The organism is Janthinobacterium sp. HH106, assembly GCF_001758725.1.
GTDB lineage: Bacteria > Pseudomonadota > Gammaproteobacteria > Burkholderiales > Burkholderiaceae_D > Janthinobacterium.
In genome coordinates this window covers 1-227624 of the sequence record NZ_LRIC01000019.1, presented here as the reverse complement: position 1 = coordinate 227624, position 227624 = coordinate 1, and the positions used below count along the sequence as shown (strand labels likewise).

Below are 227624 nucleotides of genomic sequence, written 5' to 3'. Positions count from 1 at the left end.
CGACCGCAAGCGGGTGTTCGACGCCTTCTTCGGCAAGTGGAAAGAGTACGAACGCACGTTCGGCGAAACCCTGTACGGCCAGCTGAAAACGGATGCCGCGTATGCCAAGGTGCGCCGTTACGCCGATTCGCAAAGCGCCGCGCTCGATGCCGACAACTTGCCGCCGGCCGTCTACCAGACCCTGATCGCGCAAACCAACGCTAACCTGCCCACCCTGCACCGCTACTTCAAGCTGCGCGCGCGCATGCTGGGCATCAAGGACCTGGCGTACTACGACGTGTATGCGCCGCTGCTGAAAAGCGAGCGCACCTTCCCGCTGGCCGAAGGCAAGCAGATGATGCTCGCTTCCGCCGCGCCGCTGGGCCCCGACTACGTCAAGGCGCTCACTGCCGCCGTGGACGCGCGCTGGATGGATGTGTATCCGCGTCCGCGCAAGGTGGCGGGCGCCTACATGAATGGCGACGCGTATGACGTGCATCCGTTCGTGCTGCTCAATTACACGGACAATTACGAAGCCGTCAGCACCCTGACGCACGAATGGGGCCACGCCATGCACTCGGTGCTGGCCAACAAGGCGCAGCCGTCGATCTATGCGCCGTACAGCATCTTTGTCGCGGAAATCGCCTCGACCACGAACGAGGCGCTGCTGCTCGACGCGCGCCTGAAGCAGGCCAAGGATGACGACGAGCGCCTGCTGTACCTGGGCGCAGCGCTGGAAAACCTGCGCGGCACCTTCTTCCGCCAATCCATGTTCGCCGAATTCGAGGCGGCCATCCACGGCAAGGTGGACAAGGGAGCGTCGCTGACGGGCGAAGAAATCACGGCCATCTATGCCGATATCCTCAAGCGCTACCACGGCGAAGCGCAGGGCGTCATGACCATCGACCCCGCCTACGCGCTGGAATGGGCGTATGTGCCGCATTTCTATCACGGCTTCTATGTGTTCCAGTACGCCACCTCGATCGCGGCGGCGCAGGATTTCGCACAGCGCATCCTCGACAAGGAACCGGGCGCGCTGGCCGCCTACCTGAAGATGCTCAGTGCGGGCGGCTCGGCCTACCCCTACGATCTGGTGAAGGCGGCCGGCGTCGATCTGGCCTCGCCGAAACCGTACCAGGCGCTGGCGGCGCGCATGAACGGCATCATGGACCAGATCGAGGCGATTGAGAGCAAACGGGGAAAATAAGCCGCTTGCCAAGAGGCGTAGGTCGGCTTAGCGCAAAGCGCGTAAGCCGACACCGCCAACACGATGTCGGATTACGCGGTTCCCGCTAATCCGACCTACCGTTCTCCGCTTCCGCCGCCGCAAACGCCGCCGCATCGCTCTCGAACATGTCTTCCAGCTCCTCGCGCGCCTGGCGCGTGAGGGACATGACTTTTTGCTGGTCCTGGAAGTGCGGCGCCACTTCCAGCAAAGTTTTCAGGTTATGCCGGCCGAAGATGCCGGCCGCGCGCTGCGCCCGCTCGGCGCTGAAGCCCACCTGCTGCAAGGTCTGCTCGCCCAGCAACAGGGCCGCGGCAAACGTCTCGCGCTCGATCAGGGTCACGCCGCGCTTCATCAATTCATAGTAATGCGTGACGTTGCGCGCGCGCGCCAGGATCGTCAGCTCGGGCAGGCGCAGGCGCACGGCGTCGACCAGGGCCAGGCTGTCGTCCACATTGTCGATGGCGATCACCAGCGCCTTCGCCTTCTCGATGCCAGCCGCCACCAGCAGGTCCACGCGCGTGGCGTCGCCATAAAACACCTTGAAGCCGAACTTGCGCAGCAGTTCGATCTGGTCCGGGTCGTGGTCGAGCACCGTCACGCCGATCTTGTTGGCCGCCAGCAGGCGGCCGATGATCTGGCCGAAGCGGCCGAAGCCGGCGATGACGATGGGGTTGTCCTGCGCCTCGATATGGTCGTCGGGACGGCGCTTCTTCTCGCCCTGCAGACGCGGCGCGACGAATTTGTCGTGCGCCAGCAGCAGCAAGGGCGTGGCCACCATCGACAGGGTCACCACCACGACCAGCAGCGCGGCCGTCTGCGGCGCAAACACATGCGCGGCCTCGGCGGCGGCAAACACGACGAAAGCGAATTCGCCGCCCTGCGACAGCAGCAGCGCAAAAAACAGCTGCTGGCCGCGGGGAATGTCGAAAAACTTCGACAACACATACAGCAAGCCGATCTTGACCACCAGCAGCCCCGCCACCAGGGCCAGGATCAGCAGCGGCTGGGCGCGCAGCACGCCGAAATCGACGGACATGCCCACGGCGATGAAGAACAGGCCCAGCAGCAAACCCTTGAACGGTTCCAGGTCGGAAATGAGTTCATGCCGGTATTCGGAATCGGCCAGCAGCACGCCCGCCATGAAGGTGCCCAGCGCCATCGACAAGCCCACCGATTCCATCAGCACGCAAATGGCGATCACCAGCAGCAGGGCAAAGGCCGTGAAGATTTCGCGCAAGTCCGTCTTGGCGATGAAGCGCAGGATGGGGTTCACCAGGAAGCGCCCGCCGATCACCAGGGCGGCCAGCACGGCGGCCAGCTTGGCCACGCGCAGCCAGCCCGGTTCGCCGCTATGCGTGACCAGGCCGCCCAAGAGCGGCACCAGCGCGATCATGGGAATGGCGGCGATATCCTGGAACAGCAAGATGGAAAAGCCGGCGGAACCGGCCGGCGTACTCATCAGCTTGCGTTCGCCCAGGGTGGCCAGCACGATGGCCGTCGACGACAGCGACAGCCCCAGCGCACCGACCAGCGCCGTGCGCCAGTCCACGCCGAAGGCCATGGCCACGGCGCACAGTCCCGCGCTGACGACGCCCACCTGCGCCCCGCCCCAGCCGAAGATCGGCCGGCGCAGCAGCCACAATCGCCTGGGCTCGAGCTCCAGTCCGATCAAAAACAGCAGCAGCACCACGCCGAACTCGGAAAAGCTGAGAATCACCTCGACATTCTTGATCAGGCCCAGGCCCCACGGTCCGATGACGACGCCGGCCACCAGATAACCGAGCACGGCGCCCATGCCCAGACGCTTGGCCAGCGGCACCATGATGATGGCGGCGACCAGGTAAAACAGTATGTTGATGAGAAAGCTGTGGTGTTCCATGCGGATTCCGGGCGGATGTGTGGATGAAACGACATCATGCCTGAAGTGGCGCGCCCGCGTGAAGTGGCTGCTCCGCCACGCCGGCTATTTGCGCGCGGCCACCCGCGCGCGCAGCGCGTCGAACATTTTCGGGATGCTGTCGCGGCTCATGCTGTCGACGATCCAGCCCAGGCCCATCGGCACCGGGCCCGGATCCGTGTACACCTGGTACCTGACGGCGGCAGCGCCCGCATCGAACGGATCGGGCGACAGTTGCCAGTAGCCGCTGGTGTCGGCGATGGTGTCCTCCACCTTCAGTCCCTCCATCGGCACCAGCTTCCAGGCCAGGCTGCAGCTGGCGTCGAGCACCTTGGGCGTCATTCTCAGGCGGTATTGCTTGATTTTCCCCATCGGCAGCTTGAGCGTGACGTCGACCAGCGACACGCCGCCGCCGGCGGCCGTCACCTTGATCTTGTCCACGTTCGGCATGAACTGCGGATAGCCGGCGAAATCCTGGATGGCCGCGCAGACGGTGGCCACGCTGGCCGGCATGCTGGTCGTGGCGGCAAAGGTCTTGCCGGGCATGCCGGCTTTGCTGACATCGCGCACATCGAGCGCAGGCGTGGCCGCCAGGGCGGCCGGCGGATAACAGGCGGAACAGGCGGCCAGTGCGAACAGCAGGGTCTTCATGGTTTTTCCTGTTCGATCTGCGCGCGCAGCGCCGCCACGTCGACGCGCTTGAGGTAGCTTTCGATATTCTTCCACACGGCGTGATAGCCGTAACCGCCATTTTTCAACTCATCGATCGCCTTCGCGCGCGGCCAGCCCTGGTACAGCATGCGGTACATAGCGGCCATCAGGCCCGTGCGGTCGGCGCCGTGCAGGCAGTGCAGCAGCACGGGTCCCTGCTGTTCGGCGGCGCGGATGCTGCGCATGGTCTCGATCACATGCTTGTCGCGGATGGCCCAGGTATTGATGGGAATGCGGACGGCGCGGATGCCGCTGCCATCGAGCACCTGCGTGTCGGAGTGGAAGGAGCGCAGGCTGATCACCGTCTTCACGCCCAGCGTCTGCAGCTGGGCCACGTCGGCGCTGTCGAGCTTTGCGCTGCGGTACAGGACGGGGGTGACCTGGTGCAGGTTCGACACGTGCGGCAGCGGCGTCGCCCACTCGGCATTGCGCTCGGGCGCCCCGGGCGCTTGCGCGCCGGCGGAACCGGCCGCCAGGGCCAGGAATAGCAGCAAAAGATGCGGCAAGGGCGATAAGGTCATGACTTCCTCTTGTATGAAAACCACAGCAGCACGCCAGCCAGCAGCAGCGATACCCAGTAGTCGGTCGGCGCCCACCACAGCCAGTGCTTGTGCCAGGCGATGTGGGCCGGATTGAAGTGCGCCACGCCATAGGCGGGATTGAGCACGAACCACAGATAATCCTCGATGATCCAGAACAGCATGATGCAGCCGATGGCGCGGCACTCGAGGCGCGGCGACCATTGCGCCAGAAAGAGCATGGGGAAATGGAAGAACAGGGCAATGAAGGGAAACACCCAGGCATGGTAGCCCGTCATCGGCCGCCCGCCCCAGAAGATATCGAGCAGCCAATGGCTTTCGATGCGCCAGGTGGGCAGGTTCGCGGCCCACCCGGCCGGCCCCTCGATCTGGATTTCCACCTGGGCGAAGAATAGTCCCAGCAGGGCCACCCAGACCAGCGTCAGGGCGATCTGCCAGGGTTTTGCCACGGCGCCCGTCACGCCGGCTCCGGCGTCACGCTCGGCGCCAGCACCTGCGCCAGCACGTCGATGGCGGCGCGCGGACGGCCCAGGGCCAGCGCTTTTGCGCGCATGGCTTGCAACTGCTCCGGATGATCGAGCAACAGGCGCACGCGGTATTCGAGGGTGACGGCGTCGAATGCCTTCAGGGCCACGCCCTGCTCCAGCAGATAGTCGGCATTGCGCTCTTCCTGCCCCGGAATCGGCGAGTTGACGATCATGGGCAAGCCCAGGGCCAGGCATTCGGACGTGGTCAACCCGCCCGGCTTGGTGATCACCAGATCGGCACACGCCATCAGGCGCTCGACTTCGCTGGTAAAGCCTTGCGCCAGCAGGCGGCCCGGATACTGGCCGGCCAGCGCCTGCAGCGCCGCCAGTGCGGCGGCATTTTTCCCCGCCAGCACGATCAGCTGGAAGTCGCCCGGCAGCGCCAGCAGGCGCGCGGCCACCGTTTCAAGGCTGCCCAGTCCCGCTCCGCCGCCCATCAGCAAAATCGTCGTGCGCCGCGGGTCGAGGCCAAACGCCTGCGCGCACTGCGCCCGACCGGGCGCCTGCGCAAAGGCGGGCATGATGGGGATGCCCGTCACATGGATGCGCTCGGCGGGGATGCCTTCGTGGCGCATGCGGAACGCCACTTCGTCGGTGGCGGCGAAATAGCCCTGCATCTGTTCGTGTACCCACATGCGGTGCAAGTCGAAATCGGTGACCTGTACCCACACCGGGCAGGCCAGTTGCTGCTGGCGCAGCGCGCGCGACAGCAGTTCGGCCGGCAGGAAATGCGTGCAGATGATCGCATCGGGCTGGAAGGCGGCGATCTGCGCCATCAGCGCGCGCGTGTTGAGGCGCTCGACGGCGCGGCGCAATCGCTGCATCGAGCTGTCGCGCGGCGCATCGTGGGTGGCATGGTACAGATAGCCCCACAGCGCGGGCGCCTTGTTGACCAGCTTGATATAAAAATCCGTGTACAGCTTGCGGAATGCGGGCGTGACGAAATCCATCACGTCGAGATGGCTGGCGACGGTGTGCTGCTCCAGGCCAGCATATGCCTCGATGGCTTGCGCCGCGCGCAGGTGGCCGGCGCCGGCCGAAACGCTCAACAAGAGAATTTTTTTCTGTTTTTTTTCTGTCATGGGGAAACCGGTGAATGGAACAGCTGGCCGCTGGCGCGGAAGATCGAAAGAATAACATTTCCCCAATTGAATCTGATTGATCGTGCGCATCTCGTTACTGCCGTGCGCGCTAGCGTGGGATGGCAAACGGCAAGGCCGACACTTTCCAGCTGCCTTTGAGCTTGCGCTCCATCAAGGCCGGCAAGGTGCTGGCGCCGGGCGCGCCTTTCTTTGTGTACGCCACCGGCACCAGCAGATAGATGGTGACCTTGTCATCGTCGGCAACGTCGTCTTCCTCCGGCTCGGGGTTCCAGCGCTTGTCGATGGCCAGCAGCGCATCGACGCCTTCCGGCCACGCCAGGTCCGCCAGATAAGGATCGTCGCGCCGCAGCAGCTCGCCCGCCGCCAGGCTGGCCTGGTCGAGCGTGCGCCGTCCCAGGCGTGCCAGCAGCGCCACGGGAAAGCGCCATGGACTGTGCTCCGCGAAGCCGTGTACGGTCAGCGGCCAGCGCGTCGGCAGGCAGACGGCCAGTTCGGTCATCGGCGATTGCTGGAACAGGCCGGCCGTGAACAGCAGCTTGAATTCGCGCTTGCCGCCGATGCAGCTGATCCCCAGCGAAAAGCGCGCGTCGCCGCTGTCCGGGCTGAACACCGCTGGCAATACCCAGCCGGCGCTATGGTGCATGAAGGTGCGGATGACATCCTGCGGCGAGGCGGCCGCTTGCTGCGGCACGTCGAGTATGCTGACGCCGCCGGCGGTGGCGAGCATCTGGACGATAGCGGGAAAGCCCCAGCCGGCGGCGATATCGACCGGCGCCTGGTTCCAGCGCGTATGCAGGCGGTTCGGATTGGCGCCCCGCTGCAGCAGCAGGGCAACCACGTCCTGATGGCCGTCCACACAGGCGCTGTCCAGCGGCGACAAGATATTGTCCGGCAAGCCATCGACGGCGGCGCCATGGTCGAGCAGCCAGCGGCAGGTGTCGACGTGGCCATGGCCGGCCGCCTCGCTCAGCGGCGTATGGTTGCGGTAACCGGGCAACGGCAAATCGATGTCCATGCCCAGCGACACGAGCAGGGCGCAGACCTCGCGGCTGCCGCTGGCCGCGGCCAGATGCAGCAACGATTCGCCGTCATCCATGTTGTAGCGGCGCAAGGTCGAGAGCAGCGGCGTGGCCTCGAGCAGGCTGCGCACCTGCTCCACCTGATTCTCGCCCACGGCGTCGCAGACGCGAAAAAACGCTTCCCGGTGCTGGTTGTACAGTGTGCTGTGACCCATTCTTCGTCTCTGCTCGTGGTGGCGGCGCCCTCATCGTGCGGAGAATAGCATTTTCTTTCGATTAATCTGCGCGATTTGACAACTTCGGTGTGCGCGCAGGCGGCGATGCCATGCCGGCCGGCGCGACATCCGTGCGCAGCACCGGGTACAGGTTCAGCCGCTCATCCCACGAGGCGTGGCGGCGGGCGAAGAATTCCAGGCGCGCGGCCGGGCTTTTTGCAAACGCGGGGTCGCTGGCCAGCTTTTCGTGGAACTGCGCCGCCAGCGCCGGATCGGCCGCCAGCTGGGCGCGCGCCACGTCTTCGGCCACGTATTCTTCCATGTATTCCTTGCGCTCGAAGGCCGTATTGAAGCTGCCCCAGGCCAGCAGGGAATCGGGCGCGCGCGGCTCGAGCAGGGCCACGACCAGCCGCGCCTTGGCCTGGTTGACGGGCACGTACAGCGCACCTGCACCGACCGGACGCTCATCTTTCTGCCACTCGCCCTGCACGGCCGCCGTCTGGCGCCCCTCGAACGACTGCGCGCCGAATTTCACCTGCGTGGCGCGGAAGGTTTCGACGGGCAGCGTGCCGGGCGCGGTGGCCAGCACCTGGTACGACACGCCATGCTGGCGCAGCTTGGCCGCCACCATCTGCGCCTGCGCCGCAGGCACGAGGTAGCCGGCCTTGGGCGCAGCCTGCTGCAGGTCGGGCACGATCTCGTCGCGCAGGGGCACGTTCCAGATCTGCGGCGTGCTTTCGTCGTAGCGCGTCATCAGCGCACCCGACACCTCGGATGGCGTGCGCGTGTAGGCGTAGCCGCGAAACGCGATCATGCGGCTCTTGTCCGTCGTTTTATACGTGAGCGGCAAGGTGGCGCCGGCCAGCTGCGCGGCGCGCGCGTCCGCCTCGAGCGCCGTTTGCCGCCACTGCGCGCCATGCTGCGCCACTTGCGACAGCAGCGAAACGATGGTGTTGCGCGTGATGCGCACGCGGGTCGGATAGTCCTTCCACGAATGGGTTTCCACCAGCATGCCGAAGCGGTTGCGCAGCTGGAAATAGCCATGCGAGAAGCGCGGATTCGGCGCCGAATCGACAAAGCCCGACTGCGGATTGTCGTTCTCGGCAAACGAAATATAGAACGGTTTCGGGTCCGAGCCCTGCTTTGCCAGGTCGGCCAGGACCTGATCGCGCAAGGCCGTGCCGGCCACGCGCAGGGCCGCGTCGCCCGCATGCACGGGTTCGACCTGGATCGAGATATCGGGTTCGAATTGCGCGCCATCGGTGACGTGCAAGTCGACATAGGCCAGCGGATCCCAGGCGTTCACCAGCGCCAGCATGTGCTGCATCTCGGGCGTATCGGCCTTCATGTATTCGCGGTTCAGATTGTAGTTTTGCGCCGTGCTGCGCCAGCCCATTTCCACGGGGCCGCGCTGGTTCGGACGGTTCCACGCACCGAAGCGCTCGTGGCCGTCGACATTGAAGACGGGCACGAACAGCAGCACTTGTTTATCCAGCGCGCCGGGCGCCGCCTTACCCTCCAAGACTTCGCGCAAGGCCAGGAAGCCCGCATCCTTGCCATCGATTTCGCCCGCATGGATGCCGCCCTGCACCAGCAGCACGGGCAGCTTGCGGCGCGCCGCCTCGGCCGGCGTCAGCGCGCCCGTGTTGGAGACGGCCAGTGCCAGCATCGGGCGGTTTTCCGGCGTGCGGCCAAATTCCACGCAGCGCACCTGCTTCGGATAGCGCGCCTGGAACTGGCGGCACAGGGCTTCCACTTCCGCATAGCGGCCGGTGCTGACAAAGCCCGAGCGTTCGGCCACCGTGGTCAACGGCGCGCCGGCTTGGGCGGGAGAGGCAAAGACGGACAATATGGCGGCGGACAGCAGGGCGAGGCGTAGCATGGGGGAGGCTCCAGCGGGCAGATGGGAAGCGGGGGATTATATGGCTAAATAAGCGAAAAAAAATAAAAGCCAGGATAGCAATATGCGCTCCCGGCTTTTCTATTTACCTCCAACACCGCAAAGGCTGGGGTCAGACCCTCAATGCCGCTGACTCAGAGACTTGCGCCAACGTTCGCGGGGGTCTGACCCCGGGTTTCAGCTACCGAAGTGGTAATTGAATTCGACCCATCCCTGGCGTCCCTGCGGACTGTAGCTGCCCACCGGGTAGTACGGCCAGCCGCCGCTGTCGTCGCGCTTGATCTTGTCGAATACGTTGTTGACGATCAGCGACAAGGTGGCGCGGTCGTTGATGCGGTACACGGTGCTGATGTTGGCCAGCGCCGTCGGCGTCAGATAGGCCTTGCCGGCGGCGTTCGGGATCTTGCTGTAGCGGCTGACCAGCAAGGTGTTCGACCAGTCGCCAGCGCTCCAGTTCACGCTCAGGTTGAGCTTATCGCGCCAGTCCGAATTGTTCAGCGATTTGAGCTCGTCGATCTCTTCGTCGCCGACGAATTGCTGCGATTTATTGCTCAGCACCTTGGCGTAGTTGGCCTTGAAGGCAAAGCGGCCATAGTCCGTCGTGCGCAGCAAATACTTGACGCTGATGTCGATGCCGCTGCTGCTCTGCTTGGCCGCGTTGATCGGATTGACGGTGATGGTCTTGATCTCGCCGGCACGGTTCAGCGCATTGGCGGCAAAGCGCTCGACGCGGTTCAGGGTATCGACGCAGGTCGGCGAGTTGATGTCGGTCTTGCCCAGGCGGCAATCGGCTTCATCGCGCAGTATCTTGTCGGAGCTCAGGTTGGTTACCAGGTCGTCGATCTTGATATTCCAGTAGTCGACCGAGACGTCGAAATTGGATGTCGGCGACCAGACGGCGCCCACGCCGAACGACTTGCCCTTCTCCGACTGCAGATCCTTGCTGCCGTTCTGCACATAGTCGGCGCCCGGCGATTTGTTCGCGTAGTCGCAATCATCGATGGCCTGCCCGGCGACGCCGCAGCGGTAATAGTCGGTGGTGCTCGAGTAGTAACCGGTGCCGCGCGCCTTGTAGATGTAGTTCATGTCCGGCGCGCGGAAGCTGGTGGCGTAGTTGGCGCGGAACAGCAGCTCCGGCGCGGGACGCAGTTCCAGGCCGCCGTTATAGGTGAACTTGCCGTCATGGCGGCCGGCAAAGCTGTAGCGGTCGTAGCGGCCGGCCAGGGTGCCGGTCAGCTTTTCATGCAGCGGCAGGTTCACTTCCGCCCCCAGCGCATAGCGGGTGCGCGTGCCGGCCGTGATGTCGGACTTGGTGGCGACGTTGAAGTAACCTTCGTTCAGGCGCGCGTCGGGCACGTTGCTGAAGCCCTGCTTGCCCACTTCGGCGATGGTGGCGATCTTCGCCACGCCAGCGGGCAGCTGGAACAGGTCGCCGTTGGTAGCCAGGCTCAGGGTATTCGTCCAGGCCTTGTCGTCGCTGTCGGAATTGCCCGTGATGCTGTCGAATTCGGCCGCCGTCACCCGGCGCGACAGGCGGGCCGGATCCGGCGCGTAGACCGGCACGCCGGCGGCATCGGTGCCCAGTTTCGGACCCAGGAAGAAGCTGTCGATATTGGCCAGCGCGCGCGGCGTGTGGCTTTCGCTCTTGTACACCGAGGCATTGTAATTGGCTTCGTATTGCCAGCTGCTGGTGCCCGGCACGCGGCCCTTGGCGCCCAGCGAGATGGCCGTGGCCAGGTCGTCCCACTTGCGGTTGTAGCGCTCCACGCCGCCCATTTCCTCGGGCGAGATATAACGCGTCCACGCTTCGTAGCGATCGGTATTCTGGTTGCGGAAATAGCTGCTGCCCGTCGACGACGACGTCCACGTCGGGCCGCGCGTGTTGTTCTCGGTCGAGTTCTTGCCGATCAGGAAGTCGGCGAACAAGGTCGTTTCCGGCGACAGCTCATAGTTGGCGCTGCCGAACACGTTCTGGCTGCGGTTCTTGGTTTGCGTGGTCCAGTAAGTGGGGCCCACTTTCGGGCTGGCGCAATAGCTGCCGTTCTTCGCCTGATACTTGACGGTGCTGCCGCCGAACAGGTCGCCGAACTGCGTGCAGGTGTCGCCCAGGTCCACATAGGTGCCGGAAGTCCCCGCCTTTACCACGCGGCGCGACGCGATATTCGTCGGCGTGCCCGAGCGGGTGGCCATGAAGTCGCGCTGCAGGCTCGACAGCGGATCGCGCTGGCTCAGCTCCACACTGAACAAGGTATGCAGCTTGTCGAAATTGCCGCCGCCCGTCAGCTGCACGCGCTGGTTGCCGGCGCCGCCGCGCGTGGTGCCGCCCGCCTTGACGTTGATATCGAAACCTTCCGTCTGCTTTTTCAGGATGACGTTGACCACGCCGGCGATCGCGTCGGAACCATAGATGGCCGAGGCGCCGCCGTTGAGGATCTCGATGCGGTCGACAATGCTCGACGGGATATTCGCCAGGTTGGTGAAGTTGACCGTGCCTTCGTAGGCGACGGGGAAGTCGGCCAGGCGGCGGCCATTGAGCAGGATCAGGGTGTGGTTCGGACCGAGGCCGCGCAGGCTGATGGTATTGGCCGACGGCGTAAACGTGTTGCCGAAGTCCTCGCCTTGCGTAAAGCCGCTGTTCTGTACCTGGTTGGTCAGCGCATCGAAGACGTTCTTGTACCCTTGCTTGGTGATTTCATCGCCCGTCAGGATGGTGACGGACGATGGTCCCTCCAGGCTGGCGCGGGGAATCCGCGAACCGGTGACCACGACGGCTGGCGGGGTGGCCGCCGGCTGCTGATCCGCTGCGGGCGCTTGCGTCTGCGCGTGCGCCTGCCATGCGGAACCGCCAAGGATGGCCAGTACGGCTACGGTGAGCGGTGGTAACTTGAATTGTATAGGCATCTTTGCGCTTCTCAAGGTTAGGGAGAAGGCAAAAGATATCAAGATGCCAGCAATTACAGAACGAATGGATTCGTCTTTCTATATATCATAATTGTTATATAGAAATATTTATGAGAAGAAAGATGCCCCACCCTCATCCAGGAAGGGGGGCAACATGGGGGTTTTATCATTTCAATATAGCAATTTCCTTGTAGGGCGGGCGCAGCAGCCGTGCCGCCGTGTCGGCCGGACTCGCCATCGAACTCAACAGCCTGAGCGCGCCCGTGGCCGGGGTACAGCTGCCGCTGCTGCGGTAGCGCAACGCCGCCGCCAGCATGGCTTCGGCAGGATCGCCCAGCGCGTGCTGGTAATCGTCCGTCACATCGCACGTTGGCGCCATGCCATCGGCAAAGTCGCCAAAGCCCTTGGCGTTGACACCCTGGAACTGCACGGCGAAATACGTGGTGCCGCAATTCGGCGTGGGATAGAAACCATAGGGCTTGCCGCACGTCGTGCCGCCGATCAGGTTGACCTGCACGTCGACGCCGCGCAAGCCGTTGATGATCGCTTCGCTGGCCGAACAGGTATTGCCCGTCGTCAGCAAGGTCACGCGCTTGAGGCCCAGCGAAGGCAAAGGCGTGCCCTTGGGCAAGGGATTCGGCCCGGCAAAGCCCTGGCTTTGCGTGTGGAATGGCACGGGCGCTTCCGGCCGCGTCTTGTCATTGGCCAGCACCTGCTCGAAGGTCTTGCCGGTGGTGACTTGCGGACCGGCAATCATGTAGGCGAGCTCGCTGGCGACATCGAGATAGCCGCCGCCGTTGTAGCGCACGTCAAGCACCAGGTCGCTGATGCCGGCCGCCTGGAAGCGGCGCATGGTCTCGACCAGCTGGCGTTCGGCCACGTTGTTGTGGGTGTTGAAGGTCAGGTAGCCCACCTTGCCCGTGGGCGTGTCGATGATGCGCTCGTTTTGCACGGCGCTCGTGCTCACTTCCACCGCCTGCAGGTTCGCCGAGAGGGGCGAGCCATTGCGGCTGAACGCCAGCGTGTGCGTGCCTTGCGCTGCAGGGAACAGGCCGGCGTTAATGATCTTCACGCTGGCAGCGTCGGGGGCATTGACGAAATCGGTGCCATCGACGGTTTGCAGCTCATCGCCGCGGCGCAAGCCCGCCAGGTCGGCCGGCGAGCCTGGCTCGACGATCGAGATCACGGCCTTGCGCGGCGGCGTGGTGCGCGTCAGCGCCAGCAACATGCCGTAACCGAGCTCCACGCCGTTGAGCGAGGCTTCCCATTCGGCCGTCGTATACGTGAAATGGAACTGGTCCTTCGGCTTGCCGGACGCCGTCGTGGCCGTTGTTTTGAGCACATCGAAATACGCCTTGGCCGTGGCAAAGCTTTGCGGCAGGTAGGTGGTCGGCACTTCGCGGTACCACAGATACGTTTCATCGATCCAGCTGCGCACCCACGTCTGCTCATCGAGCAAGCTGCCCGGCTTGTCGATGCTGCTGCCGCTGCGCGGCGCCTCGCAACGGTTCGCCACCGTGGAGGAGGCAACCAGCGCCGTCGGCCCTGTCGGAGTCACGGGCGGGACGACGGGCGCGCTGTCGCTGCTGCCGCCTCCGCCCCCGCCGCAGGCACTCAACACACATACGAGGGAAACAGCGAGGGAGCCAAGTCGCAGGAAATGCATGAGAAACTTTCCATAAAGAAATTATCGAAAAATTATAATGCGTTTCGCCAGCAAGCGTTGCTTTCTTTGATACAAAAAAAATGGCGCCCGCAGGCGCCATTGCTACAGCGAGGAACTCACTCCATCACGCCACGGTGGCCGCCACGGGTGCTGCCACGACGGGCGGCAGCGGCGTCGGCGCATTGAAGGCGATCAAGAGACTCGCTTCCTTCTCTTTCGCCGCCTTCAAATGACGCTCCTTCACGTGGCCATAGCCGCGGATGTCTTCCGGAATGCTGGCGATCGCCACGGCTTGCGCCAGCTTGGCCGTCGTCAGCTTCGGCAGCAAGCCGCCCACCGTCGCGCGGTATTCCGCGATCAGCGCACGCTCCATCTTGCGCTCGGCCGTATGGCCGAACACGTCGAAGGCCGTGCCGCGCAAGCCCTTGAACTTGGCCAGCACGCCGAAGGCCTTCAGCATCCACGGGCCATATTCCTTCTTGATCAGATGACCCTGGGCATCCGTTTTCGCCATGATCGGCGGCGCCAGGTGGAACTTGAGCTTGATGTCGCCTTCGAACATGGACGCGATCTTCGCCTGGAAGGCGCCGTCCGTGTACAGACGCGCCACTTCGTACTCGTCCTTGTAGGCCATCAGCTTGTAGAAGTAACGGGCCACGGCTTCCGTCAGGCGCAAGTGCGGACCGTTCAGTGCGCTTTCGGCGGCGCGCACCTGGCCGACGAAGTCCAGATACTGCTGCGCATACGCGCGGTCCTGGTAAGCCGTCAGCAGGGCCACGCGCTTTTCGATGATGTCGTCGAGCGTGTCGATGCGCTTGAATTCCACCACCTTCGCTGGCGTGGTCATGCGCACCAGACTGGCCGCATCGTGGGCGCCCGCGCGGCCCCAGTTGAAGGCCGCCTTGTTGAATGCCACCGAGACGTTGTTCAAGTCGATGGCCTTCATGATGGCCGCTTCGCTCAAGGGTACCTTGCCCTTTTGCCAGGCGTAACCGAGCATGAACATGTTCGTCGCGATGGAGTCGCCCATCAGCGCCGTGGCGGTCTGGCCCGCGTCGATGAAGTCGACGTGGTCGCTGCCGCAGGCCTTTTCGATTTCCATGCGCGCCGAAGCGCCGGGGAATTGCCAGTCCGGATTCTTCACGAAGGCGGCCGTCGACGAGCTGGTCGAGTTGATCATGGCCCAGCTGCGCCCCTCTCCCATGCGCGACAGGGCGTCGCGGCTGGCCGTGACGATCAAATCGCAGCCGATCACCAGGTCGGCCGCACCCGTGCCGACGCGCGTCGAGTGGATATCTTCCTGGCGGTCCGCCAGGCGCACGTGCGACATCACGGGGCCGCCCTTTTGCGCCAGGCCGCTCATGTCCAGCACGGAACAGCCCTTGCCTTCCACGTGGGCCGCCATGGCCAGGATCTGGCCGACGGTGACGACACCCGTGCCGCCGATGCCGGTCACCAGAATGCCGAACGGCTCGGCCGTCGATGGAATGGCTGGTGTCGGCAAGGCCGGCACGGCTGGCGCGTCCTTGTCGGCGGCAGCCGCCTTTTTCGGCTTTTTCAGGCCGCCGCCTTCCACCGTGACGAAACTGGGGCAGAAACCCGTCGTGCACGAGAAATCCTTGTTGCACGACGACTGGTTGATCTGGCGCTTGCGCCCCAGTTCCGTTTCCAGCGGTTCCACCGACAGGCAGTTCGATTGCACGGAGCAGTCGCCGCAGCCTTCGCAGACGGCTTCGTTGATGACGGCGCGCTTGGCCGGGTCCGGGTATTCATTGCGTTTCCGGCGGCGGCGTTTTTCCGAGGCGCAGGTCTGGTCGTAGATCATGGCCGACACGCCGGGCATGTCGCGCAGCTCGCGCTGCACGTCCATCAGTTCGGAACGGTGGCGCACGGTGACGCCTTCCGCCCAGGCGTAATCGTCCGGGTATTTTTCCGGTTCGTCCGTGACGACGATGATGGGACCGACGCCTTCGGCGGCGATCTGGCGCGAAATGATGGCCGGAGACAGGGGGCCGTCGAATTCCTGGCCGCCCGTCATGGCCACCGCATCGTTGAACAGAATTTTATACGTGATGTTGACCTTGGCCGAGACGGCCGCGCGGATGGCCAGGATGCCCGAGTGGAAGTACGTGCCGTCGCCAAGGTTGGTAAACACGTGCTTTTCATTCGTGAACGGCGCCTGCCCCACCCAGGTGACGCCTTCGGCGCCCATGTGGGTAAAGGTCGACGTCTCGCGGTCCATCCACAGCACCATGTAGTGGCAGCCGATGCCGGCCAGCGCGCGCGAGCCTTCCGGCACCTTGGTCGAGCTGTTGTGCGGGCAGCCGGAGCAGAAGAACGGCGTGCGGTCCTTTTGCGGATCGGGTTTTACGCTGATGGCCTTGAGGACGTTTTCCTTCGCTTCCAGGTAGGCGATGCGTTCCTTCACGCGCTGCTCGACGGGGTGGCCCGCGTAGTAGCGCGAAATGCGGCTGGCGATCGCGCGGGCGATCATGGCCGGGTTCAGTTCATACGTGGCCGGCAGCAGCCAGTCGCCGTGCCCCGTGCCCTTCTGGTTGCTCCACTCGCCCGTGTCGTCGAACTTGCCGACCACGCGCGGACGCTCGCCGTCCTTCAGGTTGTACAGCTCTTCCTTCAGCGCGTATTCGAGGATTTGCCGCTTTTCTTCCACCACGAGGATTTCGTCGAGGCCCTTGGCGAATTCATGCACGCCGTCCGCTTCCAGCGGCCAGGTCATGCCGATCTTGTACAGGCGGATGCCGATGTCGGACGCCGTCTGCTCGTCGATGCCGAGATCCGCCAGCGCCTGGCGCGTGTCCAGATACGATTTGCCGGCCGTGATGATGCCGATGCGCGCCTTCGGGCTGTCCCAGATGATCTTGTTGAGCTTGTTGGCACGCGCATACGCCAGCGCCGCATACCATTTGTAGCTGTTCATGCGAACTTCTTGTTCCAGCACCGTGTCGGGCCAGCGGATGTTCAGGCCGCCGGCCGGCATCTCGAAGTCCGTCGGCAGGGTGATCTGCACGCGGTCCGGGTCGAAATCGACGGCGGCGCCCGACTCGATGATGTCGGTCACGCATTTCATCGAGACCCACAAGCCCGTGTAGCGGCTCATGGCCCACGCATGCAAGCCGTAGTCGATGTATTCCTGCACCGACGACGGGTACAGCACGGGGATGCCGCAGGCGTTCAGGATATGGTCGGACTGGTGCGCCGTGGACGACGATTTCGCCGCATGGTCGTCGCCGGCCAGCACCAGCACGCCGCCATGCTTGGCGGAACCGGCGTTATTCGCGTGCTTGAAGACGTCGCCGCAGCGGTCGACGCCGGGGCCCTTGCCGTACCACATGCCGAACACGCCATCGTACTTCGCGTCTTCGAACAGATTCGTTTGCTGCGTGCCCCAGACGGCCGTGGCGGCCAGGTCTTCGTTCAGGCCCGGGTGGAATTTGACGTGGTGTTCATCGAGGTATTTCTTGGCCTTGATCGCCGTCATGTCGACGGACGTCACAGGCGAACCGCGGTAGCCGGTGATGTAGCCGGCCGTATTCAGGCCCGCCTTGAGGTCGCGCTCGCGCTGCAGCATGGGCAGGCGGATCAACGCTTGCGTGCCCGTCATGAAGGCGCGGCCACGCTCGAGCGTGTATTTGTCGTTCAGGGAAATTTCGGACGCGTGCGCGCCCGGCTCAAGACTCGAGCCCTTGATTGGTGCATTCATTACTTGTCTCCATTATTCTCTGTGCTACGCGTGCAGGTCGGTTGAACTCACACGTACCGGCCGCGCTTTATGAGCAATGCCGGTGCGGAAAAATGACTTGTTTGTCGTAGACTACCACAGGAAGGCGCGCAGTTCTTTGCTGCGCTGCACTCCCGTGTTCTTGCCTTTTTGCTGCTTCTTTTTCTGGCAATGTCGGCAATGTCGGATGACGCTGCGCTCATCCGACCTACAGATATTGGCCGCTTGCTGGCAATGTCGGATGACGCTGCGCCTCGGCGGCCCCGCTCATCCGACATACAGCCAGGATCAACCCTGTAGGTCGGCTTAGCCGGAACGGCGTAAGCCGACAAACAGCAGCCCCCGGCTTAGGCCGCGCTCGTATCTTTCAGCACGCCGCGCTTGATCTGGTCCAGCTCGATCGACTCGAACAGGGCGCGGAAGTTGCCTTCGCCGAAGCCCTGGTCGCCCTTGCGCTGGATGATCTCGAAGAAGATCGGGCCGATCACCGTCTGCGTGAAGATCTGCAGCAGCAGTTCGCGTTCGTTTTCCGTGCTGTGGCCATCGATCAGGATGCGCAGGCGGCGCAGTTCTTCCAGCTGCTCGCCGTGGTTCGGCAGGCGGCGGTTGACCAGCTCATAGTACGTTTCAATCGTGTCCTGGAAATCGATACCCGTATCGCGCATGCCTTGCACGGAGGCATAGATATTGTCCGTGCCCAGGGCGATGTGCTGGATGCCTTCGCCATGGTACTGGTCCAGGTATTCGGCGATCTGCGACTTGTCGTCTGACGATTCGTTGATCGGGATGCGGATCTTGCCGCACGGCGAAGTCATGGCCTTCGATTTGAGGCCCGTCAGCTTGCCTTCGATGTCGAAATAGCGCACTTCGCGGAAGTTGAACAGGTTTTCATAGAAGCTCGCCCATTCCTTCATGCGGCCGCGGTGCACATTGTGCGTCAGGTGGTCGATGTAGGTCAGGCCATGGCCGACGGGATTGGCGACGGCGCCGGGAATGGCGACGAAATCGACGTCATAGATACTGATGTCGCCGATGCCGCCCGGTGCGGCCGCGTCCGGCTTGTCGGCGCCCTTGCCGCGCCAGCGGTCGACGAAGTACAGCAGCGAATCGCCCACGCCCTTGATGGCGGGGATATTCAGCTCCATCGGACCCGTTTTGTTATCGAAACCCCAGGCGCCCAGTTCCAGCGCGCGGCGATACACGAAGGCCGCGTCGTCGACACGGATGGCGATGGCGCACACGGACGGGCCGTGATGGCGGGCAAAACGCTGCGCGAACGAATCTTGTTCGGCATTGATGATGAAATTGATGTCGCCCTGACGGTACAGGGTGACATCCTTGTGGCGGTGGCGCGCGATGGCCGTGAATCCCATGTTCTCGAACAGCTTGCCCAATGCTTTTGGGTCTGGTGCTGCATACTCGACGAACTCGAAACCATCGGTACCCATCGGGTTATCCCAAGGCTGAAATTGCATGATGTCTCCTCCAAGAAGTAGCGCACAGTATAGGCGTGGGTCACGGGCATTAAATGCCAAAGATCTCCCGAACAATCATGATTTGCGCAATAATATTGCGTGAAATACGAACCACCGGAGGAAGCATGAGCAAAATTACGCTGGATAAAACGGATCGCAAGATCCTCGCCGTCCTGCAGGCCGATGGCCGCCTGTCGAATCAGGACGTGGCCGAGCAGGTCAGCCTGTCGCCGTCGCCATGCTTGCGCCGCGTCAAACGACTGGAAGAAGCGGGCGTGATCCGCCAGTACGTGGCCCTGCTGGACCCGGAAAAGATCGGCCTGGGCTTGCTGGCCTACGTGAACGTGCGGCTGGAAAAGCACAGCGACGCCACGGCCCACAGCACGGCCCGCGTGCTGGCGCCGAATCTGGTGACGAATACCTCGCCGCGCGCCGACTTCGCCGTGGCCGTGGCGCATTGGCCGGAAGTGGTGGCCTGCTATGCGATGACGGGCGAAATGGATTATCTGTTGCGCGTGCACGTGGAAGATATGGAGCACTTTTCGCGCTTCATGATGGCCACCTTGCTGCGCCACCCGGCCGTGCTGGACGTGAAATCGAGCTTTGCCTTGCAGCGCATCAAGGATACGACGGCACTACCCTTATTGTGATGGCGGCCCGGGCTGCTTCTTGCGCCCCGGCAAGCGTTCGAACAGTTTGCTGGCGGCGCGCGCATTCGCCTTGAACGTATAGTCGAACATGGCGAACTGCTCTTGCACGGCTTCCTGCAGCATGCTCGTCGGGTTCGGCGGCAACAGTTTCAAATAAGCATCAGCTTCGCCATAGTCGCGCTGGATTTCCATGCCCGCCTTCTTGGCGATATGCATCATCGTCTTGTTGGACGACAAACAATGCATGTACAGGGTATCGACATCGTTGTTGCGGCAGTGAATCGCCGCCCGCTCGAACAGTTTCGAACCGACGCCCATGCCGCGCATCGATTTCGACACGGACACGCCAAATTCCGCCACCTGCTCCTTGTCCGTCACCACGCTTTTCGCCGGCGACTGGTCCTTCGGCGCGAACGCCAGATGGCCCACGCCCACCAGTTTGAACAGGCTGTTGTAGACGCCGTAGATCATGTCGCGCGAGAAATCCATCTTTTGCACGTACTGCGCGACGAGTTCATCGGGCAAGGCGCTGCCGAAGCGCAGCAGGCGGTCGCTTTTCTCGAGCGACAGGAAATGCTTCATCATGCGGCGCCGGTCGCGCTCATGCAATTGCTTGACGAGCACGGTCGGACGCCCGCCGCCGCTACGGCTGAGCCAGCGGCGAAACGGGTTTTGAAACAGCTTGGGTAAGGTCACGTCGACTCCTGGAAGCGGTGCTGCGGCACGTCAGGCCGTTATTGTGCAGTGCAGCATCTGCCGTATTGTAGCCTATTCCCGCCGTTCAAGCCTGGGCCAGGAAGGCCGCCACGGCCGCCACCCGCGCCACATGGATGATTTCGGGGATGCGTTTCGGCTCCGTACAGCCTTGCGCCAGCGCACCCGCATTCACGCCGCGCGCCGCGTCCAGCCCGCCCTGCAGCCGCGCCGCCTGGGGAAAGCCGCCGGTGACCAGTCCGTCGCAAGCCACGGCCTGCAGCAGTTGCACGAAGCGCTGCGGCTTGCGCAAGCCGTCGCAGCGTTCGCACAGACTGACGATGGCCTCGGCGCCCAAGTCCAGCGCGCCGTTGATATTGTCCAGCTCGCGCGCTGCCATGACGGCCAGTTCGCGGCACTCGTTGGGCACGCGCAGGCGCTCGCTCAGCTGCTCGATGGCATCCTTGCTCAAATGCAGCATCAAGGCGGCAAAGCGCACGGGCAAGTCATGACCTTGCGCGGCCGCGTGGTCGACGACCTGCAGCAAGCGCTCGCTGATGGTAATTTCCCCCATGATGCGCGCCAGTGCGCCGCACTCGTGCAGCACCGTCAGCATGCGCGCAGGATGGCTTTCCATCAGTCCCTTGGCCACTTCCTGCCACACGCGCTCGGCCACCAGGGCGTCGACTTCGCCGTCCAGCACCATCCGGCGCATCAGGGCCATGGTGGCGGGCGCCACCGTAAAGGCGTCGAAACGGGCGGCAAAGCGGGCCAGGCGCAAGATGCGCACGGGGTCTTCGCCGAACGCGTCGGAGACGTGGCGGAAGATTTTATTCTGGATATCCTGAATGCCGCCGAACGGGTCGGTCAAGGTCCCATCCTCGGCTTGCGCGATGGCGTTGATGGTCAGATCGCGCCGCACCAGATCGTCTTCCAGGGTGACGTCGGGCGCCGTGTGGAAGACAAAACCGCGGTAGCCGGGGGCCGTCTTGCGTTCCGTGCGGGCCAAGGCGTATTCTTCCTGCGTCTTCGGGTGCAGGAAGACGGGAAAATCCTTGCCGACGGGCCGGAAACCCTGGCGCAGCATGTCTTCCGGCGTGGCGCCAACGACAACGTGGTCGTGGTCTTTCACGGGCAAGCCCAGCAGTTGGTCGCGCACCGCGCCACCGACCGTGTATATCTTCATAACACTCTTTTCTTAATCAGGCAATTCCGCGTCGTGCTTGGGCGCCGTTTCCGTTTCCGCCAGCGCTTCCGCGATCCAGCGGGCCACGGCAGGGTGCGCCTGCACGCGCTCGCAGTAGGCGTTCAGGGCCGGCGCCAGCGACACGCCATACGTGCGGAAACGCATGACGACGGGGGCGAAATACGCATCGGCGATGGAAAACTCGCCAAACAGGAACTGGTGGTGGCCAAAGCGCGACAGGCACTCTTCCCAGATTTCGCTGATGCGGCCGATGTCGGCCTGGGCGGCGGCCGTGCGGCCACGGCCCGGCAACTTCGCCTTGATATTCATCGACATATCCGTGCGCAAGCCGGTAAAGCCCGAATGCATTTCCGCACAGACACAACGCGCCATGGCGCGCGCGGCCACATCCTGCGGCCACAGGTGTTTATCTGGAAACTGCTCGGCCAGGTATTCACAGATGGCCAGGCTGTCCCAGATCGTGATCTCGCCCGCCAGCAGCACGGGCACCCGGCCGCAAGCCGAATATTCGGCAATTTTGGTGGCCGTGTCGCTCTGGTCGAGCAGCACGCGCACTTCGTGGAACGGAATGCCGAAGGCCGTCATGGCCACCCACGGGCGCATCGACCACGACGAGTAATTCTTGTTGCCGATGATGAGGGTAAGGCCCGGCTCGCGGGCGGCGGCCAGGGTTTGCGTCAGGCTGGGATCAAGGATGGTCGTTTGCATGGTCGGCTAGCTTTAGTTGGATGATGGCAAATCGGCAGAAACGGCGCTATTCTTCGGCCCCACGGTGCCCAGGCGCGCTTTCAGCGACTGCGGGCTTTTTTCGAACAGGGCCGCGTAATACGTGGCGTTGGCCATCACGTTTTTCACGTAGCCGCGCGTTTCCGTGTAGGGAATGATCTCGGCAAAGACGGCGCCTTCCAGCGGCCGCGTCATGGTGGCGCGCCAGATGCGCAAGCGCCCCGGCCCCGCGTTGTAGGCGGCGCTGGCCAGCACTTGCGAACCGTCGAGGCCACCGAGCACCATGTTCAGGTAATTCGTGCCCAGCAAGACGTTGGTGCGCACATCGCTCAAGGTTTCCGTGACGAAATCGGTCAGGCCGATCTTCTTGGCGACATAACGGGCCGTCGACGGCATGACCTGCATCAAACCGGACGCGCCCACGTGCGACTGCGCATCCATGATGAAGCGCGATTCCTGGCGGATCAAGCCGTACACCCAGGCCTTGTCCAGGCCCAGGGTTTGCGTGGCCGGATGCATGACGTCGTCGTGCGGCGTCGGGTAGCGTTGCGTATAGTCCACTTCCAGGCGCGTGCGGTCCGAGGTGTTGACCATGCGGTCGAGCACATTGTTCTGGCGCGCAAATTCCGCGGCCGCCAGATGTTGCCGGTCCGTCATCGAACGCAATTCCCAGTTCCACTCGCGCGTGCCCTCGAAGCGCAAGCGCATATTGAAGAATTTCAAGGCGCGCTGCAAGCCCGGATTGGCGGCCATGGCGGCGATTTCCGCCGGCGTGACGGGCTGGCCCGGCGGCGGCAAGACCAGGTGGTTGCCCAGCTCTTCATTGGCCAGCAAGCCGTAGAAATTCGATTGATCGCTGATCGTGCGGTACAGGGCATCGGCCTGCGCATTCGGGCGGCCCGGCGTTTCCGCCTGCTGCGCGCGCGCCAGCCAGTAGACCCAGGTCGGGTCCGTGCGCAGCGAGGCCGGCATGGCCTGGATCGCCGCCTTCACCTGCGGCCAGTTGCCTTCACGCAAGGCGATACGCGCCTTCCATTGCATCTGCTCCTGGGTCAACGGTGCGCCATTGGTTTTTTGCCAATATTCGAATGCTTCCGGCGCCAGCGAATACGACGCCTGCAGGGCCAGGCTGGCCCAGCCGATGGCCTGTTCCTGTGCCGTCAGCTGCGCACTCGCCTTTTGCAGCGCCACCACGCCCAGTTTTAATGTGCTTTTCGCCATGCGGCCGACGGCCACGAGGTACATCTCGTGGTCGGCGCGACTTAGACCGGGGCCCTTGGCCAGCACCAGCGCGGGCAAGTCGATCGCCTGCGCCATCTTCGCGTCGGAGGCGCCCAGCAGCAGCGCGATGCGGCGCGCCGGGCCCGTGGCGTTGGTCTGGCCCGCCAGGCGGATCTGCGCCCACAGGTCGTTCGCGTCGAACTGGCCATTTTGCGCCAATGCCGCGATCAGGCTGCCGCACGCTTCGCCATAGCCAGGCGGCGCGACGAGCAGCTTGCGCGCCTCGGACGCCACGTTCTGCCCCTTGGCGGCGCGCGACATCAGCGCATAGCACTTGAGCTGGGTGTCGTCGTCGAGGGCGAATTGCGGATATTGTTCATCGAACACGACCCAGTCGCGCTTGCGGCCGAGTTCCAGCAGCCAGTCGTTGCGGAAACGGTCGGCGATGGCGCTGCCCTTGTAGCGGTTCAGGTAATCGCGAAATTGCGCCTCGGTCAGCAGTTTGATGCGCGGTTTCAGCCGATAATAGTCAACATACGATGGAATCTGGTAATTCGTCAGGCGCCCCGCATAAAAGTCGGCTTTTTCGACGTCATCCTTGCGCGCGGCGTCGCGCAGCAGCAGGAAGGCATCGTCCTCGCTGCGCGTGTCGGGGGCGGCTGGGGGGACGGTGGTGGATACCTGGGCCAGGGCGGCCAGGGGAGACAAGGCCGATGCAACACACAGCATCGTGCCGGCAATCCATTTCAGTGGGGAAATCAATGTACGACTCTCAATCTTAACTTGATGGTGATATGAATAGCGACCCTAGAATAACATGCGATCCGGCTACACGGCCACCCATTGCGCCACAGGAAAAAGCCGGCTTGCGCAAAGCCTTGCTGGCGGCCCGGCGCGCCCTGCCCGAGACCACGCGAGCAAGGTGGGATGCGGCCATCGCGCAGCGCCTGCTCGGCTGGTGCGCCGGGGAAAACGTCAAGGAACTGGGCGTGTACTGGCCCCTGCACGGCGAGCCGGACTTGCACGAGGCATATGCGCAGCTGGCCGCGCGCGGCGTGCAATTAAGCTTGCCCGTGGTGCTGGAAAAACATGCGCCGCTGGCATTTTCCGACTGGACGCCGGGCGAGCCCATGGTCAAGGATGGCATGGGCGTGGCCGTGCCCGCGCAATTGCGCCTGCGCCAGGCGCCCGCCGCCCTGCTCGTGCCCTGCCTGGGTTTTAACCAGGAACGCTTTCGCCTCGGCTATGGCGGCGGCTATTACGACCGCACCCTGGCGGCCACGCCCCGTCCGCACACCCTCGGCGTCGCCTATGCCTGCCTGGCGGCAAATTTTCCCAACGGCGAATACGACATCGCCCTCGATCACATCGTGACCGAGGGCGATCTGTTCTGACAAGTCAGGACGGTTTATTTCACCAGGCGCTGCCACAAGGCCGTCGTGGGCGCCGCCTGGTTCATGCTATAGAAATGCAAGCCTGGCGCGCCGCCTTCCAACAGGCGTTCGCACAGCCCCGTCACCACGTCCAGGCCAAAAGCCTTGATGGACGCGCTGTCGTCGCCGAAGCTGGCCAGTTTCAGACGCACCCAGCGTGGAATTTCCGCGCCGCACATGTCCGAAAAGCGCATCAGCTGCGTGTAGTTCGTGATCGGCATGATGCCGGCCACGATGGGCACGTTGATGCCCATCTTCTGCGTCTGCTCGACAAACTGGAAATACGCGTCGGCATTGTAGAAGTACTGGGTGATGGCCGCATTGGCGCCGGCCTGCACCTTGCGCGCGAACGCGTTCAGGTCGTCTTGCGGCGAACGGGCTTGCGGATGCACCTCCGGATAGGCGGCCACTTCGATATGAAAATGGTCGCCCGTCTCGGCGCGGATGAATTCCACCAGCTCGTTGGCGTAACGGAACTCGCCCGAGGCGCCGTAGCCGCTGGGCAAGTCGCCGCGCAAGGCCACGATACGCTTCACGCCGGCCGCCTTGAACTCACCCAGCACGGCGCGGATCGATTCGCGCGAACCGCCCACGCAAGACAGATGGGGTGCGGCCTGTTCGCCGGCCGCCAGGATTTCGCGCACGGTGTCCAGGGTGCCCTGCTGCGTCGTGCCGCCCGCGCCGAACGTCACCGAGAAATACTTCGGATGCAATTCAGACAACTTGACGCGCGTGGCGCGCAGCTTTTCCGCCCCTTCCGGGGTTTTCGGCGGGAAAAACTCAATACTGAAATTATGCTTTTCCATCGTCATTACTCAAAAGTAAGGTCGACAAGGCCCAGGAAATGATGCTGTACAGAATGGCGCCGCCCACGGCAGACCAGAAACTGGCGACATGGAAACCATCGATCACCTGCGCCACCAGCCAGAACAGGAATCCATTGATGATCAAAATGAACAGGCCCAGCGACAGGAACGTCACGGGCAGGGTCAGCAGGATCAGCAAGGGACGGATCAGCGCATTGACCAGCCCCAGCACGGCAGCGGCCAGCAGCGCGGTCCAGCCGCTGCTCATCGTCACCGAGTGCATCAAATACGGGACGGCAAACAGGGCTGCCGCATTGATAAACCAAATCAGTAGCAAGCGCATTTCTCTAGCCTGTCAAAAAAGAGGGGCAAGCCGGCCGCAGCCGGCTTTCAATGTAGTCCGCGAAGTATCGTTGCTTCGGGAGCCGTAGCGAGCAGACGTGCGGCGTGGCCGAGAAGCGCAGCTGTACTTTATGTACAGCGAGCATCGCCGGCCGCGCCCCGCGTCGCGCAGTAGGCTCGCGGAGCAACCAGCCAAATTAATAGCGGTAGTGCTCTGGCTTGTATGGACCTTCCGTGCGCACGCCAATGTAGTCGGCTTGCTCTTGCGTCAGTTCCGTCAGCTGCGCATTCAACTTTTTGAGTTGCAAACGGGCGACTTTTTCATCCAGGTGTTTTGGCAGGGTGTACACGCCGACCGGGTAGTTGGCCGTGTTCGCGTACAGCTCGATCTGGGCGATCGTCTGGTTGGCAAACGACGAGCTCATCACGTACGACGGGTGGCCCGTGCCGCAACCGAGGTTGACCAAACGGCCTTCGGCCAGCAGGATGATGCGGCGGCCCGACGGGAAGATGATGTGGTCGACTTGCGGCTTAATGTTTTCCCACTCGTATTGTTTCAACGAAGCGACATCGATTTCATTGTCAAAGTGACCAATGTTGCAGACTATGGCCTGGTCTTTCATGCGCGTCAGGTGATCGTGCGTCAGGATGTGATAGTTGCCGGTGCAGGTGACGAAGATGTCGCCGTGTTCGCACGCGTAATCCATCGTCACTACGCGGTAGCCTTCCATCGCCGCCTGCAGTGCGCAGATCGGGTCGACTTCCGTCACCCATACTTGCGCCGACAGGGCGCGCATGGCTTGCGCCGAACCTTTACCTACGTCACCGTAACCGGCGATGACGGCCACTTTACCGGCGATCATCACGTCGGTGGCGCGCTTGATGCCGTCGACCAGGGACTCGCGGCAGCCGTACAGGTTGTCGAATTTCGATTTCGTGACGGAATCGTTGACGTTGATCGCAGGGAAAGCCAGCTTGCCTTCCTTGTGCATCTGGTACAGGCGGTGCACGCCGGTCGTCGTTTCTTCCGTCACGCCGAGGATTTCCGGCAGGCGCTTCGAGTACCAGGTCGGATCGGCCAGCAAGTGCTTCTTGATCGAGTTGAACAGGCAGATTTCTTCGTCCGAACCCGGGTTGGCCAGCACCGACAGGTCGGTTTCCGCGCGCACGCCCAGGTGCAGCAGCAGGGTAGCATCGCCGCCATCGTCGAGGATCATGTTCGAGTAGACAGCCTTGCCGTCAGCATCCGGCCATTCGAAGATGCGGTGCGTGTATTCCCAGTAGTCGTCCAGCGACTCGCCCTTGACGGCGAACACAGGCGTGCCAGCGGCAGCGATGGCGGCGGCGGCGTGGTCTTGCGTCGAGTAAATGTTGCAAGATGCCCAACGCACTTGCGCGCCCAGTGCTTCCAGGGTCTGGATCAGCACGGCGGTCTGGATGGTCATGTGGATGGAACCGGTGATGCGCGCGCCTTTCAGAGGCTGCGCCGCCGCGAATTCTTCGCGGATGGCCATCAGGCCAGGCATTTCCGTTTCAGCAATCTTGATTTCTTTGTCGCCCCATGCGGCCAAGGTGATATCGGCGATGGTGTAGTCGTGTTGCGATTTGAGTACGGCGTTCATCACGCCCTCCTTTCAGTTGTTGAAAAAGGTACGTGAGCGCGGTTGCAGGATATTCCGAGCCTGGCGAATTTCTTCGTCGCAACGCTCCTCGGACGGTGGATTTTAACATCGTCAATGCCGGCGCGCCAGCTTGTTCGCCATGCATTGCCAACTAACAACATATAAAAAAAGCGCCCGCGGCCAGCTGGCCGGGGCGCTTCTTTTGCAAGCGGGCTAGATTACTTCAGGCCGGCAGCGTCGCGCAGCAGGGCGACCTTGTCCGTGCGCTCCCACGTGAATTCCGGCTCTTCGCGGCCGAAGTGGCCGTAGGCGGCGCTCTTCTGGTAGATCGGGCGCAGCAGGTCGAGCATTTGCACGATGCCTTTTGGACGCAGATCAAAGTGCGCCAGCACCAGCTTGGCGATTTCCGCGTCGGGAATCACGCCCGTGCCTTCCGTGTAGACGGTGATGTTGATCGGCTTGGCCACGCCGATGGCGTAGCTGACCTGCACCTGGCATTGGCGCGCCAGGCCGGCCGCGACGATGTTTTTCGCCACGTAGCGGGCCGCATACGCTGCCGAACGGTCGACTTTCGATGGGTCCTTGCCCGAGAACGCGCCGCCGCCGTGCGGGGCCGCGCCACCGTAGGTGTCGACGATGATCTTGCGCCCGGTCAAGCCGCAATCGCCTTGCGGACCGCCGATGACGAAACGGCCCGTCGGGTTGACGAGGAATTTGGTCTCCGTCAGCCATTCGCGCGGCAGGATGGGCTTGATGATTTCTTCGATGACGGCTTCTTCGATCTGCTTGTGCGAGATTTCCGGCGCATGCTGGGTCGACAGCACCACCGTGTGCACACCGACGGGGCGGCCGTCGACGTAGCGCAGGGTTACTTGCGATTTCGCATCCGGACGCAGCCATGGCAGACGGCCATCCTTGCGCAGTTGCGACTGGCGCTCGACCAGGCGGTGCGCGTAGTGGATGGCGGCAGGCATCAGCTCGGCCGTTTCATCGCAGGCGTAGCCGAACATCAGGCCCTGATCGCCGGCGCCTTGATCCAGGTCAATGCCCGCACCTTCATCGACGCCTTGCGCGATGTCCGGCGACTGCTTGTCGTAGGCCACCAGCACGGCGCAACCCTTGTAGTCGATACCGTATTCCGTGTTGTCGTAGCCGATGCGTTTGATGGTTTCGCGCGCAACTTGAATATAATCAACATTGGCGTGCGTGGTAATCTCGCCAGCCAGTACCACCAGACCCGTGTTGCACAGGGTTTCGGCGGCCACGCGGGCGGCTGGATCCTGGGTCAGGATGGCGTCAAGGATGGCGTCGGAAATTTGATCGGCAACCTTGTCGGGATGGCCTTCCGAAACGGATTCGGAAGTGAAGAGATAGTCGTTTGACATTGCAAGCTCCTGATTACTATGTGAATGTTCTGTCGCAGTAAAGAGGATTTTGCCTGCGACGCTTTAGCGATATTTATATTCCGCTTCGCAAGTTGTCTATTAACTCAGCGGTTACTGCATACGTGGTATTTTACGCTTCTTAAAAAATTTTGGCACGGCAACACGCCATTCTTGGAAACAGCTTATACATGTTAGTCCCAATTTTCCGCTTCTTGTCCGTCTTTCCCCTGCCCGTCCTGCATGGCCTTGGCGCTGTACTGGGCTGGGTGATTTACGCCATTTCCCCGTCCTACCGCCGCCGCATGCGCGAGAACATGCAAGGTGCGGGGTTTTCGCAACACTTGCACACGGCCGTGGCCGAAGCGGGCAAGAGCGTGCTGGAACTGCCCTTCATCTGGTGCGCCCCCGCCGAGCGCGTGGCGCGCCATGCGACGGTGGAAAACTGGGAACTGGTGGAAAAAGCGCTGCAGCATGGCCGCGGCATTGTCTTCCTGACACCACACCTGGGCTGCTTTGAAATCGTCGCCCAGCAGATTGCGCTGCGCACGCCGCTCACCGTGATGTACCGCCCGCCGAAGCGCGCCGCCCTGAAACCGCTGATCGAAGGGGCGCGCGCGCGCGAAAACCTGATGCTGGCGCCGGCGAACATGTCGGGCGTGCGCATCTTCGCCAAATGCCTGAAAAAGGGACAACCGATCGGCCTGCTGCCCGACCAGGTGCCGCAGGAAGGTGAAGGCGTGTGGGCCGATTTCTTCGGCCGCCCTGCCTACACCATGACCCTGCCCGCCAAGCTGGCGCAGATGGGCGGCGCCGAAGTCATCATCACCTACGCGGAACGCCTGCCGGGCGGGCGCGGCTATGTCGTGCATTTCGTGCCCTTCACCGAGTCGCTCGACAGCAGCTCGGCCGAACAGGCGCGCACCATCAATGCGGCCATGGAGCAATTGATCGCGCGCAGCCCGGCGCAATACCTGTGGAGCTACAACCGCTATAAAGTGCCGCGCGGCGCGCCGCCGCCCACGCCCGCCACGACCGATGCCGCCGGGGAGCAGGCATGAGACTGCTGATCGCCTTCATGTGGCTGCTGCACTGGCTGCCTCTGCCCATCCTCGGCCGCTTCGGCGTGGCCGTCGGCAGCGTGCTGTTCATCGCCATGCCGAAACGGCGCGACATCGCCCTGACGAATCTGCGCCTGTGCATGCCGGAACTGACGGAAGCCCAGCGCGTGGCGCTGGCGCGCCAGCATTTCCAGGCCTATTCGCGCAGTGTGTGGGAGCGCAGCATCCTGTGGTGGTCATCGGAAGCGCGATTGAACCGCCTGATCAAAAAGGTACCCGCCTTCCCGGGCCAGCAGATCGCCGCCAAGCCCACCATCTTGCTGTGCCCGCACTTCGTCTGCCTCGACGTGGCCGGCGCCGCCACGGCCATGGAAATTTCCGCTTCGTCAATGTACGTGCAGCAAAAGAATGCCGCCTTCGACCAGGCCTTGCGCAACGGCCGTTCGCGCTTCAAGCCGCCCAAGCTGTTTACGCGCCAGGACGGCATCAAGACGATTTTGCGCGCGCTGCGCGACGGCTTGCCGTATTTCATGCTGCCGGACATGGACTTCGGCGAAAAGGATGCAGAATTTGTGCCCTTCTTCGGCGTGCCAGCCGCCACCCTGACGGCCACGGCGCGCCTGGCGCTGGCCGCCAAGGCGCAGGTGATTCCCGTCATCGCCACTTTTTTACCCAATTACCAAGGCTGGCAAGTGACCTATTACCCGGCCTGGGACGATTATCCGGGCGACGACATCACGGCCGCCACGCGCCGCATGAACGAATTCATCGAAGAGCGCGTGCGCGAAGCGCCGGCCGAGTATTTCTGGACGCACAAACGCTTCAAGACGCGTCCGGAAGGCGAAGCCTCGTTCTATAACCAGCACAAGTGATACGGCAGAACATGAAACTCCACTTTACCAAGATGCACGGCGCGGGCAATGACTTCATCGTCATCGACGCCATCAATCAGGACATCGACTTCACGCCGGCCCAATGGCAGCGCCTGGCCGACCGCCGTTTCGGCATCGGCGCCGACCAGATCCTCGTGGTGGAAAAGCCGCGCCTGCCCGGCTGCGACTTCCGCTACCGCATCTATAACAACGATGGCGGCGAAGTGGAACAGTGCGGCAACGGCGCGCGCGCCTTCGTCAAGTTCGTCAGCGAAAAAGGCTTGTCCAGCAAGGCCAGCATCCGCGTGGAAACCATGGCCGGCGTCATCGCGCCGCGCCTGGAACTCGACGGCAGCATCACGGTCGACATGGGCGCGCCCGTGCTCGAGCCACAGCTGGTACCGTTCGATGCGGCCGGCCTCGCCGGTGTAGCGCAAGGCAACGACACCTTATGGCCGCTGGACCTGGCCTTGCCGGGCCACGCAGCTTCCGTGCTGGTATCCGTCGTCTCGATGGGCAATCCGCATGCCGTGCAAGTGGTCGACGATGTTGATGCGCAAGACCTGGAAGTGACGGGCCCGCTGATCGAGCACCACCCGCGCTTTCCCCGCCGCGTCAACGCCGGCTACATGCAGATCGTCGACCGCCAGCACGTGAAACTGCGCGTGTTTGAACGGGGCGCGGGAGAAACCCTCGCGTGCGGCACGGGCGCCTGCGCCGCTGCCGTGGCCGGCATCCGTCGCGGCCTGCTCGATTCCCCCGTGCGCATCAGCGCGCGCGGCGGCGAACTGTCGATCGCCTGGCAAGGCCCCGGCCAGCCCGTCCTGATGACGGGCCCGGCAGTGACCGTGTTCGAAGGCACGATCGAGCTGTAGACGGGTGAAGGTCAGAAGTAAAAGTCAGGCTGCCAGGAACTGCTGTTCCTGTATCACATCGAGTTCCGCCAGATAGCACTTCAAGCGATACAGGCGCTGCCGGTAATTGCCTTCCGGCCCCGCCACGCCGCAATCGACGCGCTCGAACAGGCGCACCACCTGATCAAGCAGCTGGCGCTCCTGCGCCGTGCGGACCAGCACGAGGCGCCGCTTGCCGCGGCCATGCGTGGCGCTGATATCGATCAACAGACAATGGCCCTGGTCGGCCGCGTGGATATCGAGCAGCAAGGCCTCGGCACGCGACAGATGAAAGCAGCGCGCCAGTTCCAGGCGCGCCGCCAGCAGGGGGTGGTTCTGGCCCAGCTGGCGCCCATGCCCGTCGGCGTGCATGGCGGCGCACTGGCCCCAGTCGCCGGGCTCGCCTCGAGGCGCGATTTTCGCCAGCGCCGCCTCCGCTTCACGGCTGCCTTGCGCCTGCGCCTGCAGCAGCCAATACGCGGCGCGCACATCGTTGTTGACGCCGTCGCGGCGGTTACGCCAGGCATGCATGCCGCACTCGAGCTGCGCCGGCCCATGCCCCAGGTCGGCCGCGCGCTCCAGGCAGAAATGCGCTTCGACGACATTGCGCTGGGAAAATTCCGGTTTCGTATAGATGCGCGACAGCACGAACCAGGCTTCGGCCAGTCCCTGCTCGCCCGCCTGCGTCAGCCAGCGCACGGCACGCTTGAAATTGGCGGCGCCGTTGCGCGTGGCCAGGCGCTGGCCGTGCGCATCCATGCGCGCATAGCCGAGTCCCAGCTCCAGCTGCGCCGTGCGGTCGCCGCCATGCGCGGCCAGCTCGCAGCACTGCCAGCCCTCGGCATCGCCGCCTGGCGCCAATGCCTGGGCGCAACGCGACAGCAACAGCACCTGCTGCGCGCCGAGGGCGATCGTGCGCGCCCCGGCGGCGGCCTGGCGCTGCAGCAGCTCGCGCGCCAGCGGCAAGCCTTGCGACAGAAAACCCGCATGGTTGCCCTGGCGCCAAGCCTGCTCCAGCCAGGCGTGCAGCGGCGCGTCGCCATCGAAGGCCTGCTCGCCAGCCACGCTGGTGGCCGGCCCCGGTGTTGCCGATGATTTTTCTTGTAGCGACAACAACCATTGCGCATCGGGCAAGCCGGCGCGTACGGCAGCGTCCAGCGCCACGCGCGCCTTGGCGCGCAAAGCTTCACAGTGACTGGCGGCGTTGCCCAGCACCAGTTGCGCCAGTACCAGGCCCGCCTGCACCAGGCCCGCATCGAACGCTTGCGCGTAATACGGAATCAGCGCCTTGGCTGCCGGTTGCGCGACTTCAAAAGGCACGTGGGTGCCAATCAGCCGGCACGCTTCCTCGCTATCCTCCTGGGCCGCCCGCGCCAGCCAGTGCAAGGCCGTCGGCAAGCTTTGCGGCACACCGTGTCCAAACAGATACACCCGGCCCAACGCCAGTTGGCAAGCCACGTCGCCAGCACGTGCCCCCTTGATCAATCCTAATGTTTCGCGATTTGCCATCGATTCTCGATATTGAGTCAATGATTCTAATAATAGTGAGTCGTCTCCAGGCCCATCAGTGCAGGCCGTCCCTTAGTGTAACGTCCTTGTGTCGTAAATCCGCCAAAGCGACCGCAAGAACTTGATTCAACGCAACAATCCCTCGGCCTGGACATGTCAAGATTGCAAGGCGCCGCTACGGTGGCGATGGGAGAACCTTGCCCATCGGCGCAGGACGGGCAGAAATCGCGCGTTACAAAAATACAACAGGGGCATGCAGTTATGCCGCTTTTCACCAATCTTTTCACGCATATTTGACCAATCCCGCGCGTCTTGCACGCCGACGAATTAAGGTTCATTCATCGAAACGCGACAGTCAGCGCATTTCAATCTGCTCGGATCTCGGACGGAACTCACTTTTAAATAGGGAAGAAGACATGAAAAAATCACTCGTTGCCCTCGCACTCTTCGGCGCCTTTGCCGCAACCGCACAAGCGCAGTCGTCCGTCCAAATCTACGGCACGATCGATGCAGGCCTGGGCAAAGCGACTGGTTCGACCACCGCTGTCACGAAGCGCGACAACAACAAACTGGGCTTCAAGGGTACGGAAGATCTGGGCAATGGCTTGAAAGCTATTTTCCAACTGGAAATTCGCTATGAGTCCGACACGGGCACCATTGAAAACACGTCGGGCAACAACTCGCGTCCACTCTTCCAGGGTCAAAGCCGCGTCGGCCTGCAAGGCGACTTCGGTACCGTACGCCTGGGCCGTGGCCTGACCGCATACCAGGAAGTGAGCACCTCGTTCGAACCATGGTCGGGCATGCCTACGCCAGCCGGTTTTCAGACCGACCTGACCGTCGCCGGCTACACCAGCGATCCGCTGAGCGCACCAGGCAACTCGCGTAACCGCTTCTCGAACGCCGTGTTCTACAACACGCCAGTGTTCAATGGCTTCCAGCTCAACGCCACCGTTGCTGCCAAGGAAGCTAATAACAACAGCGCAGTGCCAGCGCGCGCGCCGGGCAACTCGGTAACATTTGCTTCGGGCAACCGTGCCGTGGCAGCCAACGTGGCGCCGACGTCGACCCCGTACTCGATCTCCGCAACGTACACCTCGACTGGATTTGCTGCCATGGCTGCCTACGAGCGCAATGGCTTGCAAGCCAAGCTGTGGTCGGTTGCCGCCTCGGTCAATCCTATTCCTGAGCTGAAAGTCATGCTGTCGATCCAGCACCAGAAAGATGATGACTTCAAAATCATCAATACCGGCACCAAATCGTGGGTACTGGGCGCCAACTACGACGTAGGCCCAGGCAAGATCCGCGCCGGCTATGGCCAGAAAACGCCCGATGGCGTCGTCAAAACCAAGCAAGCATCGCTGGGCTATGACTACAATCTGTCGAAGCGCACCTACGTCTATGCAGATATCTCGAACAAAAAAGCCGCTGTTGCTGACAGTATCAACTACAACGTTGCGAAAAGCGTCAACTACGTCGGCATCGGCGTACATCACAACTTCTAATGGCATCGCGCGTCTCCCGCGACGGGTGACGTGACTCGCCAGACGGAGCAAGGCGGCATGGGCAACCATGCCGCTTTTTTCATGGGCGCGCGCTTTTGCTCCATATTGCGGCGCACTCTCGGTTAGAATCAAGTGTTCATCCTTCTCTCTTCTGACACTATCAATGACCGCCACACTCGATTCCAGCACCGTCGCCCAGTACCTGAGCGAGCATCCGACGTTCTTCGAAGAGCATACCGCGCTGCTCGGCGAGGTCAAGCTGAGCAGCCCGCTGACGGGACGCACCATCTCGCTGCAGGAGCGGCAGATGGAAGTGATGCGCGACAAGTACAAGGCGCTCGAACTGCGCATGTCCAAGCTGAGCCGCCTGGCCGAGGAAAATGGCGATATCGCCAGCAAGTTCCACGGCTGGAACCAGGCCATGCTGCAAGTGCGCAACGATGCGGACATGCCGCGCGTGCTGGTCGATGCCTTGCAAAGCAATTTCGACGTGCCCTACGTCAGCCTGCGCCTGTGGCAAGTGCTGCCGGAACACGCCGACGGCTGGTTCACGGAAGATGTGACGGCCGACGTGCGCATGTTCGCCAACAGCCTGCAAACGCCGTACTGCGGCAGCAACCGCGATTTCGAAGCCGTGCACTGGCTGCAGGCGGACAAGATCGAATCGACCGTCATGATCGCCCTGCGCGCCCCGAACACCACGGGCACCTTCGGTTTGCTGGTGCTGGGCTCGCCAGACAGCGAACGCTTTACCTCCAGCATGGGCACGGACTTCCTCGTGCACATCGGCGCCACGGCCAGCGCCGCCCTGGCCGCGCTGCGCGCCGGCTCGCCTGCCTGAGTCAGCCATGCATGCGGCGCGCGGCAAGGCCGAGTGGCTCGACGCCTACCTGGCGCAGCTGGCCACGCAGCGCAAGCTGTCGCCGCATACGCTGGACGCTTACGGGCGCGACTTGCGCGCCCTGCTGGAACTGAGCGGCAATACGCCGTGGACGGCGCTGGCGCACAACGAAGTGCGCCGCTACACGGCCAAGCTGCATGCCGGCGGCCTGGACCCGCGCTCGATCGCCCGCAAGCTGTCGTCGTGGCGCGGCTTTTACAACTGGCTCAGCGGTGAAACGGCGCTCGACGCCAATCCCGTCGACGGCATCCGCGCGCCCAAGCGGGCCAAAACCTTGCCCAAAGCCCTGTCGGTGGACGACGCCGTGCGCCTCGTGGCGCCCGCGCAACACCAGCAAGGCGCTGCCGAGCCGGAGCAACTGTGCAACCGCGCCATGTTCGAGCTGCTGTATTCAAGCGGCTTGCGCGTGTCCGAACTGACCAGCCTGGACACCCATTACTGCAAGGCCGAGAACGGCCGGGAGTCTTCGCTGGGCTGGCTCGACATGGCCAGCTTCGAAGTCATCGTCACAGGCAAGGGCAACAAGATGCGCAAGGTGCCCGTCGGCAAGGCGGCCCTCGTGGCCCTGACGGCCTGGCTGGCCGTGCGCCCGCCAGCGGCCGATGGCAGCGCTGCCTTGTTTTTAAGCACGCGCGGCACGCGCATCTCGCCGCGTGTGCTGCAGCTGCGCCTGAAGGCGCACGCGCTGGCGACCGACATTCCCGCGAATGTGCACCCGCATGTGCTGCGCCACTCGTTCGCTTCGCATGTGCTGCAATCGTCGGGCGACTTGCGCGCCGTGCAGGAAATGCTGGGCCATTCCAGCATCACCTCGACCCAGGTCTACACGGCCCTCGATTTCCAGCACCTGGCGCACGTATACGACCAGGCGCACCCGCGCGCCAAGGTCAAGTAGGCCGCGCTCGTTGGCCAGCCTGATCCATATCAAGCGGATCGGCGCGCATTTGCAAGCTTTTGCAAAATTCCGGCATAATCGTCCGCATTCTTCCGCTTGCGCGGCGGCACCACCGATTACAGCATAGGCATCCTTCATGGCACTGATTCCAACCACCATCCTCACCGGCTTCCTGGGCGCAGGCAAAACCACCTTGCTCAACCGCATACTGCAGGAAGACCATGGCATGCGCATCGCCGTGATCGAAAACGAGTTTGGCCAGGAAAACATCGACAATGACATCCTGGTGCAGGATAGCAACGAACACATCATCGAGATGAACAACGGCTGCATCTGCTGCACCGTGCGCGGCGACCTGATCGTGGGCTTGACGGAACTGGCGCGCAAGCGCGACGCCGGCCTGCTGGCGTTCGACCGCGTCGTCATCGAAACGACGGGCCTGGCCAATCCCGGCCCCGTGGCGCAGACCTTCTTTGTCGACGAAGAAGTGGGCAGCCACTACATGCTCGACGCCATCATCACGGTGGTCGATGCGCGTCATGCGATGAAGCAACTCGATGAATACGAGGAAGCTCAGCGGCAAGTGGGCTTTGCCGACAAGCTGCTGCTGTCGAAAACCGACCTCGTCAGTGAAGACGACGTGGCCGCCCTGACGCGCCGTTTGAAACGCATCAATCCCCGCGCCCCCATCGCCAGGGTCGATTTCGGCCGCGCGCCGCTGGCCGAAGTACTCGACATTCGCGGTTTCAACCTGAATGAAAAGCTGGAACTGGACCCGGATTTCCTCGCCACGGAAACGGCGCACGTGCACGATCACGACCATGCGCACGACCACGAGCACGCACATGAACACGGCAATGCGCACGGCCATGAGCACGCGCATGAGCACAGCGACGCCTGCGCCACCGATTGCGGTCATGCCGACCACCACCATGCGCAACACAGCGACGACATCGCCGCCTTTGTTTTCAAGAGCACGCAACCGTTCGACAGCGCCAAGCTCGACGAGTTCCTCGGCGGCCTGGTGCAAGTGTATGGCCCGCGCATGCTGCGCTACAAGGGCGTGCTGCTGATGCAGGGCGCCGAACGCAAGGTGGTCTTCCAGGGCGTGCACCAGCTGATGGGCAGCGACCTGGGCGCCAAATGGGGCGAACACGAAGTGCGTGGCAGCAAAATGGTCTTTATTGGCAAAAATCTACCAAAAGACATTTTTATTCGCGGACTCGAACAATGTTTGGTATAAACTAGCCGGGTTTTGCAAAGTATCCTTTGCAAAGCAGAAACAAAAGGGAAAGTTAAGCACGCTTTCCCGCTGCCCGACACCGATCTTGCTGGCATAAACCAACAAGTAGCCGTCCCTGATCGGCTAGTCAACAAATCGGGATGGCAATATAAGGCAAAGCGTGCCAAAATCAGCGACGAAAACGGCCCATGTCGTTAGCCTGTCATGAAATGCTGGCAAACTGCCGCTGGCCGCATGCCAGGCATGCAAGCGATCCACCCAACACGCCCGTTGTCGCGCACAGAGCGCGATTGGCATAGAGCGGTAAAAAGTTATCAACATGGCACCATGGCCGGCCGGTAGTCCTGGCTTTCGCCGGCAAGCCAAGGTCGCACGCAGTACAGCGGGACAGCAATGCCAAGCGGAACCTGTACAGTTGCTCGGTATCGCCGCATCAACTGATCAATTTGAAAACTCTGTCGTATCGAAGGTAAGCGAAGTTATGACCAAAACTAATAAATCGACCCCGGCCGCCAACCAAGACATCCCTCTCATCAGCGAAGACCAAATTCGCGCCATGAGCGAAGATGACTACATGAATCCGGCACAACTGGCATTCTTCAAGGCGCGCCTGCAGCAGCTCGAGAAAGACCTGCTGAAAAACGCCGGCGAAACCACGGAACACTTGCGTGAAACCGTGCTCGTACCGGACCCTGCCGACCGCGCCACCATCGAGGAAGAGCATGCGCTGGAACTGCGCACGCGCGACCGCGAACGCAAATTGCTGAAGAAAGTACAGCAATCGATCGCCAGCATCGATGCCGGCGACTATGGCTGGTGCGAAGAAACGGGCGAGCCTATCGGCATCCCGCGCCTGATCGCCCGTCCGACCGCCACCCTGTCGCTGGAAGCCCAGCAACGGCGCGAACTGAAGCAAAAGCTGTACGGCGACTGATCACCCCTCCCCTTGCGCGGCCGCCCAAGCGGTCCCGCGCTGGCGATAAAAAGCACACGACTCCGGTTGCGTGCTTTTTTTTCGTCCCGCGCCGACTACACTGAAGCAAGCACGACAGCGGCACATGCCGCTTGCAATTGCCTTTTCCATCCCCACGTTTGAACCATGGGCGCGCAATCGCATGGCCTTGCACGCATCGGCACGAATCTTTTGAGGTCACTATGGAACAATTTCACGGCACCACCATCCTCTGCGTCCGGCGCGGCAAGCAAGTCGCCCTGGGTGGCGACGGCCAGGTAACGCTCGGCAACATCGTCATGAAGGGCACGGCCCGCAAAGTGCGTAAGTTGTATCAGGGCAAGGTCCTGGTCGGCTTTGCCGGCGGCACCGCCGACGCTTTTACCCTGCTCGACCGATTTGAAGGCAAGCTGGAAAAACACCAGGGCAATCTGCTGCGCGCCTCCGTCGAACTGGCCAAGGACTGGCGCACCGACCGCGTGCTGCGCCGCCTGGAAGCGATGCTGCTGGTGGCCGACAGCGAGTCGACCCTGGTCATCACGGGCAATGGCGACGTGCTGGAACCGGAAGACGGCATCGGCGCCATCGGCTCGGGCGGCACCTACGCCCAGTCCGCCGCCAAGGCGCTGCAGGAAAACACGGATTTGTCGCCGGCCGACGTGGTCAAGAAATCGCTGACCATCGCCGCCGAGCTGTGCATTTATACGAATATGTCGCACATCATCGAGACGCTCGACTAAGCGTCCGCGAGCAAAGAATAGAAAGCCAACTATGATCATGAACATGACCCCGTCGGAAATCGTCACCGAACTCGACAAGCACGTGGTGGGCCAGGCCAAGGCCAAGCGCGCCGTCGCCATCGCCCTGCGCAACCGCTGGCGCCGCCAGCAGGTGGCCGAGCCTCTGCGCCATGAAATCACGCCCAAGAATATCCTCATGATCGGCCCCACGGGCGTCGGCAAGACGGAAATCGCGCGCCGCCTGGCCAAGCTGGCCGAAGCGCCCTTCATCAAGATCGAAGCGACCAAATTTACGGAAGTCGGTTATGTGGGCCGCGACGTCGACACCATCATCCGCGACCTGATCGATATCGGCATCAAGCAGACGCGCGCGCTGGAAATGAAGAAAGTGCGCGCCCGCGCCGAAGATGCGGCCGAAGACCGCGTGATCGACATTCTCGTGCCGCCGGCGCGCGACTTCGGCTTCACGCCGAATACAGCAGCGGCCGTGGACACGGGCAGCGGCGACAGCACGCGCCAGACCTTCCGCAAGCGCCTGCGCCAGGGCGAGCTCGATGACAAGGAAATCGAGATCGAGCTGGCCGAGGCGGGTCCGCAGATGGAAATCATGGCGCCGCCGGGCATGGAAGAAATGACGGAGCAGATCAAGTCCATGTTTTCGGGTGTGGGCGGGCAGCGCAAGAAGGCGCGCAAGGTCAAGATCAAGGAAGCGCTCAAATTGCTGGTCGAGGAAGAGGCGGCCAAGCTGCTCAACGAAGATGAGCTGAAACAGAAGGCCATCCAGAACGTCGAGCAGAACGGCATCGTGTTTTTGGACGAAATCGACAAGATCGCCTCGCGTTCGGAATCGGGCGGCGCCGACGTCTCGCGCGCCGGCGTGCAGCGCGACCTGCTGCCGCTGGTCGAGGGCACGACCGTCAACACGAAATATGGCATGATCCGCACGGACCACATCCTGTTCATCGCCTCGGGCGCCTTCCATTTGTCGAAGCCGTCGGACCTGATTCCCGAGCTGCAGGGGCGCTTCCCCATCCGCGTGGAGCTGGAATCGCTGTCGATTGCGGACTTCGAGCGCATTTTGACGAGCACCGACGCCTGCCTGACGATGCAGTACGAAGCCTTGCTGGCGACGGAAAACCTGAAACTGCAATTCGCGCCGGAAGGCATCACGCGCCTGGCGGAAATCGCCTATTCGGTCAACGAGCGCACGGAAAACATCGGCGCGCGCCGGCTGCACACGGTGATGGAAAAACTGCTGGAAGAAGTGTCGTTTACGGCCAGCGAAGGCAGCAGCAGCACGGAAAACCTGCTGGTGATCGATGCGGCCTACGTCAACGAACGCCTGGAAGCGCTGTCGGTCAACGAAGACCTGTCGCGCTACGTGCTGTAATCAAGGAGGGACCGATGGCAAACAAGGCATTGGCGACGCGGCAGAAAATGCAGTTCCGCGTCGAACCCTCGCAAAAACCGCGCAACCCCGTCGCCACGGCCGCCCTGCAGCGCACGGCCGGGGCGCACGTAAAGACCGTGTCCGGCCAGCGCCAGCAGGAAAAACGCCTGCTGGCGAAATTGCTGTTGAAAGTCGAGACGGACAAATAGGCCGCCCGCGGACACCCCCGTTGGGGCGTCCGCCATCAGGCCACTCTCTGCCGCAGCATCATCCCCTTAGAAACGGTAGGACGCGCCCAGCGAAAACATGTCGACCTTGGTCGTTTGCTTGCTGCTGTATTTGACCGGCACGCGGTCCCAGTCGAGGTGCAGCGACCAGTTCTGGTTCAGCGCATACGCCGCGCCGATGCCGTAAGTCAGGCCGATCTTGTCCTTCTTGTCCGAACCGCCGCCCAGATAATCGACCTTGCCCTGCGTGTACGCCGCGCCGGCGCGCCCGCTCAGGGTAAAGGCGTCGAACTGGTAGCCGAGCACGCCCTGGATGCCGAGGCCCGTGAACTTGCCGCGGCCAGCGCGCTTGCCGGCGTCCGTATCGAAGCCGGACTTGACCTCGCCGCCCATGTACCCCACCAGCTCAACCGAAGGCAAGGCCACGCCGCCCTGAAACGGCAACGCGTCGAAACTGTAACCCAGGTAGGCCTTGCCATTGCGCTTGCTGCTTTTGTCGCAATCGCTTTGTCCGGCGATGCAATCGAGGCCTGTGCTGGCGCGAAAGCCGTAGCTGGCGCCCGCATAGAAGGGACCCGGCGCCGGTTCGGCGGCGGCGGCGTGCAAGGGAGCGATGGCGGCCAGCGCCAGCAGCGCTGCGGGGAAACGGAAAGATGGGAACATGGATAACCTCTACAAGTGGATGGATTGCCTGGTTGTAGCGCGCTGCGCGAGCCACAAGCGGGAGTGTCATCGCTTTTGCCGAAAAGTACTATCACCTTGTGCAAAGTTCCATTAAGGGCTACATTCGGTACCGCCACCCGCTACCAAACTTACCAAAAAGGATATTCCGTGAGTTCACCTGAACTGGTTTTGCGCGTGCTGCGCACCCAACTGCGTGCCGCCGGCATCACGTACAAGGTATTGGCCGAACGCATCGGCATGAGCGAGTCGAGCGTCAAGCGCATGTTTGGCCAGCACGACATGTCGCTGTCGCGCCTGGCCCTGATCTGCAAGGCATCGGGCATCGCCATGGAAGACGTGCTGCGCGGCGCGGCCGACATCACGCCGCATGCCGACACGCTCACCCTGGTGCAGGAAAAGTCGCTGGTGGCGCATCCGCGTCTGCTGCTGGTGGCGATCTGCTGCCTCGGCCACTGGAGCCTGGAGCAGGTGGTGGAAACGTATGCGCTGACGCAGGCCGAATGCATCGGCTGCCTGGCCGAACTGGACCGGTTGGGCTTGATCGAACTCAAGCCGCTGAACCGCTACAGCCTGCGCGTCTCGAACGCCTTCCACTGGCTGGCCGACGGCCCGGTGCAACAGTACTTCCGCGAATATGTGGTGGCCGATTATTTCAGCGGGCATTTTGACGGCGCCGGCGAGACCCTGATGTGCATCCCGGCGCGCCTGTCGCTGTCGAGCGCACAGGAGCTGGTACAGAAGATCCGCCAGCTGGCCGAGGAACTGGCGCGCCTGCATCAGAACGACCGCCGCCTGCCGCCGCAGGAACGCGACGGCTTTACCCTGCTGCTGGGCTTTCGCTCATGGGAATTTGCCGCCTTCACGGCCCTGCGCCGCAGCTCGGCGTCCGCCGCCCCGGCGGCGCCTTACCAGACCGGTCCCAGGAACAGATAAAGCGTGCTCTCGCCGCCCTTCGATGCGCCCGAGGCCACGTACACGGGACCGAAGCGCGTATCGACCGAGATGAAGGCGCTGCTGGCCTGCGTGAACTTGGTGGCTTTCCAGCGCTCGCTCTGATCGAAGCCGCCGCCCATTTCCAGCGAAAAGCCGGCCCGCACGGCGCCACCCAGGGTGCTGGGCAGGGAACCGATGCGGCGCGCCATCACGAAGCGCGCCAGGGCCACGCTGCGCCCCGTCACCGACTCGAACTGCGTGCCGGACAGGCGCAGGAAGCCGCCCAGGCTGAGCGGCGCCTCGCCCCGTTGCGCGCGCGCCCATTCGCCATACACATGGCCGGCCCAGTTGCCGCTGCCAAACGCCTTCAGGCCCGTGATGGCGGAGCGCCCCAGGCCCGACTCGCCCGTACCGGTGGTCGCGGAGCGCGTCCAGGTGGCGTCGAACAGCACGCCGCGCGTGGGGAAACCGGGCGAATCGAGCGTATCGACGCGGAACTGGACGAACTGGTTGGTGCCCAGCGCCCGCTCCTTGGGATAGCTCGGGTCGGCGGGGATGCTGACGTCCGCCTTGACTTCGCTGCGCGTGACGCCGAACTGCAGATCGCCCCAGAAACCGAACTGGCGCCCCAGCACCAGGCTGGCGCCCTGGCCGCTGTAAGCGACGCGCGCATTGCGCCGTCCCTTGTCGAACAGGTCGACCGCCTGGGAGGTGTACTGGAACGATGGCGCGATATACCACGGGTTGCCGGCGCCCAGCGGCTGCCAGTACTGCACCCCGAAATTGCGCGCGGTGCCGATCTGCACCATGCTGCGCAATTCGCCGCCCCAACTGTTCAAGTTCGAGCGCACATGCAGCAGCTTCAGGGCAAAGGTATTGCTGTCCCTGAAATCGCTGGCCATTTCCAGACCCACGCGCAAGCGGCTGCTGGCCCACGGCGCCTCGACCGCCTTGATGGTGACGGCGCGCTGCTCGCCCGCGTCGACCACTTCCGTCTCCACGCGCGCCACGTCGCCGCGGCCATACAACCTGGCCGCCGCCTTGAGCACATCTTCCTGGCTGACGGCCTGCCCTTCCACCAGGCCCGATTGCGCCTGCAGGATGCGCGGATTGATATCGCCTTCGCTTTCCACGGCCAGGCGCGTGAGCGGCAAGGCCACGTCCAGCAGGGCCGGCGCCGCCAGGCGCAGCTGCTCGCGCGCCGCATACTGTTCCGGCGACAGCGCCAGCGGCGCCAGGCGGGCGGCCAGTGCCTGCGCCGCCTGTTCGCCGGCGCGCATGGCGCGCGCATAGTTTTCAAAGTCGAGGAAACTGACGCCCGTCAGGTCGGGCGCCACCAGGATGTCCTGCGGCTGCAGCTCCTTGAGCGAGCGCTGCACGTTCTGCTCCGTGAGTATCTGCAGCATCTGCTGCGCCACGCCGATGGCGCTGCCCAGCTCTTTTTCCGGCGCCAGCGGCGTGCCCACGTTGACGGCGATGATGATGTCGGCGCCCATGGCGCGCGCCATGTCGACGGGCAGGTTGCGCACCAGGCCTCCGTCGACCACCAGGCGGTTGTTCACGCGCACGGGAGCAAACACGCCCGGCACGGCCAGCGAGGCGCGCATCGACAGGAACAGGGGCGTATCGACCAGCTCCACCAGCTCGCCATTGACCAGGTCCGACGCCACCGAGCGGAAAGGCAGCGGCAGCTGGCTGGCGGGACGGTCGCGCATGCCGGCCGGCAGCAGCCGGTTCAAGGCCATTTCCAGGGCCGCATTGCTGGCCGCCGCCGGCGGCGTGGAAATGCCGTTGCGGCTGGTGCCGAACTCGATGCGCGACGGCAGCAACAAATCTTCCTCCCGGCGGCGGAACGCCAGTTCGTCGCGCGGCGGCCGGTCGGCCACCACGCGCGCCCAGTTGGTCTCGCGCGCCATCTTTTCCAGGTCCGCCACGGAAGCGCCGGCCGCATACGCGCCGCCCACCACGCCGCCCATGCTGGTGCCCACCACCATGTCGATCGGCACGTGCAGCTCCTGCAGCACTTTCAATACGCCGATATGCGCGAGACCGCGCGCGCCGCCACCCGACAGCACGAGGGCGATGCGCGGACGCGCCGGTGCCGGCGCAGAAACGGCCAGTGCGGGAGCGGAGGAAGCGGCGGCAGCGGGGACGTCGGCGGCGGCGCCGGCTTGCGGCAAGACGCACAGCGCCGCCACGCAGCCCGCCAGGACGGCACGGATCGAGAACATGAAGACTCCTGTCGCGACGGCGGCATGGCGCCATCGGCAAAATACGATAAGAACAGCGTTAATTGGCGTTAATTCGACGGCGGCGGCGTATTGGTCGTCACCTGCGGCGGCGCCGGCATCACGGTCGCCGGACGCTGCTGTTCCATCGGCAGCGGCGGCGGCACCAGGTTCGTTGCCGGCGCGGGGGCCGGTGCCGGCGCGGGGGTGGCGGACACTGGCCCCGGCAAGGCCAGCGCCTTGTCGTCGGCCACCAGGTCGATGCGTTTGCTTACGCCGCCATCGCGCAGCAGCACGTGGCGCGCATGCACTTCCAGCACCGTCACGCCGGGCACCACCTCGGCGCCTTCCGGCAAGGCGACGGAGGGCTTGCCATCGGTCGAGATGATGGCCACGCTGCCGCGGCCATTGCCGGCGGCGACCACGCCCTTGAGCTGATAATTGCTGGCCGTGGCCACGCTGACCTGGCCGCCGAACAGCGAGGCGCCCGCCTCCACGCTGGCGTCCTGCACCACCGGTACGGCCGGTGGATTGATGGGGCGCTGCGGCGCCTTGAACAGCTGCATGGCCCAGTAGGCCAGCGACACGGACAGCGCCACGACGGCGAGCAAACTTGTAAATTGAGGCAAACGCTTCATGGCTTCCTTGGTTTTCTTATCTGACGAGCTGATTGATTTCGATAATCGGCATCAGCACGGCCAGCACGATCAGCAGCACCACCACGCCCATGGCCAGGATCAGGGCCGGCTCCAGCAGGCCCGCGATGGTCAGCGTGCGGCGCTCCAGGTCCTGCTCCTGCGCGCTGGCCGCGCGTTCCAGCATGGCCGGCAGCTCGCCCGTGATTTCGCCCGCGCGTATCATGTGGATCAGCATGGGCGGAAAATGCTTTTGCGCCGACAGCGCGCGCGCCAGGCTCACGCCTTCGCGCACGGCGCCGCTGGCATCGCTCACCAGTTCCTGCATCGCCACGTTGGTCAAGGTATCGCGGCTGGTGTCGAGCGCGCGCAGGATAGGCACGCCGGACCCCGTGGTAATGGCCAGGGTGCTGGCAAAGCGCGCCGTATTCAGGCTGCGTTCGAACTTGCCGTACAAAGGCGCCGTCAGCAGCCAGGTATGCCAGCGCCGTTTCAATGCCGGCTGCTGCAGCGCGCGGCGCCAGGCGAACCAGGCGCCGGCGAGCGCAATGGCCACGACGATGCCGTAGTTGCGCACGAAGTCCGACAGCGCCAGCATGATCACGGTCAGCATGGGCAGCTTTTGCTTGGTATTGGCGAACACGGAAACGATCTGCGGCACCACGTAGGTGAGCAGGAAAATGACGATGGAAAACGCCACCACCGTGACGATGGCCGGATACGTGAACGCCAGCTTGACCTTCTGCACCAGCGCATTGCGCCGTTCGATATAGTCGGCCAGGCGCGAGAGCACGCGCGACAAATGGCCGATCTGCTCGCCCGACGCCACCAGCGCCCGGTAAATTTCCGCGAAATCGCGCGGGTGGCGGGCCAGCACGTCGGAAAACGCGGCGCCGCCGATGACTTCGGAGCGGATCGAGGCGATCAGGTCGCGCAGATACGGCCGCTCGGCCTGTTCCAGCAGCGCGGAAAAGGCCTGCTCCAGCGGCAGGCCCGCTTCGAGCAAACTGGCCAGCTGGCGCGTAAACAAGGCCAGCTCGGTGCTGGACAGGCGCTCGCCGAAGCCGCGCCGCCTGGTGACGCCGGCGGCGTCGACCTGCGCGGCGATCGGTTCGACGGCCAGCGGCACCAGGCCTTGCACGCGCAGCTCGGCGCGCGCGGAACGGGGACTGTCGGCATTGAGCACACCCTTGCGGGTGGCGCCCTGGGCGTCGACGGCTTCATAGCGGAATGCGGGCATGGTGGCGGGCCTAGTCTTTGGTCACGCGCAGCAATTCAGCCTGCGTGGTGGTGCCGTCGCGCAGCCAGCGTTCGCCATCCTCGCGCATGCTCGTCATGCCGTCCTGCAGGGCGACGGCGCGCACTTCCGCCTCCGACGCGCGGTTGTGGATCTGCGCGCGGATCTGCTCCGTCGTGCGCAGCAGTTCATACACGCCCACGCGGCCCTGGTAGCCCGTCTGGCCGCAATGTTCGCAGCCGACCGCCTGCCAGTACTGGCCATCGAAGGTCTTGCACGCGCCGCACAGTTTGCGCACCAGCCGCTGCGCCAGCACGCCCAAGAGAGACGACGACAGCAGGAACGGTTCGATGCCCATGTCGAGCAAGCGCGTGACGGCCGCCGACGCGTCGTTCGTGTGCAGGGTCGCCAGCACCAGGTGGCCCGTCAGCGACGCCTGCACGGCGATCTGCGCCGTTTCCAGGTCGCGGATCTCGCCGATCATGATCACATCGGGATCTTGCCGCAAAATCGCCCGCAGCGCCTTGGCAAAGGTCATGTCGATGCGCGGATTGACTTGCGTCTGGCCCACGCCGGCCAGGTCGTACTCGATCGGGTCTTCCACCGTCAGAATATTCGTCGTCGTGGCGTTGAGCATCGACAGCGCCGCATACAAGGTCGTCGTCTTGCCCGAGCCGGTGGGACCGGTGACGAGCACGATGCCGTGCGGCTGCGTGATCAGGCCATCGAACTGCGCCAGCATGGGCGCGCTCATGCCCAGGTGCTGCAGGTCGAGGCGGCCCGCTTCCTTGTCCAGCAAGCGCAATACGGCCCGTTCGCCATGCCCGGTGGGCAGGGTCGAGACGCGCACGTCGACGGGTTTGCCTCCCACGCGCAGGGTGATGCGGCCGTCCTGCGGCAGGCGTTTTTCCGCGATGTCGAGCTGCGCCATAATCTTGATACGCGAGATCAGCGAGCCGTGGATGGCTTTGCGCGGACGCACCACGTCGCGCAGGCTGCCGTCGATGCGGAAGCGCACGACGGACGTTTGCTCGAACGGCTCGATATGGATGTCGGACGCGCCTTCGCGCAGCGCCTGCGTCAGCAGCGCGTTGATCATGCGGATGACGGGCGCGTCGTCTGACGATTCGAGCAAGTCCTCGATGGCCGGCACGTCCTGCAGCAGCTTGGTGAGATCGAGGTCGGCGTCGAATTCATCGGCCATCTGCGACGCATCGCCGCCGCCGCCCGCGTAGGCGCCGGCAATGGCCGCATCGAGCTCGCCGCGCGGCAGCACCGTCAATTGAATCTGGCCGAAACGGCGCGACACTTCGGCAATCGCCGCCGGCGCCGTCGATGCGGCCACCAGTACCTCGACGGGGGCGCCGTCGACGGCGCCGGGCCGGGCCAGCAGGCCGAAATCGCGCGCGTAGGCGTAGGGAAGCAGATTGCTCATGACTGCCCCATCACTTCTGCGGCTGTTGCTGATACTGCTGCAGCAGCGGCTGCGGCGGCGTAGCGGCATTGGCCGGCGCGCCTGGCGGCGGCGTCGGTGCCGGCGGCACGGGACGCGTCACCATGTTGCCGCCCACGGGCTGGCCATCCTGCAGGGCCGGCAGCACGGGCGTACCGAGGTCTTTCAGCATCAGGTTGCCCGTGGCCGGCACGGCGGCCGTCTCGGCCGAGCGCATGTAATCGTAGCGGTCGGCCGCCAGGCTGCCGCTCTGCTCCTTGTTGCGCACGATGACGGGGCGCAGGAAGATCATCAGATTGGTTTTCTTGCGCTCGCGCGTCTGGTACTTGAACAGGTTGCCCAGCACGGGAATGTCGCCCAGGCCGCGCACCTTCTCGGCATTGTCGCCCGTGCTGTCCTCGATCAGGCCGCCGAGCACGATGATCTGGCCATCGTCGGCCAGCACATTGTTTTCGATCACGCGGTTGTTGATGGTGATGCCGCTGACGGCCGACGCCGTGGATTTGTCCACGCTCGACGTCTCGTGATAGATGCCCAGCTTGATCGTGCCGCCTTCGGAAATCTGCGGACGCACCTTCAGGGTCAGGCCCACTTCCTTGCGGTCGATGGTCTGGAACGGATTCGTGTTGGTGCCGGCCGTGCTCGTGTACTGGCCCGTCAGGATAGGCACGTTCTGGCCCACCTTGATGGTCGCCAGCTCGTTGTCCAGGGTGATCAGGTTCGGCGTCGACAGGATATTGGCGTTGCCGTCCGATTCCAGCGCATGCGCCACGGCGCCCAGGCCCAGCGCGCCGTTGATCTGCTTGAAGATGCCCAGGGTCAGGCCGCCCGTCGGCAAGACCTTGCCGCCGCCCGTGGCGATGGCGCCGATGTTGTTGGTGGTGCCGCTGGCGAACGACTGCAGCGCGCCCACGCGGTAGTTGCTGGTGCTGTCGCCGGAAAGCCCCAGCCACTGCACGCCGAATTCGGACGCCTTGGCCGACGTCACTTCGACGATCAGCGCCTCGATGTAGACCTGGGCGCGGCGCACGTCGAGCTGGTCGATCACGGCGCGCAGGTTGCGGTAGACGGCTTCGTTGCAGGTCAGGATCAGGGTGTTGGTAGAAGCATCGGCCTGGATGAAACCGGCCGCCCCGCCCGACGACAGCTGCTGCGGCCCGTTGCTCAGCGATGCGCCGCCCGTGGTGCCGCTTTGCGTATTGCCGCCCAGGCCAGTGCTGTTCATGCCGCTGTTGTTCTGGCTGATCTGGTTATTCGTATTCTGGTTGCCGACGCCCTGCTGCGCCGTGGCGGCCGTGCCGTCCGACGTCACCACCGAGCGCAGGGTCTGCGCCAGCTTGGTGGCGTCCGCATTTTTCAGGTACACCACGTGCACGTTGCCCAGCTGCGTGGTGGGCTGGTCCAGCTTCGAGATCAGCGACTTGGCCAGGTTGGCGCGCGCCGCCGACGGCGCGCGCAGCACCAGCGAATTGGTGCGCGGGTCGGCCAGCACGGAGACCTTGCCCGCGTCTGCCCCTGCGGCGGCGCCCGCATTTCCGCCTTCCATCAGTTTGTTCACCATCGAGGCCAGGTCGGATGCGATGGCATAGCGCACGGGGATCACGTCCAGGTCCGTCGAGGCGGGCACGTCGAGCGCGGCGATGATCTTCGCCAGGCGCTTGAGGTTATCGGCGTAATCGGTGATCACCAGCGAGTTGTTGCCCGGGTTGGCGTTGATCGTGTTGTTCGGCGAAATCAGGGGGCGCAGCACGGCCAGCAGGTTGGCCGACGATTCGTAGTTCAGGTAAAACACCTGGGTGGCGATCTGGTCGCCCTTCACCTGGCTGCTGCCGTTGCCCACCTGGGTCGGCACCGATTGCAGCTTGGCGTCCGCTTCCGGCACCACTTTCGCATAGCCGTCGCCGGAGACCACCGCGTAGCCCTGCAGGCGCAGCGCGGAAGCCAGCAGCCCGAAGGCCTGCGACTTGCTGATCGATTTTTCCGACACCAGGGTGATCGTGCCCTTGACGCGCGGGTCGATGACGAAATTGATGTTGGTGTAATGGCCCACCGCCTTGATCACCGATTCGATGTCGGCGCCGACGAAATTGAGCGCCGCCTCATCGCCGGGCGCGGCCCAGACGGGCGCCGGCATGCCGGCCACGGAACAGCACAGCAAGGCGGCGGCCGACAGGCGGCGCAGCGAGAAGGAGGAGGTAATTGGGCTCACGGATGGTTTTTTCATTGTCTGAACTCTAAGGCGATGATGTTTTTTTCGCTATTGCTACGGCGCTGTCCCAGCAAATTCAACAAACTCGCCAAGGTCTCTTCATATCCTGCTGCGGCCTGGGCCTGGCCGGAAAACTGCATGCGCCCCTGTTGCAGGCTGCCGCTGCCGTCAAGCAGCAGCGGTCCCTTGATGGAGCGCAAGGTCAACGTCGCCTGCTGCCCCTGCCAATCGAAATCGAGCTCGTAGCTGCCCAGCGGACGCAAGGACGACAGGCGCGAGGCCATGTCCGTCATCTGCAGGGTGGTGCGGCCGACGGCGGAAAACTGCCGCTGCTCAAGGGCCAGCTGCAAGGTGCTCCACGACAGGCGCATGCTGCCCGTCGGCGCCACGGTATTTAACGGTGCTCCGAGACCGCCGAGGCCGTCGGCCGGCAGCAGCAGGGCCGCCGGGCTGACTTGCCAGTGCGACCACGAGCCGCGCAGGTTCACCGGCTGCGACAGCGCCTGCGGGTTCTGCAGTTCCACGTCCGCCGATCCCCACAGCACCCAGGGAGAAATGCGCCAGCTGAAACGCCCCGGCAGCAGGGGCGTCACGGCGCCGTTCGCACTGGCCGCCCCGCCGATAAAGGCCGAGCCGCGCCACAGGGTACCTTGCGCGTCGCCCAAGGTCAAACGTCCGCCCGTCTGCTTCTCCACGATGCCAGCGACCCAGCTGGCCGGGAAAAACACCAGCAGGGTGACGCAGACGCTGACGATGATGGCCAGCAGCCAGCCAAGCAGGCGCATCATCGTGCCGCGCCCGGGCTCTGGTGCAGGGTCAGGCTGGCGTCGACCAGGCCCGCCACCGCCTTGTCCTGCACCGTCTGCGCCGTGATCTTCGCTTCCTGCACGGCGATGCGGCCTTCGCGGCGCAAGCCGTCCAGCCACAGCATGACGCTGGCGAACGGCACGCCGTTCAACTGCACGCGCGCATACTCTCCCGTCAGCGACAGCGATTGCGGCGCCAGGCCGCGCGCCTTGAGCGAGGCGTCGAGGCTGTCGCGGCTCATGGGTGCCACCTGCACGGGCGCCTGGCGCGCCAGCTCGCCCGCTTCACGGGCCAGCGCCTGCAGCTGGGCCGCGTTCTGGCGCAGCTCGGGCAAGCTCTTTTGCAAGGCGATGCGGCCCGTCCAGGCCGGCTCGAAAAACACGGCGTAGACGAGGGCCAGGCCCGCTACCACGCCGCCGATGCTCAAGAGCTTGCGCTCCTGCTGCGTGCGCTCGGCCCAGAAGGCCTGCACGGCCTGCTGCCGCCCCATCCACGCGGCACGCGCCTTGTTCACTGCTGCACTCATGCTTTTGCTCCCGTGACCGGCGTGATTTTCCACACGCCAGGCGCCGTTTCATTCAAGGCCAGCTTGCGCGCGGCCAGGCCGTCGCGCACCTGCGCCTGGGCGCTGGCGTCGACCATGTCCGGCTTCAGCTTGACGATCAGGCTGCGCTCGCGGTATTCCAGCGAGGCCACCACGCCGCGTCCGGCCAAGCCGCCCAGCGCCTCGCCCAGGGCCGCGCTCATGCTGGTGAAGTCATCCATGCTGGCCTGCCCGCTTTGCAGGCGGGCGGCGGCGATATTGCGCCGCATCTGCTCCGCTTCCAGCCCATACACGGGCGCTTCATTCGGATACGCGGCCTTGAAGGTTTGCTGCATCGAGGTGCGCACGGTGGCGGCCTCGCGCTTCAAACGCATCCATTCGATATTCATGCCGGCCAGGTTGACGACCACGGCCAGCAGCGCCAAACGGATGGGCCAGCGCCAGCGCCGCCACTCGGTGGCCGATCCCGTCGCCGTGCCCAGCGCAGGCGCCAGGTCCAGTCCCGCGCCCCTGGCGCCGGCGATCCAGTGCGCCCAGTGGTCGGATTCCACCGTCACGCCATCCATGCCGGCGGCCAGCTGTTGATACTGCGCCAGCTCGGCCTGCGCCACATAGACCGTCAGGGGCACGTCGCCGGCAAACGCGCGCGTCGTCAGCAGCGCCTGCTGCGGCTGGGCCGGCAAGACCAGGCCCAGGCCCTCTTGCGGCGCCTGGCGCAAGGCCAGTTCCAGGCTGTCGCCGGCCGCGTGCAAGGATGCCGTCACGCTGCCCGGCTGCAAGGGCAGGCACAGCTGCGAAGGCAGCAGCGCCACCTTGCGCGCGCCCTGCGCCAGCAAGGCTTTCACGAGTACCTCGGCCCAGGCGCGCTGCGCCACGGCCACCGTGCGCATGCCGGACGCGTCGGGCGCGCCGGCGGCCAGCAGGCAATCCTGGGCGTCGCCGAGGATGTGTTCTTCCACCAGTCCCGGCAAGGCCGCGCGCAGACGGGCGCCGGCCAGCGGCGGGGTTTTCAGGCGCAGCAGGGTCACGTCGGCCGCCGCCAGCAGCAGCACCACCTGCTTCGCGCCGGCGATCAGCTGGCCCAGGCTGCCCAGCGGCGCGCTGCCCTGCTGCAGCAAGGCGCCGCCGTCGCCGGCCAGCACGAAGGAGCAGGCGGGCGCGCTGTCGGTGGACGCCTTGGCCGGGTGACGGATATACAGTATTGTCAAAGTGACTCGCTTTCAGCTGTTAATTTTCCCGCAGCCAGACCAGGCTGGTGGTGCGTTGCGGATCCGTTTTTCGATTGACGAGCGCCACGGCATCGAGGGCGGCACGGTCCAGCCGCACGCGGATGACGGTAAGGAAGTAGCGGCTCTTCACGTCAAGCTCGACACCCTCAATCAGTGCAGCATTAATATTATTCTGGAAATTTAACTTATCGACAAACTTTTTACGCGGATTGCTCAAGGTCAGGGCACTGGCCTCGGACAAGGACATCATCGTCACGGCCGCCAGCACCTCGGCCGGCGCCGTATTCACGTTCACGGGCGTGAGCTCCGGCAGGACGATGACGAAGTCGCGCAGCTTCTCGATGGCCTGCGGCGTATAGCCGGGCACGGCCAGCAAATCCTCGACCTGCGTGAACGCCACCGGTTCGCTGCCGCCGCCCGTGGCGGGCTTGGCGGCGGGCGTCTTGCCGTCGGCGCCGCTGTCGGCGGTGCGTGGTTTCGGCCGCGCGCGCAGCACGGCATCTGCCGTCGCCTGCGCCAGGGAACTATCGAGCTGCAAGTTAGCCAGCAAGCGCTGGTACGCCTGCACGTTGGGCTGGCTGACGATGCCCGTCGCGGTGGCCAGGTTGGTGATATTGAAACGCGCCTGCGCATCGAGCGCGCGGCCCGAGACGGTGGCGTCGAATTTCTCCGTGTCGACCTTTTCGCGGTCCACGTAATCGTCGAGCCGCGCTTCCTCGATGGGTGTGGCCCAGACGCCATCGAGCGCCGTCAGCATGGGATTGTCCTGGCGCAGCCAGAAGCGGGCGAAGTCGACCATGCCGCGCATGGCCCACTGCGTCTGCAGGCGCAGGCGCTGGTTTTCCATCGAGCGCACCTGCACCTGTTGCTGCCAGAACAGGCTGGCGACGACGGTGATGGCCAGCGCCGTCAGCAGCAAGGCCGTGATGACGGCCACGCCACGCTGGCGCGCGGGGCGAATAAACGGCTTCATCCCGGTCCCAATAAAAAGACTTTGGACAGGCCCGCATCCTGGCCCGGCATCTGCAAGGTCACTTCCAGACCCGGCACTTGCGTGGAAATGGTGGCGCCCGCCGTCAGCACGTTCCAGGCGCCATTGTTCCAGCCGCGCATGACCATGCTGTCGACGCCGCGCATCAGGGTCACGTCGGCGCTGGAGGTATCGGTATCGTCGCGCGCCGCCTGCCACAGGGTGTCGAGCACGGCCAGGTCGCGCGTGCCGTTCGACTCGCGCCGCGTCAGCACGCCGCCGCGCAGGCGGTAAGTGACCACTTGCAACTGCTGCGGCTCCTGTTCCGACGCGGCCAGGCGCACCAAGGTCAGGCGGTCGGTCTCGGCCGTCAGGTTGGTGCGGCCATTCAGCAGATTGTTGTTCTGGCCGGCGCCGGCCAGGTGGTCGCAATCGCTTTGCATCTGGGCAAACGCCAGCTGCATGCCGCGCGCCTGCTCAAGCTGGCTGGTCAGCACTTCGCGCGAGCGCATGATGCTGTCCAGGCCGCGCCAGCCCAGCACGGCGACCATGGCCAGGATGCCGATCGCCACGAGCAGCTCGATCAGCGTGAAACCGTCAGCAGGAACAGGGCGGCGCGCCATCAGTCGTTAAAGGAAAGCAAGACCAGGCGCACGATGCGCCGGGCCGGGTATTGCACGTCATATACGTTGACGCGCACCTGGCGGATGCGGGGATTCGGCGTGGCCACCACTTCTTCCTCGCAGATGAGTTTTAAGTCGCCCTGCGGGCAGTCGACCGTGCGCTTGCCCGTCTGCGGGAACGTCTTCGCCAGGCGCAAGCGCACCAGGTGGTTTTCCGCCGACCAGGTGGCCATCATGGCGCTGCGCAAGCCGTCGCTGTTCTGCGTCAGGCTGCCGACGGCGCGCAGCGAGGCACCCAGGGCCGTGCCGACGATGACGAGGGCGACCAGTACTTCCAGCAAGGTGAAGCCGCGCTGGCGGCGAAACGAGCGCCGCATCATTGCTCGACCGTGAAGTGGCCGATGCCGTCGGCGCGGATGGCCACGCTGCGCTCGCCGCTGGCCAGGGTCAGCACGAAAGGCTTGTCGACCGGTTCGCGGCCGAAGATGATGCGCAGCGGCTGGGCCACGCTATTCGATGGCTGCACGCTGAGCAGCATGGGGGTATTCGCAAACGCGCGCTCGCGCAGCAAATCGTCCTGCGTCACGGGTTGCCACAGCTTTTCATTGAGGACCAGGAAACGGTATTGATTTTCGTCCGCCTCGAACGCCACCTGCCGGCTGCGCACGATGGCTTCATCGCGCGCCAGCTGCAGCAGCAGGGCGATGCGCTCGGCTTCCTTTTGCAGCGCCTGCTGGCCATTCGGCATCGCGTTCAGCGACACCAGGCCCAGGGTGACGCCGATGATGACCATCACCACCAGCAACTCGATCAGCGTGAAGCCGCTGGCGCGTGGCCGGGGCAGTGCGCGACCGGTGGTCATGGCAGGCATGCAATGGAAAACTTACAGTTCCCAGGAACCGATATCGGCATCGTCCCCGCTACCGCCAGGCTGGCCGTCGGCGCCCAGCGAGATCAGGTCAACTTCGCCCTTCACGCCCGGCGACAGGTACTGGTATGGATTGCCCCATGGATCTTTCGGCATCTTTTCCAGATAGCCGCCCGCTTTCCAGCCATTCGCGGCCGGTCCCGTGGTCGGTTTTTCGATCAGCGCCTGCAAGCCCTGCTCGGTGGTCGGGTAGCGCTGGTTATCCAGACGGTACAGTTTCAGGGCTTGCATCACGGTGGCGATGTCGACTTTCGCCGCCGCCACTTTCGACTCGCCCGTGCGGGCGATCAGCTTGGGCACCACCAGCGAGGCGAGAATGCCCATGATCACCACCACGACCATGATTTCGATCAAAGTGAAGCCGCGCGCGCGGCGCTGGCGTATCGGATGGTTTGCTGCGTTTTGCATATGAAAGAGAGAAGAAGGTGAGTAATGAGAGCAGAGTATAAAGCGGAAATATGACAAAGCCTGTCATATGGGGAAAAATTTGTGCGGCGGCCGTCAGGCGGGCAAGACCACTTCGCCGCAAACGGCGCAGCCGGGGTCGCGCGCGACGCGCATGCTGCTCCATTCCATGTGCAAGCCGTCGAGCAGCAGCAGGCGTCCGGCCAGCGATTCGCCCACGCCCATGATCAGTTTCAAGGCCTCGGCCGCCTGCATGGCGCCCACCACGCCCACCAGCGGCGCGAACACGCCCATGGTCGAGCACGCCTCGTCCGTGAACTGCTGCTCCTGCGGAAACAGGCAGGAATAACAGGGTTGCGTGCCCGTGCGCGGGTCGAACACGCTCACTTGCCCGTCGAAACGGATCACGGCGCCCGACACCAGCGGCACCTTGTGCGCCACGCAGGCGCGGTTGACGGCGTGGCGCGTGGCGAAGTTGTCGGTACAGTCGAGCACCACCGTGCTGGAGCAGACCAGTTCGGCCAGGCGCGCGCCGTCCAGACGCTCCTGCAAGGCGATGATGGCTATCTCGGGATTGATGCCGGTCAAGGTTTCGCGCGCCGACAGCACTTTCGGCTGGCCCACGCGGGCCGTCGTGTGGGCGATCTGGCGCTGCAGATTGGTCAGGTCGACCGTATCGTCATCGACCAGGGTCAACTTGCCGACGCCGCTGGCGGCCAGGTACATGGCCGCCGGCGAGCCGAGCCCGCCCGCGCCGATCACCAGCACATGCGCGTCGAGCAAGGCTTGCTGGCCTTCGATGCCGATCTCGTCTAACAGGATGTGGCGCGAATAGCGCAGCAGTTGGGCGTCGTTCATGGCGGCGACTACGGTTTGCGCACGGGAATCTTCTTGTCGTCCGCCTTGATGTCGGAAGCGATTTCCGGCTTGGCGCCGATCTTCTCCACCTTCGGGTCCACCTTGGCCAGCTGCACCGGCAAGCCCTGGAAGTGGTTCAGGGCTTGTTGCAGCTGGAAATCATCCTTGGCGCCGTATTCGAGCGGCTTGCGCTTTTTCGCCGTGGCGATCAGGCGCTGCTCTTCTTCCAATTGATCCTGCATGCCTTCCATGGTCGGCTTGGCCGCTTCCGGCTTGCCATCGTCGCTGCTCAAGTGTTTTTCCAGATCCGCTTCGCGCACGCGCAGGCTGTTCCAGCCGTCGCCTTCGGCCGTTTCATCGACCAGCAGGTCGGGCACGATGCCGCGCGCCTGGATGGCGCGGCCTTTCGGCGTGTAGTAGCGGGCCGTCGTCAGCTTGACGGCCGTGTCGGCCGTGATCTGGCGCAAGGTTTGCACGGAACCCTTGCCGAACGTCTGCGTGCCGATGACGGTGGCGCGCTGGTAATCCTGCAAGGCGCCGGCGACGATTTCCGAGGCGGACGCGGAACCGGCATTGACCAGCACCACCAGCGGCACGGTTTTCAGCGCGGCCGGCAGCTTGGCCAGCGGGTCGGCCTTGGCGCCCGGCGGCGCATAGAATTCGCGGCGGCCATAAAACACCTGTTTCGACTCGGGCAACTGGCCCTTGGTCGAGACGATCACGGAATTCCCCGGAAGAAATGCCGTCGCCACGCCGATCGCACCCGGCACGACGCCGCCGGGATCGTTGCGCAAGTCCAGCACCAGGCCCTTGAGCTTGGGGTCTTGCGCATACAGCGCGTTGATCTTTTTGACCATGTCATCGACGGTCGGTTCCTGGAACTGGGCGATGCGCAGCCAGGCATAGCCGGGCGCGACCATCTTGGCCTTCACGCTCTGCACACGGATTTCCTCGCGCACGATGGGGAAGACCAGCGGCTTGCTTTCACCCTTGCGCGACATGGTCAGCACCAGCTTGCTGCCCGGCTGGCCGCGCATCTTCTTGATGACTTCTTCCAGCTGCATGCCCTTCAGCGGCAGATTGTCGAGGCGGGTGATGAAATCGCCCGCCTGGATGCCGGCCTTGGCGGCGGGGCTGTCTTCGATGGGCGAGACGACTTTCACGTAGCCGTCTTCCATGCTCACTTCGATGCCGATGCCGACAAACTTGCCCTGCACGCTTTCGCGCATTTCCTTGAAGGCATTCTTATCGAGATAGACGGAATGCGGGTCCAGCGAGGACACCATGCCGGAAATGGCTTCCGTCAAGAGTTTCTTGTCTTCCACCTTCTCGACGTAATCGGTCTTGATCAGGCCGAAAACGTCGGACAGCTGGCGCAGCTCGTCGAGCGGCAGCGGGGCATTCGTGATTTTCTGCGCCACGGCCGGGAACTGCAGCGACATGCCGATGCCGGCCAGTACGCCCAGACCGATCAGGCCGATACTTTTGACTTTGATACCCATGTATTCTTCGCAATCTACAATTTTGCTGCCGCAGCAATGGTGGGAACTTAAAACTTCACCCAGGTGGCGGGGTCGAAGGCGCGGCCCTGATGACGCAATTCAAAGTATAGCCCTGATTCCTCGTTGCCGCCGCTGTTGCCCGCGCTGGCAATGGCGTCGCCGCCCTTGACGGCATCGCCCACGCGTTTCAGCAAGGATTGGTTATTGCCATAAATACTCATGTACTGGCCGCCATGGTCGACGATGATCAAATTGCCGAAACCGCGCAGCCAGTCGGAAAACACGACGCGGCCGCCGGCGATGGCGTGGATTTCGCTGCCTTCGCCCGTGCGGATGAACACGCCCTTCCAGCTGGGGCCGTCACCGCGCTTGCTGCCGAAGCGGGCGGCGATCTTGCCCGCCACGGGCGCGCGCAGCTGCCCTTTCATGCTGGCAAACGCGCCGGCCGGCGCGGCCGGGCCCAGGCTTGGGCGTTCCGGCTCCGGTTCCGGCTTCGGTTCGGGCTTGGGTGCCACCTTGGCCACTTGCGGCGGCTCGTCGTCGTCGATCGGTTCCAGCTTCACGGGCGGCGGTGGCGGCGTCTGCGGCTTGATCTTGCCCGATTTGTTTTGTTGCTCTTTCGCAAGGCGTTCGCGCTCGGCCTGCGCCTGGGCGGCCTTGGCGCGCGCGGCCAGCAGGCGTTCGCGCTTTTCCGCCGCGATCCTGGCATCAGCGGCGGCCTTGGCGGCGGCGCGCTGCTCGGCCAGCAATTGCTGGCGTTTCTTTTCGGCCGCGGCGGCGGCGGCCTGCTCTTCGATCAGTTTCGCCAGCTTGTCGACCAGGTTGCCCATGCGCTGTTCGTCGCGCTCGACATTGCCCACTTCCTTGCGCTGCGCCACCAGGCGCTGCGACAAGCTCGTCAGCAAGGCGGCACGGCGCGCCTTCTCCTGCACCAGCAAGGCCTTCTGGTCGCGCTCTTCCTGCGCGATTTCTTCCAGCTCATCCTTGGCGTTTTGCACGTCCGCCTGGTTTTTCTCCACGGCCAGCAAGTTGGCACGCAAGGCATCGAGCAGACGCGCCTGCGCCTGCGACACATACGCCATCAGTTGCAAGTCGCGGTTGATGCGGTTCGGGTTATCGCCCGACAAGAGCAGCTTGATGCGGTCTTCGTTGCCGGCGACATATTGTTCACGCAGCAACTTTGACAGCTGCGTCTTTTGTTTCTCGACGGTGGCCGTCAGCTGCTGGTGCTCCTGCCCCAGCGCCGTCAGCTTCACGCCCGTCTCGCTTTGTTCCTGCGCCAGGTCGCGCAAGGCGCGGTTGGCGTTGGAAATGGCCTCTTCCGACTCGGCCAGGGTATCGGCCGCGTCATCCTTGGCGCTTTCCGTGCGGCTGATGTCGCGCTTGAGCGCCGTCAGCTTTTGTTGCAATCCAGCACGTTGTGCTTCCGCGGCCGCTTTCTGCTTGCTGCGTTCGGTGGGCTTGGCACCCTGTGCGGCACCGCTCGAGAAGAGCAGCGCTGCGCACAGCATGGCGCCGGCGCGCCACGCCGGCAGGGGTCGTTCAGCAGAGGGGGCGATCGCTGTGCCGCGGAAGAAAGACAACAAGTTACTTGGCCTTCCCTTGGTTCGCCACGGCAGCTTGCGCTGCCGCAATCGCTGCCGGGTCGCCCAGGTAGTAATGACGGATCGGTTTCAGGTCGGCATCCAGTTCATACACGAGCGGCTGGCCGTTCGGGATGTTCAGGCCGACGATGTCGCTGTCGCTGATGCCATCGAGCATCTTGATCAGCGCGCGCAGGCTGTTGCCGTGGGCCGAAATGATGATTTTCTTGCCGGCGCGGATGGCCGGGGCGATTTCCTCATCCCAGGCCGGCATCACGCGCGCCACGGTGTCTTTCAGGCATTCGGTCAGCGGGATAGCCGCTTTCGGCAAGCCGGCATAGCGCGGGTCGTTGTACGAGGCACGGTCGTCGTTCGCTTCCAGCGGCGGCGGCGGCGTGTCGTAGCTGCGGCGCCACACCAGTACTTGCTCGTCGCCATACTTGGCAGCTGTCTCGCCCTTGTCCAGGCCTTGCAGGGCGCCGTAGTGACGCTCGTTCAAGCGCCAGTCGTTCTTGATCGGCAAATACATCATGTCCATCTCGTCGAGCGCCAGCCACAGGGTGCGGATGGCGCGCTTCAGGACGGAAGTGTAGGCCACGTCGAACGTAAAACCTTCCTGCTTGAGGATCTGGCCGGCGGCCTTGGCTTCGTTGACGCCCTTTTCCGTCAGATCGATGTCGGTCCAGCCGGTAAAGCGGTTATCGAGGTTCCAGGTGGACTCGCCGTGACGCATGAAAACGATTTTGTACATAGTTCTATCTTCTCAAGGGGTTCAAATCAAAAAAGCAAAACGTAAAAAGACCTCGTCCAGCTTCTATTTTATAATGCGCGGATTGACTTAAACCATTGGACCCTACGTGAAATTCATTATCGACCACATTTTTCTGTTTGCCATCGTCATTATTTCCGGCGGCGCCCTCCTCTGGCCACTGCTGTCGATGCGCGGCAAGCGCGCGACCGTGCTGGAAGTCACGCAACTGATCAACCGTGGCAAGACCATCATCGTCGACGTGCGCAGCGCGGAAGAATTCGCCACAGGCCACTTGCCTGACGCAAAAAATATTCCGCTGCCGGAACTGGCAAAACGCCTGGGCGAGCTGGAAAAATTCAAAACGCGCCCCATTGTAGTGGTTTGCCAGAAAGGTTCGCGTTCGGCAACCGCCGTCGGCCTGCTGGGCAAAGCCGGTTTCGCTGAGGCAACAAGCCTGGAAGGCGGCCTCGACGAATGGAAAAAGCAGGGTTTGCCATTGAAAACCCTGTCGCTGGCGAAGTAAGCCGGCATTTAACTAGAAGGAATCATCATGACCGTCCCCGTAATTGTGTATAGCACCGCCGTGTGCCCGTATTGCGTGCGCGCCGAGCGCCTGTTGGAAGCCAAGGGCGTCGCCGTGCAAAAGATCCGCGTCGACCTCGACCCGGAAGAGCGCATCAAGATGATGGAACGCACGGGCCGCCGCACGGTGCCGCAAATCTATGTGGGCGACACCCACGTGGGCGGATTCGACGATTTGTATGCGCTCGATCAAGCTGGCAAGCTCGACCCCTTGTTAAATGGCACGGCAGCCTGATATAAAGCGGGTTCGAGAAATTGCTTGGTTTTTTGTCGTATTGTTTTGATACAATTGCCCTCGCACCTGATCTGGCCGCGCCTATCCGGCGCGGTTTGAATACCGCAAGCACCATATTTGAACGGTGTGCCGTTCTTGTCCTTTACAACGAAAGCGTTCCATGTCTGACGAAAACCTGCAACCAGTCTTCCAAATCCAACGCGTCTACCTGAAAGACATGTCGCTGGAACAACCAAATTCCCCAGCTATTTTCCTGGAACAAGAAGCGCCAGCGATCGAAGTAGCTCTGGACGTGGGCGCTGCACCTCTGGCCGACGGCATCTTCGAAGCCACCGTGACCATCACCGTCACCGCCAAAGTCGGCGATAAAGTCGCTTTCCTGGTCGAAGGCAAGCAAGCCGGTATCTTCGAAGCACGCAATATTCCTGCCGATCAACTCGATCCGCTGCTGGGAATCGGCTGCCCGAACATCATCTACCCTTACCTGCGCGCCAACATCGCCGACGTGATCACCCGTGCCGGCTTCCCGCCAGTGCACTTGGCCGAGATCAACTTCGAAGTGTTCTACCAACAACGTCTGCAAGCTATTGCTGACGCCGCTGCAGCAGCACCAGCAGCCAGCGAAACGCACTAAGCTCTTGCAAGACCCCGCCGGCCGTCAAGGCTGGCCTGACACGGCGGCCTGGCCGCCGTGTTTCGTTAAGGTTCAAAATATCATGTTGAAAAGTGCGCTCTTGAGCAAGTTCCGCTGGATGGCCGGCGCCGTACTGTTGCTGGCGACCGCCGCCAGCCACGCCGTCGATTTCAAGACGGTGGGAGCCAACCCCGTGATCCTGTATGACGCGCCGTCCAGCAAGGGCGGCAAGCTGTACGTGGCGCCGCGCGGCATGCCGCTGGAAGTCGTGCTCAGCTACGGCGACTGGGTCAAGGTGCGCGACGCCAGCGGCGAAATGGCCTGGACGGAAGCCAAGGGCTTGTCCGCCAAGCGCAACGTCGTGGCGCGCGCCGCGAACCTCAAGGTACGCGCCAGCCCCGACGACACCGCCTCCGCCATCATCCTCGTCGACAAGGGCGTGCTGCTGGAAATGAGCGAGCAACCGAGCTCCGGCTGGGTCAAGGTGCGCCACAAGGATGGCCAGAGCGGCTACGTCAAGACCAGCGAAGTGTGGGGCCTGTAAGGCCCGCCCTGCGCACCGGGCGACCGGCCCGGGCGCCGCACCCGTTTCTTCCGCCCCACTGAGGTTGCATGCAAGTTTCTACAGATACATCTCCCGCCGCCAAGGCCCTGCCCCGCAAGATCACCATCCTCGGCGCCGGCGCCTGGGGCACGGCCGTGGCCATGGCCCTGGCCGGCCGCCACGACGTGCTGCTGTGGGGCCGCAACGGCGAGGCCATGTCCGCCATGGCCGCCAGCGGCGAAAACAGTTATTTACCGGGCTTCCCTTTGCCGCCGCAACTGCGCATCAGCGCCGATTTCGACGCCGCCGTCGCGCATGCCGACGGCGAACATGGCCTCTTGATCGCCGCCTGCCCCGTGGCGGGCTTGCGGCCCATGCTGCATCAGCTGAAAGACAAGGCCATCGGCAGCCTGGTGTGGCTATGCAAGGGGTTTGAAGGCGGCACGGGCTTGCTGCCGCACCAGATCGTGCAGGAAGTGCTGGGCGACAATATCCCCGGCGGCGCCCTGTCCGGTCCCTCGTTCGCGCAGGAAGTGGCGCGCGGCTTGCCATGCGCGCTGACCATCGCCTCGCACAGCGCCACCTTGCGCGGCGCCGTCGTCTCGGCCTTGCACGGCGGCACCATCCGCGTGTATGCGAGCGAAGACCTGGTAGGCGTGGAAGTGGGCGGCGCCGTCAAGAACGTGCTGGCGATTGCCACGGGCGTGGCCGACGGCCTGGGCCTGGGTTTGAATGCGCGCGCCGCGCTGATCACGCGTGGGCTGGCGGAAATCACGCGCCTGGGCACGGCCCTGGGTGGTCAGGCGGAAACGTTCATGGGCTTGACGGGCATAGGCGACTTGATTCTCACCTGCACGGGCGACCTGTCGCGCAACCGCCGGGTCGGCCTGGGCCTGGCGCAAGGCAAAGCCCTCGATACCATCGTGGCCGAACTCGGTCACGTGGCCGAAGGCGTGCCGTGCGCCAAGGCCGTACGCGAACTGGCGCGCCGCATGGGCGTCGACATGCCGATCACAAATGCGGTGGCCGGCGTGCTGTTCGATGGCGATTTGCCGCACGTGATGGTGCAGCAGTTGCTGTCGCGCGATCCGCGCGCCGAGGCGGCCTGAGAATAAACCGGGCGCGCCTAGCGCCCCGCCTTGTGCATGAGTATGGTCAGCAATAATAGACTGTCTTCACGCGCTTCCAGCGCGTGCGCCTGGCCGCCGAGCAGGTACAGCATCTGCCCCGGCCCCAGCAGGTGCTCCCCGCCATGCGCCGTCACCGCCACCTGCCCTTGCAGGCAAAGCAAGGTGATTTCACCGAGGACATGATGCTCGGGCATGGTCTTGCCCTTGGGCATGCACATGCGGATCAATTCCAGTTCGTCCGTCCTGGCCAGCGCGATGGCGGAAAACTGCGACAGGTCGTCGCCATCCCTGCGCAGCACCTCGATCACCTGTCCTGAACTTGCGTGCTCCAGTGCCATCATGTGCTCCTTCAGCAATTACTCGGTGACTTCCTCCGGCTCTTTCGCGCCGCGCATCCACTCGACCAGCGGCCACGCATCCTTCAAGCCTTCCGCCAGGGTCGGCAGCAGTTTCTCGGGTTCATTGACGGGCAGCGGCACTTCGGTCCAGACAAAAAAGCTCTTCAGCTTGATGAATTCGATATGTTCGGCATCCGCCTCAAAGCCCTTGGGCGGGCGCTGCAGCTTGCCCTCGTTCTGGATCGTGCCGAAACGGGCCTTCAAACGCTTATTTTTCAGCACTTTGGAAAAACCTGGCGCGTCGTTGACCATGTGCTCGCGCAGCGCCTTCAGGCGGCCCGGCGGCGGCATGTATTCGCCGGCGCCGAACAGCAGATTGCCCTGTCCATCGATCTGCAGATAATACGTGGGACCGCCCGCCTTGCTGGGACGGCGCATGTCGTTCGGCGCGATGGCGGCCGAAAAGCGCGTTTTATACGGGCTCTTGTCGTGCGCGAAACGCACGTCGCGGTTAATGCGGAACAAGGCCTTCTTCGGATTGCAGTATTTCACGGCCGGATCGAACTTGCCCAGCTCGCCGATCAGCGACGTCACCAGCGCAAGGAATTCCTCGCGCAGGATGTCGTAGCGGGGCTTGTTCATGACAAACCAAGGACGGTTGTTGTTGTCGCTCAGTTCACGTAAAAATTGGGTCAAATCACGCACATGCATGTGTCAAATTCCGATCAGCAACTATTTGGAAAGCTCTTTCGGGATAGGGCGCTTGCCCACCATCACGTCGAGTGCCGCTTCGCGATTCTTGCGCAGCACCGTCATTTTAGCTTTTTCGCCGGGCGGCAGTTGGGCGATCAGGTTGAGCATTTCCGTCGTGTCGCCGACAGGCTTGCCTTGCACCGTCAGCAGGATGTCGCCGGGCACGATGCCCGCCTTGTCGGCCGGGCCGTTGCGCACCACGCCGGCGATGATGGCGCCGCTGGTGCGCTGCAGGTTGAAGCTTTGCGCCAGCTCGGGCGTGATGTCCTGCGTTTCCACGCCGATCCAGCCGCGCACCACGTGGCCATCCTTGATGATGGCTTCCATCACCGTCTTGGCCGTCGAGACGGGAATGGCGAAGCCGATGCCGACGGAACCGCCGCTTTGCGAGTAAATCGCCGTATTGATGCCGATCAGATTGCCGCGCGTATCGACCAGGGCGCCGCCCGAGTTGCCGAAGTTAATCGCCGCATCCGTCTGGATGAAGTTTTCAAAGCTGTTGATGTGCAGGTTGTTGCGGCCCAGGGCGGAAATGATGCCCATGGTCACCGTCTGGCCCACGCCGAAGGGGTTGCCGATGGCCAGCACCACGTCGCCCACGCGCGCCAGTTCCGACTGGCCCAGCACGATGACGGGCAGCTTGTCGAGGTTGATCTTGATCACGGCCAGGTCCGTTTCCGGGTCCAGGCCCACCACCTTGGCGGGCGCCTTGCGGCCGTCGGTGAGCACCACTTCGATTTCGTCGGCGCCTTCGACCACGTGGTTGTTGGTCAGCACATAGCCTTCATGGCTGACGATGACGCCCGAGCCGAGGCTGTTTTTCAAGTCCTCGTCATCCTCGCCGTCCGGGTCGCGGTCGCCGAAGAAACGTTTAAAGAAGGGATCGCGCGCCAGCGGATGGGCGCCGCGCTTGGGCACTTGCAGGGTGAGGATGTTGACGACGGCGGGCATGGCGCGCGCCGCCGCGTCGCGGTAGGAGCCGGGCGCCAGGCTGCTCGACGCCGTTTCCACCACGGGCACCGGCTTGGCGGGAGAGCCCAGCTGCTGTACCCGGCTGGCCGGGCGCAGCGCGCCGTACACAAAGTACAGCGCCAACGCGATCGTCACGGTTTGCGCAAACAATAACCAGAATCGTCGCATACAGTTCTCTGCCCAGGTCAGCCGGCCGGTGCCGGAACGGCTTATTTTGCCAGATTGTTGCTGTTGCGTGCGTTCTGCTGCAGGGAGTCGCGGATTTCACGCAGCAGCACGATGTCTTCCGGCGTGGCCGGTGCCGGGGCCGGCGCGACCGGTTCGCTGCGGCGGGCCTTGTTCATCAGGCGCACCATCTGGAAGATGATAAAGGCAAGAATGATGAAGTTGAGCAAAATGGTGAGGAAGTTACCGTAGGCCAGCACGGCGCCCGCTTTTTTCGCCTCCACCAGGGTCATCGTCGTCGCCTGGCCATTCAGGGGCAGATAGTAATTGGCGAAATCGAGGCCGCCGAAAATACGGCCGATAGGCGGCATGATCACGTCTTGCACCAAGGAATCGACAATCTTGCCGAAGGCGCCGCCGATAATGACACCGACCGCCAGATCGACGACGTTGCCTTTCATTGCAAATTCTTTAAATTCCTTCATCATTGCCATGAATTTCTCCTTCGGATAGATATAAAAACATGCCGATCATACTATTGATTCCTGGGGATACCAACTTGTGGTTGCCGGCAGGACCAATTCGTGCACAGCCGCGCGCATCTAGTTCGAAAGAACTAGCCACCTCCTGCAAAAGTATATAAATTATGGTACAAGCAACGTTTTTGTTTGATTCGTTGTTTGCTTCACTTATAATTTGCGGTTGCCAGAAGTGGCTTTTTCACTTCCGGATAATCAACAAGAAACTGGCACGGGCTGCGCCATAGTCCGAAGTTCCGCAGGGATGTTGCCACTTTACCGTACAAAGATGCGGGTTGCGGCAATCAGTGGGATAGAGCTTCGGCGACGGGTTTTTCGCGGCTGCCACTCATAATAAAGATTCGCATTTTGACTGATTGGGGTTTGCATGAGTAACGAAAAGCAGGTCGATTCAGGCCGTCGCGGCTTGCTCGTCGCCACGTGCGCGGCGGGCAGTGTAGTTGGATTGGCAACCGCGGGAGCCTTGGTAAGCACCTTCCAGCCGTCGGAGCGCGCGAAAGCGGCTGGCGCGCCGGTCGAAGTAGACATCACCACCTTGCAACCCGGCGAAATGCGCACCGTCGAATGGCGCGGCAAGCCGGTCTGGATCCTCAAGCGCACGCCGGAAATGGTCGCGTCGCTGAAAAAGACCGACGGCAAAGTCGCCGACGCCAATTCCCAGCGCAACCCCGCCGAATTCACGCCGGAATACTGCATGAACGAATGGCGCTCGATCAAGCCTGAAATTCTCGTCGCCGTCGGCATCTGCACCCATCTGGGCTGCTCCCCTTCCTCGAAATTTGCCCCCGGCCCGCAACCATCGCTGCCCGATGACTGGGAAGGCGGCTTCCTCTGCCCTTGCCACGGCTCCACCTTCGACATGGCAGGCCGCGTGTTCAAGAACAAGCCGGCGCCGGACAACCTGCAAGTGCCGCGCCATATGTACCTGAGCGACACCAAATTGCTGATAGGTAAAGACGAGAAAGGCGAGGCTTGATCATGGCTGCTTTCAAAGAAACGAAATTTCCGGCAGACGCTCCCGCCGCCGAAAAAGCGCTGGGCTGGGTCGATGACCGCTTTCCCCTGACCAAGCTGTGGAATGACCAATGGGGCAAGTACTACGCCCCGAAAAACTTCAATTTCTGGTACATCTTCGGCTCGCTGGCCATGCTGGTGCTGGTCTTGCAGATCGTCACCGGCATCTTCCTGACCATGCACTACAAACCGGATGCGGCCCTGGCCTTCAATTCCGTCGAGTACATCATGCGCGAAGTGCCGTGGGGCTGGCTGGTGCGCTACATGCATTCGACGGGCGCCTCGGCCTTCTTCATCATCGTCTACCTGCACATGACGCGCGGCCTGCTGTACGGTTCGTACCGCAAGCCACGTGAACTGATCTGGCTGTTCGGTTTCGCCATCTTCCTGTGCCTGATGGCCGAAGCGTTCTTCGGCTACCTGCTGCCATGGGGCCAGATGTCGTACTGGGGCGCGCAAGTGATCGTCAACCTGTTCGGCGCCATCCCGTTCATCGGCCCTGACCTGTCGTTGTGGATCCGCGGCGACTACGTGGTGTCCGACGCCACCCTGAACCGCTTCTTCGCCTTCCACGTGATCGCCATCCCGCTGGTACTGCTGGGCTTGGTTGCAGCGCACTTGATCGCCCTGCATGAAGTCGGCTCGAGCAATCCCGACGGCATCGAAGTGAAGGAAAACCTGGGCGCCGATGGCCACCCCGTCGATTCGATCCCTTCGCATCCCTACTACACCGTGCACGACCTGTTCGGCGTCTCGATCTTCCTCGTCATTTTCAGCGCCGTCGTCTTCTTCGCGCCGGAAATGGGCGGTTACTTCCTGGAATACAACAACTTCCTGCCGGGCGACTCGCTGAAAACCCCGCTGCACATCGCGCCAACCTGGTACTTCACGCCGTTCTACTCGGTGCTGCGTGCCACCACGGCCGACTTCATGTACGTGCTGATGGGTGCCGTGGCCGCCTACGTGGTGTTCATCTGGCTCAAGTCGCGCCTGTCGACGACGGTCAAGTCCATCATCGCCGGCATCGCCATCGTCGCCATCATCGGCATGCTGCCGCAGGTGCTCGATGCGAAATTCTGGGGCGTGGTGTTCTTCGGCGGTTCCGTCGTGATCCTGGCCTTCCTGCCATGGCTCGACCATTCGCCCGTGAAATCGATCCGCTACCGTCCGAACTGGCACAAATATGTGTACGCCATCTTCGGCCTGTCGTTCCTGATCCTCGGCTACCTCGGTACCCAGCCGCCAACGGACTTCAGAACCATCGTGTCGCAAGTGTGCACCCTGATTTACTTCAGCTTCTTCCTGCTGATGCCATGGTGGAGTGCCATGGGCAAGTTCAAGACCGTGCCGTCGCGTGTGACGTTTCACCCGCACTAAGCCGCTCTCACGCCACGCTCAAAGGACATACATCATATGAAGATTGCAAAAAAACTGCTCGCCATCCTGGCACTCGTGCCCGCCATGGCTCTCGCCAGCGAAGGCGGCTTTCCGCTGGACAAGGCGCCTGACCGCCAGACCAACATGGCAGCGCTGCAACATGGCGCCAAATTGTTCGTCAATTATTGCTTGAATTGCCACGCCGCCGTGTCGATGCGCTACAACCGCCTGCGCGACCTGGGCTTGACGGAAGACCAGATCAAGCAGAATCTGTTGTTCTCCGGCGATAAAGTCGGCGACTTGATGACGACCAGCCTGGCGCCGCAGGACGCCAAGGCCTTCTTTGGCGTCGTACCGCCGGATTTGTCGGTAATTTCGCGCGCGAAATCATCTTCCGCTGGCACAGGCGGCGACTACCTGTATACTTACCTGCGTACGTTCTATAAAGACGACACTCGTCCGACCGGCTGGAACAATATGGTCGTGCCGAATGTTGCCATGCCGCATGTATTATGGGAATTGCAAGGTGTCCAGACTGCCAAGTTCGTGGAAGAGAACGATCCGCACGAAGCTGGCAAGAAGATCCACAAATTTACCGGCTTCGAGCAGGTCAAGCCAGGTACGTTGAACAAGATCGAGTACGACAATGCGGTAGCCGACCTGGTCGGCTACATGGAGTGGATGGCCGAACCGGCACAGCAGACACGCAAGCGCCTGGGCGTTTGGGTACTGCTGTTCCTGTCGGTCTTTGCTCTGCTGGCATGGCGCCTTAACGCGTCGTTCTGGAAGGAAGTCAAATAAGTGAGGCGCCGGCCTTAGGCCGGTTTATGCCTGTTTCTGCGTTGTCCGCATGAGTGGACAAGCGACCTGGGGTGAGCCGTTCGCGGCTTCACCCCCTTTGTTTCTAAGGAACTATAAAAAATGATGGTTCTCTATTCGGGTACAACCTGCCCATTTTCGCAACGCTGCCGCCTGGTCCTGTTTGAAAAAGGCATGGACTTCGAAGTGCGCGACGTCGACCTGTTCAACAAACCGGAAGACATCTCGACCATGAATCCGTATGGCCAGGTGCCCATCCTGGTCGAGCGCGAACTGATCCTGTATGAATCGAACATCATCAACGAGTACATCGATGAGCGCTTCCCGCATCCGCAGCTGATGCCGGCCGATCCGCTGATGCGTGCCCGCGCGCGCCTGATGCTGTTCAATTTCGAGAAAGAACTGTTCGTGCACGTGCACGTGCTGGAAAGCGAACGCGCCAAGAGCAACGACAAGGCCCACGACAAGGCACGCGCGGAAATCCGCGACCGCCTGACGACCCTGGCGCCGCTGTTCCTGAAAAACAAGTACATGCTGGGCGACGAATTCTCGATGCTCGACGTGGCTGTCGCGCCGCTGCTGTGGCGCCTGGACCACTACGGCATCGAACTGTCGAAGACGGCTGCACCGCTGATGAAATACGCCGAACGCATCTTCTCGCGTCCTGCCTACATCGAAGCACTGACGCCATCCGAAAAAGTCATGCGCCGCTAAAAGATAATCCCGGCAGGCCGCGCCTGCCGGGATATCTGCGTCTTTTGAATTACCGGTGCGCCCGCCTCATGCTGACGGGGGCGCTCCCGCCTCACAGTGCCTACCATGTCTGAAATCTCAACCAAACCTTATATGCTGCGCGCCATCTACGAGTGGTGCACCGACAGCGGCTACACGCCTTATCTCGCGGTCAAAGTCGATTCGCGCACCACGGTACCGATGGAATACGTAAAAAAGGGCGAAATCGTGCTCAACATCAGCTTCGGCGCCACCAGCGGCCTGAAGATGGACAACGACGCCATCCGCTTCCACGCCCGCTTTGGCGGCGTCTCGCGCGAAATCTACGTGCCGGTCGACAATGTAATGGCCATCTACGCCAACGAAAACGGCCAGGGCATGGCCTTCGAGCCCGTGCTGGGCAACGATGACCCCGACGCGCAACCGACGGACAGCCCCGCCTCCGCCGACGTCCCGCCGCCCGTGCTCGCCCCTGCTACCAGCGGCCCGACCCTGTCGTCCGTGCCGGCCAGCTCCCCCGAACAACGCGACAACGCCACGCCCGGCGACGACGAGCCGCCAAAAAAAGGCGGCCGCCCGACCCTGACACGCATTAAATAGCGTATAATTCGCAACGCGCAGTTTTTGCCGACTTAGCTCATTTGGTAGAGCAGTTGATTTGTAATCATCAGGTGGCCAGTTCGAAACCGGCAGTCGGCACCAGAATTCAGCAGTAAATCAAAGGGTTACCCGCTTCCGCTGGTAGCCCTTTTTCTTTTCTATTCCGGATGAAGCACTGGCGGGACAATTCACGGTGGTTCCACCACACCTTTCTCCATTTCACCTTCACCACAACAGCACAGTGTTGCCGGAACATCGCTACGTTGACGCGGCAGATCCAGAAAAGCGGAAGCCACCGAACTGCCACGGCGCGCTTCCATACGGAAAATGGCTGCCGGCAAGAAAGTGGAGCTTTCATTTTTACCACATTCTTGTGATAGTTGCCATGAGATGAAACTAGTTGACTTGACGCAATAGCCTGCACTGAGTTTAACTATGTTTATTGCCGGCATAGCTGAATCCAGGCTTCGTGCTCGCACGAAAACGTGGACTTTTCCTGTTCGATGCGTCCCTTTTCCATTTTGGAGTTGCCATGTTCCACACTCTGCGTGCGCGCCTTATCGGTATCGCCATTGCCATCGTCGCGGTGGCGCTGGTTCTCCTCTCGACTGTGACCTTCGTGAGCGTGCGTGCCAATGTCCTCTCTTCGCTGGACAAGCAGATCAACGATGTCACGCGCCTGTATGCGCGCGAGTTGACCGAGTGGGTACAGGACAAGCAGCGCATTGCAGGCGCATTGAAGGTGGCGGTGGCCCAGCCGGATCCGCAACCCGCACTCGATACTGCACGGCAGGCCGGAGCATTGGATTCGGTAGGCTTTGCCTTGAGCGACAAGCGTGCTCACTACAGCGGATGGACGGTGCCACCGGACTTCGATGGCACGGCGCGCCCCTGGTACAAGTTGGCGGCGTCGACAGGTGGCCCCGCCATCACGTCCCCTTATGCCGATGCCGGTACCGGGGAACTATATGTGAGCTTCGTGGAACCCGTTTTCGCGCAGGCTGGCGGTGCGCTCGCAGGCGTGGTCAGTGCTGACGCGAAGCTGACCTCGGTGGTCAGAAAAGTCAACGCCATCCATCCCACGGAAAAGAGTTTTGCCTTGCTGGTCGATGGCACGAACAACACTATACTGGCGCATGCGCGCAAGGAATTGACGCTCAAGCCGGTCACCGACCTGGCAGCCGGCCTCGATGCCGCGCTGCTGGCGCGCCTGGTCGCGGGCAATGCGCATGCCGAAGTGATGATCGATGGCGCCCCGCAGATGGTGTATGCCGCCAAGGTCGAGGGGACGCCATGGATACTGCTGACTGCTGTCGACCGCGACCTGGCTACCGCGTCGCTGAGGACGATGCTGCGGGTGACGGTCGTGCTCACGGTGCTGTGCCTGCTGGCTGCCGGCGGTTTGATGTCGCTGTTCGTCAGCCGCCAGCTGCACCGCATGATACTGGTGCGCGACGCGCTGGAAGACATTGCTTCGGGGGAGGGTGACCTGACGCGACGCATGGATACGTCCGGCCGCGACGAACTGACGCAAATTGCCAATGCCTTCAACCGTTTCGCCGACAAGATCGCCGCTGTGCTGCGACAAATCCGCGAAGCGTCCGATACGGTGCGCACCGCATCGGGCGAGATTGCCTCTGGCAACAATGACCTGTCGTCGCGCACCGAGTCGCAAGCCAGTGCCCTGGAAGAAACCTCGGCCGCCATGGAGCAACTGATGGCAACTGTCCAGCAGAACGCCGAAAACGCCATGCAGGCTGACCAGCTAGCCGCCAGCGCCACGCAGGTGGCCGGACGTGGCGGCGAGGTGGTGCAACAGGTGGTGCGGACCATGGGCGACATCAATATCGCCTCGCGCAAGATCGTCGACATCATCAGCACCATTGACGGCATCGCCTTCCAGACCAATATCCTCGCCCTCAATGCCGCCGTGGAAGCGGCGCGGGCCGGCGAAATGGGCCGCGGTTTTGCTGTCGTGGCGTCGGAAGTGCGCTCGCTTGCCGGCCGCTCGGCCGAAGCGGCCAGGGAAATCAAGGCGCTGATCGGCGACTCCGTGACGCAGGTCGACGCCGGCAGCCGGCTGGTGGAAAGCGCGGGCGCGACCATGGGCGAGGTGGTCGACAGCATCGGCCAGCTCGCGGCCATCGTCAAGCAGATCAGCAGTGCCAGCCATGAACAAAGCAGCGGCATCACCGAAGTGGGCACGGCGGTGACGCAAATGGACGAAAACACCCAGCAAAATGCCGCCCTCGTCGAGCAGGCCGCCGCCGCCGCGCAATCGCTGCAGCAGCAGGCCAGCGCACTGGCCGAGGTGGTCGCGGGCTTCAAGCTGCCGCAGATGGACGGCGCTGCCTTGGCGTCGCCGGTGCGGGCGCCGCGAACAGGGTCGCGCGACGCCCTGCGCCTGCAATAACAAGGGAGATGAACATGTCTGCAAACCATCGTGGTGTCGTCCTGGCGGGAGCGTTGCTATTACTGTGCAATGCCGTATCGGCCGATGAGGTGGCCAGTTCGCCCCTGACCATCGGCGGCGCGATCCGCTTCAATTATGTCCATAAGAGCTGGCAGGACACCTATCCGAACGGTTTCGTCGGGCTGGATACCGCGAGGCTGGACGTCAATTTTGACGATGGCGTACTGATCGGCTCGGCGCAATACCGCTACAACCGGTATCCCAAGGGGCAGGGCGGCTATTGGCAGCACTTCCTGCACCACGGCTGGGTCGGTGTACGCCTGACCGACAAGAGCATCTTGCAAGCGGGCCTGGTGAAAAATCCGTTCGGGCTGCAGCCGTTCGCTTCGAATAATTTTTACGAGTCGATGGCCTTCTATACCGGTTTCGAGGACAAATACGACCTCGGGGTGACCTACGCCAGCCCGCCCGGCCCCATCGAGTGGCAGCTGGGCTTCTTGCCGCGCGACGGCGGCTCCTATGGCGGGGGCGGCAATACAGCCGGGGCTTCGAACCGCTACTCGTACAATATCGTGCCCGATGACGACCAGCAGGGGTTTGCCACCGGCCAGCGCGACCACGAACGCAATACCTTCACGGGCCGCGTCGTTGCGCACATCAGCAGCTCGGGCCAGCATGAAGTTGGCTTGTCCGCATTGACGGGAACGATACGTAACGCGACCCGCAGCGAAGGGCGCGATACCCGGCGCAATGCGGTGGCGCTGCACTACCGGGGCGGCATGGGGCCATGGATTGTCATGCTGGAAGCTTTGCGCTACAGCTATGGCACCAGCCACGGTGTGACCCAGACCTACGGCGGGCTCGACCCAAACAGCTTCGTCATCCTGGGCGCATTCGGTTATCCCTACCCGGTGGCGGCCAAGGGCGATATCTATATCGCCAACCTCAGCTACGACATCCCTGGCACGCTGGGACCGCTTGGCGGATTCAAGCTGTATAACGACTACAGCATCCTGCGCAAACGTGTCGGCAACTACAAAAGTTCGGTGCAGAATGTTAGCGGATTGAGCTTTTCTTCCGGGAAATGGGTGTTCTATGCCGACTTCATGCTGGGCAAGCACCATCCGTATCTGTCGCCGGACACAGGGGGGTTGGCGTCGACCTCCGTCCAGCATGACGGCTACACGCGCAGGATCAATTTACAGGCTGGATACTATTTCTGAGCGGGCAATCTTGCTGACATGGCCGATGGCATGCTGCACCGCGCAATGACTATCAGCACGTTTAGGCGCAAGATGAGCACGTGCCTGCGCAATGCAGGCTCCCGATGTCTGGCTTGCCTACCTGGGGAAATATCATGTCCGCACACACTTACAAGCTGATCGAACTGGTCGGCACGTCGACCGAGAGCAGCGATCAGGCGATACGCGATGCCATTGCCAAGGCGGCGCTGACGGTCAAGCACATGGACTGGTATGAAGTGACGGAATCGCGCGGGCATATCGTCGATGGCAAGGTGGCGCACTTCCAGGTCACGCTGAAGGTCGGCTTCCGGCTCGAATAGCGTACTGCGGCGCATTCACCGCCGCCCGGCTACTGCCCGGCTCTCCAGCCACTCCCGGCCGCCGGCCTCCAGCGCGGCCTCGATAACCTTTTCCGGCAAGCTGTAGACGGTCGCCCAGCTGGCGCGGCCGTCCTGCGTATTCGCGGGGAAGCTGTGCGTTTCAATCGGCCAGTGGTATTTGCGTTTCAGCGCTTTCACGATGGCGGCCAGCGAGACGCGGCCTTGCAGCGGTTCGGCGCCGGACTGGTCGCGGTTCGACAGCAGCACGGCCAGGACCTGGCCGCGGCCCGTGCGTGCGCCGGGGAAAGTGGGGGTTTTGTTTGCCATGGCCTATTTTACCGGGCAAGCCATGATGTGCCGCACCTTTGATCTGGCGCAAGCGCCGCAACGGCGTTGCGGCCACGATGAGCATTTCGCCAGGCGTGCCGGCGCCCCTCCGGCAGCCTGGGCTAGCGACAAGGGGCACAGGAGAACATCATGCACAGCCTGAACATCCACGCCATGCAATGGCAGCCCGTCGCCGATATTTCCGCCGTCGATCCGCTGCTGCCCGACGACCTGGCGTGTTTTCGCGAACTGCGCGACGTGCTGCAGCGCTATGGCGCGCTCGACCGCTTCGGCATTTCCCTGATCCACCGCCATTTCGACATCGCCGACGACGAAGAGCTGATGGAGTACACGGATGCGGCCGCCCGCACGTTGACGGTGAAGCCTGTCAAGAAAAGCGACATCGACTGGCAGCACACGACGATTACCAACTGGAAATTGACGGAAGGCGAGGAAGTGGCGCGCATCGGCTGCGGCTGCGCGCGCAATTCGGGTGGCCACCTGGGTTATCACCGGGGCACCTGAAAGCGGCGTCGGCCTTTCTTACACTTTGCTTCCACCGGCTCAGTCTGCTTTACGCAAGCACTTGATTCCATGTGCTTTTTTTGTGTGGCATACAAGCTGCTTATCACTGTCTACGAGATGAATTCAGACAAGTCATTCTGGACATTCTGGATTCTTTCTCCCCCGGATTTCCCGAGACTGACTACGATAAGAGGCTGCGATGAACGTCGATCACACACGAAACAAGACCCTGGGTTGGCTGGGCGCACTGGCGGCGGCAAGTCTGCTGGCCAGTGGTCAGGCGCAGGCAGGTGCGTACGGCCTGGCCGTCAACGAGTTGAACAATTTCCGTATCACCACCAGCGCTGGCGCGCTGTCGCTGGCTGGCGCCAACCGCAATGCCAGCGACAGCGCCTTTTTCCAGGGCGGCGTGGCCGTCAATCCGCGCGCCGTCAATACGGGTCCGGCTGCCAACGCCGACGTGCTGCAAGTGTGCTCCGGCACCGGCTGCAGCGCCTCGCCGCAAAACCACTACGCGCCCACCGCTGCACTGGAGTTCGCGCGCGGCGATGCGCATTCCTTCGGCAATATGCTCACTGCCGCCGGCTCCACCGTCAGCGCCGTGTCAGAAGCGCAGCGCAACACGGTGGGGGCGGCGTCCTCCACGGCCGGCGACACGCTGACCGGCTCCGTCAACCTGACCCTGTCGAGCGCCGGCTTCATCACCTTCAGCTTCATGGGCCGACGCGACCTGCGCACCAGCGTGACGACCATGGGCGACAAGTCGAACGTGTCGATCATGGATATCTTCAATATCTCGTGCAATGCCGCCAGTCCCGTCGGCTGCCTGTCGCATGCGAATGCCGACGGCGTGATCTTCCAGTTCGCGCCTGATGGCGATGCCAGCAATGGCAGCGACATCAATGGCAACCATACGGTCGGCAGCCTGGACCCGTTCAGCCTGAACATGACGGCCGGCACCAACGACCCGGCCACCGGGCGCGCCTTCACGAATGGCTTCGCGATGTTTTCCCTGACCTCGAATTTCGCCCTGCCCGCCGGCAGCTACACCTTGAATTTTTCCAAGTCCACGCGCACCGACATCGTCGTCATCGATCCCTTGCAAGTGCCGGAGCCAGGCACCCTGTTCCTGCTGGGGACGGGATTGGCCGCCCTCGCCTTTACGCGCCGCCGCCAGGCTAAATAAGCACTGGCACGCTCAAAAGCACGCGGCGCCCGCAAAAGGCGCCGCGTTTTTTTATGCCAGCCGATGCGTGTTAACCGAGCCGTGCCAGCGCCTGGCGCGCCAGCTGCAATTGCTGCAGATAATAGCGGTGCAGCATGGCGGGGTCGCTCAAGTCGCGCCCCAGTACCAGGCGCAGCTCGCTGGCGGGACAGTCGGCGGCCTGGGTCTGCACCTGGGTCTGCACCTGCGTTCCCAGCTGGCGGGCCAGCTGGCGCGCCGCCTGTTCCTGCGCGGGCCGGTATTCGACGCGCGTGCGCGCCACCTGGAAGCTGGCTTCATTGGCCAGGCGCACCACCTGCACGGGCGCACCGGCCAGACTGCGCGCCAGCGCGGCGGCCAGGCCCGGCACGCCGTTGCCGTTGACAATTTCCAGGCGCGGACGCGGCGTGCCAGTCACAGGCGCAGCCGGCACCAATGGGCTAACGGTCAGGCTGCGCACCGCCGCCGGCACGCGTCTCAGGCGGGCCATGCCATCGCTCTGCGTGATCTCCACGCGCGCCATGGCGGGCGCATCGGGCACCGGCGCGGGCACGCCCTGCGGCGGCGCCTCGCCGCGCAACAAGGCCAGATCGCGCCGCACATCGTGTTCCTGCAAGCTGGCCGCCTGGCGCCGCATGACGGCGGCGCGCTCGTGCTGTCCCAGCCGTTCCAGTACCTGCGCCAGGTGCTGCCAGGCCAGCGCATTGAGCGGATCGAGCAGACACGCCTGTTCCAGCACGGGCAAGGCTTGCGCGTCGCGGCCGCTTAAATAATAGGCGTGGCCGAGATTGCTGAACAGATAGGCCTGCTGCGGCTGCCGTGTACCCGCCTCCTGCGTCAAGGCCAGCCAATGGGCGATCGCCGCGTCATGCTCGCCCCGCTGCGCGTGCAGCACGGCCAGTCCGTTGCGCGCGTTCACGTGGCGCGGCGCATGGCGCAGGGCTTGTTCATAGGCCGCCTGCGCCGCGGGCAGGTCGCCCCGCTCGACATGCTGGCGCCCCGCCGCATAGGCGGCATCGGCGTCAGGCCACTGCGGCGCCGGTGCATGGGCCAGCTGCGTGGTACAGGCGGCCAGGCCCAGACAGGCGCAGGCGGCGGCCAGGCGGGATATCGTCAAGCGCATGGTGAGACTCCTTTCAGCGGCTGGCCATGGCCGGCACGAGCACGCGATAGACTTCGATCACGGCCGGCCCCATCAGCACCAGCATCAGGGTGGGAAAGACGCAAAAAATCAGCGGGAACAGCAGCTTTAACGCGATCTTCGCCGCCGCCTCCTCGGCCAGCAGGCTGCGCTTGCCGCGCAGATTTTCCGAATGCACGCGCAGCGAATCGCCCATGCTGGTGCCGAAGCGTTCCGACTGGATCAGCATGGCGACCAGGGTATCGACGTCTTCCACGCCGCTGCGCAAGGCCAGGTTGCGCAGCGCCTTTTCCTTGGAAAAACCGGCGCGCATTTCCATCAGCACCAGTTGCAATTCCTGCGCCAGTACCACGCTTTTGATGTGGATCTCGCCCGACACCTTTACCAGCGCGCGCTCCAGGCTCAGGCCCGCTTCCACGCACACGGTCAGCAAGTCGAGCGCATCGGGGATGTTTTCGAAAATGTCGCGCTGGCGCCGCTTGGCCGTACTGGCCAGCACCAGGTTGGGCAGGTAATAGCCGATGGTGGCGCTGACGCACAGCAGCAACAGCAGCACGCTGCGCAGCTGCGCCGCCATGGCGCTGGCCGCATACAGGCCCAGCACGGTGGGAAACAGCAGGGCCAGCACGCTTTTCGCCGCAAAGTACAGGGCCGGCGCGCTCGCCTGGCGCCAGCCCGCGTTCATGAAACGCGTGCGCAGCGGCGAGCGTTCCCAGCCCTCTTCCGGCAGCGACAGCTTGCTGAACGGCTGCGCCACACGCACCACCCGCTCGACCCAGCCAGTATCGGCCACCGCCTCGCTGGCGGCCGACGCCGTGGCGCCGAACAGACGCTGGCGCAAGGTACCGGGAAAGAAGATCAGCCACGCCAGCAGGGCCAGCGCCACCACCACGGCAAAGACGATCAACAAGAACAGCAGTTGTGCACCGGTCATGAAGTATTCCTCCTCTGATCGACTGAAAAAACGTTCAGGGCTAGGCGCGTCGCCGAAGACAGTACGGGCGTACGGCGAGGCGACGCAACAACGCCATGGACTTTTTTTCAGGCGCGCCCTTCAAATACGGATGCGGATGACGTTACGCATCCAGACGACACCCAGCGCCACCATGCCAGCCGCGTACCACAACAGTTTGATGCCGCTGGGATCGGTCCACAGCAGGCGGATGTATTGCGGGTTGACCAGGGCCATGACACCGATCATCACCACCGGCATCAGGCCCAGCACCCAGGCCGACATGCGCCCCTCGGCCGACAGCACGCGCACCTGTCCCAGCAGCTTCAAGCGGGCGCGGATGATGCGCGCGATGCTGACCAGCACCTCGGCCAGGTTGCCGCCCGATTCGCGCTGCACCAGCACGGCGATGACGAGGTAGCGCAAGTCCGTCAGCGGTATGCGCGCAGCCAGGTTTTGCAGCGCCTCGTTCATCGGCACGCCGTAATTGATCTCTTCGTGCGCCGTCTTGAATTCGCCGCTGATCGGCTCATTGAGTTCGTCTCCCACCATCTGCAGCACGTTCGAAAACGAGTGCCCGGCGCGCAGCGCGCGGGCCAGGAAATCGGCCGCTTCCGGCAGTTGCGCCTCGATCTTTTTCAGCCGCGCCGCGCGCGCGCGCAGCACGAACAAACACGGTGCGCTCACGGCGCAGGACAGCAGCAGCAAGGCGCCGGGCAAGGGCATGGACCAGGCCGCCAACAGCAGCAAGGCCGCCAGCAGCAAGGCGCCCGTGCCGCCCAGGAATTGCGCCACCGACCAGGACAAGCCCGATTGCAGCAGCAAATGGTCCAGCCGCGCCGCCTGCGGCATGCGCCGCAGCAGCCGCTCCAGGCCGGGCGAACGCGCATAGCGGCGCTGCTTGAGGATGGAGACGCGCTCGCCGCCCGCCTCGCCGCGCGCCGCCATCAGCCGCAGGCGCCGGTTGATGCGCCGCGCCGCGCTGCCATGCGTGCCCGACCACCACAGCCAGGCCCCTTCCACCATCAGAATGCAGGCGGCGAACAGCAGCACGGCAAAGCCGTAGAACACCAGGTCCATGATCCCTCCCCCTTACTCATAAATTCGGTCCGGGTCGAACACCGTGTCCGGCACCGGCGCGCCGAACATGCGCAAGCGCTCCGTAAAGCGGGGCCGCACGCCCGTGGCGCAAAAGTGGCCCTGCACCTTGCCATCGGCATCGACGCCCGTCTGCTCGAAGCGGAAGATTTCATGCATGGCGATGATGTCGCCTTCCATCCCCGTCACTTCCTGCAGGCTGACCAGCTTGCGCGCGCCATCCGTCAGGCGCGACACTTGCATCACCACCGTCACGGCCGAACAGATCTGCTGGCGCGTGGCGCGTGGCGTCAGGTTCACGTTGGCCATGCCGACCATGTTTTCCAGCCGCGCCAGCGCATCGCGCGCCGTGTTCGAATGGATGGTCGCCAGCGACCCTTCATGGCCCGTGTTCATCGCCTGCAGCATGTCGAGCGCCTCGGCGCCGCGCACCTCGCCCAGGATGATGCGGTCGGGCCGCATGCGCAGCGCATTGCGCACCAGCGCGCGCTGGCTTACTTCGCCCTTGCCTTCGATATTCGGCGGGCGCGTTTCCAGCCGTACCACGTGCGGCTGGCGCAGCGCCAGTTCGGCCGCATCCTCGATGGTGACGATGCGCTCGCTGCCGGGAATGAAGCCGGACAGCACGTTGAGCAGGGTCGTCTTGCCGCTGCCAGTGCCGCCCGAGATCAGGATATTGATCTTCGCCTGGCCCAGCGCCTGCAGCACCTGCACCATGGGCGGCGTCAGGCTTTTGTAGTCGAGCAGGTTGGCGATGCTCAAAGGCTGCACGGCAAAGCGCCGGATGGACAGGATCGGGCCATCGACGGCCAGCGGCGGAATGATGGCATTCACGCGCGAGCCGTCCGGCAGGCGCGCGTCGACCATCGGGCTCGATTCATCGACGCGCCGTCCCACGCGCGAGACGATCTTTTCGATGATCTTCATCAGGTGCGCATTGTCGTGGAAGGTCACGTCCGTCAGCTGCAGCCGCCCGCCCCGCTCCACATACACCTTGTCGCAGGTATTGACGAGGATGTCGGACACGCTGGCATCGGCCAGCAGGGGTTCGAGCGGACCAAAGCCCAGCATCTCGTGCTGGATGTCGAGCACCAGGCTATGCCGCTCGTGCTGGTTGAGGACGATGCGCTCTTCCTCGATCACGCGCTGCACCAGCAGCGCCAGCTCATGCTTGAACTGCTCGGCCGTCAGGCGTTTCAGGCGTTCCAAGTCGATACGGTCGAGTATCGTCTGGTGCATGGTTTTTTTCAGTTCCTGGTAGGCGTGCAGCGCCAGCGCGCCTTGTCCATTGCTGGCGGGGCGCACCGTTTCATTTGCCGCCAGGCGTTCGCGTAAAGTCATCTCGGCTCCCATGATGGCCCCCGGCGGGAGCCTTGACATATGTTTCTGTCCTAAACCTCGCTGCGGCTGAACAGGCGGTCGAACAGGCCGCGGCTTTCCGTCACGCGGCGCGCCGTCACCAGTTCCACCAGCTCGGCCAGGCTGCGCGCCACGGCGCTGGTGCGCGACAGCTGCAGCAGCGGGATGCCCTGGTTGACGGAATCGGTGGCGGCGATGTAATCGTTGGGCACCGTGTGCACCACTTCCGCGCCCAGCGCCTGCTCCAGGTCCGCCAGGCGCAGGCGCCCGCCCTTCTCATAACGGTTGACGATCAGGCGCAGGCGCTCGCCCGGATAGCCGAGCGAACGGAAAATGTCGAGCAGGCGCCGCCCGTCGCGGATGTCGGGCAAGGCCAGCTGCAGCACCGGATAGATGGCGTCGGCGTTGTCGAGCGCACGCAACGACAGCGCATCGATCTGGCGTCCCACGTCGAGCACGATGTAGTCGTAGTGCTGGCGCGCCACGGCCAGGATGCGGTCCATGTGCTCGGGCTGCATGTCGACCTTGTGCGCGGGGTCGTCGGCCGCCGCCAGCACGCCGAAGTTCGGCGTCACGTGCACCAGGCACGAGGCGAGGAAGGCGCCGTCCATGCGCGCGATCTGGGCACAGATGTCGGACAGTGTCATCGCCGGCTTCTGGTCCGAGACATACAGGGTGGCGTCGCCGAACTGGCCATGCAGGTCGATCAGCAGCACCTTGCAGCCGGCCAGGCTGGCCAGCGCGTAGGAAAAATTCGTCGACAGAAAAGTGGCGCCGCTGCCGCCCTTGCACGAGATGAAGGCGAGGACTTTACCGTCGCGCATCTGCGTCACGCCGGCCTGGATATCGACCCGGTCCATCGCCTCGTGGAAGGCCTTGTGCACCAGCGGCAGCTGCAGCACTTCGCGCATGCCGGCGCGCATGGCGCGGATCAGCACATCCTGCTGCTGTCCGCGCGTGAGCAGCATCAGCACGGCCAGCGGATACTGGCGCGCCAGGCGCTCGAGCAGGTCGGCTTCATCGGCATCGATACCGCTGGCGTCGACGATCACCAGTTCCGGTGCTTCCGGCAGCATGCGCTCGACGGCGTCGCGCAGGCCGCTGCGCCGTTCCAGCAGCCGCAGCACGGGCATGCGGGCCGCCCCCTGCGCGGCAATTTCATCGTGCAAGCTGGCGTCGCGGCTAATCATCAGGGCTTTCATCGCACTTCCTCGCTTCTTTCAGGTCTACACAGTCGGCTGCGCCGCCAAGTGGCGCTCAAGGACAAAAACCGGGATTGTCCGGATAACCCAGCGACTCGGCCACCGCCATGGTGGCGCCGTTGGGCAAGCGCACGGCGCCTGCGCCGGAAGGAAACATCGCTGCCAGCAGCGGCAGGATGGGCCGGTACGGCACGCTCTCGCAGCGTCCGCCATCGCCGGGCACGCACAGGCGCGCGCGCACGAAACGGATGCAGCTGGCGCCATGCGGATCGTCCAGGCAATTGATGCGGTTACGCTGCGGACAACCGGGCATCACCGTCACCGGCAATGCCGCCAGCGCGGCGCCGCCGCTGGAGTGCGACAGGTAATCGATGCGCACATACGCGTCGCTGATGCCGCCGCCCAGCGGCAGCACGCCAGGCGCGGCGCGCAGCACCGCTTGCGCGCGCACGGCCTGCAGCGCACTTGCATTGCTGAAATCGGTAACGGCGGCGCCGCGCGCGGCACGCCGGGTAATCTCGTGCACCATATTCCATAGATACACGGCGCGCGCCACTTCCAGCATGGCGAACAGGAAGAGAAAAAACAGCAGCGCCAGCATGGCGAACTCGACGGCGAAGACGCCGCCCTGGCGCTGCCGGCGGGGGCGCAGGTTAATTAACATAGCGTACTGTCGCATTGGCGCGCAGCGGGATCGGCGCCAGCTGCGGCAGCCACTTGCGGGTCAGTTCGGGCAGGAAATCCACAGGCATGTCGACGGACAACTTGATGCGCACCTGCAGCGGCGCCGCCGCATAAGTGCCGCAGCTGTAGGAATCGTCGGCATACACGCATTCCACGCTGATCAGGTATGGCTGCATGGCCGGCCAGCTTTCCGCCATGGCATCGACCACCATCTGCCGGGCAAACACGGCACCCTGGTTCGCCGTGTCGCCCCTGGCCATCTGCGACAGCGGCATGGTGGCCAGGTAGCGCGCCGCATCGTGCGTACTTTTTTGCAGGGCCGTGTACACCAGCAGCGCGCGGCCGAACAGCAGCACGAAAGGCAGCAGCGCCATGAAAAACAGCAGGATCAGCGCCAGCTCGATGGCGGCGACACCCTCCTGGCGGCGTCGCGCGCGGCAGGGCGGCCTCATTGCAGCAGCTCCGCAGGGCCCGCCAGCGCGCCCTCGGCCACGAGGCCGTCAAATTCGGCGCTCAACACGCCGTTGCTGGCCGGCGCCGTCATGAAGAAGCGGCCGATGCCCCGCACCTGCGCCAGCACGTCGCTGCCGACCGGCACAGGGCAGGCCAGCAGGGCAATATGCAGCAGGCGCCGCTGCGCCACGCCCGTATTGCCGGTCGGCGCCGTCTGGTAAGCCAGCGTCTGGTATGGCGGCGTGGCAGGGTAGCCGGGCTTGGCGGCCGGCGCGGCAGGGCTAGCCGGATACAGCTTGGCCCAGTCGCTGGTGGCAAACGGCACGTAGCCGCCGGCCGGCTTCACACTGCTGTACTTGACCGCCTTGCCAAACGACCACAGCGGGCCGTAACTGCCAACGGCAGGCGGCGTCGCGTTCGATTCCGGATCGGCCACGGACAGCAGCGGATTGCCGGTGCTCAGGGCGCTCGGCGCGTCGGGCGTGTTCGTCATCCACCAGTTCGTGGCCGTATTCGGATAGGCGCGGATATTCGTGTCGGGCGGCGCCGTGACGGGATGACAGCCGCTGCCCGCATGCAGGTTGAAGCGCGCGTTGAAGGCCGGCCACAAGGCGGCGGGAAACGGCCGGTGCACATGCACTTGGGCGCTGCCGATGCGCGGGTACAGCACCGTGCCGCTGCACACAAACGGCAGCACGCTGGACTCGCCGACCTGCAGCGACGAGCCCACCACGCCGGGCTGGCCCAGGGGATTGAGCACGAAGTGTTCGGCCGCCGGGCCGTGCGGATTGAGTTTCAACAGGTTATACGCCACGCCGCGGCGAAAACCATATTCCAGCAGCTCGACGGCCGGCAGCAGCGCCGCATTCGTGCGCGGGCTGGCCGCGCTGGCCGACAGCGCGCACACGGCCAGCGGCGTCAGGTTCAGGCTGGTACGTCCTGCCACGGCGCGCCCCCCCGTGTCCAGGGTGCGCAGCGCCGGCGACAAGGCGCCCAGGAACGCCGTCGCCACCCGCCCCAGCGACGGTGCATTGGCCTGCGTATCGACGCGCACGAACAGCGCCGTGGCGGCGTCGGGCACGGCGCCCGCCGCATGCCATTCGCTGGCGGGCGCGCCGGGCGCGCTGGCGAAGCGGATGCTGGCGTCCGACAGGATCGCGCCCTGCATGCGGCGCCGCCACGCGCTCTTGTCGGCCGCACTCTGCTTGGCCTTGTCCACGGCAGCGAGCAAGCCTTCGGGCGTGCCCACCAGTTCGGCGGCCGCCGCCAGCGCCGCGTTGTCGGCCAGGTTCTGCAATTCCGTCTTGCGGCCGATGACCTGTCCCACGTCGAGCGCCAGGCCGATAAAGCCCAGCACCAGGATAAGCAGGATGGAAAAGGCGATCAGCATCGCCCCGCGCTCGCGCCGGCGTCTATTTGCCATTGGCGCCTCCCAGCATGAACTGCACCGGCTGCGGCGTCTGGCCGTTCGGTTCGGCGAACGAGGCGCGGTAGCGCTGCATGACGGCGTGCGCGCTGGGGCCGTCAAGCCCGTCGGCAGGCTGGCGATTGTCCGCGCTGGCCGGATCGCGCACCTGCTGCGCCATGGCCAGACGCACGGCGTCGCCGAAGCGCGGGTCCAGCTGCGGCGTGCTGCTACTGCTGTGCGCGCAGGCTGCCAGCTGCAGCGCCAGGGTCAGCGCGGCCAGGCGCCGCAGCCCTATCAGGAGCGAATTCGGCATGGCGTGTCTCCCCGTCTCATTTCAACTCGAAGCCGTTGGCCGCGCGCGGCGGCGGCACGGACGGCGGCGCTGGCGGCACGGTGGCTTCCATCTTGCCGCGCAACATCAAGTCCGTGCGCGAAGGCGGCGCCAGCTGCGCCGTCGGCAGCACGACATCGGCCGGCAAGGGTTTCACCAGGTGCGCGGTAATGACGAACAACAATTCCGTGCGGTCATGCTGGAAGTCCGTGCTGCGAAACAGCGCGCCGAGGATGGGCAGTTCGCTCAGCCACGGCACGCCCGCGATGTTGCTCACCTGGTTGTTCTTGATCAAGCCGCCGATGGCATAGCTCTGGCCGTCATACAGCTGCACCGTGGTCGAAGCGCGCCGCGTGGTGATGACGGGCAAAATAGAACGTCCGCTGACGCCGGCGGCGGAAATGCCCACCCCTTCGCGCGACAGTTCCGACACTTCCGGCGCCACCTTCAAATTGATGCGCCCGCCCGACAGCACGGTGGGGGTAAATCGCAGGCCGACGCCATACTCGCGCTCTTCCAGCGTGATCTTGTTGTTGTCCTGGCCGACGGGAATGAAGATCTTGCCGCCGGCCAGAAAACTGCCCTCCTGTCCGCTGATCGCCATCACCGTCGGCTCGGCCAGGATGCGTACCAGGCCATCCTGTTTCTGCGCCTCGATGGTCAGCTGCTGGCCATTCGACTTGCGCACGTCGAGCAAGCCATTGGCCGTGCCGCTCAAGAAATTCGACAGCAAGGTGGTGGCCCAGCTGCCGGAGGCGAAGCGCAGGGTGGCGCCCACTTCCAGCCGTTCCAGCAGCGACTTCGACACTTCGGCGATCTGCACGGCCAGCATCACCTGCTGCGGCGCGCTGACGTCGAGCATATTGATGACGCGGCTGTTCGCGCTGCCCGCGCCGCCGGGTGCAGCGGCCGCGAGCGGCAAGGCGGCGCCATCGGCTGGCTTGGGCAGCGCCAGCGGTTCGGTGGCGCGGCGCACATACGCATGCGCCAGCTCGACGGCGCGCAGCACGGCGCCCGCATCCTGCACCGTGCCCGACAGCACCAGGGTATCGGCCACGGCCGTCACGCGGATGGCTTTTTCTTCCGGCATCAGGGCCGCCAGGGTCGTTTGCAGGCCGGACGGGTCCATGCTGACACTGACGTTCACCACGCTGCACACGCCGCTCCTGCCCTGGATGATCATATTCGTGCTGCCCACGTCGACACCGACTACATACAAGGTGTCGGGTGCGACCAGCATGGCTTGCAGCATGGCCGGATTGCCGACGCTGCGGGCCAGCACCGCCTCGGGCAGGCGCAACATGCTCGACTTGCCCACCTGCAGCTGCAAGTTGCCGGGCGTCGCCGCTTCGCCGCCGCAGCGGGGGCCAGGATCGGCTGCCGCGCCGGCAAGCGGCAACAGCAGGCAGCACAGTGTCAGCAGGGCGCGGTTCATGAGCGTGTCCATGGTTGATCAAGGCAACAAGGCTAAAAACATTCGCGCGACTGGCGCGTCCCATCGATGACGCCGCTGCACTGGCGCTTGGGCTCCGGCGGCGCCTTGGCCACGCGCACGGGACGCGGCGCCACGGCCGGCACGGGCGCGGCGGCGGGAGCAGGCTCGGCTTCATGCGGTCCGCCCAGCAGGGTCAGCTTGGTGGCACCCGCCGTCACGCCCGGCTGCGGGTCGACCTGGTTGCGCAGCACCAGCGACAGGCTGCCCACGCTGCGCGCCAGATCCAGGTTTTCCGCCTGTTCCGGCGTCACTTCCAGGGTCACGGCATTGACCACGCGCGGCTTGGTCTCGTCGCGTCCCACTTCCTGCGCCACGGCCAGCACGAGGATGCGTTCGAGCACGATCTTGGAAATGTTGCGGCTTTGCGGAAACGCGCGGTCGCCGGCATCCTGCTGGGTACTGACGATGATGTCGACATAATTGCCCGGCAAGGCAAAACCGGCCACGCCGATCACGTCGTTGACGCGCACAGTGATGGCGCGCCGCCCTTCCGTGATCAGGGCCGACAGGCCGCCCAACGTCCCCACGGGCGCCAGCTTGGCTTCGCTCAGCGGCTCGCCGCGCAGCACGCTCGTTTTCAGCACCCGTCCCGCCAGTTTCGCCGGGTCTTGCAGCGCGCCTTGCGGCAAGCTTTCCGCCGGCCATTCGGCCAGGCGCAGCATCTCTGGCGTCAGGCGCTGGCCCAGGTTGACATCGCTGGAGGCGACGACGATCTTGCCCTTGCCAGCCGGCGTCTGGCGCAGCAGCCAGTGCGAGGCCAGCAGCACGGCCAGCAGACCCAGCACCACGGCCAGGCCCATCATCAGCAGGGCGCGCCGGTTTTTCATGCGATGCGCTCGCACAGGCTGGCGGCCGGCATGTCGCAACTGGCAAACAGGCTGCTCCAGGCCTGCTCCAGGGCGCCCACCGTCAAGCGCGCCTCGCTGCCGGCAAAGCCGGCGAAGTCGCCTATGCGCGCCAGCAATTCCTGCGGATAGCTGGCCAGCAGGGGCCGTCCCTGCGCGCCATGCAGCTGCAGCAGATGGTTCAGGGCCAGCTCGTCGATGGTCATGCCGGCCAGGCGGCATTGCTGGCGGAACAGGGCGCGATAGGCGTTCTCGGCCAGCGGCCCCACCTGCACCTTGTAGCCGATGCGGCGCAGCAAGGCAGGATCGAACAGCTCGCCCGGCGGCACATTCGTGGCCAGCACGAGGGCGTTATCGAAGGGCACGCTGATCTGCACGCCGCCGGGCAGGCCCAGCTGGTCGCTGCCCCGTGCCAGCGGCTGCATCAGCCGCGTCAGCAGTTCTTGCGCGCCCAGGCGCTGGCGGCCCAGGTCGTCGATGATCAGCATACCGTTGTTGGCCCGCACATGGGGCGGCGCCTGGTAGCAGCCGCCGCTGGCGTCAAGGCGCAGCTCCAGCGTGCCGGCGTCAAGCTCGGCGCCCACGTGGATCACGGGACGCTGGCACAGCACCCAGCGGATATCCGTGCTGCGCCGCTCCAGCGCCTGGCGCGCATGGCTGACGTGCTGCGGCGCGGGCGGCAGGTGCTGCGCCGGATCGTACAACTGGATGATGTCGTGGCCGACGACGATGGCGTAGGGCACGGCGACCAGCCCGTGCAGCAATTGCCCCAGCTGCAGCGCCAGGGTCGACTTGCCGCTGCCGGGCGGACCGTACAGCAGCAGCGAGCGCCCCGAATGCAGGGCCGCGCCCACCACGTCGAGCATGCCCGGCCCCGCATGGGCGCCGCCGAGCACCGCGGCCAGGTCATCGCTGCCGACACGCTGTTCCTGTGCCAGCCACGACTGGCGCGCCACCATGGCGCGGTACGCTTCCAGAGTGACGGGAGCGGCGCCGATATACGCGCAGCGTTCAAGAAAAGCGCTGGCGCGCTGCTTGCCGGCGCCCGTCAGCTGGTACTGCACGTCGATGTCGGACTCGCCGCGCCAGGCCACTTCGGCCATCTGCTCCGTCACCATGAAATCGAGCACTTCGCGCAAGACATTGATCGACAGGCGCAAGCGCGTCGTCAGCGCGGACAGATGCGTCTTGCCGCCCACAAACATCAGTTTGGCGATCAGTTCGACGACCAGCGGCCGTTCCAGCCCCGTTTCACGCAAGCTCTTCGGCTGCGGCGGCAAGGGCGGCATCAGGTTCGCGTCGGCGGGACGCGGAACGCTGTCGGTGCTCATGGAATAGTCGACCTCGGTCATGCTGCGTCTCCTAGCCGGTTAAGACTGCATTGAACAGAATTCATTCTAGCGAGCGGGCACTGGCGCCCATTGATTCAGAGCAATGAATGCCAATCAGAAATAATGCTGCCCTTGCACCACCAGGCAGCCCAGGGCAATGGCCAGTCCGTACGGCATGTTGCCCACGCTGGCATGGCTGCCCAGTGCGGTCGGCGCCAGGGGAATGCCGGCCATGCGCGCGATCATCGGCCACAGCAGCTGGCGCAGATTGCCGAGGCAGGCGCGCCACTTGCCCTGGTACGTGATCATCAGCACGGCCATCAGGCCGCCCAGGACAAACGTGGCGAAACAGATCTGCAGCACGGGCCAGGGACCGGCAAAGGTGCCCACCATGGCGATCAGCTTGACGTCGCCGGCGGCCATGCCGCGCAGCACATACAGAGGCAGGAACAGGAAGAAGCCCGTCGCCATGCCGCCCAGCACCAGCTGCGGCACGCGGTGTGGCCACAACCACAAATGCAGCGCCAGCGCGGCGAGCATGCCGGCCAGCACCAGCCAATTCGGAATCTTGCGTTGGATCAGATCACTGACGGCGGCCCCCGTCACGAAGCACAGCAACAGCAGGTCGCACAAGGCAGTTGCAGGCATGGCACACCTCCCGAAAAAACCCGCTGCCGGCCGGCCAGCAGCGGGCACCCGCTTAGGGCGTCAACACCAGGTTCGACGAGATGTCGGTGAGGACGGCCAGCAAGTTGGTCTTGATCAGCAAGAATCCGGCCGTGATGGCGGTGGCCATCAAGGCCGCAATCAGGCCGTATTCGATTGCCGTAATGCCATCCTCATCCTTGACAAACTGCTGTACTGCCGACAGGAAGGTATGCATGACAAGCTCCCAAAAGTGAATCACAAGTCCCTGGCGCAATCGGGTGTGAAACATTGCCCTTTCCTGCTAATATGTTTCCTGCCGTAAATTTCTGCGCCATTGCATTGACTATAAAGCGTCCACGTTTTGGCAAATTGACGCGCCACAAGTTTCCATATGGAAATTATCAAACCTTGTCGACATGGCGGCTGGCGCAAACAAATGTTGCGATCCGGATTGAAAGCCTTCGTCAGGGCAAGTTTTTTGCAATGTAGTGCATGAATCTCATGTATTTACATGAAATATTGCATACGTTAATTGCCTATTAGGCAAAAAGACATTATCCTGCTTAGCTCTTCTTTGGAAAGGCCTCTCGCCCGGCGGTACAGAGCGTCATGCCACCAAATAAATCTTGGCTTCTTGTAGACGGACGCGAACATGCTCTTGCTTGATGCAATGCTGGTATGACGACACTTGTGTGACTACTTTCCAGAGAACGACAATGGATTCCCTACTGAAACACATGGTGGACATGACCGGGCACCGCGACCACACGATGCTCGACATTTCCGTGATCTCGGCAGTGCAGGAACTCGCTGCCGCGTCGCAGACCCGTGTGCTGGCCCTGACCACCGTGCGTGGCCAGGTGTTCGTGCGGTCGCGGGCCATCATCGTGGCGGGCAGCGTGGCCCGCATGGAAGAGCATACCGACCCAACCCTGCCAGGCGAACCGCTGTCCGACTACCCGGCCCTGGCCGCCTGCATCAAGCGCCATGAAGCGAGCGCCGACACCCTGTGCGCCGACGGCCGCCACCTGCTGTGGCTGCCCATCTGGATCGGCGACCAGGTCACCACCTGCCTGGAAATCACCAACCCCACGCCCTACACGGGCGCCACCATCCAGGTGATCGGCGGCATCGTCAGCGTGTACCGCAATTTCCAGAACCTGCTCGACTACAGCGAACGCGATTCGCTCACCGGCCTGTTGAACCGCAAGACCTTCGACGACCAGCTGGCGAAAATCCTGCACAGCCGCGGCGAACCGGAAGCGGACAAGCCGCGTCCCGTCGATGAAGAGCGGCGCCACCATACGGACACGGAACGGCAATGGCTGGCCGTGATCGACGTCGATCATTTTAAACTGGTCAACGATAAGTTTGGCCACCTGTATGGCGATGAAGTGCTGATCCTGATCGCCAACCAGCTGCAATCGTCGTTCCGCTCGCAAGACCGCATCTTCCGCTTCGGCGGCGAGGAATTCGTCGTGCTGCTGCGCTCGATCACCCTGGAAAATGCGCAGAAAATCATCGACCGCTTCCGCACCAATGTCGAGGCGCACGACTTCCCGCAAGTGGGCAAAGTCACCGTCAGCGTGGGCTTCGTCAGCATCAACGCCTACGAGGCGCCCGTCATCATCCTCGGCCGCGCCGACCAGGCCTTGTATTACGCCAAGAGCCATGGCCGCAACCTGGCTTGCCATTACGACGAGCTGGTAGCGAAAGGTTTGTTAACGACCATTGCCTCGAACGATACGGCGGAATTTTTCTGATCACCTGACAAAACGTCCATCGCGGCGTTGCCGGCGCTCGCCGTACTCGTCGTACTGTCTTCGCGCCAGCGCCTTGCGCTGAACGTTTTTCAGGCGCTCTTTTTCAAAGAACACACACCGTTCATGCATCCGCCAGCGAGATAAAACGCATGGGATCGACCTGCCACTTGGCCGCCGACTCATGGCCGACGATCTTGTCGGCGCCGCCAAAACCGAAGCCGCGCGACAGGTCGACCGTCTCGGGCTTGATGTAGGTCTTGCTCTTCGTACTGAAAAACACATTCACTTTCGGCGCCAGCAGATTGCTTTCGTGCGCCTCGACGACGACGGCCAGGCGGCCCGATTCCAGCATCACCATGGTGCCCACCGGATAGATGCCCACGCAGCGCATGAAATCCTGCGCAAACACGGGGTTGAAATGGAATTTGCTCCATTCATAAATCTTGCGCAGGGCTTCGGCGGCGGGAATGCCCTTGTGATAGCTGCGGTCCGACGTCAGCGCGTCGTACACGTCGACGATGGCGGCCATCTGCGCCAGCTCGCTGATGGCGTCGCCGGCCAGCTGGTCCGGATAGCCGCTGCCGTCGCGCCGCTCGTGGTGATGCAAGGCGATGTCGAGCGGAATGGCGCCCAGCTCGGGCGACTGCAGCAGGATCTCGTAGCCATCGCGCGGATGGCGCTTGATCAGGGCAAATTCCTCGGACGTGAGGGGACCGGGCTTGTTCAGCACGCTGTCGGGCACCAGCGCCTTGCCCGTGTCGTGCAGCAGGCCACCGAGGCCCGCCTGGTGCGTGGTGGCCGCATCGATGCCGCGCGAGCGGCAAAACGCCACCAGCAGCGCGCACACGCTGACGGAATGCAAAAAGGTGTAGTCATCCTTGGTCTTGATGCGCAACAAGCCGACGAGGGCACCGGGATTGCGCAGGATCGATTCGGTAATATCTTGCACCGTGTGCTGCACGCGGTCGAGCTCGACCGCCTTGCCCAGGCGCACGTCGGCCATCACCGTGCGTACCAGGCTCGCTGCCTGGCGCCGCACCTGCGCGGCGCGCGCCAGTTCCATGCCCAACGACACGCGCGTGACCACCTGCGGCGCCGCGGCGATCTGCACCAGTTCGCGCTCGGTCTCGGCGCGCGCCTGCGCCACGGTGGGCGCATCCTGCACGTCGAGGCCCTTGCCGCTGTCGATCACCACGTCGTGGATGCCGGCCTGCACGATCTTGCGGATTTCATCGTCGCTGCGCAACAGAAAACGGTTGCGCACGAACGGATGCGTCATCCAGTCACAACTGAGGTCATGAATGTACATGCCCACTTTTAATTGAGACGAATCAACTTTCTTGAGCATGCTGTCATCCCACAAATACGCGGCTGGAGCACCGAAGGCGCTAGAATGAGTATAACAAAATTGTTATTCTGCTGGCCGCGTTCGGCGCTGCGGCGCAACACCCTGTTTTTTCCGCTCACCGCACCGCTATTGGGACCCATGGAACTGCGCCAATTACGCTACTTTGTCGCCATCGTCGACCACGGCTCGCTGTCGCGCGCGGCCCTGATCCTGCACGTGGCGCAGCCGGCCCTGACGCAGCAGCTGCGCCAGCTGGAAGAGGAACTGGGCGTGCAGCTGCTGCACCGCTCGGCCCAGGGCGTGCTCAGCACGGATGCGGGCAAGGTGTTTTACGAACATGCGCAGGCGATCCTGAAACAGGTGGCGGACGCCCGCTCGGCCGTTACGCAAAGCGCCACGCGGCCGTCCGGCAATGTCACCCTGGGCTTGCCGCACAGTATCTCCGGCGCGCTGGCCCTGCCCCTGCTGCTGGCCGCGCGCGAACGCTATCCCGAGATCACCCTGCAACTGACGGAAGAAATCACGGGCAACCTCAATGCACAGCTCAAATCGGGCCGCATCAATCTGGCCGTGCTGTTCGACGATGGCCAGCTGACGCCGTTTTCCTGCTGCCCCCTGTTGGAGGAAGAAATGCGTTTTATCTGCCGCAGCGATTCGCCGTTCGCGCCCCCGGGCACGGCGCTGTCATTCGCGCAGGCATTGAGCGCCACCCTGATCCTGCCGGGCCTGCAGCATGGCGTGCGCCCCCGCATCGACAGCCGCGCCCGCGAACTGGCACTGGAGACGGCGAACGTGATTGAGATCAACTCGATCGCCATCCTGAAATCGGCCATCCTGGCCGGCATGGGCGCCACCATCCTGCCGGCCGCGCCCCTGCTGGCCGAACTGGACAGCGGCGCCATGCGCAGCTACGCCATCCACAGCCCCGTGCTGTCGCGCACGGTGGCCCTGTGCGCCTCGAAAAACATTCCCCTCACCAATGCAGGCAACGCCGTGAAAAACCTCGTGCTGCAAGTGGCCGCCGAACTGTGCGGCAGCGGACGCTGGGTGGGGGCGCACGTGCTGTAGCGTGAATTATTTTTCCAACAATAATTTCTTAAAAGAAATAAAATGATGGTCTTATTCATTTCACCATCGTCATCATGTTCTTGCTTACCACTTCCTTGCGCCGTCTGGCGGCAAGCGCCGCCCTGCTGCTACTGATGCAGGGCGCCCAAGCCGCCCGCCCTCAATCCGAATTTCCCTTGCGCGAGGTGCTGCTCAGCGATGTTGCGCAGCCCATCGAAAGAAAAGAAATCGAGGTGGTGGTATTTATTGCGCCGGAAAGTTGCACGCCCAAGACCCATGAAAGTACCTGGGGTACCATCGTCTCGTCGGACAACACCTCCCTGTTCAAAAGCTGGGCTTGCCGTGCCTATCTCGACACTGCCAAGGATCCGAAAGAAGAACTCGCCTTCGTCCCCATGCCACCCGCGTTCAAGCGACCATCCATCCTCGACACCGTGCAGGGACTGCCTGCCAGCACGACGGGGCGGCGCTACGTGGCGTTGATCGACTGGAAATATGCCGATACCACGCTAGGAAAATGTAATAGCTATGGCTGCCATTCCTCCCTCATCATGCTCATTGAAGCGGTGGTATATGACCGAGTGGCGGGTAAAACCATCTGGCATTCCATAGAAACGACGCGTGCCACCATGAAGGACCTTCACTACGATGCAAAAGAGGCCAGATCCATGGGGCCACTTAACGTCTCTATTGCGCTGAATGGGATCATGGGGCACAAAGCCCAGCACGAAGCAGAGGAACAAGGCATGCGCCGCACGACCGCCCTGGAGCCGTCAAATGCGCCTGGGCAAGCGGGCACGGTACTCAACAGAAAAGCCAATCTGATCCTCTTTAACCGCATGCCGCAAGAAACGGTAGATAGCGAGAAATTCGAAGATGGCAGCACCTTCTACACTATCGAGACCAGCCATCTGCAGGGCAGCGCGAAAAAAAACCTCTACTATCATGATTCCAGGACACATGTGGCGCTGGAGCTGGCACCGGGCACATACGAGCTCGCCTTCTACAAAAAGCACACGACCGTCAATATCAAGGAAAATGGTCCTCCCGTATACCTGAGCGTTGATACAGGTTTCATGAGTAGTCTCAGCGTCAATGAGCTTAGCCCCCAAAAAGCCCTGGAACTGACGCAAGACTCGCTCAATGCCCTGCTGCCCGAGTTGACGCCCGTCGCCTATCCCTTGCGCGCGCGCAAGCTGCAATGGACGCAGCCCTAAGCGGGCACGGCAGACATGGCCTGTCTTGCGGCGCGAGGCAGGCCATCATTTTTTCTTATACCCCCATCGTCAAAGCGTATTTGCCCCTTCCTCACGGTCGTTCTACACTGACCACATTAACTATTTTAAATTTAAACTAGTTATGTGCCGCCCACACGCGGCCATCCCGTCTGCACAGCGCGCGCCTTACCGGGCGCGTCCCTGGTACAGCCGATATCTGAAACACCCTTTTGGAGACAGCCATGTCCGTGACCACGGAAAACGGCTCCGCAGCGTTCGCTAGAAACGCCGGTGCCGCGCCATCTACGCCCCCCGACACATCCCGTTTGACCACCGTCAGCCTCGACGACAAATACACGGCCACATCCGGCGCCATCTTTCTGTCCGGCATCCAGGCCCTCGTGCGCCTGCCCATGATGCAGCGCTTGCGCGACCAGGCTGCCGGCCTGAACACGGCCGGTTTCATTTCCGGCTACCGCGGCTCACCGCTGGGCGGCCTCGACGAAAACCTGTGGAAAGCGAAAAAGCAGCTGGAAGCGCACCACGTGCAGTTCGTGCCCGGCGTCAACGAAGACTTGGCGGCCACGGCCGTCTGGGGTTCGCAGCAGGTCGACCTGATCGGCCCGGCCAAGTACGACGGCGTGTTCGCCATGTGGTACGGCAAGGGTCCGGGCGTGGACCGCTGCGGCGATGTCTTCAAGCACATGAACCATGCGGGCACATCCAAACTGGGCGGCGTGCTGCTGGTGGCCGGCGACGACCATGGCGCATACTCATCGACCCTGCCGCACCAGTCCGACCATCTGTTCTCCGCCTCGATGATCCCCGTCCTGTATCCATGCAATGTGCAGGAATACCTGGACCTGGGCATCCACGGCTGGGCCATGTCGCGCTTTTCCGGCTGCACGGTGGCCTTCAAGGCCCTGGCCGACACGGTCGAATCGTCGGCCTCCATCGACGCCGACCCGTTCCGCGTGGAAGTCAAGATTCCGCAGGACTTCGTCATGCCCGAAGGCGGCCTGAACGCGCGCCTGTCGAGCATCCCGCTGGGCCAGCAGGCGCGCAACCAGGAAGCGCTGATGCAGGATTACAAGATCTATGCGGCCCTGGCCTACGCGCGCGAAAACAAGCTCAACCACACGACCATCGACAGTCCGAACGCCAAGCTGGGCATCATCGCTTCCGGCAAATCGTATCTGGACGTGCTCGAAGCGCTGGAAGAGCTGGGTATCGACGAGCAGATGGCGGCCGACGTGGGCATGCGCCTGTTCAAGGTGGCCATGCCGTGGCCGCTGGAACCGGACAGCGTGCGCGAGTTTGCGCAAGGTCTCGATGAAATTCTCGTGGTCGAAGAGAAGCGGCAGATCGTCGAATACCAGCTCAAGGAACAGCTGTACAACTGGCGCGACGACGTGCGCCCGCGTGTCATCGGCAAGTTCGACGAAAAAGGCGAATGGGTGGCGCCGCGCGGCGAATGGCTGCTGACCTCGAAGGCGGATTTTTCCGTCTCGCAAGTGGCAAGAGTCATCGCCAGCCGCATCGCGCGCCTGATTTCCGATCCCGTCACCTGCGACCTGATCAAGGCGAGACTCAGCTTCCTCGACGCCAAGGATGCGGTATTGAAAAAGGCCGTGAATACGCCGTTCCGTCCCGCGTTTTACTGCTCCGGCTGCCCGCACAATACCTCGACCAAGGTGCCGGACGGCAGCCTGGCGCTGGCCGGCATCGGCTGCCACGTGATGGCGACCTCAATTTACCCGGAAATGAACAAGCTGACCACGCACATGGGCGGCGAAGGCGCGCCGTGGATCGGCCAGGCCGCGTTCTCGCAATTGCCGCACGTGTTCCAGAACCTCGGTGACGGCACCTACTTTCATTCGGGCTACCTGGCCATCCGCGCCGCACAGGCGGCCAAGGTCAACATCACCTACAAGATTCTGTACAACGACGCCGTCGCCATGACGGGCGGCCAGCCCGTGGACGGCTTGATTACCGTACCGATGATGGCGCAGCAGGTGGCGGCCGAAGGCATCGCCCGCATCGCACTGGTGACGGAAGATTTATCACGCTACAGCGACCGCAGCAACCTGCCCGCCCACCTGACCTTGCACGACCGCAAGGACATGGATGCCGTGCAGCGCGAATTGCGCGAGGTACCAGGCGTGTCCGTGCTGATCTACGACCAGACCTGCGCGGCCGAAAAACGCCGGCGCAGGAAAAAGGGCGAGTATCCCGATTTGCCCAAGCGCATGGTCATCAACGACGCCGTCTGCGAAGGCTGCGGCGATTGCGGCGTGCAATCGAACTGCGTGTCGATCTTGCCGAAGGAAACGGAATTTGGCCGCAAGCGCACCATCGACCAATCGTCATGCAACAAGGATTACTCGTGCGCCAAGGGCTTCTGCCCCAGCTTCGTCACCGTCGAAGGCGGCAGCCTGAAAAAAACCAAAACGGGCGCCGGTAAAACGGGCGAGACGGACAACTTCGGTCCGCTGCCGGAACCTGTATTACCCGATTGCGACGCGCCGTACAACATCCTGATCAATGGCATCGGCGGCACGGGCGTCATCACCGTGGGCGCGCTGATGGGCATGGCGGCCCACCTGGAAGGCAAGGGCGCGTCCGTGCTGGACATGACGGGCATGTCGCAAAAGAACGGATCCGTCACCTCGCACGTGAAGATCGCCAAGTCCCCGGCGCACATCCGCGCGCAGCGCATCGCCACGGGCGAAGCGGACCTGATCCTGGGCTGCGACATGCTGACGGCCGGCGCGCAGGATGCCGTGTCGAAAATGCGTCCTGGCCGCAGCTTGGCCGTCGTCAACCTGCACGAGCAACCGCCGGGCACGTTTGCGCAAAATGCGGACTGGCAATATCCAGCGGCGGAAGTGCGCCAGCTGATCGAGGAATCCGTGGGCGGCGCGGACGCGGCCGACTTTATCGACGCGACGAAATTGGCCACCGCGCTGATGGGCGACTCGATCGCCGCCAACCTGTTCATGCTCGGCTACGCCTGGCAAAAGGGCCGCATTCCGTTGACGGAGGCGGCCCTGCTGCGCGCCATCGAATTGAACAGCGTGGGGATCGAATCGAACAAGAAAAGCTTTTTGTGGGGCCGCCGCGCCGCCGTCGACGTGCGCCGTGTCACGCAAATCGCCACGCCGGCGCAAGCGATCATCGTGCAGATGCCGCAAAGCCTCGATAGCGTGATCAAAAAGCGCGTGGAATTCCTCACCGCGTATCAAAACGCCGCGTATGCGGATGGTTATGCCACCCTGGTGAAACAGGTGCGCGACCGCGAAAACACCCTGGGGCTGGGCCAGAAGCTGTCGACGGCCGTCACCAAGAGCTATTTCAAGTTGCTGGCCTACAAGGACGAGTATGAAGTGGCGCGTTTGTACACGGATGGCCGTTTCGTGGAGCAGTTGCAGCAGCAGTTCGAGGGTAATTTCTCCGTGAAATTCAACTTGGCGCCGCCGCTGTTTGCCAAGAAAGATGCGAAGGGGCATCTGGTGAAAGCGGAGTTCGGTTCCTGGATGTGGCGCGCCTTCCAGCTGCTGGCCAAAGCAAAAGGCTTGCGCGGCGGCACCTTCGACGTCTTCGGTTATACGGCCGAGCGCAAGATGGAACGCGCGCTGATCGTCGAATACCGCGAACTGCTGGCAGGACTGCTGGTGAACCTGACGGCGGACAACCTGTCCACTTGCGTGGAGCTGGCATCCCTGCCCGAAAAAATCCGCGGCTTCGGCCACGTCAAGGAAGCGGCCGTCGATACTTACCGCAAGGACAAGGCGAGGTTGCTGGCCGTGCTGGCGGATGGAAGCAAGCACGCGGTATAAAAGACAACGCAGAGCCTCGGCTCTGCGTTTTTTTATTCCGGGCAGCGCCCCACGGTGGCGCCCGGCAACAGCACCGGTTGCCAGATTTCCTGCAAGCGTTCCGGCGGCGTGCCGGCCAGCAAGGATTGCAGCATTTCCACCATCTTGGCGCCGGCGCGGCGCAGGTCGGGCTGGTCGATGGTGGTGACGTTGATGCCGATCAAGGTATCTTCCACATTGCCCCAGACGATGACGGAGATCTCCTTGCCGATCTCGATGCCCGCATCCATCAGCGCGCGCACCACGCCCACGCCGGACAGGTGGTTGTCGACGATGACGGCCGTCGGGCGCGGCGAGCAGGCCAGCAATTGCTGCATGGCCTGGTAACCGCTGCGGCGATCAAAAGTATTGTCGAGCAGATAGTTGGGGTCCAGCGGCAAGCCCGCCTGCGCCATGCAGCGGATAAAGCTTTCCTTGCGCTCATAAGCAAAGTGCAGCTCCAGCGGCGCGCTCAGCAAGGCGATGCGCTGGTGGCCATGCGCCGCCAAGAAAGACACGGCCAGGTCGATGCCCGTGTCGTTGTCGTAATCAAAATACGCGTAGGGCGCGTCGATGCGCGTGCGGCCGTTCGCGACAAACGGAAAGCCCACTTTCGTCAAATACGCGATACGCTCGTCGACCACCTTGGTGCGGCCCACCACGAGGCCATCGACCTGGCGCCCGCGCACCATGTTTTCATATGACGGCTGTTCGTTCTGCGGCGACACGGGGGCGATGATCAAGCTCATCTTCGACGCTTCGACGGCGTCGGACATGCCATTGACCACGGAAAGAAAGACGCTGTCGCCCAGGTCGCTGGGCAGCAGCGGATAGATCATGCCGAGCACATTCGTGCGGCCGACGGCCAGGCTGCGCGCCAGGGGGTTGGGCCGGTAGCCGACTTTCTTGGCGGCGGCCAGGACGATTTCACGGGTGCGGGAATTGACTTCCGGATAGCCGTTCAACGCCCTGCTGACTGTCGTTTTCGACATGCCGAGGGCAATTGCGAGGCTCTTGAGATTCATGTTAACTACCTGTCTGTATGGCAAAAGAAACCAACTCTGACCGTCCATTATAGCCCAGAGCGCCAAACAGGCGGCACATGACCGTGCGCCAACATGGTAGAAAAACAACAACTTATTGGATTTTTAAAAATTGTCTTTTGAGAAATAAGCGTGTTTGCCGCGTCAGCAGCATGGCATGATGAATGGCACACAAACAATTGCTGTTATCGATAGCGTGTACTTACTTTATTCTCTATCGCGGCACGTGCGGCATGCCGCTTCGGCACGGCATAGCGCGCACGATAAGATTATCAAGAAAACATAATTCACTGGAACTGTGCGAGAATTTATCCTACTCTTGACTAAGGTAAAGATTGCCTGCAGACATGCCGCAGCCCCTGGCCTGCATTCTTCCTCTTGTGTACACGCCTGGGCATACTTTCAAAGGTGAACAATGTGGTATCGCTAACGTCCGTCAACAATCTGCAAGCCTCGCTGGCCACGGCGCAGCGCCGGGTCGAACAAGGCCAGAACCAGGTACAGCGCGACAGCGAACAGCTGGCGCAAAGCCGCCAGTTGCTGGCGCGGGAGCAGGAATCGCTGAGCCAGACCCAGCGCAGCAGCCAGCAAGCGCAGGCCGATGCTCCGGCCGCCATCAAGGCGCCGCAGCTGGACCAGGCGATCAAGGTAGCCGTGCCGCAACAAGCAGCCCCCGCCGCACCGAAAAGCATGCCCCAGCTGAACGGCTATGGCCAGACCCTGGGACGTCTGATCGATGTGACGGCTTGAGCCAGCTTACTTCGCCATCTCCTCTTCCAGCATCGCCAGCCACCACTTTTCCCCCTTCTTCGGCTGCGCCAGGTCGACCGCCTCGCCCATCTGCGGCGTGGCCAGGTTCACGCCCTGCCTGGCCGCCAGTCCCGTGATGCGGTCGAACGGTTCGTGCCAGGCGTGCAGACCCAGATCGAACGTGCCGTTGTGCACGGGCATGAGCCACTTGCCGCGCAAATCCAGGTGCGCTTGCAGGGTTTCCTCCGGCTGCATGTGCACGTCCGGCCACAGCTTGTCGTAGGCGCCCGTCTCGATCATGGTCACGTCGAACGGGCCGTACTTGTCGCCGATCTGCTTGAAACCGTCGAAATAGCCGGAGTCGCCGCTGAAAAACACGCGCACGTCCGGCGCGTCGATGACCCACGACGCCCACAGGGTTTGATTGCTGTCAAACAAGCCCCGCCCCGAGAAATGCTGCGATGGCGTCGCCACCAGCTTCACGCCCGCAATCGTCGTCCCCTGCCACCAGTCGAACTGCTGCACCTTGTCCTTCGGCACGCCCCATTCGACCAGGGTGTCGCCCACGCCCAACGGCGCGACGAAGTGTTCGGTCTTGGCGGCCAGTTGCAGCACGGCGGCATGGTCGAGGTGGTCGTAATGGTTATGCGACAGGATGATGGCCTTGATCGGCGGCAAGTCGGCGATGCTGATGGGAGGCTGGTGGAAACGTTTGGGTCCCGCCCACTGCACCGGTGAGGCGCGCTCGGAAAACACGGGGTCGGTGAGGAAGAATTCGTTATTCAGTTTCAGCAACAGGGTCGAATGGCCGAGGCGAAACAGGCTGTTGTCCGGCGCGGCCAGCAGTTGCGCCCGGGTCAGCGCTTGCACGGGCACAGCCGCAGCCGGTACCGTGCTGTCGGGCTTATCAAAGAGAAATGTCCACATCAGCTTGAGCGTTGCCGCCGTGCCCAGCTTGTGCATTTGCACGGGATTGCGGAACTTGCCTTCGAGGCGTTGCGGTGATTCGGTCGGCGCGACGGGCGCGGCGCGCAAGGTGCAAGAACTCATGATGATCAGAACTCCCAAGAATAAGATGCGGTACATATGCAGCCCGGTCAATAAAATACAAGGATTAAATTACACTACACAGTGTAGTTCCTATTTCTGGCAAAGTAAACCAGGAGGTGTAAAATATTGTTTTCAAAGGAGATTTTCAGCCATGGCCGCACCGCAACGCCTCACCGACCGCAAGCGCGTCGCCATCGTCGATGCCGCCATCGCCGAGTTCCGCGAGCACGGTTTCGATGCGACCAGCATGGACAAGATCGCCGCCACGGCCGCCGTATCCAAGCGCACCGTGTACAACCATTTCCCCAGCAAGGACGAGCTGTTCGCGGAAATCCTGCAGCGCATGTGGGAAAGCAGCATGGCCCAGCCTGCCGTGCCCTATGTGGCCGACCAGCCGCTGCGCCCGCAAGTGCTGGCCCTGGTCGAGCAGAAGATGGCCTTGCTGTGCGATCCGGCCTTCATCGACCTGGCGCGCGTGATCTTTGGCGAAACGATCCACTCGCCCGAGCGCGCGCAAGCGATGGTGGCGCGCCTGAATGAAAAGGAAACGGGCCTGAATATCTGGATCCGCGCGGCGCAGCAAGACGGACGCATCAAGGCGGGCGAGACGCTGGAAGTGGGACACCTGCTGATGGCTCCATTGAAGACCTTTGCCTTCTGGCCACAGATCACCCTCGGTGAACCGCTGCTGAGCCCGGCACGCCAGCGCGAAGTGACGGCACTGGCCGTCGATATCTTCCTGTGCTATTACGGCGTGGCAAAACAGACGGCATAAACGGGCGGCAAGTGGGCAGACAGCGTCTGCCAATGTTCGCCCTCGTCGCCCGAATACCAGGCGCCGCCCGTCGTCGACGCCATCAATAAACTGCGCCCGTCGTCGGCCAGCGCCAGCCCGTGGCGGTAGATGAGGTCGTAGCAATGCTGCTGCGGCAATCCCGCGCGCAACACTTCAAACGTTTTCCCGCCGTCGCGCGTGCGCGTCACGGCCAGCGCGCCATCGATGGGTATGCGCAGCACGTCCGCCTGCGCCGGCACGAACCAGGCCGTGTCGCCATCGCGCGGATGCACGGCCACGGCAAAGCCGAAATGCGACAGCGGCGCCGTCGTCACTTCCTGCCAGTGCCAGCCCGCGTCAAGCGAGCGCCAGATACCGTTATGGTGCTGGCACCACAACGCGTCCGGCGTGCCGGCGCTGCGCACGATGCGGTGCGGGTCTTGCACGGCCTCGTTTTCATCGAGTTCGGGCGGCATGTAGTCGGCGCGCATGCCCGTCGCGCTCAAGGCCCAGCTGGCGCCGCCATCAGCCGTTTGCCACACACCGCCGCAGGACACGCCGACCAGCACGGTATTGCTGTCGCGCGGGTCGACGCAGATGCTGTGGATGCCGGGCACGTCGTAGCCGCCGCCAAACCACTGCGCCCGCTGCGGCACGTCCCACAACGCTTCCACCAGTTGCCAGCTGTCGCCGCGGTCGCTTGAGCGGAACAGGCCGCCAGGCAGGGTGCCCGCCCACAGCACGCCGGGCTGGTCCGCGCCGCCGGCCGCCAGCGACCAGATCTGCCGCACCGTCCAGTCCACGCTATCGCTGCTGCCCTCGGGCTTGGCGGGATAGGCGGGCACGGCGACTTCCTGCCACGCGCCGGCGCCCGCATCGAGGCGGTGCAGCTTGGCGCCGAAGTGGCCCAGGTTCAGGGCCGCGTACACGGTGCCGTCGCGGCCATCGTGCAGCAGCATGGAGACGGGATCGCCGGCAAACTGCACCAGCGCCAGCTGCCAGGCGCCGGCCGCATCAACATCGAACCGGAACAGCCCCTTGCGGGTGCCGAGATACGCGCGCTGCGCCCTGCCTGGTCTCATGATTAACCTCCGGAAAGTGCCTGCAAGATGTATACCTGGCTGTCGGGCCGCAAGGCGTCGTCCAGCACGCTGCGCTCGCGGCAGCGCACGCCGTCGATGAAGATCACCACATTGGGACGCAACGCGCCCTGTTCGTCGAGCACGTAGCCGCGCAGGCGCGGCTGCTGGGCAAAGACACTGTCCAAGGCGGCACGCAGGCGTGGCGCGGCCACCTCCACCGTGGGGACGTTCAGGAAGCGTGCCAGTTGTTGGGTAAAATGCAAGTGCGCCATGCTGCCTTCGACGTCATCGGCCTGGACTCATTCTAGTCCGATTCGCCGACGATGCAACGGCGATACCGCTAAAATAACGGCAAGCACACAAGGAGGCCAGGCATGACGATTACCCCGGAAGAACTAGCGGTGCTGATGCAGGAAGTGGAAGTGGCCGACCCGATCGATTTTGCCGACCTGCCCTTCAACGAGCAGGAATTGCGCGGCCTGATCGCCAACCACCTGTGCGAGATGGCCGACGCCATGGAAAGTTTCAGCCCGGAAGACCGCAACCTGGCCCTGCTGGCCGTGGCGGCCAAGCTGGTGCTGGAAAACCTCGTATTGCACGTGCAGCTGCTGCGCCGCCACGGCTTGCCCGTCAGCGACGGCGTGGAAGCGCTGCTGCAGCGTTTGAAGAACCCGGGCAAGCCCTGACTACGGCGCGGCAAGCCGCTATTGCAGGTTGATGGCGGTCAACACCATGCTGCTGCCAGGTAAATCCGTGCCTTGGCGGATGTACAGCACGCCATGCCGCGACAGCGCCAGGCTGCCGCCCATGCGGTAGGTCCAGACGGTCTTGCGGCTGGCCAGGTCGATCGCATAGGTATTGTTGCGCCCGCCAACAAACAGCAGATTGCCGGTGACGATCAGATCGCCGCCAAAATACCCATCAAGGGCCGTATCCAGAGGCCAGCGCCATAGGAGCGCACCGTCAGCGAGCTGGCGTGCTTCGAGCGCCTGACCGGCCTGGTTGCCCACGTACACGACGCCCCGCGCCACCACTGGCTGCGTGCTGAACTGCCCCTGCACCGTCCAGCGCACGGCGCGGCTATCCACGTCAACCAGGCTCAAGCTGTTATCCGCCGCCTCGCCGGCCAGCGGTCGCTGATTGAGCACCAGCACGCTGCCCGCCTCGGCCAGCACGGGCGCCTGGCGCAGGCTGCTCTTGTTCAAGCCGCCCAGCACCTGGCCCGGCACCGCCACGCTGAAGCGCGTTGTGCCATCGGCGATATTGAACGCCGTCAATGCCCCTGCCGCATGGCTGTACACCGTGCTCGCATTAACGGCGGGTGTCCACTCATCAACATTACCCAGCTTGGACAAGCCCAGACTGGCAGACCAGCGTGTCTGGCCCGTCGCCGCACCGATGGCACTCACGTCGTTATTCCCGCCCAGGTAGACATTGCCGTCCAAAAAGGTGGGCGCCGTCGCCAGGGAAACACCCAGCAGTGCGCCATTCGTATTCGGCGGACGCACGCCGAGCGGCGCGCCACCAGCAAGCGCGTCAAAGACATACACGGTATCGCTGCCCGCCATGGCCAGCTTGCCGCCCGACACGGCCGGCGCGCCCAGGTAACCGTCCGACGTGAGCGACTGCGTCCAGCGCGCCTGGCTGTCGCTCTCGCTGAGCGCCGTCACCGTCGATGTGGTCACATATTTGCTGCTGCCTTCCGCCGGCGCGGCGGACTGCTGGCTGACATACACGAGGCCGTTGGCCGTCACCACGGGACTGCCGACGACCGCGCGCGGGGAGCTCGCGCCCAGCCAGGTCCAGCGGCGCGTGAAGCGGCGGCTGTCGAAGGTGGCCGGCACCAGGCCCGTATGCGCGGCATTGCCATTCACGCCTTCCCAGTCGTCCACGCCGGGCAGGGCTTGCAAGGCGCCCATGCTGCCGGCGAGCGGCGCGACAATGACCTTGTAATCCATGCTTTCCGTCTTGTACAGGCCTACCGTGGCGGGCAAGGACAGCTCGATCTTGCCCGTGTACTCGCCGGGAAGCAGGCCAGGCACCGTTTTGAACGTCAGCCGCCAGCTGCCATCGGCCTGCTTCTGGCGGTCGGCCGCCTGCAGCACGAGCGCCGTGCCGCTGGCGGGTTTTTCCTGCGGCTGGGGACGCGCATCGCTCACGCCATCGGCCAGGCGCACTGTCACGCGAATATCATCGCAGGTGGCACCAGGCTGGGCCGTGCAGCTGCCGCTCACCTCCGCCAGCGTCATGCCGGGTTTTTCCTGCAAGCCAGGCGGCACGCCAACGGCGCTGCCGGAACCGCCGCCACAGGCGGACAAGGTAGTCATGATGGCCAACGCCAATGCGGCGGCCTGCCACAACGAAGGGAATAATGTGCGCATGCAATGTCCATGTTGAGGTTTCATTTCCTCCCCAATGGAGGTGTGCTGGAAACCTGGACTGAATGTTATAGCATGAGAAACATTGTTAAAATCTAACAGATACTCACAACAACGCTTTACTTGCGCACGGCGCGCGCCTGGATGGTGATATCGCTTTCGGCCACGGCCACGCAGGGCAGGATGTAGCCGTCGAGCCGTTCATCGGGGCTGATGCCGGGCCAGTCCACCGTGTAGCGGATCTTTCCTTCGGGCATGTGACAAATGCACGTGCGGCACGTGCCGTTGCGGCAGGAACTGAGCAGGCGGATGCCGGCCAGCTCGGCGGCGGCCAGCACGGTGGTGCCCGCCTCGGCCGGGAATTGCCAGCCTTGCGAGACGATGGTGACGGTAAACGTGGTGGTGGTAAAGGGGAGCGCGCTCATGCGCCCAGTGTAACAGTCAGCTTGCCAGGGTCGTCCAGCGCCCCCCTCCCGCATGGCTGCGCAGCACGGCCTCCGCAAAGGCCAGGCCCGCCACGCCATCGGCCACCGTCGGCAGCCAGCGCGCCGCTTCCGGTATCGGCGTCCCCGCCTGCAGGGCGCGAATGGCCAGGGCCGCATCCAGGTACAACTGGGCGAACGCTTCCAGATACCCTTCCGGGTGGCCGGCCGGCACGCGCGTGGCGTGGCGCGCGGCGGCGCTGTCGACCCGCCCCGGGCGCAGCAGCTGGCGGTTGCCGCCCTGCGGCGTGAACCACAGCTCATTAGGTTGTTCCTGGTCAAAGTCCAGCTGCGCCTTGCTGCCGAACAGGCGCAATCGCACCGTGTTTTCGCAACCGGTCGCCACCTGGCTCGCCCACAGGGTGCCCTTGGCACCATTCGCATAGCGCAGCATCACCTGCACGTGGTCGTCCAGGGTGCGGTGCGGAACAAAAGTCGACAATTCCGCCAGCACGGCATGCGGCGTCAGGCCGCTGACGAACTGCGCCAGGTGATACGCGTGCAAGCCCACGTCGAGCAGGGTGCCGCCCGGGCCTGCTTTCAGCGGGTCGTTGTGCCAGTTGCCCTCGTTCATGCCGCCCGCCGCGATGGCGTCGGCCAGCCAGTCCTGTGAATATTCGACTTGCACGAGGCGCAATTCGCCGATGTCACCCGCCTCGACCATGGCTTTCGCATGGCGCAAGAGCGGGTAGCCGCTGTAGGTGTGCGTGAGCGCAAACAGCAAGTTTTTCTGCTTGGCCAGCGCGGCCAGCGCCTGCCCCTCAGCCAGAGAGATGCCCAGCGGCTTGTCGCAGATCACGTGGATGCCCGCTTCCAGGAACGCCGTGGCGACGGGCGCATGCAGGTGATTCGGCGTGACGATGGCCACCGCTTCGATGCCGTCCGGGCGCGCGCTTTCCGCCTGCGCCATGGCGCGGTAATCGCTGTAGCAACGGTCGGGCGCCAGGTGCAGCGCCGCGCCGCTGTCGCGCGCGCGCTGCGGGTCGGACGACAGGGCGCCCGCCACCAGTTCGTACTGGTCGTCGATGCGCGCCGCGATGCGGTGCACGGCGCCGATGAATGCGCCCTGCCCGCCCCCTACCATGCCCAGCCGTAAGCGTCGCTGCATGTCGTCTCCCTATTTCAATCCCAACAAATGGTTGATCTGGCCCTGGTCTACGGCGCTGCCCGCGAAATCGTCGAACGCATGTTCGGCCACGTGGATGATATGGTCACGGATGAAACGTGCGCCTTCGGCCGCCCCGTCCTCCGGGTGTTTCAAACAGCATTCCCACTCCAGCACGGCCCAGCCGGGGAAGTCGTACTGCGCCATCTTCGAGAAAATCGCCTTGAAATCGATCTGCCCGTCACCGAGCGAGCGGAAGCGTCCGGCCCGGTCCTGCCAGTCGCCATAGCCGCCATACACGCCCTGGCGCCCGTTGGGCCGGAACTCCGCGTCCTTGACGTGGAAGGCCTTGATGCGCGCATGATAAATATCAATGAACGCCAGGTAATCGAGCTGCTGCAGCACGAAGTGACTGGGGTCGTACAGAATCGATGCGCGCGGGTGGTCGTGGACGGCGGCCAGGAAACGCTCGAACGTCACGCCGTCGTGCAAGTCCTCGCCCGGATGCAATTCATAGCAAAGGTCCACGCCGGCCGCGTCGAACGCATCGAGGATGGGCAACCAGCGTTTCGCCAGCTCGGCAAATGCCGTTTCCACCAGTCCGGCCGGGCGCTGCGGCCACGGGTACAGATACGGCCAGGCCAGTGCGCCGGAAAACGTCACGTGCGCCTTGAGGCCCAGGCGTTGCGAGGCGGTGGCAGCCCACAGCAGTTGCTGCGCGGCCCAGGCCGTGCGCGCGGCAGGATCACCGCGTACTTGTTCTGGCGCAAAGCCGTCGAACAGCGCGTCGTAGGCCGGATGCACGGCGATCAGCTGGCCCTGCAAGTGCGTCGACAATTCCGTCACCTGCAAGCCATGGCGCGCCAGCAAGGCGACCACGTCGTCGCAGTACTGCTGGCTGACAGCCGCCTGCTCCAGGTCGAACAAACGCGGCGCCGTCGGCAGCTGCAAGCCCTTGTAGCCCAGGCCGGCCGCCCATTGCGCCAAGTGCTCGAGCGAGTCGAACGGCGGCTCGTCGCCGAGAAACTGGGCCAGGAAAATGGCCGGGCCCTGGATGGTTTTCATGTCAATGTCCTGTTGGAGAAAGCCGGGGTCAGACCCTCAATGCCGCTAACGCAAAGGTCATTGCTGGCGGGCGAGGGGGTCTGACCCCAGAATTTAAAAAGGCGAGTTCGGAAAGTAAAACTGCTTGGCGTTCTCGCGCGTGATCAGCACCGACGGGATGATCGTATTGGCCGGCAATTTATCACCTTTCAGGCGCGCTTCCGTCGTCAGCTTGATGGCGTCGTACATGAACTTCGGCGAGTACGACACGTCGGCCACGATCAGCGGGTCGGAACCGTCCATGATCTTTTTCACCGCGCCCTTCGCGCCCGCGCCGCCGAACACCTGCTTGATGTCCGTGCGATTGGCTTGCGCGATGGCTTTCTGCACGCCGATGGCCATGTCGTCATCGGCGGCCCAGACGGCGTCGATCTGCTTGAAACGGGTCAGATAATCCTGCATGACCTTGAAGGCATCGTCGCGGTTCCAGTTGCCGTACTTGGCGTCGAGCACCTTGATATCGGGATGGCCCTTCATCACGGCGGAAAACGCGTCAAAGCGCTCGTTGTCCAAGGTGGTCGGCATGCCGCGCAGCACGACGACATTGCCCTTGCCATTTAAACTTTTCGCCAGGTATTCGGCCGGCAGCTTGCCGAAGGCCGTGTTGTCGCCCGCTATATAGGCATCCTGCGACTGCGTGTTCGTCAAGCCGCGGTCCACCACCGTCACATACACGCCCTTGTTTTTCACTTGCGCGACGGGCTGCGTCAGCGAGGCCGATTCGATGGGAAAGATCACCAGGGTGTTGATCTTATTCACCGTCAACATATCCTGCAACTGGTTCGCCTGTTCGGGCGCCGTGGCGGCCGTCTTGACGATGATTTTCAGCCCCGGATGGGCCTTTTCCAGCTCCGCCTTGGCCTGGTTGGCCCACCACACGATGCCCGACGTGAAACTGTGCGTGGCCGTGGGGATGGCCACGCCGACAACGAGCTTGTCAGCCGCTTGCGCCGGCCCCATCGGCAGCGCCCACGCCTGCATCACCAGCACCGCCATCCCTGCTACCCGTATAAAGCTCTTCATGCTGCTCTCCTCCAAGGTTGTGGGCGCCCGTTGGCCGCCCTTTCAGAACGCCGCTCTTGTTTTATTTGCGGCCTCGCTGCAGGAAGGCGACGGCGATGATCACCACGCCTTGCACTGCGGCATTCAGGTAGACACTGATGATGCTGGTCAAATTCAGGATATTGCTGATCACGGAGAGCAGGATGGCGCCGATCACGGTACCGACGATGCGCCCTTCGCCGCCCTTCAGCGCCGTGCCGCCCACGACGACGGCGGCGATCGCTTCGAGTTCCCACAGCAAGCCCGTGGTCGGCGTGGCCGAGCCCAGGCGCGGCACGTACAGCACCGTGGCGATGCCCACGCAGATGCCCAGCAGCATGTAGGTGGCGATTTTGACCCTGTCGACGTTGATGGCCGCGTAGCGCGCCACTTGCTCGTTGGAACCAATCGCCTGCACGTGGCGGCCAAAGGTCGTACGGTTGAGGATGATGGCGCCGGCGGCGGCGACGAACAGGAAAATCCAGATCGGGATCGGCGCGCCCAGCACGCTCGTGTAGTAGACGGGGCTGTACAGCTCGGACAGCGTGGCGTCCAGGGTCAGTGCGCCGCCATCGGCCAGATACGTGAGCACGGCGCGGAAGATGCCCAAGGTGCCCAGGGTGACGATGAACGGTTCGATATTACCCTTGCTGATCAACAAGCCGTGCATCAGGCCAAAGCCGGCACCGAGGATCAAGGCCATGGCGATGCCCAGCACCAGCATGGTGATCGGTGCCAGGTCGCCGCCCGCGCCTTGCGCCAGCGCATTCATGAAATAAATCATGCAACCGGCAATCAGCGCCGCCATGGAGCCCACCGATAAATCGATGCCGCCGGAAATGATGACGAAGGTCATGCCCACGGCGATGATGCCGATGAAGGCCGTGCGCGTAAGCACGTTCATCAGGTTGTCCACGGTGGCGAAGTCGCCATTGAGCAAGGTGCCCGCGATGCACAGAGATAACAAGCCCAGCACGGGGCCGAAACCCTTGATGCGCGCGCCGAATCGGGAGATTGGGGATACGGTGGTGTCAGTGCGTGCCGGTTGCATGGGCAATCAACTCCTCTTCGGTCAGGTGGTCAGCAGACAGGGTGGCTTGCAAGGTGCCGGCGCGCATCACGGCGACCCGGTGGCACAGGCCGATCAATTCGATCAATTCCGATGAAATCACGATCACGGCGCGCCCTTCGGCGGCCAGGCGGTGAATCAGGAAGTAAATGTCGCGCTTGGCGCCCACGTCCACGCCGCGGCTCGGTTCATCGAGCACGACGACACGGGGGTCCGAATGCAGGTATTTGGCCAGCGCCAGCTTTTGCTGATTGCCGCCGGACAGCATGCGCGCACGGCTGTCCAGGTCGCCCGTGCGGATATTAAAATCCCCGACGGCCCTGGCCAGCGCCTGTTTCTCGCCCTTCACGTCGAGCCACGGCCGCGCATAGCGCTCCATCGTCATCATCGTGAGGTTTTCGCGCAAGCCCAGGTTCACATGCAAGCCCTTGCCCTTGCGGTCTTCGCTCAGATACGTCATGCCGTGCTGCATCGCTTGCCTGGGCGTGCGGATATCCACGGGCTGGCCATTGAGATGGATCGTGCCCGCGCTGCGCGGACGCAAGCCCAGCAGCGCCTCGAACGATTCCGTGCGCCCCGCGCCCACCAGGCCCGCAAAGCCCAGCACTTCGCCCCCGCGCACCTCGAACGACAGCGATTTCGCCCAGCCGGGCACGCTCAAGCCATCGACCTTCAGCAGGATCGGGGCATCGGGCGCCAGCGGCACTTTCGCGGGGAACATGTCGGACAATTCGCGCCCCACCATCAGGTTCGCCATCTGCTGGCGCGTGAGGCTGGCCGTCGGCTCGCGCGTGACGAAACGCCCGTCGCGCATGACGATGACTTCGTCCGTATAGCGCTCCACTTCGTCGAGCTTGTGGGAAATGTAGAGGATGGTGACGCCGTCCGCCTTCAGTTGGGCCATCACGGCGAACAGGCGCTGGGTTTCCGACGACGTCAGGGTGGCGGTCGGTTCGTCCATGATCAAAAAGCGGGCGCGGCGCGACAGGGCCTTGGCGATTTCCACCAGCTGTTTCTCGGCGACGATCAGGTCGCGTATTTTGGTGTCGGGCGAGACGTCCAGCCCCACCTGTTTCAGATAGCGCGACGCTTCTTCGCGCATGGCCGCCTCGTCCAGCAGCCAGCCGCGCGTCTTTTCGTGGCCTAAAAACATGTTTTGCGCCACCGTCAGGTGCTCGGCCAGGTTGAATTCCTGGTGGATCAGCACGATGCCGGCGCTCTCCGCCGCGCGCGAACTGGCGAAGCGCCGGGGCTGGCCATCGATCAGCAGCTGGCCTTCGCTCACGCTCTCGTAGCCGGCGAGGATTTTCATCAGGGTCGACTTGCCGGCGCCATTTTCACCCAGCAAGCCATACACGCGTCCCGGCGCCAGGGTAAAACTGACGCCATGCAAGACGCGCACGGGGCCGAAATCCTTGCACACCCCCTCGAAACCGACGGCAACGCTCACTATGCACTCCCTCGCAAGACCAAGTTATGTTCCAGCAACACGCCCGGCACGCTGGCTGCCGGGTCCGCCAAGCGCTGCAGCAGCAGGCGCGCCGCCGTCTCGCCCAGTTCGCGCATCGGCTGCGCGATGGTGGTCAAACCCGGGTCGATCTGCGCGGCGATGGCGATATCATCGAAGCCGATGACGGCCACGTCTTCGGGCACGCGTTTTTTCAGCTGGCGCAGCGCGCTCAGCACGCCAATGGCCAGGGTGTCGGAGACGGCAAAGATGGCCGTCGGCGCATCGGGCCCCGCCATCATGCGCAACGTGGCGGCCGTGCCAGCTTCATAGTCGAGGCTTTGCACCGTGTGCACCCATTGCGGCTGCACGGGCAGGCTGGCGGCGGCCAGCGTGTCCAGATAGCCTTGCTGACGTTGCCGCGCGTACAGATAGCGTTCATCGGAGTTGATCAGGCCGATGCGCGTATGGCCGCGCGACAGCAGATGCGCGACGGCGTCGGAGGCGGCCCGGTGGTTGTCGATGCCGACATAGGGCACGGCCACGGCGGGGTCGAATTCGCAGCAGGCCACCCACGGCAGGCTGACGGATTCATGCGACAGCGCATGCTGCACCGTGTCCGGGTCCAGGCAGATGGCGCCGTCGGCGCGGTGCATGCGCAGCAAGTCGAAGTAGGAGCGCTCGCGGCCCGCGTCGGCGCCCGTGTCGCACAGCAATACAAAATAGCCGTGTTCGCGCGCCACCGTATCGATGCCGCGCACGATCTGCGCATAGAAAGGGTTGCCTACGTCCGGCACCATGGTGAGCAGCATGCGGCTCTCGGCCGTGCGCAGGCTGCGCGCCAGGTGGTTCATGCGGTAGCCGAGCGCCGCCACGGACGCCAGCACCTTGTCGCGCGTGGGCGCCCGCACCCCGGCCTGCTCATTCATCACGCGCGAGACGGTGGCCACCGACACGCCCGCATGCGCGGCGACGGCGCTGATGGAGACGGTTTCTGTCGGCAAGGAAGACGGGACGGCTGGCGGCATGGGGCTTTTCACATAAATGTAATCGATTACATTTATAGGCCAGTCACGCGCGCGATGCAAACATTATCGATGCTGCGATGCGCAAAAAACAGGCCCGGTGCGGGCCACCATCAGTATAGATTTTCGGGGCTGGAGCGCCAATGTTGCGTGGCAAAATGGTTTATCAGGGAGAAATGGGCACCGACAATATCCGCTCGGTACCCAAGCCGACCCAACGACAAGGATCCGTGACGACTTGCCTGGATCCGTTGAGCCGTAGAGACTTACCAGTCCTTGTCGCCACCATCCGCAGTGGCATTTTTGGCAGCAGCGGTGGATGTACTGCGCTTCACCTCGGTTTTCAGTGGCGCCACGGCAGGCTCAGCCTTGACGATGGCCTTGTCTACCGGTGCCGCTTCCCGCACCTGCAACACGCCCGCAGCGATACCATCGAGCTTGATTTTGACGTTTTCCAGAATGCCATACGACAAGTTCGGCGTCACGCGTTCGATACGTACCTCGCAGCACAGTTTTTCCATATTGCCCAGTGACTGGCCGGTCTGCGGATCCTTGATCTCCTTGCCTTGCTGATACACACGATAGCGGCCGTTTTGCACCACGGCGTTGCCACCCTGGCTCAATACGACGTTTTCACCATCACGCTCGACGATGGAAATGGGGAAAGTGCGCAGCAAGATAGCCTCAGTAGCCTGTTTGACGATCGCTGTTTGCATGTTCTGCAGCGTCTGGCTCTCATTGAAGTTACTGCCCAGAGTCGTGGCGGCAATCGCTGGCGGCTCGCCACGCAGGGTGGTCGCTTGCAGGATCTGCCGCGTAGCCAGATTGATCATGCGTTGCGAGACAGACCAGGCACCGGCATAGGACACCAGTTCGCGGTCCGAGGTCTGCAGCTTGCGTGCATGTCGCTGGTAAGCGAATTCATTGACCACGCCGACCCACACCAGATCCGCGCTCAATGCCTGTCCCAGCTTGGCAAGGTCGGTACTCGGGGAATTACCCGAGCTAATCATATTCAACTCATCCTGCAACTCGCCCTCAAACTGGCGATCCAGCACGGTAAAGCGGCCCGTTTGCGACAAGGCGTCAATGATCTGCTGGCGGATCGGCGCCAGCACTTCCTGCGCCGGCACCACGCGCCCACCAATGTTGAAGCTGGCTTGCTCGCTGCGCAGCGGCGCCACAACGATCTTGATCTTGCCACTATCGGCTGGCGCCTTGAACTTGGCAATGCGCGCTTCGATCTCCACCTTGTAAAGACCGCCCTTGGAAAATGGCGATGCCATGTCAACTACCTTGAACGAGGAGACCACGCCCTTCGATTGACTGATGATCTGCTCGGCAAATGCCTGGCCCTGCATGGTCGCCTTCATACTTGCGCTCCCCGAGCCGGCCGTCGAATCGACATCGAGCGTTGCCGTCACCTGCTCAAACATGCTCGCATTGCTCGAACTGGCTTGCACAGTGGCACCATTGACTTGCATGATGGCCAGCTTGAGCGCGTCATTGAGCGCGGCACCGGGCGAAATGCCGCTGCCAGTTGCCGTCGTAGTGACTTGTTCGACCTGTCCGACGTCAGGTGTCTGCGTCAGCTTAGGCGCGCTGGACGCAACAGGCGGCTGCGCAGCTTTCTCGCCACAAGCAGCCAAGCCCAAGGCAATACTCAGCAGTATGGCTGGCATACCGGATTTCATTATGATCTTCATAGGCAATTCCATTGTCCCCAAAAAAAAAGGGCGAACCAGTCGCCCTGCTGTCTTCCCTGTGCGCTTTTGACTTACAGCAATGCTGTAGCGTCGCTGGCTTCTTTTGGCAGCGGAATGTTATTGTTCTTGGCAAAGTCGATCGCCACTTTCAAGGTGCTGCTGACGGCCTTGATCGACGACGGCAGGTTTTGTGCAATGAACAGGGCCGAATTGGCCGATGCGCCCAGAGCGGTGACCGATGGCTTGAAGCTGCCGACATCCTTGCTCATGCCGACGTACTGGATCACGCCTTTCGACAGATCAATCAAGCCTTCGGTAAAGCGCTGCTTGCTCGCATCATCCATGGCTACTTTCTTGCCCTTCATTTGCTCTTCCAGCAGTTTGCTGTTTTCGCTTTGCATCTTGCTTGCACCCTGCAGGCTATCCTTGGTGGCGCCTTCGGTCAGGTTCTGCGCTTCCAGGGCGGCCTTGTCCGACTGTTCCTTCAAACCAAACGCGGCCAGCATGGTCGCATCGGCTTTCATGACGCTTTGCGTGCCGCCGACATATTTCTTGACGATCTGCTCGGCCGTAACCCCTTTGCCGCCGCCCAGCGCACCGGACAGGCTACCGAATTGAGCCGATGCCAGGCTCGAAACTGCCAACAGGGTCGCACCCAACAATGCGGAAATACGGATATGCTTCATGACTTGCCTTTTTATAAAAAGAATGGGAAACAGTCGAGAAAATGGAAGATGCGGGCGTTCGACCTGCCGCCCGCACCGGTATGTCAATACACGCCAGCAGCGCTCAAGCGGCTGATAATTTCCTTGGCCGCCAGTGCGGAAGCGTCCTTCAAGGCTTTGGTCTGGGCTGTCGCATTGTCCGCACCGAGGCCAAAATACTGTACCGGTGGCACGGCCGCCACTTCACGTGGCAATGCGCCACGCAAATCGAGTACGCGGCCGGTGACCGATACCACGACGCGCTGCAAGCCGGTCGCTTCATCGGTCGCGGCAGGATTGACATCAAACGTGGCTAATGCCAGCAGGGGCACATTCGCCTTGCGCAAGGCGGCAACGATGGAGCGCAAGGTCGCAGGCGCCAAATCATTACCTTTGGAGAAATCTTTATTCACTGATGGAATGTCCTTATCACCGAGTACGAACTCAGGATCGGCGACCAGGTACCCTGCTTGCGAAAACACGCTCGTCACGGCCGTCTTCTGGTTGGCCAGCGAAAACACACGGTAATCGGTTTCATCGGCCTTGCGCACGGTGCTGCCACCGGTTTCGACCTTGATAGTCTGCTTGAGGGCAACGTTTTCATTCCGGCGCACGCTGGCATTGGTGGCAATGGCCCCGCCGCTCAGCGATTCGCCTTCGCGGCCATTCACGCTGCCGCTCGTTTTTGCGCTGCCGTCGAGGGTCAGCTCGGCACGCTTGACGACACGCTCATCAAATGCCTTGACGCTGGCCACTTCGCGGCCAACAAAGACATACACCATCTGCGATTTTTCCCCGTTCGATACCCGACCGGTGGCACTGGCGCCTTTCAGGGTATTCCTCAGTTTCGCCACATTGAGTTCGGCACGCACTGCCACGGAATATTTACGCAAACTGGTCTGATCCTGCTCATTCAGGACAACAGTACTGAGCAAGAATTTATCCAGATTGGCCTCTATCTTTCCCTGGATCGCTTCAAAGTTCTCCGATTCCGCTTCGCCGCTTTCAGCGAAATAGCGTTCTATCGCCGCCATTTGCGCCTTCTGATAAGCCATTTCCTTGTCGGCATCCGTCAACATGGCCGCATATTTCACCGTCGCCGCGCCTTTAATCTGAATAACCTGGGAAAAGCATTGACCCGCCAAAAGCAAGCCCAGGCAAAACAACATCAATTTTTTCATCTATTTACTCGCCTTTAATATCACCCGAGTTGCCTCGAGTTGTTTACCAATATCCTTGGCGCCAGCCGCGGTCTGTATCCATTTCATGTCGCCACCCTCAAATGCGGCGGTCAGTTTTAAAAACAGACCGCGTAAGGCATCTTGATATGCAGCGAAATCATCAGAACCAATACGGCCGGCAGGAACAATTGCCGTTTCGCCATTTTTCAAGTCTGTATTCAGAAAATCGGAATTGAGCAACGGCTCAGAGAACTGTACATGCGCATAGGCACCATATACATACGATATCGCGACAGCGGTTTCCGCCGTTTTAATCTTGGCAAACTTATTCAGGATAATATCAAAAACATAATCACCCTCACCGATATTCAAATCGACGTCATCGCCATTCTCGAGCCGCAGCGACATGCGTCCCAAGGCGTCGCCAGCCTTGCTCGGCAGCAACGGTACGCCAGCCTTGGCGGACAGTACCGAAGCAAAGGCGTCAACCACCATGCTTTCCATCAGTTGCGGCTGGCTACGCAGCGCGTCGGGCATGACAGCCAGCGCTTCCGGCGCCACTTTGGCACGCCGGATCTGGATCGTGCGCTGGCCTGGGGTCGGCAAAGTCGCGTGGGCAAGGCGATCAAGGTATTGCGTCACCAGGCCCTTGCCCTCTTCCTTCAACAATAACTGCTCGATGAATCCGCTGATACGTGCCGCATCGGGTGCGTCCGGCGTGGCATCAAACAGGGCGGCATTGACGGGATAACTGCGTACCACGGTCTTGCTCTTGTAATCGAAAATCAGGGCATCGCCACGCAAATTGACAAAGGTCTTGTAATAACTGCCGAAATTTTCCGTCAATACCGTTTCGCCGGTCAGTACCAGCACCGTGATCAAGGCCTGATCACTTTTCTTGAGATTAACGAGAGATGCGGGCGGCAACAGACTGAGGGCAGGATTGGCCACCTTGCCACTACGGTCGTGAATAATGCGCGAAAGGTTCTGCCCCGACTTATCGGCACGCAAGCGCATATATACTTGATGGGAATATGGAAAACGAACGCCGGCCGTGGCGGAGTCACCGGAAAATGCAAATCCGGCTACCGCTATATCAGCGGCAGAGGCTGGGAACGCGAGCAGGAAAAAAATCAGTTGAAATGACAGAACTGCAGATATCTTGGATTTCGACCACACGAACCAACCTCTATTGCCTCATGGAAATAGCATAAATTGTAACTTATTTCGCATCAAGCAATCAAAAGTATTTTTCCACTTTATTACGTTTGTTGTAAATTTTGATGTTCCGTGACTTACCAAGAGTAAACCAGAGAACATCGCTGGCTATTTTTTTTGAAAGCAGTGTAATAAATATCCACACCGCCTTCCATCAATTTTTCATCATCGCGCAAAACGTTTCCGGATTGCCGTCAAGGATGACGCCGCTGGGCCAGCGGTGGCTGCGCTGCTGGGCGCGCAGCAGCGAGGCGGCCAGGGCCGAGTCGCCGTCGACGGCATACACGAAGACGGGCATGTTCAGGCTGGCCGCATCGGCCAGCAAATTCGGATTGGCGTCGAGGCTGCGCGCGTCCACGTGCACGCCCGTCGGCATGCCGATCTGCTGCTGCACGCGCTGCAGCCAGGGCTTGTCCAGCTTGGGCGGACGGGCGTTTTTCGCGATATAGCGGCTGACCCGGTTGGCGCCGGCCGCCTGCGCATTGCGCGCATCAAACACGAGCAGACCGAGGTAACCGTGCGGATCGGCGCGGCGCGCACAGGCCAGGTTGTTCGGCACGCCCGAGGTCAAAAACCAGTTGCCATGCTTGATGTTGGCGCGCAACTGCGCCACCAGCGTATTGATGGGCGCGCACGACGGCACGACATCCTTGATTTCCGCATTCAGGGTCTTGGCCGGGAACGCGGTGGCCAGGTCGGCCACATCGCTGACGAACGGCGGCGTTTCCGGCGTGGCCACGCCACGGTTCTTCATGCTGGCCGCGCGCCAGTCGTCGGCCGTCAATTGTTTCACGGTGCGGGGCGACCCCGTATCGACGACCCTGCCCGTCAGCAGGTCGTGGTGCACCACCCAGCTGCCGTCACCGAGCAGCTGCAAATCCGTCTCGACGCCGTCCCAGGTGCCGAAATACGTGTTGCGCAGCGCGCTCAGCGAGTTTTCCGGCGCATTGCCGGCGCCACGGTGGGCATGCACCTTCATGCCCAGGCAGTCGGCCTGCACGGCCGTGCTGGCCATGCACAGCAGCAAGGCCAGGGCGGCCGCCTTATTTTTTTTCCGGGTGATAACCATATTCGAGTCCCTGCAAAATATTGATGCGGATCGCTTCGTTGACGGGGTAGCTGTAGCCCTGCCCCACCGCCACGACGTGCGTGATATTGGCCAGCAAGCCCTTGCCGGCGATTTGCCAGCGCGTGCTGTCGCCGTCGGCCTGACGGTTCCAGTCCAGCATCTGGCGGAACAGCTCGCTCTTCGTGACATTGTTGTCCGACAGGCTAAAAATACCCCAGGTTCCCAGGAAGGCGCCGGCCAGCACGCCCGTGGCGATCCACGCGGAACGCCGGCTCAGCTGGCCATCGGCGCCCGCCTGCTCGCCCCGGCGCGCCGCCAGCACCAGCAAGCCCACGGTGGCGATCAGGTACAGCAGTTTCGAAAAGTGGCCGATGGCGCCCAGGAGCGAAAAGAACAGGGCCACGGGCGGCACGATGGCCGCGCGCGCCGCTTCCTTGCCCTCCGCATAATACTTGCCATGCACTTCGAAGTCGCTGCGGCTGGCGCGGTACTCGACCAGCTTTTCCGCCGTCTGGCGCGCGGCGAACTGGTCGAACAGGCGGCTGAACTCGGCCGGGCTCGCATACGCGTCCTGCACCACGGCGCCCTTGGGCAGCCGCAAGCCCTTGCTCGCTTCGCTGCCGTCGCCGCCGTCCGGCCCGTCGCGCAGCACGGCCTGGATGCCGGGGCGCGCGACGAAGGCGGGGAAGGACAGGCCGGGCGGAATGCGGTCGCCCTTGATAGTCAAGCCCTTGCCGGCCGCTTCCGACGCATAGCGGCGCTTGACGGCCAGGCGGAACGATAGCTGGTCGGCCGGGTGCCAGTTGGCCGAGACGGGCACCTTCTTGCGCACATTGTTGACCACGGCCGCCTTGCGCCGCGCCGGCACGGAATGCGGCTGCCAGCCATGGCGCGACAGGCTTTGCCGGTAATCGTTCCACGCCGATTCCTGCTGCTGGCGCAAGCCCGCATCGTCGTCGGGAATGATACCCGAATACAATTTCCACTTGTCATGCACTTCGCCGATCGCCTGCTGGTACTTGTCGTAGTAGCCGGCCGCGCCGCCGGCGATCTTGCGGACATTAAAGTTGATCAACTGCTCCTTGGCCGGCTCCATGCGCTCATCGAGGTGCCCCACCGACACGGCCAGGAACGGAAACAGGGCGAGGAAAGCCTTGCCTTCGGGCTTGGCAAACAGGGTGGCATCGTCGACCAGGCCCTGCAATTGCAGGCTGCCGCCCACCAGCGAGCGCTGCATCAGGGTGGTGTTGAAGGCCAGGCGGCGAAATTGCGCATCACGCGTTTCCACCAGCACCGTGACCGTCGTCTTCAGAATGCCGAACACGACCGCGGCCGTGGCGACGCAGCAGAAGATGATCTTTTTCCAGCTGGGGCCGCTGCCATTGTTCTTCAGGCGGCGGCGCCACATCAGTTGCAGCACCACCAGCGCGGCGGCGATGCCCGACAGGCTGCGGCCATAGAATTCCACGCCTTCCACGTCGTGCGGCTTGACGTCGCCGCCCACCACATCGAGCAAACGTGCATTGAAGCCCAGCTCGCAGCACAAATAAATGATCGTCAGGACGATCAGGATCAAGGTCTGCCGGATTTGCAGACTGCGCAGACTCGCGGCCATCTTATTTCCTCAGATCGATGACGACGGGCTTGATCTCTTCAGCCTGGAAGATCATCGGCGCGGCAGGGGCAGCCGCCGCGCTGCGCGGGGCCGGCAGGCTGATGGCGGGTGCCGCCGCCCTGGCCGGGGTCTCCTGGCGGCGCGGCTTGGCGCTGGCGCGGCTGCCCGCTTTCGGCGCGGCGGCCGGGGCCGATGCCGGGGCTGGCGGCGCGGGAATCACGCGGCCGCTGTCGCTGCCAGGCAGGGTGGCGATGGCGGGTCCCGTGCCGCGCAAGGCGTCGTCGGCAAACGGCTGGGCGCGCGTATCGACGCCGGGCGGCACGGCCACGCTGGCGTTGAGCAGGCGGTTGTCCGTGTAGATCATGCGCAACAGGCGGTTGTAGTTGGGGAAATCGATATTCAGCGATTTCGCGTCCGCCGCCAGTTCCACGCGGGGGCGGTCCTTGCAATTGCCCACCGTCCACTGCAACACGTCCGTGCCCTGGAACGCCAGCACTTCATAGCGGTAGGCGCAGCCGCGCTCCTGCGTTTCCACGATCACCACGGTGCGCTCGCCCACGTTCTCCACGCGCGCCACGCGGGCCGTGACGGCATTGGCCAGCGGCACGACGCGAAACGCCTGCGACAGCTTGATCGAATACTTGCCTTGCGGATCCTTGCGCAAGGTGCCTTCCGTGCCGTCGCGCAGGCGGAAGGTGGACAGCGGCGTGCCGAACAGCTCGGCCGTATCGAGGCCCATCATCACGCCGCCACGGCCATTCGGCGTCATGGCGCAGCCCGTCAGCAAGACGCCGGCGGCCACGCCCATGACCAGTTTGCGCCAGTGCGCGGATGCAAAATTCTTATACGTTGTCATGCTCGATAACTTTCTCTTATTTCAGGATTCAGGGGTTGATGACGGCCAGCGGATTGCCCGGGCCTGGCGGCGGCAAGACTTTCTGGCGGTCGCGCGACAGCACGGTGAAGGCGCCAAGGGTGTCCGGCCCGGCGACGATTTCCAGCTGCTCGCGCTGCAGCCACGTGCGTATCTCCGCCTCCGTCGCCTCGGCGCGGAACAGCACGCGGAAGCGCACGCCCGTCTCGACGCCGCTGCCACTACCGCTGCGGAACTCGGCATTGCCGACGACAGCCTGATCTTTCGGCAGGAACAGCCACGCCGATTGCACCACCATCACGCTGGCGGCCACGGCCGTGACGATCTTCAGCCAGCGGCTGGCATTGGCCGCCTTGATTGGCGTCAACTGTGGCGCGGCGGCATCGGCCGGGGCGATCTGCAACTGCTGCAGCCCCTGGCGCAGCAATTGCCGGTAGGCCACGCGGCCATCCTTGCCCAGCTCGCTCGACAGGGGCGTGCCCGTCAGCGCATAGCCGTCGCCAGGCAAGGCCACGCGGGCGATGACGCCCGGCGCCGCCGTGGCCCCATTGGCACGGCCATGCGTTTCCAGCCAGCGCGCCGCCTGCAGGCGCTCCTGGCTGAACACGCCCAGGCAGGCGCCCAGATCCGTCACGGCCAGGGTCATGGGCATGTCGCACAACACCAGGCCCGCGCGGGGGTCGGCGGGCGCGTCGCGCTCCTCGACCACGAGGCCGCAGGCATCCGCATAGGACGTGTCCGGCGTGACGAGCCAGCCGCGCCAGCGCTGGCGTGTGCTGTCCCAGGCGTCGAGCAGCACGGCGCCAAAGCCGGGACAACGCGCCAGCAGGTGGATCTGTCCGCCCGCGATGGGCCGCCCGGCCAAGGGCGCCGCGTCGCTGCGGCGCGCAAAGCGTTCCATCAAGTGTTCCGGCACGGCAATGCCGCGCCAGTCGGGGGGAGTACCCGCCACGTCCGCGTCCAACAGCTCGGCGGAAGTCGGCGGCGATGGCAGGCGCGCGGCAACGATGGCCAGCGAGGGCGTCAATGCAGTCATGCCGGTGGCCTTTCATCAGGGTTCGGGTGGATGGACACGGGGTCCATGTGCAGGGATAACGCGGCCACGCACAGAATATCCAAAACTATTTGCGCCGCCTGCAGGTCGCGCGCGGTCAGCGCATCGCCCACGCGCAGCTTGAGCAGGATCAAGACCCAGCTGCCCAGCAAGGTGGCGCGGTGGGCAGGCTCGACCACCTGGCGTCCCGCGCTGGCGGGATCGCCCTTCTGCCGGTGCACGAGGCCCAGCTTGCCGCCATGGTAATGCGCGGAAGCGATCTGCTCGGCCAGTTCCTTGACGGGCATGCCGCCGCAGCCGCAATGGCGCAACAGCAAGATCAAATCGCGGGGCAAGGTGGCGATAAAAACGTCGGCCGCTTCGCGCACTTGCTGCGGCGTGAGCTGGTAGTCGCGCAGCGGTTCGGCATAAGAGTCGGGCGCCTGCAAGTCGCAGCCCTCCTGCGCATCGGCGTCGTCGTCATCGCGCTGCTTGCGCAGCTGGTCGATGATGAAGCGCTTGAAGTACAGGTACAAGGCGCCGACGTGGTGGGGCGCGGCGTCGCTGTCGCCGTGCAGGACTTTTTCAATGAAAAACTGGTGGCGCAAGTCAACCAGTGAATCGCCGAGCGAGGCCGCCTCGCGCGGGCGGCACGGCGTCAGCGCGGCAATGACGCGCTGGTAAAACTCGCCCAGTTCGCCTTGTGTCAGCCGCTGGCGGCGCGTCCAGAAGTCATGAATGCGTTCAAATTGTTCCGATTGCAAAGCCGGTCCGATCGTGTGTTGGGCGGCACGCGCCACTGGCCGGCGGCGATACCCACCGTGCGCTGGCCAGACAAGAGAAACTTGTCAGTAAGGTAAAATGCATTTAGGCAATTTTCTCATATCACAGTAAAAATCGCTAACTTTTGTTACTTTCACGACAATCCCCGAGACCCCGATGCAACGCCTGATTCCCCTGTTTTTCAGCCTGTTCTTTTTACTGTTCAGCAACGTCGCGCACGCCGCTGCGGCTCCCGGCAAGCGCATCGCCCTCGTGATCGGCAACGCGGCCTATCCGCAGCCGCTATTGAATCCCGTGAACGATGCGCGCGCCATGGCCGAGCGCCTGCGCCGCCTGGGCTTTGAAGTGCTGTTGCGCACGGACATCAATGCGCAACAGCTGCAAAAGGCGTCGGCCGAGTTTTCCACGCAGGCGCGCGGTGCCGATATCGCCCTCGTGTTTTACGCGGGCCACGGCGCACAGGCGGGCGAAACCAATTATGTGTTGCCGCTGGGCGCCAACATGAATGCGCTCAGTGCCGCGGCCATCGCCGCGCAGGGCGTGTCCGTTTCCAGCCTGGCGGGCGACCTGCAGCGCACGGGCGCGCGCGGCGCCGTGCTGATCCTCGACGCTTGCCGGCAGGAATATACGCGCGGCGGCGCCGTGATGGTCCCTGGCAGCGGCAACGCGGCCAGCCACGGCTTTGCCGACACGCAAGCGCCACGCGGCGTGGTGATCGCCTATTCGGCCGGACCGGGCGCCCTGGCGCGCGATTTCTGGTCGCCCGATTCGCGCAACAGCCCATACACCAGCGCCCTGCTCGACGCGCTCGACGCCCCGGGTCTGCCCATGAGCGACGTCTTCTCGCAAGTGGCGGCCAGGGTCGCCGCCATGACGCACGACGTGCAAAAACCGCGCGTGTCGTTCGGCGAAACGTCGGCGCGCCTCGTGCTGAACATGGGCAGCGGCAAGGGCGTCAGCCAGCCTCCAGCCAGCGTGCTGGCCGGCGCGCAAGGACAGGGCGGCATGCGCGCACCGGTCCCGGCGCCTGCGCCAGCGGTGGAAAAGTCGGCCGCCCCCGGTGCCAAGGTGTGGCCAGGCAATGTGCTGCAAGACATCAACTATGAAATCCGCATGCAGATCGCGGCCCGGCCCTTTCCCCGCCAGCAGCTGGAAAAGCGCGCGCGGGGCGGCGATCTGGTGGCGCTGACGGCGCTCGGCTACGGCATCGGCGGCGGCGACGCGGGCATCAAACAGCCGAAGGCGGGGATGCAGTGGCTGGAAAAAGCGGCCGCGAAAGATTTTCCTATCGCCCAAACCTACTTGGCCGAATTGCTGATGGTCAAGGGTGACCCGGCCTCATTGAAACGGGCGGGTGTGTTGCTGGACGCCGCCTCGCAGGCGGGCTACAGCCCCGCCCATGCGTATAAATTCGACCTGGCGCGGCGCACGGGCGCGCCGCCGCAGGACGCGGCCCGCCATCTGCAGGATGCCTTCATGGGCTTGATGAAGGACTACCAGGGCGCCGCCAAGGACGTATTACAGCCGCCGAAAAAATAATTTCAAATAATTTTGGATTTCCCTGAACTGCCTTCGTTATCCGTGGGTACATGCAATACAGCATGACAGTGACCAGGGAAATCTTATGCACACATCCAGCCCGGCAGCAACCATTACCACCGGCCAACGGGGCCGCATCCTCGCCTACCAACCGAGCGGACAAGGTTCCGTCAGCGTGGCCGGCATCCAGCATGCCTTCGACGTAGCCACCCACTGGCGCTCGGACGTGGCGCCCGCCATCAACGCCGTCGTCGACGTGCGCTTCGATGCCGCCGGCGGCCTCGCCACCGTCACGGCCATTCCCGCCCAGCAGCTGGCCCAGGAAGACATGGCCGGTGCCGCCAAGCTGGCGCGCGACAAGGGCCAGCAACTGTGGGGCCGGGCCGTCTCGGCGCTCGGCATCCAGGTGCTGGGGGCTCTTGGCGTGCTGATCGCCGGCGCCTTCATCTTCAACACCATCGGCATCCGTTTGTTCGCCTCCGTCTCGCGCACCTATTGGCAGCTGCTGGGCCTGTCCGCCGACAGCCTGGAAAGCTTTGCCCGCGATGGCGGCAGCGGTTTTACCTCGGCCCAATTCTTCTTCCTGCTGGCGATTGCCGCCTGCTGCGCCACCATGGCCAGCAGTCACCCGAAAGCGGCGCTGGGCAAGTGCGCGCCGCTGCTGTTCATCGTCATCCACAGCAGCTTGCTGTTCATCAAGATCAAGGGCGCCGTCAGCGACGCGGGCAACGCCATGGGCGGCATCATGGGCAGCCGCGCGGCCCGCATGGCCGAACAGATGGCCAGCGAAATGCTGGGACAAGTGTGGCAGGGGCTGTCGTTCGGCATCGGCTTTTACCTGGTGCTGGCGGCCAGCATTGTCCTGGCCGCTTACGGCATCGGCGAATACAAACGTAAAACCATCGGCTAAGTCACCTCACACATTCACTAAAGGAAATATCATGAACCGTACCCTGCCCGCCCTGCTCGCCATCGCCGTGATCCTGTCCGCCTGCAGCAAGACCGACACCGCCACACCGGCCGCCTCCGCCCCCGTCGCCGCGAATGTCGCCGACATGGCTGCCAAAGCCCAGGTAAAAGCGGCGGCCGCCAGCCTGCCGCAAGCGGACCCGGCCACGCCAAACGCCAGCTATATCGACATCACCAGCGGCAACCAGCTGATGTACAGCTACATCGCCCTGTCCGGCGTGCCGCCCGACTACGCGGCGGTGGCGCAGCGCATCTCGCGCGAATATGCGGGCAGCAACGACGCCTTCCGCAAGCAGGAAGTGCTCGACGCGCTGAAACCGCAGATCGACGCCAAGGTCAATGAAGCGAAAACGAAACGCTACCTGCGCTATCAGATCAACGGCCAGGGCGCGCTGTCTCCGTACGCCATGGACAAGGCCGCCTTCCCCGCCAAGTTCGCCGACGCGGGCACGTATTACTACATGTACGACAACGGCGACTACAAGCTGGCATTTACCAACGGCGACGGCTACGCGCTGCTGAAGGTGGACCAGGAGGCGGCGCGCAAGATCGAGGCGGCGCGCAGCGGCTACAAGGATTTCGCCATCATCGTGTACGCCTACGCCCAGGAAGCGGACATGGCCAGCAACCAGGTCAAGGCCCAGATCGTCAAGGTGGCGATCAAGCTGAACGGGCAGGAAATTCCTGTGCAGCAAGCGCTGTAAACCCAAGGGCAGGTACCGGGGTCGGACCCTCAGGGTCCGACCCCAGCCTTCGCTTGGGTTCACGACCTCGCCACTTGCAGTTACACTATTCGCCAACAACATCGAGAGTGAGACATGGGCGAACAGACACTGGCGGAACAACAGCTGGCCAAGGGCCGGCAACTGCAGCAGCAAGGCAAGCTGATCGAAGCGATCAACGCTTACCAGGCTGCTTACAAGCAAGATCCGGCCCTGGCCGAAGCGCAGCATTTCCAGGGCCTGGCGATGCTGGAGCTGGGCCAGGGCACCATCGGCCTGGGCCTGTTGAAACTGTCGCTCAGGCAACAGCCCGACAATGCCCTGTTCCACTACAACCTCGGCAACGTGCTGCGCGGTACGGACAGCGAGGCGGCGCTGGCCAGCTACGCCACGGCGGCGCGGCTGGCGCCGCACGAGCACGATTTCGCCATCAGCCATGCGGAATTGTTGATGGGGAAACAGCAGCTGATGGAGACCATCGCCGAACTGGAACGTGCCCACGCCCTGCGCCCCCAGCGCTGGCAAACCCTGCAAGGCCTGGCCGAGCTGTATTACCGCACGGGACAGCAGGAACTGGCCTTGGCCCGCTATGCGCAAGCCCTGGCGCTGCATCCGGCGCTGGCGCAAACGTGCTGCATCGGCTTTGCCAGTCCGCAAGCGGAACAGGCAGAAACATTGACGCAGCTCAATGTCGCGGACACCCTGCACGATTTTATCCGTGAAACCGACCTGCACATCCTCGACGATTTCCTGCCCGACCCGGACGCTTGGCGCGCCCAGGCGCTCAAGCTACCGTTCGAGCAGCAGCGCTATGCGGGACAGAATTATCCGGGCAGCCAGACGGCGGGCCAGCCCAGTCAAGCCATCATGGAGCGCATCGCCACGGCGCTGGGCCGCCCCATCCGTTTCATTTCGCCCGACAATGGCTCGTATCGCCTCAGCTATGCGGACGCGATGGCGCGCACGGATATCCACGTGGACAACGAGACGGGGAATAACTTCAATTTCTATGCGGGCGTGCTGTATCTGAACCCGCCCGAACAGTGCCAGGGCGGCACCACGTTCTGGCGCCACCAGCCCAGCGGCTGGTACCGGCGATTGCCCGAGGCGGACGTGAAAGCGGGCGGCTACGCCAGCTTCAAGGATTTCCAGAAACGCTGGCTGCCGAACAGTAAAGTACAGAAATTCAACGACTTACAGGAACAGCGCGACAGTTGGCAAGCGCTGCTGGAAGTGCCGATGCGCCACAACCGGTTGATCGTGTACAAGGGCCACTACTTTCACTCGATCAGCAATGTGTTTGGCGACACGCCGGAAAATGGACGATTGGTGCAGCTGTTTTTCTTTGAGGTGCCGGATTAGGCGTAACGGGCAATTGTCGGATTACGCCCTGCGGGCTAATCCGACCTACCAGTCACCGGACCATGCGTAGGTCGGATTAGCGGAACGCGTAATCCGACACAACCACCGCCTCGGGTCAATACATGTCGGCGGCCGTCGCCCGTACCGCTTTCAACAACATATCCGCCCCCGGCGACAGCAAATGATCCTGCTGGCGGATGATGCCGAAGGCATCCATCTTGCACGGTAGCTCGATGGGCAAAATGCTCAGCACGTTCAGCGATTCATAGTAATGGGCGACTTCCGTCGGCATCACGTGCAGGGAATCCGTCTGCTGCAGCAATGACGTGATCAAGAGCAAGGCGGTCGTGTCGACCACGTCGACGGGCGGCTCCAGGCTGGCGCGGCGGAACATCATGTCGAAACGGTGGCGCAGGATGCTGCCTTGCGGCGGCAATATCCACGGCTGGGCCGCCAGGTCCTTCAATTGCAGATTCTTGCGCGACAGCAGCGGATGGCCATTGCGCGCCACGGCGCTGGCCGGCTCTTCCGTCAATTCTTCATAGATGAGGCCGGCGCTGCTTTCCTTTTCCAGGATGCGCCCGATCATGAAATCCAGGGTACCGTGCTGCAGCATGTCCATCAGGGTATTGCTGTGCTCCAGGTGCACGCCGATGCGCATCAGCGGCGCCTGCTGCTTGATGCGGGCAATCGCGCGCGGCAGCAAGGCCATGGCCGGCGTCATGATGACGCCCACTTCCACCTGGCCCGTCAGGCCTGACTTCAGGGCGACGATGTCGTCATGCGCCAAGGATAGACTCGTCAGGGCCATGCGCGCGTGGCGTATCATCGTTTCGCCGTAGATGGTCGGCTCCATGCCGCGCGGCAACCTGTCGAACAGGCGCACGTCCAGCATCTCTTCCAGATCCTTGATTTGCTTGGACGCGGCCGGCTGCGTCATGTGCAATTCTTCCGCCGCGCGATGGATGTTGCGCTGCTCGTCAAGGGCGATCAACAGCAGCAATTGCCGCGTCTTCAGGCGGGCTCGCAAGAACCAGTTGGGGTTGAGGGTATCCATGAATAAATCATATCATGATCGATATCAGTTTCTCACTGATATCGATCTTATTGATATCGGTGTGTCTCCTTTTTGAGCGTCGTCAACGAGCGGTCACGATGCCTTGCAGGCGGCGCTCGGGTTGGCGGCCGGGCCAGCCGTTTGCTGGATGAATTCGATCGTGCCGTCCGGCTTGTATTTCAGCTCTTCCACGGCCACGGAGCGCCGGTATTCGCCGCCGCCGGGCAACTTGTCGTTGTGATAGAAGATGTAGGACTTGCCGTTGAACTCGATGATGGCCTGGTGGATGGTTTTCACGACGGCATTCTTGTCCATGATGGCGCCACGGAAATGCCACGGCCCCGTGGGCGTGGGTCCCGTCGAATATGCCGTTTCTTCCGGGAAGTTACGCGAGTACGACAGGTAATACGTGCCCGCATGCTTGTGCATATAGGCCGCTTCCGTAAACGCATCCATGCCTAAGGTCAATATCGGACCGTCGAGCTCCGTCATGTTGGCCTTGAGCTTGGCGTATTTCAAGACCGTGTTGCCCCAATAAATGTAGGCCTGGCCATCCGTATCGATGAAGACGGCCGGGTCGATGTCGTCCCACGGGATCGCCGTCTGTTTCGTCATGTCATTCGTGATCAGGGCGCTGCCGCGCGCGTCGACGAAGGGGCCGGTGGGGCTGTCGGACACGGCCACGCCGATGGCCTTGCCGGGGATGGTTTTATGGTCGACGGTCGAGTAAAAATAATACTTGCTGCCGCGCTTGACGATGTCGCCCGCCCACGCATCCTTGCCGGCCCAGGCAAAAGTGGAAAAGCGCACGGGCGAGCCGTGGTCGGTCCAGTTCGCCATGTCGCACGAGGAATACACGCGCCACTCGTTCATGCGGTAATCCGTATCCGTGGCGCTCGCTTCATCGTGACCCACGTACAGATAAACCCTGCCATTGTCGACCAGCGCGGCCGGATCGCCCGTGTAGATATTTTTCACGATGGGGTTGGCCGCCTGCGCGCCGCATGCCGCACAGGCGAGCACCGCCGCCATGCCGATGGCGGCACGTGTGTGTTGCTTGAACATCAGATTAACTCCCGTTGGTATTTTTCTGGCCCATGGCCATCAGTCTTTGCACGACGCAAAAGACGAACAGCAGGCCGCCGATGACGATCTTGGTCCACCACGAACTGAGCGTGCCGTCGAAGGCGATCAGGGTCTGGATGGTGCCCAGCACCAGCACGCCGGACAGGGCGCCCGCCACATAGCCGTAGCCGCCGCTGAGCAGGGTGCCGCCGATGACGACGGCGGCAATCGCGTCCAGTTCCGTGCCTTGCGCATGCAAGCCATAGCCGGACAGCATGTAGAACGAAAACAGCACGCCGCCGAGCGAAGCACAAAAGCCGCTGAAGGCATAAATGAAGACCTTGGTGCGGCCCACGGGCAAGCCCATCATCAGGGCCGACTGCTCATTGCCGCCGATCGCATACACGGCGCGGCCGAACGGCGTGGCGTGCGCCAGCCAGATGGCCAGCAGCAGGGTCAGCACGGCGATGACGACGCCGGGCGACACAAAACCGCCGAGAAAGCCCAGTTGCGTCTGCGACATGGCGACGAACAGCGGATCGTCGATGGTGATGGAGTTGATGCTGATCAAATAGCACAGTCCGCGCGCCAAAAACATGCCGGCCAGGGTGACGATGAAGGGCTGCAACTTGAAATAATGGATCAGCGCGCCCATGCCGGCGCCAAACACGGTGCCCAGCGCCAGCACGGTGACGATCACCAGGAGCGGCGGCCAGTGCGCCACGTTCAGCAGCCAGGCGGCGATCATGGTCGACAGGGCCAACACGGAACCGACGGACAGGTCGATGCCGCCGGAAACGATGACGAAGGTCATGCCGACGGCGATCACCAGCAAAAAGGCGTTATCGATCAACAGGTTAAAGATCACTTGCGTCGACAGCAAGCCCGGATAGGCGGCGCCGCCCAGGCCCAGCATCACCACCAGCAGCAAGACCGTGACGAGCGAGGTGAAATACGGGGTGTGCAGCAAGCCCTTCATGCTTTTCTCCGATGCAGCAATTGCTTGAATTCCGACGATTGCGACAGGCAGACGAGGAAGACGACGACCGACTTGACGACCATGTTCACTTCGGGCGGCACGCCGAGCGAATAGATCGTGTAGGTCAGGGTCTGAATGATGAGCGCGCCTATCATGCTGCCGACCAAGCTGAACTTGCCGCCGGCCAGGGACGTGCCGCCCAGGGTGACGGCCAGGATGGCGTCGAGTTCCAGCATCAGGCCCGCATTGTTCGCGTCCGCGCTCTTGATGTTCGAGCTGATCATCAAGCCCGACAAGCCCGCGCAGGCGGCGCAAAACACGTAGACAAAGAAAATCAATGTCGCCGTCCGGATGCCGGCCAGACGCGCGGCGACGGGGTTGATGCCGACGGCCTGGATGAACAGGCCCAAAGCGGTTTTCCGCATCAGCACGGCGGTGATGATAAACACGGCCGCGACGAGGAACAGGGAAAAGGGCAAGCCGAACAGGTAGCCGCTGCCGATGAAAAAGAACGGCTGATAGTAGACGGTGACGATCTGGCCATCGGTCAGCAATTGCGCCAGGCCACGCCCCGCCACCATCAGGATCAGGGTGGCGACGATGGGCTGCAAGCCCAGGCCAGCCACCAGCACGCCGTTCCAGGCGCCGCACAGCAGGGCCGCGCCCAGCGCCGCCGCCAGGGCCCAGCCCATGGGGATGTTGCTGACGTAAGTGGGCACGCCGTTGTCCATCACCATGGTGCCGCCGATCAGCATGGCGGCCACGGTGCCCGACAGGGCCACGACGGCGCCCACGGAAATGTCGATGCCGCGCGTGGCGATGACGAGGGTCATGCCCAGCGCGGCCAGCATCAGCGGTGCGGCGCGGTTGACGATGTCGATCACGCTGCCGTACAGGTGGCCATCGCGCACTTCCAGATGGAAAAAGCCGGGGATGGCAAAAAGATCGACCAGCAGCAGCAAGCACAGCGCGGCCAGGGGCCGGCTCAGGGGGTGGTGTAAAACGGTATGCACAATGGAAGAATCCGTGGTGGCAGCCGCCCGCGCCGCAGGGGTGGCGGGCGACGGTGTGGTCATGCTCATGCTGTCTCTCCGGCAATCACTTGCAGCACGGAACTGTCATCGAGCTCGCCCCGCGCATAGTCGCCGCAGGCCTTGCGGTCGCGCATGACGACAATACGGTCGCTGCAGCGCAGCACTTCGGGCAATTCGGACGAGATGAACAGAATCGCCATGCCCTTGCGGCACAGCTTGCTGACATAACTCATGATTTCCTGCTTGGCGCGCACGTCGATGCCGCGCGTCGGTTCGTCGAGAATCAGCATGGCGGGCGAGGTCACCAGCCAGCGCGCCAGCAAGGCCTTCTGCTGATTGCCGCCCGACAGGCTGCCGATCGGCGTTTCGATGCTGGCCGTCTTGATGCCCAGCGCTTTCACATATTCGTCGGCCAGCGCCTGCTGGCGTTTGAACGGGATGGCGCGCAGCAAGCCCGTACGGGCTTGCAAGGCCAGGATGATGTTTTCGCGCACGGACAGCGACAAAATCGCCCCCTCGTGCTTGCGGTCTTCCGAGCAAAAACCGATATCGCGGGCAATCGCGTCGCGCGGCACGGCGAACTGGCGCGGCTGGCCATGCATCGTGATCGTGCCCGAGTCCGCCTTGTCTGCGCCAAACAGCAAGCGCGCCAGTTCCGTGCGGCCTGAACCGAGCAAACCCGCCAGGCCCAGCAATTCACCCTGGCGGATGTGGAAATCCATGGGCAGCAAGGCGCCCTTGCGACCCAGTCCTGTTGCTTCCAGCACGGTCGGGCCGAAGCTGGCGGCGCCCGCTTCTTGCGCCAGATCAAGCTCTTGCGCCACGGTATCGGCCGCCACGCCGATCATCTTGTTCACCAGCGCCAGGCGCGACAGTTCGCTGCACGCATACTCTCCTTCGCGCTCGCCATTGCGCATGACCGTGATGCGGTCGGAAATGGCGTAGGTCTGGTCGAGAAAGTGCGTCACGAACAGGATCGCCATGCCCTGCTCGCGCAAACGGCGCAGCACGGAGAACAGCAGATGGACTTCCGCCTCGTCCAGGCTGGACGTGGGTTCGTCGAGGATCAGCACGCGGGCCGAAATATTCAGCGCGCGCGAAATGGCCACCATTTGCTGGATGGCCAAGGGAAAGCTGGACAGTTGCGCCGTGACGTCGATATCGATCTGCAATTGCTGCAGCAAGGCACGCGCCTGTTGCTGCATGGAACGCCAGTCGATAGGGCCAAAGCGGGCACCGAAGCGGCGCGGATAGCGGCCGATAAAGATGTTTTCCGCCACCGACAGGTTCGGACACAGATTGACTTCCTGGTACACGGTGCTGATGCCGAGCGCCTGCGCATCCGAGGTGGAGGCGGGGGCGATGGGCTTGCCGTCAAACAAGATCTGGCCGCTGTCGGGCGTGTAGACGCCCGTCAGCACCTTGATCAGGGTCGACTTTCCGGCGCCGTTTTGCCCCATCAAAGTGTGCACTTCGCCCGGATACAGGCGCAGGGCAACGTCGCTGAGGGCTTTGACGCCGGGAAAGGATTTGCTGATGCCGCGCAACTCCAGCAAGGGAGCTGGCGCGGCAGAGTGATGCGCTTGCGTCTTCATCATGCGGCAAGCTTAGTACTTACGGTTCGGAAATTCCTTGGCGGCCACCTCGGCAGGGAACACGCCTTCCACCGTCGTGATGCGCGCCGGCACGGGTTTACCGGCCACCACATCGCGGGCGATGGACATCAGTTGCGGGCCCAGCAGCGGGCTGCACTCGACGGTGACGTTCAGCTTGCCGGCGATCATGGCCTCGAACGCGCCTTTGACGCCATCGATCGAGATGATGATGATGTCCTTGCCCGGCTTCATGCCCGCTTCTTCGATGGCCTGGATGGCGCCGATGGCCATGTCGTCATTGTGCGCGTACAAGACGTTGATCTTCTTGCCTTCGGCCTTCAGGAACGCTTCCATCACTTCCTTGCCCTTGGCGCGCGTAAAGTCGCCCGTTTGCGAACGGATGATCTTCATCTTCGGATTCTTGCCGATGACTTCCTGGAAGCCTTCCTTGCGGTCGATGGCCGGCGCGGAACCGACCGTACCCTGCAGTTCGACGATGTTCAGGGTCGCATCCGGGGTTTTCTTGGCATAGTCCAGCAGCCACTGGCCGGCGCGGCGGCCCTCTTCCACGAAGTCGGAACCGATGAAGGTCACGTACAGCGACTTGTCGGCCACGTTGACGGCGCGGTCCGTCAGGATGACGGGAATCTTGGCGGCCTTGGCTTCGCGCAGCACCGTATCCCAGCCCGACTCGACGACGGGCGAAAAGGCGATCACGTCGACCTTTTGCGCGATGAACGAGCGCAGGGCCTTGACCTGGTTTTCCTGTTTTTGCTGCGCATCGGCAAATTTCAGGGTGACGCCATCCTTCTTGGCCGCCTCCTTGATGGAGACGGTATTGGCGGTGCGCCATTCGCTCTCGGCGCCTACCTGCGAAAAGCCCATGACGAGAGGCTTGGCGGCAAACGCGGACGAGGTAGCGAAGGTGGTGGCGGAAGCGGCCAGCAGCATGGCGCTGGCGAGGAGTGTGCGGCGTGTCAATTTCATTCTTGTCTCCAGTTTTTTTTTGGAATACCATCACAGCCGGATGCCGGATGGGCGGTTTTTTATGAACCCATGGTAGGAGAAAGCAACATAGCCATCCAATCAATTCTTTTTCGCTTGCGATATCGATTTGCATATCACCTGCTGCCCATCCCCTGGTCCGCTTACCGTTTGGCGGCCGGCAATTCGCGGCTCTGGTAGCGGTTCAAGTCGCGCGGGTCCACCTGCGGCCAGCCGTCCTTGTCCCACGTCATGGGCAATATCTTGAGCTTCTGCAAATAGTTGTCCGCCGTTTCGTAGGCGTGCAGCACCAGGTAATCCTTGCCGTCAAACGTGTAGGCGCTGTTGTGGCCCAGTCCCTGCCAATCCTTGTCGCCTTTCAATACCACCGTGCCGCCGCCCTGCGCCATGTCGCGGCCATCCTTGTCCAGGTACGGCCCCGTCACGCTCTTGGCACGGCCCACGGCCAGGTGATACGTGCTTTTTTCCTTCTGGCAGCACAAGCCCCAGGAGACGAACAGGAAGTATTCATTGCCGCGCTGGAAGATGAACGGCGCCTCGATTTCCTCTGGCGCGGGCTTGAATTCGCCCGCCCGTGGCGGCAGCGGCACGCGGCGCGCCAGCGAATGCCACTCTTGCGGTTCCGCAATGGTTTTCCAGTCCGCGTTGAGTTTCACCAGTTTGATGCCGTTCCAGAACGAGCCGAAGGCCATCCACGGCGTGCCCTTGGCATCGGTGACGATGTTCGAGTCGATGGCATTCCACTCGTCGCGCTCGGGCACCGATTGCAGCAGCATGCCCTGGTCGACCCAGCGGTAATCGGGCGAGCGGGGATTCAAGGTGGTATTGACGGTCACGCCGATGCCGGACGTGTTCTTGCCGAAGCCGGACACCGAGTAGTACAGGTAATATTTGCCGTCATGGAACTGGACATCGGGCGCCCAGATATGATCGTCAAACGACGGTGCGGCCGTCTTGGCCCAGGTCGGCTGGCCCGCGAAGACGCGCCCTTCCGGCTGCCAGTCGCGCATATTCTTCGAGCTGTAGAAGGTGATGCCGGGACCCGTGCTGTACAAATAATACGTGTCGCCTTCCTTGGCCATCACGGGGTCGTGCACGCTGACCTGGGCCGCCTGGACGGGGCTGAACGCAAGCATGGCCGCCAAGGCCATCATTGTCGAAAATTGCATCGTGTTCTCCACATGGCCAGCCGGCCCGTCATGCGGGCCGGCTGGATACCTCAAAATCGGCAGGTTTATTCGACCGCCACCACCACCACCGCCTTGGCGGGCACCGACACGGTCAGCTTGCCGCCCTGCGCCTGGGCATTGAACGCCACCGGCTGCACGGCTTGCGGCTGCGCAAAGCTGTTGACGGCATCCATCTTGCCGGCGGTCAGCACGCGGCCCGTGACCTTGGCCGCCGGCTTGCCGGCCAGGGCCACGCTGACGTCGACGGCCTTGTGCGGGTTGGTGTTGACCAGGGACAAGTACACCTTGCCATCCCTGGCGCGCGCGGCCGAGGCGCTCACTTCAGGAATGCTGACCTTGCCCAGGCTGTACTTGCCATTGCCGGCGATGGCGACCGGCAGCGAAGTGGCGTCCTGGAAGGGCACATACATTTCAAATGCGTGATACGTAGGCGTGAGGAAATATTTATCCTTGTCCGTGATGATCATCGCCTGCAGCACGTTGACCATTTGCGCGATATTCGTCATGCGCACTCTGTCCGCGTGAGCATGGAAGATATTGAAGTTCAGGGCAGCGACGAGCGCATCGCGCAAGCTGTTTTGCTGGAACAGGAAACCCGTGTTGGTGCCCGGCTCGACGTCGTACCAGGTGCCCCATTCATCGACGTACAGGCCCGTCTTTTTCGACGGGTCGTTCTTGTCGATGGCGGCGAGATTGTTCTTGATCAAGCTATCGATGCGCAGGGTGCGGCTCAGAGTGGAAATCCACTCATTTTCACCAAAGCCCGTGGCGGCGCCCTTCTTTTCCCACACACCGGTCGGCACCGTGTAGTAGTGGAAACTGATGGCATCCATCATGTTCGGCTTGATCTCGCGGCTCAGGGTGCTGGACCAGCTGGTGTCGTCGTCATTGCCGCCGCTGGCGATGAATTTCGGGCGCGCGCTTTCCGGCGTCTTCATGAAGGTGTGATAGTGCTTGTACAGGTCGGCATAGTACTGCGGGCGCATATTGCCGCCGCAACCCCACGCTTCATTGCCGATGCCGAAATAATCGACCTTGTACGGCTGCGCACGGCCATTCTTGCGGCGCAACTCGGCCAGGGTCGATTTGCTGTCCGACGTCATGTATTCGAGCCACTCGGACATTTCCTGCGGCGTGCCGGAACCGAGGTTGCCGTTGATATAGGTCTGCGCGCCCAGCAACTCGGCCAGGTCGAAGAATTCATGCGTGCCGACGGCGTTCGACTCTTCCACGCCGCCCCAGTTGGTGTTGACCTTGGTCGGGCGCTTGTCGCGCGCGCCGATGCCATCCTTCCAGTGGTATTCATCGGCAAAACAGCCGCCCGGCCAGCGCACCAGCGGTACATGCAACTGTTTCAGCGCGCCCAGCACGTCATTGCGCCAGCCCTTGGTGTTCGGGATGGCAGAGTCCGGCCCCACCCACATGCCTTCGTAGATGCCGGTCCCCAGGTGTTCGGCGAACTGGCCGTAGATGTTCTTGTTGATCACGGAACCAGGCCTGGCCACGTCGATGGTGACGTTGACGGGCGCGGCAAAAGCGCTGCCGACGGCCATGGCCAGGCTGAGGGCTACGATGCTGGTATGGATGAATTTCATGCTGTCTCCTGTTTTTTAGTGAAAAGCAAGGGCCGGGATCAAGCCGGCATTGGATGTGGCGATGCCTCTCCGGCTACGGAGTGGGAGGCATACACGAATGGGGTAAGGCGGGAAGGCCCGCGGCCGACAAAACGTCCAGGGCTAGGCGCCTTGCCGAAGACAGTACGACAGTACGGCTAGGCAAGGCAACAACGCCCTGGACGTTTTGTCAGACCCAGCCGGCATCGACGATGAATTCCTGGGAGGAGCACATCGCGCCGTCGTCCGACGCAAGGAACAGCACCATGGCGGCGATGTCCTGCGGCATCAGTTTATTGGGCAAGCACTGGCTTTTCTTGATTTCCACTTCCGCCGCGTCGTCGACCCACAGCTCGATCTGGCGCTGCGTCATGACCCAGCCGGGCGTGACCGTGTTGACGCGGATATTGTGAGCGCCGTAATCGCGCGCCAGGCCCCGCGTGAGGCCCACGACGGCCGCCTTGGTGGTGGCGTACACAGGATAGCCGCCCGACTTCATGTGCCAGGAAATCGAGCTGACGTTAATGATGGAACCGCCGCCCTTGCGCTTCATGCCTTCGAAGACGGCCTGGCAGGTGAAGAACATGGGACGTTGATTGATCGCAATGCTTTCGTTCCAGTATTCCAGGGTGACGTCCTGCGCCTGGTGGCGCTGGTCGTTGGCGGCATTGTTGACGAGAATATCGAAGTCGCCCAGCTTCTGCGCCAGTTCCGCCATGACGGCTTGCAAGGACGGAATATCCGTGATGTCGCAATAGCGGAACAGGGGCGCCGTCATGCCCGCTTCAGCCAGGCGGCGGCACAGGGCCTCGCTCGCTTCCACGGCGATGTCGACAAACGCCACCAGCGCACCCTGGGCGGCAAACTCCGCCACCAGGGATTCGCCGATGCCGCTGCCGCCGCCCGTGATGAACACGCGCTTGCCCTGCAAGCTGCCATATTTCGCCAATTGCTTCATCTTGTCTCCACCTGTTTATTTTTATGTACACGTGCACCACAGCGTACCGCATTCGATATGCGGCTCGCCGTGTTGTTATTCCTTGCCCAACACGCCGTCCTTGCGGCGCCAGATACTGAGCGGATTATCATCGCGCAGCGACTCCGGCAGCAAGTCCTGCGGCAGGTTCTGGTAGGACACGGGGCGCAGGAAGCGGTTGATGGCCGCCGTGCCTACCGAGGTGCTGCGCCCGTCCGAGGTGGCCGGGAACGGGCCGCCGTGCACCATGGCCGTCGACACTTCCACGCCCGTCGGGAAACCGTTGGCCAGGATGCGGCCCACGCGGCGCTCCAGCACGGGCAGCAAACGGCGCGCGTCTTCCAGATCGCCCGCATCCATCTGCAGGGTGGCCGTCAGCTGGCCTTCCAGGCTTTCCGTGATCGCCAGCAATTGCTCGATGTCGCGGCACGCCACCAGCAAGGAAGCCGGGCCGAACACTTCATCGCGCAAATCGTGCCTGGCCAGGAAGGCCTCGCCCGAGGTGACGAACAGGGCGGCGGCGCCCTTGCCTTCCTCGCCCGTGTTTTGCACCAGCGGCGTCACATCGGCGTGCTGCGCCAGCGCGGCGACGCCCTTGGCATAGCTGCTGGCGATACCGGCCGTCAACATGGTGGCGGCCGGGGCCGGCGCCAGCGCTTCGGCGGCAGCGGCGGCAAACGCCGTGAAGTCAGGGCCTTCCAGGCCCAGCACGAGGCCGGGATTGGTGCAGAACTGGCCCACGCCCATCGTCAGCGAGGCGGCAAAACCGCTGGCGATCGCCGCGCCACGGGCAGCCAAGGCTTGCGGCAGCACGAACACGGGGTTGATGCTGCTCATTTCCGCATACACGGGGATCGGCTGCGGACGTTCGGCCGCCACCTTCATCAGGGCGATACCGCCCGAACGCGAACCCGTAAAGCCCACGGCCTGGATGGCCGGATGGGCGACCAGCGCCTGGCCGATACCGTTGCCCGTGCCCGTCAGCAGGGCGAACACGCCTGCCGGCAGCTTGCAGAGTTCAATCGCCTTGACGATGGCGCGCGCCACCAGCTCGGACGTGCCCGGATGGGCCGAATGGGCTTTCAGGACGACGGGGCAGCCGGCAGCCAAGGCCGAGGCCGTATCGCCGCCGGCCACGGAAAAGGCCAGCGGGAAGTTACTGGCCGCAAACACGGCGACGGGGCCCAGGCCGATCATGCGCAAGCGCAAGTCAGGACGCGGCGGCACGCGGTCGGGCAAGGCCGAATCGATGCGTGCATCGGTCCACGAGCCTTCGCGCAGCAAGCCCGCAAACAGTTTTAATTGACCGACGGTGCGGCCGCGTTCGCCTTCCAGGCGCGCGCGAGGCAAGCCGCTTTCCGTCATGGCGCGCACGATCAAGTCATCGCCCAGTTCCAGGATTTGCGCAGCGATGGTGTCGAGGAAGTCGGCACGCTGCGCATCGCTGGTGGCGCGAAACGGGTCGAACGCGGCTTGCGCCAGACGGCAGGCTTCGTCGATTTGCGCTACGTCAACCATGTGGAAGGCGGGCGCGATGTGCGCGCGCGCGGCCGGGTCCCACGCTTCGAAGGAGCCGCCATTGCCCTTGACGGCGACGCCGCCGATCAATGCATCACCGGTGATATTGAAACTCATAATGTGCTCACTTTCGCAAATTCGGTTGGAAAGACGTCGAGGCGGTTGCGCAAGGCAGGGCCAAAGGCCGGCGCTTCGATTTCAAAGGTTTCGCCCGGCGCCACGCTCACGCCATCGGCAAAGCTCAGGGTGGCCGTGCCGAAGAAGTGCACGTGCACGTCGCCAGGGCGCTTGAACAGCGGATACTTGAAGTGATGGTGCTCGAGGTTGGCGATCGTGTGCGACATATTGTCTTCGCCGCTGACGAACGCTTTTTCCCAGCGCACATTGCCGGCCGTATCGAGCACGCGCGAGGTGCCGGCGATATGCGCGGGCAATTCGCCCACCAGCAGGGCCGGGCCCACGCTGCAGACGCGCAGCTTCGAGTGGGCCAGGTACAGATAGTTCTGGCGTTCCGTCACGTGGTCCGAGAACTCATTGCCGATGGCGTAGCCGACGCGGTAAGGCTGGCCGTCGTCGCCGATCACGTACAGGCCGGCGATTTCAGGCTCTTCGCCGCCATCGAGGGCAAAGTCCGGCATGCGCAGGGGCTGGCCGCCAGCGCGCACGATGGAGCCGTCGCCCTTGTAGAACCACTCGGGCTGGGCGCCGGCCGTGCCGTCGGCCGGCTTGCCGCCTTCCACGCCCAGGCGGAACATTTTCATCGAGTCGCTCAAGGATTCGGCGTCGCCGCCGATCTTCTTGTGCATGGCGTCGCGCGCGCCGGCGCTGCCCAAATGGGTCAGGCCCGTGCCCGTCACGTAGCAGTGCGCCTCGTCCGCATGGTCGAGCGGCGCCAGCAGGCGGCCGCTGGCGGCCACGTCCGCATACGCATGCGTGGTGTTGCCGACGCTGGCGTTGACCAGTTCCGCCAGATTGATACGCTTGCGGATGGCGTCTTGCGCCAGCGCATAGGTCGTGTTGTAGCCTTCAATGACGCGGATCTGGTCGTCTTGCAGCAGGCCGACGAGGCGGCCGCCATGTTCATTCGTAAATTGCAGCAACAGCATGGGATTCTCCGCTTAATGTGAGTGGCGCGGCACGGCGGAACCGCGATTGCCGACCAGGAAGTCGAAATCGCAGCCTTCATCGGCCTGCAACACGTGTTCGATGTACAGCTGCTGGTAGCCGCTCTTCGGTCCGGGCGCGCTGCCCAGCTCGCGGGCCGCCAGGCGCTCGGCGATTTCCGCGTCGCTGATGTCGATGTTCAGGCTGCCGGCGTGGCAATCGAGGGCGATCATGTCGCCGTCGCGCACAATGCCCAGCGGGCCGCCCGCCATGGCTTCCGGCGCCACGTGCAGCACGACGGTGCCGTAGGCCGTGCCGCTCATGCGCGCATCCGAAATGCGCACCATGTCGGTGATGCCTTGCGCCAGCAGTTTCGGCGGCAAGCCCATATTGCCCACTTCCGCCATGCCCGGATAACCTTTCGGGCCGCAATTTTTCATCACCAGCACGGAGTTCGCGTCGACGTCGAGGTCCGGATCGAGGATGCGCGATTTATAGTGCTCGAAATCCTCGAACACGACAGCCTTGCCCCGGTGCTGCATCAAATGCGGCGAGGCGGCCGACGGTTTCAGCACGGCGCCGCGTGGCGCCAGGTTGCCGCGCAGCACGCAGATGCCGCCATCGGCCAGCAACGGGTTGTCCAGGGTGCGCACGACTTCATCGTTGTAGATCGGCGCTTCGACGCAGTTGTCCCAGATCGACTTGCCGTTGACGGTCAAGGCATTCTTGTGCGGCAGCAAATCGCCCTCGCCCAGGCGGCGTATGACGGCCGGCAAGCCGCCCGCGTAGTAAAACTCTTCCATCAGGAAACGGCCCGACGGCAGCAAGTCGACGATGGTCGGCGTGCCGCGGCCCGTTTTCGTCCAGTCTTCCAGTTCCAAAGGCACGCCGATCCGGCCGGCAATCGCCTTCAGGTGGATCACGGCATTGGTCGAGCCGCCGATGGCCGCGTTGACCTTGATGGCGTTTTCAAATGCCTCGCGCGTCAGCACTTTCGACAGGCGCAGGTCTTCGTGCACCATTTCAACGATGCGGATGCCCGACATGTGCGCCAGCACGTAGCGGCGCGAATCGACGGCTGGGATGGCCGCGTTGTGCGGCAAGGACGTGCCCAGCGCTTCGGCCATGCTGGCCATCGTCGAAGCCGTGCCCATGGTGTTGCAGGTACCGGCCGAGCGCGACATGCCCGATTCGGCCGACATGAACTGGTGCAAGGTGATCGATCCCGCCTTCATCTGCTCGTGCAGCTGCCATACGGCCGTGCCGGAACCGATGTCCTTGCCATTGAGTTTGCCGTTCAGCATGGGGCCGCCGCTGACGACGATGGTGGGAATGTCGACGCTGGCCGCGCCCATCAGCAATGCCGGTGTCGTCTTGTCGCAGCCGACCAGCAGCACGACGGCGTCCATCGGATTGCCGCGGATCGATTCTTCCACGTCCATCGAGGCCAGGTTGCGCGTCAGCATGGCTGTCGGGCGCAGATTCGATTCGCCGTTCGAGAAGACGGGGAATTCCACGGGGAAACCGCCCGCTTCCAGGATGCCGCGCTTGACGTGTTCGGCCAGCTGGCGGAAATGCGCGTTGCAGGGCGTCAGTTCGGACCAGGTATTGCAGATGCCGATGATGGGCTTGCCGTGAAATTCGTGGTCAGGTATGCCCTGGTTTTTCATCCAGCTGCGGTACATGAAGCCGTTCTTGTCCTGCGAGCCGAACCACTCGGCCGAGCGCAGGGCTACCTTCTTTTTTGTCTCAGACATGCCATTCTCCTGGTTGTGCCATGCCGGATCTAATGTCGTCGGCCCGGGCAGCGATGTTGGAATACTAAAGAATCCTGCCATGCCTTTCCAATCAATTTTTAATGCGTTCCGATATCGAAAACGATATCGGCATGCCCCAATGAAAACGCCCTGCGGGCGCATGGCGGCAGGGCGTGGAAGGTTTTTGGGGTCTGCGACGATTATTCTGCGGAAAACCGATAGACCGTTTCCGTCTGATACACCTCGCCCGGGCGCAAAATGGTGTTCGGGAAATGCGCCTGGTTCGGTGAATCCGGGAAATGCTGGGTTTCCAGGCACAGCGCGCCGCGGTAAAGGATGGGGCCCTGCTTGCCGTGCTGGCTGCCGTCGAGGAAGTTACCGGAATAAAACTGGATGCCCGGCTCCTGCGTGTACACCTGCATCACCCGCCCCGATTGCGGCTCGCGCACGCTGGCGGCCAGGTTCAGCAACTGCCCCGGCTTTTGATTTAGCACAAAGTTATGGTCAAAGCCGCGGCCGATGCGCAGCTGCTCATGCGGCAAGGCGATGCTGTCGCCGATGACGGTACTCTGGCGCAAGTCGAACGGCGTGCCGGCCACGTCCGCCAGTTCCCCCGTGGGGATAGACCCCGCATCGACGGGCAGGTAGCGGTCCGCGTTAATGGACAGCGCGTGGCCGAGGATAGTGCCCTGCCCCGCCAGATTGAAATAGCTGTGGTTGGTCAAGTTGACGGGCGTGGCCTGGTCCGTGACAGCGTGGTAGCGCAGGCTCAGCGCATTGTCGTTGTCCAGTGCATAGGTCAAGGTGACGTCGAGCTTGCCCGGGTAGCCATCTTCGCCGTCAGGACTGCTGCGCGTGAACGTGATGCCCACGGCATCGTCCTTCGTGAATGGCGCGGCCTGCCACATGACCTGGTGAAAGCCCTGATTGCCGCCATGCAAGTGATTGGGCGGGTTATTCACGGCCAGCTGGTATTCCTTGCCGTCGAGACTGAAACGGCCCGCCGCGATGCGGTTGCCGTAACGGCCGATGACGGCGCCCAGGAAAGCGCTGTTGTGCAAATACGGTTCGAGGCGATCGAATCCGAGCACCACGTCGGCAAACGTGCCGTCGCGGTCAGGCACGTGGATTTCGCTGATGATGGCGCCAAAGTCGAGCACTTTCACCTGCATGCCCTGGCGGTTCGTCAGGGTAAAGGCCGTCACTTGTTGGCCATCGGGCAGGATGCCGAACGGCGCTTGCGTCACTGAAACAGAATCAACTGGGGTCATGGCGTCGGGTCCGGAACGTTACAGGGTCGATGAGCGGCCAAACACGGGCATGCCTTGCGCATCCCAGCGCAGCGGCTTGACAAAGGTGTGGCGATCCGGGTTCCACAACGGGTCGCCGACGATTTCCGTGTACGTGCGGGCATGGTACACCAGCAACACGCCATCGCCATCAGCGGCCGTGGTAAAGCTGTTGTGGCCGGGGCCATAGATGCCGTGCTCGTAGCAGGTGGCAAACACGGGATCAGGCGACTTGGTCCAGGAAAACGGGTCGAGCAAGTCGGCGGACTCGTCAGCCCACAGCAGACCCATCGCATAGTTTTCATCGGTGGCGCTGGCCGAATAGCTGATGAAGATCTTGCCATGGCGTTTCAGCACGGATGGTCCCTCGTTGACCCAGAAGCCGCGGATTTCCCAGTCGAATTCCGGCTTGCTCAGCATGACGGGCGGGCCGGCCAACTGCCACGGCGTGGCCATCGGTGCGATGTACAGGTTCGAGTTGCCCTCGATCGCGACATCCTTCTGCGCCCACAGGTAGTACAGCACGCCGTCGTGCTCGAACGTGGTGGCGTCCAGGCAGAAGGTGTCGATGCCCGTGTCGATCTGGCCCATGAATTCCCACTCGCCTTCCAGGGGGTTGGCGTTGGCATTGCGGATCGCATACATGCGGTGCTGGAACAGTTTATGTTTGATTTCGCGGCTCGGCGCGGCGGCGAAATACACATACCAGGCGCCCTGGTTGAAATGCAGCTCGGGCGCCCACACCAGTTCGCTGTACGGCCCCGTGTCCGGCTTGTGCCACACGTCGACCGTTTGCGCGTCGGCCAGGCCCGCGATGCTGTCGGCGCGGCGCAGTTCGATGCGGTCGTACTGGGGCACGGAGGCCGTAAAGTAATAATAGCCGTCGCTGTGGCGGTAGATATGCGGGTCGGCGCGCTGTTCGATCAGCGGTTTCAAGACGTCTGCCATGTTGCTTGCTCCATTCAATTATTCTTACGCAGCCACGTAGCCGCGCTTGTGCATTTCGGTTTTCACGCCCGTGTAATAGCTGTCGCTGATGCGGTACTTGAACATCAGCAAGCCCATCAACAGGTGGAAGAAGCCGGGGATGATCGACAGCATCAGGGCGATGCCGTTCAGGGCGAATTGCGTTTGCTCATGGTTGGGCTGGTAGTCGAAATACGCGAGCAGCACGCCCACCAGGCCGCCCGCCACCGCCATGCCCGCCTTCTGGCAGACGGAGATGCCGCCAAAGGCGAAGCCCGAGACGCGCTTGCCCGTCTTGACTTGACCGTAATCGATGGTTTCCGCGATGGCCGACCAGAACACGGGCGCGTGCAAGTCCACGACAAAGGAGAGCAGGAAATACAGGGCGAAGGCCAGCACGGTGTCGCTCGGTTTCACAAAGAAATAGATGGCCAGGCTGATCAGTGCGACGCCGATCTGCGTGTAGCGGAACAGCTTTACCTTGCAGTAAAACTTGGTGATCCAGGTCGAGGCGATCATGGCCAGGATGGCGGCCACCACGCCCGTCGTGAGGAAAGCGGCCACGGTTTCCGTCCCGCCACCCAGATAGTATTTCGCGTAATAAATGGCGACGGAACCGCGCACCACGTAGCCGATGGTGCCCGTGACGCACACGCCGCACAGCACCAGCCACTGGTCGTTCTGCAGCAGCACTTTCAATTGGTCGAGCAGCGATTGCTTTTCCACCACGTGCACGACGCGCTCGGTGGTGGAGAAATAGCAGAACAGGAACAGGGCCACGCCCATGACGGCCATCACGGCCATGGCCGCCTGATAGCCGACGGCCGGATTGCCGCCGCCCCAGCGCTGCGACAGGATAGGCACGACGATGGTCACCATGAAGGCGCCGATCTTGGCGAAGAACAGGCGGTAGCCGTTGGCCGACAGGCGGTCCTGCGGGTCGCTGGTCAGGCCGCTGATCAGGGAAATATACGGGATGCCCACGCCGGCCGTCATGATGGTCATCAGGATATACGTCGAGTATGCCCAGATCAGCTTGGCGTCATACTGCCACTCGGGCGTGCTGAAGACGAAGAAGACGCTGACGCCGTACGGCACGGCCAGCCACAGCAGATACGGGCGGTAACGGCCCGAGGCAAAGCTGTAGCGGTCGGTGATCTGGCCCATGACCAGGTCGGCGATGGCGCCGATGACTTTCACGGCCACGAACAGCAGGGCAAGATCCGTGGTTTTCAAGCCATAGATATCGGTATAGAAAAAGGTGATGATCAGCATCATCGACGAGATGACGACATTGAGCGCCATGTCGCCGGCGCCGAAGCCGACCTTTTCAACGGTGGATAATTTTTGCGTCTCCATGCTTTCCGTCCATTCTTTTGATGATGAATCGTGCGTGACTGCCCAACTGACAGGGGCGTTGCCGGCCGAAACCATGGCAACGCCCTTGATTTTTTACTGTGCGATCAACTTACATTTTCCAGCGCAGCGATAACCCTACCGTGCGGTCATAGCGGCGCGTATCGCGCGCATACACGCCCGGCTCGTTCCAGTAATCCTTGAACTTGGTGTCGAGCAAGTTATTGCCATCGAGAGTCACGGTGAACTGCTCGTTGATCTTGTACGACAGCGAACCGTCGAGCTGGGCCGTCGGCGCCACTTTCAAGTCCAGGCCGGGACCGCCCTGGTTGTAGCTGTCGATGAATTTCGAGCGCCAGTTGTAGGCCAGGCGGCCCGACCAGGCATCCTTTTCGTACAGCAGCACCAGGTTGTAGGCATAGCGCGACACGCCCGTGATGGCATGGCTGCCCGTCTCGTCGTCGGTGGTGCCGCTCATGTAGGTGCCGTTCGCCTGCAGGCCCAGGCCGCTCAGGATACCGGGCAAGCCGTCATAAAACTGCTGGTAGCCGATTTCCAGGCCTTGCAGCTTGCCGGCGGCCGTGTTGTACGGGCGGTCCACGTCGTAGGCCTTGCCGCCGATGGTTTCGCTGGCAATGCGTTGCTGGATATAGCCGTCGAACTTGTGGTGGAACACGGTGGCCGTGACGGAACCGGCCGGCGCGAAATACCATTCCAAGGCCGCATCGACATTGTCGCCCGTCACCGGTTTCAAGTTCGGATTGCCGCCCGCCCCCGTCGCCTTCACCGTTTCCGTCGAGTTGACGAGGGCCACGCCCGGGTTCAGCTGTGCAAAGCCGGGACGGCTGATGGTGCGGCCCGCAGCGAAGCGGCCGACCAGGTCGGAGCGCAGCTTGATTTTCAGGGCCACGCTCGGCAGCACGTCGGTGCTGGCCGTGTCGCTGATGACGGGCGTGTAGACGCCATCCTGCGAACTGTTGCCTTGCAGGCTTTGCTCCGTGCGCACGACGCGCACGCCCACGGTGCCATCGACGGGGTAGGCACCCAGCTTGAAGGCGACCTTCGCCTTGGTATAGATCGAATACGTCTTTTCCGTATCCTTGAAGAATGAGCCCGGGTCCATGGCGCGCGCCGCGCTGCTGCCCGTGACGGCCTGGCGGATCGTACCCGTGTTATTGAGCAGGAAGCTGGCGCACGGCGTGTACCATTGCTTCAAGCCATAATCGGGGCCGCCGCCGGACATCGGTTCCGACAGGCAATTGAGACCCGGAATCGAGGTCACGCTCTGGCGGCTGAACGGAAACGCGGCGCCGGACACGTCCGGTGCTTCCGCATTGCCCTCGAAACTCTTGATCGATTCCGCTTCGCGCTTGACGCCGCGCACGCCGACGCTGATTTCCTTGAAAATGCCGCCGGCGCTCGGCGTGTACGCCAGGTCGGCGCGCACATCGTTCGAGCTGCCCTGGTCCTTGCCGTAACGGTCGAAAAAGCCCTTCAGATAGTAGTTCGACGGGTCTTGCAGATCGATGCCCGTGTAATCGACGTGCAGGGTGCCGTTCTGGTTGGTATTGATGGTGGCGTTCGGCACGACGGTGATGGCGTCGAGAATCGGATTGCGCCACGCATAAGTGCTTTTGGTGCTGGCCACTTCCGACGTGAAACGCCATTCCGGGTTGATATCCCACAAGCCGCCCACGGCAAACTGCTGCGTCTTCGTCTGGTTCTTGTTCGCCTGCGTCGACATGATGGTGTTGACGTTGGTCGAGGTCAGGGTTTGCAGCTGGTTGGTGCCAGGAATCTTGGTCGCCGACACGGGCGTGCCCCACCACGGCAAGCCGACAAAGTAATCGGACTCGGCGTCGAGCAGGAAGCGCGTGGCCATGCCTTCGGCATACAGTTCGACGTCGGCGTTCGGACGCCATTGCAACACGGCATTGGCGGTCGTGCGGCGGCGGTCACCCTTGATCGGCAACAAACCCACCTGGTCCGGCCCCGTCAAGCCCGGCGACAGGAAACTTTTATCCACAGGCGCCGTACTGAACGCGCGTTCCTCGTGATAACGATGCTGCTGCTGCGACAGACCCAGCAGCGCACCCACTTCGCCGATGCCCGTCTTCCAGCGGTTCGCCACCATGCCGCTGATGTTCGGGTCCGTGGCTTTCGATTTGTCGCTGTAGACGGCGCGCGTGTTGACGCTGGCCGTGAAATCCTTGAAGTCGAACGGGCGGTTCGTACGCACGTCGATGATGCCGGCCACGCCGCCCTCGACCTGGTCGGCGCCCTGCGACTTGTACACGTCGACGCGCTGCAGCATGGTGGCAGGAATGTCCGCCAGGTTGACGTAGCGGCCCGTGGTGGTGAACAGTTCGCGGCCGTTGAGCAGGGTCGTGACATCGCGCAAGCCGCGGATCATGACCGCGCTCGCCTCGCCCGAATCGCGGCGGATCTGGATGCCGGAAATGCGCGCCAGGGTCTCGGCCACATTGTTATCGGGGAATTTGCCGATGTCGTCGGCGACGATGGAATCGATGACCTGGTCCGAGCGCATCTTGATCTGCTGCGAGTTCTGCGCCGAGCGGCGCACGCCGCTGACGGTCACGACCGCCACTTCCGCGGCAGGCTCGGCACTGGCATCGGCCGCCACCGCCTCCTGCGCCCAGACCGAAGCCGTGCTCAGCAAGCCGATGCCGGCCAATGCCGCGACGGCTGCCTTCAACATGAATGGACGAGGGAAAGTGGCCGCGAGCGGGCCGGTGGCGTTGCGCATCATGAATCTCCAGATATTGTATTGATATTTTTTTATGCTGCTTGCATGTCGTGCGCATGCTCGGCGTTTATCTTAGGGGCTGGGCGATAATCTCTCCAATCAATTTTTCCACTGTTTTGATATCAATTTCGATATCGGCGGTGGAGGGGCTTTGGAGGGTGTGAAGCGACAACGGCAGGGGCGTCAGGGACATTTCAGGCGTGATCATGCCTAAAAAAACGGCAGTACACGCTCCAGGACAACGGAGGCATGTCTTTCAAGCGGGGGAGCGACTCTTGCCCGGTTGCTGAAGCAGGCGCTAGAGCAAGGCGACCGCGGAATACAGCAACTTGCCCAGCTGCGGCAAACCTTGCGCTTCGTAAGTGGCAATCAATTCGGTAGCGGATATGAGAGATTCAATAGATCGCGCAAGGGGGCCGGATACAACACACAGGCATCGAGGACGGCAGTGTAACGGTAGTATCCAGCCATCAGTACCCCAGTTCAAGCTCCTGCGCCTGATCTGCCAAGGCCTGCAAGGCCTGTTGCGAACGCCGTTTGCGCTCATCCTTGTACTGCACCACATCCTCAAAGCGCAGCCGCCTGTGCGTACCCACCTTATGATGGGGAATCTTCCCTGCCTCAAGCAGGCGCACCAGGTAGGGACGTGACATATTCAGGTACATGGCCGCTTCCTGTGTCGTCACGTCATGCTCCTTCGGCATGACCGTCACGGCTTTACCTTGGGCCAAGGTACCTAAGACGTCGGCAAACAGGCGCAACACATTCGGCGGCAAACGCAGCAAGGGTGCATCACCCAAGTCCTGCGCGCCCTCTTCCAGAACCGCAATCTGCACGGCACGAGAATGATCAAGCGCACTCACCAGGCAGCGCTGCGCCGCCTTCGCCAGTTCCAGGTCTTCTTTATTGTCCAGACGATCAAGCACATTCGACATGGCATCCTCCCTACTTTCCATTGAAGCTTACGAAGCAAACGCAATAAACGCAACCAAATTAGTATAACAATTTGTGCAAGGACAAGTACGACACGACGTTTTAACGGCAAGGCGAACAGATACAGGCCGACAGAAAGCCAGTGCCATCAACCGCGACATGGTGGAGAAATGATCTGGAAACGATGAGGAAAATCTTGGTGCGGCTGGCGGGGATCGAACCCACGACCCTTGGCTTCGGAGGCCAATACTCTATCCACTGAGCTACAGCCGCGTAGGGGGAATTTCTGAAGTGATGCGAAGGATACCGTTTTTCTTTACCTACGTCTACGGAAACTGTCGTATCGTCGGCAATTGCATGTCACTGCTCAATTTTTGTGCCTATAATTGTGGGTTTCATAAAGGTTTACATACAAGCATGTAAAAATGCTACCTTACACGGCCATCAGTTTCAAATCTGGACTAAGGACATCATGAGCGACGCACATAACGAACAACAATCAGCGATCAAAACGCCTAAACAATTGCTTGCCGCCGTAGCGGGCTTCTTCCTCGTCACCGTCATCGGCATCATCCTGCTGGTGCAGTTCGTCACGGCGCAAAAACTGACGGGCGCCGGCACGGACAGCCAGTCGCCGGAAGCCATCGATGCCCGCTTGAGCCCGGTGGCCAATGAAGGCTTTACCTTCAAGGATGCCAGCGGCCCGAAAGTGCTGCAAAGCGGCGAAGCCGTCTACACGGCCACCTGCGTGGCCTGCCATGGCGCCGGCGTGGCCGGTGCACCGAAATTTGGCGATGCGGGCAGCTGGTCGGCCCGCCTGGCCCAGGGCTACGATACGGTCCTGAAACACGCGATCGAAGGCTTGCGCGCGATGCCGGCCAAGGGCGGCAATCCCGACCTCGACGATGTGGAAGTGGCGCGCGCCGTGGTCTATATCGCCAACGCGTCGGGCGGCAAGTTCAAGGAACCGGAAGTGCCGGCACCGGCCGCAGCCGCTGACGGCGCCAGCGCACCAGCCGCCGAGCCTGCCAAGTAAGCAGCGCAGCACCCGTATCGAGGAACCGCCCGCAAGGGCGGTTTTTTTTCGCCCGGCGTTGCGTTACATCAGGCCGTAAAAAAGCCGCCCGGCTTGCGCGGGGCGGCTGGCAACTTATGCCTTGAACTAAGTAACCCCCAATAAATTATTGTGATTTCTGACTTCTATAACCGGCGCTCTGCAAGGTGGCCGACGAGGCTTGCTCGCCGCTAGCAGTACTCGCACTGCGTCGCAGTGAGCGCCTTGCATAGCATCCGGTTCTATTCGTCATAATTCACACTAATTTCCCGAGGATTACTTAGCGTCTTACCACATGATGACGCGGTCTTTCGGCGGCAGATACATCTTGTCGCCCGGTTTCACGTCGAAGGCTTGATAGAAACCTGGCTGGTTGCGCATGGTGCCGTTGGCGCGGAACTGGCCTGGCGAATGCGGGTCCGTTTTCAACAAGACCAGTTGCTGCGCTTCACGCATCTTCATGCGCCATACCTGGGCAAAGCCCGCGTAGAAGCGCTGTTCGCCCGTGAAACCGTCGATGACGGGGGCTTGCTTGCCGTTCAGCGACAATTTGTACGCTTTGTAGGCAATTGCCACGCCGGAATTGTCGGCGATGTTCTCGCCCAGGGTCAGCTCGCCGTTGACGAAGTGGCCTTTCACCGGACTGAAGCTGTTGTACTGCGCCACCAGCTGCTTGGTCTTCTTGGCGAAGTTTTTATGGTCGGCCTTGGTCCACCAGTCGCGCAGATTGCCGTCGCCGTCGTACTGGGCGCCCTGGTCGTCGAAGCCGTGGCTGATTTCATGGCCGATCACGCCGCCGATGGCGCCGTAGTTGACGGCGTCGTCCGCCTTGGCGTCGAAGAACGGCGCTTGCAGGATGGCAGCCGGGAAGACGATTTCGTTCAGTTCCGGGTTGTAATAGGCGTTCACGGTCTGCGGCGTCATGCCCCACTCGTCGCGGTCGATAGGCTGACCCAGCTTGTTCAATTCGCGGTTGTAATTGAGCAGGTGCGAACGCTGGATGTTGCCGATCAAATCATCGGGCGCCACCGTCAGGCCCGAGTAATCGCGCCATTTGTTCGGGTAGCCGATCTTGGTGGTGAACTTGGCCAGCTTGATTTGCGCCTGTTTCTTGGTGACAGGGCTCATCCAGTCGAGCTTGTCGATGCTTTGCTTGTAGGCCGTCATCAGGTTTTTCACCAGCGCTTCCATGCGCACCTTGCGCTCGGCCGGGAAATACTGCTCGACGTACAGCTGGCCCACGGCTTCGCCCAGCGCGCCTTCGACGGCGCCCACGCCGCGTTTCCAGCGCGGGCGCATTTCCGTCACGCCCGTCAGGGTGGTGCCATAGAACGCGAAGTTTTCATCGACATACGCTTTCGGCAGGTAACCGGCGTTAGCGTGCAGCAAGTGCCACTGGAAATAGGCTTTCCACGTTTCCAGCGGCGTCTTGTTGGCGATCTCGGCAAAACCTTTCAGGTAGCTGGGCTGGCTGACGATCACATAATTGACCTTGCCGGCGATGCCCGTGTCCTTCAGGTAGCGAGCCCAGTCGTAGCCTGGCGCCACGGCGGCCAGTTTCGCCAGCTCCACCTTGTTGTAGGTCTTGACGGGATCACGGTTCTGCACATTGCTCCATTGCGCCTTGGCCAGCTCCGTTTCCAGCGCGAGGATGGCTTTCGCATTCGCGGCAGCGTTCGCGTCGCCGGCCAAACTGAGCATTTTTTCCACGTGGGCCAGGTATTTGGCGCGCGTATCGGCCTTGCCCTCTTCCAGGTAGTAATCGCGGTCAGGCAGGCCCAGGCCGCTTTGCACGATGTCCGCCACGTATTTGGTGGAATCCTTGGCGTCCTGGTGGATGCCGAAGTCGTACGGCGAGGTCACGCCCAGCTTGCTGAAGTGGGCGATCACGGCAGGCAACTCCGCCTTGTCCTGCAGCGCGGCGATCTTCGCCAGTTCCGCGTTCAAGGGCGTCAGGCCCAGGCTTTCCAGCTTGGCTTCATCCATGAAGCTGTTATAGAAATCACCGATTTTCTGCGCATTCGAACCGGCCGCGCGGGCCTTGTCGGCGGCAGCGCCTTCGACGATGCCGCGCAGCTGCGTTTGCGTATCGTCGGCCAGCTTGGCAAAGCTGCCCCAGCTCGACTTGTCAGCAGGAATCACGGTTTCCGCCAGCCATTTGCCGTTCAGGTACTGGAACAAATCGTCCTGCGCGCGCACGGCAGGGTCGACGTATTCGATGGCGATGCCGGAGGTCAGCGCGGCCGATGCGGCGGCCGTGGCGGGAGCGGCGGCGGCTTTCTTGGCAGAATCAGCGGCGCCAGCCATGCCGGACACGCCAGCCAGCAAACTCAAGGTCAATGCACTTAACAAATAACGATTCACGGTTGTCCTCTATATTGTATTGTGTGAAATATAAGGGTCAGAAGGCCCTAGGCTTCTGGCCCGGTTTTTGACTGTAGCATACCGGCCGAAATGACAGAAAGAACTTTGACAGAAATACAAAAGAGACCACGCGCGGTGGTCTCTTTTGTTGTGACAAGATAACGTTTACATGACGTAGGTCGGCTTAACCCGGCGGGCGTAAGCCGACAACATGGTGAGCGCCATCGGTATGTCGGATGACACTTACCAGATGATCACGCGGTTTTCCGGGGCGACATACATTTTGTCGCCCGGTTTCACGCCAAACGCTTCATAGAAGCCAGGCTGGTTGACCATGGTGCCGTTCGCGCGGTACTGGCCTGGCGAATGGGGGTCGGTCTTGATCTGCACGATCTGCTGCGCTTCGCGCATCTTGCTGCGCCACACCTGGCCAAAGCCCATGTAGAAGCGCTGGTCGCCCGTCAGGCCGTCCAGCACAGGCGCCGGCTTGCCGCCCAGCGAGATCTTGTACGCTTTATAGGCGATCGCCACGCCCGAGTTGTCGGCGATGTTTTCGCCCAGGGTCAGCGCGCCGTTGACGTGATAGCCCGGCAATGGGCTGTAACCATCGTACTGCTTGGTCAGCGCGTCGGCCTTGGCGGCGAAGTTCTTGCGGTCGGCCGGGGTCCACCAGTCGCGCAGGTTGCCGTCGCCATCAGACTGGCTGCCCTTGTCGTCGAAACCGTGGCTGATTTCATGACCGATGACGGCGCCGATGGCGCCATAGTTGACGGCATCGTCCGCGTTGGCGTCAAAAAACGGCGGCTGCAGGATGGAGGCGGGGAAGACGATTTCATTCATCGTCGAGCTGTAATAGGCGTTCACCGTTTGCGGCGTCATGCCCCACTCTTCGCGGTCGATCGGTTTGCCGAGCTTGGCCACCTGGCGCGCGGAACCGAAGTTGGCGGCGCGCATCATGTTGCCCACCAGGTCGCCCTGGACGATTTGCAGCTTCGTGTAATCGCGCCATTTGTTGGGATAGGCGATCTTCGGCGTGAACTTGGCCAGCTTGGCTTGCGCTTCTTTCTTGGTCTCCGGGCTCATCCAGTCCAGGGTGTCGATGCTGTCCTTGTAGGCGGCCAGCACGTTTTTCACCAGTTCCTGCATGTGCGCCTTGCGCTCGGCCGGGAAATATTGCGCCACATACAGCTTACCGACGGCTTCACCCAGCACGCCTTCGACGGCGCCCACGCCACGCTTCCAGCGCGGCTGGTTTTCCGTCACGCCGCTCAGTACCGTGCCGTAGAAGGCAAAGCTCTCGTCGACGAAGTTTTTCGACAGGTAGCTGGCATAGCTGCGCAGCAACTGCCATTCGAAATACGCTTTCAGGGTGTCCAGGTCGGTGGCGGCCAGCACCTTGTCGTAGCCGGCCAGGTAGCTCGGCTGGTTGACGATGACGTAATCGACCTTGTTGGCGATGCCCAGGGCGGCCAGGCCCGACTTCAGGTCGTAGCCCGGGGTCAGGTCGTTCAGTTTATTGATGTCGGTCTTGTTGTAGCGTTTGACGGGGTCGCGGTTCTCGACCTTGGTCCATTGCACTTCGGCCAGAGCCGTTTCCAGGGCAACGACGGCCTTGGCGCGGGCGGCGGCGTTCTTGTCGCCCGCCATGGCCAGCATTTTTTCCACGTGCGCCTGGTATTTTTCCTTCACGCCCGCCTGCTTGGCTTCCAGGTAATAGTCGCGGTCGGGCATGCCCAGGCCGCTTTGGCTCACGTAAGCCGCATATTTGGTCGAGGCACGCGCATCCTGGCCCACGTAGACGGCGTACGGGGTCGACACGCCCGTCTGGCTCAGGTGGGCGATCAGGGCGGGCACGCCCTTCTTGTCGCGCAGCGAGCGGATGCGGTTCAGTTCGCCGGCCAGCGGCTTCGTGCCCAGCGCTTCGAGCTTGGCTTCATCCATGTAGCTGGCGTACAGGTCGGCAATCTTCTGCGCTTCGGAACCGGCCTTCTTGTTCTTGTCCTGTTGCGTGGACTCGATGATGCCGCGCAACTGCGGCGTCGTGTCGTCGCGCAGCTTGGCGAACGAACCCCAGCTCGATTTGTCGGCAGGAATCTCGGTCGTGGCCAGCCACTTGCCGTTCAAATGGGTGAAGAAGTCATCCTGCACGCGCACGGCGGGGTCGATGTATTGCACATCGATGCCGGAAACGACGCCGGCGGCGGCAGGCGCGGCGCTCGGAGCTACGGTCGGCGCGGCCACGGCGGATACGGGTTCGGCGGCATGGGCAAACGCAGCCAACAGGGTCAGGGTCAGACTGCTTAAGAGATAGCGATTCACGAATTGTCCTTATGGGGCATGTCAAAAAGACCGGGCAGATAGCTGCGGGCGGATAGCCCGTCGCGCCGGGCGCTACGGGAATGTAGCACGCGGCCATGCCATTTGACCATCCTTGCCCCGGGAACTGCCCGGGAATCGCCGCTCAGTTCGGCCAGGCTCAAGGTATATTCACACGTTTATCCATACAGATACAGCAAGTCGTCGATCAGCGCCCGCTCCTGTTGCGTGAACTGCGTGTCGTTGAACTGTCCGATATCTTCGAGCACACCCCGAATCGGCACTTGCCGTGACGGATCCTGAACGATGTCGATCAGCAGGCCGGCATCGGGATCCCGCCCCCGCAGATACTTTTCAATCAGCGCTGTGAGCGCGGCACGTGCCTGCAAATCAGTTAACATTTTTTATCCGCTGCCAAGGAGGAAGCGCTAGTCTAAATGAGCTTGAACCCGCCGACAAAAAAAAGCCTGCGTCCGCGGACGCAGGCAAAACCACTTCGGGTCGAGAATGCGAGTCCACTATAGGGCCGCCGCACACGCTTTTTTTCGACTCTTACAAATGCTTACTCCCCTCAAGACCCCCCTATACATCGCATACAAAACCGCAACATATGGCAAGCTGACAGCCCCGTTTTCGCGCGTAGACTGGGCCAAGGCATGCTTTTTCCGCGGCCGGCCCACGCCGGCAGAGATTCAGGTCTATACTTTCAACAAAGCGCCGCTCCACGGGGACTGACGCTTGTGCAAGACACGCTAGCTGCAAAGGTGCAATGATGGGCAAACTCAAAAATACCGGCTTGATCGGCCTGGGCGTGGTGGCCGGCGTCGCCGTGTCGCTGCAATTTTCCGCCATGGCGCAAAAAACCGTCGAGCCGCCCCTGCCGCTGGAAGAGCTGCGCCAGCTGGCCGACGTGTTTGGCCTGATCAAGTCCGATTACGTCGAGCCGGTGGAAGACAAGAAACTGCTGGAAGACGCCATTGCCGGCATGGTCGCCTCGCTCGACCCCCATTCCGCCTACCTGGACAAGAAAGCCTACGCCGAGCTGCGCGAAGGCTCCGAAGGCAAGTTCGTCGGCCTGGGCATCGAAATCGGCCTGAGCGAAGACGGCTACATCAGGATCGTCTCGCCCATCGAGGATTCGCCCGCCTACCGCGCCGGTATCAAGGCCGGCGATTTGATCACCCGCCTCGATGGCCAGCCCGTGAAAGGCGTCAGCCTGGACGACAACGTCAAGCGCATGCGCGGCGAACCGGGCACCAAGGTGTCGCTGACCATTGCTCGCAAGGATGAACCGCAGCCGCTGGCGTTCACCATCACGCGCGAGGAAATCCATCAAAAGAGCGTGAAGGCGAAGATGGTCGAACCCGGCTACGCCTGGCTGCGCGTATCGCAATTCCAGGAACCGACCGTCGACGACATGGCCGCGCAGATCACAGCGCTATACCAGCAAGACCCGAACATCAAGGGCATGGTGCTGGACCTGCGCAACGATCCGGGCGGCGTGCTGCAGGGCGCCATCGGCGTCTCGGCCGCCTTCCTGCCGAAGGACGCGGCCATCGTCTCGACCAACGGCCAGTTGCCGGACTCGAAACAGGTGTTCTACGGCCGCGCCGAATACTATACCTTCCGCTCGGAAGGCGACGCGCTGGCGAAATTGCCGGCCGCCATCAAGAAAGTACCGCTGGTGGTGCTCGTCAACACGGGGTCGGCCTCGGCCTCGGAAATCGTCGCCGGCGCCCTGCAGGATTACAAGCGCGCCACCATCATCGGCACGCAAACCTTCGGCAAGGGTTCCGTGCAAACCATCCGCCAGCTGACGGCCGACACGGCCGTCAAGCTGACGACTGCCCGCTACTACACGCCGAACGGCCGCTCGATCCAGGCCAAGGGCATCGTGCCCGACCTGCTGGTCGATGAGAATGCGGACGGCGACGGCTTGAACGGCTTGCGCATCCGCGAAGCGGACCTGACCAAGCACCTGAGCAACGACCGCGACCAAGAAAGTGCCAAGGCGGCGCCCGTCAACGACGAGATGGAAGAGCAATTGCGCATCATCGCCCTGGAAAAGACCCGCAAGCCGCTGGAATTTGGCAGCCAGGACGATTTTCAATTGCACCAGGCGCTGAACCACCTGAAGGGCTTGCCCGTGCAGCTGGCCAAGGCCGAACCGGTGGTGGTGCAGGCCGACGTCAAGAAAGAACAGAAAAAGTAGGCAGTTTGGGGTCAGACCCGCCGGGTCTGACCCCATCACACGCAATACCCCCAGCACCCGTCCACGCGACAAAAATCAATCTTCCGCCACCCATCCTCCTGCCTCGCAACACGAAACTCTCTACAGTCGAGCCCGTTTGTGTAAAATTTGCTTCACTTATCGGCGCCGCGCCGATTGCCAAATTTGAAAGTTTAACCATGAAACAAGTCGTCATCAGCGGTACCGGACTGTACACGCCGCCCTTTTCGATCTCCAACGAAGAGCTGGTCACCTGCTTCAATGCCTATGCGGAAAAGTTCAATGCCGACAACGCCGGCGCGATCGCCGCGGGCGAGGTGACGGCGCTGGAGCTGTCGAGCGTGGCCTTCATCGAAAAGGCGTCCGGCATCAAGTCGCGCTTCGTGATGGAAAAGGAAGGCATCCTCGACCCGGCGCGCATGGTGTCGCGCATTGCGGAACGGGGCGATGACGAACTGTCCTTGCAGGCGGAAATGGCCGTCGCCGCCGCCAAAGACGCCCTGGCGCGCGCCGGCCGTACGCCGGCCGACATCGACATGGTGCTGGTAGCGTGCAGCAATATGCAGCGCGCCTACCCCGCCATGGCCGTGGAAGTGCAGGATGCGCTCGGCATCGATGGCTATGGTTTTGACATGAACGTGGCGTGCTCGTCCGCCACCTTCGGCATCCAGCAAGCCGTGGCCGCCGTGCAAAGCGGCCAGGCGCGCGCCGTGCTGGTCTTGAATCCGGAAATCACCAGCGGCCACCTGAACTGGCGCGACCGCGACAGCCATTTCATTTTCGGCGACGCCTGCACCGCCATCATCGTCGAAGCGAAAGACACGGCCGTCTCGCAGCACCAGTTCGAGATCATCGGCACGGAACTGAAAACGCGCTTCTCTAACGCCATCCGCAACAATTTCGGCTTCCTCAACCGTTTTGACGAGTCCGGCGTGGGCAAGGCCGACAAATTGTTCCGCCAGCAAGGGCGCAAGGTCTTCAAGGAAGTGTGCCCGATGGCGGCCGAGATGATCAAGGCGACCCTGGCCAAGGCCGGCGTGGAAGTGGCGCAAGTCTCCCGCTACTGGCTGCACCAGGCCAACCTGAACATGAACCTGCTGATCGCGCGCCTGATCCTGGGCCGCGACGCGCAAGAGAACGAAGCGCCCGTGATCCTCGACACCTACGCCAACACCTCGTCGGCCGGTTCCATCATCGCCTTCCATAAATATCAGGATGACATGGCGGCAGGCAGCACCGGCGTCATCTGCTCGTTCGGCGCCGGCTATTCCATCGGCTGCGTGGTCGTGCGCAAGCTCTGAGCGCATGGGTGTAACATCGCCTGATTGCTGAATTAGGCGATGTTCGTGACGGATAGGCATGCGTTCGTGGCCACCTGGACGAAGATATAGCACAGGTTTTTTGCGATAAAGCCGCAGGAACATTCCGGCAAGGGCTTTGATGCGTTTATACTTGGCCGCTGAGCAACATCTTTTTCTACCCGCACGTCCCCATAAGGAACCCCACACGCATGCCCCATGACATCAGCCTGATCACCACCATCGCCGCCGCCCTCGGGTTCGGCCTCATCTTCGGCTTCATCGCCGCGCGCCTGAAACTGCCGGCACTGGTCGGCTATCTGGCCGCCGGCATCATCATCGGACCGGCCACGCCCGGTTTTGTGGCGGATGCGGAAATAGCGGGACAATTGGCGGAAATCGGGGTGATGCTGATGATGTTCGGTGTCGGCCTGCACTTTTCCATCGAAGATTTGTGGGACGTGCGCAAGATCGCGCTGCCTGGCGCCATCCTGCAGATCGGCGTCGCCACGGCGATGGGCATGGGCCTGGCCCACTGGTGGGGCTGGACCCTCGGTGGCGGCCTGATCTTTGGCCTGGCCCTGTCCGTGGCCAGTACCGTGGTGCTGCTGCGCGCGCTGGAAGAACGGGGCATCCTTGACTCGCTCAATGGCCGCATCGCCGTCGGCTGGCTGGTGGTGGAAGATCTGGTCACCGTATTGGTCCTCGTGCTGCTGCCGGCGTTCGCCAGTGTGCTGGGTGGCAAGGTCGCGCCCGATGCCGAGGCCGTCAGCCTGTGGCAAACCCTGGCCATTACCCTGGGGCAAGTAGCCGGCTTCATCATCTTCATGCTGGTCGTGGGCCGCAAGCTGTTCCCGTGGATTCTATGGCAAGTGGCGCGCACCGGTTCGCGCGAACTGTTCACCCTGTGCGTGATCGCCGCCGCCGTCGGCATCGCCTACGCCTCGACCAAACTGTTCGGCGTATCGTTCGCGCTGGGCGCCTTCTTCGCCGGCATGGTGCTGCGCGAATCGGAACTCAGTCACCGCGCCGCGGAAGAGTCCCTGCCCTTGCGCGACGCGTTCGCCGTGCTGTTCTTCGTGTCCGTCGGCATGCTGTTCGAGCCGACCATCCTCATCGACAAGCCCCTGCAAGTGCTGGCCGTGTGCGCCATCATTATCTTCGGCAAGTCGATCGCCGCCTTCCTGCTGGTGATGGCCCTGCGCTATCCGCCGAAGACGGCCATCATCGTCTCGGCCAGCCTGGCGCAGATCGGCGAATTCTCGTTCATCCTGGCCGCCCTGGGCCTGTCGCTGGGCCTGATGCCGCAGGAAGGGCAAAGCCTGATCCTGGCCGGCGCCATCCTGTCGATCGCCCTCAACCCGCTCGTCTTCAGCATGGCCAAGCCGCTGCTGCGCGTGATCGGCAACAGCGATTTCGCGCGCAAGTTCGAACGCACCACGGACCCGCTGGCCGAGCTGCCGATGACGGTGCCGCAGGAAAAGCTGTCGGGCCAGATCGTGCTGGTCGGCTACGGCCGCGTGGGCCGGCGCATCGCCGCCGCCCTGATGGAACGGGGCATCCACTTTGTCGTGGCAGAGGAAAACCGCGAAATCGTCGATCAGCTGCGCAAGCAGGGCATCCCGGCCGTGGCCGGCAATGCGGGCGAACCGGCCGTACTGATCCAGGCGCACATCACGCACGCCACCATGCTCGTCATCGCCACGCCGGACACCTTCCACGTGCGCGCTATGATCGAGACGGCGCGCGCGCTGAACCCGCACATCCTGACGGTGGTGCGCACGCACAGCGAGGAAGAGGCGGAATTGCTGCGCGCGGAAAACGCGGGCAAGGTGTTTATCGGCGAGCACGAACTGGCCAATGGCATGGCCGAGCACGTGCTGCAGAGTTTTGAGACGGCCAGCAAGGGGCATGGCCATTAAGGCTCTTTGATGCCGAATCTGTGACCCATGCAAATGCCGGGGTCGGACCCTGAGGGTCCGACCCCGGTTTTTTTTCAGGGTTACAAACGTGCCGCCAGCTCCGCCCCTTCCCGTATCGCCCGCTTGGCGTCGAGCTCCGCCGCCAGCGCGGCGCCGCCGATCTTGTGGAAACGGGGACCGCCCGCGAGCAGCGGCTTGCCATCCTTGTCGACTGGCGGCATGAGTTCCGTCAGGCTGTCCTGACCCGCGCAGATGATGACGTTATCCACCGCCAGCAGGCGCTGCTCGCCGCCGACGGTGATGTGCAAGCCTTGCCCGTCGATCTTGTCGTAGGTGACGCCGGCCAGCATGGCCACGCCGTTGCGCGCCAGCGCCGCGCGGTGCACCCAGCCCGAGGTCTTGCCCAGCCCCGCGCCCACTTTCGACGTCTTGCGCTGCAACAGAAAGATTTGCCGCACGGGATGGGGCGCCACGGGCGGCACCAGGCCGCCGCCCGTCGCCGCGTTCAAGTCCACGCCCCACTCGCCCGCCCAGGTCGATACGGGCTGCGGCAGCGGGTGCGCCGGGTCGTGCAGCAAATACTCTCCCACGTCGAAACCGATGCCGCCCGCGCCGATGATGGCCACGCGCGCGCCCACGGGCTTCTTGGCTTGCAGCACATCCAGGTAGGACAGCACTGTCGGATGGTCGATGCCGGGAATGGCCGGCAGGCGCACCTTGATGCCGGTGGCGATGATGACGTCGTCATAACCGCCGGCCAGCAATTGCTCGCGCGTGACGCGCTGGCCCAGGCGCAGCTTGATAGTCGACAAGGCGATGCGGCGGGCAAAATAGCGGATGGTTTCCGTAAACTCTTCCTTGCCCGGTATCTGCATGGCCACCTTGAACTGGCCGCCCACGCTGTCGCTGCTGTCGAACAGGGTCACCTCGTGCCCGCATTCGGCGGCCACGGTGGCGGCCGACAAGCCGGCCGGCCCGGCGCCGACGACGGCCACGCGGCGCGGCACGGCTTTTTTCGCGTACACAAGTTCCGTTTCATGGCAGGCGCGCGGGTTGACCAGGCAGCTGGCGCGCTTGTTGGCAAAGGTGTGGTCGAGACAGGCCTGGTTGCAGCCGATGCAGGTGTTGATCTCGTCCGCGCGGCCCGCTGCCGCCTTGGCGACAAAGTCAGGGTCGGCCAGGAAGGGGCGCGCCATCGACACCAGGTCGCAGTCACCCCGCTCCAGGATGGCATTGGCCTCGTGCGGCATGTTGATGCGGTTCGACGCCACCACGGGAATCGTCACTTCGCGGCGCAGCCGGCCCGCCACGCTGGCAAACGCGGCGCGCGGCACCGAGGTGACGATGGTGGGCACCCTCGCCTCATGCCAGCCGAAACCCGTATTCAGAATGGTCACGCCCGCCTGTTCCAGCGCCTTGGCCACCGTCACCACGTCGTCCCAGGTATTGCCGCCCTCGACCAGGTCGAGCAAGGAATGCCGGTACATGATGATGAAGTTGGGGCCGACGGCGGCGCGGATGCGGCGCACGATCTCCACGGGCAGGCGCATGCGGTTCTCGATCGTGCCGCCCCAGCGGTCCTGGCGCAGATTCGTGCGCGCGCACAGGAACTGGTTCAATAAATAGCCCTCGCTGCCCATCACTTCGATGCCGTCGTAGCCGGCCTTTTGCGCCAGGCGCGCGCAGCGCACGTAGTCGCAGATGGTGCGCTCGATGCCCCGTTCCGTGAGGGGACGGGGGCGGAACGGCGAGATCGGCGATTTCTTGGCCGATGCCGAGACGACGAACGGTTGATAACCATAGCGGCCCGCGTGCAGAATCTGCATGACGATCTTGCCGCCCTCCTCGTGCACGGCGCGCGTGACCTTGCGGTGGTTGGGCACGTCGCCGAGGAAGTTCAAGGTGCCGCCGAACGGCAGCAGCCAGCCTTGCCGGTTCGGCGAGATGCCGCCCGTGACGATCAGCCCCACGCCGCCGCGTGCCCGTTCGCGGTAAAACGCGGCAAGCTTGCCATAATGATAAAAACGGTCTTCCAGGCCCGTGTGCATGGACCCCATGATGACGCGGTTGCGCAAGGTGGTAAAACCCAGGTCGAGCGGGGCCAGCAGATGGGGGTAGGCAGTCATGGTGATCGGTCCGGTAAGGTGGTTGCAGGCCGTACGGTAGCAAGCATTGCCGCTCGCCGCAGCGACTTTCTCTAGACCGGGAGTTCTAAATCGCCCCGCGCGCCCGACGGCGGTGCGTACAGCTTGTGCCGGGCGGTACTTTCCCGTAGGCTAGGTGGCATGAAGCGACTCTTCCTCTGCCTGTTGATGCTGTGCGCCGTCCCCGCTACCGCGCCGGCACAGGCCATACGCCTGGACAAGCTGAAGGTCGAGGTCAAGCGCATCGAGGTCGACGGGCAGCGCATGTATGAAGTCGATGCCAGCGGCAGCGTGCAGGCGCCGCCGGCCTCCGTGTGGAAGACCCTGACCACTTACGAGCGCATGAGCGAATTCGTGCCCGACCTCAGTTCCTGCCGCGTGCTGTCGCGCAACGGCAATGAAGTCATCATCGAGCAGCAGGGCATGGCGCGCTTCCTGTTCATGAACCATGCGATCCACCTGGTGGTGCGGGCCACGGAAACGCCGTTGACGGCCATCGACATCGCCCTGATCTCGGGCGACATGCGGCATTACGAATCGCGCTGGAATCTGTATCCCGTGCCCGAGACGGGCGGCACGCGCATCGTCTTTTCCAGCCGGCTGATGCCGGGCTTCTATGTGCCCGGCATGCTGGGCACGACCATGATACGCGGCGATATCGAACGCATGATGGCGGCCGTACTCACCCGCATCGACAGCCAGTACGCGGAAAAGGCAGGTTAAATCAAGCCAGATAGGTATCGCGGTCGCGGATTTCCGCGAAGTTTTCCAGGCTGCCCAGTTTTACGGTGACGGGGTTGAGGCTCGCTTGCGGCTGCATCGAGCGCCAGGCGAACAGCCATTCCTGTTCGGGCGCTTCGGCACGCGTCTTGGTGAAGGCGGCGCCCAGGGCCGCGCGCTGGCCGTATTCGACCAGGCCATCGATGCCGGCCCAGCTGGGCAAGGTGCGCTGCACGGCGCGGTGCAGGCGTTCGCCGAATTCTTCCGTATTGTGGATGATCAAACAAGCGTCGGCAGGGGCGAACAGGTCGAACAGTTGCTTGTCCCACACTTGCGAAAAACTCAGGGTCAAACAATTGCCCGCTGGCGCCAAGCGGAACTGGCCCAGGCTCAGCGCCAGCTCGAGTTCGCTGCGCTGGCCGTAGCGGTGCAGGGTGGGGGGACGTTTGTAATCGTGCATGCTGGACTCGTTCTTCAATAGTAGGGTAAACCGGCGCGCCGCCTAGCGGGGCGGGCGGATGTGGCGCCGGATGCGCTGGGCCCTGGCAGCCAGGTAAATTTCGCGCAGTAAATAAATAAAACAGCCGATCAGGCAAATTACGGCCAGCACAAAGAAGGCCGCGATGTATTTGTCCAGGGTCAGGTTCAGAATATCGCCCAAAAACAGCATGGCGATGATGACGCAGACGAAGAAACCGCACGCCGTGCTCAGCGAAATCGAATAATTGATCAGATGGGTACGCCGATACAGGGTATCTAGCTCATCCATATAGAAATCGTTGTAGCCGATGTCGAGCCGGTCTTCCAGCACGCGCGTGCGGTCGATGATGCGGCCCAGGCGGTTGGTCAGTACCACCAGCATGGTGCCGATACCGGTCAACAGGAAAACCGGCGCAATCGCCAGCTGGATGATATGGCCGATGTCGCCGATCTGTATGTTCATGGATAAAAAGTCGTGGGTTCACACCGGCGCCCGACCCTGGCGCCAGCACAGGCCATAGTGTAGCAGGTGGCGCACGCCGGCTGGCCGCTTTGCCAACCGGCATGTTGCAAGGTCATGCGAAGCCGCGCCCCGGCACAAAGCGCTCGGTGGCGCGCACCAGCGCCGAAGCGATGCCGTGCTCGAGCGCGCCATGGCCCGCGTCGGGAATCATTTCCAGCTGGGAACCAGGCCAGGCTTGCTGCAGGCGGTAGGCCGACAGCGGCGGGCAGATGGCGTCGTAGCGTCCCTGCACGATGACGGCCGGCAAATGCGCGATGCGTCCCATGTTGCGGATCAGCTGGTCTTCTTCGAAGAAACCGAGATTGGCCATGTAATGCGATTCGAGCCGGCCCACGCCCAGATCCAGCGCATCGTTCGGCGCGTCTTCCGGCTGCGGCATCAGATACACGCGGCGGCCTTCGAAGCGGCTCCAGGCGCGCGCGGCCGGCCAGTACACGGCCGGGTCGCTGCTGAGGATGCGTTGCACGTAAGCCGCCAGCAAGTCGCCCCGCTCCTCGAGCGGAATCGGGGCGGCGAATTCCTCGTACAGTTCCGGATAAAACCAGCGCACGCCTTCGATGAACCAGTCGATTTCCGCCTGCGTGCACAGGAAAATACCGCGCAGCACGAAACCGAGACAGGCCGCCGGATGCGCCTGGCCATATGCCAGCGCCAGGGTCGAACCCCAGGAGCCGCCAAACACCAGCCATTGGGCGATGCCGAATTGGGCGCGCAGGCGTTCGATGTCCTCGATCAGCAGCTGCGTCGTGTTGTTGCGCCATTCGCCCAGCGGCGTGGACTTGCCGGCGCCGCGCTGGTCGAACAGGATCACGCGGTAGCGCTGCGGGTCAAAAAAGCGGCGGTGCTGCGGCGACAGGCCCGCGCCCGGGCCGCCATGCAGGAACAGCACGGGAATGCCGTCGGGGTTGCCGCACTCTTCCCAATAAATGGTATGGATGTCATCGACCGCCAGCATGCCGTGCCGGTTCGGCGTCAGGGCGGGAAACAGGGGTGACAAAGAATCGGGCATGGCGAGCGGTCCTTGGAATGGCGGTCAGGGCGCCAGGCATGAGGCCTGGCAACTGTTCCAATTATAGTGCGCCGCCGCCGGCTCAGGCCAGCAGCAAGGGCAGGCGGTTCGACGACTTGATTTCGCGCATCGACAGGCTGGACTGGATTTCCGCCACGCCAGGCAGGCGGCGCAGCACGGTCGAGACGAATTCGCCATACGCTTCCAGGTCGCGCGCCACCACTTGCAGGAAATAATCGGCTTCGCCCGCCACATTGTGGCACGACAGAATTTCGGGAATCGTCGCGATCGCTTGCTCGAACTGCGACGGCTGCTCGCCGCCATGGTTGGCAAACACGACGCGTACGAACGCCACCAGGCCGATGCCCAGCTTCTTGCGGTTGAGCAAAGCCTGGTAGCCGGTAATAAACCCTTCCTCTTCCAGGCGGCGCAGACGGCGCCAGACGGGGGTTTCGCTCAGCTTCAAGCGCTCGGCCAGGCGCGCGTTGGACAGCCGTCCTTCATCCTGCAGCAGCCTGAGTATCTGCAAATCGGTGGCGTCGAGGCTAACTTCTGGAATTTTCATCTAATTTTTGTTTTGATACGAGTGGAATCTACCCGAATACTAGGGCATGCAGGGCAGGAAAAGCAAGCACATTTCATCGCGTCAAGAACATAATGGGGCCCGGCGAGCAGGCTGCAGCGTGCGCATGCTCCCGCTTTTCTTTTCGACTGAGCCATGTCCGATTCTACCTTCCTGATGTACCTGCTGGCACTGGCCGGCGCCTTTTTATTGCCGGGCCCCGACATGGCGCTGGTGCTGGCGACGGGCGCCGCGCGCGGCGTGGCCACGGCGCTGGTGACGGCACTGGGTATCGCCGGCGCGCGCGCCGTGCACGTGGCGCTGTCGGGCGCGGGCCTGGCGGCGCTGATGGTCACGCATCCGCAAGCCTTGCAGTGGGTCAAATGGGCGGGCGCCGCCTACCTGCTGTACCTGGCGCTGCGCCTGCTGCAGTCGGCCCTGTCGGCCAAAACAACGGAGGAAAAAGCCGCCCCCGCCACGGCGCACAGCGCCCGTGCCAGCCTGGTGCGCGGCTTCCTGACGAATCTGCTCAATCCGAAGGCACTGCTGTTTTGCAGCATGTTCCTGCCGCAATTCGTCATGGGCAGCGACAGCGTCGGTATGCAATACCTGCGCCTGGGCGCCATCCTGGTGCTGGTGGGATTACTGTTCGACGCCATCTACGCCGTGCTGGCCGCGCGCCTGGCGCGCCGCCTGCGCGGTAAACCCTCGCCTTACGGCAAGTTCGTGCTGCCCACCGTCTTCGTCTTGCTGGCCGGGCGGCTGGTGCTGGGCTGAACTGTCGGCGGCAGCGGCGCCCCGCCGGCAAAGAAGGCGGGGTAATCGTTCAGCAGGCTGCGCTCGAGGTCGTTAACCTTGCGAAATTGCCGCAGCGCCGGCGCCATGGCCCGCCCCGCATCCCAGCTGCGCCAGGCGTTCGGCGCATCGAACTGCGCCAGCAAGGCGTCGCCCAGGTCCTGATACACGGCCGCCATCTGCGGTTTTGCCTGCAGCACTTGCAGATACAAGGCCGTCGCTTGCGGCCATTGCCCCAGCTTGGCGCGCAAATTCCCCTCGAACAAGGCCAGCACGGGCTGCGCCATCCCCGTTTGCGTCCTTAAATCTTGCACGGTGGCCAGCGCGGCTGCGATACCCTGCTGGTCCTTGGCCAGCAATCCTCGCGTCAAATCGTGGATGGGCTGGCATTCCTGCATGGCCAGTATCTGCTGGGGCGACAGCTTGTCGACCAGTTCGCCCGTGGAAAAATGGTCTTCCAGCATGGTCAAGAAAGCTTCGAAAGGCTGGTCGGCGGCAAACAGTTTTTCCGCTTCGGCCCGCAGCGCAGGGTGTGCCTGAGGCGCCTGGGGTCCCGGCGGCGGCAACAGCGCCGCCTGCGCCAGCACGCGCTCGAGCGGGGGCGCATCGGCCGCCAGCGGACGGGGCCGGTAGGCGGACAAGGTATAGGTGGCCGGTGCGCCCGCCGTCATGGCGCTGATGCGGAACTGCCGCGTCACCGCGCCGCCCACCTCCTGGTAGTGCAAGGTGAAGTCGGCGGGAATGCGCTTGCCGTCGGCCAGCATCTTCAGCACCAGCGGGTGGCCGCCCCAGGTGTAGCGCAAGTACTGGGCAAAGGCCGTCGCGTCGTCGCCGCTGACGGGACTGCCCGCGATGCCCAGGCGCAGCAGGGGCTGCCCGTCGAGCGACCACAGCACGGCGCCGTCGAGCACTTGCGGCTGCAGAGCGCCGCGCCGCTTGTTGTCCAGCACCGACAAAGCCTGCTCATCATACACGCGAGGCGTTGCGTGCTGCTCCAGGCCGCCCGCCTTCAGCATGCCGCCAAGCCCCTGCCGGTGGCGCAGCTCGGCGGCGCGAAAGCCCGCCACGTCGAACAGCGAATACGTGTCGTAGGTGGATGCCACCGTATCGATGACGTGGCGGCGGCGGGTGGCAAAGTCGAAGACGGACAGAATGCGGCCATCGCGTACGCTCAGGTAATGCGGTCCCAGCACGACATCGCTGTCCTGCGTCTCGCGCGCGGGCAGGCTGGTTTTCACGCCGGGCTGGTTGACGCGCTCGGTAACCACCGTGATGTGGAACGCGACGCTGGCCTGGGCCGCGCTGGCGCCCAGGAAAAGGATGGCGGCCACGCTGGCGCGGCGCAAGGCGGGAACAAGGGTCATGGAGATGATGCAGTGGAGAAATACTGATTCTAAGGCAAATCCGGCGATCTCCTTGTTTTGCTGGCAAGCATAAAAAAAGACAGCCGCAGCTGTCTTTTCTGTTTTACTTCAACAACGATTACGACATGTGCTGGCCGCCGTTGATCGAGATATTCGCGCCCGTGACGAACGCCGCTTCATCGGAAGCCAGGTAGGCGACCAGGCCGGCCACTTCTTCCGGCTTGCCCAGGCGCGCCATCGGAATTTGCGGGATGATTTTGCTGTCGAGCACTTCCTGCGGAATCGCCATGACCATCTTGGTGCCGATGTAGCCTGGCGAAATGGTGTTGACGGTGACGTTCTTGCGCGCCACTTCCAGCGCCAGCGACTTGGTGAAGCCATGCATGCCCGCTTTCGCGGCCGCATAGTTGGTCTGGCCGAAAGCGCCCTTCTGGCCGTTCACGGACGAGATATTGATGATGCGGCCCCAGCCGCGTTCCACCATGCCGTCGCAGACGGGCTTGGTCATGTTGAAGACGGAATCGAGGTTGGTGCTCATCACGGCATCCCAGTTCGTCTTGTCCATCTTCTTGAACGTCATGTCGCGCGTGATGCCGGCGTTATTCACCAGCACGTCGACAGGACCGATTTCCGCTTCCACTGCCGCCACGCAGGCAGCGGCCGAATCGTAGTCGGCCACGTCGCACGGATATGCCTTGAAGTCGTAGCCCATGTCCTTGGTCGTCGCCAGCCATTCCTCGACCTTCGGATTGCCTGGGGAATATGTGGTCACCACGCGATAGCCAAGCGCCGCCAGCTTGAAACACACCGCTTCGCCCAGACCACCCATGCCACCAGTTACCAATGCAACTCTTGCCATTTTCATCCCCTCAGTGTCGTTCTATTGCCAAAAAGTTAATTATTTAGTGAAAGCAACCCAGTTCCGCCGAGAATTACAGCGGCGTACCGCCGCGAACCCCGCCGTCACGCACTGCGCGCGACGGCGGGGTTCGGTGCCAGCTACTTAATCGCGCTCGATCGCTAAAGCGACACCCATGCCGCCACCGATGCACAGCGCTGCCAGGCCTTTCTTGGCGTCGCGGCGTATCATTTCGTGGATCAGGGTGACCAGGATGCGCGCGCCCGAGGCGCCGATCGGGTGGCCGATGGCGATCGCGCCGCCGTTCACGTTGATCTTGCTGGTATCCCAGCCCATTTCCTTGTTCACGGCAATCGCTTGCGCGGCAAACGCTTCGTTGATTTCCATCAGGTCCAGCTCTTCATGCGTCCAGCCGGCTTTTTTCAGGCACAGACGCGATGCGGAGACGGGGCCCATGCCCATGACAGCCGGGTCCAGGCCCGACGAGGCATAAGCCTTGATGCGCGCCAGCGGCTTCAAGCCCAGTTCCTTCGCTTGCGAAGCGGACATCATGATCACGGCGGCGGCGCCGTCGTTCAGACCCGAGGCATTGCCGGCCGTGACGGTGCCGTCCTTGGCAAACGCAGGGCGCAGGCCGGCCAGCGATTCCAAGGTCGAGCCGGGCTTGATGTATTCGTCGCTGTCGAAGACGACCGTGCCTTTTTTGTTGGCGATTTCCAGCGGCAGGATTTCATCCTTGAACTTGCCCGCTTTTTGCGCAGCTTCCGCCTTCAGCTGCGACTGCAGCGCGAATTCATCCTGCTCGGCGCGCGTCACTTCGTATTTCTTGGCGACGTTTTCCGCCGTGATGCCCATGTGGTACTGGTTGTACACGTCCCACAGGCCATCGACGATCATGGTGTCGATCATCTTGAAGTCGCCCATGCGGAAACCGTCGCGCGAACCGTTCATCGCGTGCGGCGAGGCGCTCATGTTTTCCTGGCCGCCGGCGATGATGATGTTGGCGTCGCCGCACTTGATCGCTTGCGCCGCCAGGTGCGTGGCCTTCAGGCCGCTGCCGCAAACCTTGTTGATGGTGAATGCCGGGATGGAACTGGGCAAGCCAGCCTTGATGACGGCCTGGCGCGCGGCGTTCTGGCCGACGGCGGCCGTCAGCACCTGGCCCAGGATGGCTTCGCCGATCAGGTTCGGGTCGATGCCGGTTTGTGCCAGCAAGCCCTTGATTACATGCGCGCCCAGTTCGGACGCAGGAATCTTGGCCAGACTGCCACCGAATTTGCCGACTGCGGTACGGCCGGCGGCCACGATTACGACATCATCCATTTATTTCTCCGATATGCTGGCCACGAGGGCCAAGGTCAAGGTGCTAATAGAATCCAATTGGAATCCAGTGAATCCGGGAAGACACAGCAAGCTGCGTTTCATTCTAGCGCGGCATGCGCCGCAGTTCCAGCGCCGCACCGCTGGCGGCGGCGATGACAGCCTGCTTGCGGTGGCGGCGGGCAACCTGGCGCGGCGGATAGCCGCTGCCGGGCCGCAAAACGCTTAGGCCTGGCGAGCAGGACGCGTGTTTTTATTTTTATCATACCCTTCATCGGCACCGCCGAAAGTGGTTTTTAGAAAATTATTGAAGGGAATAATCAGGGGCACGGGTGTTTGCTTTACCACCTGCAACAGCTCGCCAAATTTTTGACGCGATGCAGCAAACTCACCCTTTGTCACAGTCTCAAATTTCTCCTGGGTTTCTTGAGCAACATCCTTTGCCTGGCGGCCATATGCACCGATGCGTTCGATGGCCAGTTGGGACTGGGTGCGCGACAGTTGCAGCAGCGCTTGCGTATCCTTCACGGACAGCAGCTGATTGCCCGCCACCGTAGCGGCAGCCAGCGCCGCGCGGGCCGCATCGAGCTGCAACTCCAGCACGTTGGCGCCGCTGTCGACGGCGGCCTGGGCATACGCTTGCGCGCTGATCAATTGCGCTTCCACCACGGCCTTGCCAGCCAATGCCCATTGTTCGGAAAATAAAAACATGTCGTTCCTCCCCAAAGAGTAGGCAGCGCCATGTTGCGCCGCACAGTGCTCAACTGTAAGCGGTGGTTCATTGCTGAACCTTGATATTTATCAAGCTTTGCTGTTGGTTTGTTTCCACCTCAACGTTGATCAAGACAACAACTTGATACCATCGAGCGTAGCCGCGCACTGCTCACGTATCACGCTGACGAAATCGCGCACATAGGCCTTGTCCTGCAACGGCTCCGGCACGGACACGTACAAATCGCTCCACAAGCCATGCTCGCCCACCGGGCGCGCCACCACATAATCGTAATCGACGTAATTCTTGATGGCCCAGTTCGGCAAGGCGGCGATGCCGCGCCGGCTCGCCACCAGTTGCAGCACGGCCACCGTCAATTCGGCCGTGCGGCGTTCAAACTGGATGCCGGCCGGCCGCAGCACTTCACGGATCAGGTCGATGCGCTCTTCCGGCACGGGATAGGTGATCAGGGTCTCGCCCGCAAAGTCGCTCGCCGCAAGGCGGCGCTGCGCCTGCAGCCGGTGCTTCTGCGCCATCACCACCAGCATTTCAAAGCGGAACAGGGGAAACACGGTGAAATCGGGGCCGTACGGCGAGCCGATCACGAGGTCCGCCTCGCCCGAACGCAGCAAGTCCGCCGGTTCGCTGTGAAAGCCGGAGACAAGATCGATCTCCACTTCCGGCCAGCGCTGACGGAACGCATCCATCACGGGCATGAGCCAGTCGAAACAGGTATGGCATTCGAGCGCCACGCGCAGCTGCCCCTTGTCGCCCTGCGACAAACGCGCCACGTCGCGCTCGGCCAGCTCGATCTCGGGCAACAGCTTGTCGGCCAGCTCGAGCAGCCGGCTGCCCGTGGCCGTGAAGGCGATCGGCATCGACTTGCGCTCGAACAAGGGCGCCTTGTAGCGCTCTTCCAGCAACCGGATCTGGTGCGACAGCGCCGACTGGGTCAGGTTGAGCAGCTGCGCGGCGCGCACCAGGCTGCCGGAGGAACGCAAGGCACTCAAGGTGCGCAGGTGGCGAATTTCTAGCATCGGGGAAATGACGTCTGCAGGTGAATTATTTTCATGTTATTCGGCAAAATGTTTCGTTTTGATTATAGACCAAGTTGCCGCACACTCTAGCGCATTCACATTAAATCTCGATGACATCATGACCATTCGTACGCACATCCTTGGCTTTCCCCGTATCGGCGCCACGCGCGAACTGACACTGGCGCTGGAAAGCCACTGGCGCGGCGAGCTGTCCGAGGCGGCGCTGGAAGCGACGGCTCAACAATTGCGCGCACGCCACTGGGCGCAGCAACGCGACGCGGGCCTGGCCTACGTCACCGTGGGCGACTTCGCCTTCTACGACCAGGTGGCCAGCCATATCCAGCTGCTGGGCTGCGAGCCGGCGCGTTTTGATTTCGGCGCGGAACAATCGCCGCTGTCGCGCTATTTCACGATGGCGCGCGGCGGTACCAGCCAAGCGGAGCATGCCGGCTGCAGCCACGGCCATGCGCTGGAAGTGAGCAAGTGGTTTGACACCCATTACCATTACCTGGTGCCCGAATTGTCGCCGCAGACCCGCTTTTCGCTGGCGTGCGAGCGCCTGCTGGCGGAAGTGGCCGAGGCGGAGGCGCTCGGTCACCAGGTCAAGGCGGCCCTGATCGGCCCCCTCACCTTCCTGTGGCTGGGCAAGGAAAAGACGCCGGGCTTCGAGCGCCTGGCGCTGCTGGAACAATTGCTGCCCGTCTACGGCGCCCTGCTCGACCGCCTGAAACAGCAGGGCGTGGCGTGGGTGCAGCTCGAGGAACCGATCCTGGGCCTGGACTTGCCCCATGCCTGGCGCAGCGCCTTCGAGAGTGCCTACTGGCAGCTGAACCAGGTGGGGGTGAACATCCTGCTGGCCACGTATTTCTCGCCGCTGGAAGAAAACCTCAGCCTGACATGCCGCCTGCCCGTGGCCGGCCTGCACGTGGACGGCATCCGCGCGCCGCATGAATTGGTCAGTGTCACGGACTGGCTGCCCGCGCATAAAGTCTTGTCGATCGGTATAGTCGATGGCCGCAATATCTGGCGTACCGACCTCGACGCTGCCCTGGCCGTGCTGCAGCCGCTGGCCGCCAAGCGCAACGGGCACCTGTGGCTGGCGCCGTCGTGCTCGCTGCTGCACGTGCCGTTCAGCCTGGAAGCGGAGACGCACCTCGATGGCGACATCAAGAGCTGGCTGGCGTTTGCCACGGAAAAACTCACGGAACTTGCGCTGCTGAAAGGCGCACTGGAAGGCCATCCCGACGATACCACGCTGGCGAGGTCCCGCCGGGCCATCGCCGGCCACCGTGGCAGCGCCCGCGTCCACCGTGCGCCGGTCGCGCAGCGCCTGCAGACGCTGTCGCCCACCATCGACCGCCGCGATTCCGGCTTCCCGTTGCGCCAGGCCGCGCAGCATGCACGCTTGCGCCTGCCCGACTTCCCGACGACGACCATTGGCGCCTTCCCGCAGACGCCGGCCATCCGCGCCGAAATCGCCCACGCCGTGGGCCGCCAGGAAGCGCTGGGCCTGGACGTGCTCGTGCATGGCGAAGCGGAACGCAATGACATGGTCGACTACTTCGGCGAGCAGCTGGACGGCTTCGTGTTGACCCGTCACGGCTGGGTGCAATCGTGCGGCTCGCGCTGCGTCAAGCCGCCCATCATCTACGGCGACGTGCAGCGTCCGGCCCCCATGACGGTCGCATGGACGGCCCATGCGCAAAGCCTGACGAGCAAACCGATGAAGGGCATGCTGACGGGCCCGGTGACGCTCTTGCAATGGTCGTTCGTGCGCGACGACCAGCCGCGCGCCGCCACGGCGCTGCAGCTGGCCCTGGCCATCCGCGACGAAGTGCAGGACCTGGAAACGGCCGGCATCGGCATCATCCAGATCGACGAGCCGGCCATCCGCGAAGGCTTGCCGCTGCGCCGCGGCCAGTGGGACGCCTATCTGGACTGGGCCACGCGCGCCTTCCGCATCGCCGCCTCGGTGGTCGGCGACACGACGCAGATCCACACCCACATGTGCTATGCCGAGTTCAACGACATCCTGCCGCAGATCGCCGCCATGGATGCCGACGTCATCACGATAGAGACGAATCGCTCGGACGTGAAACCGCTGACGGGCTCAGTCCAGTTCCAATACTCGAACGAAATCGGCCCCGGCGTGTACGGCATCCACTCGCCGCGCATCCCCACCGCCGTCGACATGGTGACATTACGGCAAAAAGCCAGCGGCTTGAAGACGCGTGGCTGGGTGGAAACGGAAACAGCGTTGCGTCATATGGTCGAGGCGGCACGGCAGATGCGCGCAGCGTAATCGGACATGGCGCCTGAGGGCGCATGGGCGGCGGCTTTCGGGGCGGCGCACCGGTTTTCCGGGGCGCCGCCCGTTTTTTTTGACATGAAGTAGGTATTGCCCTGCGGAATAGCATGCGCCAGGCCCCTGACGCTGATTTTTTTGCAGTAGAATGCAAGAAATTTACTGCTCCCATTGTTGCCGTACGGAACATCTGGCCTGCCGCAGTTTCACTTTGATAAATGTTTATGTCCAAAAGCCCGTCGCAGAAGCCTATCGAAATCAAGATTTCCACCGTCGTTGCTGTCTCCGCCATCCTGCATAGCGCCGATACGCAGGCACTCGATGCCGCCTTGCGCGACATGACGGGAGGCGTGGCGGACTTTTTCGAGGACGACCTGGCCGTGCTGGACGTGGCGGCCTTGCCGCCCGGCAGCGTGCCCATCGACTGGGCCGCCCTCGTGGCCCTGCTGAAAAAATACCGTTTGAATGCCGTGGCCGTGCGCAATGCGCCGGCCGATATGCATGACGCCATCCTGGCGCAAGGCTTGAGCCTCGACAGCGGCAAGACGCGCGACGATGCGCCACCCAAGGATGGTCCCAAGGATACACCCACGGCGGCGGCCCAGTCGGGCGCCGACGCCCAGGTGATGGTGATCGACACGCCCGTGCGGGCCGGCCAGCGCATCTATGCGCGCGGCTGCGACCTGATCATCACTGCCGTCGTCAACAATGGCGCCGAAATCATCGCCGACGGCAGCATCCACGTGTATTCCTCGCTGTACGGCCGCGCGCTGGCCGGCGCCTCGGGCAATCCCCAGGCGCGCATCTTCGCGCTGGCCATGGAACCGGAACTGGTCTCGATCGCGGGCGTGTACCGCACGTTCGAGGATGGTTTCCCTGCAGAAATGGCGCGCGGACCCGCGCAAATTCGTTTGGCTGGAGACAGAATCGATATACACTCTGTCAATCCGGTCACTCCCGTGAACCGCTCTTAAGCTGCACAATTCAAGAGATATCTGAAAAGGATTATTTGTGGCAAGAATTATTGTTGTGACGTCCGGCAAGGGCGGTGTCGGCAAGACGACCTCTAGCGCCAGTTTTTCCACTGGCCTGGCCATGCGCGGCCACAAGACAGCCGTGCTCGATTTCGACGTGGGCCTGCGGAACCTCGACCTGATCATGGGTTGCGAGCGCCGCGTCGTGTATGACTTGATCAATGTGATCAATAAAGAAGCAACCCTGAACCAGGCCCTGATCAAGGACAAGCACTGCGACAACCTGTTCATCCTGCCCGCCTCGCAGACGCGCGACAAGGATGCCTTGTCGGAAGAAGGCGTGGAACGCGTGTTGAACGACCTGATCAACATGGGTTTCGAGTTCATCATCTGCGATTCGCCGGCCGGCATCGAGCATGGCGCGCTGATGGCGCTGACGTTCGCCGACGAAGCCATCATCGTCACCAACCCGGAAGTGTCGTCGGTGCGCGATTCGGACCGCATCCTCGGCATCCTGCAAGCCAAGTCGCGCCGTGCGCAGACGGGCGGCGAGCCGGTCAAGGAACATTTGCTGATCACCCGCTACTCGCCGAAACGCGTGGAATCGGATGAAATGCTGTCCTACCAGGACGTGCAGGAAATCCTGCGCATCCCGCTGGTGGGCATCATTCCCGAGTCGGAGCAAGTGCTGGCCGCCTCGAACCAGGGCAATCCGGCCATCCATTTCACGGGCACGGACGTGGCGCAAGCCTATGAAGACGTGGTCTCGCGTTTCCTCGGCGAAGAGGTCGAGTTGCGCTTTACCAACTATGAAAAGCCTGGATTACTCCAGCGCATTTTTGGGGCGAAGTGATATGGCCTTGCTTTCTTTCCTCTTCCCCCCCAAGCCGAAGACGGCCACCGCGGCCAAGGAACGCCTGCAGATCATCATCGCCCGCGAACGCAGCGGACGCGATGGTCCGGACTTCCTGCCCGCCCTGCACAAGGAATTGATCGCTGTCATTTCCAAGTACACGAAGGTGAATGCCGACGACATCAAGATCTCGCTGGACCGCCAGGGCAACCTGGAAGTGCTCGACGTCAACGTGGTGCTGCCGGACGCGTAAGGTTTACTCCGGCCTGACCATGAGCAATTCCTGCGCCACCGCGGCGCAGGCGTTCACGTGCTGGTTGCCGATCTGGCGGAACACGGCGTAGCCGATGGCTGCCGCCACCGCCTGGCCGGCGAACGGCACGAAGCGCGCCACCTGCTTGGTGGCAATCTTGACGCCACTGCGCTTGAGCAGGTGGAGGATCAGTTCGCGCGACACCAGCTTTCCTACCAGCATGCCTCCCATGCCCACCGCCGCGCGGTAGGCCATCATCTTGAACTGCGGGTTCAGGCGCTCGATCTGCTCGGGCGTCAGGCCGAATTCGTGGTTGATATCGTTGATCAACATGGAAAACAGACCCATGTCGGACATCAGGTCGATGCCGGGAATGGGGATGGCCGAGGCGCCCGCCGACATCATGGCGCGCCGCTGCACCAAGCGCCGGCAACGCTCGCGCACTTGCTCGATTTCGGCACGACTGGCCGGTATCAGTGTCCAATCGGTAGTGCTCTTGTCTGGCATGGCCGCTTCTCCGCTAGTAGGGGTAGATGAACAAGTGTAACGTAAAGGATCTGCCCTCCGATTTCACTGGACACAGTTGCAATCTCTGTTATATTTCACTTGAGCATTCCTTAACATTACGATAAGCAGAGCAGGTCGTCTGTTTGTTGCTACACACTCCAGCCAATTATGCGAATTGCCGTACTCGATAGCGACCATAGCCAGGCAGAACTGATATGCCAGGTGCTCACCGCCGCCGGCCACGCTTGCCACGAGTTTCAGAGTGGCAAGGAAATGCTGGGGCAGCTGCGCAAGGACAGTTGCGACATGCTCATCCTCGACTGGCATGTGAGCGATCTGGACGGTGCGGAAGTCTTGCGCCGTGCCCGGGAAAAACTGGCGCCGAAGGCGCCCGTGTTGTTTATGACCAACAGTTCCGGCGAAGACGACGTGGTGGCGGGCATGACGGCAGGTGCCGACGACTACATGATCAAGCCCCTGCGGCGCAGCGAACTGACCTTGCGCACCCAGGCGCTGCTGCGCGTGGCGTACCCGGCCCAGAATGGCGCCGAGTACTTGCAATTCGGTCATTACACGTTTGAAACCCGTCCCGGCCGCCTGTTGCGCGATGGCGAAGTGCTGGATGTGACGCACAAGGAATTCGCCCTGGCGCTGCTGTTTTTCCGCAACCTGGGCCGTCCCCTGTCGCGCGCCTACATCCACGAAGCCGTGTGGCAGCGCGACACGGCCCTGCCCTCGCGCACCATGGATACCCACGTCTCGCGCGTGCGCAACAAGCTGCAGCTGAAACCGGAACACGGCTACAGGCTCGTGCCCGTCTACAGCTACGGTTATCGCCTGGAAAAACTGGGCGGCTGAACGGCGGCAAACGGCTGACCTGCTCAAAGCGCGGGCACAAAGCGTTATAATGTCGCCATAAGTCATCCAACAGCCCTGAAATGCAACTGCTCGCCGTCGGCCTCAACCATACCACCGCCCCAGTGTCGCTCCGCGAACAGCTGGCGTTTGCGCCTGAGCACTTGGGCCAGGCGGTGATGGCGGCGCGCACCTGGTTCCAGCGCATCGACTTGCGCGACAATGACGAAGCGGCCATCCTGTCGACCTGCAACCGCACCGAGCTGTATGCGGCCAGCCATGTGCCGAACCCGCTCGACGCCGGTGCGCATTTCCTGGCCGACTACCACCAGCTCAACTACAGCGAGCTGCGCCCCCACTTGTACATGCTGCCGCAGCACGATGCCGTGCGCCACACCTTCCGCGTCGCCTCCGGGCTCGATTCGATGGTGCTGGGCGAAACGCAAATCCTGGGGCAGATCAAGGACGCCATCCGCACGGCCGACGAGGCGGGCGGCCTGGGCACGTATCTGCACCAGTTGTTCCAGCGCAGCTTTTCGGTGGCCAAGGAAGTGCGCAGCAGCACGGAAATCGGCGCCCACAGCGTATCCATGGCGGCCGCCGCCGTGCGCCTGTCGCAGCGTATCTTCGACAAGATCGCCGAGCAGAACGTGCTGTTCATCGGCGCCGGCGAAATGATCGAATTGTGCGCCACGCACTTTGCCGCGCAAAACCCGAAAAGCATCACCATTGCCAACCGCACCATGGAACGGGGCGAGGAACTCGCGCACCGCTTCAACGGCACGGCGATCCGCCTGGCCGACCTGCCGGAGCAGCTGCACCAGTTCGACATCGTCATCTCGTGCACGGCATCGTCCTTGCCGCTGCTGGGCCTGGGCCTGGTCGAGCGCGCCATCAAGGCGCGCCGCCACAAGCCCATGTTCATGGTCGACCTGGCCGTGCCGCGCGACATCGAGGCGGAAGTGGGCCGTTTGAACGACGTCTTCCTGTACACGGTCGACGACCTGGGCAAGGTCGTGCAGACGGGCCTGGAAAGCCGGCAGGCGGCCGTGGCGCAAGCCGAGGCCATCATCGAGACGCGCGTGCAATCGTTCATGAGCTGGGTCGACGACCGTGCCATGGTGCCCGTCATCCAGCATCTGCATGAAAACAGCGAAACCTTGCGCCTGATGGAAGTGGAACGGGCGCGCAAGATGCTGGCCAAGGGCGCCGACATCGACGCCGTACTCGAAGCGCTGTCGAAAGGCTTGACGGCCAAGTTCCTGCACGGCCCGCAGCAAGCGCTGCACCATGCGCAAGGCGACGAGCGCAAGCAGCTGGTCACCCTGCTGCCGAAACTGTTCCGCCCCCGCCGTTAGCGCAGCCCCGCTGGCCGCCCGCGCGCGGCTACCCCTGCCCGCCTGCCGGGCTTGCATCATTCCTACACTCTTTTTACCGCGAATCGCTATGAAACCATCCATGCTGGCCAAACTCGATCAACTGGCGAACCGCCTGGTCGAACTCGACGAACTGCTGATGCATCCGGACGCCACGTCGAACATGGACAGCTACCGCAAGATGACGCGCGAGCACGCCGAACTGGGCCCGCTGGTGGCCCTGTACCGCTCCTACCAGGAAGCGGGCAACGACATCGCCACGGCGCAAGAGATGCTGGCGGACCCGGACATGAAGGAATTCGCCCAGGAAGAGATCGAGGCGGCCAAGGCCACCATGGCGCGGCTCGAGCGCGAACTGCAGACCATGCTGCTGCCGAAGGACGTCAACGATGAGCGCAATATCTTCCTGGAAATTCGCGCCGGCACGGGCGGCGATGAATCGGCCCTGTTCGCCGGCGACCTGCTGCGCATGTACACGCGTTTTGCCGAACGCAACCGCTGGCAGGTGGAGCTGGTGTCCTCGTCCGATTCCGACCTGGGCGGCTACCGCGAGGTGATCGTGCGCGTGGTCGGCAATGGCGCGTATTCGAAGCTGAAGTTCGAGTCGGGCGGCCACCGCGTGCAGCGCGTGCCGGCCACGGAAACGCAGGGCCGCATCCACACGTCCGCCTGCACGGTGGCCGTAATGCCGGAAGCGGACGAGGTGGAAGACGTCAACATCAACCCGGCCGACCTGCGCATCGACACCTACCGCGCTTCGGGCGCGGGCGGACAGCACATCAACAAGACGGATTCGGCCGTGCGCATCACCCACTTGCCGACCGGCATCGTGGTCGAGTGCCAGGATGACCGCAGCCAGCACAAGAACAAGGCGCAGGCGATGAAAGTGCTGGCCGCGCGCATCAAGGACGTGCAATTGCGCGAGCAGCAGTCGAAGGAAGCGGCCACGCGCAAGAGCCTGATCGGCTCGGGCGACCGCAGCGAGCGCATCCGCACCTATAATTTCCCGCAGGGCCGCCTGACGGATCACCGCATCAATCTGACCTTGTACAAGCTTGACTTCATCATGGATGGGGATTTGACGGAGCTGACGAATGCGCTGGCGGCGGAGCACCAGGCGGAACTTTTAGCAGCGCTGGGCGATTAGCAATAGCCGGGGTCAGACCCGGCGGGTCTGACCCCGCGTTAAGTTGTAGGTCGGCTTAGCGCGCAGCGCGTAAGCCGACAGCTTTAAGTAGCGGCTAAGCAATAAAAATCGGCCCTTGTGCGAAAATGACCAGCTCGATTCCATCCACCTCACCGTGTCGCCCATGAAAAATTCACGCACCGTCCTCCTGTTGACCGCCGCCCTGTGTTTCCTGATGCTGGGCGTGGCCATGTATTTGCAGCATGCCATGAACATGGCGCCGTGCCCGCTGTGCGTGATCCAGCGCTACCTGTTCCTCGCCATCGGCATCGCCTGCCTGGCGGGCGCGGCAGCCAACCGTCCGAAGATCGGCGCCGGCGTCGGCTTGCTGGCGGCCCTGGGCGGCATGGGCGTGGGCGCCAAGCATCTGTACGTGCTGGCCAATCCCGGCTTCTCGTGCGGCATCGATCCGGTGGAAACGGCGCTGAACAAGGTCTTCACGGCCGAACTCATGCCCTTCATGTTTGAATCGTATGGCGCCTGCGAAAATGCCGGCGAGCCGTTTTTCGGCCTGTCGATTCCGCAATGGGCATTCATCTGGTTCGCCATCTTCGCCATCACCATGTTGTGGACTTTGCTGCGCCGCAAACAATAATCAATTATCTATGCCAGAAACACTGATCCCTGCCGGCAGCACTGTCGGCGCCCTGCAAATCCGTCCGCTGCTCGACCCGCTCGACAACCGCATCCTGCTGGGCCATGCGCTGGGCCTGTCGCGCGTCAGCTTGATCACGCAATCGGAGCGAGTCCTTACTCCTGATGAAACCGAGCGGTTATCGGGCTTGCTGGCGCGCCGCCTGCAGGGCGAGCCGATCGCCTACATCGTCGGCCAGCGCGAATTTTTCGGCTTGCCGTTCGAAGTGAACGACGCCGTGCTGATCCCCCGCCCCGATACGGAAGTGCTGGTGGAACTGGCGCTCGAGCGCCTGCCGCCAGGCGGACGGGTGCTCGACATGGGCACGGGCAGCGGCGCCATCGCCGTCGCGCTGGCGCACACGCGGCCCGACGCCGTCGTCACGGCCCTGGACGTGAGCAGCACGGCGCTGGCCGTGGCGCGCCGCAACGCCAGCGCCAACGGCGTCAACATCACCTTCATGACCAGCGACTGGTTCGAAGCGCTGGGCACGGAAAAGTTCGACCTGATCGTCTCCAATCCCCCCTACATCGCCAGCGGCGACCGCCACCTGGCCGAAGGCGATCTGCGCTTCGAGCCGGCGGGCGCGCTGACCGACCATGCGGACGGCCTGTCGGCCCTGCGCACCATCGTTGCCGGTGCCGCGCGCCACCTGGCGTCGGGCGCCTGGCTGCTGATGGAACACGGCTATGACCAGGCGGCATCCGTGCGCGAGCTGCTGGCCGCTGCCGGCTACAACAAGGTGCAAAGCTGGCGCGACCTGGCCGGCATCGAACGGGTCAGCGGCGCCCGCCTGGGCTGACCGTTGCCACCTGCGCAAAGCTTGACCCGGCGGCGCGCCAGATCCCCCCGCAGTTTGTTAAAATATCAAGCGAATTCCTGACCGAAGCGCCGTCCCCGTTGCCCGGGGCGGACGCTGGCGACGCGGCGTTTTTTGGGCCGGCGCCGACGCATTTGCCAAAATTCGGTTAATCTCAGCACAAATTATTTATATGCTGCACAAGAAAGGAAGCTCAAATTGCCCAACCTGTTGACTCGCCGCCTGGCATTGCTGACCGAAGATGCCAACCGCGCGCTGCTGGGCGGCTTGCGCGGCATCGAGCGCGAAACCCTGCGCGTCGACCACGCCGGCCATCTGGCTTCCACGCCCCACCCCGCCGCCTTGGGCTCGGCGCTGACGCACCCTGAAATCACCACCGACTACGCCGAAGCGCTGCTCGAATTCATCACCCCGGCCGAAGCCGACATCGCCGTCACGCTCGACAAGCTCGATACCGTGCACCGCCACGCCTACAGCCGCCTCGGCGACGAGTTGCTGTGGAGCCAGTCGATGCCGTGCCAGCTGCCGCCCGAAGCGGACATCGAGATCGCCAACTACGGCACGTCGAACATGGGCATGCTCAAGCACGTCTACCGGCGTGGCCTGGCATTGCGCTACGGCAAAGCCATGCAATGCATCGCCGGCATCCATTACAACTATTCGCTCGACGAGCAGCTGTGGCAAGTGCTGGCCAGCCATCCGGACACCAGCGCCAGCCCCACGCACGCAGCCGCCACGCCGAAAGACGTGCAGTCGGAAAGCTACCTGGCGACGATCCGCAATTTCCGCCGCTACAGCTGGCTGTTGATGTACCTGTTCGGCGCCTCGCCGGCCCTGTCCGCCGGCTTCCTGCGCGGCCGCGCGCACAAGCTCGACACCTTGTCCGACGATACCCTGTTCCTGCCGTACGCGACCAGCCTGCGCATGAGCGACCTCGGCTACCAGAACGACGCCCAGTCCGGCCTGCGCCCGCACGAAAACAGCCTCGATGATTACGTCAACGCGCTCACGCACGCCGTCAACGACCCGTATCCGCCGTACGCGGCGTTGGGCACGAAAAAGGATGGCGAGTGGATACAGTTGTCCACCAACGTGCTGCAGATCGAAAATGAATACTATTCGACCATCCGCCCGAAACGCGTGATCCGCACGGGCGAGCGCCCCATCCAGGCCCTGTGCCTGCGCGGCGTGCAATACATCGAAGTGCGCTGCATGGATGTCGACCCGTTCGAACCAGTGGGCATCAGCCTGGAAACGGGCCGCTTCCTCGACGCGTTTTTGCTGTTCTGCGCGCTCGACGACAGCGCGCCGATTTCTGCCGAGCAAAGTGCTTGCTACACGAACAATTTCGCCCGCACCGTCAAGGAAGGCCGCAAGCCGGGCCTGAGCCTGCGCCGCGATGGCGAAGAGATCGGCTTGCAGGCGTGGGGCGAGGAATTGCTGGCCCGTATCGCGCCCGTGGCGGCCCTGCTCGATGCGCGCCAGGGCGGCACGCAGCACGCGGACAGCCTGGCCGCGCAAGCCCGTAAGCTGGCCGACCCGGACACGACGCCATCGGCCAAGGTACTGGCCGAACTGCGCGCCAACGGCGGCTCGTTTGCCGCCTTCGGCCTGCGCCAGAGCGAACGCCACGCTGCCTGGTTCCGCGCGCAGCCGCCCACCCCCGAGCAAAGCGCGTATTTCGACGAGATGGCCGCCAGCTCGCTGGCCGAGCAGCGCGCCATGGAAGCGGCGCCGGCCGGCAGCTTCGACGACTTCGTCGCCGCCTACCGCGCCAGCACCCTGTGTTCGCACACCTGATCCTGCCTGACTTTTTGCCTGGCGCCCCATGCTGACCTTCTACAATGAATTGCACAGCCAGCACCGGGGCCGCTTCGAGATGTTTCGCGGCACCATGGTGCCCTGCTTCGAGACGCCGGAGCGGGCCGACATGGTGGTGGCCGAGCTGGGGCGGCGCAACCTGGGCCGCATCGTCACGCCGCACGGCGTGCCGCTGACCTCCTTGGAGCGCATCCACACGCCCCGCTACCTGCATTTTTTACGACATGCCTGGCACGACTGGCTGGCGCTCGACCCCGACAACGGGGGCAAGGATGCCTTGCCGTCCGTGTGGCCCGTGCGCACCTTGCGCAGCGATATCGAACCGGACGACTTCACGGCCAAGCTGGGCCTGTATTCGATGGACAACGGCACGCCGCTGACGGCCGGCACGTGGACGGCGGCCAAGACGGGCGCCGACTGCGCCGTCAATGCGGCGCACGCATTGCGCCTGGGCGAACGGGCCACGTTTGCCCTGACGCGCCCGCCGGGCCACCATGCGGGCAGCGATTTCTTTGGCGGCTACTGTTTTCTGAACAACGCGGCCCTGGCCGCGCAGCACCTGCTCGACGATGGCGCGCGCAAGGTCGCCATCCTCGACATCGATTACCACCACGGCAACGGCACGCAGAGCATTTTTTACGGACGCGACGACGTGCTGTTCGCCTCGATCCACGCCGACCCGCGCAGCGAATATCCGTTTTACCTCGGTCACGCCGACGAGACGGGCAGCGGCGCGGGGCTCGGCTACAACGTCAACCTGCCGCTGCCGGCCGGCACGTCCACGGCCAGCTGGTTCGCCGCGCTGGAAACGGCTTGCCTGCGCATCAATATGTACGCGCCCGACGCGCTGGTGGTGTCGCTCGGTGTCGACACCTTCGTGGGCGACCCGCTGTCGCATTTCTCGCTGCAAAGCGGCGACTACCTGCGCGTGGGCGAACGCCTCGCGCATCTGAACCTGCCCACCGCCTTCATCCTCGAAGGCGGCTATGCGGTGAAGGAAATCGGCATCAATGTGGTGAACGTGCTGGAAGGTTTTGAGACGGCGGAGTAACTAGCGGAGCTAGTGGGGTCAGACCCTCAACACCGCTAACGTCAAGCTCAGTGCCAACACAAACGGGGGTCTGACCCCGGCTTTACATATTCCGGAACAAACTCATGAACGGCTGGCTCACGGCCAGGGTTTCCGGCCGCGTCTTCAGGCGCAGGGCGCCCCGTCCCACCTCGTCGCGCGTCACCGACGCCACCATCTTCATGTTGACGATGGTGGAGCGGTGGATCTGTTTGAAAATGGCCGGGTCGAGCACGTCGAGCAGTTCGCGGATCGGCTTGCGCAGCAGCGCCTCGCCGTCGGCCGTCATGACGGCCGTGTACTTGGTGTCGGATTGAAAATAGGCGATGTCTTCCACCATGATCAGACGCGTATCCTTGCCGCTGCTGGCCGTCAGCCACACCAGCGGCGGCGACTTGGCCGCCGCCGGCAAGGCGCTGCTCAATTGCTGCAGCAGGCCGGCCAGCGCGCCGTCGCCCGCCCGGGCCTTGCCGGCCCGCGCCCGCACGCGCTGCAGGGTCGCCTGCAGGCGCTCGCGGGCGACCGGTTTCAACAAATAATCGACGGCGCCCTTGTCGAAGGCGTCGATCGCGTACTGGTCGTAGGCCGTGACGAACACCACCTGCGTGGCGGGACTCGCTGCGAGCGCGCCGGCCGCCACTTCCAGCCCCGTCAGGCCCGGCATGCGGATATCGAGGAAAGCGACGTCGGGCTTGCGCGTGGCGATGGCCTCGAGCGCCGTGCCGCCGTCGTCGCAGGCGGCGACGATGCGCAGTGCCGGCCACTCTTCGGCCAGCAGGGCCACGAGCGCATCGCGCAGCAGGGTTTCATCTTCAGCGATGACGCAAGTCATTTCAGGCGGATGCATACGACACTCCTTGCGCCGTGCTGTCCGGCACCGTGATGGTGGCCGTCACGCCATCGGGGAAGTTGGCAACGATGGCAAACGCGGCGGCATTGCCGTAGGTCAGGCGCAGGCGCTCGCGCACATTGCGCAGGCCGATGCCCGTGCCGGCGCCGTCGTCGCTGAAGCCCTTGCCGTCGTCGGCCACCGTGACGATCACCGTGCCATTGCCGCTGCGCGCCATGATCCAGATGGTGCCGCCGCCGCTTTTCGGCTCCAGGCCATGCTTGATGGCGTTTTCCACCAGCGTTTGCAGCATCATCGGCGGCAGCTCCACCTGGCGCAGGTATTGCGGTACCTCAATCTGCAGGTTCAGGCGCTCGCCCATGCGGATTTTCAGGATGTCGAGGTAGGCGCGCGCCCGTTCCAGCTCCGTGCCCAGGGTCGACATGGCTTGCTCCGTGCGCGGCAGCGAGTGGCGCAGGTACAGGATCAGGTTGCCCAGCATCGCGTCGGCGCGCACGGGGTCGCTGCGCGTGAGCAGCTGCGCGCTGGCCAGCGTGTTGTACAGGAAGTGCGGCTCGACCTGCGCATGCAGCAGGCTCAGTTTGGCCACCGTCAGTTCCTTTTCCGTCACCGTCTGGCGCGCCTCGGCCTGCTCGCCGCGGCGGCGCTGCGCCACCCGGCGCGTGATGGCCCGCGTCACCGCCTCCGCGTTTTCCAGGTTGCTGCCATGGTCGACGAGGAACCAGTCGGTCCACGCATTGCGCGCCGGCTCGCAGATCAGGGTCACGCTGCCCGCCTCGCCATTCGGCGTGACGGTGGCGAGGATCTGATTCGGCCGCGGCTCGAGGAAACCCAGCACGCGCATGCGGGGCAAGCCCGTATGCGTGTACGGCGCCGCGCGGCGCACGCGCGCCTGCACCTGCAGGCTGTCGCGCGCGCTTTCCACCACTTCGCTGCCCGGCAGTTCGCGGATGGCCGCATCGACCATGTCGAACGCCTCGCCCGCCTCGAACGGAATCTCGATCTGGCGCCGCTGGCGGCTCGACAGGGTGGCGGCATTGACGGCGCCGGCGATCAGGCGCACGCGGCGCACGTGCGAAAACGCATTCGTGACGACGGTGCAGGCCAGCAAGGCGCCGATGATGACAAAGAAGCCTTCCGTATTCCCAAAGAGATAGCGCAGAAAGTTCTCGACCAGGATCGCCGTGGCGATGATGTACGTGAGCATCGCGGCCAGGGTGAGGCGCAGGATAAAGAAGAGGCTGGTCATGATTTTTCCTTGGGTATTGAAGTGAGGCCAGCATAATCATCGGCCCCGGCAGCGGTGGCCATTATGCGATGGAAGCCCGGTAGTGGCGACAAAGGCATCAAAATAAAGGTTCAAGACACCTGACCAAACCTGCTGCGCGTCGGTATAGGTGGCCTGCGATGCTCACCGTACTCAAAGTACGGTTCCGCGTCTCGACCACCTCTCCCTTCCGCTCGCAACGGTTTTGTCAGGTGTCGTGACTTCATGAATAAAATCGCTTGCAATTAAATAGCGCACGATATATATTGCACACATGGACGCCGGATTTACTTCTTCAGACGGGCATCCTGGGGCCACGGCCCGCGAAACAAGTAGCACACTATTTAGTAGTCACCTATTTATCTACCTAAAGGAAACCATCATGTCGATCAAACAAGTCCTGTACCGCGCGCAAGCCACCGCCACCGGAGGCCGCGAAGGCCGTGCCGTGTCATCCGACAATGTGCTCGACGTCAAGCTGACGACGCCAAAAGAACTGGGCGGCAATGGCGCCGTGGGCACCAATCCGGAACAACTGTTCGCCGCCGGCTACTCGGCCTGCTTCATCGGCGCCATGAAATTCGTCGGCGGCCGCGACAAGATCGCCGTGCCGGCGGACCTGTCGATCGAAGGCAACGTCGGCATCGGCGCCATCGAGACGGGCTTCGGCATCGAAGTGGAACTGAAAATCTCGCTGCCGGGCATGGACCGCGCCGCCGCCGAAGCGCTGGTCGCCGCCGCCCACATCGTGTGCCCGTACTCGAACGCCACGCGCGGCAACATCGACGTCACGCTGACGATCGTGTAATCCACGCTGCACGCACTGTAACTCCCCGGCCGCGCCTTGGCGCCGCCGGGGCTTTTTTTTAGCGCAGCGCCTGCAGCAGCTTGTCTGCCAGGGCCGGCGCCGAGGCGGGATTCTGTCCCGTGATCAACTCGCGGTCGACCACCACATTGCTGGTCCACGGCGCCTGGTTCTGCACATATTGCGCACCGGCCGCCTGCAAGCCCGACTGCGGATAGAACTTCATCAATCCGCCCTTCAGCGCACCCTGCGCCGCCAGCTCCTCCTGGTTGCTGATCACCGTCATGCGGTAGCCCTTGTAGATCCAGTCAGCCGGCGTGGGCGGCGTCCGGCCCGCTTCCAGCGCGGCCGTAAACTGGGCCGCCTGCGGCAGGGCCGACAACAGGGCGATGGGGCCATGGCACAGCAGCGCCGTCGGCTTGCCGTCCGCGTGGAACTGGCGCAGCAAGGCGCCCAGGCTGGCGTCCTTCAATAAGTCCTGCATGGGCGCGTGGCCGCCCGGCACCAGCACGGCCGCGTAGTGGGCATAGCCGATCTGTTCCACCCGTTTCAGGCTGATCACGGGCGAGCGGCCCGGCACCGTCAGCGCCAGCTGCTCGAGCAAGGCCTTGTGCGCCGCGTGGGCCGCCACGTCGCCGCCAAAATACGCGTCCGTATCGGAGCTGGCGTCCAGGGTCGGCGCCTGGCCCTGCGGCGTGGCGAACGTCACCGTGTGGCCCGCGTCGAGCAGCTTTTTCACGGGCTGCATCAGTTCATTCAGATAAAAGCCCGTTTGGAAGACCTTACCGTCGCGCAAGTCGAGGTGATTCGCATCGGACAGCACGACGAGGACGTCGGCCGCCTGGGCGGTGGAAAAGGCGGCGAGCAACAGGCTGCTGATCAGTAATTTTTTCATGGTATGGCCTTTCTGTAGAGAGGACACCAGCATATTCCGAATCAAAATACGGAAAAATGATGAATAATGCACAGTACTGATGCGGAATACGACTGAATGGAGCGGGGATGGATAAATTGCAGGCGATGCAGCTGTTTCGCCGCGTGGCCGAGCTGGGCAGCTTTCGCCGCGCGGCCGATGAACTGGACTTGTCGGCCTCGTACGTGAGCCGGCGCATCGGCCAGCTGGAGCAGGAACTGGGCGGGCGCCTGATGACGCGCACCACGCGCCAGCTGGCCCTGACGGAAACGGGCGCCGCCTACCTCGAGCACTGCCGCAAGCTGCTCGATGAGCTGGCGCAGGCGGAGGACATGGTGGCCCATTCCACGGCGCACGTGACGGGCCGCCTGCGCATCAACGCGCCGCTGACATTGGGCGTGGGCGAGCTGGCCGAGGGCCTGGCCGATTTCATGGCCGACTGGCCCGCGCTGCGCCTGGACGTCGACCTGAAGGATGAATATGTCGACCTGGCGGCCGCCAATTACGACCTGGGCTTTCGCGTCACCACCGCGCTCACCGATTCGAGCTATGTGGCGCGCCACCTCCACGACTACCGCCTGCACATCTGCTGCGCGCCCGCCTACCTGGAACGCCACGGCCCCTTGGCCGAACCCACGGACCTGACGCGCCAGCGCTGCTTCATCTACAGCCACGCCCTGTTCGGCAGCCGCTGGCCACTGCGCCATGCGGGGCCGCACAGCGATATCGAAGTGCCGAACTGGGTGCGCACCAACAACACGCTGTTCATGCGCAGCCTGATCCTGCGCGGCCTGGGCATCGGCATCCTGCCCACCTTTGTCTGCCGCGAGGAACTGGCCAGCGGCGCCCTGGTCGAGCTGTTTCCGGAAATCGAGCGCCCCAGCCTGGCGCTGTTCGCCATCTACCCGTCGCGCCAGCTGGTGGCGCCCCGCGTGACGCGCTGCATCGAGCACCTGAAGCAGTGGTATGCGCAGCGCTATCCCACGCCGGGGGCGTGAAGCCGGTAAAATCACGGCCACTCTCAATCAAGGATGAACCATGATCAGCTGGCAATGGAACACGTTCGACGAACTCGGCCCCCACGATTTGTACCAGGTGCTGGCCTTGCGCCAGCGCGTGTTCGTCATCGAACAGCAGTGCATTTATCCGGACCTGGACGGCCATGACCAGCAGGCGATGCACTTGCTGGGCTGGCAAACGGCCGATGGCCAGCGCCGGCTGGCCGCCTACCTGCGCGTGCTGGCGCCGGGCGCCAAGTATGTGGAAATGTCGCTGGGCCGCGTGCTGACGGCGCCCGAGGCGCGCAGCAGCGGCGCCGGCAAGCAGTTGTTGCTTGAGGGCATCGCGCGGGCCGAGCGCCAGCATCCGGGCCACGCCATCCGCATCGGCGCACAGCACTATCTGGAACGCTTTTATCAATCGTTCGGCTTTGTCACCGTCAGCGCGCCGTATGACGAAGACGGCATCCAGCACGTCGACATGCTGCGCGCGGAGCCAGCGGCATGACGACGGCCTTGATTTCCTGGAGCGGCGGCAAGGATTCCTGCCTGGCCCTGTGGCGCGCCCGCAACGCCGGCATGGACGTGCCGCTGTTGATCACGGCCATGGATGAAGATGGCCGCAAGTCGCGCTCGCACGGCGTGCCGCCCGAGTTGCTCGAAGCGCAGGCGGCCAGCCTGGGCGCGCGCCTGCAGCGCTATCACGCCAGCTGGGCCAGCTATGAAGAACAGTTCGTCGCCACGCTGCGCGCGGCCAAGGCCGAGGGCATCGAGCACGCCATCTTCGGCGACATCGACCTGCAGCCGCACCGCGACTGGGAAGAAAAAGTCTGCGCGGTCGCCGGCCTGACGGCGCACCTGCCGCTGTGGGGCGAAGCGCGGCGCGCGCTGGTCGACGAATTTCTCGCCGCCGGCTTCAAGGCTATCGTCGTGTGCATCAATGGCCAGCATCTGCCACGCGAATTTTGCGGGCGCGAGTTCGACGCCGCCTTTTTGGCCGACCTGCCGCCCGGCGTCGATGCCTGCGGCGAAAACGGCGAATTCCACACCTTCGTCTACGACGGCCCCGCCTTCAGCGCCCCCGTGGCGCTGCGCCGCACGCAAGTGCTGCAATATGACGCGCCGGCCAAGCTGGGCGGCGCCACGTATTACTTCCAGGAGCTGGCGCCCGCTTAAACCGGGCCGCAAAGCAAAAAGGGCGATTCCGTGGAATCGCCCTTTTCATGTGCGCTGCGCGTGCTTATTTTTTCGTCACGCTCACCAGCTTGATCTCGAACAGCAAGCCGGCGTAGCCAGGAATCTTCGGCGGGCTGCCGGCCTTGCCATAACCGAGGTCATACGGAATGGCCAGGGTGCGCGTGCCGCCGACCTGCATGCCGACCAGGCCGCGGTCCCAGCCCAGGATGACCCGGCCGACACCCAGAGGGAAAGTAAAACCGCTGCCTGCCGGGCTCGCATCGAACTGCACGCCCTTGTTGCCCGGCTTGCTTGCGTCATACAGCCAGCCCGTGTAAGTCACCAGCAAGGTGTCGCCCGCTGCCGCCGCCGTGCCGGTGCCGGTCACCGTATCGGTAATGGTCAGTTCTTTCACTTGCGTATTCGGATCGAGCACGACCGGTTTCTCGGTGTTGGCAGCGGCACCGCAAGCGGTCAGGGCCACGGCGCAAGCGAGGGTGGCGATCATTTGAAATACCGATTTCATGGTTTCCCTTTAAATATTGGTGTGTGGCTCAGCCCGTACGGTGCGGACCAGTGCGAGCAGCAGTTTAACAGGAGTCGCGCAGCCAATTTGTAAGCAGACGTAAGCACGGCGGAAGATTGCGCAACAATACAACATTGTCACAACAACCATTCCGCCGCACTGTCGCGTCTAGATTTCCACCTGCGTGCCCAGTTCGATTACCCGGTTGCTCGGGATCTGATAGTAGTCGGCCGCCGTGCGCGCATTGCGCGACATGGTGACGAACAGGTGCTCGCGCCACGGCATCATGCCGGCGCCCGGCGTCGAAATGATGGTCTGGCGCGCAATGAAGAACGACGTTTCCATCATCTCGAAATCGAGTCCCTGCTGCGCGCACTGCGCCAGCGCAGCCGGAATGTCCGGTTCATCCTTGAAGCCGTAATGCACGTTGACCTGGTAGCACTGGTGGCCCAGCTCCACCACGCGCACGCGCTCCGATGGCGCCACCCACGGCTCTTCATGCATGAAGACGGTAAGGAAAATCACGCGCTCGTGCAGAACCTTGTTATGCAGCAAGTTATGCAGCAGCGCATGCGGCACGCCATCCGTTTCGCCACGCAGGAAGATGGCCGTGCCGGGGACGCGCAGCGGCGGCGCGATGAACAGCGACGAAAGGAAATCGTTGAGCGGAATCGCATGCTTTTCCAGGTTCTGGAACACCAGCTGGCGGCCCCGTTTCCAGGTCAGCATGACGATGAACAAGATCGAACCCAGCAGCAGCGGGAACCAGCCGCCGTGGAACAGTTTCAAGGCGGTCGCCGACACCAGGTTGATGTCGATGATCAGGAAAAAGCCCGTGGCGGCCCAGCACAGGGCCAGGTTCATCTTCCAGCGGTAACGGATGACGAAGAAGGTCAGGATGGTGGTCGACAGCATCGTGGCCGTGACCGCAATGCCGTAGGCGGCGGCCAGGTTTTCCGAGGAGCCGAAGCCGACGACGGCCAGCAGCACGACGGCCAGCTGCAGCCAGTTCACGGCGGGGATGTAGATCTGCCCGATTTCGCTTTCCGACGTGTGGCGCACGCGCATGCGCGGCAGGAAACCCAGCGCGATCGCTTGCTTGGTCATCGAGAAGGTGCCGGAAATGGTGGCCTGCGACGCGATCACGGTAGCCATGGTCGACAAAATCACCAGTGGATACACGCTCCACGCGCCCAGCTGCTGGTAAAACGGATTCGAGACGGCTTCGGGATGGGCCAGCAGCAGCCCGCCCTGGCCCAGGTAATTCAGCGCCAGCGCGGGGAAGGCGATCAGGAACCAGGCCAGGCGGATCGGTTTCTTGCCGAAGTGGCCCATGTCGGCGTACAGCGCCTCGGCACCCGTCAGCGCCAGCACCACGGCGCCCAGGGCGACGAAGGCAACGAAGCCGTTATTCATCAGGAAGGTCGCCGCGTGCAGGGGATTGAGTGCGGCCAGGACGGCGGGCGACTTGATGATGTTGACCACGCCCATGCCCGCCAGCGCGGCAAACCACAGCACCATGACGGGGGCAAAATAGCGGCCGATACCGGCCGTGCCGTGCGACTGCACGGAATACAGGCCCACCAGCACGGCGATGGTCAGCGGCACCACGTAGGGACTGAAGGCGGGCGTGGCCACTTCCAGGCCTTCGATCGCCGACAGCACGGAAATGGCCGGCGTGATCACGCTGTCGCCATAGAACAGGGTGGCGCCAAAGACGCCGATCACCATCAGCGGAAAATGCCAGCGCGACAGGCGGCTGACGGACGACAGCACCAGCGCCATCAGGGCCATGATGCCGCCCTCGCCGCGGTTGTCGGCACGCAGCACCAGGGTCACGTACTTGAGCGAGACGATCAGGGTCAGGCCCCAGAAAATCAGCGAGACGATGCCCAGCAGGTTCTCGTGCGAGAGCGCCAGGCCGTGGGCCGGGTCGAAGACCGTCTTCAGGGTGTACAGCGGGCTGGTGCCGATATCGCCGTAAACGATCCCGACGGCCGCCAGCGTCAAGCCGGCCAGGCCGCTTTTTTTATGTTCCGACGTCAAGATTGCACCCGTTTTTGTTTTGTTGCATCGCACAATATGATAGGTATTAGCAAATAGCAAGAGTATTTTTGCATGGTTACGGGCTGCCCCAAAGTCGTGGTTTTGTGCCGCTCCGCCTTGCTGCGCGGGCTTGCGGCCATTGATTTGTTGCCATTCTACGCTTCGCCAGCGGCGCCGGGCAGCCCCCGATGTTTTCAGCCATAATGACAGACTGTCTACTCTCCAGCGAAGCCCATCATGAATCCAGGCATGCTCTACGCCTCCCTCGCCTTCCTGTGCTGGGGCCTGTTTCCCCTGTATTTCCACGCCATCGGCGAGATTGCACCACAGGAAATCCTGGCGCACCGCATGGTCTGGTCGCTGTTGTTTCTAGGCATCGTGCTGACCGTGCGCCGCCAGTGGAGCTGGCTGGGCGCCCTGAAAGGCCAGCCGCAGGTGGTGGCCAGCTTCGTCGCCAGCGCGTTTTTGCTGTCCGCCAACTGGTTCATCTATATCTGGGCCGTCAACAACGGCCACGTGGTCGACGCCAGCCTCGGCTACTTTATTACGCCCCTGATCAATGTCATGCTGGGCTTTTTGCTGCTGCACGAACGCCTGCGCCGCCTGCAGTGGCTGGCCATCGGCCTGGCCGCCTGCGGTGTCGCCTGGCTCACTTGGCAGGCGGGGCAAGTGCCATGGATCGCCCTGCTGCTGGCCGCCACCTTCGGCGGCTATGGCTTGCTGCGCAAGACGGCCGCGCTGGGCGCGCTGGAAGGCTTGTCGTTCGAAACCCTGATTTTATTTCCCCTGGCGCTGGCCTACATGCTGTGGCTGGCCTGGCATGGCCAGAGCGGCTTCGTCAATACGGACTCCACCGCCACGCGCGCGCTGCTGCTGGCGTCCGGCCCCATCACGGCCATTCCCCTGCTGCTGTTCGCCGCCGGCGCGCGCCGCCTGCCGCTGGCCGTGCTGGGGCTATTGCAATACATCGCCCCCACGGGCCAGCTGCTGATCGGCGTATGGGTCTTCCACGAATCGTTCACGCCCGAACGCATGCTGGGCTTCCTCGTCATCTGGACGGCGCTGGGCCTGTATGCGGCCGAAGGCCTGTGGAGCAGCCGCCGCGCGCGCCTGGCCGCCTGATCGGTCCGTCCCGGCAGCGCACAGCGCTGGCCGGAAGCGGGCGTTTACCGTATCCTGTCCGTCTTTGTATATCACCCGAGATTTCTAATGGCAAATTACGTCTACACCATGAATCGCGTGGGCAAAATCGTCCCGCCCAAGCGCCAGATTCTGAAAGATATTTCCCTCTCCTTCTTCCCAGGCGCGAAGATCGGCGTGCTGGGCCTGAACGGCTCCGGCAAATCGACCCTGCTGAAAATCATGGCAGGCATCGACACCGACATCCAGGGCGAAGCCGTGCCGATGCCGGGCCTGAACATCGGCTACCTGCCGCAGGAACCGCAGCTGGACCCGGCAAAAACCGTACGCCAGGAAGTCGAGTCGGGCCTGGGCGAAGTGTTTGAAGCGCAAGCCAAGCTGGAAGCCGTGTACGCCGCATATGCCGAGGAAGACGCCGATTTCGACGCCCTGGCCACGGAACAGGCACGCCTGGAAGCGATCATCTCGACCTCCGACGGCGGCAATCTGAATCTGCAGCTGGAAATGGCCGCCGACGCGCTGCGCCTGCCGCCGTGGGACGCCACCATCGGCGTGCTGTCCGGCGGTGAAAAGCGCCGCGTGGCGCTGTGCAAGCTGCTGCTGTCGAAACCGGACATGCTGCTGCTCGACGAGCCGACCAACCATCTGGATGCGGAATCGGTCGACTGGCTGGAACAATTCCTGCTGCGCTTCCCCGGCACCGTGGTGGCCATCACCCATGACCGCTACTTCCTCGACAACGCGGCCGAGTGGATCCTGGAGCTGGACCGCGGCCACGGCATTCCATGGAAGGGCAACTACTCGACCTGGCTGGACCAGAAGCAAGCCCGCCTGAAGCAGGAAGAAGCGACGGAATCGGCGCGCCAGAAAGCGCTGCAGAAGGAATTGGAATGGTCGCGCCAGAACCCGAAAGCGCGTCAGGCCAAGTCGAAAGCCCGTCTGGCCCGCTTCAACGAGCTGTCCGAGCACGAATACCAGAAGCGCAACGAAACGCAGGAGATCTTCATTCCCGTGGCAGAGCGCCTGGGCAATGAAGTCATCGAGTTCAAGAACGTGTCGAAAGCGTTCGGCGACCGTTTGCTGATCGATAACCTGAGCTTTACCGTGCCGCCAGGCGCCATCGTCGGCATCATCGGCCCCAACGGCGCCGGTAAGTCGACCCTGTTCAAGATGATCACCGGCAAGGAAACGCCGGACAGCGGCGAAGTGGCCATCGGCCAGACGGCGCGCGTGTCCATCGTCGACCAGAACCGCGATAGTCTCGCTGACAACAAATCCGTGTTCGAAGACGTCTCCGGCGGCGCCGACATGCTGACGGTCGGCCGCTTCGAAATGCCGTCGCGCGCCTACCTGGGCCGCTTCAACTTCAAGGGCTCGGACCAGCAAAAGCAAGTGGGCAACCTGTCCGGCGGTGAACGCGGCCGTCTGCACCTGGCGAAAACCCTGCTGATGGGCGGCAACGTCCTGCTGCTCGATGAACCGTCGAACGATCTGGACGTGGAAACCTTGCGCGCGCTGGAAGACGCCCTGCTGGAATTTGCCGGCAGTGTCATGGTCATTTCCCATGATCGCTGGTTCCTCGACCGTATCGCCACGCACATCCTGGCGTTCGAAGGCAATTCGCAGGTCACCTTCTTTGACGGCAACTATCAGGAATACGAAGCCGACAAGAAGAAACGCCTGGGCGAAGAAGGCGCGAAACCGAAGCGTATCCGCTACAAGCCATTGACGACGTAATTTATCTCTGACAATGCAAAAAGGCAGTTACCTCGCGGTAACTGCCTTTTTTTTCAGCACATTTCTAAGCGATTAGAAATTGTAGCGTGCGCCTAATGCGAGACCGGTGGCCTTGCGGCCCTGGTCGGCGCTCTTGCCGAAGTGTTCCACTTCCGCCGTCAGCGAGACTTTCTCGTTGATCGCGTACTGGGCACCGACGGAAGCGTACACGCCCGTCTTGTCATTGCCGCTGATGCCGGTCGACAGGCCCGTGCCGCTCAAGCTGTTCTTGACCTTGGCCACGCCGAGCTTGCCGAACACGCCGACTTTGTCGCTCACGGGCATGGTGGCCTTGCCGGCCAGGTAGTAGCCGTGCGAATCGCTTTTCACGGAACCGTTGCCGGCGCCGGTGACATAGCTGTAATCCTTGCTGCCGAAATCGGCGTAGCCGCCCTCGACCGCCCAGGTTTTATCGAAATCGTAACCGGCGAAGATCTTCGCGCCGGCCTTGTAGCCGCTGTGATTATCGGCGCTGGTGGCGCCAGGAATATCGAAGTTGTAGCGGTTGCCCGTGACACCGGCGCCCACATAGGCGCCTTCGGCGTGCGCGGCGCTCATGCCGGTCAGTGCAGTAACGGAAGCGATCATTGCAAACAGGATTTTCTTCTTCATCATGTTCTCTCTCTCAATTAGTGAATGGTGCCTGGATTCGCAGTTCAGCGAAGTGCGATGAGTACACAATAACAGCCGAAAAAAGCTACGTCTTTCTCCATTGCGTAAGAACTGTGACAAGATGTAAGCGGAGATTGCAAACTGACAATAACTGTAAAATACGTACTGTTGAACGAACTTAAGCTAGACTTAAGAACATTAACGATTTTCAGTCCGAAGGAGCAGTGCATGCACAAACGCCAGTTTCTCGCCGCCGCCATGGCGGCAGCCACCCTGCCGGCCATCGGCCGGGCGGCGCCCGCCGGTCTGCGCGGCCCTGCCCTGCTGACCGTCACGGGCAGCGTCGACAAGCCGAATCGGGGCCCGTTCGACGCCGTGCGCGACCAGATGATGCACAAGCAGAAAATCAGTTTTGAGCGGGCGCGGGCATTCGACTTTGCGGCGCTGACGAACTTGCCGGCACACACGATTCGCCCCACCCTGGAATACGACGGCAAGGCGCATGCGCTGCGCGGGCCGCTGCTGGTCGATGTCTTGAAGGCGGCGGGCGCACCCGAGGAAGGCGAGGTCCGCCTGCTGCTGCGCGCCGTGGATGGCTATGCGGCGGCGCTGACCATGGCGCAGGCGCGCGCACAGCGTTTTATTGTCGCCACCCACCTCGATGGGCAGCCGATGGCGCTGGGCGGCCTGGGGCCGCTATGGGCGATCCACGACGCGGACCGCATCGCGGCCGTGGCGGCCCTGCCCCTGGCCGAGCGCTTCGCCAGCTGCCCGTGGGCGCTGTATCACATCGGCGTGGAGGCGGGTTGAAGCGGTTGAGATAAATTACGCGTAGGCTTCGGCCATCGACATCACCCGTGGCGCGATGGTAATGCCGTGCTCTTCGAACAGGGCCGTGATGGCCGCCAGGTTCTGCGTGCACTCCTCGGTTTTCCAGCCCTTGAAGATATCCGTGCCATCCTTCTGGAAATGCAGGTCCAGCACCTTGCCCGAATCCTTGTGCAGGTAGGGCGAACTATAGGTGTTTTCGAAACCGAGCGCCTTCAATTGCTCCAGCAAGGCCAGCGGCGGATGGTCGGGATCGGTGGCAAGAAAAATGCCGAAGGTCTTGCCTGGCGGCTTGGCGGCGATGTCGACCTCGTAGATGCCGGGGGCCTTGCTAACGGACGTACTCTTTAAAAATAACATGCAACACTCCCTGCGCGGAATGTCCCGCGCCTGAAACGGGCGGCAAGACAGGGGGCGATGCGCAATGATTCCCCTCATCAAATCTTATTGCTAATTTGCATCTTTGTCGACAAATCGGCACTTTTATTTGGTAAGTCGTGGTTATCTTGTCGCGTTCGCCAGCATAAATTATCAATAAAACCAGTTATCATTGCGCCAATATCCGCCCTGCTGCATACTTTTAGCTTGCCTCACCATGGCCTTCCCGCCTGCCACTACCTCGTCTCCATGCGTCTTCTGTCGATCAAATACCGCCTGCTTATCCTCCTGACCCTGATCCTGGGGGCGGGCTTCATGGCCACCAGCCTGGCCAGCTACCTGGCTTCGCGCCAGGCCATCGAGCACGGCATCGCAGACCAGACCCTGCCGCTGACGGGCGACAATATTTACTCGGAAATCCAGAAGGACATGCTGCGCCCCGTCTTCATCTCCTCGCTGATGGCGCACGACACCTTCGTGCGCGACTGGATACTGGCCGGCGAAAACAAGCCGGAACAGATCGTGCGCTACCTGGCCGAAGTCAAGAAGAAGTACGGCGCCATCACCAGCTTTCTCGTCTCGGACAAGAGCAGCAAATATTATTACGCGGAAGGCACCTTGAAATCCGTCAGTCCGGAGGCGACGCGCGACATCTGGTACTACCGCGTGCGCGCCATGGACAAGACCGACTATGAAACGAATGTCGACGTGGACATGGCCAACCGCGACAGCATGACCATCTTCATCAACCACCGCGTGGTCGATTACGATGGCCAGTTCATCGGCGCCACCGGCATCGGCCTGACCCTGGCCACCATGAGCCACATCATCGACCGCTACCAGGCGCGCTTCCACCGCAACATCTATTTTGTCGATGCCGCCGGCTCCCTGGTGCTGGCAGGCAAGAACGTGCGCAACGGGCACGGCAACATCCGCAGCCTGCCCGGCGTGAACGCCATTGCCGAGCAGATCATCAACCACCGCAGCGAGCCGACGCATCTGTCGTACCAGCTGGGCCGCGCACAAATCCTCGTCAACTCGCGTTTCATTCCCGAACTGGGCTGGTACCTGGTGGTCGAGCAAAACGTCAGCGACGAAGTCCAGTCGCTGCAGCGCGTGTTCATCTTCAACCTGGCCATCAGCTTTGGCGTCACCCTGCTGGTACTGCTGCTGACCCTGCTGACGGTGAACCGCTACCAGCGCCGCATCGAGCGCATCGCCTCGACGGATGCGCTGACCGGGCTATTGAACCGCCAGTCGCTGGAATTGCTGTTCCAGCGCGCGATGTTATTGTCCAAACGCAATGAGCAGCCGATGTCGGCCATCCTCTTCGACATCGATTTCTTCAAGCGCGTCAACGATACCCACGGCCACCTGTGGGGCGACAAGGTCATCCGTGGCGTGGCGGACGTGGCGCGCGCCACCGTGCGCGAAAGCGACGTCATCACGCGCTGGGGCGGCGAGGAATACCTGGTGCTGCTGAATGACTGCAGCCTGGCCAAAGCGGCGGAAGTGGCGGAAAACCTGCGCGCGGCCGTCGAGCGGCACGATTTCGGCCTGCCCGAACCGCGCGTCCCCGTGACGATCAGCCTGGGCGTGACCGAGTACCGGCCGGAGGAAAGCGAATCGGCCTTCTTTTCGCGCGCCGACAGCGCCTTGTACCAAGCCAAGGAGCAGGGCCGCAACCGCCTGCACGCCGCTTAAAGCGCGGACTTGCGCCGGGCCAGGTCCTGCGTGGGCGCCACCAGCGCCCGGTACAACTCGCCCGTGGCCGCATCCCAGCTTTGCACGGCCAGCTGCTGGCGTTGCACGGTGGCCGAATCGCCGCGCGCGATGGGGCCGGACAGCGCGGGCGCGGCCCCCAGGCGAAACACGTTCGCCACCGCTTCCGTCACCAGCGGCTGCGCCAGTTCGCGCGCCACCGGTTCGGGAATGCCGGCCGCCTGGTAGGCGCGCAAGGCCGCGTCGAGCACCGTCACCAGGTAATTGCTGGCGAAGACGGCAGCGGCGTGATACAGGGTCTTGGCGGCCGGATCGATGGGCACGGGACGCGCGCCAATGGCGATCAAGGCCGGCGTGAGGAAAACCAGCGCCAGCGGGTCGCCTTCCACGCCGCAAAACGTGCCGTCGAAGGTGGCGGCCACCTGCTGCGGGTCAGCAAAGCTGCGGATCGGGTGGGCGCTGGCGACAAAGGCACCGGCCTGCGTGGCCGCCAGCAGCACGTTCGAGGCCAGCGCACCGCTGCAGTGAAACACGATGGCGCCCGCCTGGCGTCCCTCGGCCACCAGCGCCGCGCAGGCCGGGCCGATCTGGTCGTCCGACACGGCCAGCATGGTGACGTCGGCGTGGCGCAAGGCCGCATAACTGTCGACGGGGGTGCCGGCGCCGATGAAGTCCACGGCCGTCTGCGCCGACGCCATCGAGCGCGTCAGCACATCCTGCACCGCAATCCCGTCCACGCCGGCGAACAGACGGCCCAGCACCTTGCCCACGTGGCCGGCGCCGATGATATTCAATGTCACGTTCATGATGATTGTCTAAAAGCTCGATCCCGGCTGGCGCAAAAATTCCACTTCTTCCGGCGTGGAAGCGCGGCCGAGGATGGCGTTGCGGTGCGGGAAGCGGCCGAAGCGGGCGATCACTTCCTGGTGGCGCTCGGCGTAGTCGAGCATGCTGTCAAAACCGGGCTGCGCCTGCGACAAGCGCTGGAACAGCTCGACGGCGCGCGCCTGCATGGCCAGGTCTTCCGCGTGTTCGAACGGTAAATACACGAAGGCGCGCAGCATCGGCGGCAGTTGCTGGTCCAGCCCCTGCTGCGTCATGGCGACGGCCAGCGCCAGCGCCCAGGCGTCGCCGGCAAAGGCGCGCGGCGTGCCGCGGTACACATTGCGCGTAAACTGATCGAGCACGATGAGGCGCGCCAGCGCGCCGTGCGGCGTCGCATCCCATTCACCCAAGCCGCCGGCTATGGCGGCATCGATCAGCGCGCCGAAACGCGCGCGTATCAGCAAATCGAAACCGTCATCCTTGCGGAACCATTCCATGCGCGCCTGGCCGTGGCCGGGGTGATCCGGCGGCAGGAACCAGAAATCGAGTACTTTTTGAGCCTGGGGGTCCATGTCCATCCTTTTCAGTTGCGTGCATGCGACAGCTGGAAGCCGGCGATGCCGTCGAAGGCGGCCAGTTCGGCCGACATGGCCGACAGGCTGGCGCCCGTGTTCTTGCCATGCGCGATGGCGACAAAGCGCCATTCCTGCATGCCGTCCGTGCTGCCGATGGTCAGCGAGCCGCCGGCGATGTCGTAGCCGCGCTTGGCGGCCATGCGCCGCAGCGCATCCTCGCGCGGAATGAAGCCTTGCTTGAAGCGCATGGTGATGGCCACCGCATGGCGCGACGGCAGCCAGTTCTCCAATTTTGACAGAAAAATCATCGCCATCGCGCACAGAAAGGCCAGGCCCATGGCCGACAGATAAAAGCCGATGCCGACCATGATGCCGATTACGGACGAAGCCCAGATCGAGGCGGCCGTCGTCAGGCCGCTGATATTGAAGCCCTCGCGCATGATGACGCCGGCACCCAGAAAACCCACGCCCGTGACGATGCCCTGGATGACGCGCGTGGGATCGCTGCCGACGACGGCGCCATGGCCGCCGTACCAGAACTCGGGATAGCCGCCCAGCACGGTCAGCGCGGCCGAGGCCATGCACACGAGGCTGTAGGTACGCATGCCGGCCGCGCGCCCGTGATACGAACGCTCGTACCCCACCAGCAAGCCCAGCAGTAGCGCGCCCAGCAGGTTCAGCAGGATCACGCCATTCGTCGCCAGCTCGGCCGGCGACCAGTAGGCGCGCAGGAAGTCGATGGTCGGCATTTAATCCTGGGGTTTTTTGGTCAGCTGCTTTTCAAACGCCACGTCGAGCTTGCTGACGCGGCGCGCCTTTTGCGGTCCCAGGCCATTGACGAAGGCGACAAAGGCGTCGAGTTCCAGCGGCGGGCACAGGGGCGGCAAGCCGGGGCCTTCCGTGAGGAAGAACAGTTCATCGCCCGTGCGCGCCATCGTGTAGAGGCGGTTGCCGGTGCGTTCCTTGAGCCGCTCGATGGCGGACGTGGCGCGGGTCGAGCGCATCAGATGGCTCCCGTGCGCTGTTCCAGCCACGCCAGCGCAGGCGCATTGGCCGGCGCCGTCAGGTGCGGCGCCAGGCGCGCGCGCACGGTGGCGTGATAGTCGTTGAGCCAGGCCGCCTCGTCGTCGCGCAACAGCGAGCGTTCCACGCAGCGCGTATCGATCGGGCACAGGGTCAATGTCTCGAAGCGCAGGAATTCGCCGAAGGGCGTCGTCCCTGCGGGAATGTTGAGCACCAGGTTCTCGATGCGGATGCCCCACTGGCCGGGACGGTAGATGCCCGGCTCGATGGAGGTGATCATGCCCGGTTCCATCGCCGTCTGCGGCTCCGGCATGGCGGACTGCGAAATCGATTGCGGCCCTTCGTGCACGTTCAGGAAGAAACCCACGCCATGGCCCGTGCCGTGGCCAAAGTCGATGCCTTCGGCCCACAGGGGCGCGCGGGCAATCGAGTCGAGCATGGGCGACTTCACGCCGCGCGGGAACTGCGCGCGCGACAGGGCGATCATGCTGCGCAAGACCAGGGTGAAATCGCGCCGGTGTTCTGCCGTGATCGTGCCGACGGGGACCACGCGCGTGATGTCCGTGGTACCGCCCCAATACTGGCCGCCCGAGTCGATCAGCAGCAGGCCGTCGCCTTCGATGGTGGCCTCGCTGCCCGCATGGGCGTGGTAATGCATGATGGCGCCATGCGCATTGAAGCCGGCGATGGTGCCGAAACTGGGGCTGACAAAACCGGCGCGGCGGGCGCGGGCGGCCGTCAGGTGTTCGTCGACACCGATTTCCGTCAACGGCGCGCGTTGCGGGTCGGCCAGGGTGGCGTCCAACCAGCTGAAAAATTCGCACAGGGCGGCGCCGTCCTGCTCCATGGCGGCGCGCACGTGCGCCGCTTCAGCGTCCGTCTTGCGCGACTTGGCCAGGGTGGTCGGGTTGATCGATTCGACCACGCGCACGCCGTCGGCCACGGCCTGGCGCGTGCCGAACGTGATGCGGCGCGGATCGAGCAGCAGGGTGGTGGCGGCCGGCAGGGCGGCCAGCGCGGCGGCCGCGCGGTCATACGCGGCCACGTCCACGCCTTCGCTCTCCAGCGTGGCGCGCAGGGCGGCGGGCAGCTTGCCGTCGGCGACGAACAGGGTGGCGCGCTCGGGGCCCACCAGCGCATGGGCGAGGAAGACGGGGTTGTAGTTGACGTCGGCGCCGCGCAGGTTGAACAAATACGCGATATCGTCGAGGGTGGAAATGACGTGGTGGCTGGTGCCGTGCGCCGCCATGCCGGCACGCAGGGCTGCCAGTTTTTCCATGCGCGACAGCGTTGGATACGCGGCCGCATGCTCGTACACCGGCGCGGCGGGCATGGCCGGACGATCCGGCCAGACGGCTTGCAGCACATCGGTATCCGTGCGCAGGGTCACTTGCGCGCCCAGCGCCTGCTGCAGCAGGCGCGCATTGGCCAGGCCCAGCACGGCGCCGTCGACGGCCACCGTCTGCCCCGGCCGCATGGTCTCGCCCAGCCAGTCGATATACAGCACGCTGGCGCCGGACGGGATTTTCTTCAGGACGATGCCGCTGCCGGCCAGTTCGTCTTCCGCCTGCTCCCAGTAGCGGCCATCGGTCCACACGCCGGCGAAATCCTGCGTCACCACCAGGGTGCCGACGGAACCCGTAAAACCCGACAGCCACTCGCGGCCCTGCCAGCGGGCCGGCAGGTACTCGGACAAATGCGGGTCGGCCGATGGCACGATCAGGGCATCGATGTGCTGCGCGCGCATGGCGCCGCGCAGCTGCGACAAACGGGAGGCGGGAGTGGATTGGTCTGGTGTCTGCATGGGAGCGAAAATGGAGCGGTGCTGGGAAGCGTCTATGATACCGCGATTAGCAGCCGGGTTGCACTCGCTGCAACGCCAGCAGCGCCCCGGCGGCGGCGGCGATTTTTTCCAGCAGCGCCTCGTCGTAGGGCAGCCACGGCACGGCGCCCAGCTTGTTCCCCTGCGCTACCGCCTCGATCACCGCCTCGGCGCCATCCTTCGTGACCCTGCCGGTGGTCAGGTGGATCGCATGCCGGCCCACCATCAGGTGGCGCGCTTCGAGCGTCATCCGGCCATCCTCGATCTGGTCCGCGAATACCTGTTCCAGCACGGCGCGCCGCATGCCCGCCATCGGCCCCGGTGCCAGGTTGGCCAGGTAAAACAGGCGCTGTTCGCGCTCCACGCTTTGCTGTTCCTCCACCAGCGCCAAGGCGCTGACGCTGACCAGCAGGTCCACCGCGCGGCACGCTTCCGAATACGCCACCGGCGCCATCGGCATCATCTGCGCGGGCGCCAGCCCGTTTGACGTGCAGGCGCCGCCCGCCCCCGGATACACGCGTCCCTCGATGCGCAGCGACACGCGCCAGGCACCGAACTGGCGCGACAGGCCTTCATCGTGGTCCAGGCGCCAGCCTTCGCGGCGCGCCAGTCCCAGCAAGGTGGGCAGCGACAGCTGGTAGCCGGCAAATGGGGCGCCGCCGTCGCCGGGCGGTGCATATATTTCGCGATAAACCTGGCGTAGCGGCTGGCGCAGGCGCCGCCGCGCGAGCAGCGCTTGCCAGGCGGCGCGCTCTTCCCCGCTGCCATGCAAGGGGTGCCACAGGCCGATCTCGCCTTGCTCCGGCACATCCACCGGCTGCCCCTGCGCATCGATGGCGCCCTTCCCGTCGAGCATGAAGGCCAGCCCATCGCCCGTGCGCCAGACCAGCGCGCGCGCCACCGCGTCGATATCGGCATCGTCGCGCAGGCCACGCCATTGGTCCAGGCCAAACCACACCTCGCTGGCGTAGCCCGCTTCCAGGCGGCGCGCCAGCATGGTCTGGCGCCGCTTGCCCATGGGACCCGGCATGCCGATCCTCCAGGCGATATCGGGCCGTTCGGCCAGCGCCCGTTCGGCCGGTTTCAGATTGCGTTCCAGTTTCTTGCGGATGCCCGCATGGCGCACCTGGGCCAGCGCCGCGCGCAGGGCTTGCAGGCTTTCGGGCGTGGGAATGGTTTCCACCGCATGGCCCAGCGCCATCGCCAACGACTGCGACGGCGCGCTCTTGGCCGCGCCGGGCGCCACGCATGCCAACGGCAGCAGGACGGTGATCACGGGCCTGAACCAGGCATCGTCGCGATAGGACGCCACCCGCGCGGCGCGCGCCAGCACCGGAGAATCTGCCGTGGCAAAGGCGGCATCGGCAGCATACGGCACGCTGCCGTCATGGATGGCGGCGATATGGCGCGCCGCCTGCTCCAGTATCGTGCGCGCAAAATCGACATACGCCGCATCGTCGGCCAGCACGTCGGCGGGATCGGCCTCGCCGATGCTGTCGCGGTTCCAGTGGCCGCTGTAGCGCGAGCCGGCCAGCGCCAGCAGCGACGTTTTCGCCAGCTGCGGCAGCACGGTGAGTTCCTGCAAGGTCAAGGGCATCGGATAGCGCGCATGACGCTCATCCATCATCTGCCCGAACTGGGTTAGGGCGTCGCCGCCGGCCAGCTGCGCCAGCAGCCAGGCGGCAAAATGCTGTTCGCCCCAATGCTTCGGTTCATCGAGGATGCGCAGCGCCAGCTGCGCGCTGCCTTCCGGTGGCGCGCCGCGCAGGCAAGCCAGGCAGCCGATTGCGTAGTCCCAGTCGTGCACGCGGGCCGCGTCCAGCGCGTCGAGGAACATCTCGCCTGCCAGCGCCGGTGCCAGGTTCATGCTGCTCGCTTGCGCCAATAGCGCCAGCGCCAGTTCGCGCCGAGCATAATCGTCATGGCCGAAGCCCGCCGCGCGGTGCAGCGCCCCCCAGATGGCGCCCAATTCTTCCGGTGTCCAGTCGCTGAAATCGACCGGCGGCCCCGCGAAACGCGCATGGTCGACGGCAGCGCCCTCGAGGCGTGCACGCAGCGCTGCGGCACGGCTGGAGATCTCAGTCTCCATCATCGGCCTCGTAGCGGCGCAAGCCTTCCAGGTCCAGCACGCGGATGCCGCCGTAATCGAGGCGCAATAAACCCTTTTTTTCCAGCACCTGCAAGGCCTGGTTGGCGCGCTGGCGCGAGGAACCGGATAGCAGGCCGATTTCTTCCTGCGACAGCTGCACCAGGGTGTCCACGCTCGGGTACAGGTGCGAGTGGAACATCGAGGCCAGGCAGCGCGCCACGCGCGTGTTCAGGTCGAGCAGGCGCTCGTTTTCCATCATGCCGATGAACTGGCCCAGGCGCTCGTTGAGCTGCATCAGCAGGAAGCGCGTGAATGGCAGGCTCGTTTCCAGCAGCCAGTGGAAGGTGGTGGCGGGCAGGCGCGCCACGCGCGTATCGCGCACGGCGATGGTGTCGTATTTGCGCATCTCGCGCTTGAGCAGCGAACCTTCGCCAAACCAGCTGCCCGGTGACAAGCCCGTAAACGTCATGGCCTTGCCGGAAGCGGAAAAATTATTCATCTTGACCATGCCGCTGATGACGCCGATCCAGTTGTCCACCGGCTCGCCCTTGCGGCAGACAAAGCCGCCTTTCGGCACGAAGGTTTCGAACACATCGGCCTCAACCCGGGCCATTTGCACGGGGTCGAGCAGCTGCGCCCAGTGGGCCGCGCGCACGGCATCCTTGAGGCTGATATCAGGATTGATCATTGTGCGATGCACCATCGAAAAGTGGGTAAATGTCCCCGAAAAGACAACTTGGCAAACTAACGCAGGCTACTATCATTGCACAAACGCCTTACACATAAAAAACACAGAGCGCCATCCAACGAGGTGGGGCCTGAGACAAGCAACAGGGAGACACTGGTGCAAACGCATACCACAGCAGCAATGCCGACTTTTCCGCGGCGCTTATTGCAACACGGGACAGTACGATCCGACAAGCCCGCATTTCGCGAAAAACACCTGGGCATCTGGCAAACCTGGACCTGGTCCGAGGTGAACGAGGAAGTGCGCGCGCTGGCCTGCGGCCTGGCCGCCATCGGCTTCCGGCGCGGCATGAATCTGGCCATCATCGGCGACAACCGTCCCCGCCTGTACTGGGCCATGCTGGCCGCGCAAAGCCTGGGCGGCGTGCCAGTGCCGCTGTACCAGGACGCGCCGGCCGCCGACATGGCCTACGTGCTGCAGGATGCGGAAATCCGCTACGCCATCGTCGAAGACCAGGAGCAGGTCGACAAGCTGCTCGAGCTCAAGGCCCTGTATCCGCACGTCGCCCACATCGCCTATGACGATGAACGCGGCATGCGCCATTACCGCCAGCCGGAGCTGACGTCCTTTGCCGCCCTGCAGGTGCTGGGCCGCGCCTACGACCGCGAACACCCGGGCTTTTTCGACGCCGCCGTGGCAGCGGGCCAGGGCAGCGACTCGGCCGTGATCTTGTACACCTCGGGTACCACGGGCAAGCCGAAGGGCGTGTGCCAGAGCCATACGGCGCTGCTGGCAGCCGGCGAAGGCGGCGTCGCCTTCGACCAGCTCACCGACAATGAAGACATCCTGTCCTACCTGCCCATGGCGTGGGTGGGCGACTGCCTGTTCTCGCTGGCGCAGGCCATGGTGGCCGGCTTTACCGTCAACTGCCCCGAATCGGGCGACACGGTGATGATCGACATGCGCGAAATCGGCCCCACCTGCTACTTTGCGCCGCCGCGCGTGTTCGAGAACATGCTCACCAGCGTGATGATACGCATGGAAGACGCGAGCAGCATCAAGCGCCACATGTTCAGCCATTTCATGGACGTGGCCAAGCGCTGCGGCGCGCAGATTTTGGACGGCAAGCCCGTGCCGCTGGCGGACCGCCTCAGCTACAAGCTGGGCGAGCTGCTCGTCTACGGCCCCCTGAAAAACGTGCTGGGACTGTCGCGCGTGCGCGTCGCCTACACGGCCGGCGCCGCCATCGGCCCCGACCTGTTCCGCTTCTACCGCTCGATCGGCGTCAACCTCAAGCAGCTGTACGGCTCCACCGAAACCTGCGCCTATGTGTGTTTGCAACCGGACGGCAATATCAAGTTCGACAGCGTCGGACTGCCGGCGCCAGGCGTGGAAGTCAAGCTGGCGGCCAATGGCGAAGTGCTGGTCAAGTCGCCCGCCACCATGAGCGGCTACTTCAAGCGTCCCGACGCCACGGCCGAAGTGATCGACAACGACGGCTACTTCCACACGGGCGACGCGGGCGTGTTCGACAGCGAAGGCCATTTGAAAATCATCGACCGCGCGGCCGACGTGGGCAAGATGAATTGCGGCGCCATGTTCGCCCCCAACTACATCGAGAACAAGCTCAAGTTCTTCCCCTTCATCAAGGAAGTGGTGGCCTTCGGCCATGCGCGCGACCAGGTGTGCGCCTTCATCAACATCGACATCGAAGCGGTGGGCAACTGGTCCGAGCGGCGCGGCATCGCCTACTCCGGCTACACGGACCTGGCGGCGCGCGCCGAAACCTATGGCTTGATCCGCGACTGCATCGAGCAGGTCAACGCGGAACTGGCGGCCGACCCCTTGATGGACCGCACGCAGGTGCACCGCTTCCTCGTGCTGCACAAGGAACTCGATCCGGACGACGACGAACTGACGCGCACGCGCAAGGTGCGCCGCAAATTCATCGCCGAAAAGTACGCGGTGCTCATTTCCGCCCTGTATGAGGGCAAGACAACGCAATACATCGAGACCCAGGTGAAATTCGAGGATGGCCGCCTTGGCTCGACCAGCGCCAACCTGCAGATCTGGGACAGCAAAACGTACCGGCCCCAGGGCCTGGCCGCATGATGGAGCACAGCACGATGCAAATGAACGAACCCGACGCCCATTTCGGCACGGCCCGCAAGACGGGTCCCGTGATCCTCGACCTGAAGAACATCTCGCTGTCGTTCGGCGGCGTGAAAGCGCTGACCGACATCTCGTTCGACGTGAAGCAGCATGAAATCCGCGCCATCATCGGTCCGAACGGCGCGGGCAAAAGCTCGATGCTGAACGTGATCAATGGCGTGTACCGCCCGCAGCAGGGCGAGATCATTTACCGGGGCGAGCACCGGCGCGGCATGGATTGCTACGCGGCCGCCAAGTCCGGCATCGCACGCACCTTCCAGAACATCGCCCTGTTCAAGGGCATGACGGTGCTGGACAACATCATGACGGGGCGCAACCTCAAAATGAAGTCGAATTTCCTGCTGCAGGCCCTGTACTGGGGACCGGCGCGGCGCGAGGAAATCGAGCACCGCAAGAAGGCCGAGGAGATCATCGACTTCCTGGAAATCCAGGCCATCCGCAAGACGCCCGTGGGGCGCCTGCCCTACGGCTTGCAAAAACGCGTGGAACTGGGCCGCGCGCTCGTGGCCGAACCGGAGATTCTGCTGCTCGATGAACCGATGGCCGGCATGAACGTGGAAGAAAAGCAGGACATGTGCCGCTTCATCCTCGACGTCAACGACCAGCTGGGCACGACCATCGTGCTGATCGAGCACGACATGGGCGTGGTGATGGATATCTCCGACCGCGTGGTGGTGCTCGATTACGGCAAGAAGATCGGCGACGGCACGCCCGACGAGGTGCGCAGCAATCAGGACGTGATCAATGCCTATCTCGGCGTGGCGCACTAGACAAGGAATGGCAATGAATATCAATTTTTTCTTTGAAGTGCTGATCGGCGGCCTGCTGTCGGGCGTCATGTACGCGCTGGTGGCGATCGGCTTCGTTCTGATCTACAAGGCCTCGGGCGTGTTCAACTTCGCGCAGGGCGCGATGGTGTTCTTCGCCGCCCTCACCTGCGTCGGCATCATGGACAAGTTCGGCCTGTCCTTGTGGCTGGCCATCCCGCTGACGATGCTCACCATGATCGTGCTGGGCATGGCGATTGAAAGGGTGGTCTTGCGGCCGCTCGTCAACCAGCCGGAAATCACGCTCTTCATGGCCACCATCGGCCTGACTTTTTTCATCGAAGGCCTGGCGCAGCTGATGTGGGGCTCGCAGGTACACAAGCTGGACCTGCCCATCGAAGACGTGCCGATGCCCTTCCTGATGGACCATTTCAACATCATCGTTTCGCAGTTCGACGTGGTGGCGGCCGGCATCTGCGCGCTGCTGGTGATTTGCCTGGCCCTGCTGTTCTCGAAAACCAAGGTGGGCCGCGCCCTGCGCGCCGTCGCCGACGACCACCAGGCGGCGCTGGCCGTGGGCATTCCGCTGCAGCGCATCTGGGCCGTCGTGTGGGGCGTGGCGGGCCTGGTGGCGATGGTGGCCGGCTTGCTGTGGGGCGCGCGCAACGGAGTGCAGTTCGCCCTCACCTTCATCGCCCTGAAAGCGCTGCCCGTGCTGATCCTCGGCGGCTTTACCTCGGTGCCAGGCGCCATCGTCGGCGGCCTGATCATCGGCGCCTCGGAAAAGCTGGCCGAAGTCTACCTCGGCCCCATGGTGGGCGGCGGCATCGAAGGCTGGTTCCCGTATGTGCTGGCGCTGCTGTTCCTGCTTGTGCGCCCGGAAGGCCTGTTCGGCGAGAAGATCATCCGTCGCATATAACACCACCGAAACAGCATCGTAGGTCGGGTTAGCGCATGGCGCGTAACCCGACAACAGCCAAAACAGCCCGCAAAGGACACGCCATGATTTACCGTGAAGCAGGACAATTCAAGACCAGCTACCAGGCTGACAACCAGATTTTCCCGATCCGGCAAGACCGCCTGGCGCTGACGGCCACGCTGCTCGTCGCCGTCTTCCTCCTGCCGTATTTCGCCTCGCCCTACATGCTGTCGGCGATCCTGATCCCGTTCCTGATCTTCGCCCTGGCGGCGCTGGGCCTGAACATCCTGACCGGTTACGCGGGCCAGCTGTCGCTGGGCACGGCCGCCTTCATGGCCGTGGGCGCGTTTGCCTCGTATAACTTCATGGCGCGCCTGCCCGGCCTGCCGCTGCTGGTGTCGTTCATCCTGGGCGGCCTGTGCGCGGCCATGGTGGGCATCGCCTTCGGCCTGCCCTCCCTGCGCATCCGCGGCTTTTACCTGGCCGCCTCCACCCTGGCGACGCAGTTCTTCGTCGTCTGGTGCCTGACCAAGATTCCGTATCTGACCAACTACAGCTCCTCGGGCGTGATCACGGTGCAGAAGATGACCATCCTCGGCTACCAGTTCGACACGCCGCAAAGCAAATACTTGCTGGTGCTGGCGATCGTCGCCGGCATGGCGCTGCTGGCCAAGAACATGATCCGCTCGAACGTGGGCCGCTCGTGGATGGCCGTGCGCGACATGGACATGGCGGCCGAGGTGATCGGTTTCAGATTGATGCGCACCAAGCTGCTGGCGTTTGCCGTCAGCTCGTTCTATTGCGGCGTGGCCGGCGCCCTGTATGCGTACGCCTACCTGGGCACGGTGGAGCCGGAAGCGTACAACCTGGACCTGTCCTTCCGCATCCTGTTCATGATCATCATCGGCGGCGTCGGCTCGATTCTCGGCTCCTTCCTGGGCGCGGCCTTCATCGTGCTGCTGCCCGTCTTCCTGAATACCATCGCGCATGGCCTGGCGTTGCCAACCAGCGTGGCCTCGAACCTGGAACTGATGGTGTTCGGCGCGCTGATCATCTTCTTCCTGATCGTCGAGCCGCACGGCCTGGCCAGGCTGTGGCAGATCGCCAAGGAAAAGTTGCGACTCTGGCCCTTCCCCCATTAAGTTTTTGCAGTCGATGTCGGTTCACTTGAATACCAAATAAAACAAGAGGAGACACACAATGAAACACATCAAATCGCTCATGCTGGCCGCCGCCATCGCCAGTGCCGCACTCACCATGGCCGGCAGCGCGCAGGCGCAGGACAAGGAACAGTACATCGCCCTGCCCTCGTACCGCGTGGGACCGTACGCGGCCGGCGGCTCCGGTTTCTACGGCGGCATCATCGATTACTTCAACCTGGTCAACCAGGCCGGCGGCGTCAATGGCGTCAAGATCAGCTGGGAAGAATGCGAAACCGAATACAACCCGTCGCGCGGCGTCGAATGCTATGAACGCCTGAAAACCAAGCAGGGCGGCGCCACCCTGGTCGAAACCCTGTCCACGGGCGTCGCCTACGGCATCCTCGACCGCGTGGCGCAGGACAAGATCCCCATGACGATGATCGGCTACGGCCGCTCGGACGCCGCCAACGGCAAGGTCTTCCCGTATGTGTATCCGCTGATCTCCAGCTACTGGAGCCAGGCCGCCGCCATGATCAAATATTTGGGCGACAAGGATGGTGGCATGGACAAGCTGAAAGGGAAAAAAATCGTCCACCTGTACCACGACTCGGCTTTCGGCAAGGAGCCGCTGCCGGTACTGGAAGCGCTGTCGAAACAGTACGGCTTCGAGCTGATCAAGATTCCCGTCGCGCCGCCCGGCAGCGAACAGCAATCGCAATGGCTGCAAATCCGCCAGGCCAAACCGGACCACGTAATCCTGTGGGGCTGGGGCGTGATGAACTCCGTTGCCATCAAGACGGCGCAGCGCAACGGCTTCCCGCGCGACAAAATGCTGGGCGTCTGGTGGGCCGGCTCCGAGGAAGACACGATTCCATCGGGCGACGCGGCCAAGGGTTACACGGCGATGACGTTCAATACGCCGGGCAACTACCCCGTGCTCGACGACATCCGCAAAAAACTCTACGCCACCGGCAAGGGCAACCTGTCCGACCAGTCGCGCATCGGCTCCGTCTACCACATGCGCGGCGTGACGGCCGGCATCCTGTGGGTCGAAGCGATCCGCACGGCGCAGGAAAAATTCGGCAAGGGCAAGCCGATCACGGGCGAACAGATGCGCTGGGGCCTGGAAAACCTGAACGTCGACGATGCGCGGCAGAAGGCCGTGGGCGCGCTGGGCATGTTCCCCACCGTGAAAACCAGCTGCGACGACCATGAAGGCTCGGGCGCCGTGAAGGTGCAGCAGTGGGACGGCAAGAAGTGGACCGCCATCACGCCGAAATGGATCGTCGGCGACAAGGCCCTGGTGCGCAAGCTGGTCGAGGAATCGTCCGGCAAGTACGCCGAAGAGAAAAAGATCACGCCGGCGTGCATGAAGTAAGCGGCTCTCGACGTGGCGTCGGGTTACGCGCTACGCGCTAACCCGACCTACGCCGACCAACACCGCATTCACGTAGGTCGGATTAGCGTAGCGTAATCCGACAGCATCGCCAACACATATGAAAACGAAGCAGCCATGACACCCACTGCCACGCAAACACCAGACACCGCGCCGCCCTACCTGTCGGTCAACAATATCGAAGTCATCTACGACCACGTGATCCTGGTCCTGAAGGGCGTGTCGCTGCAAGTCCCGCAGGGCAAGATAGTGGCGCTGCTGGGCGCCAACGGCGCCGGCAAGTCGACCACCCTGAAAACCATCTCGACCCTGCTGCGCGGCGAACGCGGCGACGTCACCAAGGGCGAAGTCCAGTTCAAGGGCGAGCGCGTGGATCAGTTGACGCCGAATGAGCTGGTCAAGCGGGGCCTGTCGCAAGTGATGGAGGGCCGCCACTGTTTCGGCCACCTCACCATCGAGGAAAACCTGCTGACGGGCGCCTACACGCGCAGCCTGTCGCGCGGCGAGCTGAAAGACGCGCTGGACAAGGTCTATCACTATTTCCCGCGCCTGAAAACGCGGCGCAGCAGCCAAGCCGGCTATACCTCGGGCGGCGAACAGCAGATGTGCGCCATCGGCCGCGCGCTGATGGCCAAGCCCTCGATGATCTTATTGGACGAACCCTCGATGGGCATCGCGCCGCAGATCGTCGAAGAGATCTTCGGCATCGTCAAGGATTTGAACCACAAGGAAAACGTGTCTTTCCTGCTGGCAGAACAGAACACCAATGTGGCGCTGCGCTACGCCGACTTCGGCTACATCCTGGAAAACGGCCGCGTCGTGATGGAAGGGCAAGCGCAGGAACTGGCCAGCAACGAAGACGTCAAAGAGTTTTACCTGGGCGTGTCCAGCGCCGGGCGCAAGAGCTTCCGCGACATGAAGTTCTACCGCCGCCGCAAGCGCTGGCTGGCGTGATCCATCAAAAACCTTGGCTGCAACGCGCCCGGCGGTCCTGATGGCCAGGCGTGCGAATCAACATGCAATGACAATTGGAGAATGACTGACATGACCGATACGCTCGACAGTCTGGAAGCACGCGCCCCCGAAGCGCGCGAACGCGAATTGATGGCCGGCCTGCCGCAGCTGATCGCGCGCGCGCAACAGGCGCCGGGCTGGGCCCGCATCCTCGACGGCGTTGATGCGGCCGGCATCACCAGCCGCGCCGCGCTGGCACAGCTGCCCGTGACGCGCAAGTCCGACCTCAAGCAATTGCAGCACGCGCAGCTGCCGTTCGGCGGCTTGAACACGACGCCGAAAAACGCCCTGTCGCGCGTGTTCGTCTCGCCCGGCCCCATCTTCGATCCGGAAGGCCGTGGCCCCGACTGGTGGCGCTTTGCGCGCCCCATGTATGCGGCCGGCGTGCGCGCCGGCGGCCTGCTGCAAAATTGTTTTTCGTATCACTTCACGCCGGCCGCCTTCATGGTCGAAGGGGGCGCCGCGCGCATCGGCTGCACCGTCATCCCGGCCGGCATCGGCCAGACGGAAATGCAGGTGCAGGCGATGGCAGACCTGAAGCCGGACACGTATATCGGCACGCCGTCGTTCCTGAAACTGATCATCGAGAAGGCGCGCGAAATGGGCGCCGACATCAGCAGCGTCACCAAGGCCGTGATGGGCGCGGAAGCGCTGCCCGAATCCTTGCGCAGCTGGTTTGCCGAGAACGGCGTGCCGCACGTGTTCCAGACCTATGCCTCGGCCGATATCGGCAGCATCGCCTATGAAACGGCCAGCAATGGCAAGCTCAATCCCGGCATGGTCGTCGACGAAAACGTGCTGCTCGAGATCGTCCATCCGGGCAGCGGCATTCCCGTCGCACCGGGCGAGGTGGGCGAAGTCGTCGTCACCGTCTTTAATGCCGACTACCCGCTGATCCGCTTTGCCACCGGCGATCTGTCGGCCGTGCTGATGGACGCGCCGCAGTCGCCGTGCGGGCGCACGAATACGCGCATCAAAGGCTGGATGGGGCGCGCCGATCAAACCACCAAGGTGCGCGCCATGTTCGTGCATCCGTCGCAGGTACATGAAATCGCGCGCCGCCACCCGCAAATCAGGAAGGCGCGGCTGGTGGTGTCGGGGCGCATGGCCAACGACGAGATGGCCTTGCATTGCGAAGTCGACGATCCGCATGACGCCAGCGGCGTGGAAGCCATCATCGGTTCGATCCGTGAACTGACCAAGCTGCGCGGCGACGTGGTGCTGGTGGCGGTGGGCAGTCTGGCCCAGGATGGGAAAATCATCGACGACATGCGCGATTACAAATAAGGCCGATTTGCGGGATAATACCGGCATTGACCATCAGCCCCTTTCATCGCCATGCAAGAGTCCATGCAAGAATTTCATCACAACCGTGCCCGTGACCTGATCAAGAACGCGGAACTGCTGTTCGACCAAGATACCGTGCAGGCGTCGATCACGCGCATGGCCGATGTGCTCAACACGCGCTTCAACGCCGAGGATTCGAAAGAGTTCCCGCTGGTGCTGGGCGTGATGGGCGGCGCCGTCGTGTTTACGGGCAGCCTGCTGCCGCAACTGAGCTTCCCGCTCGAATTCGACTACATCCACGTCAGCCGCTACGGCGACGACGACAAGGGTGGCGAAGTGGTGTGGAAAGTCATCCCCCGCTCGAACGTGGCAGGCCGCACCGTCATCGTGCTCGACGATATTCTCGACGAAGGCGAAACCCTGGCGCACGTCAAGCAGCGCTTGCTGGACATGGGCGCCTCGGAAGTCATCCTGGCCGTGTTCGCCGACAAGGCCATCGGCAAGAAAAAGCCTGTACAAGCCGACATCGTCGGCCTGGTGATACCGAACCGCTTCGTCGTCGGCTTCGGCATGGATGCGTACGGCTACTGGCGCAACTTGCCAGGTTTGTGGGCTATCAAGCCCGAGGATTTGAAACAGGAGTGATTGTGGTGTTGTCGGATTACGCGCTGCGCGCTAATCCGACCTACGCCACCAGGTTCGAGTAGGTCGAATTAGCGGCGGTACGCCGCGTAATCCGACACCACCACCACCGTCACAACAACGATTACAGCTTCAACCGCGCGCGCGCCGCATCGTATTCGGCCTTCAGGCGCGCCACCATCTCTGCCACGCTCGGCACGTCATCCATCAAGCCCACGCCCTGGCCCGCGCCCCAGATGTCGCGCCAGGCCTTGGCGCTGCCGGAGCCGAAATTCATCGCGCTCTTGTCCGCTTCGGGCAAGGCTTCCGGATCGAGTCCGGCCGCTTCGATCGATTTCTTCAGGTAATTGCCGTGCACGCCCGTAAACAGGTTCGTGTAGACGATGTCGGCCGCCGCAGACTCCACGATGGCCTCGCGGTAGCCGTCGCTGACGTTCGATTCCTTGGTCGCCAGCCAGCGCGAGCCGATGTAGGCAAAGTCGGCGCCCATCGCTTGCGCGGCCAGCACGGCGTCGCCCGTGGCGATGGAGCCCGACAGCGCCAGCGGGCCGTCGAAGAATTTGCGCACTTCGCCTACCAGCGCGAACGGCGACAGGGTGCCCGCGTGGCCGCCGGCGCCGCTGGCGACCAGGATCAAGCCATCGACGCCCGCTTCCAGCGCCTTTTTCGCGTGGCGGATCGAAATCACGTCATGCAACACGATGCCGCCATAGCTGTGGATGGCGTCGAGCATTTCCTTGGGCGGCGCGCGCAGCGAGGAAATGATGATGGGGACCTGGTGTTTCACGCATACTTCCACGTCATGCGCGAGGCGGTCGTTCGACTGGTGCACGATCTGGTTGACGGCGATCGGCCCGACTTTTTTATCGGGATGGGCGGCCTGGAAGGCGGCCAGCTCGGCCTGCAGGTCGGTCAGCCACGTGTCAAGCAATTCGGCGGGACGCGCGTTCAGGGCCGGGAAGGAACCGACGATGCCGGCCTTGCACTGCGCCGCGACGAGGGCCGGGCCGCTGGCGATGAACATCGGCGAAGCGATAACGGGTAAGGAGAGGTTTTGCAACGCAACAGGCAATGCCATGGCGGACTCGCTGGAAAGTTGATCGGACGTGAAAGACACACTGAACGTTGATTATAGTGCAGAAAAAGTACGATCGTGCTGAATTTATCGCAAGGCCGGCTCAACCGTCGTTGAGCAAGTACTCACCCTCGACTCGCGCCGCTGCTGCCCTGCATAGTTGCGACACGACCCACTCGGCCAGCGCGGCCGACTCCTGGCGCAGGAAGCGCCGGTTGGCCTCTTCGAAGACGGGCATGCCGCGCAGCAGGGCCGGTATCTCGACCAGGGCGATGCGCTGGCGCTCCAGCAGCAAAAATTTCAGCAGCACTTTCACCGCATTCTGCGCATTGCGCACGGGGTCGGACGCCAGGTAATCGAGGCGCGAATACGCACGCTGCAGGGCGCCGGCGGCGTCCTGGAACGGCCGCCCGTGGCCGGGAATGACGACGCGCACGTCCAGGCTGGCGATCAGGTCCAGCGTGGCGCGCGCTTCCAGAAAGCCGGAGCCGCCATCGAGTTCCGGGAAGATCACGCCAAAGCCGTTTTCCCACAGGGCGTCGGCGGAAATGAGGATGCCTTCGTCGGCACAGTAAAAAATCAGCGAGTGCGGGTCGTGGCCCGGCGCGCCCAGCGCCTGCCAGGCCATGCCGGCCAAAGTCAAGGTGTCGCCGGGCGAGACGGTGGCGTCAAAGCGGAAGCGCGGGCATTGCTGGCCCGTGGCCTGGAAGCTGAGGGCATCGACATCCCATCCGCGCACCTTGTCCGCTTCCGACACGGGAATGGCCGTATGGCAGCCGTATGCGGCTTGCAGCAGCGCGTTGCCGCCGCAATGGTCGGAGTGCAGGTGGGTGTTGAACAGGCGGTCCAGCGGCCGGCCGGCCAGGCTGTGGCGCAGCAGGGCCAGGGTTTGCGGCGCATGCGTGACATAGCCGCTGTCGATCAGGGCCGTGTCATCCTTCCCCTGGAACAGGATGTTGTTCGACGACAGCCAGCCGCGTTCGAACACCTGCATGGCATCGGGGAACAGCGCTGGCGATCGCGGCATGGCTTCCTCAGTAGTCGGGCTCGAAATCGAGCAAAGATTCGCGGCCCGGCAATTCGGCCCACACGGCGCGCTTGAAGTCGTCGTCGGCCTTGCTCCAGGCGATGATTTCGTCGAGCGTGCGCAGGCAGCCTTCGCACAAGCCGCTGTTGCGGTTCATCTTGCACAGGCTGACGCAGGGCGACGGCACCGGCGACGGCAAAGAAAGCGGAACGGCTGGCGGAGGTGGGGGAGCGACCATCATGGAGCGGCATCGGTAAACGTGAAGACTTTCATTATGCCGCGAAACGGCGCCGGCGAGGCGATGACATCGCCCTGCAATGTTTCCGTGAATATATTTTCCAGCGAAACAATGCTCAACAACCGCTGTTCCGGAAATATATTTTTCACACATTCTCACTCTGCGGGTGCCCGTCCTACAACACGATCAGCCCAGATCCTGCTTGACTTGAGTCATTTCAGAACTATACTACCATCCATACAGATGGCAAATGGATGCCACGTGGAGTTTATGGAGAGATATGGCCAAGCAAGACAGCAAGCCCAAAATTGGGGAATCCGAGAAAATCACGATCAACCTCGGCTTGATTGACCTGGGGCAGATCGATCTGCTGGTCCAGGAGGGATTTTATTCCAACCGCACGGATCTGATCCGTACGGCCATACGCAACCAGCTGGGTATCCACGCCGACGTGGTGAAACAAACCGTGGCCCGTAAAAGCCTGGTATTGGGCATGCAGCATTACTCGCGCGCCGACCTGGAAGCGATCCAGGCAGCCGGCCAGCGCCTGCAGATACAGGTGCTGGGACTGGCCAGCATCGCCAGCGACGTTTCGGTGGAACTGGCACTGGCCACCATCGAGTCGATTTTCGTATTAGGTGCCCTGCACGCCAGCACCGTCGTCAAGACGGCGCTCGCAGGGCGAATTCACTAGCGTATTGGTTCGCGGCGATGACCCGGCCGATGCGCGGCACCGTTAAGGATGGTCATGAAACTACCTCTCAACATGTTGGCGCAGATGCGCACAGCGACCCGTAATCTGATGGGCAGCGGCCCCGCCGCCGCCACCGAAGCGATCCAGCAGGCGCTGTCTGCGGCCGGACTGACGCCGCAAGCGGCCGCCACGCAAGCGCCGCCACCGCAGCCGATGCGTGATATTAATCCGCCACCTGCGCCGCCACCGGCACCAGCGCAGGCCCGGGCCGGGCAGCCGCACGCTGACGCCGCGCCGGAAGCGGCATCGGTGCCGCCCACGCCCGCGCAGGCGGCGCAGGAGTTCGCGCAGGATTTCATGGCGCGCCTGGGCGTGCCGGCCGGCCTGGGCCAGCACAGCTTCGACATGCCCAGTTTCGAACTGCCGAATTTCCACCCGCCCGGCTTCAACGCGCCGGCCGCCACGCCGGTGGAAATCCCCGCCGGCGCGCAGTTCATCGATGGCGTGTACCGCAACCATGCGGGTACGCGTTCGTACAAGCTGTATATCCCCAGCAGCTACCACGGCCAGGCCATGCCGCTGATCGTCATGCTGCACGGCTGCACGCAAAATCCCGACGATTTCGCCGCCGGCACGCAGATGAATGCGCTGGCCGAAGAAAAGGAGTGTTTTGTCGTCTACCCGGCGCAGACGCAGGGCGCCAACAGTTCGCGCTGCTGGAACTGGTTCAACGCCATCGACCAGCAGCGCGACCAGGGCGAACCGTCGCTGATCGCCGGCATCGCCCAGCAAGTCATCGACGACTACCCGGTCAACGAGCGTGAAGTGTTCGTCGCCGGCCTGTCGGCGGGCGGCGCCATGGCCGTCATCGTCGGTACCCTGTACCCCGACCTGTTTGCCGCCGTCGGCGTGCATTCCGGCCTGCCCTTCGCCTCGGCGCAGGACTTGCCGTCGGCGCTGGCAGCCATGAAGGGCGGCGCCATGCCCAATGCCCAGCGCAAGGCGCCGGCCGGCGGCGTGCCCATCATCGTTTTTCACGGCGACCGCGACACCACCGTCAACCCGCGCAATGGCGATGAACTGATCGCGCAGGGCGTGCGCAGCCAGGCGGGCGGCAAGGCGGCCAAGGCCGCATCCGTCGACGGCAGCGTGCCGAACGGCCACCGCTACACGCGCACCACGCACAGTCAGGCCGACGGCTCGCCGCTGGGCGAACACTGGGTCATCCACGGCGCCGGCCACGCGTGGTCCGGCGGCAGCGATAACGGCAGTTATACGGACGGCAAAGGGCCGGACGCCAGCCGGGAAATGCTGCGCTTCTTCAAGACCGTCAGCTGATATTCTCGGTGTAGGGCGCGATCTGCCGCTGCTTGTCGGCGATCTCGCATACGCCGTCGGCATAGCGGTTGGAGATGGCGATGAACTGGTCCTGGATCTGCAGGAAGGCGTCGACGATCTCGGCGTCGAAGTGCGAACCGCGTCCCTCGACGATGATCTGCACGGCCTGCGCGTGGTCCATGCCCTGCTTGTAGATGCGCCGGCTGATCAGGGCGTCGTACACGTCGGCCAGCGCCATCAGGCGCGCCGAAATCGGGATGGCTTCGCCCGCCAAGCCTTGCGGGTAGCCGCTGCCGTCCCATTTTTCATGGTGGCTGTAGGCGATCTCTTTCGCGTACTTGAGGAAATCGACTTCGATGCCCAGCTCGTGCTCGGCCGCCAGGATGGCGTCGCGTCCCAAGGTGGTGTGCGTCTTCATGATGGCCATTTCATGCGGCTCGAAACGTCCCGGCTTGAGCAGGATATGGTCGGGGATGCCCACCTTGCCGATGTCGTGCAGCGGCGCCGTCTTGAACAGCAGTTCGATATTCTTGTCCGTCAAAAAATCGCGGAAACGCGGCAAGTTGCGCACCTTCTCGGCCAGCGCCTTCAGGTAGTGCGAGGTGCGGCGGATATGGTTGCCCGTCTCGCTGTCGCGCGTCTCGGCCAGCGAGGCCATGGCGTGGATGGTGACGTCCTGCAGCGCCGCCACTTCCTGCACGCGGCGCTCCACTTCCGTTTCCAGGTACTGGTTCTGGTCGCGCAGGAAATCCTGCATCTGCTTCATCGCCAGCTGCGTCTTGATGCGCGCCAGCACGATGGGTGCCGAAATCGGCTTGGTGATGTAATCGACGGCGCCCAGGGCCAGGCCCAGCTGCTCGTCGGCCACTTCGCTCATGGCGGTCACGAAAATCACGGGGATGCCTGCCGTGGCGGCATCGGCCTTCAGCGCGCGGCATACATCGTAGCCGCTCATGCCCGGCATCATGATGTCGAGCAGGATCAGGTCGGGCTGGTCGCTGCCGGCGGCGATCTTCAGGGCGCGCTCGCCATTGACGGCGATCTTGGTGCGGTAATCGTCTTCCAGCACCGCGCGCAGCAGATCGATATTGTCTGGCGTGTCGTCGACCACCAGGATGGTTGGCTTGCTTGCCGGCGCTCTCATGCCCGTCCTTCGTTCTGCATAGTTATCCTTCTCACAGTGTCAGCTCCAGCGCATCGGCCACCTCGCCCAGCTGCGCCAGCGCACCTTCGAAATCGTATTGTCCCAGCATGCGCTTCAACTGGCGCGCATGTTCCGCCTGCCCCGCCGCGACCAGCACGGGACCGATGCCGTCGAGGTGCTTGACGGCCTGCGCATCGTCCTGCTGCAGCAGCTGCGACAATTCGCGCAAGCCCGCTTCCAGGTATGCCCGGTCCACCGGCGCCACGTGCGCCACCGCCGCGCCGCCCGCTTCGGCCGTATTGCCGCGCGACTGCATGGCCAGCACAATCTTCGGCACCAGTTCGTCGAGCGCCAGGGTGCAGGCGGCCAGTGCCTGCGGCAAACCGTCGTGCGAACCCAGGCTGAGCAAGTGCTCGACCCGCGCGGCGCTGTCGGCCAGGCCGCCGGCGCCGATATTGCCGGCCAGGCCCTTCAGGGTATGCGCTTCGCGGATCGCCGTCTCGAGCTGGTTGTTCTCGATGGCGGCAACGATGCGCTGCATGGCGTCGAACTGGGTTTCCACAAAACGGTCCAGCAATTTTCGCATCAAAGCGGCATTGCCGCCCACGCGGCGCATGGCGTCCGCCATTTTCAGGCCGGCGATCACGGGCAGCTCCGCTTCCGGCTGCGCCGCTACCGACGTCATTGCCTGCGGCGCGGCCGGCGCGATCCAGCGCGCCAGGGTGCCGAACAGCTGCGCCACGTCGATCGGCTTGGCGATGAAATCGTTCATGCCGGCGTCCAGGCATTTTTCCTTGTCGCCGACCATGGCATTGGCCGTCATGGCGATCACGGGCAAATTCGAATAACGGGGGTCCTGGCGCAGCTTGCGCGTCGCCTGGTAGCCATCCATCACCGGCATCTGGCAATCCATCAGTACGCCGTCATAGGCGTTTTCCTCGATCTTCGCCAGCGCGATGGCGCCATTGCCCGCGATGTCGACGCGGATGCCGGCGTCGTTGAGAATATGCTGCGCCACTTCCTGGTTCACTTCATTATCCTCGACCAGCAGCAGCCAGGCGCCGCGCAGGGCGCGCTCGTCGTCGCGGTAGCTGCTCTGGCGCTGCGTCTTGCGGCTCTGTCCCGTCACGCCGCCAAACACGAACGATATCTGGTCGAGCAGGGTCGAGGCGCTGACCGGCTTGTTCAATATCCCGTCGAGCGGCAAATCGCGCTGACGCGCCGCCTCCAGCAGCGCTTCGCGATGGAAAGCCGTGACCATGATGCAGGCCGGCGTCGCATCGATGCCGGCGGCATCGGCACGGATGCCGGCCAGGGTATCGAGGCCGTTCATGCCCGGCATTTTCCAGTCCATCAGCACGAGGCCATACGGGCGCCCCTCGGCGCGCGCCTGCGCCACGGCGCCGATGGCCAGCACGCCGCCAGACACGGCACGCGCCTCAAAGCCCAGCGCCGCCAGCATGCTGACGAAGATTTCACGCGCGCTGGGGTTGTCATCGACCACCAGCACGCGCAGGCCCTGGAACTGCTGTTGATGTTGCAACTGCGGCAGATTATCGCGCGGCACGGCGGCCAGGCCGAAGCGGGCCGTGAAGAAAAAGGTGCTGCCCACGCCCGCTTCGCTGACCAGGTCGATCTCGCCTTCCATCATTTCCACCAGGCGTTTGCTGATGGTCAGCCCCAGGCCGGTGCCGCCATGGTGGCGCGTGGTGGAGGTGTCGGCCTGGGTAAAGGCCTGGAACAATTTGCTGCGCTGGGGCGGCGTCAGGCCGATGCCCGTGTCGCGCACGTCGACGCGCAGCACGGCCGCATGCTCTTCCAGCTGCTGCAGGCGGATGGTGACGACGATCTCGCCCTTGTCCGTAAATTTGATCGCGTTGTTGGTCAGGTTGATCAGCACCTGGCCCAGGCGCAGCGGGTCGCCCTGCAAGGCGTTCGGCACGTCGGGGGCGATGTCGAACAGCAGTTCAAGCCCCTTGTCCTGCGCGCGCATCACGGACAGGTCGGCGATCTGCGCCAGCACGTCCTCGAGGAAGAAATCGACTTTTTCAAAGGCCATCTTGCCCGCCTCGATCTTCGAGAAATCGAGGATGTCGTCGATGATGGCCAGCAGGTTCTTCGAAGCCGATTCCACCTTCTCCAGGTAGTTGCGCTGGGTCGACGTGAGTTCCGTCTGCAGCGCCAGATGGGTCATGCCGATGATGCCGTTCATCGGCGTACGGATTTCATGCGACATATTGGCCAGGAAGTCCGACTTCATCTTGGTCGCATCCTCGGCCACTTCGACGGCGTGACGCAGGTCCTGCTCGACGGCCAGGCTGGTGCTCATGTTCTTGAGCGCCTGCAGCAATTCGCCCGTCTCGTCGCGCGACGTCACCTCGATGACGGAACTGAAGTCGCCATTGGCCACGCGCGTGGCGATCGCCACCGCCTCGCCCAGCGGACGCGTGATCGAGCGCGCCGACCAGGCAAAGGCCAGGCCCGTCAGCAGGGCCGCCAGGCCGATGCCGCCCATCAGCAGCAGCGAAGTGTCGATGTCGTTGCGTATCCTGGCCGCGCTGTCGCGGATCAGCTGTTGCTGCAAATCGTCGAGCTGGCCCACGTAGAGCAGCACTTTTTCCAGCATCGGCAAGGTCTGCGTCTGTATGGCCTGCTCGGCGCGGGCATCCTCGCCGCGCTCGACCAGTTCGAACATCGTCTTGAGCGAGCCGTAGTACTCGGCGCGCGCCAGGTGCATCTGTTCCAGCAGGCGCCGTTCCTCGGGCCGCGCATCGAGACCGTCGAGAATGCGCACCTGCTCATCGATGCCTTGCTTGATCGCTTCCAGGCGCGCCTGGTTCGCCTGGCGCAGCGCCCGCTCGTGCTGGTTCGGCAGATTGCCGATGCGCGTGGCCGCCTCGCGCGCCAGCCCGTGGATCTTGCTGGTGGCCTTGGCGGCGACCCAGTCGCGCTGCAGGATATCGTCGGTCTCGGCGCGGATGGCGTAGATGCGGCTGCCGGAAAGGACGATGACGACCAGCATCAGCACGATCAACATGGCATAACCGGCATTGATACGCACGCCGATACTGATATCCCTGAAGCGCATAACTTTCCTATAAGAAATTCTTGAAAATCGAAGTCTGAACGTATTCCCCTACGAAATGCAAGGTTTATTGCAAAGCAATTGCATGCCGAAGCACTTATTTAGCCGACGTTAGGCTTGACAGGAGGTGCCAGGGTGGCGATATGGGCTTGCAGGCAGGCGGGGCACCAGCAGCCCACGGCGGCGCTGCCGGGCACGGGCATGGCTGGCGGCAGCGCCGTGCACCAGCACGGTCCGCTGGCCTGCGGGTCGGTCTGGCCGCATTGGAAGGTGGCGCCGCACAGGCTGCACTGGCTCATGGCTGTGTTTGAATTGGCAAGTGTGTGTCACGCTGCGCCGGGACGCGACGCAGATGTAACGGGCAGTAAAAGGGCTGGCTGGGGAACATATCGGGCCAGACTATAGGATCATCAGGGAAAATACAACAAGATCGCCCTATAATGCCTCCAGGATTTTCTTCTTCCCTGTAAAATCGCACAAATCTATTTTCCGGACTCGCCATGAATCAACTAGCTAACTTGAACCTGGACATGAATGACGACTTGACGGCGGTGTCGCCGCAAATCAAGGCGCAGATTCTGGCCGAGGCCCTCCCTTACATCCGCAATTTCCACGGCAAGACCATCGTCATCAAATACGGTGGCAACGCCATGACGGACGAACGCCTGAAGCACGGCTTCGCGCGCGACGTCATCCTGCTCAAGCTGGTCGGCATGAACCCGGTCGTGGTGCACGGCGGCGGACCGCAGATCGACAACGCGCTGAAAAAAATCGGCAAGCAGGGCACCTTCGTGCAAGGCATGCGCATCACCGATGAAGAAACCATGGAAGTGGTGGAGTGGGTGCTGGGCGGCGAAGTGCAGCAGGATATCGTCATGCTGATCAACCATTACGGCGGCCAGGCTGTCGGCCTGACGGGCAAGGATGGCGGCTTGATCCGCGCGCGCAAGATGCAGATGCCGGACCGCGAACATCCGGGCGAATTCCTCGACATCGGCTTTGTGGGCGAGATCGACGCGATCAACCCGGCCGTCGTCAAGGCGCTGCAGGACGACGCCTTCATTCCCATCATCTCGCCGATCGGTTTCGGCCAGGATGGCCAGGCCTACAACATCAACGCCGATGTGGTGGCGGGCAAGATCGCGGAAATCCTGAAAGCGGAAAAGCTGATCATGATGACCAACATCGCCGGCGTCCAGGACAAGCAGGGTAACCTGGTGACCGACCTGTCCGCGCGTGAAATCGACGAGATGTTCGCCGATGGCACGATCTCGGGCGGCATGCTGCCGAAGATCTCGTCCGCGCTCGACGCCGCCAAGTCCGGCGTGAACACGGTGCACATCATCGACGGCCGCATCGAACACTCATTATTGCTGGAAGTGTTGACCGAGCAGGCTTTTGGTACTATGATCCGTTCGCACTAAAAATAATTCGGCGCAATTCACCCAGCGCCGATTTTTTATGCCCTTGTAGCTCAGTGGTAGAGCACTCCCTTGGTAAGGGAGAGGCCACGTGTTC

The 227624-nt window shown here is 63.2% G+C and carries 209 protein-coding genes, 2 tRNA genes and 1 riboswitch (1 of these 212 running past the window's edge); of the genes, 78 read left to right on the top strand and 133 right to left on the bottom strand.

Features of this window, described 5'->3' with window-relative positions; genetic code table 11:
- Window positions 1–1186 carry the 3' portion of an oligoendopeptidase F gene (pepF, locus tag JAB8_RS10910; protein ID WP_070220807.1) on the top strand. 704 nt of this gene lie to the left of the window's left edge, so only the last 1186 of its 1890 coding nucleotides appear in the window; its start codon lies beyond the left edge, outside the window; it ends in the stop codon at window positions 1184–1186.
- A gap of 85 nt (window positions 1187–1271) precedes the next feature.
- Here the strand turns inward: pepF and kefC are convergent, their stop codons facing one another.
- The 11 genes from kefC to hppD form a co-directional block, all read right to left on the bottom strand.
- Complete coding sequence (kefC, locus tag JAB8_RS10905) at window positions 1272–3086, bottom strand: glutathione-regulated potassium-efflux system protein KefC (protein ID WP_070220809.1); 1815 nt, start codon at window positions 3084–3086, stop codon at window positions 1272–1274.
- Between the two features lie 84 nt (window positions 3087–3170).
- Window positions 3171–3755: an SRPBCC family protein gene (locus tag JAB8_RS10900; protein ID WP_070220810.1), complete on the bottom strand. Its 585-nt coding sequence runs from the start codon at window positions 3753–3755 to the stop codon at window positions 3171–3173.
- On the bottom strand, window positions 3752–4336 hold the full coding sequence (locus tag JAB8_RS10895) for a dual specificity protein phosphatase family protein (RefSeq protein WP_070220812.1): 585 nt from the start codon (window positions 4334–4336) through the stop codon (window positions 3752–3754). Before JAB8_RS10895 ends, JAB8_RS10900 begins: the two co-directional genes overlap by 4 nt.
- Window positions 4333–4815, bottom strand: coding sequence for a hypothetical protein (locus JAB8_RS10890; protein ID WP_070289507.1), 483 nt, complete (start codon window positions 4813–4815; stop codon window positions 4333–4335). Before JAB8_RS10890 ends, JAB8_RS10895 begins: the two co-directional genes overlap by 4 nt.
- The gene (locus tag JAB8_RS10885) at window positions 4812–5963 is read right to left on the bottom strand and encodes a glycosyltransferase (protein WP_070289506.1); all 1152 of its coding nucleotides are present in this window, start codon (window positions 5961–5963) and stop codon (window positions 4812–4814) included. Before JAB8_RS10885 ends, JAB8_RS10890 begins: the two co-directional genes overlap by 4 nt.
- Before the next feature lie 109 nt (window positions 5964–6072).
- The gene (locus JAB8_RS10880) at window positions 6073–7218 is read right to left on the bottom strand and encodes an ankyrin repeat domain-containing protein (RefSeq protein ID WP_070289505.1); all 1146 of its coding nucleotides are present in this window, start codon (window positions 7216–7218) and stop codon (window positions 6073–6075) included.
- Between the two features lie 61 nt (window positions 7219–7279).
- Window positions 7280–9100, bottom strand: a complete 1821-nt coding sequence (locus JAB8_RS10875) for a M14 family metallopeptidase (protein WP_070289504.1) — start codon at window positions 9098–9100, stop codon at window positions 7280–7282.
- A gap of 195 nt (window positions 9101–9295) precedes the next feature.
- A complete protein-coding gene (locus tag JAB8_RS10870) occupies window positions 9296–12019 on the bottom strand; it encodes a TonB-dependent receptor (protein WP_070289503.1) in 2724 nt (907 codons plus the stop codon).
- 166 nt (window positions 12020–12185) lie between these two features.
- The gene (locus JAB8_RS10865) at window positions 12186–13685 is read right to left on the bottom strand and encodes a S41 family peptidase (protein ID WP_070289502.1); all 1500 of its coding nucleotides are present in this window, start codon (window positions 13683–13685) and stop codon (window positions 12186–12188) included.
- Window positions 13686–13809: 124 nt separating this feature from the next.
- A complete protein-coding gene (locus JAB8_RS10860) occupies window positions 13810–17406 on the bottom strand; it encodes an indolepyruvate ferredoxin oxidoreductase family protein (protein WP_070289501.1) in 3597 nt (1198 codons plus the stop codon).
- A gap of 365 nt (window positions 17407–17771) precedes the next feature.
- Window positions 17772–18899 (bottom strand): 4-hydroxyphenylpyruvate dioxygenase, encoded by a 1128-nt coding sequence (hppD, locus tag JAB8_RS10855; protein WP_070220827.1) that lies wholly within the window; start codon window positions 18897–18899, stop codon window positions 17772–17774.
- Between the two features lie 125 nt (window positions 18900–19024).
- Between hppD and JAB8_RS10850 the strand changes: the two genes are divergently transcribed.
- Window positions 19025–19549: an Lrp/AsnC family transcriptional regulator gene (locus tag JAB8_RS10850; RefSeq protein ID WP_070220829.1), complete on the top strand. Its 525-nt coding sequence runs from the start codon at window positions 19025–19027 to the stop codon at window positions 19547–19549.
- On the opposite strand, the gene JAB8_RS10845 is transcribed toward JAB8_RS10850, so the two are convergent.
- From JAB8_RS10845 to JAB8_RS10830, 4 genes are all read right to left on the bottom strand, one after another.
- A complete protein-coding gene (locus JAB8_RS10845) occupies window positions 19541–20245 on the bottom strand; it encodes a GNAT family N-acetyltransferase (RefSeq protein ID WP_070220830.1) in 705 nt (234 codons plus the stop codon). The two genes, JAB8_RS10850 and JAB8_RS10845, sit on opposite strands and share 9 nt — an antisense overlap.
- An 85-nt stretch (window positions 20246–20330) precedes the next feature.
- Window positions 20331–21428 (bottom strand): multifunctional CCA tRNA nucleotidyl transferase/2'3'-cyclic phosphodiesterase/2'nucleotidase/phosphatase, encoded by a 1098-nt coding sequence (locus tag JAB8_RS10840; protein ID WP_070289500.1) that lies wholly within the window; start codon window positions 21426–21428, stop codon window positions 20331–20333.
- Between the two features lie 12 nt (window positions 21429–21440).
- A complete protein-coding gene (locus JAB8_RS10835; protein WP_070220832.1) occupies window positions 21441–22157 on the bottom strand; it encodes a glutathione S-transferase family protein in 717 nt (238 codons plus the stop codon).
- 12 nt (window positions 22158–22169) lie between these two features.
- Window positions 22170–24158 carry a lytic transglycosylase domain-containing protein gene (locus JAB8_RS10830; RefSeq protein WP_070289499.1) on the bottom strand — a complete coding sequence of 663 codons (1989 nt, stop codon included), beginning with the start codon at window positions 24156–24158 and terminating at the stop codon, window positions 22170–22172.
- A 104-nt stretch (window positions 24159–24262) separates the two neighbouring features.
- Here JAB8_RS10830 and JAB8_RS10825 point away from each other — a divergent pair, with 104 nt between their 5' ends.
- On the top strand, window positions 24263–24790 hold the full coding sequence (locus JAB8_RS10825; RefSeq protein ID WP_070289498.1) for a 5-formyltetrahydrofolate cyclo-ligase: 528 nt from the start codon (window positions 24263–24265) through the stop codon (window positions 24788–24790).
- 14 nt (window positions 24791–24804) lie between these two features.
- Here JAB8_RS10825 and metF read toward each other — a convergent pair whose 3' ends face one another.
- The 4 genes from metF to metK form a co-directional block, all read right to left on the bottom strand.
- The gene (gene metF, locus JAB8_RS10820) at window positions 24805–25635 is read right to left on the bottom strand and encodes a methylenetetrahydrofolate reductase [NAD(P)H] (RefSeq protein ID WP_070289497.1); all 831 of its coding nucleotides are present in this window, start codon (window positions 25633–25635) and stop codon (window positions 24805–24807) included.
- Window positions 25622–25978: a phage holin family protein gene (locus JAB8_RS10815; RefSeq protein WP_034783534.1), complete on the bottom strand. Its 357-nt coding sequence runs from the start codon at window positions 25976–25978 to the stop codon at window positions 25622–25624. Before JAB8_RS10815 ends, metF begins: the two co-directional genes overlap by 14 nt.
- A gap of 196 nt (window positions 25979–26174) precedes the next feature.
- Window positions 26175–27599: an adenosylhomocysteinase gene (gene ahcY / locus JAB8_RS10810; RefSeq protein ID WP_070289496.1), complete on the bottom strand. Its 1425-nt coding sequence runs from the start codon at window positions 27597–27599 to the stop codon at window positions 26175–26177.
- Between the two features lie 27 nt (window positions 27600–27626).
- A riboswitch (S-adenosyl-L-homocysteine riboswitch) is annotated at window positions 27627–27695 on the bottom strand.
- Window positions 27696–27817: 122 nt separating this feature from the next.
- On the bottom strand, window positions 27818–28984 hold the full coding sequence (metK, locus tag JAB8_RS10805; protein ID WP_034783537.1) for a methionine adenosyltransferase: 1167 nt from the start codon (window positions 28982–28984) through the stop codon (window positions 27818–27820).
- Between the two features lie 188 nt (window positions 28985–29172).
- On the opposite strand from metK, the gene JAB8_RS10800 reads away from it, so the two are divergent.
- The 3 genes from JAB8_RS10800 to dapF are packed head-to-tail and all read left to right on the top strand — an operon-like array spanning window position 29173 to window position 31789.
- Window positions 29173–30042 carry a lysophospholipid acyltransferase family protein gene (locus JAB8_RS10800; protein ID WP_070289495.1) on the top strand — a complete coding sequence of 290 codons (870 nt, stop codon included), beginning with the start codon at window positions 29173–29175 and terminating at the stop codon, window positions 30040–30042.
- Window positions 30039–30914, top strand: a complete 876-nt coding sequence (locus JAB8_RS10795; RefSeq protein WP_070289494.1) for a lipid A biosynthesis acyltransferase — start codon at window positions 30039–30041, stop codon at window positions 30912–30914. The genes JAB8_RS10800 and JAB8_RS10795 overlap by 4 nt, the downstream gene beginning before the upstream one ends.
- 11 nt (window positions 30915–30925) lie before the next feature.
- Complete coding sequence (gene dapF / locus JAB8_RS10790; RefSeq protein WP_070289493.1) at window positions 30926–31789, top strand: diaminopimelate epimerase; 864 nt, start codon at window positions 30926–30928, stop codon at window positions 31787–31789.
- Window positions 31790–31813: 24 nt separating this feature from the next.
- Here the strand turns inward: dapF and JAB8_RS10785 are convergent, their stop codons facing one another.
- On the bottom strand, window positions 31814–33316 hold the full coding sequence (locus tag JAB8_RS10785) for an SEL1-like repeat protein (RefSeq protein WP_070289492.1): 1503 nt from the start codon (window positions 33314–33316) through the stop codon (window positions 31814–31816).
- 416 nt (window positions 33317–33732) lie between these two features.
- On the opposite strand from JAB8_RS10785, the gene JAB8_RS10780 reads away from it, so the two are divergent.
- The 8 genes from JAB8_RS10780 (at window position 33733) to JAB8_RS10745 (ending at window position 41151) form a co-directional block, all read left to right on the top strand.
- Complete coding sequence (locus JAB8_RS10780; RefSeq protein WP_070289491.1) at window positions 33733–34821, top strand: porin; 1089 nt, start codon at window positions 33733–33735, stop codon at window positions 34819–34821.
- Window positions 34822–34984: 163 nt separating this feature from the next.
- Complete coding sequence (locus JAB8_RS10775; protein WP_070289490.1) at window positions 34985–35662, top strand: DUF484 family protein; 678 nt, start codon at window positions 34985–34987, stop codon at window positions 35660–35662.
- A 7-nt stretch (window positions 35663–35669) separates the two neighbouring features.
- A complete protein-coding gene (locus JAB8_RS10770) occupies window positions 35670–36617 on the top strand; it encodes a tyrosine recombinase XerC (RefSeq protein ID WP_070289489.1) in 948 nt (315 codons plus the stop codon).
- Between the two features lie 136 nt (window positions 36618–36753).
- Complete coding sequence (locus tag JAB8_RS10765) at window positions 36754–37860, top strand: GTP-binding protein (protein ID WP_070289488.1); 1107 nt, start codon at window positions 36754–36756, stop codon at window positions 37858–37860.
- A gap of 481 nt (window positions 37861–38341) precedes the next feature.
- On the top strand, window positions 38342–38794 hold the full coding sequence (dksA, locus tag JAB8_RS10760; protein ID WP_034753066.1) for an RNA polymerase-binding protein DksA: 453 nt from the start codon (window positions 38342–38344) through the stop codon (window positions 38792–38794).
- A gap of 221 nt (window positions 38795–39015) precedes the next feature.
- Window positions 39016–39552 (top strand): ATP-dependent protease subunit HslV, encoded by a 537-nt coding sequence (gene hslV, locus JAB8_RS10755; protein ID WP_034753065.1) that lies wholly within the window; start codon window positions 39016–39018, stop codon window positions 39550–39552.
- Window positions 39553–39589: 37 nt separating this feature from the next.
- The gene (hslU, locus tag JAB8_RS10750; RefSeq protein WP_070220905.1) at window positions 39590–40942 is read left to right on the top strand and encodes an ATP-dependent protease ATPase subunit HslU; all 1353 of its coding nucleotides are present in this window, start codon (window positions 39590–39592) and stop codon (window positions 40940–40942) included.
- 14 nt (window positions 40943–40956) lie between these two features.
- On the top strand, window positions 40957–41151 hold the full coding sequence (locus tag JAB8_RS10745) for a hypothetical protein (protein ID WP_070220858.1): 195 nt from the start codon (window positions 40957–40959) through the stop codon (window positions 41149–41151).
- A 66-nt stretch (window positions 41152–41217) separates the two neighbouring features.
- Here the strand turns inward: JAB8_RS10745 and JAB8_RS10740 are convergent, their stop codons facing one another.
- Complete coding sequence (locus tag JAB8_RS10740; RefSeq protein ID WP_070220860.1) at window positions 41218–41832, bottom strand: outer membrane beta-barrel protein; 615 nt, start codon at window positions 41830–41832, stop codon at window positions 41218–41220.
- A gap of 168 nt (window positions 41833–42000) precedes the next feature.
- Between JAB8_RS10740 and JAB8_RS10735 the strand changes: the two genes are divergently transcribed.
- Window positions 42001–42786 carry a helix-turn-helix transcriptional regulator gene (locus JAB8_RS10735; RefSeq protein ID WP_070220862.1) on the top strand — a complete coding sequence of 262 codons (786 nt, stop codon included), beginning with the start codon at window positions 42001–42003 and terminating at the stop codon, window positions 42784–42786.
- On the opposite strand, the gene JAB8_RS10730 is transcribed toward JAB8_RS10735, so the two are convergent.
- The 17 genes from JAB8_RS10730 to gpmA all read right to left on the bottom strand — a co-directional run bounded on the left by JAB8_RS10730 (window position 42759) and on the right by gpmA (window position 60748).
- Entirely contained in the window at window positions 42759–45017 is a 2259-nt protein-coding gene (locus JAB8_RS10730) for a patatin-like phospholipase family protein (protein ID WP_070289487.1), read from the bottom strand. The two genes, JAB8_RS10735 and JAB8_RS10730, sit on opposite strands and share 28 nt — an antisense overlap.
- 68 nt (window positions 45018–45085) lie before the next feature.
- Entirely contained in the window at window positions 45086–45652 is a 567-nt protein-coding gene (locus tag JAB8_RS10725) for a type II secretion system protein N (RefSeq protein WP_083287655.1), read from the bottom strand.
- A 16-nt stretch (window positions 45653–45668) separates the two neighbouring features.
- Window positions 45669–46889, bottom strand: coding sequence for a type II secretion system inner membrane protein GspF (gene gspF / locus JAB8_RS10720; RefSeq protein ID WP_070289485.1), 1221 nt, complete (start codon window positions 46887–46889; stop codon window positions 45669–45671).
- A gap of 10 nt (window positions 46890–46899) precedes the next feature.
- The gene (gene gspE / locus JAB8_RS10715; protein WP_070289484.1) at window positions 46900–48321 is read right to left on the bottom strand and encodes a type II secretion system ATPase GspE; all 1422 of its coding nucleotides are present in this window, start codon (window positions 48319–48321) and stop codon (window positions 46900–46902) included.
- Between the two features lie 10 nt (window positions 48322–48331).
- On the bottom strand, window positions 48332–50563 hold the full coding sequence (gspD, locus tag JAB8_RS10710; RefSeq protein WP_070289483.1) for a type II secretion system secretin GspD: 2232 nt from the start codon (window positions 50561–50563) through the stop codon (window positions 48332–48334).
- Window positions 50560–51336 carry a type II secretion system protein N gene (locus tag JAB8_RS10705; RefSeq protein WP_070289482.1) on the bottom strand — a complete coding sequence of 259 codons (777 nt, stop codon included), beginning with the start codon at window positions 51334–51336 and terminating at the stop codon, window positions 50560–50562. The genes gspD and JAB8_RS10705 overlap by 4 nt, the downstream gene beginning before the upstream one ends.
- Window positions 51333–51881: a type II secretion system protein GspM gene (gene gspM / locus JAB8_RS10700; RefSeq protein ID WP_070289481.1), complete on the bottom strand. Its 549-nt coding sequence runs from the start codon at window positions 51879–51881 to the stop codon at window positions 51333–51335. Before gspM ends, JAB8_RS10705 begins: the two co-directional genes overlap by 4 nt.
- Window positions 51878–53107 carry a type II secretion system protein GspL gene (gene gspL / locus JAB8_RS10695; RefSeq protein ID WP_070289480.1) on the bottom strand — a complete coding sequence of 410 codons (1230 nt, stop codon included), beginning with the start codon at window positions 53105–53107 and terminating at the stop codon, window positions 51878–51880. Before gspL ends, gspM begins: the two co-directional genes overlap by 4 nt.
- Before the next feature lie 19 nt (window positions 53108–53126).
- Window positions 53127–54101 (bottom strand): type II secretion system minor pseudopilin GspK, encoded by a 975-nt coding sequence (gene gspK / locus JAB8_RS10690; protein WP_070289479.1) that lies wholly within the window; start codon window positions 54099–54101, stop codon window positions 53127–53129.
- Complete coding sequence (locus JAB8_RS10685) at window positions 54098–54721, bottom strand: prepilin-type N-terminal cleavage/methylation domain-containing protein (protein ID WP_070289478.1); 624 nt, start codon at window positions 54719–54721, stop codon at window positions 54098–54100. The genes gspK and JAB8_RS10685 overlap by 4 nt, the downstream gene beginning before the upstream one ends.
- Window positions 54721–55098, bottom strand: a complete 378-nt coding sequence (gene gspI, locus JAB8_RS10680; RefSeq protein WP_070289523.1) for a type II secretion system minor pseudopilin GspI — start codon at window positions 55096–55098, stop codon at window positions 54721–54723. Before gspI ends, JAB8_RS10685 begins: the two co-directional genes overlap by 1 nt.
- On the bottom strand, window positions 55098–55592 hold the full coding sequence (locus JAB8_RS10675; RefSeq protein WP_046681998.1) for a GspH/FimT family pseudopilin: 495 nt from the start codon (window positions 55590–55592) through the stop codon (window positions 55098–55100). The genes gspI and JAB8_RS10675 overlap by 1 nt, the downstream gene beginning before the upstream one ends.
- Window positions 55593–55604: 12 nt before the next feature.
- Entirely contained in the window at window positions 55605–56057 is a 453-nt protein-coding gene (gspG, locus tag JAB8_RS10670; protein ID WP_070220887.1) for a type II secretion system major pseudopilin GspG, read from the bottom strand.
- A gap of 93 nt (window positions 56058–56150) precedes the next feature.
- Window positions 56151–56912, bottom strand: coding sequence for a molybdopterin-synthase adenylyltransferase MoeB (gene moeB / locus JAB8_RS10665; RefSeq protein ID WP_070289477.1), 762 nt, complete (start codon window positions 56910–56912; stop codon window positions 56151–56153).
- Window positions 56913–56920: 8 nt separating this feature from the next.
- Window positions 56921–58414 carry a S41 family peptidase gene (locus JAB8_RS10660; protein ID WP_070220891.1) on the bottom strand — a complete coding sequence of 498 codons (1494 nt, stop codon included), beginning with the start codon at window positions 58412–58414 and terminating at the stop codon, window positions 56921–56923.
- Window positions 58415–58461: 47 nt separating this feature from the next.
- Window positions 58462–59925, bottom strand: a complete 1464-nt coding sequence (locus JAB8_RS10655) for a peptidoglycan DD-metalloendopeptidase family protein (protein WP_070289476.1) — start codon at window positions 59923–59925, stop codon at window positions 58462–58464.
- A 76-nt stretch (window positions 59926–60001) separates the two neighbouring features.
- Entirely contained in the window at window positions 60002–60748 is a 747-nt protein-coding gene (gene gpmA, locus JAB8_RS10650) for a 2,3-diphosphoglycerate-dependent phosphoglycerate mutase (RefSeq protein WP_070289475.1), read from the bottom strand.
- Between the two features lie 106 nt (window positions 60749–60854).
- Here gpmA and JAB8_RS10645 point away from each other — a divergent pair, with 106 nt between their 5' ends.
- The 5 genes from JAB8_RS10645 to JAB8_RS10625 all read left to right on the top strand — a co-directional run bounded on the left by JAB8_RS10645 (window position 60855) and on the right by JAB8_RS10625 (window position 63852).
- Window positions 60855–61271 carry a rhodanese-like domain-containing protein gene (locus tag JAB8_RS10645; protein ID WP_046681994.1) on the top strand — a complete coding sequence of 139 codons (417 nt, stop codon included), beginning with the start codon at window positions 60855–60857 and terminating at the stop codon, window positions 61269–61271.
- A 27-nt stretch (window positions 61272–61298) separates the two neighbouring features.
- Window positions 61299–61565: a glutaredoxin 3 gene (grxC, locus tag JAB8_RS10640; protein WP_070220900.1), complete on the top strand. Its 267-nt coding sequence runs from the start codon at window positions 61299–61301 to the stop codon at window positions 61563–61565.
- Between the two features lie 160 nt (window positions 61566–61725).
- Window positions 61726–62199, top strand: coding sequence for a protein-export chaperone SecB (gene secB / locus JAB8_RS10635; RefSeq protein ID WP_010394167.1), 474 nt, complete (start codon window positions 61726–61728; stop codon window positions 62197–62199).
- An 82-nt stretch (window positions 62200–62281) separates the two neighbouring features.
- Entirely contained in the window at window positions 62282–62743 is a 462-nt protein-coding gene (locus tag JAB8_RS10630; protein WP_070289474.1) for an SH3 domain-containing protein, read from the top strand.
- Window positions 62744–62811: 68 nt separating this feature from the next.
- Window positions 62812–63852, top strand: coding sequence for an NAD(P)H-dependent glycerol-3-phosphate dehydrogenase (locus JAB8_RS10625; protein WP_070289473.1), 1041 nt, complete (start codon window positions 62812–62814; stop codon window positions 63850–63852).
- 17 nt (window positions 63853–63869) lie between these two features.
- Here JAB8_RS10625 and JAB8_RS10620 read toward each other — a convergent pair whose 3' ends face one another.
- The 4 genes from JAB8_RS10620 to mscL are packed head-to-tail and all read right to left on the bottom strand — an operon-like array spanning window position 63870 to window position 66595.
- Window positions 63870–64214 (bottom strand): cupin domain-containing protein, encoded by a 345-nt coding sequence (locus JAB8_RS10620; protein ID WP_227742087.1) that lies wholly within the window; start codon window positions 64212–64214, stop codon window positions 63870–63872.
- Window positions 64215–64229: 15 nt separating this feature from the next.
- Window positions 64230–64922: a DUF2461 domain-containing protein gene (locus JAB8_RS10615; protein WP_070289472.1), complete on the bottom strand. Its 693-nt coding sequence runs from the start codon at window positions 64920–64922 to the stop codon at window positions 64230–64232.
- Window positions 64923–64943: 21 nt separating this feature from the next.
- On the bottom strand, window positions 64944–66104 hold the full coding sequence (locus JAB8_RS10610) for a Do family serine endopeptidase (RefSeq protein WP_071650259.1): 1161 nt from the start codon (window positions 66102–66104) through the stop codon (window positions 64944–64946).
- 41 nt (window positions 66105–66145) lie between these two features.
- Window positions 66146–66595: a large conductance mechanosensitive channel protein MscL gene (gene mscL, locus JAB8_RS10605; protein WP_070223752.1), complete on the bottom strand. Its 450-nt coding sequence runs from the start codon at window positions 66593–66595 to the stop codon at window positions 66146–66148.
- 412 nt (window positions 66596–67007) lie between these two features.
- On the opposite strand from mscL, the gene petA reads away from it, so the two are divergent.
- From petA to JAB8_RS10575, 6 genes are all read left to right on the top strand, one after another.
- The gene (petA, locus tag JAB8_RS10600; RefSeq protein ID WP_070289471.1) at window positions 67008–67616 is read left to right on the top strand and encodes a ubiquinol-cytochrome c reductase iron-sulfur subunit; all 609 of its coding nucleotides are present in this window, start codon (window positions 67008–67010) and stop codon (window positions 67614–67616) included.
- A 2-nt stretch (window positions 67617–67618) separates the two neighbouring features.
- Window positions 67619–69031: a cytochrome bc complex cytochrome b subunit gene (locus JAB8_RS10595; RefSeq protein ID WP_070223764.1), complete on the top strand. Its 1413-nt coding sequence runs from the start codon at window positions 67619–67621 to the stop codon at window positions 69029–69031.
- 36 nt (window positions 69032–69067) lie between these two features.
- On the top strand, window positions 69068–69832 hold the full coding sequence (locus JAB8_RS10590; protein WP_070223750.1) for a cytochrome c1: 765 nt from the start codon (window positions 69068–69070) through the stop codon (window positions 69830–69832).
- A gap of 120 nt (window positions 69833–69952) precedes the next feature.
- The gene (locus JAB8_RS10585; protein ID WP_010394154.1) at window positions 69953–70564 is read left to right on the top strand and encodes a glutathione S-transferase N-terminal domain-containing protein; all 612 of its coding nucleotides are present in this window, start codon (window positions 69953–69955) and stop codon (window positions 70562–70564) included.
- 105 nt (window positions 70565–70669) lie between these two features.
- Window positions 70670–71182 (top strand): ClpXP protease specificity-enhancing factor, encoded by a 513-nt coding sequence (locus JAB8_RS10580; protein WP_070289470.1) that lies wholly within the window; start codon window positions 70670–70672, stop codon window positions 71180–71182.
- 26 nt (window positions 71183–71208) lie between these two features.
- A tRNA-Thr gene (locus JAB8_RS10575) sits at window positions 71209–71284 on the top strand.
- Window positions 71285–71370: 86 nt separating this feature from the next.
- On the opposite strand, the gene JAB8_RS29025 is transcribed toward JAB8_RS10575, so the two are convergent.
- The gene (locus JAB8_RS29025; protein ID WP_139143007.1) at window positions 71371–71634 is read right to left on the bottom strand and encodes a hypothetical protein; all 264 of its coding nucleotides are present in this window, start codon (window positions 71632–71634) and stop codon (window positions 71371–71373) included.
- An 80-nt stretch (window positions 71635–71714) separates the two neighbouring features.
- Between JAB8_RS29025 and JAB8_RS10570 the strand changes: the two genes are divergently transcribed.
- The 3 genes from JAB8_RS10570 to JAB8_RS10560 all read left to right on the top strand — a co-directional run bounded on the left by JAB8_RS10570 (window position 71715) and on the right by JAB8_RS10560 (window position 75159).
- A complete protein-coding gene (locus tag JAB8_RS10570) occupies window positions 71715–73595 on the top strand; it encodes a methyl-accepting chemotaxis protein (protein ID WP_070289469.1) in 1881 nt (626 codons plus the stop codon).
- 14 nt (window positions 73596–73609) lie between these two features.
- Window positions 73610–74818, top strand: a complete 1209-nt coding sequence (locus tag JAB8_RS10565; protein ID WP_083287656.1) for a hypothetical protein — start codon at window positions 73610–73612, stop codon at window positions 74816–74818.
- Between the two features lie 134 nt (window positions 74819–74952).
- Window positions 74953–75159, top strand: a complete 207-nt coding sequence (locus tag JAB8_RS10560; protein ID WP_034753599.1) for a dodecin — start codon at window positions 74953–74955, stop codon at window positions 75157–75159.
- A 15-nt stretch (window positions 75160–75174) separates the two neighbouring features.
- Here JAB8_RS10560 and JAB8_RS10555 read toward each other — a convergent pair whose 3' ends face one another.
- A complete protein-coding gene (locus JAB8_RS10555) occupies window positions 75175–75486 on the bottom strand; it encodes a hypothetical protein (protein WP_070289468.1) in 312 nt (103 codons plus the stop codon).
- A 150-nt stretch (window positions 75487–75636) separates the two neighbouring features.
- Between JAB8_RS10555 and JAB8_RS10550 the strand changes: the two genes are divergently transcribed.
- Window positions 75637–76011 (top strand): hypothetical protein, encoded by a 375-nt coding sequence (locus JAB8_RS10550; RefSeq protein WP_070289467.1) that lies wholly within the window; start codon window positions 75637–75639, stop codon window positions 76009–76011.
- A 199-nt stretch (window positions 76012–76210) separates the two neighbouring features.
- Window positions 76211–77197 (top strand): EDSAP-1 family PEP-CTERM protein, encoded by a 987-nt coding sequence (locus JAB8_RS10545; protein WP_070289466.1) that lies wholly within the window; start codon window positions 76211–76213, stop codon window positions 77195–77197.
- 70 nt (window positions 77198–77267) lie between these two features.
- Here the strand turns inward: JAB8_RS10545 and JAB8_RS10540 are convergent, their stop codons facing one another.
- The 14 genes from JAB8_RS10540 to JAB8_RS10480 form a co-directional block, all read right to left on the bottom strand.
- Entirely contained in the window at window positions 77268–78338 is a 1071-nt protein-coding gene (locus tag JAB8_RS10540; RefSeq protein ID WP_070289465.1) for a LytR C-terminal domain-containing protein, read from the bottom strand.
- A gap of 13 nt (window positions 78339–78351) precedes the next feature.
- Complete coding sequence (locus JAB8_RS10535) at window positions 78352–79290, bottom strand: type II secretion system F family protein (RefSeq protein WP_070289464.1); 939 nt, start codon at window positions 79288–79290, stop codon at window positions 78352–78354.
- Window positions 79291–79410: 120 nt separating this feature from the next.
- Window positions 79411–80388 (bottom strand): type II secretion system F family protein, encoded by a 978-nt coding sequence (locus JAB8_RS10530; protein ID WP_070289463.1) that lies wholly within the window; start codon window positions 80386–80388, stop codon window positions 79411–79413.
- Between the two features lie 12 nt (window positions 80389–80400).
- Window positions 80401–81747, bottom strand: a complete 1347-nt coding sequence (locus JAB8_RS10525; RefSeq protein WP_083287262.1) for a CpaF family protein — start codon at window positions 81745–81747, stop codon at window positions 80401–80403.
- A gap of 50 nt (window positions 81748–81797) precedes the next feature.
- A complete protein-coding gene (locus tag JAB8_RS10520) occupies window positions 81798–82967 on the bottom strand; it encodes an AAA family ATPase (RefSeq protein WP_070219071.1) in 1170 nt (389 codons plus the stop codon).
- Window positions 82968–83022: 55 nt separating this feature from the next.
- Window positions 83023–83631 (bottom strand): TadE/TadG family type IV pilus assembly protein, encoded by a 609-nt coding sequence (locus tag JAB8_RS10515; RefSeq protein ID WP_070289462.1) that lies wholly within the window; start codon window positions 83629–83631, stop codon window positions 83023–83025.
- Window positions 83621–84103, bottom strand: a complete 483-nt coding sequence (locus JAB8_RS28150) for a TadE/TadG family type IV pilus assembly protein (RefSeq protein ID WP_070313047.1) — start codon at window positions 84101–84103, stop codon at window positions 83621–83623. The genes JAB8_RS10515 and JAB8_RS28150 overlap by 11 nt, the downstream gene beginning before the upstream one ends.
- Complete coding sequence (locus JAB8_RS10510) at window positions 84100–85527, bottom strand: pilus assembly protein TadG-related protein (protein WP_070289461.1); 1428 nt, start codon at window positions 85525–85527, stop codon at window positions 84100–84102. The genes JAB8_RS28150 and JAB8_RS10510 overlap by 4 nt, the downstream gene beginning before the upstream one ends.
- Window positions 85517–85825 (bottom strand): hypothetical protein, encoded by a 309-nt coding sequence (locus JAB8_RS10505; protein ID WP_070289460.1) that lies wholly within the window; start codon window positions 85823–85825, stop codon window positions 85517–85519. Before JAB8_RS10505 ends, JAB8_RS10510 begins: the two co-directional genes overlap by 11 nt.
- Before the next feature lie 16 nt (window positions 85826–85841).
- Window positions 85842–87290: a type II and III secretion system protein family protein gene (locus JAB8_RS10500; protein ID WP_254679493.1), complete on the bottom strand. Its 1449-nt coding sequence runs from the start codon at window positions 87288–87290 to the stop codon at window positions 85842–85844.
- A gap of 20 nt (window positions 87291–87310) precedes the next feature.
- The gene (gene cpaB / locus JAB8_RS10495) at window positions 87311–88165 is read right to left on the bottom strand and encodes a Flp pilus assembly protein CpaB (protein WP_070289459.1); all 855 of its coding nucleotides are present in this window, start codon (window positions 88163–88165) and stop codon (window positions 87311–87313) included.
- Window positions 88162–89535: an ATPase gene (locus JAB8_RS10490; protein ID WP_083287654.1), complete on the bottom strand. Its 1374-nt coding sequence runs from the start codon at window positions 89533–89535 to the stop codon at window positions 88162–88164. Before JAB8_RS10490 ends, cpaB begins: the two co-directional genes overlap by 4 nt.
- 93 nt (window positions 89536–89628) lie before the next feature.
- Window positions 89629–90162 carry an A24 family peptidase gene (locus tag JAB8_RS10485; protein WP_070219065.1) on the bottom strand — a complete coding sequence of 178 codons (534 nt, stop codon included), beginning with the start codon at window positions 90160–90162 and terminating at the stop codon, window positions 89629–89631.
- A gap of 52 nt (window positions 90163–90214) precedes the next feature.
- The gene (locus tag JAB8_RS10480; RefSeq protein ID WP_034752975.1) at window positions 90215–90397 is read right to left on the bottom strand and encodes a Flp family type IVb pilin; all 183 of its coding nucleotides are present in this window, start codon (window positions 90395–90397) and stop codon (window positions 90215–90217) included.
- A 481-nt stretch (window positions 90398–90878) separates the two neighbouring features.
- Here JAB8_RS10480 and JAB8_RS10475 point away from each other — a divergent pair, with 481 nt between their 5' ends.
- Complete coding sequence (locus JAB8_RS10475) at window positions 90879–91925, top strand: GGDEF domain-containing protein (protein WP_070219064.1); 1047 nt, start codon at window positions 90879–90881, stop codon at window positions 91923–91925.
- A 121-nt stretch (window positions 91926–92046) separates the two neighbouring features.
- On the opposite strand, the gene JAB8_RS10470 is transcribed toward JAB8_RS10475, so the two are convergent.
- Window positions 92047–93273: an HD-GYP domain-containing protein gene (locus tag JAB8_RS10470; protein ID WP_070289458.1), complete on the bottom strand. Its 1227-nt coding sequence runs from the start codon at window positions 93271–93273 to the stop codon at window positions 92047–92049.
- Window positions 93274–93411: 138 nt separating this feature from the next.
- On the opposite strand from JAB8_RS10470, the gene JAB8_RS10465 reads away from it, so the two are divergent.
- The 3 genes from JAB8_RS10465 to JAB8_RS10455 all read left to right on the top strand — a co-directional run bounded on the left by JAB8_RS10465 (window position 93412) and on the right by JAB8_RS10455 (window position 99397).
- Window positions 93412–94341 carry a LysR substrate-binding domain-containing protein gene (locus JAB8_RS10465; RefSeq protein ID WP_070289519.1) on the top strand — a complete coding sequence of 310 codons (930 nt, stop codon included), beginning with the start codon at window positions 93412–93414 and terminating at the stop codon, window positions 94339–94341.
- A 74-nt stretch (window positions 94342–94415) separates the two neighbouring features.
- A complete protein-coding gene (locus JAB8_RS10460; protein ID WP_070289457.1) occupies window positions 94416–95558 on the top strand; it encodes a hypothetical protein in 1143 nt (380 codons plus the stop codon).
- Between the two features lie 242 nt (window positions 95559–95800).
- Complete coding sequence (locus tag JAB8_RS10455) at window positions 95801–99397, top strand: indolepyruvate ferredoxin oxidoreductase family protein (RefSeq protein ID WP_070289456.1); 3597 nt, start codon at window positions 95801–95803, stop codon at window positions 99395–99397.
- A 32-nt stretch (window positions 99398–99429) separates the two neighbouring features.
- Here JAB8_RS10455 and JAB8_RS10450 read toward each other — a convergent pair whose 3' ends face one another.
- Window positions 99430–100440, bottom strand: coding sequence for a substrate-binding domain-containing protein (locus tag JAB8_RS10450; RefSeq protein WP_070289455.1), 1011 nt, complete (start codon window positions 100438–100440; stop codon window positions 99430–99432).
- 435 nt (window positions 100441–100875) lie between these two features.
- On the opposite strand from JAB8_RS10450, the gene JAB8_RS10445 reads away from it, so the two are divergent.
- Window positions 100876–101208, top strand: a complete 333-nt coding sequence (locus JAB8_RS10445; protein ID WP_070289518.1) for a hypothetical protein — start codon at window positions 100876–100878, stop codon at window positions 101206–101208.
- Window positions 101209–101214: 6 nt separating this feature from the next.
- Here JAB8_RS10445 and JAB8_RS10440 read toward each other — a convergent pair whose 3' ends face one another.
- A complete protein-coding gene (locus tag JAB8_RS10440; RefSeq protein WP_070289517.1) occupies window positions 101215–102258 on the bottom strand; it encodes an MBL fold metallo-hydrolase in 1044 nt (347 codons plus the stop codon).
- 151 nt (window positions 102259–102409) lie between these two features.
- Between JAB8_RS10440 and JAB8_RS10435 the strand changes: the two genes are divergently transcribed.
- On the top strand, window positions 102410–103033 hold the full coding sequence (locus tag JAB8_RS10435; protein WP_070219059.1) for a TetR/AcrR family transcriptional regulator: 624 nt from the start codon (window positions 102410–102412) through the stop codon (window positions 103031–103033).
- Here JAB8_RS10435 and JAB8_RS10430 read toward each other — a convergent pair.
- Together JAB8_RS10430 and JAB8_RS10425 are read right to left on the bottom strand one after the other, a co-directional pair.
- Entirely contained in the window at window positions 103006–104115 is a 1110-nt protein-coding gene (locus tag JAB8_RS10430) for a sialidase (protein WP_070289454.1), read from the bottom strand. The two genes, JAB8_RS10435 and JAB8_RS10430, sit on opposite strands and share 28 nt — an antisense overlap.
- A 2-nt stretch (window positions 104116–104117) precedes the next feature.
- Window positions 104118–104387, bottom strand: a complete 270-nt coding sequence (locus JAB8_RS10425; RefSeq protein ID WP_070289453.1) for a MoaD/ThiS family protein — start codon at window positions 104385–104387, stop codon at window positions 104118–104120.
- Between the two features lie 102 nt (window positions 104388–104489).
- Between JAB8_RS10425 and JAB8_RS10420 the strand changes: the two genes are divergently transcribed.
- The gene (locus JAB8_RS10420) at window positions 104490–104801 is read left to right on the top strand and encodes a hypothetical protein (RefSeq protein WP_070219056.1); all 312 of its coding nucleotides are present in this window, start codon (window positions 104490–104492) and stop codon (window positions 104799–104801) included.
- Between the two features lie 18 nt (window positions 104802–104819).
- Here the strand turns inward: JAB8_RS10420 and JAB8_RS10415 are convergent, their stop codons facing one another.
- From JAB8_RS10415 to JAB8_RS10335, 17 genes are all read right to left on the bottom strand, one after another.
- Window positions 104820–106496, bottom strand: a complete 1677-nt coding sequence (locus JAB8_RS10415; RefSeq protein WP_070219055.1) for a PQQ-binding-like beta-propeller repeat protein — start codon at window positions 106494–106496, stop codon at window positions 104820–104822.
- 116 nt (window positions 106497–106612) lie between these two features.
- Window positions 106613–106918 carry a 2Fe-2S iron-sulfur cluster-binding protein gene (locus JAB8_RS10410; protein ID WP_070219054.1) on the bottom strand — a complete coding sequence of 102 codons (306 nt, stop codon included), beginning with the start codon at window positions 106916–106918 and terminating at the stop codon, window positions 106613–106615.
- Between the two features lie 16 nt (window positions 106919–106934).
- A complete protein-coding gene (locus JAB8_RS10405) occupies window positions 106935–108083 on the bottom strand; it encodes a Gfo/Idh/MocA family oxidoreductase (protein WP_070219053.1) in 1149 nt (382 codons plus the stop codon).
- A 9-nt stretch (window positions 108084–108092) separates the two neighbouring features.
- Window positions 108093–109145, bottom strand: coding sequence for a sugar phosphate isomerase/epimerase (locus tag JAB8_RS10400; protein WP_070289452.1), 1053 nt, complete (start codon window positions 109143–109145; stop codon window positions 108093–108095).
- A 93-nt stretch (window positions 109146–109238) separates the two neighbouring features.
- Window positions 109239–110180 carry a substrate-binding domain-containing protein gene (locus tag JAB8_RS10395; protein WP_254679495.1) on the bottom strand — a complete coding sequence of 314 codons (942 nt, stop codon included), beginning with the start codon at window positions 110178–110180 and terminating at the stop codon, window positions 109239–109241.
- Window positions 110181–110268: 88 nt separating this feature from the next.
- Complete coding sequence (locus JAB8_RS10390; protein ID WP_070289450.1) at window positions 110269–111276, bottom strand: ABC transporter permease; 1008 nt, start codon at window positions 111274–111276, stop codon at window positions 110269–110271.
- Window positions 111257–112744 carry a sugar ABC transporter ATP-binding protein gene (locus JAB8_RS10385; protein ID WP_070289449.1) on the bottom strand — a complete coding sequence of 496 codons (1488 nt, stop codon included), beginning with the start codon at window positions 112742–112744 and terminating at the stop codon, window positions 111257–111259. The genes JAB8_RS10390 and JAB8_RS10385 overlap by 20 nt, the downstream gene beginning before the upstream one ends.
- Window positions 112744–113769 carry a LacI family DNA-binding transcriptional regulator gene (locus JAB8_RS10380; RefSeq protein ID WP_070289448.1) on the bottom strand — a complete coding sequence of 342 codons (1026 nt, stop codon included), beginning with the start codon at window positions 113767–113769 and terminating at the stop codon, window positions 112744–112746. The genes JAB8_RS10385 and JAB8_RS10380 overlap by 1 nt, the downstream gene beginning before the upstream one ends.
- A gap of 263 nt (window positions 113770–114032) precedes the next feature.
- Window positions 114033–115472, bottom strand: a complete 1440-nt coding sequence (locus JAB8_RS10375; RefSeq protein ID WP_175445183.1) for a CsgG/HfaB family protein — start codon at window positions 115470–115472, stop codon at window positions 114033–114035.
- 71 nt (window positions 115473–115543) lie between these two features.
- On the bottom strand, window positions 115544–116158 hold the full coding sequence (locus JAB8_RS10370) for a hypothetical protein (RefSeq protein WP_070289446.1): 615 nt from the start codon (window positions 116156–116158) through the stop codon (window positions 115544–115546).
- Between the two features lie 83 nt (window positions 116159–116241).
- Complete coding sequence (locus tag JAB8_RS10365; RefSeq protein ID WP_070289445.1) at window positions 116242–117357, bottom strand: hypothetical protein; 1116 nt, start codon at window positions 117355–117357, stop codon at window positions 116242–116244.
- Window positions 117358–118536 (bottom strand): hypothetical protein, encoded by a 1179-nt coding sequence (locus JAB8_RS10360; protein WP_139143005.1) that lies wholly within the window; start codon window positions 118534–118536, stop codon window positions 117358–117360. It lies immediately after the preceding gene.
- Between the two features lie 193 nt (window positions 118537–118729).
- The gene (locus JAB8_RS10355) at window positions 118730–119644 is read right to left on the bottom strand and encodes a glycerophosphodiester phosphodiesterase (RefSeq protein ID WP_070289443.1); all 915 of its coding nucleotides are present in this window, start codon (window positions 119642–119644) and stop codon (window positions 118730–118732) included.
- Window positions 119619–121259, bottom strand: a complete 1641-nt coding sequence (locus tag JAB8_RS10350) for a hypothetical protein (RefSeq protein ID WP_254679492.1) — start codon at window positions 121257–121259, stop codon at window positions 119619–119621. The genes JAB8_RS10355 and JAB8_RS10350 overlap by 26 nt, the downstream gene beginning before the upstream one ends.
- A 1-nt stretch (window position 121260) precedes the next feature.
- Complete coding sequence (locus JAB8_RS10345; RefSeq protein WP_083287650.1) at window positions 121261–122115, bottom strand: hypothetical protein; 855 nt, start codon at window positions 122113–122115, stop codon at window positions 121261–121263.
- A 28-nt stretch (window positions 122116–122143) separates the two neighbouring features.
- Window positions 122144–123169 carry a hypothetical protein gene (locus tag JAB8_RS10340; RefSeq protein WP_070289442.1) on the bottom strand — a complete coding sequence of 342 codons (1026 nt, stop codon included), beginning with the start codon at window positions 123167–123169 and terminating at the stop codon, window positions 122144–122146.
- Complete coding sequence (locus tag JAB8_RS10335) at window positions 123166–123930, bottom strand: hypothetical protein (protein WP_139143004.1); 765 nt, start codon at window positions 123928–123930, stop codon at window positions 123166–123168. Before JAB8_RS10335 ends, JAB8_RS10340 begins: the two co-directional genes overlap by 4 nt.
- A gap of 175 nt (window positions 123931–124105) precedes the next feature.
- Between JAB8_RS10335 and JAB8_RS10330 the strand changes: the two genes are divergently transcribed.
- From JAB8_RS10330 to JAB8_RS10315, 4 genes are all read left to right on the top strand, one after another.
- A complete protein-coding gene (locus JAB8_RS10330) occupies window positions 124106–125488 on the top strand; it encodes a caspase family protein (protein ID WP_070289440.1) in 1383 nt (460 codons plus the stop codon).
- A gap of 85 nt (window positions 125489–125573) precedes the next feature.
- Complete coding sequence (locus tag JAB8_RS10325; RefSeq protein WP_070289439.1) at window positions 125574–126398, top strand: hypothetical protein; 825 nt, start codon at window positions 125574–125576, stop codon at window positions 126396–126398.
- 31 nt (window positions 126399–126429) lie between these two features.
- The gene (locus JAB8_RS10320; RefSeq protein ID WP_070289438.1) at window positions 126430–127161 is read left to right on the top strand and encodes a hypothetical protein; all 732 of its coding nucleotides are present in this window, start codon (window positions 126430–126432) and stop codon (window positions 127159–127161) included.
- A 114-nt stretch (window positions 127162–127275) separates the two neighbouring features.
- Window positions 127276–128541 (top strand): DUF6445 family protein, encoded by a 1266-nt coding sequence (locus tag JAB8_RS10315; RefSeq protein WP_070289437.1) that lies wholly within the window; start codon window positions 127276–127278, stop codon window positions 128539–128541.
- A 115-nt stretch (window positions 128542–128656) separates the two neighbouring features.
- On the opposite strand, the gene JAB8_RS10310 is transcribed toward JAB8_RS10315, so the two are convergent.
- The 18 genes from JAB8_RS10310 to JAB8_RS10225 form a co-directional block, all read right to left on the bottom strand.
- On the bottom strand, window positions 128657–129598 hold the full coding sequence (locus JAB8_RS10310; protein WP_070219038.1) for a LysR family transcriptional regulator: 942 nt from the start codon (window positions 129596–129598) through the stop codon (window positions 128657–128659).
- 93 nt (window positions 129599–129691) lie between these two features.
- Window positions 129692–130663, bottom strand: a complete 972-nt coding sequence (locus tag JAB8_RS10305) for a glycoside hydrolase family 43 protein (RefSeq protein WP_070289436.1) — start codon at window positions 130661–130663, stop codon at window positions 129692–129694.
- Between the two features lie 4 nt (window positions 130664–130667).
- Window positions 130668–131642 (bottom strand): galactofuranose ABC transporter, permease protein YjfF, encoded by a 975-nt coding sequence (gene yjfF / locus JAB8_RS10300; RefSeq protein WP_070289435.1) that lies wholly within the window; start codon window positions 131640–131642, stop codon window positions 130668–130670.
- Window positions 131639–132724 carry an ABC transporter permease gene (locus JAB8_RS10295; RefSeq protein WP_070289434.1) on the bottom strand — a complete coding sequence of 362 codons (1086 nt, stop codon included), beginning with the start codon at window positions 132722–132724 and terminating at the stop codon, window positions 131639–131641. The genes yjfF and JAB8_RS10295 overlap by 4 nt, the downstream gene beginning before the upstream one ends.
- Window positions 132721–134274, bottom strand: a complete 1554-nt coding sequence (locus JAB8_RS10290) for a sugar ABC transporter ATP-binding protein (RefSeq protein ID WP_254679491.1) — start codon at window positions 134272–134274, stop codon at window positions 132721–132723. Before JAB8_RS10290 ends, JAB8_RS10295 begins: the two co-directional genes overlap by 4 nt.
- A gap of 9 nt (window positions 134275–134283) precedes the next feature.
- A complete protein-coding gene (locus tag JAB8_RS10285; protein WP_070289433.1) occupies window positions 134284–135258 on the bottom strand; it encodes an ABC transporter substrate-binding protein in 975 nt (324 codons plus the stop codon).
- A 161-nt stretch (window positions 135259–135419) separates the two neighbouring features.
- Complete coding sequence (locus JAB8_RS10280) at window positions 135420–136445, bottom strand: arabinan endo-1,5-alpha-L-arabinosidase (protein WP_070289432.1); 1026 nt, start codon at window positions 136443–136445, stop codon at window positions 135420–135422.
- Between the two features lie 65 nt (window positions 136446–136510).
- Window positions 136511–138061 (bottom strand): alpha-L-arabinofuranosidase C-terminal domain-containing protein, encoded by a 1551-nt coding sequence (locus tag JAB8_RS10275; protein ID WP_070289431.1) that lies wholly within the window; start codon window positions 138059–138061, stop codon window positions 136511–136513.
- Between the two features lie 208 nt (window positions 138062–138269).
- A complete protein-coding gene (locus tag JAB8_RS10270) occupies window positions 138270–139037 on the bottom strand; it encodes an SDR family oxidoreductase (protein ID WP_070289430.1) in 768 nt (255 codons plus the stop codon).
- A 75-nt stretch (window positions 139038–139112) separates the two neighbouring features.
- Entirely contained in the window at window positions 139113–140690 is a 1578-nt protein-coding gene (locus JAB8_RS10265; protein ID WP_070289429.1) for an aldehyde dehydrogenase (NADP(+)), read from the bottom strand.
- Window positions 140687–141679 carry an AraD1 family protein gene (gene araD1 / locus JAB8_RS10260; protein WP_070289428.1) on the bottom strand — a complete coding sequence of 331 codons (993 nt, stop codon included), beginning with the start codon at window positions 141677–141679 and terminating at the stop codon, window positions 140687–140689. The genes JAB8_RS10265 and araD1 overlap by 4 nt, the downstream gene beginning before the upstream one ends.
- Window positions 141680–141691: 12 nt before the next feature.
- Window positions 141692–143434, bottom strand: coding sequence for an IlvD/Edd family dehydratase (locus JAB8_RS10255; protein WP_070289427.1), 1743 nt, complete (start codon window positions 143432–143434; stop codon window positions 141692–141694).
- Window positions 143435–143634: 200 nt separating this feature from the next.
- Entirely contained in the window at window positions 143635–144705 is a 1071-nt protein-coding gene (locus tag JAB8_RS10250) for an aldose epimerase family protein (protein ID WP_070289426.1), read from the bottom strand.
- An 18-nt stretch (window positions 144706–144723) separates the two neighbouring features.
- Window positions 144724–145671: a glycoside hydrolase family 43 protein gene (locus tag JAB8_RS10245; RefSeq protein ID WP_070289425.1), complete on the bottom strand. Its 948-nt coding sequence runs from the start codon at window positions 145669–145671 to the stop codon at window positions 144724–144726.
- Window positions 145672–145695: 24 nt separating this feature from the next.
- Window positions 145696–147048 (bottom strand): MFS transporter, encoded by a 1353-nt coding sequence (locus tag JAB8_RS10240; RefSeq protein ID WP_070289424.1) that lies wholly within the window; start codon window positions 147046–147048, stop codon window positions 145696–145698.
- Window positions 147049–147157: 109 nt separating this feature from the next.
- The gene (locus tag JAB8_RS10235) at window positions 147158–149815 is read right to left on the bottom strand and encodes a TonB-dependent receptor (RefSeq protein WP_070289423.1); all 2658 of its coding nucleotides are present in this window, start codon (window positions 149813–149815) and stop codon (window positions 147158–147160) included.
- 467 nt (window positions 149816–150282) lie between these two features.
- Entirely contained in the window at window positions 150283–150747 is a 465-nt protein-coding gene (locus JAB8_RS10230; protein ID WP_083287649.1) for a helix-turn-helix domain-containing protein, read from the bottom strand.
- A 195-nt stretch (window positions 150748–150942) separates the two neighbouring features.
- Window positions 150943–151018, bottom strand: a tRNA-Arg gene (locus tag JAB8_RS10225).
- A 199-nt stretch (window positions 151019–151217) separates the two neighbouring features.
- Between JAB8_RS10225 and JAB8_RS10220 the strand changes: the two genes are divergently transcribed.
- Window positions 151218–151781, top strand: a complete 564-nt coding sequence (locus JAB8_RS10220) for a c-type cytochrome (protein ID WP_070219012.1) — start codon at window positions 151218–151220, stop codon at window positions 151779–151781.
- A 306-nt stretch (window positions 151782–152087) separates the two neighbouring features.
- Here JAB8_RS10220 and JAB8_RS10215 read toward each other — a convergent pair whose 3' ends face one another.
- The 3 genes from JAB8_RS10215 to JAB8_RS10205 form a co-directional block, all read right to left on the bottom strand.
- Window positions 152088–154163 (bottom strand): M13-type metalloendopeptidase, encoded by a 2076-nt coding sequence (locus JAB8_RS10215; RefSeq protein ID WP_070289421.1) that lies wholly within the window; start codon window positions 154161–154163, stop codon window positions 152088–152090.
- A 243-nt stretch (window positions 154164–154406) separates the two neighbouring features.
- Window positions 154407–156482 (bottom strand): M13-type metalloendopeptidase, encoded by a 2076-nt coding sequence (locus JAB8_RS10210; protein ID WP_070289420.1) that lies wholly within the window; start codon window positions 156480–156482, stop codon window positions 154407–154409.
- A 176-nt stretch (window positions 156483–156658) separates the two neighbouring features.
- Window positions 156659–156880: a hypothetical protein gene (locus JAB8_RS10205; RefSeq protein WP_070289419.1), complete on the bottom strand. Its 222-nt coding sequence runs from the start codon at window positions 156878–156880 to the stop codon at window positions 156659–156661.
- A gap of 368 nt (window positions 156881–157248) precedes the next feature.
- Here JAB8_RS10205 and JAB8_RS10195 point away from each other — a divergent pair, with 368 nt between their 5' ends.
- The 3 genes from JAB8_RS10195 (at window position 157249) to ybaL (ending at window position 161929) form a co-directional block, all read left to right on the top strand.
- Window positions 157249–158691 (top strand): S41 family peptidase, encoded by a 1443-nt coding sequence (locus JAB8_RS10195; RefSeq protein WP_070289417.1) that lies wholly within the window; start codon window positions 157249–157251, stop codon window positions 158689–158691.
- A 197-nt stretch (window positions 158692–158888) separates the two neighbouring features.
- Window positions 158889–160010, top strand: coding sequence for a beta-ketoacyl-ACP synthase III (locus JAB8_RS10190; protein WP_070289416.1), 1122 nt, complete (start codon window positions 158889–158891; stop codon window positions 160008–160010).
- 209 nt (window positions 160011–160219) lie between these two features.
- Window positions 160220–161929 (top strand): YbaL family putative K(+) efflux transporter, encoded by a 1710-nt coding sequence (ybaL, locus tag JAB8_RS10185; RefSeq protein ID WP_070289415.1) that lies wholly within the window; start codon window positions 160220–160222, stop codon window positions 161927–161929.
- Window positions 161930–162009: 80 nt separating this feature from the next.
- Here the strand turns inward: ybaL and JAB8_RS10180 are convergent, their stop codons facing one another.
- Window positions 162010–164055, bottom strand: coding sequence for an NADPH-dependent 2,4-dienoyl-CoA reductase (locus JAB8_RS10180; RefSeq protein ID WP_070289414.1), 2046 nt, complete (start codon window positions 164053–164055; stop codon window positions 162010–162012).
- A gap of 159 nt (window positions 164056–164214) precedes the next feature.
- Between JAB8_RS10180 and JAB8_RS10175 the strand changes: the two genes are divergently transcribed.
- Window positions 164215–164796: an SRPBCC family protein gene (locus tag JAB8_RS10175; protein ID WP_254679490.1), complete on the top strand. Its 582-nt coding sequence runs from the start codon at window positions 164215–164217 to the stop codon at window positions 164794–164796.
- A gap of 1 nt (window position 164797) precedes the next feature.
- Here the strand turns inward: JAB8_RS10175 and JAB8_RS10170 are convergent, their stop codons facing one another.
- From JAB8_RS10170 to JAB8_RS10155, 4 genes are all read right to left on the bottom strand, one after another.
- A complete protein-coding gene (locus tag JAB8_RS10170; protein ID WP_034752899.1) occupies window positions 164798–165253 on the bottom strand; it encodes a hypothetical protein in 456 nt (151 codons plus the stop codon).
- Window positions 165254–165295: 42 nt separating this feature from the next.
- Window positions 165296–165736 (bottom strand): DUF2721 domain-containing protein, encoded by a 441-nt coding sequence (locus JAB8_RS10165; RefSeq protein WP_070219003.1) that lies wholly within the window; start codon window positions 165734–165736, stop codon window positions 165296–165298.
- A 112-nt stretch (window positions 165737–165848) separates the two neighbouring features.
- On the bottom strand, window positions 165849–166805 hold the full coding sequence (pip, locus tag JAB8_RS10160; RefSeq protein ID WP_070219002.1) for a prolyl aminopeptidase: 957 nt from the start codon (window positions 166803–166805) through the stop codon (window positions 165849–165851).
- Window positions 166806–166887: 82 nt separating this feature from the next.
- Complete coding sequence (locus JAB8_RS10155) at window positions 166888–167370, bottom strand: Lrp/AsnC family transcriptional regulator (protein WP_034783718.1); 483 nt, start codon at window positions 167368–167370, stop codon at window positions 166888–166890.
- 153 nt (window positions 167371–167523) lie between these two features.
- Between JAB8_RS10155 and JAB8_RS10150 the strand changes: the two genes are divergently transcribed.
- Window positions 167524–168144, top strand: a complete 621-nt coding sequence (locus JAB8_RS10150) for a LysE family translocator (RefSeq protein ID WP_254679489.1) — start codon at window positions 167524–167526, stop codon at window positions 168142–168144.
- On the opposite strand, the gene JAB8_RS10145 is transcribed toward JAB8_RS10150, so the two are convergent.
- The 5 genes from JAB8_RS10145 to JAB8_RS10125 all read right to left on the bottom strand — a co-directional run bounded on the left by JAB8_RS10145 (window position 168081) and on the right by JAB8_RS10125 (window position 173454).
- Window positions 168081–169526, bottom strand: coding sequence for a hypothetical protein (locus JAB8_RS10145; RefSeq protein ID WP_139143003.1), 1446 nt, complete (start codon window positions 169524–169526; stop codon window positions 168081–168083). The two genes, JAB8_RS10150 and JAB8_RS10145, sit on opposite strands and share 64 nt — an antisense overlap.
- A 118-nt stretch (window positions 169527–169644) precedes the next feature.
- Entirely contained in the window at window positions 169645–170385 is a 741-nt protein-coding gene (gene phbB, locus JAB8_RS10140; protein ID WP_070219113.1) for an acetoacetyl-CoA reductase, read from the bottom strand.
- A 144-nt stretch (window positions 170386–170529) separates the two neighbouring features.
- On the bottom strand, window positions 170530–171708 hold the full coding sequence (locus JAB8_RS10135) for an acetyl-CoA C-acetyltransferase (protein WP_034783723.1): 1179 nt from the start codon (window positions 171706–171708) through the stop codon (window positions 170530–170532).
- A 222-nt stretch (window positions 171709–171930) separates the two neighbouring features.
- The gene (locus JAB8_RS10130; protein WP_070289411.1) at window positions 171931–172416 is read right to left on the bottom strand and encodes a phasin family protein; all 486 of its coding nucleotides are present in this window, start codon (window positions 172414–172416) and stop codon (window positions 171931–171933) included.
- Window positions 172417–172545: 129 nt separating this feature from the next.
- On the bottom strand, window positions 172546–173454 hold the full coding sequence (locus tag JAB8_RS10125; RefSeq protein WP_070289410.1) for a LysR family transcriptional regulator: 909 nt from the start codon (window positions 173452–173454) through the stop codon (window positions 172546–172548).
- 118 nt (window positions 173455–173572) lie between these two features.
- Between JAB8_RS10125 and metE the strand changes: the two genes are divergently transcribed.
- The 4 genes from metE (at window position 173573) to minE (ending at window position 177839) form a co-directional block, all read left to right on the top strand.
- Window positions 173573–175756 carry a 5-methyltetrahydropteroyltriglutamate--homocysteine S-methyltransferase gene (metE, locus tag JAB8_RS10120; RefSeq protein ID WP_070289409.1) on the top strand — a complete coding sequence of 728 codons (2184 nt, stop codon included), beginning with the start codon at window positions 173573–173575 and terminating at the stop codon, window positions 175754–175756.
- Window positions 175757–175983: 227 nt separating this feature from the next.
- Entirely contained in the window at window positions 175984–176733 is a 750-nt protein-coding gene (gene minC / locus JAB8_RS10115) for a septum site-determining protein MinC (RefSeq protein ID WP_070289408.1), read from the top strand.
- 37 nt (window positions 176734–176770) lie between these two features.
- Window positions 176771–177586: a septum site-determining protein MinD gene (minD, locus tag JAB8_RS10110; RefSeq protein WP_034752889.1), complete on the top strand. Its 816-nt coding sequence runs from the start codon at window positions 176771–176773 to the stop codon at window positions 177584–177586.
- A gap of 1 nt (window position 177587) precedes the next feature.
- Window positions 177588–177839: a cell division topological specificity factor MinE gene (gene minE / locus JAB8_RS10105; protein WP_034752886.1), complete on the top strand. Its 252-nt coding sequence runs from the start codon at window positions 177588–177590 to the stop codon at window positions 177837–177839.
- Window positions 177840–177842: 3 nt separating this feature from the next.
- On the opposite strand, the gene JAB8_RS10100 is transcribed toward minE, so the two are convergent.
- Window positions 177843–178346, bottom strand: coding sequence for a hypothetical protein (locus tag JAB8_RS10100; protein WP_070289407.1), 504 nt, complete (start codon window positions 178344–178346; stop codon window positions 177843–177845).
- Between the two features lie 168 nt (window positions 178347–178514).
- On the opposite strand from JAB8_RS10100, the gene JAB8_RS10095 reads away from it, so the two are divergent.
- From JAB8_RS10095 to JAB8_RS10065, 7 genes are all read left to right on the top strand, one after another.
- A complete protein-coding gene (locus JAB8_RS10095; protein WP_046681910.1) occupies window positions 178515–179204 on the top strand; it encodes a response regulator transcription factor in 690 nt (229 codons plus the stop codon).
- An 80-nt stretch (window positions 179205–179284) separates the two neighbouring features.
- Entirely contained in the window at window positions 179285–180559 is a 1275-nt protein-coding gene (gene hemA / locus JAB8_RS10090) for a glutamyl-tRNA reductase (RefSeq protein WP_070289406.1), read from the top strand.
- An 88-nt stretch (window positions 180560–180647) separates the two neighbouring features.
- Window positions 180648–181724, top strand: coding sequence for a peptide chain release factor 1 (gene prfA / locus JAB8_RS10085; protein ID WP_070289405.1), 1077 nt, complete (start codon window positions 180648–180650; stop codon window positions 181722–181724).
- Between the two features lie 115 nt (window positions 181725–181839).
- A complete protein-coding gene (locus tag JAB8_RS10080) occupies window positions 181840–182358 on the top strand; it encodes a disulfide bond formation protein B (protein ID WP_306798479.1) in 519 nt (172 codons plus the stop codon).
- Between the two features lie 10 nt (window positions 182359–182368).
- Window positions 182369–183199, top strand: coding sequence for a peptide chain release factor N(5)-glutamine methyltransferase (prmC, locus tag JAB8_RS10075; protein ID WP_070289404.1), 831 nt, complete (start codon window positions 182369–182371; stop codon window positions 183197–183199).
- A gap of 216 nt (window positions 183200–183415) precedes the next feature.
- Window positions 183416–185017, top strand: coding sequence for a glutamate--cysteine ligase (gene gshA, locus JAB8_RS10070; protein ID WP_070289403.1), 1602 nt, complete (start codon window positions 183416–183418; stop codon window positions 185015–185017).
- A gap of 28 nt (window positions 185018–185045) precedes the next feature.
- Entirely contained in the window at window positions 185046–186089 is a 1044-nt protein-coding gene (locus JAB8_RS10065) for a histone deacetylase family protein (protein WP_070289402.1), read from the top strand.
- Between the two features lie 82 nt (window positions 186090–186171).
- On the opposite strand, the gene JAB8_RS10060 is transcribed toward JAB8_RS10065, so the two are convergent.
- Together JAB8_RS10060 and JAB8_RS10055 are read right to left on the bottom strand one after the other, a co-directional pair.
- Window positions 186172–186954, bottom strand: coding sequence for a LytTR family DNA-binding domain-containing protein (locus JAB8_RS10060; protein ID WP_139143002.1), 783 nt, complete (start codon window positions 186952–186954; stop codon window positions 186172–186174).
- Window positions 186941–188206, bottom strand: coding sequence for a histidine kinase (locus tag JAB8_RS10055; protein ID WP_070218991.1), 1266 nt, complete (start codon window positions 188204–188206; stop codon window positions 186941–186943). Before JAB8_RS10055 ends, JAB8_RS10060 begins: the two co-directional genes overlap by 14 nt.
- A gap of 400 nt (window positions 188207–188606) precedes the next feature.
- Here JAB8_RS10055 and JAB8_RS10050 point away from each other — a divergent pair, with 400 nt between their 5' ends.
- Complete coding sequence (locus JAB8_RS10050) at window positions 188607–189032, top strand: organic hydroperoxide resistance protein (protein ID WP_070289401.1); 426 nt, start codon at window positions 188607–188609, stop codon at window positions 189030–189032.
- Window positions 189033–189090: 58 nt separating this feature from the next.
- Here JAB8_RS10050 and JAB8_RS10045 read toward each other — a convergent pair whose 3' ends face one another.
- The gene (locus JAB8_RS10045) at window positions 189091–189924 is read right to left on the bottom strand and encodes a type 1 glutamine amidotransferase domain-containing protein (RefSeq protein ID WP_070289400.1); all 834 of its coding nucleotides are present in this window, start codon (window positions 189922–189924) and stop codon (window positions 189091–189093) included.
- Between the two features lie 107 nt (window positions 189925–190031).
- Here JAB8_RS10045 and JAB8_RS10040 point away from each other — a divergent pair, with 107 nt between their 5' ends.
- Genes JAB8_RS10040 through JAB8_RS10030 form a run of 3 tightly spaced genes read left to right on the top strand, consistent with a single transcriptional unit; the run spans window position 190032 to window position 192116 of the window.
- On the top strand, window positions 190032–190940 hold the full coding sequence (locus JAB8_RS10040) for a LysR family transcriptional regulator (RefSeq protein ID WP_070289399.1): 909 nt from the start codon (window positions 190032–190034) through the stop codon (window positions 190938–190940).
- A gap of 40 nt (window positions 190941–190980) precedes the next feature.
- Window positions 190981–191448, top strand: coding sequence for a GNAT family N-acetyltransferase (locus JAB8_RS10035; RefSeq protein ID WP_070289398.1), 468 nt, complete (start codon window positions 190981–190983; stop codon window positions 191446–191448).
- Complete coding sequence (locus JAB8_RS10030; RefSeq protein ID WP_070289397.1) at window positions 191445–192116, top strand: diphthine--ammonia ligase; 672 nt, start codon at window positions 191445–191447, stop codon at window positions 192114–192116. Before JAB8_RS10035 ends, JAB8_RS10030 begins: the two co-directional genes overlap by 4 nt.
- 64 nt (window positions 192117–192180) lie before the next feature.
- Here JAB8_RS10030 and JAB8_RS10025 read toward each other — a convergent pair whose 3' ends face one another.
- Together JAB8_RS10025 and JAB8_RS10020 are read right to left on the bottom strand one after the other, a co-directional pair.
- Window positions 192181–192642, bottom strand: a complete 462-nt coding sequence (locus JAB8_RS10025; RefSeq protein WP_070289396.1) for an FKBP-type peptidyl-prolyl cis-trans isomerase — start codon at window positions 192640–192642, stop codon at window positions 192181–192183.
- Between the two features lie 168 nt (window positions 192643–192810).
- Entirely contained in the window at window positions 192811–194688 is a 1878-nt protein-coding gene (locus tag JAB8_RS10020) for a potassium transporter Kup (protein WP_070289395.1), read from the bottom strand.
- Between the two features lie 237 nt (window positions 194689–194925).
- On the opposite strand from JAB8_RS10020, the gene rarD reads away from it, so the two are divergent.
- Both rarD and ettA read left to right on the top strand, forming a co-directional pair.
- Entirely contained in the window at window positions 194926–195810 is an 885-nt protein-coding gene (rarD, locus tag JAB8_RS10015; protein WP_070218983.1) for an EamA family transporter RarD, read from the top strand.
- Between the two features lie 87 nt (window positions 195811–195897).
- A complete protein-coding gene (gene ettA / locus JAB8_RS10010; protein WP_034752850.1) occupies window positions 195898–197565 on the top strand; it encodes an energy-dependent translational throttle protein EttA in 1668 nt (555 codons plus the stop codon).
- Between the two features lie 72 nt (window positions 197566–197637).
- Here ettA and JAB8_RS10005 read toward each other — a convergent pair whose 3' ends face one another.
- Complete coding sequence (locus tag JAB8_RS10005) at window positions 197638–198219, bottom strand: porin family protein (protein WP_070218982.1); 582 nt, start codon at window positions 198217–198219, stop codon at window positions 197638–197640.
- Window positions 198220–198444: 225 nt separating this feature from the next.
- Between JAB8_RS10005 and JAB8_RS10000 the strand changes: the two genes are divergently transcribed.
- Entirely contained in the window at window positions 198445–199026 is a 582-nt protein-coding gene (locus JAB8_RS10000) for a molybdopterin-dependent oxidoreductase (protein ID WP_070218981.1), read from the top strand.
- A gap of 15 nt (window positions 199027–199041) precedes the next feature.
- Here JAB8_RS10000 and JAB8_RS09995 read toward each other — a convergent pair whose 3' ends face one another.
- Window positions 199042–199404: a hypothetical protein gene (locus tag JAB8_RS09995; protein WP_070289394.1), complete on the bottom strand. Its 363-nt coding sequence runs from the start codon at window positions 199402–199404 to the stop codon at window positions 199042–199044.
- Window positions 199405–199629: 225 nt separating this feature from the next.
- On the opposite strand from JAB8_RS09995, the gene JAB8_RS09990 reads away from it, so the two are divergent.
- Window positions 199630–201126, top strand: a complete 1497-nt coding sequence (locus JAB8_RS09990) for a sensor domain-containing diguanylate cyclase (RefSeq protein ID WP_254679488.1) — start codon at window positions 199630–199632, stop codon at window positions 201124–201126.
- On the opposite strand, the gene JAB8_RS09985 is transcribed toward JAB8_RS09990, so the two are convergent.
- The 7 genes from JAB8_RS09985 to JAB8_RS09955 are packed head-to-tail and all read right to left on the bottom strand — an operon-like array spanning window position 201123 to window position 208166.
- Window positions 201123–201950 carry a Rossmann-like and DUF2520 domain-containing protein gene (locus tag JAB8_RS09985; RefSeq protein ID WP_070289392.1) on the bottom strand — a complete coding sequence of 276 codons (828 nt, stop codon included), beginning with the start codon at window positions 201948–201950 and terminating at the stop codon, window positions 201123–201125. The two genes, JAB8_RS09990 and JAB8_RS09985, sit on opposite strands and share 4 nt — an antisense overlap.
- Window positions 201951–201959: 9 nt before the next feature.
- Entirely contained in the window at window positions 201960–202547 is a 588-nt protein-coding gene (locus JAB8_RS09980) for a DUF924 family protein (RefSeq protein WP_070289391.1), read from the bottom strand.
- A gap of 5 nt (window positions 202548–202552) precedes the next feature.
- Entirely contained in the window at window positions 202553–203293 is a 741-nt protein-coding gene (locus JAB8_RS09975; RefSeq protein ID WP_070218976.1) for an MgtC/SapB family protein, read from the bottom strand.
- The gene (locus JAB8_RS09970; protein ID WP_046681889.1) at window positions 203294–203548 is read right to left on the bottom strand and encodes a hypothetical protein; all 255 of its coding nucleotides are present in this window, start codon (window positions 203546–203548) and stop codon (window positions 203294–203296) included.
- Entirely contained in the window at window positions 203548–205371 is a 1824-nt protein-coding gene (locus tag JAB8_RS09965) for an aminopeptidase P family protein (RefSeq protein WP_070289390.1), read from the bottom strand. The genes JAB8_RS09970 and JAB8_RS09965 overlap by 1 nt, the downstream gene beginning before the upstream one ends.
- 46 nt (window positions 205372–205417) lie before the next feature.
- Window positions 205418–207481, bottom strand: a complete 2064-nt coding sequence (locus tag JAB8_RS09960; RefSeq protein WP_083287648.1) for a DUF4132 domain-containing protein — start codon at window positions 207479–207481, stop codon at window positions 205418–205420.
- On the bottom strand, window positions 207468–208166 hold the full coding sequence (locus tag JAB8_RS09955; RefSeq protein ID WP_070289386.1) for a Crp/Fnr family transcriptional regulator: 699 nt from the start codon (window positions 208164–208166) through the stop codon (window positions 207468–207470). The genes JAB8_RS09960 and JAB8_RS09955 overlap by 14 nt, the downstream gene beginning before the upstream one ends.
- A gap of 180 nt (window positions 208167–208346) precedes the next feature.
- On the opposite strand from JAB8_RS09955, the gene JAB8_RS09950 reads away from it, so the two are divergent.
- From JAB8_RS09950 to JAB8_RS09915, 8 genes are all read left to right on the top strand, one after another.
- Window positions 208347–210278, top strand: coding sequence for an AMP-binding protein (locus JAB8_RS09950; protein WP_070289383.1), 1932 nt, complete (start codon window positions 208347–208349; stop codon window positions 210276–210278).
- 14 nt (window positions 210279–210292) lie between these two features.
- Complete coding sequence (locus JAB8_RS09945) at window positions 210293–211108, top strand: ABC transporter ATP-binding protein (RefSeq protein WP_029496076.1); 816 nt, start codon at window positions 210293–210295, stop codon at window positions 211106–211108.
- Window positions 211109–211127: 19 nt separating this feature from the next.
- Window positions 211128–212024, top strand: coding sequence for a branched-chain amino acid ABC transporter permease (locus tag JAB8_RS09940; RefSeq protein WP_175444778.1), 897 nt, complete (start codon window positions 211128–211130; stop codon window positions 212022–212024).
- A gap of 83 nt (window positions 212025–212107) precedes the next feature.
- Window positions 212108–213166: a branched-chain amino acid ABC transporter permease gene (locus JAB8_RS09935; RefSeq protein ID WP_034752817.1), complete on the top strand. Its 1059-nt coding sequence runs from the start codon at window positions 212108–212110 to the stop codon at window positions 213164–213166.
- Between the two features lie 58 nt (window positions 213167–213224).
- On the top strand, window positions 213225–214544 hold the full coding sequence (locus JAB8_RS09930; protein WP_070218969.1) for an ABC transporter substrate-binding protein: 1320 nt from the start codon (window positions 213225–213227) through the stop codon (window positions 214542–214544).
- Window positions 214545–214679: 135 nt separating this feature from the next.
- Window positions 214680–215516 carry an ABC transporter ATP-binding protein gene (locus JAB8_RS09925; RefSeq protein ID WP_058049338.1) on the top strand — a complete coding sequence of 279 codons (837 nt, stop codon included), beginning with the start codon at window positions 214680–214682 and terminating at the stop codon, window positions 215514–215516.
- An 81-nt stretch (window positions 215517–215597) separates the two neighbouring features.
- Window positions 215598–216863, top strand: a complete 1266-nt coding sequence (locus tag JAB8_RS09920) for an AMP-binding protein (RefSeq protein ID WP_070289381.1) — start codon at window positions 215598–215600, stop codon at window positions 216861–216863.
- Window positions 216864–216926: 63 nt separating this feature from the next.
- Window positions 216927–217508: a hypoxanthine-guanine phosphoribosyltransferase gene (locus JAB8_RS09915; protein WP_070218966.1), complete on the top strand. Its 582-nt coding sequence runs from the start codon at window positions 216927–216929 to the stop codon at window positions 217506–217508.
- A gap of 121 nt (window positions 217509–217629) precedes the next feature.
- Here JAB8_RS09915 and JAB8_RS09910 read toward each other — a convergent pair whose 3' ends face one another.
- From JAB8_RS09910 to JAB8_RS29495, 4 genes are all read right to left on the bottom strand, one after another.
- Window positions 217630–218583 carry a nitronate monooxygenase family protein gene (locus JAB8_RS09910; RefSeq protein ID WP_070218965.1) on the bottom strand — a complete coding sequence of 318 codons (954 nt, stop codon included), beginning with the start codon at window positions 218581–218583 and terminating at the stop codon, window positions 217630–217632.
- 100 nt (window positions 218584–218683) lie between these two features.
- Window positions 218684–219607: an MBL fold metallo-hydrolase gene (locus tag JAB8_RS09905; RefSeq protein WP_070289379.1), complete on the bottom strand. Its 924-nt coding sequence runs from the start codon at window positions 219605–219607 to the stop codon at window positions 218684–218686.
- 7 nt (window positions 219608–219614) lie between these two features.
- On the bottom strand, window positions 219615–219794 hold the full coding sequence (locus tag JAB8_RS09900) for a DUF1289 domain-containing protein (RefSeq protein WP_227742078.1): 180 nt from the start codon (window positions 219792–219794) through the stop codon (window positions 219615–219617).
- A 50-nt stretch (window positions 219795–219844) separates the two neighbouring features.
- Window positions 219845–219994, bottom strand: coding sequence for a hypothetical protein (locus tag JAB8_RS29495; RefSeq protein ID WP_175445182.1), 150 nt, complete (start codon window positions 219992–219994; stop codon window positions 219845–219847).
- A gap of 131 nt (window positions 219995–220125) precedes the next feature.
- On the opposite strand from JAB8_RS29495, the gene JAB8_RS09895 reads away from it, so the two are divergent.
- Window positions 220126–220539, top strand: a complete 414-nt coding sequence (locus tag JAB8_RS09895) for a CopG family transcriptional regulator (RefSeq protein WP_034783786.1) — start codon at window positions 220126–220128, stop codon at window positions 220537–220539.
- 54 nt (window positions 220540–220593) lie between these two features.
- On the top strand, window positions 220594–221877 hold the full coding sequence (locus tag JAB8_RS09890) for a PHB depolymerase family esterase (protein ID WP_240453494.1): 1284 nt from the start codon (window positions 220594–220596) through the stop codon (window positions 221875–221877).
- On the opposite strand, the gene JAB8_RS09885 is transcribed toward JAB8_RS09890, so the two are convergent.
- The 3 genes from JAB8_RS09885 to JAB8_RS09875 form a co-directional block, all read right to left on the bottom strand.
- The gene (locus tag JAB8_RS09885) at window positions 221870–223021 is read right to left on the bottom strand and encodes a two-component system response regulator (RefSeq protein WP_070218963.1); all 1152 of its coding nucleotides are present in this window, start codon (window positions 223019–223021) and stop codon (window positions 221870–221872) included. The two genes, JAB8_RS09890 and JAB8_RS09885, sit on opposite strands and share 8 nt — an antisense overlap.
- 31 nt (window positions 223022–223052) lie before the next feature.
- Window positions 223053–226109: a response regulator gene (locus tag JAB8_RS09880; RefSeq protein ID WP_070289376.1), complete on the bottom strand. Its 3057-nt coding sequence runs from the start codon at window positions 226107–226109 to the stop codon at window positions 223053–223055.
- A gap of 98 nt (window positions 226110–226207) precedes the next feature.
- Window positions 226208–226405, bottom strand: coding sequence for a cysteine-rich CWC family protein (locus JAB8_RS09875; protein WP_070289374.1), 198 nt, complete (start codon window positions 226403–226405; stop codon window positions 226208–226210).
- Between the two features lie 231 nt (window positions 226406–226636).
- Between JAB8_RS09875 and argB the strand changes: the two genes are divergently transcribed.
- Window positions 226637–227530, top strand: a complete 894-nt coding sequence (gene argB / locus JAB8_RS09870) for an acetylglutamate kinase (protein WP_010393729.1) — start codon at window positions 226637–226639, stop codon at window positions 227528–227530.
- Window positions 227531–227624: the final 94 nt, after the last annotated feature.

What these genes read in the sequence shown, in the direction of transcription:
- JAB8_RS10875 (WP_070289504.1), bottom strand. Translation starts at nt 9,100, where the DNA reads ATGCTACGCCTCGCCCTGCTGTCCGCCGCCATATTGTCCGTCTTTGCC.
- JAB8_RS10340 (WP_070289442.1), bottom strand. Translation starts at nt 123,169, where the DNA reads ATGACTGCATTGACGCCCTCGCTGGCCATCGTTGCCGCGCGCCTGCCA.
- JAB8_RS09955 (WP_070289386.1), bottom strand. Translation starts at nt 208,166, where the DNA reads ATGATCAATCCTGATATCAGCCTCAAGGATGCCGTGCGCGCGGCCCAC.
- JAB8_RS10775 (WP_070289490.1), top strand. Translation starts at nt 34,985, where the DNA reads ATGACCGCCACACTCGATTCCAGCACCGTCGCCCAGTACCTGAGCGAG.
- moeB (WP_070289477.1), bottom strand. Translation starts at nt 56,912, where the DNA reads ATGAACGACGCCCAACTGCTGCGCTATTCGCGCCACATCCTGTTAGAC.
- JAB8_RS10270 (WP_070289430.1), bottom strand. Translation starts at nt 139,037, where the DNA reads ATGAAGCAATTGGCGAAATATGGCAGCTTGCAGGGCAAGCGCGTGTTC.
- JAB8_RS10320 (WP_070289438.1), top strand. Translation starts at nt 126,430, where the DNA reads ATGAACCGTACCCTGCCCGCCCTGCTCGCCATCGCCGTGATCCTGTCC.
- JAB8_RS10250 (WP_070289426.1), bottom strand. Translation starts at nt 144,705, where the DNA reads ATGACCCCAGTTGATTCTGTTTCAGTGACGCAAGCGCCGTTCGGCATC.
- JAB8_RS10330 (WP_070289440.1), top strand. Translation starts at nt 124,106, where the DNA reads ATGCAACGCCTGATTCCCCTGTTTTTCAGCCTGTTCTTTTTACTGTTC.
- JAB8_RS09995 (WP_070289394.1), bottom strand. Translation starts at nt 199,404, where the DNA reads ATGTTATTTTTAAAGAGTACGTCCGTTAGCAAGGCCCCCGGCATCTAC.
- JAB8_RS10765 (WP_070289488.1), top strand. Translation starts at nt 36,754, where the DNA reads ATGGCACTGATTCCAACCACCATCCTCACCGGCTTCCTGGGCGCAGGC.
- JAB8_RS10815 (WP_034783534.1), bottom strand. Translation starts at nt 25,978, where the DNA reads ATGCGCTTGCTACTGATTTGGTTTATCAATGCGGCAGCCCTGTTTGCC.
- phbB (WP_070219113.1), bottom strand. Translation starts at nt 170,385, where the DNA reads ATGGCAAGAGTTGCATTGGTAACTGGTGGCATGGGTGGTCTGGGCGAA.
- JAB8_RS10065 (WP_070289402.1), top strand. Translation starts at nt 185,046, where the DNA reads ATGCTGACCTTCTACAATGAATTGCACAGCCAGCACCGGGGCCGCTTC.
- gpmA (WP_070289475.1), bottom strand. Translation starts at nt 60,748, where the DNA reads ATGTACAAAATCGTTTTCATGCGTCACGGCGAGTCCACCTGGAACCTC.
- cpaB (WP_070289459.1), bottom strand. Translation starts at nt 88,165, where the DNA reads ATGAAAAACCGGCGCGCCCTGCTGATGATGGGCCTGGCCGTGGTGCTG.
- metK (WP_034783537.1), bottom strand. Translation starts at nt 28,984, where the DNA reads ATGTCAAACGACTATCTCTTCACTTCCGAATCCGTTTCGGAAGGCCAT.
- JAB8_RS10740 (WP_070220860.1), bottom strand. Translation starts at nt 41,832, where the DNA reads ATGTTCCCATCTTTCCGTTTCCCCGCAGCGCTGCTGGCGCTGGCCGCC.
- gspE (WP_070289484.1), bottom strand. Translation starts at nt 48,321, where the DNA reads ATGAGCAATCTGCTTCCCTACGCCTACGCGCGCGATTTCGGCCTGCTG.
- JAB8_RS10565 (WP_083287656.1), top strand. Translation starts at nt 73,610, where the DNA reads ATGTCTGCAAACCATCGTGGTGTCGTCCTGGCGGGAGCGTTGCTATTA.
- JAB8_RS10570 (WP_070289469.1), top strand. Translation starts at nt 71,715, where the DNA reads ATGTTCCACACTCTGCGTGCGCGCCTTATCGGTATCGCCATTGCCATC.
- JAB8_RS10430 (WP_070289454.1), bottom strand. Translation starts at nt 104,115, where the DNA reads ATGAGACCAGGCAGGGCGCAGCGCGCGTATCTCGGCACCCGCAAGGGG.
- JAB8_RS10195 (WP_070289417.1), top strand. Translation starts at nt 157,249, where the DNA reads ATGATGGGCAAACTCAAAAATACCGGCTTGATCGGCCTGGGCGTGGTG.
- JAB8_RS10040 (WP_070289399.1), top strand. Translation starts at nt 190,032, where the DNA reads ATGGATAAATTGCAGGCGATGCAGCTGTTTCGCCGCGTGGCCGAGCTG.
- metF (WP_070289497.1), bottom strand. Translation starts at nt 25,635, where the DNA reads ATGGAAAAGCATAATTTCAGTATTGAGTTTTTCCCGCCGAAAACCCCG.
- JAB8_RS10415 (WP_070219055.1), bottom strand. Translation starts at nt 106,496, where the DNA reads ATGCGCACATTATTCCCTTCGTTGTGGCAGGCCGCCGCATTGGCGTTG.
- JAB8_RS10840 (WP_070289500.1), bottom strand. Translation starts at nt 21,428, where the DNA reads ATGAAGATATACACGGTCGGTGGCGCGGTGCGCGACCAACTGCTGGGC.
- minE (WP_034752886.1), top strand. Translation starts at nt 177,588, where the DNA reads ATGGCCTTGCTTTCTTTCCTCTTCCCCCCCAAGCCGAAGACGGCCACC.
- JAB8_RS10560 (WP_034753599.1), top strand. Translation starts at nt 74,953, where the DNA reads ATGTCCGCACACACTTACAAGCTGATCGAACTGGTCGGCACGTCGACC.
- gspG (WP_070220887.1), bottom strand. Translation starts at nt 56,057, where the DNA reads ATGCAAAACGCAGCAAACCATCCGATACGCCAGCGCCGCGCGCGCGGC.
- JAB8_RS10295 (WP_070289434.1), bottom strand. Translation starts at nt 132,724, where the DNA reads ATGAGCATGACCACACCGTCGCCCGCCACCCCTGCGGCGCGGGCGGCT.
- JAB8_RS09895 (WP_034783786.1), top strand. Translation starts at nt 220,126, where the DNA reads ATGGCCAAGCAAGACAGCAAGCCCAAAATTGGGGAATCCGAGAAAATC.
- JAB8_RS10220 (WP_070219012.1), top strand. Translation starts at nt 151,218, where the DNA reads ATGAGCGACGCACATAACGAACAACAATCAGCGATCAAAACGCCTAAA.
- JAB8_RS10350 (WP_254679492.1), bottom strand. Translation starts at nt 121,259, where the DNA reads ATGGCCGCGAGTCTGCGCAGTCTGCAAATCCGGCAGACCTTGATCCTG.
- JAB8_RS10800 (WP_070289495.1), top strand. Translation starts at nt 29,173, where the DNA reads ATGTTAGTCCCAATTTTCCGCTTCTTGTCCGTCTTTCCCCTGCCCGTC.
- JAB8_RS10310 (WP_070219038.1), bottom strand. Translation starts at nt 129,598, where the DNA reads ATGGATACCCTCAACCCCAACTGGTTCTTGCGAGCCCGCCTGAAGACG.
- JAB8_RS09965 (WP_070289390.1), bottom strand. Translation starts at nt 205,371, where the DNA reads ATGCAGACACCAGACCAATCCACTCCCGCCTCCCGTTTGTCGCAGCTG.
- araD1 (WP_070289428.1), bottom strand. Translation starts at nt 141,679, where the DNA reads ATGCTGTTGCTGCAATTTACGAATGAACATGGCGGCCGCCTCGTCGGC.
- JAB8_RS10145 (WP_139143003.1), bottom strand. Translation starts at nt 169,526, where the DNA reads ATGACCCTTGTTCCCGCCTTGCGCCGCGCCAGCGTGGCCGCCATCCTT.
- JAB8_RS10585 (WP_010394154.1), top strand. Translation starts at nt 69,953, where the DNA reads ATGATGGTTCTCTATTCGGGTACAACCTGCCCATTTTCGCAACGCTGC.
- JAB8_RS10455 (WP_070289456.1), top strand. Translation starts at nt 95,801, where the DNA reads ATGTCCGTGACCACGGAAAACGGCTCCGCAGCGTTCGCTAGAAACGCC.
- hppD (WP_070220827.1), bottom strand. Translation starts at nt 18,899, where the DNA reads ATGCAATTTCAGCCTTGGGATAACCCGATGGGTACCGATGGTTTCGAG.
- JAB8_RS10130 (WP_070289411.1), bottom strand. Translation starts at nt 172,416, where the DNA reads ATGTTTTTATTTTCCGAACAATGGGCATTGGCTGGCAAGGCCGTGGTG.
- JAB8_RS09980 (WP_070289391.1), bottom strand. Translation starts at nt 202,547, where the DNA reads ATGGACATGGACCCCCAGGCTCAAAAAGTACTCGATTTCTGGTTCCTG.
- JAB8_RS10540 (WP_070289465.1), bottom strand. Translation starts at nt 78,338, where the DNA reads ATGCGCTTGACGATATCCCGCCTGGCCGCCGCCTGCGCCTGTCTGGGC.
- JAB8_RS10705 (WP_070289482.1), bottom strand. Translation starts at nt 51,336, where the DNA reads ATGATGCGCCTGCTTGGCTGGCTGCTGGCCATCATCGTCAGCGTCTGC.
- hslV (WP_034753065.1), top strand. Translation starts at nt 39,016, where the DNA reads ATGGAACAATTTCACGGCACCACCATCCTCTGCGTCCGGCGCGGCAAG.
- gspK (WP_070289479.1), bottom strand. Translation starts at nt 54,101, where the DNA reads ATGAAGCCGTTTATTCGCCCCGCGCGCCAGCGTGGCGTGGCCGTCATC.
- JAB8_RS10590 (WP_070223750.1), top strand. Translation starts at nt 69,068, where the DNA reads ATGAAGATTGCAAAAAAACTGCTCGCCATCCTGGCACTCGTGCCCGCC.
- JAB8_RS10005 (WP_070218982.1), bottom strand. Translation starts at nt 198,219, where the DNA reads ATGATGAAGAAGAAAATCCTGTTTGCAATGATCGCTTCCGTTACTGCA.
- JAB8_RS10465 (WP_070289519.1), top strand. Translation starts at nt 93,412, where the DNA reads ATGGAACTGCGCCAATTACGCTACTTTGTCGCCATCGTCGACCACGGC.
- JAB8_RS09970 (WP_046681889.1), bottom strand. Translation starts at nt 203,548, where the DNA reads ATGCGCTCGACCCGCGCCACGTCCGCCATCGAGCGGCTCAAGGAACGC.
- JAB8_RS10275 (WP_070289431.1), bottom strand. Translation starts at nt 138,061, where the DNA reads ATGAAATTCATCCATACCAGCATCGTAGCCCTCAGCCTGGCCATGGCC.
- prfA (WP_070289405.1), top strand. Translation starts at nt 180,648, where the DNA reads ATGAAACCATCCATGCTGGCCAAACTCGATCAACTGGCGAACCGCCTG.
- JAB8_RS29025 (WP_139143007.1), bottom strand. Translation starts at nt 71,634, where the DNA reads ATGCCGGCAATAAACATAGTTAAACTCAGTGCAGGCTATTGCGTCAAG.
- JAB8_RS10315 (WP_070289437.1), top strand. Translation starts at nt 127,276, where the DNA reads ATGGGCGAACAGACACTGGCGGAACAACAGCTGGCCAAGGGCCGGCAA.
- dksA (WP_034753066.1), top strand. Translation starts at nt 38,342, where the DNA reads ATGACCAAAACTAATAAATCGACCCCGGCCGCCAACCAAGACATCCCT.
- JAB8_RS09905 (WP_070289379.1), bottom strand. Translation starts at nt 219,607, where the DNA reads ATGCCGCGATCGCCAGCGCTGTTCCCCGATGCCATGCAGGTGTTCGAA.
- JAB8_RS10870 (WP_070289503.1), bottom strand. Translation starts at nt 12,019, where the DNA reads ATGCCTATACAATTCAAGTTACCACCGCTCACCGTAGCCGTACTGGCC.
- gspM (WP_070289481.1), bottom strand. Translation starts at nt 51,881, where the DNA reads ATGAGTGCAGCAGTGAACAAGGCGCGTGCCGCGTGGATGGGGCGGCAG.
- JAB8_RS10660 (WP_070220891.1), bottom strand. Translation starts at nt 58,414, where the DNA reads ATGGGTATCAAAGTCAAAAGTATCGGCCTGATCGGTCTGGGCGTACTG.
- JAB8_RS10050 (WP_070289401.1), top strand. Translation starts at nt 188,607, where the DNA reads ATGTCGATCAAACAAGTCCTGTACCGCGCGCAAGCCACCGCCACCGGA.
- JAB8_RS10365 (WP_070289445.1), bottom strand. Translation starts at nt 117,357, where the DNA reads ATGAAAAAATTGATGTTGTTTTGCCTGGGCTTGCTTTTGGCGGGTCAA.
- pip (WP_070219002.1), bottom strand. Translation starts at nt 166,805, where the DNA reads ATGCCCGATTCTTTGTCACCCCTGTTTCCCGCCCTGACGCCGAACCGG.
- JAB8_RS10530 (WP_070289463.1), bottom strand. Translation starts at nt 80,388, where the DNA reads ATGGACCTGGTGTTCTACGGCTTTGCCGTGCTGCTGTTCGCCGCCTGC.
- metE (WP_070289409.1), top strand. Translation starts at nt 173,573, where the DNA reads ATGACCATTCGTACGCACATCCTTGGCTTTCCCCGTATCGGCGCCACG.
- JAB8_RS10060 (WP_139143002.1), bottom strand. Translation starts at nt 186,954, where the DNA reads ATGCATCCGCCTGAAATGACTTGCGTCATCGCTGAAGATGAAACCCTG.
- JAB8_RS10240 (WP_070289424.1), bottom strand. Translation starts at nt 147,048, where the DNA reads ATGGAGACGCAAAAATTATCCACCGTTGAAAAGGTCGGCTTCGGCGCC.
- JAB8_RS10545 (WP_070289466.1), top strand. Translation starts at nt 76,211, where the DNA reads ATGAACGTCGATCACACACGAAACAAGACCCTGGGTTGGCTGGGCGCA.
- JAB8_RS28150 (WP_070313047.1), bottom strand. Translation starts at nt 84,103, where the DNA reads ATGAGGCCGCCCTGCCGCGCGCGACGCCGCCAGGAGGGTGTCGCCGCC.
- JAB8_RS10535 (WP_070289464.1), bottom strand. Translation starts at nt 79,290, where the DNA reads ATGACCGGTGCACAACTGCTGTTCTTGTTGATCGTCTTTGCCGTGGTG.
- JAB8_RS10860 (WP_070289501.1), bottom strand. Translation starts at nt 17,406, where the DNA reads ATGAATGCACCAATCAAGGGCTCGAGTCTTGAGCCGGGCGCGCACGCG.
- prmC (WP_070289404.1), top strand. Translation starts at nt 182,369, where the DNA reads ATGCCAGAAACACTGATCCCTGCCGGCAGCACTGTCGGCGCCCTGCAA.
- argB (WP_010393729.1), top strand. Translation starts at nt 226,637, where the DNA reads ATGAATGACGACTTGACGGCGGTGTCGCCGCAAATCAAGGCGCAGATT.
- grxC (WP_070220900.1), top strand. Translation starts at nt 61,299, where the DNA reads ATGACCGTCCCCGTAATTGTGTATAGCACCGCCGTGTGCCCGTATTGC.
- JAB8_RS10780 (WP_070289491.1), top strand. Translation starts at nt 33,733, where the DNA reads ATGAAAAAATCACTCGTTGCCCTCGCACTCTTCGGCGCCTTTGCCGCA.
- ettA (WP_034752850.1), top strand. Translation starts at nt 195,898, where the DNA reads ATGGCAAATTACGTCTACACCATGAATCGCGTGGGCAAAATCGTCCCG.
- JAB8_RS10515 (WP_070289462.1), bottom strand. Translation starts at nt 83,631, where the DNA reads ATGTTAATTAACCTGCGCCCCCGCCGGCAGCGCCAGGGCGGCGTCTTC.
- JAB8_RS09920 (WP_070289381.1), top strand. Translation starts at nt 215,598, where the DNA reads ATGACTGACATGACCGATACGCTCGACAGTCTGGAAGCACGCGCCCCC.
- JAB8_RS10580 (WP_070289470.1), top strand. Translation starts at nt 70,670, where the DNA reads ATGTCTGAAATCTCAACCAAACCTTATATGCTGCGCGCCATCTACGAG.
- kefC (WP_070220809.1), bottom strand. Translation starts at nt 3,086, where the DNA reads ATGGAACACCACAGCTTTCTCATCAACATACTGTTTTACCTGGTCGCC.
- JAB8_RS10550 (WP_070289467.1), top strand. Translation starts at nt 75,637, where the DNA reads ATGCACAGCCTGAACATCCACGCCATGCAATGGCAGCCCGTCGCCGAT.
- JAB8_RS10425 (WP_070289453.1), bottom strand. Translation starts at nt 104,387, where the DNA reads ATGGCGCACTTGCATTTTACCCAACAACTGGCACGCTTCCTGAACGTC.
- JAB8_RS10230 (WP_083287649.1), bottom strand. Translation starts at nt 150,747, where the DNA reads ATGTCGAATGTGCTTGATCGTCTGGACAATAAAGAAGACCTGGAACTG.
- JAB8_RS10410 (WP_070219054.1), bottom strand. Translation starts at nt 106,918, where the DNA reads ATGAGCGCGCTCCCCTTTACCACCACCACGTTTACCGTCACCATCGTC.
- JAB8_RS10400 (WP_070289452.1), bottom strand. Translation starts at nt 109,145, where the DNA reads ATGAAAACCATCCAGGGCCCGGCCATTTTCCTGGCCCAGTTTCTCGGC.
- JAB8_RS10395 (WP_254679495.1), bottom strand. Translation starts at nt 110,180, where the DNA reads ATGGCGGTGCTGGTGATGCAGGCGTGGGCGCTGCCGATGGGGCCGGCG.
- JAB8_RS10595 (WP_070223764.1), top strand. Translation starts at nt 67,619, where the DNA reads ATGGCTGCTTTCAAAGAAACGAAATTTCCGGCAGACGCTCCCGCCGCC.
- JAB8_RS10305 (WP_070289436.1), bottom strand. Translation starts at nt 130,663, where the DNA reads ATGTTCAAGCAACACACACGTGCCGCCATCGGCATGGCGGCGGTGCTC.
- JAB8_RS10035 (WP_070289398.1), top strand. Translation starts at nt 190,981, where the DNA reads ATGATCAGCTGGCAATGGAACACGTTCGACGAACTCGGCCCCCACGAT.
- JAB8_RS10370 (WP_070289446.1), bottom strand. Translation starts at nt 116,158, where the DNA reads ATGAAGCATATCCGTATTTCCGCATTGTTGGGTGCGACCCTGTTGGCA.
- petA (WP_070289471.1), top strand. Translation starts at nt 67,008, where the DNA reads ATGAGTAACGAAAAGCAGGTCGATTCAGGCCGTCGCGGCTTGCTCGTC.
- JAB8_RS09935 (WP_034752817.1), top strand. Translation starts at nt 212,108, where the DNA reads ATGATTTACCGTGAAGCAGGACAATTCAAGACCAGCTACCAGGCTGAC.
- JAB8_RS10435 (WP_070219059.1), top strand. Translation starts at nt 102,410, where the DNA reads ATGGCCGCACCGCAACGCCTCACCGACCGCAAGCGCGTCGCCATCGTC.
- JAB8_RS10625 (WP_070289473.1), top strand. Translation starts at nt 62,812, where the DNA reads ATGCAAGTTTCTACAGATACATCTCCCGCCGCCAAGGCCCTGCCCCGC.
- JAB8_RS10030 (WP_070289397.1), top strand. Translation starts at nt 191,445, where the DNA reads ATGACGACGGCCTTGATTTCCTGGAGCGGCGGCAAGGATTCCTGCCTG.
- JAB8_RS10190 (WP_070289416.1), top strand. Translation starts at nt 158,889, where the DNA reads ATGAAACAAGTCGTCATCAGCGGTACCGGACTGTACACGCCGCCCTTT.
- JAB8_RS10460 (WP_070289457.1), top strand. Translation starts at nt 94,416, where the DNA reads ATGTTCTTGCTTACCACTTCCTTGCGCCGTCTGGCGGCAAGCGCCGCC.
- JAB8_RS10475 (WP_070219064.1), top strand. Translation starts at nt 90,879, where the DNA reads ATGGATTCCCTACTGAAACACATGGTGGACATGACCGGGCACCGCGAC.
- JAB8_RS09950 (WP_070289383.1), top strand. Translation starts at nt 208,347, where the DNA reads ATGCCGACTTTTCCGCGGCGCTTATTGCAACACGGGACAGTACGATCC.
- JAB8_RS10520 (WP_070219071.1), bottom strand. Translation starts at nt 82,967, where the DNA reads ATGAAAGCCCTGATGATTAGCCGCGACGCCAGCTTGCACGATGAAATT.
- JAB8_RS09890 (WP_240453494.1), top strand. Translation starts at nt 220,594, where the DNA reads ATGAAACTACCTCTCAACATGTTGGCGCAGATGCGCACAGCGACCCGT.
- JAB8_RS10135 (WP_034783723.1), bottom strand. Translation starts at nt 171,708, where the DNA reads ATGGATGATGTCGTAATCGTGGCCGCCGGCCGTACCGCAGTCGGCAAA.
- JAB8_RS09915 (WP_070218966.1), top strand. Translation starts at nt 216,927, where the DNA reads ATGCAAGAATTTCATCACAACCGTGCCCGTGACCTGATCAAGAACGCG.
- JAB8_RS10865 (WP_070289502.1), bottom strand. Translation starts at nt 13,685, where the DNA reads ATGCATTTCCTGCGACTTGGCTCCCTCGCTGTTTCCCTCGTATGTGTG.
- JAB8_RS10170 (WP_034752899.1), bottom strand. Translation starts at nt 165,253, where the DNA reads ATGCACGATTACAAACGTCCCCCCACCCTGCACCGCTACGGCCAGCGC.
- JAB8_RS10525 (WP_083287262.1), bottom strand. Translation starts at nt 81,747, where the DNA reads ATGACTTTACGCGAACGCCTGGCGGCAAATGAAACGGTGCGCCCCGCC.
- JAB8_RS09960 (WP_083287648.1), bottom strand. Translation starts at nt 207,481, where the DNA reads ATGATGGAGACTGAGATCTCCAGCCGTGCCGCAGCGCTGCGTGCACGC.
- JAB8_RS09985 (WP_070289392.1), bottom strand. Translation starts at nt 201,950, where the DNA reads ATGAACGTGACATTGAATATCATCGGCGCCGGCCACGTGGGCAAGGTG.
- JAB8_RS10390 (WP_070289450.1), bottom strand. Translation starts at nt 111,276, where the DNA reads ATGCAACCGGCACGCACTGACACCACCGTATCCCCAATCTCCCGATTC.
- JAB8_RS10285 (WP_070289433.1), bottom strand. Translation starts at nt 135,258, where the DNA reads ATGAAATTGACACGCCGCACACTCCTCGCCAGCGCCATGCTGCTGGCC.
- hemA (WP_070289406.1), top strand. Translation starts at nt 179,285, where the DNA reads ATGCAACTGCTCGCCGTCGGCCTCAACCATACCACCGCCCCAGTGTCG.
- JAB8_RS09910 (WP_070218965.1), bottom strand. Translation starts at nt 218,583, where the DNA reads ATGGCATTGCCTGTTGCGTTGCAAAACCTCTCCTTACCCGTTATCGCT.
- ahcY (WP_070289496.1), bottom strand. Translation starts at nt 27,599, where the DNA reads ATGAACGCCGTACTCAAATCGCAACACGACTACACCATCGCCGATATC.
- JAB8_RS10630 (WP_070289474.1), top strand. Translation starts at nt 62,282, where the DNA reads ATGTTGAAAAGTGCGCTCTTGAGCAAGTTCCGCTGGATGGCCGGCGCC.
- JAB8_RS10685 (WP_070289478.1), bottom strand. Translation starts at nt 54,721, where the DNA reads ATGGCGCGCCGCCCTGTTCCTGCTGACGGTTTCACGCTGATCGAGCTG.
- hslU (WP_070220905.1), top strand. Translation starts at nt 39,590, where the DNA reads ATGAACATGACCCCGTCGGAAATCGTCACCGAACTCGACAAGCACGTG.
- JAB8_RS10095 (WP_046681910.1), top strand. Translation starts at nt 178,515, where the DNA reads ATGCGAATTGCCGTACTCGATAGCGACCATAGCCAGGCAGAACTGATA.
- JAB8_RS10510 (WP_070289461.1), bottom strand. Translation starts at nt 85,527, where the DNA reads ATGGCAAATAGACGCCGGCGCGAGCGCGGGGCGATGCTGATCGCCTTT.
- JAB8_RS10205 (WP_070289419.1), bottom strand. Translation starts at nt 156,880, where the DNA reads ATGTTAACTGATTTGCAGGCACGTGCCGCGCTCACAGCGCTGATTGAA.
- JAB8_RS10850 (WP_070220829.1), top strand. Translation starts at nt 19,025, where the DNA reads ATGAGCAAAATTACGCTGGATAAAACGGATCGCAAGATCCTCGCCGTC.
- gspF (WP_070289485.1), bottom strand. Translation starts at nt 46,889, where the DNA reads ATGCCCGCATTCCGCTATGAAGCCGTCGACGCCCAGGGCGCCACCCGC.
- secB (WP_010394167.1), top strand. Translation starts at nt 61,726, where the DNA reads ATGTCTGACGAAAACCTGCAACCAGTCTTCCAAATCCAACGCGTCTAC.
- JAB8_RS10055 (WP_070218991.1), bottom strand. Translation starts at nt 188,206, where the DNA reads ATGACCAGCCTCTTCTTTATCCTGCGCCTCACCCTGGCCGCGATGCTC.
- JAB8_RS10355 (WP_070289443.1), bottom strand. Translation starts at nt 119,644, where the DNA reads ATGGTTATCACCCGGAAAAAAAATAAGGCGGCCGCCCTGGCCTTGCTG.
- JAB8_RS10380 (WP_070289448.1), bottom strand. Translation starts at nt 113,769, where the DNA reads ATGCCGCCAGCCGTCCCGTCTTCCTTGCCGACAGAAACCGTCTCCATC.
- JAB8_RS10290 (WP_254679491.1), bottom strand. Translation starts at nt 134,274, where the DNA reads ATGATGAAGACGCAAGCGCATCACTCTGCCGCGCCAGCTCCCTTGCTG.
- JAB8_RS09880 (WP_070289376.1), bottom strand. Translation starts at nt 226,109, where the DNA reads ATGCGCTTCAGGGATATCAGTATCGGCGTGCGTATCAATGCCGGTTAT.
- JAB8_RS10505 (WP_070289460.1), bottom strand. Translation starts at nt 85,825, where the DNA reads ATGCCGAATTCGCTCCTGATAGGGCTGCGGCGCCTGGCCGCGCTGACC.
- JAB8_RS10620 (WP_227742087.1), bottom strand. Translation starts at nt 64,214, where the DNA reads ATGATGGCACTGGAGCACGCAAGTTCAGGACAGGTGATCGAGGTGCTG.
- JAB8_RS10125 (WP_070289410.1), bottom strand. Translation starts at nt 173,454, where the DNA reads ATGCTAGAAATTCGCCACCTGCGCACCTTGAGTGCCTTGCGTTCCTCC.
- gspI (WP_070289523.1), bottom strand. Translation starts at nt 55,098, where the DNA reads ATGCGGCGCTCGTTTCGCCGCCAGCGCGGCTTCACCTTGCTGGAAGTA.
- JAB8_RS09930 (WP_070218969.1), top strand. Translation starts at nt 213,225, where the DNA reads ATGAAACACATCAAATCGCTCATGCTGGCCGCCGCCATCGCCAGTGCC.
- JAB8_RS10325 (WP_070289439.1), top strand. Translation starts at nt 125,574, where the DNA reads ATGCACACATCCAGCCCGGCAGCAACCATTACCACCGGCCAACGGGGC.
- minC (WP_070289408.1), top strand. Translation starts at nt 175,984, where the DNA reads ATGTCCAAAAGCCCGTCGCAGAAGCCTATCGAAATCAAGATTTCCACC.
- JAB8_RS10175 (WP_254679490.1), top strand. Translation starts at nt 164,215, where the DNA reads ATGAAGCGACTCTTCCTCTGCCTGTTGATGCTGTGCGCCGTCCCCGCT.
- JAB8_RS10615 (WP_070289472.1), bottom strand. Translation starts at nt 64,922, where the DNA reads ATGCATGTGCGTGATTTGACCCAATTTTTACGTGAACTGAGCGACAAC.
- JAB8_RS10770 (WP_070289489.1), top strand. Translation starts at nt 35,670, where the DNA reads ATGCATGCGGCGCGCGGCAAGGCCGAGTGGCTCGACGCCTACCTGGCG.
- JAB8_RS10500 (WP_254679493.1), bottom strand. Translation starts at nt 87,290, where the DNA reads ATGGACACGCTCATGAACCGCGCCCTGCTGACACTGTGCTGCCTGCTG.
- JAB8_RS10655 (WP_070289476.1), bottom strand. Translation starts at nt 59,925, where the DNA reads ATGCTGTGCGCAGCGCTGCTCTTCTCGAGCGGTGCCGCACAGGGTGCC.
- JAB8_RS10745 (WP_070220858.1), top strand. Translation starts at nt 40,957, where the DNA reads ATGGCAAACAAGGCATTGGCGACGCGGCAGAAAATGCAGTTCCGCGTC.
- JAB8_RS10255 (WP_070289427.1), bottom strand. Translation starts at nt 143,434, where the DNA reads ATGTCTGAGACAAAAAAGAAGGTAGCCCTGCGCTCGGCCGAGTGGTTC.
- JAB8_RS10180 (WP_070289414.1), bottom strand. Translation starts at nt 164,055, where the DNA reads ATGACTGCCTACCCCCATCTGCTGGCCCCGCTCGACCTGGGTTTTACC.
- JAB8_RS10375 (WP_175445183.1), bottom strand. Translation starts at nt 115,472, where the DNA reads ATGAAGATCATAATGAAATCCGGTATGCCAGCCATACTGCTGAGTATT.
- JAB8_RS09945 (WP_029496076.1), top strand. Translation starts at nt 210,293, where the DNA reads ATGCAAATGAACGAACCCGACGCCCATTTCGGCACGGCCCGCAAGACG.
- JAB8_RS10000 (WP_070218981.1), top strand. Translation starts at nt 198,445, where the DNA reads ATGCACAAACGCCAGTTTCTCGCCGCCGCCATGGCGGCAGCCACCCTG.
- JAB8_RS10490 (WP_083287654.1), bottom strand. Translation starts at nt 89,535, where the DNA reads ATGACCGAGGTCGACTATTCCATGAGCACCGACAGCGTTCCGCGTCCC.
- JAB8_RS10555 (WP_070289468.1), bottom strand. Translation starts at nt 75,486, where the DNA reads ATGGCAAACAAAACCCCCACTTTCCCCGGCGCACGCACGGGCCGCGGC.
- JAB8_RS10900 (WP_070220810.1), bottom strand. Translation starts at nt 3,755, where the DNA reads ATGAAGACCCTGCTGTTCGCACTGGCCGCCTGTTCCGCCTGTTATCCG.
- JAB8_RS10450 (WP_070289455.1), bottom strand. Translation starts at nt 100,440, where the DNA reads ATGAATCTCAAGAGCCTCGCAATTGCCCTCGGCATGTCGAAAACGACA.
- JAB8_RS09925 (WP_058049338.1), top strand. Translation starts at nt 214,680, where the DNA reads ATGACACCCACTGCCACGCAAACACCAGACACCGCGCCGCCCTACCTG.
- JAB8_RS10785 (WP_070289492.1), bottom strand. Translation starts at nt 33,316, where the DNA reads ATGGCAAATCGCGAAACATTAGGATTGATCAAGGGGGCACGTGCTGGC.
- JAB8_RS10795 (WP_070289494.1), top strand. Translation starts at nt 30,039, where the DNA reads ATGAGACTGCTGATCGCCTTCATGTGGCTGCTGCACTGGCTGCCTCTG.
- JAB8_RS10245 (WP_070289425.1), bottom strand. Translation starts at nt 145,671, where the DNA reads ATGGCAGACGTCTTGAAACCGCTGATCGAACAGCGCGCCGACCCGCAT.
- JAB8_RS10045 (WP_070289400.1), bottom strand. Translation starts at nt 189,924, where the DNA reads ATGAAAAAATTACTGATCAGCAGCCTGTTGCTCGCCGCCTTTTCCACC.
- JAB8_RS10345 (WP_083287650.1), bottom strand. Translation starts at nt 122,115, where the DNA reads ATGACAACGTATAAGAATTTTGCATCCGCGCACTGGCGCAAACTGGTC.
- JAB8_RS10610 (WP_071650259.1), bottom strand. Translation starts at nt 66,104, where the DNA reads ATGCGACGATTCTGGTTATTGTTTGCGCAAACCGTGACGATCGCGTTG.
- JAB8_RS09975 (WP_070218976.1), bottom strand. Translation starts at nt 203,293, where the DNA reads ATGCCGACCATCGACTTCCTGCGCGCCTACTGGTCGCCGGCCGAGCTG.
- JAB8_RS10725 (WP_083287655.1), bottom strand. Translation starts at nt 45,652, where the DNA reads ATGAAGCGTTTGCCTCAATTTACAAGTTTGCTCGCCGTCGTGGCGCTG.
- JAB8_RS10165 (WP_070219003.1), bottom strand. Translation starts at nt 165,736, where the DNA reads ATGAACATACAGATCGGCGACATCGGCCATATCATCCAGCTGGCGATT.
- JAB8_RS10880 (WP_070289505.1), bottom strand. Translation starts at nt 7,218, where the DNA reads ATGGGTCACAGCACACTGTACAACCAGCACCGGGAAGCGTTTTTTCGC.
- JAB8_RS10025 (WP_070289396.1), bottom strand. Translation starts at nt 192,642, where the DNA reads ATGAAATCGGTATTTCAAATGATCGCCACCCTCGCTTGCGCCGTGGCC.
- JAB8_RS10100 (WP_070289407.1), bottom strand. Translation starts at nt 178,346, where the DNA reads ATGCCAGACAAGAGCACTACCGATTGGACACTGATACCGGCCAGTCGT.
- JAB8_RS10280 (WP_070289432.1), bottom strand. Translation starts at nt 136,445, where the DNA reads ATGCAATTTTCGACAATGATGGCCTTGGCGGCCATGCTTGCGTTCAGC.
- JAB8_RS10155 (WP_034783718.1), bottom strand. Translation starts at nt 167,370, where the DNA reads ATGAAAATTCCAGAAGTTAGCCTCGACGCCACCGATTTGCAGATACTC.
- JAB8_RS10885 (WP_070289506.1), bottom strand. Translation starts at nt 5,963, where the DNA reads ATGACAGAAAAAAAACAGAAAAAAATTCTCTTGTTGAGCGTTTCGGCC.
- rarD (WP_070218983.1), top strand. Translation starts at nt 194,926, where the DNA reads ATGAATCCAGGCATGCTCTACGCCTCCCTCGCCTTCCTGTGCTGGGGC.
- JAB8_RS10150 (WP_254679489.1), top strand. Translation starts at nt 167,524, where the DNA reads ATGTCCGATTCTACCTTCCTGATGTACCTGCTGGCACTGGCCGGCGCC.
- JAB8_RS10835 (WP_070220832.1), bottom strand. Translation starts at nt 22,157, where the DNA reads ATGCAAACGACCATCCTTGATCCCAGCCTGACGCAAACCCTGGCCGCC.
- yjfF (WP_070289435.1), bottom strand. Translation starts at nt 131,642, where the DNA reads ATGAAGGGCTTGCTGCACACCCCGTATTTCACCTCGCTCGTCACGGTC.
- JAB8_RS10485 (WP_070219065.1), bottom strand. Translation starts at nt 90,162, where the DNA reads ATGCCTGCAACTGCCTTGTGCGACCTGCTGTTGCTGTGCTTCGTGACG.
- JAB8_RS09875 (WP_070289374.1), bottom strand. Translation starts at nt 226,405, where the DNA reads ATGAGCCAGTGCAGCCTGTGCGGCGCCACCTTCCAATGCGGCCAGACC.
- JAB8_RS10265 (WP_070289429.1), bottom strand. Translation starts at nt 140,690, where the DNA reads ATGAGTTTCAATATCACCGGTGATGCATTGATCGGCGGCGTCGCCGTC.
- gspD (WP_070289483.1), bottom strand. Translation starts at nt 50,563, where the DNA reads ATGAAAAAACCATCCGTGAGCCCAATTACCTCCTCCTTCTCGCTGCGC.
- mscL (WP_070223752.1), bottom strand. Translation starts at nt 66,595, where the DNA reads ATGGCAATGATGAAGGAATTTAAAGAATTTGCAATGAAAGGCAACGTC.
- JAB8_RS10480 (WP_034752975.1), bottom strand. Translation starts at nt 90,397, where the DNA reads ATGCATACCTTCCTGTCGGCAGTACAGCAGTTTGTCAAGGATGAGGAT.
- JAB8_RS10440 (WP_070289517.1), bottom strand. Translation starts at nt 102,258, where the DNA reads ATGAGTTCTTGCACCTTGCGCGCCGCGCCCGTCGCGCCGACCGAATCA.
- JAB8_RS10420 (WP_070219056.1), top strand. Translation starts at nt 104,490, where the DNA reads ATGACGATTACCCCGGAAGAACTAGCGGTGCTGATGCAGGAAGTGGAA.
- JAB8_RS10895 (WP_070220812.1), bottom strand. Translation starts at nt 4,336, where the DNA reads ATGACCTTATCGCCCTTGCCGCATCTTTTGCTGCTATTCCTGGCCCTG.
- JAB8_RS10730 (WP_070289487.1), bottom strand. Translation starts at nt 45,017, where the DNA reads ATGTTCTCGATCCGTGCCGTCCTGGCGGGCTGCGTGGCGGCGCTGTGC.
- dapF (WP_070289493.1), top strand. Translation starts at nt 30,926, where the DNA reads ATGAAACTCCACTTTACCAAGATGCACGGCGCGGGCAATGACTTCATC.
- JAB8_RS10405 (WP_070219053.1), bottom strand. Translation starts at nt 108,083, where the DNA reads ATGCAGCGACGCTTACGGCTGGGCATGGTAGGGGGCGGGCAGGGCGCA.
- ybaL (WP_070289415.1), top strand. Translation starts at nt 160,220, where the DNA reads ATGCCCCATGACATCAGCCTGATCACCACCATCGCCGCCGCCCTCGGG.
- JAB8_RS10235 (WP_070289423.1), bottom strand. Translation starts at nt 149,815, where the DNA reads ATGATGCGCAACGCCACCGGCCCGCTCGCGGCCACTTTCCCTCGTCCA.
- JAB8_RS09885 (WP_070218963.1), bottom strand. Translation starts at nt 223,021, where the DNA reads ATGAGAGCGCCGGCAAGCAAGCCAACCATCCTGGTGGTCGACGACACG.
- JAB8_RS10470 (WP_070289458.1), bottom strand. Translation starts at nt 93,273, where the DNA reads ATGCTCAAGAAAGTTGATTCGTCTCAATTAAAAGTGGGCATGTACATT.
- JAB8_RS10675 (WP_046681998.1), bottom strand. Translation starts at nt 55,592, where the DNA reads ATGCCTGCCATGACCACCGGTCGCGCACTGCCCCGGCCACGCGCCAGC.